Annotated in this window: 222 protein-coding genes, 6 pseudogenes and 1 other annotated feature (2 of these 229 only partly in view); of the genes and pseudogenes, 131 read left to right on the forward strand and 97 right to left on the reverse strand. The window is 55.0% G+C overall.

From position 1 onward, the window contains the following. Positions 1-1,925, forward strand: partial view of a glucans biosynthesis glucosyltransferase MdoH gene (gene mdoH / locus U9O48_RS08600; RefSeq protein ID WP_282494879.1) — the 3' portion only. Its footprint begins 604 nt before the window's first position; only the last 1,925 of its 2,529 coding nucleotides appear in the window; its start codon lies off the left edge, out of view; the stop codon is at positions 1,923-1,925. Positions 1,926-1,980: 55 nt separating this feature from the next. Then, positions 1,981-2,208 (forward strand): YceK/YidQ family lipoprotein, encoded by a 228-nt coding sequence (locus U9O48_RS08605; protein ID WP_285145842.1) that lies wholly within the window; start codon positions 1,981-1,983, stop codon positions 2,206-2,208. Positions 2,209-2,214: 6 nt separating this feature from the next. On the opposite strand, the gene U9O48_RS08610 is transcribed toward U9O48_RS08605, so the two are convergent. From U9O48_RS08610 to U9O48_RS08620, 3 genes are all read right to left on the reverse strand, one after another. Next, the gene (locus U9O48_RS08610) at positions 2,215-2,589 is read right to left on the reverse strand and encodes a MysB family protein (protein ID WP_285145843.1); all 375 of its coding nucleotides are present in this window, start codon (positions 2,587-2,589) and stop codon (positions 2,215-2,217) included. A gap of 86 nt (positions 2,590-2,675) precedes the next feature. Beyond that, on the reverse strand, positions 2,676-3,902 hold the full coding sequence (gene mdtG / locus U9O48_RS08615; protein ID WP_282494882.1) for a multidrug efflux MFS transporter MdtG: 1,227 nt from the start codon (positions 3,900-3,902) through the stop codon (positions 2,676-2,678). A gap of 123 nt (positions 3,903-4,025) precedes the next feature. Next, positions 4,026-4,952 (reverse strand): Kdo(2)-lipid IV(A) acyltransferase, encoded by a 927-nt coding sequence (locus tag U9O48_RS08620; protein ID WP_282494883.1) that lies wholly within the window; start codon positions 4,950-4,952, stop codon positions 4,026-4,028. Between the two features lie 220 nt (positions 4,953-5,172). Here U9O48_RS08620 and U9O48_RS08625 point away from each other — a divergent pair, with 220 nt between their 5' ends. Continuing rightward, a complete protein-coding gene (locus U9O48_RS08625) occupies positions 5,173-6,222 on the forward strand; it encodes a rhodanese-related sulfurtransferase (protein ID WP_285145845.1) in 1,050 nt (349 codons plus the stop codon). A gap of 37 nt (positions 6,223-6,259) precedes the next feature. On the opposite strand, the gene U9O48_RS08630 is transcribed toward U9O48_RS08625, so the two are convergent. The 9 genes from U9O48_RS08630 to mdtH all read right to left on the reverse strand — a co-directional run bounded on the left by U9O48_RS08630 (position 6,260) and on the right by mdtH (position 13,005). Beyond that, positions 6,260-6,835 (reverse strand): YceI family protein, encoded by a 576-nt coding sequence (locus U9O48_RS08630; RefSeq protein ID WP_282494885.1) that lies wholly within the window; start codon positions 6,833-6,835, stop codon positions 6,260-6,262. Between the two features lie 2 nt (positions 6,836-6,837). After that, positions 6,838-7,404: a cytochrome b gene (locus U9O48_RS08635; RefSeq protein ID WP_324724080.1), complete on the reverse strand. Its 567-nt coding sequence runs from the start codon at positions 7,402-7,404 to the stop codon at positions 6,838-6,840. Between the two features lie 261 nt (positions 7,405-7,665). Beyond that, complete coding sequence (locus tag U9O48_RS08640; protein WP_282495016.1) at positions 7,666-7,779, reverse strand: YceO family protein; 114 nt, start codon at positions 7,777-7,779, stop codon at positions 7,666-7,668. Positions 7,780-7,839: 60 nt separating this feature from the next. Then, the gene (gene solA / locus U9O48_RS08645) at positions 7,840-8,958 is read right to left on the reverse strand and encodes an N-methyl-L-tryptophan oxidase (protein WP_324724081.1); all 1,119 of its coding nucleotides are present in this window, start codon (positions 8,956-8,958) and stop codon (positions 7,840-7,842) included. 117 nt (positions 8,959-9,075) lie between these two features. Then, on the reverse strand, positions 9,076-9,330 hold the full coding sequence (gene bssS, locus U9O48_RS08650) for a biofilm formation regulator BssS (protein WP_095281565.1): 255 nt from the start codon (positions 9,328-9,330) through the stop codon (positions 9,076-9,078). A 271-nt stretch (positions 9,331-9,601) separates the two neighbouring features. Next, complete coding sequence (gene dinI / locus U9O48_RS08655) at positions 9,602-9,847, reverse strand: DNA damage-inducible protein I (RefSeq protein ID WP_285150779.1); 246 nt, start codon at positions 9,845-9,847, stop codon at positions 9,602-9,604. A 74-nt stretch (positions 9,848-9,921) separates the two neighbouring features. Beyond that, positions 9,922-10,968 (reverse strand): dihydroorotase, encoded by a 1,047-nt coding sequence (pyrC, locus tag U9O48_RS08660; protein WP_285145848.1) that lies wholly within the window; start codon positions 10,966-10,968, stop codon positions 9,922-9,924. Between the two features lie 140 nt (positions 10,969-11,108). Next, on the reverse strand, positions 11,109-11,669 hold the full coding sequence (locus U9O48_RS08665; protein ID WP_282494890.1) for a lipoprotein: 561 nt from the start codon (positions 11,667-11,669) through the stop codon (positions 11,109-11,111). Positions 11,670-11,796: 127 nt separating this feature from the next. Further along, complete coding sequence (mdtH, locus tag U9O48_RS08670; protein WP_282494891.1) at positions 11,797-13,005, reverse strand: multidrug efflux MFS transporter MdtH; 1,209 nt, start codon at positions 13,003-13,005, stop codon at positions 11,797-11,799. A gap of 289 nt (positions 13,006-13,294) precedes the next feature. Here mdtH and rimJ point away from each other — a divergent pair, with 289 nt between their 5' ends. The 4 genes from rimJ (at position 13,295) to murJ (ending at position 17,123) form a co-directional block, all read left to right on the forward strand. Further along, positions 13,295-13,879 (forward strand): ribosomal protein S5-alanine N-acetyltransferase, encoded by a 585-nt coding sequence (rimJ, locus tag U9O48_RS08675; protein ID WP_282494892.1) that lies wholly within the window; start codon positions 13,295-13,297, stop codon positions 13,877-13,879. A gap of 11 nt (positions 13,880-13,890) precedes the next feature. After that, positions 13,891-14,541: a YceH family protein gene (locus tag U9O48_RS08680; RefSeq protein ID WP_285145849.1), complete on the forward strand. Its 651-nt coding sequence runs from the start codon at positions 13,891-13,893 to the stop codon at positions 14,539-14,541. A 2-nt stretch (positions 14,542-14,543) separates the two neighbouring features. Further along, positions 14,544-15,467: a Gfo/Idh/MocA family oxidoreductase gene (locus tag U9O48_RS08685; RefSeq protein WP_324724082.1), complete on the forward strand. Its 924-nt coding sequence runs from the start codon at positions 14,544-14,546 to the stop codon at positions 15,465-15,467. Between the two features lie 120 nt (positions 15,468-15,587). Next, the gene (murJ, locus tag U9O48_RS08690) at positions 15,588-17,123 is read left to right on the forward strand and encodes a murein biosynthesis integral membrane protein MurJ (protein WP_282494895.1); all 1,536 of its coding nucleotides are present in this window, start codon (positions 15,588-15,590) and stop codon (positions 17,121-17,123) included. A 59-nt stretch (positions 17,124-17,182) separates the two neighbouring features. Here murJ and flgN read toward each other — a convergent pair whose 3' ends face one another. The 3 genes from flgN to flgA all read right to left on the reverse strand — a co-directional run bounded on the left by flgN (position 17,183) and on the right by flgA (position 18,655). Next, positions 17,183-17,605 (reverse strand): flagella biosynthesis chaperone FlgN, encoded by a 423-nt coding sequence (gene flgN, locus U9O48_RS08695; protein ID WP_282494896.1) that lies wholly within the window; start codon positions 17,603-17,605, stop codon positions 17,183-17,185. Positions 17,606-17,609: 4 nt separating this feature from the next. Next, positions 17,610-17,903, reverse strand: a complete 294-nt coding sequence (gene flgM, locus U9O48_RS08700) for a flagellar biosynthesis anti-sigma factor FlgM (RefSeq protein WP_282494897.1) — start codon at positions 17,901-17,903, stop codon at positions 17,610-17,612. Between the two features lie 92 nt (positions 17,904-17,995). Beyond that, complete coding sequence (gene flgA / locus U9O48_RS08705; RefSeq protein WP_282494898.1) at positions 17,996-18,655, reverse strand: flagellar basal body P-ring formation chaperone FlgA; 660 nt, start codon at positions 18,653-18,655, stop codon at positions 17,996-17,998. 158 nt (positions 18,656-18,813) lie between these two features. On the opposite strand from flgA, the gene flgB reads away from it, so the two are divergent. From flgB to flgL, 11 genes are all read left to right on the forward strand, one after another. Continuing rightward, positions 18,814-19,230 (forward strand): flagellar basal body rod protein FlgB, encoded by a 417-nt coding sequence (flgB, locus tag U9O48_RS08710; RefSeq protein WP_282494899.1) that lies wholly within the window; start codon positions 18,814-18,816, stop codon positions 19,228-19,230. Positions 19,231-19,233: 3 nt separating this feature from the next. Continuing rightward, positions 19,234-19,638 carry a flagellar basal body rod protein FlgC gene (gene flgC, locus U9O48_RS08715; RefSeq protein WP_282494900.1) on the forward strand — a complete coding sequence of 135 codons (405 nt, stop codon included), beginning with the start codon at positions 19,234-19,236 and terminating at the stop codon, positions 19,636-19,638. Positions 19,639-19,649: 11 nt separating this feature from the next. Continuing rightward, entirely contained in the window at positions 19,650-20,360 is a 711-nt protein-coding gene (flgD, locus tag U9O48_RS08720) for a flagellar hook assembly protein FlgD (RefSeq protein ID WP_282494901.1), read from the forward strand. A 25-nt stretch (positions 20,361-20,385) separates the two neighbouring features. Then, positions 20,386-21,594, forward strand: a complete 1,209-nt coding sequence (gene flgE / locus U9O48_RS08725; protein ID WP_285150777.1) for a flagellar hook protein FlgE — start codon at positions 20,386-20,388, stop codon at positions 21,592-21,594. Positions 21,595-21,614: 20 nt separating this feature from the next. Next, a complete protein-coding gene (locus U9O48_RS08730; protein WP_282494903.1) occupies positions 21,615-22,370 on the forward strand; it encodes a flagellar basal body rod protein FlgF in 756 nt (251 codons plus the stop codon). Positions 22,371-22,381: 11 nt separating this feature from the next. Next, positions 22,382-23,164 carry a flagellar basal-body rod protein FlgG gene (flgG, locus tag U9O48_RS08735; protein ID WP_282494904.1) on the forward strand — a complete coding sequence of 261 codons (783 nt, stop codon included), beginning with the start codon at positions 22,382-22,384 and terminating at the stop codon, positions 23,162-23,164. 57 nt (positions 23,165-23,221) lie between these two features. Further along, entirely contained in the window at positions 23,222-23,920 is a 699-nt protein-coding gene (gene flgH / locus U9O48_RS08740) for a flagellar basal body L-ring protein FlgH (RefSeq protein ID WP_282494905.1), read from the forward strand. A gap of 12 nt (positions 23,921-23,932) precedes the next feature. Further along, positions 23,933-25,030, forward strand: coding sequence for a flagellar basal body P-ring protein FlgI (locus tag U9O48_RS08745; RefSeq protein ID WP_282494906.1), 1,098 nt, complete (start codon positions 23,933-23,935; stop codon positions 25,028-25,030). Then, entirely contained in the window at positions 25,030-25,983 is a 954-nt protein-coding gene (gene flgJ / locus U9O48_RS08750; RefSeq protein ID WP_282494907.1) for a flagellar assembly peptidoglycan hydrolase FlgJ, read from the forward strand. The genes U9O48_RS08745 and flgJ overlap by 1 nt, the downstream gene beginning before the upstream one ends. 73 nt (positions 25,984-26,056) lie before the next feature. Next, the gene (gene flgK, locus U9O48_RS08755) at positions 26,057-27,700 is read left to right on the forward strand and encodes a flagellar hook-associated protein FlgK (RefSeq protein WP_282494908.1); all 1,644 of its coding nucleotides are present in this window, start codon (positions 26,057-26,059) and stop codon (positions 27,698-27,700) included. 14 nt (positions 27,701-27,714) lie between these two features. Beyond that, the gene (flgL, locus tag U9O48_RS08760) at positions 27,715-28,668 is read left to right on the forward strand and encodes a flagellar hook-associated protein FlgL (protein ID WP_282494909.1); all 954 of its coding nucleotides are present in this window, start codon (positions 27,715-27,717) and stop codon (positions 28,666-28,668) included. 77 nt (positions 28,669-28,745) lie between these two features. On the opposite strand, the gene U9O48_RS08765 is transcribed toward flgL, so the two are convergent. Then, positions 28,746-29,960 (reverse strand): MFS transporter, encoded by a 1,215-nt coding sequence (locus U9O48_RS08765; RefSeq protein WP_324724091.1) that lies wholly within the window; start codon positions 29,958-29,960, stop codon positions 28,746-28,748. A gap of 109 nt (positions 29,961-30,069) precedes the next feature. On the opposite strand from U9O48_RS08765, the gene U9O48_RS08770 reads away from it, so the two are divergent. Continuing rightward, positions 30,070-31,002 carry a LysR family transcriptional regulator gene (locus U9O48_RS08770; protein WP_324724093.1) on the forward strand — a complete coding sequence of 311 codons (933 nt, stop codon included), beginning with the start codon at positions 30,070-30,072 and terminating at the stop codon, positions 31,000-31,002. Between the two features lie 55 nt (positions 31,003-31,057). On the opposite strand, the gene rne is transcribed toward U9O48_RS08770, so the two are convergent. Then, on the reverse strand, positions 31,058-34,222 hold the full coding sequence (gene rne, locus U9O48_RS08775; protein ID WP_324724094.1) for a ribonuclease E: 3,165 nt from the start codon (positions 34,220-34,222) through the stop codon (positions 31,058-31,060). Positions 34,223-34,792: 570 nt separating this feature from the next. On the opposite strand from rne, the gene rluC reads away from it, so the two are divergent. Further along, on the forward strand, positions 34,793-35,740 hold the full coding sequence (gene rluC, locus U9O48_RS08780) for a 23S rRNA pseudouridine(955/2504/2580) synthase RluC (RefSeq protein ID WP_282494913.1): 948 nt from the start codon (positions 34,793-34,795) through the stop codon (positions 35,738-35,740). A 182-nt stretch (positions 35,741-35,922) separates the two neighbouring features. On the opposite strand, the gene U9O48_RS08785 is transcribed toward rluC, so the two are convergent. Continuing rightward, complete coding sequence (locus U9O48_RS08785; RefSeq protein ID WP_282494914.1) at positions 35,923-36,507, reverse strand: Maf family protein; 585 nt, start codon at positions 36,505-36,507, stop codon at positions 35,923-35,925. Positions 36,508-36,647: 140 nt separating this feature from the next. Between U9O48_RS08785 and yceD the strand changes: the two genes are divergently transcribed. From yceD to ptsG, 14 genes are all read left to right on the forward strand, one after another. Further along, complete coding sequence (yceD, locus tag U9O48_RS08790) at positions 36,648-37,169, forward strand: 23S rRNA accumulation protein YceD (protein ID WP_282494915.1); 522 nt, start codon at positions 36,648-36,650, stop codon at positions 37,167-37,169. A 16-nt stretch (positions 37,170-37,185) separates the two neighbouring features. Next, positions 37,186-37,359, forward strand: coding sequence for a 50S ribosomal protein L32 (gene rpmF / locus U9O48_RS08795; protein ID WP_071844907.1), 174 nt, complete (start codon positions 37,186-37,188; stop codon positions 37,357-37,359). An 80-nt stretch (positions 37,360-37,439) separates the two neighbouring features. Beyond that, a complete protein-coding gene (gene plsX / locus U9O48_RS08800; protein WP_206732569.1) occupies positions 37,440-38,474 on the forward strand; it encodes a phosphate acyltransferase PlsX in 1,035 nt (344 codons plus the stop codon). Between the two features lie 6 nt (positions 38,475-38,480). Next, complete coding sequence (locus U9O48_RS08805; protein WP_282494916.1) at positions 38,481-39,434, forward strand: beta-ketoacyl-ACP synthase III; 954 nt, start codon at positions 38,481-38,483, stop codon at positions 39,432-39,434. Positions 39,435-39,447: 13 nt separating this feature from the next. Further along, positions 39,448-40,377: an ACP S-malonyltransferase gene (gene fabD, locus U9O48_RS08810; RefSeq protein WP_282494917.1), complete on the forward strand. Its 930-nt coding sequence runs from the start codon at positions 39,448-39,450 to the stop codon at positions 40,375-40,377. A 12-nt stretch (positions 40,378-40,389) separates the two neighbouring features. Beyond that, a complete protein-coding gene (fabG, locus tag U9O48_RS08815; protein WP_285145859.1) occupies positions 40,390-41,124 on the forward strand; it encodes a 3-oxoacyl-ACP reductase FabG in 735 nt (244 codons plus the stop codon). Between the two features lie 154 nt (positions 41,125-41,278). After that, positions 41,279-41,515 carry an acyl carrier protein gene (gene acpP / locus U9O48_RS08820; RefSeq protein ID WP_003857954.1) on the forward strand — a complete coding sequence of 79 codons (237 nt, stop codon included), beginning with the start codon at positions 41,279-41,281 and terminating at the stop codon, positions 41,513-41,515. Positions 41,516-41,606: 91 nt separating this feature from the next. Then, positions 41,607-42,848: a beta-ketoacyl-ACP synthase II gene (fabF, locus tag U9O48_RS08825; protein WP_282494919.1), complete on the forward strand. Its 1,242-nt coding sequence runs from the start codon at positions 41,607-41,609 to the stop codon at positions 42,846-42,848. A 123-nt stretch (positions 42,849-42,971) separates the two neighbouring features. Continuing rightward, positions 42,972-43,781 carry an aminodeoxychorismate lyase gene (pabC, locus tag U9O48_RS08830; protein ID WP_285145860.1) on the forward strand — a complete coding sequence of 270 codons (810 nt, stop codon included), beginning with the start codon at positions 42,972-42,974 and terminating at the stop codon, positions 43,779-43,781. Positions 43,782-43,783: 2 nt separating this feature from the next. Continuing rightward, entirely contained in the window at positions 43,784-44,806 is a 1,023-nt protein-coding gene (yceG, locus tag U9O48_RS08835) for a cell division protein YceG (RefSeq protein ID WP_285145861.1), read from the forward strand. Next, the gene (gene tmk, locus U9O48_RS08840) at positions 44,796-45,437 is read left to right on the forward strand and encodes a dTMP kinase (protein ID WP_285145862.1); all 642 of its coding nucleotides are present in this window, start codon (positions 44,796-44,798) and stop codon (positions 45,435-45,437) included. The genes yceG and tmk overlap by 11 nt, the downstream gene beginning before the upstream one ends. Then, on the forward strand, positions 45,434-46,438 hold the full coding sequence (gene holB / locus U9O48_RS08845) for a DNA polymerase III subunit delta' (RefSeq protein ID WP_285145863.1): 1,005 nt from the start codon (positions 45,434-45,436) through the stop codon (positions 46,436-46,438). Before tmk ends, holB begins: the two co-directional genes overlap by 4 nt. Before the next feature lie 10 nt (positions 46,439-46,448). Next, positions 46,449-47,243: a metal-dependent hydrolase gene (locus U9O48_RS08850; RefSeq protein ID WP_285150768.1), complete on the forward strand. Its 795-nt coding sequence runs from the start codon at positions 46,449-46,451 to the stop codon at positions 47,241-47,243. Between the two features lie 297 nt (positions 47,244-47,540). Beyond that, positions 47,541-48,974: a PTS glucose transporter subunit IIBC gene (ptsG, locus tag U9O48_RS08855; protein ID WP_282494925.1), complete on the forward strand. Its 1,434-nt coding sequence runs from the start codon at positions 47,541-47,543 to the stop codon at positions 48,972-48,974. Between the two features lie 191 nt (positions 48,975-49,165). Here the strand turns inward: ptsG and fhuE are convergent, their stop codons facing one another. Then, a complete protein-coding gene (gene fhuE / locus U9O48_RS08860) occupies positions 49,166-51,376 on the reverse strand; it encodes a ferric-rhodotorulic acid/ferric-coprogen receptor FhuE (RefSeq protein WP_324724389.1) in 2,211 nt (736 codons plus the stop codon). 351 nt (positions 51,377-51,727) lie between these two features. Between fhuE and hinT the strand changes: the two genes are divergently transcribed. The 8 genes from hinT (at position 51,728) to U9O48_RS08900 (ending at position 57,820) form a co-directional block, all read left to right on the forward strand. Next, complete coding sequence (gene hinT, locus U9O48_RS08865; RefSeq protein ID WP_006809243.1) at positions 51,728-52,087, forward strand: purine nucleoside phosphoramidase; 360 nt, start codon at positions 51,728-51,730, stop codon at positions 52,085-52,087. A 1-nt stretch (position 52,088) separates the two neighbouring features. After that, positions 52,089-52,469, forward strand: a complete 381-nt coding sequence (locus tag U9O48_RS08870; RefSeq protein WP_285145865.1) for a YcfL family protein — start codon at positions 52,089-52,091, stop codon at positions 52,467-52,469. Positions 52,470-52,479: 10 nt separating this feature from the next. Then, entirely contained in the window at positions 52,480-53,130 is a 651-nt protein-coding gene (lpoB, locus tag U9O48_RS08875; protein WP_390888262.1) for a penicillin-binding protein activator LpoB, read from the forward strand. After that, positions 53,111-53,935, forward strand: a complete 825-nt coding sequence (gene thiK, locus U9O48_RS08880) for a thiamine kinase (protein ID WP_285150765.1) — start codon at positions 53,111-53,113, stop codon at positions 53,933-53,935. Before lpoB ends, thiK begins: the two co-directional genes overlap by 20 nt. A gap of 11 nt (positions 53,936-53,946) precedes the next feature. Further along, on the forward strand, positions 53,947-54,972 hold the full coding sequence (gene nagZ, locus U9O48_RS08885) for a beta-N-acetylhexosaminidase (RefSeq protein ID WP_285150764.1): 1,026 nt from the start codon (positions 53,947-53,949) through the stop codon (positions 54,970-54,972). Between the two features lie 35 nt (positions 54,973-55,007). Then, a complete protein-coding gene (gene ycfP / locus U9O48_RS08890; RefSeq protein WP_095281607.1) occupies positions 55,008-55,550 on the forward strand; it encodes an alpha/beta hydrolase YcfP in 543 nt (180 codons plus the stop codon). A 235-nt stretch (positions 55,551-55,785) separates the two neighbouring features. Beyond that, positions 55,786-57,090: an NAD(P)/FAD-dependent oxidoreductase gene (locus U9O48_RS08895; RefSeq protein ID WP_095281608.1), complete on the forward strand. Its 1,305-nt coding sequence runs from the start codon at positions 55,786-55,788 to the stop codon at positions 57,088-57,090. 190 nt (positions 57,091-57,280) lie between these two features. Further along, on the forward strand, positions 57,281-57,820 hold the full coding sequence (locus U9O48_RS08900; RefSeq protein WP_095281609.1) for a glycine zipper 2TM domain-containing protein: 540 nt from the start codon (positions 57,281-57,283) through the stop codon (positions 57,818-57,820). A gap of 64 nt (positions 57,821-57,884) precedes the next feature. On the opposite strand, the gene U9O48_RS08905 is transcribed toward U9O48_RS08900, so the two are convergent. Both U9O48_RS08905 and comR read right to left on the reverse strand, forming a co-directional pair. Then, complete coding sequence (locus tag U9O48_RS08905) at positions 57,885-60,077, reverse strand: TonB-dependent siderophore receptor (RefSeq protein ID WP_324724105.1); 2,193 nt, start codon at positions 60,075-60,077, stop codon at positions 57,885-57,887. A gap of 201 nt (positions 60,078-60,278) precedes the next feature. After that, complete coding sequence (comR, locus tag U9O48_RS08910; RefSeq protein ID WP_282494932.1) at positions 60,279-60,914, reverse strand: TetR family copper-responsive transcriptional repressor ComR; 636 nt, start codon at positions 60,912-60,914, stop codon at positions 60,279-60,281. Positions 60,915-61,160: 246 nt separating this feature from the next. Between comR and bhsA the strand changes: the two genes are divergently transcribed. Continuing rightward, entirely contained in the window at positions 61,161-61,418 is a 258-nt protein-coding gene (gene bhsA, locus U9O48_RS08915) for a multiple stress resistance protein BhsA (protein ID WP_282494933.1), read from the forward strand. 79 nt (positions 61,419-61,497) lie between these two features. On the opposite strand, the gene ldtC is transcribed toward bhsA, so the two are convergent. The 4 genes from ldtC to U9O48_RS08935 all read right to left on the reverse strand — a co-directional run bounded on the left by ldtC (position 61,498) and on the right by U9O48_RS08935 (position 67,466). Further along, positions 61,498-62,457, reverse strand: a complete 960-nt coding sequence (ldtC, locus tag U9O48_RS08920; RefSeq protein ID WP_324724109.1) for a L,D-transpeptidase LdtC — start codon at positions 62,455-62,457, stop codon at positions 61,498-61,500. Positions 62,458-62,599: 142 nt separating this feature from the next. Next, positions 62,600-66,046 carry a transcription-repair coupling factor gene (mfd, locus tag U9O48_RS08925; protein WP_324724111.1) on the reverse strand — a complete coding sequence of 1,149 codons (3,447 nt, stop codon included), beginning with the start codon at positions 66,044-66,046 and terminating at the stop codon, positions 62,600-62,602. Positions 66,047-66,184: 138 nt separating this feature from the next. Then, a complete protein-coding gene (locus U9O48_RS08930; RefSeq protein ID WP_324724112.1) occupies positions 66,185-67,258 on the reverse strand; it encodes an acyltransferase family protein in 1,074 nt (357 codons plus the stop codon). Further along, positions 67,233-67,466: a hypothetical protein gene (locus tag U9O48_RS08935; protein WP_324724113.1), complete on the reverse strand. Its 234-nt coding sequence runs from the start codon at positions 67,464-67,466 to the stop codon at positions 67,233-67,235. Before U9O48_RS08935 ends, U9O48_RS08930 begins: the two co-directional genes overlap by 26 nt. A 61-nt stretch (positions 67,467-67,527) precedes the next feature. Between U9O48_RS08935 and lolC the strand changes: the two genes are divergently transcribed. Genes lolC through cobB form a run of 5 tightly spaced genes read left to right on the forward strand, consistent with a single transcriptional unit; the run spans position 67,528 to position 72,470 of the window. Continuing rightward, positions 67,528-68,727, forward strand: coding sequence for a lipoprotein-releasing ABC transporter permease subunit LolC (lolC, locus tag U9O48_RS08940; protein ID WP_324724114.1), 1,200 nt, complete (start codon positions 67,528-67,530; stop codon positions 68,725-68,727). After that, entirely contained in the window at positions 68,720-69,421 is a 702-nt protein-coding gene (gene lolD / locus U9O48_RS08945) for a lipoprotein-releasing ABC transporter ATP-binding protein LolD (protein WP_282494939.1), read from the forward strand. Before lolC ends, lolD begins: the two co-directional genes overlap by 8 nt. After that, positions 69,421-70,665: a lipoprotein-releasing ABC transporter permease subunit LolE gene (gene lolE, locus U9O48_RS08950; RefSeq protein WP_324724116.1), complete on the forward strand. Its 1,245-nt coding sequence runs from the start codon at positions 69,421-69,423 to the stop codon at positions 70,663-70,665. Before lolD ends, lolE begins: the two co-directional genes overlap by 1 nt. Before the next feature lie 56 nt (positions 70,666-70,721). Beyond that, the gene (gene nagK / locus U9O48_RS08955; RefSeq protein WP_324724118.1) at positions 70,722-71,633 is read left to right on the forward strand and encodes an N-acetylglucosamine kinase; all 912 of its coding nucleotides are present in this window, start codon (positions 70,722-70,724) and stop codon (positions 71,631-71,633) included. Between the two features lie 15 nt (positions 71,634-71,648). After that, positions 71,649-72,470 (forward strand): Sir2 family NAD+-dependent deacetylase, encoded by an 822-nt coding sequence (cobB, locus tag U9O48_RS08960; RefSeq protein ID WP_282494942.1) that lies wholly within the window; start codon positions 71,649-71,651, stop codon positions 72,468-72,470. Positions 72,471-72,725: 255 nt separating this feature from the next. On the opposite strand, the gene potD is transcribed toward cobB, so the two are convergent. The 4 genes from potD to potA are packed head-to-tail and all read right to left on the reverse strand — an operon-like array spanning position 72,726 to position 76,534. Then, positions 72,726-73,772, reverse strand: coding sequence for a spermidine/putrescine ABC transporter substrate-binding protein PotD (potD, locus tag U9O48_RS08965; RefSeq protein ID WP_324724119.1), 1,047 nt, complete (start codon positions 73,770-73,772; stop codon positions 72,726-72,728). Further along, positions 73,769-74,560, reverse strand: a complete 792-nt coding sequence (gene potC, locus U9O48_RS08970; protein WP_282494944.1) for a spermidine/putrescine ABC transporter permease PotC — start codon at positions 74,558-74,560, stop codon at positions 73,769-73,771. The genes potD and potC overlap by 4 nt, the downstream gene beginning before the upstream one ends. Next, positions 74,557-75,414, reverse strand: coding sequence for a spermidine/putrescine ABC transporter permease PotB (potB, locus tag U9O48_RS08975; protein ID WP_285145876.1), 858 nt, complete (start codon positions 75,412-75,414; stop codon positions 74,557-74,559). Before potB ends, potC begins: the two co-directional genes overlap by 4 nt. Next, positions 75,398-76,534, reverse strand: coding sequence for a spermidine/putrescine ABC transporter ATP-binding protein PotA (gene potA / locus U9O48_RS08980; RefSeq protein ID WP_324724121.1), 1,137 nt, complete (start codon positions 76,532-76,534; stop codon positions 75,398-75,400). Before potA ends, potB begins: the two co-directional genes overlap by 17 nt. A 250-nt stretch (positions 76,535-76,784) precedes the next feature. Between potA and pepT the strand changes: the two genes are divergently transcribed. Together pepT and U9O48_RS08990 are read left to right on the forward strand one after the other, a co-directional pair. Next, on the forward strand, positions 76,785-78,008 hold the full coding sequence (pepT, locus tag U9O48_RS08985) for a peptidase T (protein ID WP_285155205.1): 1,224 nt from the start codon (positions 76,785-76,787) through the stop codon (positions 78,006-78,008). A 106-nt stretch (positions 78,009-78,114) separates the two neighbouring features. Next, positions 78,115-78,606: pseudogene (locus U9O48_RS08990) on the forward strand (REP-associated tyrosine transposase). A 67-nt stretch (positions 78,607-78,673) separates the two neighbouring features. Here the strand turns inward: U9O48_RS08990 and U9O48_RS08995 are convergent. From U9O48_RS08995 to rluE, 8 genes are all read right to left on the reverse strand, one after another. Next, on the reverse strand, positions 78,674-79,795 hold the full coding sequence (locus U9O48_RS08995) for a cupin domain-containing protein (RefSeq protein WP_282494949.1): 1,122 nt from the start codon (positions 79,793-79,795) through the stop codon (positions 78,674-78,676). 90 nt (positions 79,796-79,885) lie between these two features. Then, on the reverse strand, positions 79,886-81,349 hold the full coding sequence (gene phoQ / locus U9O48_RS09000) for a two-component system sensor histidine kinase PhoQ (RefSeq protein ID WP_324724122.1): 1,464 nt from the start codon (positions 81,347-81,349) through the stop codon (positions 79,886-79,888). After that, on the reverse strand, positions 81,350-82,021 hold the full coding sequence (gene phoP / locus U9O48_RS09005; RefSeq protein ID WP_282495018.1) for a two-component system response regulator PhoP: 672 nt from the start codon (positions 82,019-82,021) through the stop codon (positions 81,350-81,352). 125 nt (positions 82,022-82,146) lie between these two features. After that, entirely contained in the window at positions 82,147-83,517 is a 1,371-nt protein-coding gene (gene purB / locus U9O48_RS09010) for an adenylosuccinate lyase (protein ID WP_102103465.1), read from the reverse strand. A gap of 19 nt (positions 83,518-83,536) precedes the next feature. Continuing rightward, positions 83,537-84,166, reverse strand: a complete 630-nt coding sequence (hflD, locus tag U9O48_RS09015) for a high frequency lysogenization protein HflD (RefSeq protein WP_095281631.1) — start codon at positions 84,164-84,166, stop codon at positions 83,537-83,539. A 27-nt stretch (positions 84,167-84,193) separates the two neighbouring features. Then, positions 84,194-85,303: a tRNA 2-thiouridine(34) synthase MnmA gene (mnmA, locus tag U9O48_RS09020; RefSeq protein WP_285145882.1), complete on the reverse strand. Its 1,110-nt coding sequence runs from the start codon at positions 85,301-85,303 to the stop codon at positions 84,194-84,196. Positions 85,304-85,343: 40 nt separating this feature from the next. Further along, positions 85,344-85,817 (reverse strand): NUDIX hydrolase, encoded by a 474-nt coding sequence (locus tag U9O48_RS09025; protein ID WP_285145883.1) that lies wholly within the window; start codon positions 85,815-85,817, stop codon positions 85,344-85,346. Between the two features lie 9 nt (positions 85,818-85,826). After that, on the reverse strand, positions 85,827-86,489 hold the full coding sequence (gene rluE / locus U9O48_RS09030) for a 23S rRNA pseudouridine(2457) synthase RluE (protein WP_324724124.1): 663 nt from the start codon (positions 86,487-86,489) through the stop codon (positions 85,827-85,829). A 108-nt stretch (positions 86,490-86,597) separates the two neighbouring features. Here rluE and icd point away from each other — a divergent pair, with 108 nt between their 5' ends. After that, entirely contained in the window at positions 86,598-87,848 is a 1,251-nt protein-coding gene (icd, locus tag U9O48_RS09035) for an NADP-dependent isocitrate dehydrogenase (RefSeq protein ID WP_174348626.1), read from the forward strand. Positions 87,849-87,937: 89 nt separating this feature from the next. On the opposite strand, the gene U9O48_RS09040 is transcribed toward icd, so the two are convergent. From U9O48_RS09040 to U9O48_RS09060, 5 genes are all read right to left on the reverse strand, one after another. After that, entirely contained in the window at positions 87,938-88,612 is a 675-nt protein-coding gene (locus tag U9O48_RS09040) for a DUF1120 domain-containing protein (RefSeq protein WP_282494954.1), read from the reverse strand. Between the two features lie 329 nt (positions 88,613-88,941). After that, positions 88,942-89,541, reverse strand: a complete 600-nt coding sequence (locus U9O48_RS09045; protein ID WP_282494955.1) for a helix-turn-helix domain-containing protein — start codon at positions 89,539-89,541, stop codon at positions 88,942-88,944. A 103-nt stretch (positions 89,542-89,644) separates the two neighbouring features. After that, entirely contained in the window at positions 89,645-90,199 is a 555-nt protein-coding gene (locus U9O48_RS09050; protein WP_285158814.1) for a hypothetical protein, read from the reverse strand. Further along, on the reverse strand, positions 90,196-92,640 hold the full coding sequence (locus tag U9O48_RS09055; protein ID WP_324724126.1) for a fimbrial biogenesis usher protein: 2,445 nt from the start codon (positions 92,638-92,640) through the stop codon (positions 90,196-90,198). Before U9O48_RS09055 ends, U9O48_RS09050 begins: the two co-directional genes overlap by 4 nt. Positions 92,641-92,659: 19 nt before the next feature. After that, positions 92,660-93,358, reverse strand: a complete 699-nt coding sequence (locus tag U9O48_RS09060) for a fimbria/pilus chaperone family protein (protein ID WP_282494958.1) — start codon at positions 93,356-93,358, stop codon at positions 92,660-92,662. 267 nt (positions 93,359-93,625) lie between these two features. Between U9O48_RS09060 and U9O48_RS09065 the strand changes: the two genes are divergently transcribed. After that, the gene (locus U9O48_RS09065) at positions 93,626-94,288 is read left to right on the forward strand and encodes a DUF1120 domain-containing protein (protein ID WP_324724127.1); all 663 of its coding nucleotides are present in this window, start codon (positions 93,626-93,628) and stop codon (positions 94,286-94,288) included. 393 nt (positions 94,289-94,681) lie between these two features. On the opposite strand, the gene U9O48_RS09070 is transcribed toward U9O48_RS09065, so the two are convergent. Further along, complete coding sequence (locus tag U9O48_RS09070) at positions 94,682-96,250, reverse strand: methyl-accepting chemotaxis protein (RefSeq protein ID WP_285150742.1); 1,569 nt, start codon at positions 96,248-96,250, stop codon at positions 94,682-94,684. 481 nt (positions 96,251-96,731) lie between these two features. Between U9O48_RS09070 and U9O48_RS09075 the strand changes: the two genes are divergently transcribed. Further along, a complete protein-coding gene (locus U9O48_RS09075) occupies positions 96,732-96,980 on the forward strand; it encodes a GlsB/YeaQ/YmgE family stress response membrane protein (protein ID WP_154125112.1) in 249 nt (82 codons plus the stop codon). A gap of 723 nt (positions 96,981-97,703) precedes the next feature. Here U9O48_RS09075 and yoaJ read toward each other — a convergent pair. The 3 genes from yoaJ to U9O48_RS09085 are packed head-to-tail and all read right to left on the reverse strand — an operon-like array spanning position 97,704 to position 98,948. Next, positions 97,704-97,778 carry a protein YoaJ gene (gene yoaJ / locus U9O48_RS23335; protein ID WP_107704291.1) on the reverse strand — a complete coding sequence of 25 codons (75 nt, stop codon included), beginning with the start codon at positions 97,776-97,778 and terminating at the stop codon, positions 97,704-97,706. After that, positions 97,779-97,877, reverse strand: a complete 99-nt coding sequence (locus U9O48_RS09080) for a YoaK family small membrane protein (protein ID WP_041689378.1) — start codon at positions 97,875-97,877, stop codon at positions 97,779-97,781. It abuts the gene before it with no gap. A 42-nt stretch (positions 97,878-97,919) separates the two neighbouring features. After that, complete coding sequence (locus U9O48_RS09085) at positions 97,920-98,948, reverse strand: sensor domain-containing diguanylate cyclase (protein WP_285155573.1); 1,029 nt, start codon at positions 98,946-98,948, stop codon at positions 97,920-97,922. A gap of 309 nt (positions 98,949-99,257) precedes the next feature. Here U9O48_RS09085 and U9O48_RS09090 point away from each other — a divergent pair, with 309 nt between their 5' ends. Beyond that, positions 99,258-99,500, forward strand: a complete 243-nt coding sequence (locus U9O48_RS09090; protein WP_324724131.1) for a DUF333 domain-containing protein — start codon at positions 99,258-99,260, stop codon at positions 99,498-99,500. 82 nt (positions 99,501-99,582) lie between these two features. Continuing rightward, a complete protein-coding gene (locus U9O48_RS09095; protein WP_324724132.1) occupies positions 99,583-99,888 on the forward strand; it encodes a hypothetical protein in 306 nt (101 codons plus the stop codon). Here U9O48_RS09095 and U9O48_RS09100 read toward each other — a convergent pair. Both U9O48_RS09100 and U9O48_RS09105 read right to left on the reverse strand, forming a co-directional pair. Next, the gene (locus tag U9O48_RS09100; RefSeq protein WP_324724133.1) at positions 99,874-100,227 is read right to left on the reverse strand and encodes a DUF488 domain-containing protein; all 354 of its coding nucleotides are present in this window, start codon (positions 100,225-100,227) and stop codon (positions 99,874-99,876) included. The genes U9O48_RS09095 and U9O48_RS09100 overlap by 15 nt on opposite strands. Beyond that, complete coding sequence (locus U9O48_RS09105; RefSeq protein WP_324724134.1) at positions 100,214-100,717, reverse strand: DUF523 domain-containing protein; 504 nt, start codon at positions 100,715-100,717, stop codon at positions 100,214-100,216. The genes U9O48_RS09100 and U9O48_RS09105 overlap by 14 nt, the downstream gene beginning before the upstream one ends. A 148-nt stretch (positions 100,718-100,865) precedes the next feature. On the opposite strand from U9O48_RS09105, the gene U9O48_RS09110 reads away from it, so the two are divergent. Beyond that, positions 100,866-101,573 (forward strand): CTP synthase, encoded by a 708-nt coding sequence (locus tag U9O48_RS09110; protein WP_285150739.1) that lies wholly within the window; start codon positions 100,866-100,868, stop codon positions 101,571-101,573. Positions 101,574-101,603: 30 nt separating this feature from the next. Here the strand turns inward: U9O48_RS09110 and U9O48_RS09115 are convergent, their stop codons facing one another. Then, complete coding sequence (locus tag U9O48_RS09115) at positions 101,604-102,791, reverse strand: CynX/NimT family MFS transporter (protein WP_324724135.1); 1,188 nt, start codon at positions 102,789-102,791, stop codon at positions 101,604-101,606. 99 nt (positions 102,792-102,890) lie between these two features. Here U9O48_RS09115 and U9O48_RS09120 point away from each other — a divergent pair, with 99 nt between their 5' ends. Next, entirely contained in the window at positions 102,891-103,682 is a 792-nt protein-coding gene (locus U9O48_RS09120; RefSeq protein ID WP_324724137.1) for a helix-turn-helix transcriptional regulator, read from the forward strand. Here U9O48_RS09120 and U9O48_RS09125 read toward each other — a convergent pair. After that, complete coding sequence (locus U9O48_RS09125) at positions 103,666-104,112, reverse strand: DUF441 domain-containing protein (protein ID WP_003857881.1); 447 nt, start codon at positions 104,110-104,112, stop codon at positions 103,666-103,668. The two genes, U9O48_RS09120 and U9O48_RS09125, sit on opposite strands and share 17 nt — an antisense overlap. 211 nt (positions 104,113-104,323) lie before the next feature. Between U9O48_RS09125 and yoaI the strand changes: the two genes are divergently transcribed. Continuing rightward, complete coding sequence (gene yoaI, locus U9O48_RS09130; RefSeq protein WP_282494969.1) at positions 104,324-104,428, forward strand: small membrane protein YoaI; 105 nt, start codon at positions 104,324-104,326, stop codon at positions 104,426-104,428. A 21-nt stretch (positions 104,429-104,449) separates the two neighbouring features. Here yoaI and U9O48_RS09135 read toward each other — a convergent pair whose 3' ends face one another. From U9O48_RS09135 to yeaG, 3 genes are all read right to left on the reverse strand, one after another. Beyond that, positions 104,450-104,950: a YbaK/prolyl-tRNA synthetase associated domain-containing protein gene (locus U9O48_RS09135; protein ID WP_324724139.1), complete on the reverse strand. Its 501-nt coding sequence runs from the start codon at positions 104,948-104,950 to the stop codon at positions 104,450-104,452. A gap of 114 nt (positions 104,951-105,064) precedes the next feature. Next, the gene (locus U9O48_RS09140; protein ID WP_282494971.1) at positions 105,065-106,345 is read right to left on the reverse strand and encodes a YeaH/YhbH family protein; all 1,281 of its coding nucleotides are present in this window, start codon (positions 106,343-106,345) and stop codon (positions 105,065-105,067) included. A gap of 124 nt (positions 106,346-106,469) precedes the next feature. Beyond that, positions 106,470-108,404 carry a protein kinase YeaG gene (gene yeaG, locus U9O48_RS09145; RefSeq protein WP_095281663.1) on the reverse strand — a complete coding sequence of 645 codons (1,935 nt, stop codon included), beginning with the start codon at positions 108,402-108,404 and terminating at the stop codon, positions 106,470-106,472. A 435-nt stretch (positions 108,405-108,839) separates the two neighbouring features. Here yeaG and U9O48_RS09150 point away from each other — a divergent pair, with 435 nt between their 5' ends. Then, complete coding sequence (locus U9O48_RS09150; protein ID WP_324724140.1) at positions 108,840-109,586, forward strand: MipA/OmpV family protein; 747 nt, start codon at positions 108,840-108,842, stop codon at positions 109,584-109,586. Between the two features lie 83 nt (positions 109,587-109,669). Here the strand turns inward: U9O48_RS09150 and U9O48_RS09155 are convergent, their stop codons facing one another. The 4 genes from U9O48_RS09155 to U9O48_RS09170 form a co-directional block, all read right to left on the reverse strand. After that, positions 109,670-110,554, reverse strand: a complete 885-nt coding sequence (locus U9O48_RS09155) for a D-hexose-6-phosphate mutarotase (RefSeq protein ID WP_282494973.1) — start codon at positions 110,552-110,554, stop codon at positions 109,670-109,672. A gap of 177 nt (positions 110,555-110,731) precedes the next feature. Beyond that, positions 110,732-111,646: an FRG domain-containing protein gene (locus U9O48_RS09160; protein WP_324724141.1), complete on the reverse strand. Its 915-nt coding sequence runs from the start codon at positions 111,644-111,646 to the stop codon at positions 110,732-110,734. Positions 111,647-111,737: 91 nt separating this feature from the next. Beyond that, on the reverse strand, positions 111,738-112,724 hold the full coding sequence (locus U9O48_RS09165; RefSeq protein ID WP_324724142.1) for a tyrosine-type recombinase/integrase: 987 nt from the start codon (positions 112,722-112,724) through the stop codon (positions 111,738-111,740). Between the two features lie 76 nt (positions 112,725-112,800). Then, positions 112,801-113,100, reverse strand: a complete 300-nt coding sequence (locus U9O48_RS09170; RefSeq protein ID WP_324724143.1) for a helix-turn-helix transcriptional regulator — start codon at positions 113,098-113,100, stop codon at positions 112,801-112,803. Between the two features lie 120 nt (positions 113,101-113,220). Here U9O48_RS09170 and U9O48_RS09175 point away from each other — a divergent pair, with 120 nt between their 5' ends. From U9O48_RS09175 to U9O48_RS09205, 7 genes and pseudogenes are all read left to right on the forward strand, one after another. Then, positions 113,221-113,490: a DNA-binding protein gene (locus U9O48_RS09175; RefSeq protein ID WP_324724145.1), complete on the forward strand. Its 270-nt coding sequence runs from the start codon at positions 113,221-113,223 to the stop codon at positions 113,488-113,490. 13 nt (positions 113,491-113,503) lie between these two features. Further along, the gene (locus tag U9O48_RS09180; protein WP_324724146.1) at positions 113,504-113,725 is read left to right on the forward strand and encodes a phage filamentation protein Fil family protein; all 222 of its coding nucleotides are present in this window, start codon (positions 113,504-113,506) and stop codon (positions 113,723-113,725) included. Between the two features lie 15 nt (positions 113,726-113,740). Then, a complete protein-coding gene (locus U9O48_RS09185; protein ID WP_324724147.1) occupies positions 113,741-114,130 on the forward strand; it encodes a hypothetical protein in 390 nt (129 codons plus the stop codon). 69 nt (positions 114,131-114,199) lie between these two features. Beyond that, entirely contained in the window at positions 114,200-115,183 is a 984-nt protein-coding gene (locus U9O48_RS09190) for a Dam family site-specific DNA-(adenine-N6)-methyltransferase (protein ID WP_324724149.1), read from the forward strand. Continuing rightward, the gene (locus U9O48_RS09195; protein WP_324724151.1) at positions 115,183-115,410 is read left to right on the forward strand and encodes a hypothetical protein; all 228 of its coding nucleotides are present in this window, start codon (positions 115,183-115,185) and stop codon (positions 115,408-115,410) included. Before U9O48_RS09190 ends, U9O48_RS09195 begins: the two co-directional genes overlap by 1 nt. A gap of 413 nt (positions 115,411-115,823) precedes the next feature. After that, a pseudogene (locus U9O48_RS09200) lies at positions 115,824-117,881 on the forward strand (replication endonuclease). 550 nt (positions 117,882-118,431) lie between these two features. Then, positions 118,432-121,017: a hypothetical protein gene (locus U9O48_RS09205; RefSeq protein ID WP_324724152.1), complete on the forward strand. Its 2,586-nt coding sequence runs from the start codon at positions 118,432-118,434 to the stop codon at positions 121,015-121,017. 33 nt (positions 121,018-121,050) lie between these two features. Here the strand turns inward: U9O48_RS09205 and U9O48_RS09210 are convergent, their stop codons facing one another. Genes U9O48_RS09210 through U9O48_RS09220 form a run of 3 tightly spaced genes read right to left on the reverse strand, consistent with a single transcriptional unit; the run spans position 121,051 to position 124,243 of the window. After that, complete coding sequence (locus U9O48_RS09210) at positions 121,051-121,326, reverse strand: ogr/Delta-like zinc finger family protein (protein ID WP_324724390.1); 276 nt, start codon at positions 121,324-121,326, stop codon at positions 121,051-121,053. A gap of 47 nt (positions 121,327-121,373) precedes the next feature. Continuing rightward, positions 121,374-122,435: a phage portal protein gene (locus U9O48_RS09215; protein ID WP_416382189.1), complete on the reverse strand. Its 1,062-nt coding sequence runs from the start codon at positions 122,433-122,435 to the stop codon at positions 121,374-121,376. Next, positions 122,432-124,243 (reverse strand): terminase large subunit domain-containing protein, encoded by a 1,812-nt coding sequence (locus U9O48_RS09220; protein WP_324724153.1) that lies wholly within the window; start codon positions 124,241-124,243, stop codon positions 122,432-122,434. The genes U9O48_RS09215 and U9O48_RS09220 overlap by 4 nt, the downstream gene beginning before the upstream one ends. Positions 124,244-124,420: 177 nt before the next feature. On the opposite strand from U9O48_RS09220, the gene U9O48_RS09225 reads away from it, so the two are divergent. Further along, the gene (locus U9O48_RS09225) at positions 124,421-126,010 is read left to right on the forward strand and encodes a GPO family capsid scaffolding protein (RefSeq protein WP_324724155.1); all 1,590 of its coding nucleotides are present in this window, start codon (positions 124,421-124,423) and stop codon (positions 126,008-126,010) included. Between the two features lie 704 nt (positions 126,011-126,714). On the opposite strand, the gene gapA is transcribed toward U9O48_RS09225, so the two are convergent. After that, positions 126,715-127,710, reverse strand: a complete 996-nt coding sequence (gapA, locus tag U9O48_RS09230; RefSeq protein ID WP_282494974.1) for a glyceraldehyde-3-phosphate dehydrogenase — start codon at positions 127,708-127,710, stop codon at positions 126,715-126,717. Between the two features lie 340 nt (positions 127,711-128,050). Here gapA and msrB point away from each other — a divergent pair, with 340 nt between their 5' ends. Both msrB and U9O48_RS09240 read left to right on the forward strand, forming a co-directional pair. Next, positions 128,051-128,464, forward strand: a complete 414-nt coding sequence (gene msrB / locus U9O48_RS09235; RefSeq protein ID WP_100780525.1) for a peptide-methionine (R)-S-oxide reductase MsrB — start codon at positions 128,051-128,053, stop codon at positions 128,462-128,464. A 41-nt stretch (positions 128,465-128,505) separates the two neighbouring features. Beyond that, a complete protein-coding gene (locus U9O48_RS09240) occupies positions 128,506-128,778 on the forward strand; it encodes a YeaC family protein (RefSeq protein WP_282494975.1) in 273 nt (90 codons plus the stop codon). Between the two features lie 122 nt (positions 128,779-128,900). On the opposite strand, the gene U9O48_RS09245 is transcribed toward U9O48_RS09240, so the two are convergent. Beyond that, positions 128,901-130,157 (reverse strand): glycoside hydrolase family 18 protein, encoded by a 1,257-nt coding sequence (locus U9O48_RS09245; RefSeq protein ID WP_324724157.1) that lies wholly within the window; start codon positions 130,155-130,157, stop codon positions 128,901-128,903. Positions 130,158-130,414: 257 nt separating this feature from the next. On the opposite strand from U9O48_RS09245, the gene U9O48_RS09250 reads away from it, so the two are divergent. Further along, on the forward strand, positions 130,415-130,786 hold the full coding sequence (locus U9O48_RS09250) for a hypothetical protein (RefSeq protein ID WP_285144790.1): 372 nt from the start codon (positions 130,415-130,417) through the stop codon (positions 130,784-130,786). Further along, a complete protein-coding gene (locus U9O48_RS09255) occupies positions 130,783-131,133 on the forward strand; it encodes a hypothetical protein (protein WP_285150733.1) in 351 nt (116 codons plus the stop codon). The genes U9O48_RS09250 and U9O48_RS09255 overlap by 4 nt, the downstream gene beginning before the upstream one ends. Positions 131,134-131,194: 61 nt before the next feature. Here the strand turns inward: U9O48_RS09255 and yajD are convergent, their stop codons facing one another. The 4 genes from yajD to sppA are packed head-to-tail and all read right to left on the reverse strand — an operon-like array spanning position 131,195 to position 135,160. Continuing rightward, a complete protein-coding gene (gene yajD, locus U9O48_RS09260) occupies positions 131,195-131,539 on the reverse strand; it encodes an HNH nuclease YajD (protein WP_095281671.1) in 345 nt (114 codons plus the stop codon). A gap of 35 nt (positions 131,540-131,574) precedes the next feature. After that, the gene (gene pncA / locus U9O48_RS09265; RefSeq protein ID WP_285150732.1) at positions 131,575-132,216 is read right to left on the reverse strand and encodes a bifunctional nicotinamidase/pyrazinamidase; all 642 of its coding nucleotides are present in this window, start codon (positions 132,214-132,216) and stop codon (positions 131,575-131,577) included. Positions 132,217-132,226: 10 nt separating this feature from the next. Beyond that, positions 132,227-133,243, reverse strand: a complete 1,017-nt coding sequence (gene ansA, locus U9O48_RS09270; RefSeq protein WP_282494978.1) for an asparaginase — start codon at positions 133,241-133,243, stop codon at positions 132,227-132,229. Between the two features lie 60 nt (positions 133,244-133,303). Next, complete coding sequence (gene sppA / locus U9O48_RS09275; protein ID WP_324724160.1) at positions 133,304-135,160, reverse strand: signal peptide peptidase SppA; 1,857 nt, start codon at positions 135,158-135,160, stop codon at positions 133,304-133,306. 167 nt (positions 135,161-135,327) lie between these two features. Here sppA and U9O48_RS09280 point away from each other — a divergent pair, with 167 nt between their 5' ends. From U9O48_RS09280 to U9O48_RS09290, 3 genes are all read left to right on the forward strand, one after another. Then, on the forward strand, positions 135,328-135,879 hold the full coding sequence (locus U9O48_RS09280) for an NAD(P)H nitroreductase (protein ID WP_285144785.1): 552 nt from the start codon (positions 135,328-135,330) through the stop codon (positions 135,877-135,879). 115 nt (positions 135,880-135,994) lie between these two features. Next, entirely contained in the window at positions 135,995-137,038 is a 1,044-nt protein-coding gene (selD, locus tag U9O48_RS09285; RefSeq protein ID WP_282494981.1) for a selenide, water dikinase SelD, read from the forward strand. A 4-nt stretch (positions 137,039-137,042) separates the two neighbouring features. Then, positions 137,043-138,950, forward strand: a complete 1,908-nt coding sequence (locus U9O48_RS09290; protein ID WP_285150730.1) for a DNA topoisomerase III — start codon at positions 137,043-137,045, stop codon at positions 138,948-138,950. A 97-nt stretch (positions 138,951-139,047) separates the two neighbouring features. On the opposite strand, the gene gdhA is transcribed toward U9O48_RS09290, so the two are convergent. Further along, a complete protein-coding gene (gene gdhA, locus U9O48_RS09295; protein WP_282494983.1) occupies positions 139,048-140,391 on the reverse strand; it encodes an NADP-specific glutamate dehydrogenase in 1,344 nt (447 codons plus the stop codon). A gap of 231 nt (positions 140,392-140,622) precedes the next feature. Here gdhA and U9O48_RS09300 point away from each other — a divergent pair, with 231 nt between their 5' ends. Then, positions 140,623-140,895, forward strand: coding sequence for a YnjH family protein (locus U9O48_RS09300; protein ID WP_282494984.1), 273 nt, complete (start codon positions 140,623-140,625; stop codon positions 140,893-140,895). Here U9O48_RS09300 and U9O48_RS09305 read toward each other — a convergent pair. After that, positions 140,855-141,271: a pyrimidine (deoxy)nucleoside triphosphate diphosphatase gene (locus tag U9O48_RS09305; RefSeq protein WP_285150729.1), complete on the reverse strand. Its 417-nt coding sequence runs from the start codon at positions 141,269-141,271 to the stop codon at positions 140,855-140,857. The two genes, U9O48_RS09300 and U9O48_RS09305, sit on opposite strands and share 41 nt — an antisense overlap. Before the next feature lie 75 nt (positions 141,272-141,346). On the opposite strand from U9O48_RS09305, the gene U9O48_RS09310 reads away from it, so the two are divergent. Both U9O48_RS09310 and U9O48_RS09315 read left to right on the forward strand, forming a co-directional pair. Continuing rightward, positions 141,347-141,916 carry a carboxymuconolactone decarboxylase family protein gene (locus tag U9O48_RS09310; RefSeq protein ID WP_285150728.1) on the forward strand — a complete coding sequence of 190 codons (570 nt, stop codon included), beginning with the start codon at positions 141,347-141,349 and terminating at the stop codon, positions 141,914-141,916. After that, a complete protein-coding gene (locus tag U9O48_RS09315; RefSeq protein ID WP_285150727.1) occupies positions 141,909-142,526 on the forward strand; it encodes a CDP-alcohol phosphatidyltransferase family protein in 618 nt (205 codons plus the stop codon). The genes U9O48_RS09310 and U9O48_RS09315 overlap by 8 nt, the downstream gene beginning before the upstream one ends. On the opposite strand, the gene U9O48_RS09320 is transcribed toward U9O48_RS09315, so the two are convergent. The 6 genes from U9O48_RS09320 to xthA form a co-directional block, all read right to left on the reverse strand. Continuing rightward, positions 142,523-143,824: a rhodanese-like domain-containing protein gene (locus U9O48_RS09320; protein WP_285150726.1), complete on the reverse strand. Its 1,302-nt coding sequence runs from the start codon at positions 143,822-143,824 to the stop codon at positions 142,523-142,525. The two genes, U9O48_RS09315 and U9O48_RS09320, sit on opposite strands and share 4 nt — an antisense overlap. Positions 143,825-143,901: 77 nt before the next feature. Beyond that, positions 143,902-144,519, reverse strand: coding sequence for an ATP-binding cassette domain-containing protein (locus tag U9O48_RS09325; protein WP_285150725.1), 618 nt, complete (start codon positions 144,517-144,519; stop codon positions 143,902-143,904). Then, the gene (locus U9O48_RS09330) at positions 144,519-146,054 is read right to left on the reverse strand and encodes an ABC transporter permease subunit (RefSeq protein ID WP_285150724.1); all 1,536 of its coding nucleotides are present in this window, start codon (positions 146,052-146,054) and stop codon (positions 144,519-144,521) included. Before U9O48_RS09330 ends, U9O48_RS09325 begins: the two co-directional genes overlap by 1 nt. Continuing rightward, entirely contained in the window at positions 146,027-147,190 is a 1,164-nt protein-coding gene (locus U9O48_RS09335) for an ABC transporter substrate-binding protein (RefSeq protein WP_324724392.1), read from the reverse strand. Before U9O48_RS09335 ends, U9O48_RS09330 begins: the two co-directional genes overlap by 28 nt. A gap of 21 nt (positions 147,191-147,211) precedes the next feature. Continuing rightward, complete coding sequence (locus U9O48_RS09340) at positions 147,212-147,892, reverse strand: TVP38/TMEM64 family protein (RefSeq protein WP_285144776.1); 681 nt, start codon at positions 147,890-147,892, stop codon at positions 147,212-147,214. Between the two features lie 6 nt (positions 147,893-147,898). Then, positions 147,899-148,705 (reverse strand): exodeoxyribonuclease III, encoded by an 807-nt coding sequence (gene xthA, locus U9O48_RS09345; RefSeq protein ID WP_282494992.1) that lies wholly within the window; start codon positions 148,703-148,705, stop codon positions 147,899-147,901. Positions 148,706-149,138: 433 nt separating this feature from the next. Here xthA and U9O48_RS09350 point away from each other — a divergent pair, with 433 nt between their 5' ends. The 5 genes from U9O48_RS09350 to astE are packed head-to-tail and all read left to right on the forward strand — an operon-like array spanning position 149,139 to position 155,161. Next, a complete protein-coding gene (locus U9O48_RS09350) occupies positions 149,139-150,359 on the forward strand; it encodes an aspartate aminotransferase family protein (protein WP_285144775.1) in 1,221 nt (406 codons plus the stop codon). Continuing rightward, the gene (astA, locus tag U9O48_RS09355; protein WP_285144774.1) at positions 150,356-151,390 is read left to right on the forward strand and encodes an arginine N-succinyltransferase; all 1,035 of its coding nucleotides are present in this window, start codon (positions 150,356-150,358) and stop codon (positions 151,388-151,390) included. The genes U9O48_RS09350 and astA overlap by 4 nt, the downstream gene beginning before the upstream one ends. Then, the gene (gene astD, locus U9O48_RS09360; protein ID WP_285144773.1) at positions 151,387-152,874 is read left to right on the forward strand and encodes a succinylglutamate-semialdehyde dehydrogenase; all 1,488 of its coding nucleotides are present in this window, start codon (positions 151,387-151,389) and stop codon (positions 152,872-152,874) included. Before astA ends, astD begins: the two co-directional genes overlap by 4 nt. Beyond that, a complete protein-coding gene (gene astB, locus U9O48_RS09365) occupies positions 152,861-154,186 on the forward strand; it encodes an N-succinylarginine dihydrolase (protein ID WP_324724164.1) in 1,326 nt (441 codons plus the stop codon). The genes astD and astB overlap by 14 nt, the downstream gene beginning before the upstream one ends. Positions 154,187-154,195: 9 nt before the next feature. After that, on the forward strand, positions 154,196-155,161 hold the full coding sequence (astE, locus tag U9O48_RS09370) for a succinylglutamate desuccinylase (protein WP_285158832.1): 966 nt from the start codon (positions 154,196-154,198) through the stop codon (positions 155,159-155,161). A 75-nt stretch (positions 155,162-155,236) separates the two neighbouring features. Here astE and U9O48_RS09375 read toward each other — a convergent pair whose 3' ends face one another. Beyond that, the gene (locus U9O48_RS09375) at positions 155,237-156,790 is read right to left on the reverse strand and encodes a fibronectin type III domain-containing protein (RefSeq protein ID WP_324724166.1); all 1,554 of its coding nucleotides are present in this window, start codon (positions 156,788-156,790) and stop codon (positions 155,237-155,239) included. Between the two features lie 653 nt (positions 156,791-157,443). Here U9O48_RS09375 and U9O48_RS09380 point away from each other — a divergent pair. The 3 genes from U9O48_RS09380 (at position 157,444) to ves (ending at position 159,962) form a co-directional block, all read left to right on the forward strand. After that, positions 157,444-158,286 (forward strand): LysR family transcriptional regulator, encoded by an 843-nt coding sequence (locus U9O48_RS09380; protein WP_285144769.1) that lies wholly within the window; start codon positions 157,444-157,446, stop codon positions 158,284-158,286. A gap of 333 nt (positions 158,287-158,619) precedes the next feature. Next, positions 158,620-159,108: an ATP-independent periplasmic protein-refolding chaperone Spy gene (gene spy / locus U9O48_RS09385; RefSeq protein WP_285144768.1), complete on the forward strand. Its 489-nt coding sequence runs from the start codon at positions 158,620-158,622 to the stop codon at positions 159,106-159,108. A gap of 296 nt (positions 159,109-159,404) precedes the next feature. Further along, positions 159,405-159,962 carry an environmental stress-induced protein Ves gene (gene ves, locus U9O48_RS09390; protein WP_324724167.1) on the forward strand — a complete coding sequence of 186 codons (558 nt, stop codon included), beginning with the start codon at positions 159,405-159,407 and terminating at the stop codon, positions 159,960-159,962. Here the strand turns inward: ves and cho are convergent. Both cho and nadE read right to left on the reverse strand, forming a co-directional pair. Continuing rightward, positions 159,940-160,818, reverse strand: coding sequence for an excinuclease Cho (gene cho, locus U9O48_RS09395; RefSeq protein WP_282495002.1), 879 nt, complete (start codon positions 160,816-160,818; stop codon positions 159,940-159,942). The two genes, ves and cho, sit on opposite strands and share 23 nt — an antisense overlap. A gap of 244 nt (positions 160,819-161,062) precedes the next feature. Next, positions 161,063-161,890 carry an ammonia-dependent NAD(+) synthetase gene (gene nadE, locus U9O48_RS09400; protein ID WP_324724169.1) on the reverse strand — a complete coding sequence of 276 codons (828 nt, stop codon included), beginning with the start codon at positions 161,888-161,890 and terminating at the stop codon, positions 161,063-161,065. 231 nt (positions 161,891-162,121) lie between these two features. Between nadE and osmE the strand changes: the two genes are divergently transcribed. From osmE to chbG, 7 genes are all read left to right on the forward strand, one after another. Next, positions 162,122-162,466, forward strand: coding sequence for an osmotically-inducible lipoprotein OsmE (gene osmE, locus U9O48_RS09405; RefSeq protein ID WP_100780498.1), 345 nt, complete (start codon positions 162,122-162,124; stop codon positions 162,464-162,466). Between the two features lie 258 nt (positions 162,467-162,724). Then, positions 162,725-163,045 (forward strand): PTS N,N'-diacetylchitobiose transporter subunit IIB, encoded by a 321-nt coding sequence (chbB, locus tag U9O48_RS09410; protein ID WP_282495004.1) that lies wholly within the window; start codon positions 162,725-162,727, stop codon positions 163,043-163,045. Between the two features lie 81 nt (positions 163,046-163,126). Beyond that, complete coding sequence (chbC, locus tag U9O48_RS09415; RefSeq protein ID WP_095281701.1) at positions 163,127-164,485, forward strand: PTS N,N'-diacetylchitobiose transporter subunit IIC; 1,359 nt, start codon at positions 163,127-163,129, stop codon at positions 164,483-164,485. Between the two features lie 45 nt (positions 164,486-164,530). Beyond that, positions 164,531-164,878 carry a PTS N,N'-diacetylchitobiose transporter subunit IIA gene (gene chbA, locus U9O48_RS09420; RefSeq protein ID WP_282495005.1) on the forward strand — a complete coding sequence of 116 codons (348 nt, stop codon included), beginning with the start codon at positions 164,531-164,533 and terminating at the stop codon, positions 164,876-164,878. A gap of 24 nt (positions 164,879-164,902) precedes the next feature. After that, on the forward strand, positions 164,903-165,724 hold the full coding sequence (chbR, locus tag U9O48_RS09425; protein WP_282495006.1) for a transcriptional regulator ChbR: 822 nt from the start codon (positions 164,903-164,905) through the stop codon (positions 165,722-165,724). A 115-nt stretch (positions 165,725-165,839) separates the two neighbouring features. Beyond that, entirely contained in the window at positions 165,840-167,189 is a 1,350-nt protein-coding gene (locus tag U9O48_RS09430; RefSeq protein ID WP_282495007.1) for a 6-phospho-beta-glucosidase, read from the forward strand. 11 nt (positions 167,190-167,200) lie between these two features. Beyond that, positions 167,201-167,959: a chitin disaccharide deacetylase gene (chbG, locus tag U9O48_RS09435; RefSeq protein WP_285150717.1), complete on the forward strand. Its 759-nt coding sequence runs from the start codon at positions 167,201-167,203 to the stop codon at positions 167,957-167,959. Between the two features lie 172 nt (positions 167,960-168,131). Here the strand turns inward: chbG and katE are convergent, their stop codons facing one another. Next, positions 168,132-170,393, reverse strand: a complete 2,262-nt coding sequence (gene katE, locus U9O48_RS09440) for a catalase HPII (RefSeq protein WP_324724170.1) — start codon at positions 170,391-170,393, stop codon at positions 168,132-168,134. Positions 170,394-170,600: 207 nt separating this feature from the next. On the opposite strand from katE, the gene cedA reads away from it, so the two are divergent. The 6 genes from cedA (at position 170,601) to U9O48_RS09470 (ending at position 176,651) form a co-directional block, all read left to right on the forward strand. Further along, entirely contained in the window at positions 170,601-170,855 is a 255-nt protein-coding gene (gene cedA, locus U9O48_RS09445) for a cell division activator CedA (protein ID WP_282495021.1), read from the forward strand. Between the two features lie 423 nt (positions 170,856-171,278). Then, positions 171,279-171,761, forward strand: a complete 483-nt coding sequence (locus U9O48_RS09450) for a fimbrial protein (protein WP_282495010.1) — start codon at positions 171,279-171,281, stop codon at positions 171,759-171,761. Between the two features lie 40 nt (positions 171,762-171,801). Then, positions 171,802-172,365: a fimbrial protein gene (locus tag U9O48_RS09455; RefSeq protein WP_324724171.1), complete on the forward strand. Its 564-nt coding sequence runs from the start codon at positions 171,802-171,804 to the stop codon at positions 172,363-172,365. 64 nt (positions 172,366-172,429) lie between these two features. Beyond that, positions 172,430-173,149, forward strand: a complete 720-nt coding sequence (locus U9O48_RS09460; protein ID WP_324724172.1) for a molecular chaperone — start codon at positions 172,430-172,432, stop codon at positions 173,147-173,149. A 124-nt stretch (positions 173,150-173,273) separates the two neighbouring features. Further along, positions 173,274-175,667 carry a fimbria/pilus outer membrane usher protein gene (locus U9O48_RS09465; protein WP_324724174.1) on the forward strand — a complete coding sequence of 798 codons (2,394 nt, stop codon included), beginning with the start codon at positions 173,274-173,276 and terminating at the stop codon, positions 175,665-175,667. Continuing rightward, on the forward strand, positions 175,668-176,651 hold the full coding sequence (locus tag U9O48_RS09470) for a fimbrial protein (RefSeq protein WP_324724175.1): 984 nt from the start codon (positions 175,668-175,670) through the stop codon (positions 176,649-176,651). It abuts the gene before it with no gap. A 685-nt stretch (positions 176,652-177,336) separates the two neighbouring features. Here the strand turns inward: U9O48_RS09470 and U9O48_RS09475 are convergent. From U9O48_RS09475 to hxpB, 4 genes are all read right to left on the reverse strand, one after another. Beyond that, on the reverse strand, positions 177,337-178,728 hold the full coding sequence (locus tag U9O48_RS09475) for an L-cystine transporter (RefSeq protein ID WP_285144758.1): 1,392 nt from the start codon (positions 178,726-178,728) through the stop codon (positions 177,337-177,339). 126 nt (positions 178,729-178,854) lie between these two features. Continuing rightward, entirely contained in the window at positions 178,855-179,445 is a 591-nt protein-coding gene (locus U9O48_RS09480) for a metal-dependent hydrolase (protein ID WP_282492003.1), read from the reverse strand. A 94-nt stretch (positions 179,446-179,539) separates the two neighbouring features. Next, entirely contained in the window at positions 179,540-180,301 is a 762-nt protein-coding gene (kduD, locus tag U9O48_RS09485) for a 2-dehydro-3-deoxy-D-gluconate 5-dehydrogenase KduD (protein WP_285150710.1), read from the reverse strand. Between the two features lie 147 nt (positions 180,302-180,448). Beyond that, a complete protein-coding gene (hxpB, locus tag U9O48_RS09490; protein ID WP_285150709.1) occupies positions 180,449-181,117 on the reverse strand; it encodes a hexitol phosphatase HxpB in 669 nt (222 codons plus the stop codon). Positions 181,118-181,263: 146 nt separating this feature from the next. Between hxpB and U9O48_RS09495 the strand changes: the two genes are divergently transcribed. Continuing rightward, complete coding sequence (locus U9O48_RS09495) at positions 181,264-181,800, forward strand: YniB family protein (RefSeq protein ID WP_282492000.1); 537 nt, start codon at positions 181,264-181,266, stop codon at positions 181,798-181,800. 37 nt (positions 181,801-181,837) lie between these two features. Here the strand turns inward: U9O48_RS09495 and U9O48_RS09500 are convergent, their stop codons facing one another. The 3 genes from U9O48_RS09500 to pfkB form a co-directional block, all read right to left on the reverse strand. Next, the gene (locus U9O48_RS09500) at positions 181,838-182,698 is read right to left on the reverse strand and encodes a fructosamine kinase family protein (protein WP_285150708.1); all 861 of its coding nucleotides are present in this window, start codon (positions 182,696-182,698) and stop codon (positions 181,838-181,840) included. 105 nt (positions 182,699-182,803) lie between these two features. Then, the gene (ghoS, locus tag U9O48_RS09505; protein WP_282491998.1) at positions 182,804-183,094 is read right to left on the reverse strand and encodes a type V toxin-antitoxin system endoribonuclease antitoxin GhoS; all 291 of its coding nucleotides are present in this window, start codon (positions 183,092-183,094) and stop codon (positions 182,804-182,806) included. A 102-nt stretch (positions 183,095-183,196) separates the two neighbouring features. Then, positions 183,197-184,129, reverse strand: coding sequence for a 6-phosphofructokinase II (pfkB, locus tag U9O48_RS09510; protein WP_285150707.1), 933 nt, complete (start codon positions 184,127-184,129; stop codon positions 183,197-183,199). 293 nt (positions 184,130-184,422) lie between these two features. Here pfkB and U9O48_RS09515 point away from each other — a divergent pair, with 293 nt between their 5' ends. After that, positions 184,423-185,181 carry a DUF481 domain-containing protein gene (locus tag U9O48_RS09515; protein WP_282491996.1) on the forward strand — a complete coding sequence of 253 codons (759 nt, stop codon included), beginning with the start codon at positions 184,423-184,425 and terminating at the stop codon, positions 185,179-185,181. A gap of 264 nt (positions 185,182-185,445) precedes the next feature. Next, the gene (locus U9O48_RS09520) at positions 185,446-185,679 is read left to right on the forward strand and encodes a hypothetical protein (RefSeq protein WP_100780480.1); all 234 of its coding nucleotides are present in this window, start codon (positions 185,446-185,448) and stop codon (positions 185,677-185,679) included. Positions 185,680-185,799: 120 nt separating this feature from the next. Here the strand turns inward: U9O48_RS09520 and yniD are convergent, their stop codons facing one another. Both yniD and yncL read right to left on the reverse strand, forming a co-directional pair. Continuing rightward, entirely contained in the window at positions 185,800-185,910 is a 111-nt protein-coding gene (yniD, locus tag U9O48_RS09525) for a small membrane protein YniD (protein WP_282491995.1), read from the reverse strand. Between the two features lie 67 nt (positions 185,911-185,977). After that, positions 185,978-186,070: a stress response membrane protein YncL gene (yncL, locus tag U9O48_RS09530; RefSeq protein WP_282491994.1), complete on the reverse strand. Its 93-nt coding sequence runs from the start codon at positions 186,068-186,070 to the stop codon at positions 185,978-185,980. Between the two features lie 314 nt (positions 186,071-186,384). Between yncL and thrS the strand changes: the two genes are divergently transcribed. The 14 genes from thrS (at position 186,385) to selO (ending at position 198,953) form a co-directional block, all read left to right on the forward strand. Next, complete coding sequence (gene thrS, locus U9O48_RS09535) at positions 186,385-188,313, forward strand: threonine--tRNA ligase (RefSeq protein ID WP_100780477.1); 1,929 nt, start codon at positions 186,385-186,387, stop codon at positions 188,311-188,313. 3 nt (positions 188,314-188,316) lie between these two features. Then, positions 188,317-188,859 carry a translation initiation factor IF-3 gene (infC, locus tag U9O48_RS09540; RefSeq protein WP_071818735.1) on the forward strand — a complete coding sequence of 181 codons (543 nt, stop codon included), beginning with the start codon at positions 188,317-188,319 and terminating at the stop codon, positions 188,857-188,859. 96 nt (positions 188,860-188,955) lie between these two features. Beyond that, entirely contained in the window at positions 188,956-189,153 is a 198-nt protein-coding gene (rpmI, locus tag U9O48_RS09545) for a 50S ribosomal protein L35 (RefSeq protein ID WP_001124225.1), read from the forward strand. A gap of 54 nt (positions 189,154-189,207) precedes the next feature. Next, the gene (rplT, locus tag U9O48_RS09550; protein ID WP_012017122.1) at positions 189,208-189,564 is read left to right on the forward strand and encodes a 50S ribosomal protein L20; all 357 of its coding nucleotides are present in this window, start codon (positions 189,208-189,210) and stop codon (positions 189,562-189,564) included. 75 nt (positions 189,565-189,639) lie between these two features. Further along, positions 189,640-189,763: a sequence feature (Phe leader region), on the forward strand. Next, the gene (gene pheM / locus U9O48_RS09555) at positions 189,645-189,689 is read left to right on the forward strand and encodes a pheST operon leader peptide PheM (protein WP_001386830.1); all 45 of its coding nucleotides are present in this window, start codon (positions 189,645-189,647) and stop codon (positions 189,687-189,689) included. Its footprint overlaps the feature before it by 45 nt. A gap of 40 nt (positions 189,764-189,803) precedes the next feature. Beyond that, the gene (pheS, locus tag U9O48_RS09560; protein ID WP_282491993.1) at positions 189,804-190,787 is read left to right on the forward strand and encodes a phenylalanine--tRNA ligase subunit alpha; all 984 of its coding nucleotides are present in this window, start codon (positions 189,804-189,806) and stop codon (positions 190,785-190,787) included. A gap of 15 nt (positions 190,788-190,802) precedes the next feature. Next, positions 190,803-193,190 (forward strand): phenylalanine--tRNA ligase subunit beta, encoded by a 2,388-nt coding sequence (gene pheT, locus U9O48_RS09565; protein ID WP_324724179.1) that lies wholly within the window; start codon positions 190,803-190,805, stop codon positions 193,188-193,190. A gap of 4 nt (positions 193,191-193,194) precedes the next feature. Continuing rightward, positions 193,195-193,494, forward strand: coding sequence for an integration host factor subunit alpha (ihfA, locus tag U9O48_RS09570; RefSeq protein WP_003857805.1), 300 nt, complete (start codon positions 193,195-193,197; stop codon positions 193,492-193,494). Positions 193,495-193,595: 101 nt separating this feature from the next. Beyond that, complete coding sequence (gene btuC, locus U9O48_RS09575) at positions 193,596-194,576, forward strand: vitamin B12 ABC transporter permease BtuC (protein ID WP_324724180.1); 981 nt, start codon at positions 193,596-193,598, stop codon at positions 194,574-194,576. Positions 194,577-194,611: 35 nt separating this feature from the next. Continuing rightward, a complete protein-coding gene (locus U9O48_RS09580) occupies positions 194,612-195,163 on the forward strand; it encodes a glutathione peroxidase (protein ID WP_324724181.1) in 552 nt (183 codons plus the stop codon). Continuing rightward, on the forward strand, positions 195,163-195,918 hold the full coding sequence (gene btuD, locus U9O48_RS09585; protein WP_324724182.1) for a vitamin B12 ABC transporter ATP-binding protein BtuD: 756 nt from the start codon (positions 195,163-195,165) through the stop codon (positions 195,916-195,918). Before U9O48_RS09580 ends, btuD begins: the two co-directional genes overlap by 1 nt. A gap of 74 nt (positions 195,919-195,992) precedes the next feature. Next, positions 195,993-196,457 (forward strand): C40 family peptidase, encoded by a 465-nt coding sequence (locus U9O48_RS09590; protein ID WP_282491987.1) that lies wholly within the window; start codon positions 195,993-195,995, stop codon positions 196,455-196,457. A gap of 278 nt (positions 196,458-196,735) precedes the next feature. Next, on the forward strand, positions 196,736-197,446 hold the full coding sequence (locus U9O48_RS09595) for an EAL domain-containing protein (RefSeq protein ID WP_282491986.1): 711 nt from the start codon (positions 196,736-196,738) through the stop codon (positions 197,444-197,446). Positions 197,447-197,510: 64 nt separating this feature from the next. Next, positions 197,511-198,953 (forward strand): protein adenylyltransferase SelO, encoded by a 1,443-nt coding sequence (gene selO / locus U9O48_RS09600; protein ID WP_324724183.1) that lies wholly within the window; start codon positions 197,511-197,513, stop codon positions 198,951-198,953. On the opposite strand, the gene U9O48_RS09605 is transcribed toward selO, so the two are convergent. The 8 genes from U9O48_RS09605 to U9O48_RS09640 all read right to left on the reverse strand — a co-directional run bounded on the left by U9O48_RS09605 (position 198,950) and on the right by U9O48_RS09640 (position 207,208). Next, positions 198,950-199,729, reverse strand: a complete 780-nt coding sequence (locus U9O48_RS09605; RefSeq protein WP_324724184.1) for a heme ABC transporter ATP-binding protein — start codon at positions 199,727-199,729, stop codon at positions 198,950-198,952. The two genes, selO and U9O48_RS09605, sit on opposite strands and share 4 nt — an antisense overlap. Next, positions 199,722-200,714, reverse strand: a complete 993-nt coding sequence (locus U9O48_RS09610; protein ID WP_324724185.1) for an iron ABC transporter permease — start codon at positions 200,712-200,714, stop codon at positions 199,722-199,724. The genes U9O48_RS09605 and U9O48_RS09610 overlap by 8 nt, the downstream gene beginning before the upstream one ends. Continuing rightward, positions 200,714-201,535 carry a hemin ABC transporter substrate-binding protein gene (locus U9O48_RS09615; protein WP_324724186.1) on the reverse strand — a complete coding sequence of 274 codons (822 nt, stop codon included), beginning with the start codon at positions 201,533-201,535 and terminating at the stop codon, positions 200,714-200,716. The genes U9O48_RS09610 and U9O48_RS09615 overlap by 1 nt, the downstream gene beginning before the upstream one ends. Then, positions 201,532-202,560, reverse strand: a complete 1,029-nt coding sequence (chuS, locus tag U9O48_RS09620; protein ID WP_285155002.1) for a hematinate-forming heme oxygenase ChuS — start codon at positions 202,558-202,560, stop codon at positions 201,532-201,534. The genes U9O48_RS09615 and chuS overlap by 4 nt, the downstream gene beginning before the upstream one ends. Before the next feature lie 47 nt (positions 202,561-202,607). Continuing rightward, positions 202,608-204,593: a TonB-dependent hemoglobin/transferrin/lactoferrin family receptor gene (locus U9O48_RS09625; protein ID WP_324724188.1), complete on the reverse strand. Its 1,986-nt coding sequence runs from the start codon at positions 204,591-204,593 to the stop codon at positions 202,608-202,610. 79 nt (positions 204,594-204,672) lie between these two features. Next, a complete protein-coding gene (gene hemP, locus U9O48_RS09630; RefSeq protein ID WP_282491979.1) occupies positions 204,673-204,861 on the reverse strand; it encodes a hemin uptake protein HemP in 189 nt (62 codons plus the stop codon). Between the two features lie 316 nt (positions 204,862-205,177). Further along, positions 205,178-206,224 carry a 3-deoxy-7-phosphoheptulonate synthase AroH gene (aroH, locus tag U9O48_RS09635; protein ID WP_324724190.1) on the reverse strand — a complete coding sequence of 349 codons (1,047 nt, stop codon included), beginning with the start codon at positions 206,222-206,224 and terminating at the stop codon, positions 205,178-205,180. Between the two features lie 150 nt (positions 206,225-206,374). After that, positions 206,375-207,208, reverse strand: a complete 834-nt coding sequence (locus U9O48_RS09640) for a pyruvate, water dikinase regulatory protein (RefSeq protein ID WP_282491976.1) — start codon at positions 207,206-207,208, stop codon at positions 206,375-206,377. Positions 207,209-207,543: 335 nt separating this feature from the next. Here U9O48_RS09640 and ppsA point away from each other — a divergent pair, with 335 nt between their 5' ends. The 9 genes and pseudogenes from ppsA to U9O48_RS09680 all read left to right on the forward strand — a co-directional run bounded on the left by ppsA (position 207,544) and on the right by U9O48_RS09680 (position 223,892). Beyond that, the gene (gene ppsA, locus U9O48_RS09645) at positions 207,544-209,922 is read left to right on the forward strand and encodes a phosphoenolpyruvate synthase (protein WP_324724192.1); all 2,379 of its coding nucleotides are present in this window, start codon (positions 207,544-207,546) and stop codon (positions 209,920-209,922) included. Between the two features lie 230 nt (positions 209,923-210,152). Further along, positions 210,153-211,553 (forward strand): MFS transporter, encoded by a 1,401-nt coding sequence (locus U9O48_RS09650; protein WP_324724194.1) that lies wholly within the window; start codon positions 210,153-210,155, stop codon positions 211,551-211,553. Between the two features lie 3 nt (positions 211,554-211,556). Further along, positions 211,557-213,929 carry a glycoside hydrolase family 3 N-terminal domain-containing protein gene (locus tag U9O48_RS09655; RefSeq protein ID WP_324724195.1) on the forward strand — a complete coding sequence of 791 codons (2,373 nt, stop codon included), beginning with the start codon at positions 211,557-211,559 and terminating at the stop codon, positions 213,927-213,929. 301 nt (positions 213,930-214,230) lie between these two features. Beyond that, positions 214,231-215,877, forward strand: coding sequence for a ShlB/FhaC/HecB family hemolysin secretion/activation protein (locus U9O48_RS09660; protein ID WP_416382215.1), 1,647 nt, complete (start codon positions 214,231-214,233; stop codon positions 215,875-215,877). A 12-nt stretch (positions 215,878-215,889) separates the two neighbouring features. Next, positions 215,890-217,314 (forward strand): annotated as a pseudogene (locus tag U9O48_RS23340) (filamentous hemagglutinin N-terminal domain-containing protein); the annotation flags it as partial. A 594-nt stretch (positions 217,315-217,908) separates the two neighbouring features. Beyond that, positions 217,909-219,684, forward strand: a complete 1,776-nt coding sequence (locus tag U9O48_RS23345) for a hypothetical protein (RefSeq protein ID WP_416382216.1) — start codon at positions 217,909-217,911, stop codon at positions 219,682-219,684. Positions 219,685-219,862: 178 nt separating this feature from the next. After that, positions 219,863-221,917 (forward strand): annotated as a pseudogene (locus tag U9O48_RS09670) (Contact-dependent inhibition of growth factor CdiA); the annotation flags it as partial. Positions 221,918-222,219: 302 nt separating this feature from the next. Next, entirely contained in the window at positions 222,220-222,960 is a 741-nt protein-coding gene (locus U9O48_RS09675) for a VENN motif pre-toxin domain-containing protein (protein WP_285150186.1), read from the forward strand. A gap of 629 nt (positions 222,961-223,589) precedes the next feature. Further along, positions 223,590-223,892, forward strand: a complete 303-nt coding sequence (locus U9O48_RS09680) for a hypothetical protein (protein WP_285144737.1) — start codon at positions 223,590-223,592, stop codon at positions 223,890-223,892. A gap of 45 nt (positions 223,893-223,937) precedes the next feature. On the opposite strand, the gene U9O48_RS09685 is transcribed toward U9O48_RS09680, so the two are convergent. Further along, a complete protein-coding gene (locus U9O48_RS09685; protein WP_285144825.1) occupies positions 223,938-224,111 on the reverse strand; it encodes a hypothetical protein in 174 nt (57 codons plus the stop codon). Positions 224,112-224,129: 18 nt separating this feature from the next. Between U9O48_RS09685 and U9O48_RS09690 the strand changes: the two genes are divergently transcribed. The 6 genes and pseudogenes from U9O48_RS09690 (at position 224,130) to U9O48_RS09715 (ending at position 226,863) form a co-directional block, all read left to right on the forward strand. Continuing rightward, complete coding sequence (locus U9O48_RS09690) at positions 224,130-224,387, forward strand: VENN motif pre-toxin domain-containing protein (protein WP_285150187.1); 258 nt, start codon at positions 224,130-224,132, stop codon at positions 224,385-224,387. A gap of 443 nt (positions 224,388-224,830) precedes the next feature. Continuing rightward, on the forward strand, positions 224,831-225,376 hold the full coding sequence (locus U9O48_RS09695) for an immunity 42 family protein (RefSeq protein WP_285144736.1): 546 nt from the start codon (positions 224,831-224,833) through the stop codon (positions 225,374-225,376). A gap of 413 nt (positions 225,377-225,789) precedes the next feature. Beyond that, positions 225,790-226,026 (forward strand): annotated as a pseudogene (locus U9O48_RS09700) (hypothetical protein); the annotation flags it as partial. A gap of 170 nt (positions 226,027-226,196) precedes the next feature. Then, entirely contained in the window at positions 226,197-226,433 is a 237-nt protein-coding gene (locus U9O48_RS09705; protein ID WP_154929036.1) for a hypothetical protein, read from the forward strand. A 69-nt stretch (positions 226,434-226,502) separates the two neighbouring features. After that, positions 226,503-226,672: pseudogene (locus tag U9O48_RS09710) on the forward strand (hemagglutinin); the annotation flags it as partial. Continuing rightward, the gene (locus tag U9O48_RS09715) at positions 226,669-226,863 is read left to right on the forward strand and encodes a CPCC family cysteine-rich protein (protein WP_285144735.1); all 195 of its coding nucleotides are present in this window, start codon (positions 226,669-226,671) and stop codon (positions 226,861-226,863) included. The pseudogene U9O48_RS09710 and the gene U9O48_RS09715, both read left to right, overlap by 4 nt. Here U9O48_RS09715 and U9O48_RS09720 read toward each other — a convergent pair. Continuing rightward, on the reverse strand, positions 226,776-227,030 hold the full coding sequence (locus U9O48_RS09720) for a hypothetical protein (RefSeq protein WP_285144824.1): 255 nt from the start codon (positions 227,028-227,030) through the stop codon (positions 226,776-226,778). The genes U9O48_RS09715 and U9O48_RS09720 overlap by 88 nt on opposite strands. Before the next feature lie 511 nt (positions 227,031-227,541). Between U9O48_RS09720 and U9O48_RS09725 the strand changes: the two genes are divergently transcribed. Next, on the forward strand, positions 227,542-227,581 hold the 5' portion of the coding sequence (locus U9O48_RS09725) for a polymorphic toxin type 33 domain-containing protein (protein ID WP_285144734.1). 194 nt of this gene lie beyond the right edge of the window; the window shows 40 of its 234 coding nt (coding positions 1-40); the start codon lies at positions 227,542-227,544; its stop codon lies off the right edge, out of view.

The following is a 227,581-nucleotide window of genomic DNA, read 5'->3' on the forward strand; positions in this document are numbered from 1 at the left end:
TCTGCTGGGTCTCGGCCGGTTTCTGGACCGCGCTGATGGGCTTCCTGCAATTGCTGATGGGGCGTGACAAATACAGCATTTCGGCGTCAACGGTCGGGGATGAAGCACTCAATCCTGAGCACCGTACGGCGCTTATCATGCCTATCTGTAACGAAGACGTTGACCGCGTATTCGCGGGCCTGCGCGCCACCTGGGAGTCTGTGAAGGCGACCGGTAACGCCGAGCATTTCGACGTCTACATCCTGAGCGACAGCTACAACCCGGATATCTGCGTTGCCGAGCAGAAAGCCTGGATGGAACTCATTGCTGAAGTGCAGGGCGAAGGGCAGATCTTCTACCGTCGTCGTCGACGTCGTGTGAAGCGTAAAAGCGGTAACATCGATGACTTCTGCCGTCGCTGGGGCAATCAGTACAGCTACATGGTGGTGCTGGACGCCGACTCCGTGATGACCGGTGAGTGTCTGACCGGGCTGGTGCGTCTGATGGAAGCGAACCCGAACGCCGGGATCATCCAGTCGTCGCCGAAAGCCTCGGGTATGGATACGCTGTATGCGCGCTGTCAGCAGTTTGCAACCCGCGTTTACGGTCCGCTGTTTACCGCCGGTCTGCACTTCTGGCAGCTGGGTGAATCCCACTACTGGGGTCACAACGCCATTATCCGTGTACAGCCGTTCATCGAACACTGTGCGCTGGCACCGCTGCCGGGCGAAGGTTCGTTTGCCGGTTCCATTCTGTCTCACGACTTCGTGGAAGCGGCGCTGATGCGCCGTGCAGGATGGGGTGTGTGGATTGCTTACGATCTGCCGGGCTCTTATGAAGAGCTGCCGCCGAACCTGCTGGATGAACTGAAACGTGACCGCCGCTGGTGTCACGGCAACCTGATGAACTTCCGTCTGTTCCTTGTGAAAGGGATGCACCCGGTTCACCGTGCCGTGTTCCTGACGGGCGTGATGTCTTATCTGTCTGCGCCGCTGTGGTTTATGTTCCTGGCCCTGTCGACGGCGTTGCAGGTGGTCCATGCTCTGACCGAACCGCAGTACTTCCTGCAACCGCGCCAGCTGTTCCCGGTGTGGCCGCAGTGGCGTCCTGAGCTGGCGATTGCGCTCTTTGCCTCGACGATGATCCTGCTGTTCCTGCCTAAGCTGCTCAGTATCATCCTGATTTGGTGCAAAGGCTCGAAAGAGTACGGCGGTTTCTGTCGCGTGACGCTCTCCCTGCTGCTCGAAGTGCTGTTCTCGGTGCTGCTGGCGCCGGTGCGTATGCTGTTCCACACGGTGTTTGTGGTCAGCGCGTTCCTCGGCTGGGAAGTGGTCTGGAACTCACCGCAGCGTGACGATGACTCGACGCCGTGGAGCGAAGCTTTCATGCGTCATGGCTCGCAGATGCTGTTGGGTCTGGTGTGGGCTGCCGGTATGGCGTGGCTGGATTTGCGCTTCCTGTTCTGGCTCGCGCCGATCGTGTTCTCCCTGATCCTGTCGCCGTTTGTCTCCGTGATCTCCAGCCGTTCAACGGTGGGCTTGCGTACCAAACGCTGGAAACTGTTCCTGATCCCGGAAGAGTATTCTCCGCCGCAGGTGCTGGTGGACACCGACAAGTATCTGGTGCTGAACCGCAGCCGTTCGCTGGACGATGGCTTTATCCACGCGGTGTTTAACCCGTCGTTTAACGCTCTCGCGACTGCCATGGCCACCGCGCGTCACCGCGCCAGCCAGGTGCTGGAGATCGCCCGCGATCGCCACATCGAGCAAGCGCTGAACGAAACGCCGGAAAAACTGAACCGCGATCGCCGTCTGGTGCTGTTAAGCGACCCGGTCACCATGGCCCGCTTGCACTATCGCGTCTGGTCCTCTCCGGAGAGATACTCCTCGTGGGTGAACTACTACACGACGATTAAGCTCAATCCGCTGGCCCTGAAGGCGAAGTAAGCCGAACGAAAGTAAAATACCGGCCAAGGCCGGTATTTTTTTATATGAGGTTTGAATGAGAATACTCAGCGTGGTGATGATGGCGCTGCTGCTCAGCGGGTGCGGCAGCATTATCAGCCGTACCATTCCCGGTCAGGGCCATGGCAACCAGTATTATCCCGGCGTGCAATGGGACGTTCGCGACTCCGCATGGCGCTATGTCACGATCCTCGACCTGCCGTTCTCGCTGGTGTTCGATACGCTATTGCTGCCTATCGACGCGCAGCACGGTCCTTATGAATAAGGTCGGTTAACGCTCGTCCCACTCGTCCGCTGCGGTTTGTCCCTCTTCGGTATCCAGCGGCGGCTCAAGCTGAAACTCACCCTCATCCCATTCGTGAAGGGTGTTTTCCTCCAGCCACTCCTGTCGCAACTCAATTTCCTCATAATCACCGTCGAAAACGGCCTGAGCCGCCTGGCCGCTCAGCACCGGCAGACACTCACCGTCTTCACCTTCGTCCGCAAAGAATTCGGCCTGCCACATGATATCGCCATCCTGCAGGACATATTTTTGAATATTGAGTTGCTGAATGTCCGCATCTTCCTCCTCGATGTTGGTGTTATCGGCGAGAAACTCTTCACGAGCGGCATCAATGGCTTCTTCCAGCGTGGCATACATGGTCATCGGTATCTCCCTGTGATTCGCAGTGGTGTTCAGGGAAAGAATAGCTGATTCTCCGATTTTGCAAGTATGAATGCGCCAATAAGTTATCAGGAGGAGGCATTAAGCGCGGGCTGCGACGCGCGGGCCAGGCTCCACCACGAGTAAATCGCGTTGAACAGCACCACGCTTGCGGTAACGATAAACACGGCGCGGAAGCCAAAGCTCGCGGAAATCCCGGCCCCAACCAGCGGCCCCGTGACGTTGCCAATGTCGCGGAAAGATTGGTTGTAGCTGAATATCCGCCCGGCAATCTGGTTCGTCGAATTGTAGACCAGCAGCGTTTGCACCGCCGGAAGCAGCGCCCCGTCAGCAGCGCCGAGTAAAAAGCGCAGCACGCCGAGCTGCCACGGCGTCTGCACGAACGACATGGGGATCAACAGCACAACCGAGATCACCAGGGCCGCAATCAGGATCTTCTCCGGCCCAATGCGATCCCCCAGTTTACCGAGACGCGGAGCGCTCAGTAGGGCGGCGACGCCGGGCACGGAAGCAATCATGCCGCTGATAAAGGCGATATTGCTGACGTTTCCGGCCAGCTCGCGAACGTACAGCGTCAGAATCGGGGCAATAGAACCTGTCGCCACCTGGATAATCATCGTCGTCACAAACAGGCTCAGCACCAGTTTCGGGTTTTTTAGCGAGCCGATGACATCGCGTGCGTGCAACATCTCTCTTTTCGGCACCGGAGTGAATTTTTCGCGGATACAGAACGCGGTCAGCAGGAAGCAGGCGAAAAGCACGCTGGCGGTGATGAAGAACACCGGGCGCAGCCCGTAAGTGTCGGCCATTAGCCCTCCGGCGAGGGGACCTAACAGTGCGCCGCTGACGCCGCCGGTCGATAACGTTCCGAGCGCCCAGCCGCTTTTATGACGTGGGATTTGCGTGGCGATCAGGGCGTTGGCGTTGGGGACAAACCCGCCCAGCAGCCCAAGCAGCGCGCGTAAAATCAGAAACTGCCAGATGTTCTGCGCCAGCCCCATCAGCACCATGATGATCGCCATACCGAGCGCGGAGCGCAGGAGCATGATTTTGCGGCCTTTTCGGTCGGCAAGCCCGCCCCAGAAAGGGGACGCAATGGCGGAGAACAGAAACGTAATGCTGAACACCAGGCCAGACCACATATTCAGGGCGCTATGCCCCGTGACGCCGAGTTGCTCGACATACAGCGGCAGAAAAGGCATCACCAGGCTAAATCCGGCGCCGGTCAGAAAACAGCCGAGCCAGGCAACCACGAGGTTACGTTTCCAGTTTATGGGGACATCTGAGGGTGACATAGCAATCCGTAACGCGAAAAGAGAAGGTAGTAAGCCTGCTAATTATGCGCCTGGGTGATGATTGCTGCAATGCGAAGGGCTTTTAAAGCTAAAAGGGATGCGGCCTCGGAGGCCGCATTGAGATCAGTAGCGCGACGGCATACCTTCCGGGCGGGTCTTAAAGCGGCGGTGCAGCCACATATATTGCTCCGGGGCGAGCATGATGCACTTTTCGACCACGCCGTTCATCCAGCGGGCGGTCGTTTCGGCATCATCCAGCGGCGGGGCGCATTCCGGCTCCAGCATCATCAGCTCGTAGCCTTTCCCGTCCGGTTTGCGACGCGGTACAAAAGGCACAATGGCGGCTTTTGACATGCGCGCCAGCATCCAGGTGCCGGTGGTGGTCGCGGTCTCCTGAACGGCGAAGAAGGGGACAAACACGCTGGATTGCTTCCCGTAATCGTGGTCTGGCGCGTACCAGATCACTTCCCCATTTTTCAGGGCGCGGATCATGCCTTTCAGATCTTTACGGTCAATCATGCTCTTATTGGAACGCATACGGCCCCAGGTTTGCAGCAGATCGATCACCGGATTATCGTTCGGGCGATAGACACCGATGCCGGGGGCCTGCATGCCAAACATCCGCGCGCCGATTTCGAGCGTGAGGAAGTGGATGCCGATCAACAGCACGCCGGTTTTTTGCGCCTGCAGCGTATGCACTGGTTCCATCCCGGTTCCGGTGACGTCGTACCAGCGCGCCATGCGCTTATCAGGCCAGAACCAGGCCATTCCGGTCTCCATCAGGCCCATGCCGACGGATTCGAAATTTTTCCTGACCATACGCTCGCGCTCTTGCGCGCCCATCTCTGGAAAACTGAGTTCCAGATTGCGATTCGCGATCTTAACGCGACGTTTCATGAAACGCTGAGCAATGTGGCCGAGACCGCATCCGATGCGATAAATCACCGGGTAGGGCAGTTGTACCAGCAACCATAAAAGGCCGACGCCGGCCCAGGTTGGCCAGTAACGTGGGTGAAGCAGCGCCGCAGAAAATTGGGGTAATCGGGTCATGTCTTTCCTGTCTTTTTCGTCCTTATGCCGTCATTCTCGCATTTTTTAAAACCATAACCAAAACGAATGGGCGCCAAATGAGCGCTTTTGCAGCAATTGTTGCTACATTATTTTTTGGATGAGAGAAATGTAGCGCAAAATGTGGGGATGTAAATTCTCATTGTATGCTATATGATGCCGCCGATTTTCTTTCTCTTAACGATTGCAGGAACCGTACACCATGCCAGTGTTACACAACCGCATTTCGAATGAGACCCTGAAAGCACGCATGCTGGCGGAAACCGAAGCGCGTGTAACTATCTCATTCTACAAATATTTTACTATCTCAGAGCCGCAGGAAACCCGCGACGCACTCTACAAGGCTTTCGAAGCACTGAATGTCTTTGGCCGCGTTTACCTGGCTCACGAAGGTATCAACGCCCAGATCAGTGTGCCAGAAAGTAAAGTGAGCGCCTTCCGCGATGTGCTTTACAGTTTTGATCCCGCGCTCGACAACCTGCGCCTGAACGTGGCCCTCGACGATGACGGGAAATCCTTCTGGGTGCTGCGCATGAAAGTACGCGAACGCATCGTGGCAGACGGCATCGACGACCCAACGTTTAACGCGGCTGACGTCGGCGAATACCTGAAAGCGGCGGAAGTGAACGCCATGCTCGACGATCCCGACGCCGTGTTTATCGATATGCGTAACCACTACGAATATGAAGTGGGCCATTTCGAAAACGCGCTGGAGATCCCGGCGGATACCTTCCGCGAGCAGCTGCCGAAAGCCGTGGAGATGATGCAGGAGCACAAAGATAAAAAAATTGTGATGTACTGCACCGGGGGTATTCGCTGCGAAAAAGCCAGCGCTTTCATGAAGCACAGCGGTTTCAATAAGGTCTGGCACATTGAAGGCGGGATTATCGAATACGCCCGTCGCGCGCGTGAGCAGGGCTTACCGGTGCGCTTTATCGGCAAGAACTTCGTCTTTGACGAGCGCATGGGCGAGCGTATTTCCGAAGACGTAATTGCGCACTGTCATCAGTGCGGTACGCCGTGCGATACCCACACCAACTGCAAAAACGACGGCTGTCATCTGCTGTTTATCCAGTGTCCGGCGTGTGCGGAGAAGTTCCGCGGCTGCTGTAGCGAACTCTGTAGCGAAGAGAGCGTTCTGCCGGAAGAAGAGCAGCGTCGCCGTCGCGCGGGGCGTGAAAACGGCAACAAGATCTTCAATAAATCACGCGGTCGACTGAATACCAAACTGGGTATTCCTGACCCGGAGTAAAAAAGTTATCCCGGCGCGCAATGCGGCCGGGATTTTTTTACTTCTGCTGCACGCCTTCCACGGAAATAATCAGATCCACTTCCTGTGACGCCGGGCCTAAATCGGTGGTGATGTTAAAATCTTTCAGACGGATTTTCCCTTCCGCTTCGAAGCCTGCGCGCTTGCCGCCCCACGGATCATCACCCTGACCAATGAGTTTCGCGTCCAGCGTCACCGGTTTGGTCACGCCATTCAGGGTCAGGTTGCCGGTAATATCCAGCCCGTCGCCATCCTTTTTCACTTCCGTTGAGGTAAAGGTCGCCTGCGGGAATTTCGCCACATTCAGGAATTCCGCGCTGCGCAGATGTTTATCGCGCTCGGCATGGTTGGTGTCCAGGCTGTTGGTGTTAATGGTCACATTCACTTTGTCCGCTGCGGGATTTTTTTCGTCAAAGGTGAAGGTGCCGTCGAAATCTTTAAAGGTGCCGTACAGCCAGCTGTAGCCCAGGTGCTGAATACGGAAATTGACGAAGGCGTGCTGGCCCTCTTTATCAATTTTATAGTCAGCGGCGACGGCAGAGCCGGTGGCAAATACCAGCGAACCTAACGCGATACCCAGCAGGTGTTTTTTCATTTTTATGCTCCAGAGTCAACAGACGATCGGCCAAGCATGCGCTTGAGCGTGGCGTCTTTATCGATGAAATGATGTTTAAGGGCCGCAAGGCCATGAAGGACAGAGATAATCACTACGCCCCAGGCAAGCCACAGATGCACCTGGCCCGCCAGATCGGCCTGCGAACCGGCATCCGCGAGCGTGGCCGGAACCTCAAAGAGGCCGAAGACGCTGATCGGTTTACCATCGGCGGTGGAAATCAGATAGCCGCTGATCAAAATGGCAAACAGCAGGACATACAGGATGATATGAGCAGCGGCGGCACCGATACGCGTCAGCTTGCTGTAGCTTTTCAGCGCCGGGGGAGGCGGAGAGAGGTGTCGCCAGACGAGACGGACGACCAACGCCATCATCAGCAGAATGCCTATGCTTTTGTGCAGTTCAGGCGCCTGATGATACCAGCCGTCGTAATAGCTCAGCGTCACCATCCACAAACCTAAGCCGAACATGCCATAAACCGCGAGAGCAATTAACCAGTGCAAACTCATGGATATTATTCCATAGCGTGCAGAAGAATTACGCAGTTGCATAATGATGACCATCCCTAATTAATTTGAAGGGTAAAAATGGCCTGTGAAAACGTTTATTGCAACTGATATTTAAGCATTAGGAATATTCATTTTTCTATTTCAATATTTTTGATTGTGTATTGCGATTTTGCTTCAATTCATTCGTGGGTAAGTCGGTGTTTTGAGTAGGAAAGGGTAATGCAGAAGATATGTTGCAATCAAATTATTTGCTGCAAAATTAAGGTAATATAAAGTATTGTCAATTATCGTCAGCATCTCTTTTCAGAAAAATACAATATAAATAACATCGATGATAGCCAGTAAGGACCATAATAAAATATAGAGCATGAAATGTTCGCGAATATTGTTAACCAGATAATCGAAGATCCTGCGCATCATTTTTGTTACCGAGAGTAGAAAGAGAAAGGCTCCGAAAGTCGGAGCCTGAAGAGAGGATTATCCGCCAAAACGCGTGAGAGAGAAGGGCGTCAGATCAAACTGCGGGGTTATTCCCTGCCCGAACTGCGCTGCGATCTCACCCAGCACCGAGGCGAATTTAAACCCGTGGCCGCTCAGCCCGGTGATCAGCAGCGTATTGCTGTGCCCCGGCAGCGTATCGATGATGAAATCCTCATCCGGGGTGTTGTCGTAGGTGCAGGCGGCGCCGTAGAGCAGTCCACCGACGCCCGGCAGCACGTTGCGCAGGAAGTTAAACGCTTCGGAGCCGTCGCCCGGCAGATCGCCGAAGGGTTTACGCTCCTGCGGCGAGGAGATCACCTGGCCGCCGTTATGCTTGCCGATTTTAAGGGCGTCTTTCTCGGACGGGAAACCGTAGAACTGATCGCCGTTCGGCAGTTCACCGGTAAAGGCCGGGAATTTGTTCTGCGTACTGAAACGGCCATCGGCCTGGAACCAGGAGAAGACTTTACGCACCGGCTGAACCGGCAGGTTGGGAAGCAATTTTGTCACCCAGGTTCCGGCGCTCACCAGCAGACGGGTTGCCGAATATGGGCCTTCCGGCGTGTCGACGGTCACGCCGTCGTCGTGATGATGAATGGCCGTTACCGGGCAGTTAAAGAGCTGCGCGCAGCCAGCCTGTTCTGCCAGGGAGACCCAGGTTTTGATCGCCGTTTCGCAGTGCAGCACGCCGGACCTGGATTCAAACAGCCCGATGTAATCCTCTGGGACCGTGATTTCCGGCCAGCGTTTCATCACGGCGGCGGCATCGAGGCGCTCAACGTCCAGATTGAATTCGCGCGCGCTGTGCTCGACGTTCGCCAGGAATTCCGAATGTGCCGGGCCGAGATTCACCACGCCCGAGCGCTCAAAAATCTTCTCTTCACTCAGGGCCGATAACTCATCCCAGAGCTGCTGTGCTCTGAGCACCAGCGGGACGTAACGCTCGCCTTCGCCATAGGCGTGGCGGATGAGACGAGTATCGCCGTGGTGGCTACCCTCAGCGTGTGGAGGAAGGTGGGCATCGATCATCAGGACGTTCAGGCCAGCTTGGGTGGCGTAATAACCCGCAGCAGAACCGACCGAGCCGCTGCCTAAAATAATCAAGTCGTATTTCATGAGAATCTCTTAAACCAGGACTTAAGTTTGCAGAGTAATTAAGATGAAAGGCTTATTCAAGGGAGAAATAAATGAGGCACCCTTAAGGTGCCTGTTGAGTGAATGTAGGGCATAAATTTAATGCCGACGATACTCATTTTCCTGGTAGTCCCCAGACTCTATTTTGGCAATACCTGCCTCTAAAATAGAAATAAACTGGCGTGCAACATCGGTGGTCAGCCACAGTGTCTGACCAACTTCCGCTTCTTCACGGCTAGGCTGATTCGGGGTCTGGTAGTGCAAACGCAGCATCAGTGCATCGTAGCTGTCTACGGTACTGATATCCCATCCGACAAGAGGATGGGTCTGGATGACTTCATTATTCTTTTCCATCATAACCCCCGTAATACGTGTTAGAAGACAACGACTGTGAGGTTCAATGCGTGTTTTTCTGAAGCAACTTCAGTATATCAATAAATAAGGGATATGCAGGGGAAAATAAACAGGCAGCAACACATTTTTCTGCTTTTTAGGATTGTTTGAACAATAAAACGCCATCTTATTCACGTTTTTTTAAGAAGATACGCAATTAATTTGAACTTATTTTAAAAGCATAAAAAAAGCCGGGGCGACCCGGCAAAAAAAGACAATGAGGGAGAAATAATTATTCGGTGATGAACCAGTCGTCGGCGCTTTCCCAGGTTTCCTGCAGGATTTCGCTGATGCGATCTTTATCATCTTTCGCCCCGCCGAGAACGGAGAGATTGTTGGCAGTGGCGTAACGCACGGTGACGTTCCCGTTTTGATCGGGGAATGTCTCGTTGATGCGACGGGAGAGTTCTCCGGCCAGCGCATCCAGCGCGCCAGCAGGCAAAGCGGTGGTTTTGGCGATAGTGACTTCAATACGCATAATGGCCCCCTGTGTAATATACTGTGTATTTATACAGGCATCATCTCGAACTTACAACAGGGGGCGACAAAAAATTACTGTTTAACCGTCCAGTTAACGGTTTCACCGGCCAGGAACGGGATCAGGGTGTCGTCCGTCAGGGCGATAGCATCGACGACCTGGCTCTGTTTGCGCTCCAGTTCGATAAAGCTTTCATTCACCGGCAGACCGTAGAAGCGCGGGCCATTCAGGGAACAGAAGGCTTCGAAGTGTTCCAGCGCCCCCATCTCTTCAAATACCGTGGCGTAGCTGGCGAGCGCGGTTGGGGCGTTGAAGCAGCCTGCGCAGCCGCAGCTGGCTTCTTTGCGGTGGCGTGCGTGTGGGGCGGAGTCGGTTCCGAGGAAGGCGCGAGTAAAGCCGCTGGCCACCAGTTCACGCAGCGCCTGCTGGTGGATATTGCGCTTGAGGATCGGCAGGCAGTACAGGTGAGGGCGCACGCCGCCGACCAGCATGTGGTTGCGGTTGAACATCAGATGCTGGGGGGTAATGGTCGCGGCGAGCAGCTCGTTGCCGTCGCGCACGTACTCTGCGGCATCTTTGGTGGTGATGTGCTCGAATACCACTTTCAGCCCCTGCAGACGCTGGCGCAGCGGCTCCATGACGGTCTCAATGAAACGCGCTTCGCGGTCAAAAATATCAATGTCCGGGTGTGTCACTTCGCCGTGGATCAGCAGCGGCATACCCAGTTTTTCCATGCGTTCCAGCACCGGCATAATCGCATCGGTGCTGGTGACGCCGTGGCTGGAGTTGGTGGTGGCGTTGGCCGGATAGAGTTTGGCGGCGGTAAACACGCCTTCGTTAAAGCCGCGTTCGACCTCGTTCGGATCGAGGGAGTCGGTCAGATAGCAGGTCATCAGCGGAGTAAAATCATGGCCTGCCGGAACGGCGTCGAGAATGCGCTGGCGATAGGCAATCGCGGCATCCACGGTGGTGACTGGCGGAACCAGGTTAGGCATGACAATCGCGCGGCCATAGATTTCGCTGGTGTAAGGGACAACGGTTTTCAGCATGTCGCCATCGCGCAGATGGATATGCCAGTCGTCAGGGCGGCGGATTTTCAGAACCTGGGGATGTGCAGTCATTGATATGCTCCGGCTTATCAGGAATCAGTCATAAGGATGGCTGTTTTTGCCGGACACAAATCATAGGGGGAAACGTTTTCGTTTGCACTCATTTCCGTTAAATAGGTGTGTAAAAAAGGGCGCCAGCGGCGCCCTCAGGGTTAATCCGTAAACGGAATAATAATTTCACCCGGTTTCACTTCGATACCTTTGGCATATTTCTTCGCCAGGGCCTCGCCTTTGCTTCGGTCTTCGCTCAGCACATATGCCGGCTGCTGGTTGAAATAGTTCCGCAGGGACTGGTTCAGATACGGCATCAGCGTTTGCAGCACCGGTTTCATTTTCTCCGGCGTCACTTCCGCGTCGACGATCTCCATCTCCTGCAGGTAGATCGCGCCTTTCTCTTTGTTGAACACCGGCAGCGCTTTCAGCTTCAGTTTGATGTTCGCTTTCTGACTGCCAAACAGGGAGTTCATATCCAGTTTGGCATCACCGGAGAGGGTGACTTTGTTCGGCTCCTCGCGGCCAATCTGGCTGACGAGGTGGTTCAGTACGATATGGGCATCGGCAACGCCGGGCACGCCGATATCCTTCGAAAAGTTATTGTGTTTTTCCAGCGCCTGGTTGATTTCCTGCTCACTGACGCTGTAGTGCGTAAGCTGGTTACAACCGACCAGCAGGCCGCTGACAACGAACGCAGCAGCAATAACGATCTTTTTCATGGGGTTCCTCAACATGATGTCGGCGCTTCTGTCCTGACGCCTCAGTATGTCAGGGGGGTATACCAGTTACCAGCAGAAAAACCTGATAATCAGGGGGGAAAGAGTCCCATTCGCCCGAAATGTCTCTTTATGCGCCCGGCTCCAGCATCCCGCTGGTGCTGCGTTTCGGACTGAATTGCCACCACAGGGCTATGAGGGTGATAAAGCCCACCACGCCGAGCATCATCCACGGCAGTTCTGGCTGATTCAGCGCTTTGCCCGCATCAAACAGCCAGCCGCCACCGGCGTATCCCAGCGCGCCGCCAAAGGCCAGACCCAGACGGCTAAAGCCCATATAGCTGCCGCGAGCGCGCGGATCGGCAAGCCCGGCGCTGAGGGTTTCACGCGCTGGTTCAGCGATGATCGACCCAATATAGAAAGTGCAGATCAGGATGAAGAGCTGCTGCAGGGTGCCGACTAATCCGATCGGCATCATGCTCAGGGTCATCAGCAGCAGGCCCGCCATCAGGCGATGTTCCAGACGAAAACGTTTTTCGCTCCAGCGCGCGATAGGGTAGAGCAGCGTCAGCGACAGACAGGCTTCAATGGCGTACATCCATTTGACGGCCGCAGGCGATCCCGCGATGTCGTTGACCATAATCGGCAGCATCAGCATGACCTGCACGGCCAGCATGTAATACCCGGTCAGCGTCAGGACGTAGGTGACGAAGCGTTTATCGGCCAGCACGCGACCCAGACCTTCGCGGACGGGGGCTTTCACCGTCGAGAGCTTCCAGGCCGGCAGCAGCCAGGCGTTAAACCCGGCGCACAGAATAAACAGGACCGCGCCGGTGGCGCACACCAGGCGGAAGTCATATTGCAGCAGCCAGCTGCCGAGCAGCGCGCCGACGACCGCCCCGGCGCTGTCCTGCATCATCAGCAGGGAGAAAAAACGACCGCGATGCTGCGGGCGAATCAGTTTGACGACCAGCGCGGTGCGCGGCGGGTCAAACAGCGTGCCGCCAATCCCGGAGAGGAAGCAGGAGAACCACAGAAGCCACGGGTCGTGCGCAATGCCCATGGTGGCAAAGCCTGCCGCGCGCAGCAGCATGCCGGTGACAATCATCGGTTTTGCGCCAAAGCGGTCGGCAATCGCCCCACCAAACACGCCCAGCCCCTGCTGAACAAACTGACGCAAACCTAACGCAATGCCGACCATTAATGCCGCCCAGCCCATTTGATCGACAAAGCGAATGGAGATCAGGGGGAACACGACAAAAAAGCCGAGCACGACCAGCATGTTATCGACCAGCAGGAAATATTTACCCAGGCTCCGGGCCTGTGATACGCGGGACATCTTCTCTCCAGAGGGGAAATACACATCACCTTTCAGGCTGCCCAAAAGGGAGTCTGAAGGCTTAGGTGTATATAAAGGTGAGCACGCTAATATTCTGCGGGGTTAGCGTCTGTTTTCCCACCCATCCAGCGACAATATTTTTTTATCAAAAGAGTGGTTTGATTCAGCTTTTTAATCGAATTTTGTGAATTCTGTGAAAAAGGGTATGTCACTGTTTTCACAGAAAGCACCGGCGCAGGTATAGTAAAGCTAACAGCTAGAGCAGAAGTGACGGAAAGGAGTGGTATCGATGTTTGGCTATCGCAGTAATGTGCCAAAAGTGCGCCTGACAACAGACAGACTGGTCGTTCGTCTGGTGCATGAGCGTGATGCCTGGCGTCTGGCGGATTATTACGCCGAGAATCGCCAGTTTTTAAAGCCCTGGGAACCCGTTCGGGATGAAAGCCACTGCTATCCCTCTGGCTGGCAGGCTCGCCTGGGAATGATTGCTGAATTTCATAAGCAGGGCAGCGCCTATTATTTCGCGCTGCTGGACCCGGAAGAGAAAGAGATTATCGGCATCGCCAATTTCTCGAACGTGGTGCGCGGCTCATTCCACGCCTGTTATCTCGGCTACTCCATCGGCCAGAAATGGCAGGGGCAGGGGCTGATGTTTGAAGCCCTCACCAGCGCGATTCGCTACATGCAGCGCTCCCAGCACATCCATCGCATCATGGCCAACTACATGCCCCACAATCAGCGCAGCGGCGATCTGCTGGCGCGTCTGGGGTTTGAGAAAGAAGGCTACGCGAAAGATTATCTGTTGATCGACGGCGAGTGGCGTGACCACGTGCTGACGGCGTTAACCACCAAAGAATGGACCGCAGGTCGCTAAGGAGCTCTCTCATGAAATATCAGTTAACGGCCACAGAAGCGCGCGTGATTGGCTGCCTGCTGGAAAAGCAGGTCACCACGCCAGAGCAATATCCTCTGTCAGTGAATGCCGTAACCCTCGCCTGCAACCAGAAAACCAACCGCGAGCCGGTGCTCAACCTGAGTGAGCATGAAGTTCAGGAGCATCTGGACGCGCTGGTCAAACGCCACTATCTGCGCACCGTCAGCGGGTTTGGCAACCGCGTCACCAAGTATGAACAGCGTTTTTGCAATTCCGAATTTGGCGATCTGAAACTGAGCAGCGCCGAAGTGGCGGTGATCACCACGCTGCTGCTGCGCGGGCCGCAAACGCCGGGCGAACTGCGTTCCCGCGCCGCCAGAATGCATGAGTTCAGCGATATGCAGGAGGTGGAGCAGACGCTGGAAAACCTCGCCGCGCGCGAAGATGGCCCGTTCGTCCTGCGCCTGGCGCGCGAGCCGGGCAAGCGCGAAAGCCGCTATATGCATCTCTTTAGCGGCGACGTGGAAACGCTGATTAATGTCGTTGAAGCGGTCTCTCCCGCCGAGGATGAAACTCTCGCGGCGCGCGTTGAAGCCCTGGAAAACGAAGTGGCGGAGCTCAAGCAACGACTGGATTCTCTGCTGGCCCATTTAGGAGACTAACGGTGAGTAAATTACGCATTGGCGTGGTCGGTCTGGGCGGGATCGCGCAAAAAGCCTGGCTGCCGGTTCTCGGCGCGGCGACCGACTGGACGCTGCAGGGCGCATGGTCGCCAACGCGCGAAAAAGCGCAGCGGGTGTGCGATACGTGGCGCATCCCTTATGCTACGTCCATGGCGGATCTGGCGCGCGACTGCGACGCGGTCTTTGTTCACACCTCGACGGCGACACACTATCAGGTGGTGAGCGAACTGCTCAACGCGGGCGTTCACGTCTGCGTCGACAAACCGCTGGCGGAAAACGTGCCGGACGCCGAGCGTCTGATTGAGCTGGCGGCGCGTAAAAATCTGACTCTGATGGTCGGGTTCAACCGTCGCTTTGCGCCTCTGTATCAGGACCTCAAAGCTCAGCTCGGTGCGGCGGCGTCGCTGCGCATGGACAAGCACCGCACCGACAGCATTGGCCCGAACGATCTGCGTTTTACCCTGCTGGACGATTATCTCCACGTGGTGGATACCGCCCTGTGGCTGACCAACGGCAACGCGCAACTGAAAAGCGGGACCCTGCAAACCAACGATCAGGGTGAGATGGTTTATGCCGAGCATCACTTTGCGTTTGAGCATCTGCAGGTGACGACCAGCATGCATCGTCGTGCGGGCAGCCAGCGCGAGTCCGTGCAGGCCGTGACCGATGGCGCACTGATTGATGTCACCGATATGCGCGAATGGCGTGAGGAAAAAGGCAGCGGGGTGGTGGCACGTCCAGTCCCTGGCTGGCAGAGCACGCTCGAGCAGCGCGGCTTTGCAGGTTGTGCGCGTCACTTCATTGAGTGCGTGCAAAATCAGACGGTTCCTGAAACAGCGGGCGAACAGGCAATCCTGGCCCAGCGCATCGTGGACAAGCTCTGGCGCGAGGCGATGAGCGAATAAAAACAGTTTAATCCCTGTAACATCTGCGGATAGTAATTCGCTTAAATACGGGTAGACTAAGCGCACTTTTCACGCCTGCTATGCAGGCGTTTTGCCGTGTGGTTGTGGAAATTCACGTTAATGAACTTATTAAAATCGCTGGCAGCCGTCAGCTCGATGACCATGTTTTCTCGCGTGCTCGGTTTTGCGCGCGACGCGATTGTGGCCAGGGTTTTTGGCGCCGGGATGGCAACGGACGCCTTCTTCGTGGCGTTCAAACTCCCTAATTTGCTGCGCCGCATTTTCGCCGAAGGGGCGTTTTCGCAGGCGTTTGTGCCGATCCTGGCCGAGTACAAAAGTAAGCAGGGCGAAGACGCGACCCGCGTGTTTGTCTCTTACGTCGCGGGCCTGCTGACGCTGGCCCTGGCGGTCGTCACTGTCATTGGGATGCTGGCCGCGCCCTGGGTGATCATGGTGACGGCACCTGGCTTTGCCAATACGGCGGAAAAATTCACCCTGACGACGCAGCTGCTGCGCATTACCTTTCCTTATATTCTGCTGATCTCCCTGGCCTCGCTGGTGGGGGCGATCCTCAACACCTGGAACCGCTTCTCCGTTCCGGCGTTTGCCCCGACGTTTTTAAACGTCAGCATGATCGGCTTTGCTCTGTTTGCCGCGCCGCACTTTAATCCTCCGGTGCTGGCTCTGGCGTGGGCGGTGACCGTCGGCGGCGTGCTGCAGCTGGCGTACCAGCTTCCGCATCTGAAAAAGATTGGCATGCTGGTCCTGCCGCGCATTAACTTCCGCGATGCGGGGGCGATGCGCGTCATCAAGCAGATGGGCCCGGCCATTCTCGGCGTTTCCGTCAGCCAGATCTCTCTGATCATCAACACCATTTTCGCGTCGTTCCTGGTTTCCGGCTCCGTGTCGTGGATGTACTACGCCGACCGTCTGATGGAGTTCCCGTCCGGCGTGCTGGGCGTGGCGCTGGGGACGATTCTCCTGCCGTCGCTGTCGCGCAGCTTCGCCAGCGGCAATCACGATGAATACTGCCGCCTGATGGACTGGGGCCTGCGCCTGTGCTTCCTGCTGGCGCTGCCAAGCGCCGTGGCGCTGGGGATTCTGGCGAAACCCTTAACCGTGTCCTTATTCCAGTACGGAAAATTCAGCGCCTTTGATGCCCTGATGACCCAGCGCGCGCTGGTGGCCTATTCGGTCGGCCTGATGGGGCTGATTGTGGTGAAAGTGCTGGCACCGGGTTTCTATTCCCGTCAGGACATCAAAACGCCGGTCAAAATTGCGATTGTCACCCTGGTGATGACCCAGCTGATGAACCTTGCATTTATTGGCCCGCTGAAACACGCCGGTCTGTCCCTGTCGATTGGTCTCGGGGCGTGTCTGAATGCCGGTCTGCTGTACTGGCAGCTGCGTAAGCAGAAAATTTTTACGCCGCAGCCGGGCTGGATGAGTTTCCTGATTCGCCTGCTGATTGCGGTCGTGGTGATGGCGGCGGCGCTGGTGGGCATGATGTACGTCATGCCGGAATGGTCGCTCGGCACCATGCCGTATCGTCTGCTGCGCCTGATGGCGGTGGTGGTTGTGGGGATTGTGGCTTACTTCGCGACACTCGCCGTGCTGGGCTTTAAGGTAAAAGAGTTCGCTCGTCGCACGGCATAAACGACTAAAGGGGAGTCACCTGCTGGTGCTCCCCGTTTCCCGCTTAATCGCTCGGGCGATTAAATCGAAATCTTCTTCCCACCACCGCGCGAGCTGGATGTCTGGCCATTTGCGCCATACAGTCCCGGCTCCTGATGAGGTTTCAACACCTCAAGCGCCTGCTGGTTACGTTCAAGCTGCCCTTCTAACAGCCAGCCGTTATGCTGGTTGAGATCGCGCAGGTGCTGCGTTTTTTCCGTGATGGTCTGCCAGCGCTCAACGATATCGTCGTTGGCGCTGCGTCGCGGGTCTTGCTCCGCACGACGTTGCTTCTCCAGATAATCCAGAGTCGCCAGCAGCGAGCTTTTATCTTCAGTAATGCGCTGCAGAGCGCTGCCACTAACGTAGCCTGCGGATAACTGCTGCTGCTCGGCATCCATCACCGTCTTCAGATCGTTCAGGACTACCGTCATTTGATCCAATATTTCTGACAGTCGACTCATACGGTTATTTACTCTGAAGGAAGTTCTGCGTGTCCTGAATCAGCGCATCAGCAATTTTGCTGGTGTCCATTTTCAGTTCGCCGTTACGAATCGCGGTTTTCAGCGCTTCGACGCGTTCCATGTTGATATCGTTAGTCCCCGGCTGCATCAGTTTGGACTGCGCATCACTTAAGGTGACGCTGGTGCTGTTGGCCGTGGACGATTTTTCCAGACGCGCTTTAAGGGCTGGCGCGTCGGTCGTTTCGCGAGGTTGTACAGTGCTAACCGGCTTCAGGGGCGATGTACGATCAATGCTCATAGTGTTGTCCTCATAGAGGTTCGCGGCGTGGGCGCCTGACATCATCATTTGTTGAATATTTATCGGCAGCCGCCGTGAAATCTTTAAAAAGATTATAGGTTAATCAGAATAATCCCATCATTTCCGACGGTTCCGTTCACCACCTGACCTGAAGACATCCTTACTCGGGCGCTTTGGGCGACCGCAGCGTTGTTCAACGCCTGGCCTTCACCATTAATACTAAAGCCATCTCCGTTTGCTACCACCATCACGCGCTGCCCGGCTTTAATGCGCCATGCCTGGCGCAGCATCGACAGCTGAATGGCCTGACCTGGCGCGACATCGCGCAGGCTGACCGCGTCCTGTGCCTGATTAATATCAAGCATCGTCCGCGGTGGAAGCTCATCCAGACGGCCCCGTTTTAAGGCCACGTTAGCGGGCTGTAAAACGCTGCCGCGGGAGATCGGCTGAGCGGCGACAACATAATTGCCGGTCGCCTGAACCACCACCTGTAAAAAACGTTTTTCGTTATTACAGCGTGCCTGCACGTTCACGTTGCCCCACAGCTTCGCGCTGCCGCTGACGCTGAACGAAGGCTGGTCACAGGAGGGAAGAAGATTAGGCTGCGTCTTCACCGTGACCGTCACGTCATCGCTCACCCCGGCCAGCTTCTCGGCAAAAAATGCGCTCAACTGGGCGTTAAGATCCGCGGCCTGTGACAGGGGGCTTAACAGCAGTAGGGTTGCGGCAAGGCCACTTTTAAACGTCAGCATCTCAAATTCCCGCGGTTCCTGGATTTAACACAATTCTACCCTTTAGGGTTTCCTATCAACGCAACAAATAGCGACGCATTTTGCGTTTATTCCGTCGATAAAGCGGACGGGTTGAGATTTAAGCTACATGCTGAAATTTCGCCATCAGCGGAGGAGACATGCTCGATAAACTCGACGCCGCGTTACGTTTTCAACAGGAAGCGCTCAATCTGCGCGCCCAGAGGCAGGAAGTCCTGGCCTCTAACATCGCGAATGCGGATACCCCAGGGTATCAGGCGCGCGATATGGATTTTTCCAGTGAGCTTAAAAAAGTGATGGATCGCGGACGGGCGGAAGGGACGGGTGTTTCCCTTGCGCTGACGTCTTCACGCCATATTCCCGCTCAGGCAATGACTGCGCCTTCTACGGATTTACTTTACCGAATTCCCGACCAGCCATCCCTGGACGGTAACACCGTCGATATGGACCGGGAGCGCACCCAGTTTGCCGATAACAGCCTGAAATATCAGGTGGGATTGACCGTTCTCGGCGGACAGATCAACAGCATGAAGACCGTCCTGCAGGGGGGCAACTAATTTATGGCCTTACTGAACATTTTTGATATCGCGGGTTCAGCACTGACCGCGCAGTCCCAGCGTCTGAACGTGGCCGCCAGTAACATGGCGAACGCCGACAGCGTGACCGGACCCGACGGTCAGCCCTATCGCGCCAAACAGGTCGTGTTTCAGGTCAATGCTGCGCCGGGCGCGGCAACCGGCGGCGTGAAAGTGGCGGATGTGGTTGAGAGCCAGGCGCCGGACAAACTGGTGTTCGAGCCAGGCAATCCGCTGGCGGATGCCAACGGCTACGTCAAGATGCCCAACGTCGACGTGGTCGGCGAAATGGTGAACACCATGTCAGCGTCGCGCAGCTACCAGGCGAACGTTGAGGTGCTCAATACCGTGAAGAGCATGATGCTCAAAACGCTTACTCTCGGTCAGTAAAGGAAACGCCCATGTCCATCACCGTCAATATGAATGACCCGACCACATCTGGGGTTACCGGCGCGAGTAGTTCCGCCGGCTCCAGCTCGGTAACCGGGAATAACGCTGCCGATTTACAGAGCAGCTTTTTGACGTTACTGGTTGCGCAGTTGAAAAACCAGGATCCGACCAACCCGATGCAGAACAACGAACTGACCACGCAGCTTGCGCAGATCAGTACCGTGAGCGGCATCGAAAAACTTAACACTACGCTGGGTTCTGTCTCAGGCCAGATCGACAACAGCCAGTCTTTGCAGGCTGCGAGCTTGATCGGTCATGGCGTGATGATCCCTGGGACCACCATTCTGGCTGGGACCAGCGGCGCCGAGGGAAGCAGCACCACCACAACCACGCCATTTGGCGTTGAGTTGCAACAGCCGGCCGATACAGTCACCGCCACCATCACCAACAAAGACGGTGTGGTTGTGCGCACTATCGACATTGGTGATCTGAAAGCGGGCGTCCATACCTTTACCTGGGATGGCAGCCTGACTGACGGGACCACGGCACCTAACGGTTCTTACAAAGTGGCGATTTCTGCCAGCAACGGATCGACTCAGCTGGTGGCTCAGCCACTGCAGTTCGCTCTGGTGCAGGGTGTGACTCGTGGCTCTGATGGCAACAAACTGGATTTGGGTACTTCTGGCACCACCACACTCGACGAAGTTCGACAGATTATTTAAGACTTAACATTATCAGGAGTAAGTCATGGCCTTTTCTCAAGCGGTCAGCGGCCTGAATGCTGCGGCCACCAACCTGGACGTCATTGGCAACAACATTGCCAACTCCGCGACCTATGGTTTTAAATCCGGTTCAGCCTCTTTCGCAGACATGTTTGCCGGCTCTAAAGTGGGTCTGGGTGTTAAAGTTGCGGGCATCACCCAGGACTTTACCGACGGTACCACCACTAACACTGGCCGCGGGCTGGATGTGGCGATCAGCCAGAACGGTTTCTTCCGTATGGTCGACCAAAACGGCTCTGTGTTTTACAGCCGTAACGGCCAGTTCAAGCTGGACGAAAACCGTAACCTGGTCAACATGCAGGGTCTGCAGCTGACCGGCTATCCGGTTGCCGGGACGCCACCAACGGTTCAGACCGGTGCGAACCCGCAGGGGATCTCCATTCCGACTACGCTGATGGCGGCGAAGTCCACCACCAACGCGTCTCAGCAGATCAACCTGAACTCCACGGATGCCGTGCCGTCCGTGTCCCCGTTTGATGCGACCAACCCGGATTCCTACAACAAAAAAGGGACCATCACTGTCTTTGACAGCCAGGGTAATGCGCACAACATGAACCTGTTTTACGTCAAAGACACTGCCGCGAACAGCTGGAAGGTCTATTCCCAGGATGGCAGCGTAGCAGGTAGCCCTGTCGCAACAGCCACCACGCTGACCTTTGACGCCAACGGTGTTCTGACCGGCGGTGGCAAAGTTAACGTCACGACGGCGACCATGCCTGGTGCGACACCGGCGACCTTTGCACTGGACTTTGCGAACTCCATGCAGCAGAACACCGGCGCGAACAACATCGTGGCAACCAACCAGAACGGCTACAAGCCGGGCGACCTGGTGAGCTACCAGATCAACGATGACGGCACCGTTGTGGGTAACTACTCCAACGAACAGACTCAGGTTCTGGGCCAGATCGTGCTGGCGAACTTCGCCAACAACGAAGGTCTGAAATCTGAAGGTGACAACGTCTGGTCTTCCACCCAGTCCTCTGGCGTGGCGCTGCTCGGTACGGCGGGTTCCGGTAACTTCGGTACCCTGACCAACGGCGCGCTGGAAGCCTCCAACGTCGACCTGAGTAAAGAGCTGGTGAACATGATCGTCGCGCAACGTAACTACCAGTCGAACGCGCAGACCATCAAAACCCAGGATCAGATCCTCAACACGCTGGTCAACCTGCGTTAATCGTCTAACGGGATGATGTCATGGATCACGCAATATATACGGCGATGGGCGCTGCCAGCCAGACGTTAAATCAGCAGGCAGTAACGGCCAGTAACCTGGCAAACTCCTCGACGTCGGGCTTTCGTGCGCAGCTGAATGCACTGCGCGCGGTGCCGGTCCAGGGGCTGACATTGCCGACGCGTACGCTGGTTATCGCCTCTACGCCAGGTGCCAATATGACCCCTGGTCAGCTGGATTACACCTCTCGCCCGCTGGACGTTGCGATGCAACAGGACGGCTGGCTGGCGGTACAGGCGGCTGATGGCACTGAAGGCTATACCCGCAACGGTAACATTCAGGTTGATGCGGCGGGTCAGTTGACGATCCAGGGACGTCCGGTGATGGGCGAAGCGGGCCCGCTGACGGTTCCGGAAGGATCGCAGCTGACGATTGCGGCGGACGGGACAGTATCGGCCCTGAACCCTGGCGATCCGGCGAACACGGTGGCCCCGGTGGGGAAACTGAAGCTGGTGAAAGCCGAGGATAAGGAAGTGGTACGCAGCGATGACGGCTTATTCCGTCCATCCGCACAGGCGCAAACCACGCGTGGCCCAACCTTCCAGGCGGACCCGAGCATTCGCGTGATGTCCGGCGTACTGGAAGGCAGTAACGTCAAACCGGTTGAAGCCATGACCGATATGATCGCCAACGCCCGCCGTTTCGAAATGCAAATGAAGGTTATCACCAGCGTCGATGAAAACGAAGGCCGTGCTAACCAACTGCTGTCTATGAGTTAACAGGATTTCTTATGATCAGCTCTTTATGGATCGCGAAAACGGGTCTCGACGCGCAGCAAACCAACATGGATGTGATCGCCAACAACCTGGCGAACGTGAGCACCAATGGTTTCAAGCGTCAGCGTGCCGTCTTCGAAGATTTGCTTTATCAAACCATTCGTCAGCCGGGCGCGCAGTCGTCCGAGCAGACCACGCTGCCGTCAGGGCTGCAGATTGGTACGGGTGTGCGTCCGGTTGCGACCGAACGTCTGCACAGCCAGGGTAACTTGTCCCAGACCAACAACAGCAAAGACGTGGCGATCAAAGGCCAGGGCTTCTTCCAGGTGCAGCTGCCTGACGGAACCTCAGCCTATACCCGCGACGGCTCTTTCCAGGTCGATCAGAATGGTCAGCTGGTGACCTCCAGCGGTTATCAGATCCAGCCTGCGATCACCATTCCGGCGAACACCCTGAGCATTACTATCGGGCGTGATGGCATCGTGAGCGCGACTCAGCAGGGGCAGGCCGCGCCTGTTCAGGTGGGTCAGCTGAACCTGACAACCTTCATGAACGATACCGGTCTGGAAAGTATTGGTGAGAACCTCTACACCGAAACCCAGTCCTCCGGTACCCCGAATGAAAGTACGCCGGGTCTGAATGGCGCAGGTCTGCTGTATCAGGGTTATGTCGAAACCTCTAACGTCAACGTGGCGGAAGAGCTGGTGAACATGATCCAGGTTCAGCGCGCGTATGAAATTAACAGCAAAGCAGTGTCGACGACCGACCAGATGCTGCAAAAACTGACGCAACTTTAAGGTGTAGTCCGGTACGGTTTCCGCCGTACCGGCTCCCTGTTTTCGAAGATGAAGGCAATGCAAAAAAACGCGGTTTTTCGTTATCCAATACTGACTGTCCTGGCCGTTACCCTCAGCGGGTGTGCCTTGATCCCGTCAAAACCTCTGGTAGAGGGTGCGACTACCGCCCAACCCGTTCCCGGCCCGACGCCGGTGGTAAACGGCTCCATTTTCCAGTCAGCGCAGCCGATTAACTACGGTTATCAGCCGCTGTTTGAAGACCGTCGTCCGCGTAACGTGGGCGATACGCTGACCATTGCGCTGCAGGAAAACGTCAGCGCGAGCAAAAGCTCCTCGGCGAACGCCAGCCGCGACGGCAAAACCGACTTCGGCTTTGATACCGTTCCGCGCTATCTGCAGGGCCTGTTTGGCAATGCGCGTGCCGATGTGAACGCTTCTGGCGGCAACAGCTTTAACGGCAAAGGCGGCGCGAACGCCAGCAACACCTTCAGCGGTACGCTGACGGTGACCGTCGACCAGGTTCTGGTGAACGGCAATTTACACGTGGTGGGTGAAAAACAGATCGCCATTAACCAGGGCACTGAATTCATTCGCTTCTCCGGTGTGGTTAACCCTCGCACCATCAGTGGCACCAACACCGTACCGTCCACCCAGGTGGCGGATGCGCGCATTGAGTACGTCGGTAACGGCTACATCAATGAAGCGCAGAATATGGGCTGGCTGCAACGCTTCTTCCTTAATTTATCGCCGATGTAAGCGAGGTGACCCATGTTTAAATCCCTCTTCGCCATGCTGTTGATCCTGGTCGCGACCTGCGCCCAGGCCGACCGCATTCGCGATCTCACCAGTGTACAGGGCGTACGTGAAAACTCATTGATTGGCTATGGCCTCGTGGTCGGCCTGGACGGAACGGGCGACCAGACTACCCAGACGCCGTTTACCACTCAGAGTTTGAACAACATGTTGTCCCAGCTCGGGATCACCGTCCCGCAGGGCACCAACATGCAGCTGAAAAACGTGGCGGCGGTCATGATTACCGCATCCTACCCGGCGTTTGCGCGCCAGGGGCAGACCATCGACGTGGTTGTCTCCTCGATGGGTAACGCCAAAAGCCTGCGCGGCGGTACGCTGCTGATGACCCCGCTGAAAGGCGTGGACAGTCAGGTGTATGCCCTGGCGCAAGGTAACATTCTGGTCGGCGGTGCGGGTGCATCGGCGGGCGGCAGCAGCGTGCAGGTGAACCAGCTCAACGGCGGACGTATCACCAACGGTGCGATCATCGAACGTGAACTGCCGACGCAGTTTGGCGCCGGGAACACCATCAACCTGCAGCTGAACAACGAAGACTTCACCATGGCGCAGCAGATCGCTGACACCATCAACCGCAGCCGCGGTTTTGGCAGCGCCACAGCGCTGGATGCCCGTACCGTGCAGATCCGCACCTCAAGCGGCAGCAGCAATCAGGTACGTATGCTGGCGGATATCCAGAATATGGAAGTTAACGTGCCGGTCCAGGACGCGAAAGTGATCATCAACTCGCGTACCGGATCCGTGGTCATGAACCGCGAAGTGACGCTGGACAGCTGCGCCGTTGCACAGGGTAACCTCTCAATCAGCGTCAACCGCTCGGCCAACGTCAGCCAGCCGGATACGCCATTTGGCGGCGGTCAGACGGTCGTGACACCGCAAACGCAGATCGATCTTCGCCAGAGCGGCGGCTCGCTGCAAAGCGTGCGTTCCAGCGCCAACCTGAACAACGTGGTCCGGGCGCTGAATGCGCTGGGTGCGACACCGATGGATCTGATGTCGATTCTGCAATCGATGCAAAGTGCAGGATGCCTGCGCGCGAAACTGGAAATCATCTAATGCTGGGTGATAGCAAGCTGTTGACTAGTGCGGCCTGGGATGCCCAGTCGCTCAACGACCTGAAAGCCAAAGCAGGCACTGACCCGGCGGCCAACCTCCGCCCGGTCGCCCGCCAGGCGGAAGGGATGTTTGTACAGATGATGCTGAAAAGCATGCGTGATGCGCTGCCGAAAGACGGAATGTTCAGCAGCGATTCGACGCGGCTCTACACCAGCATGTATGACCAACAGATTGCCCAGCAGATGACCGCCGGGAAAGGGCTGGGCTTCGCCGATATGATCGTCAAACAGATGGAGCAGGCGCAGGGGATCCAGACTGAAACCCTGTCCCGGCAAGTGCCAATGAAGTTTGACCCTGAAACGGTGACCAGCTATCAGAACCAGGCCGTGACGCAGATGGTACGCAAAGCGATGCCGAAACCGTCCGGGCCGAGCGATGAACCGCTGTCTGGCGACAGCAAAGACTTCCTCGCACAACTTTCGCTCCCGGCACGTCTGGCGAGTGAGCAGAGCGGGGTGCCTCATCACCTGATTCTGGCGCAGGCCGCGCTGGAATCCGGCTGGGGGCAACGCCAGATTCGCCGTGAAAACGGCGAGCCGAGCTTTAACATCTTCGGCGTGAAAGCGACGCCAGGATGGAAGGGGCCGACCACAGAGATCACCACCACGGAATATGAAAACGGCGCGGCGGTGAAAACCAAAGCCAAATTCCGTGTTTACAGTTCATACCTCGAAGCCTTGTCAGATTATGTTGGGCTGTTGAGCCGCAATCCGCGCTATGCCGCGGTGACGCAGGCCGCAACGCCGGAGCAGGGCGCACAGGCGTTACAAAACGCCGGATACGCGACCGATCCGCAGTATGCCCGCAAGCTGACAGGGATGATTCAACAGCTTAAAGCGATGGGCGAGAAAGTGAGCAAGGCTTATAGCACCGATATCGAAAATCTGTTCTAAGGGCTCAAGTTTGAGCGCGCGGTGTCGATAATCCTTATCAGGACTCGTGTCTGAAAGTTTACAAGGAACCTCAATGTCCAGTTTGATTAACAGCGCCATGAGTGGCCTCAGTGCGGCACAGTCGGCACTGAATACCGTCAGTAACAACATTTCCAGCTATAACGTGGCCGGGTATACCCGCCAGACCACGGTGCTGGGTGCAGCGAACAGTACCCTGACCGGCGGCGGCTGGGTTGGCAATGGCGTTTATGTTTCCGGCGTGCAGCGCGAATACGATTCATTCATCACCAACCAGCTGCGTGCGGCCCAGACCCAGAGCAGCGGCCTGACCACGCGTTATCAGCAGATGTCGAAAATTGACGACGTGCTGTCTGATACCACTAACTCCCTTTCAGCCACGCTGCAGGATTTCTTTACCAGCATGCAAACGCTGGTGAGCAACGCGGAAGATCCGGCGGCGCGCCAGACTGTGCTCGGGAAAGCCGATGGCCTGGTGAACCAGTTCAAAACCACTGACCAGTATCTTCGCGATCAGGACCGCCAGGTGAATACCGCGGTGGCGACCAGCGTCGATCAGATCAATACCTATGCGAAGCAGATTGCGAATCTGAACGATCAGATCTCCCGTCTGACCGGCGTCGGCGCAGGCGCTTCGCCAAACAACCTGCTCGATCAGCGCGATCAGCTGGTGAGCGAACTGAACCAGATCGTCGGTGTGGAAGTCGCGGTTCAGGACGGCGGCACCTACAACGTCTCCTTCGGTAACGGTTACAACCTGGTGCAGGGCAGCAAAGCCAATCAGCTCGCGGCCGTGCCATCGAACGCGGATCCTGCGCGTACCACCGTGGCGTTTGTCGATCCCATTGCGGGCAATATCCAAATTCCTGATAAAGAGCTGACTACCGGTTCATTGGGCGGTCTGATTTCATTCCGTAACGACGATCTGGATAAAGCGCGTAACTCCCTGAACCAACTGGCACTCGCGTTTGCGGATTCGATGAACCAGCAGCACGAAAAAGGTTTCGACGCCAACGGTGATGCAGGCGGCGCATTGTTCAGCATCGGCTCTCCGGCTGTCACCGGCAACGCGAAAAACAGTATGCCGGGCGCGAGCATGACCGCGACGGTTACCGACAGCACTAAGGTGCAGGCGACTGACTATAAGGTCGAATATAACGGCTCCAACTGGACCGTGACGCGCAGCTCTGACAAAACCTCGTTTACCGCGACGCCAGATGGCAGCGGCAACATGACCTTCGACGGTTTAACCGTCAATGTCAGCGGCGCGGCGGCCAACAAAGACAGCTTCACGGTGAAACCGGTCGTCGATGCGATCGTGAACATGGATCTGCTCATCAGCGACGAATCCAAACTGGCGATGGCCGGTTCGGCGACGGGCGGTGAGAGTGATAACGTGAACGGTAAAGCGCTGGTGGCGTTGCAGAATGCCAAAGCCGTCGGCGGAAATAAAACCTTCAACGACTCCTACGCAGCGCTGGTCAGTACCGTCGGCAGCACCACGGATTCACTGAAAATCAGCGCGGCGACCAAGAGCAACGTGGTCACCCAGTTAAGCAATCAGCAGCAGTCTATCTCCGGGGTTAACCTCGACGAAGAATATGGCAACCTGCAGCGTTTCCAGCAGTATTACCTCGCGAATGCGCAGGTTCTGCAAACTGCCAGTACGCTCTTCGATGCGTTAATTAATATTCGCTAAGGCCGAGGTCAACAATGCGTATTAGCACCCAAATGATGTACCAGCAGAATATGCGTGGGATCACGGACTCCCAAAGCAAATGGCTGGGATATGGCGAACAGATGTCGACGGGCAAGCGTGTGAACCGCCCTTCTGATGACCCGATTGCGGCTTCACAGGCGGTTGTCCTGTCGCAGGCCCAGGCTCAGAACAGCCAGTTTGCGCTGGCACGTACCTTCGCCTCGCAGAAAGTCTCGCTGGAAGATAACGTTTTAAGCCAGGTGAATACGGCTATCACCAGCGCGCAAGAAAAACTGGTGTATGCCGGGAACGGCACGCTGAGCGACGATGACCGTCTCTCCCTGTCGACGGATTTACAGGGGATTCGCGATCAGCTGATGAACCTGGCCAACTCCACCGATGGTAATGGACGCTACATTTTCGCGGGCTACAAAACCGAGTCTGCGCCGTTCGATTCGGCGACCGGGGCGTACTCCGGCGGCACTGAAGCGATCTCTCAGCAGGTGGATTCCGCCCGAAACATGTCCGTCAGCCACACGGGGCAGCAGGTATTTGAAAGTATCACCAGCAACGCGCAAGAGATCCCAGGCGGCGGTTACGGTGATACCAATATGTTCAAAATTCTGGATAACGCCATCGCGGCACTGAAAGTGCCTGTCGCCAATGATCCTGCGGCGGCCGAAACTCAGGGGGCCATCGTCGCGGCTTCCGCGGTAGGTATCAAGAATACGCAGAACAACGTCCTGACCGTATTAGCTGATGTTGGTACCAAGATGAATGAACTGGATAAGCTGGATGCGCTGGGTGCCGATCGCGCCCTCGGTCAGACGAAGCAGATGAGTGACCTGGTCGATGTGGACTGGAACTCAGCGATTTCGTCTTACACCATGCAGCAGGCGGCGCTTCAGGCCTCGTACAAAGCGTTCAGTGATATGCAGGGCATGTCGCTGTTCCAGCTGAATAAATAATCTTTTAGCCTCTTAGAACCTATCTTGAAACTGGATAGGTTTTGTCTGCCCAACCCGATTTCAGGTTGGGCTTTTTTTTACTGATTTTGTGCCTGGGCGTGTAACACGCGGGCGCTTTCCATCAGGCGAATCACCATCGCCACCGCGCCGCAGAGCATTGCCAGCGCCACTACACCTTGCCAGCCTGCCATGGCGTACACTTTGCTCCCTAACGCCGAGCCCAGCGCCATGCCGATAAACACTAATGTAAACAGCAGGGCATTGAGGCGGCCACGCGCCTGGGGTTCAAGGCTATAGACCAGATTCTGGTGAGCGACCAGGCTCGACTGAAGCCCGAGGTCAAACCCGACGGCGGAGAGGGCAATCAGAACGAGCTGTCCGTGAGTGCCGAGGGCGGGCATCAGGAACATTAGCGCAAACGAAACGGTCACCAGCGCCGCGCCCAGTTGCGTCACTTTGCCCGCGCCGAGTTTATCGGCCAGCCCGCCAGCCAGCGGGGCTGCCAGCGCACCGGCGGCACCTGCAATACCAAACCCGCCCGCCACGGCGCTGCCGAGGTGATAGCGCTCGAGCAGCATCACAGCCAGCGTGGACCAGAAAGCGCTAAAAGCTATCGAGAGAAATCCCTGCGCCAGCGCCGCACGGCGCAGAGCCGGGTAGCGACGCCACAGGTGTTCCATCGAGCGCATCAGGGCCGGATAGCTGAGCGTGGAGTGAATCGCAAAGCGCGGCAGCACCGCCCACATCACCACGCCGATCAGCGCAATGCTCGCGGCGGCCAGCTGATACATCACGCGCCAGCCGAAGGCTTCACCGACGACGCCGCTCACCGTACGTGACAGCAGAATCCCGAGCAGCAGGCCGGTCATCACCGTGCCGACGGTTTTGCCCTGTTGACCTTCCGGGGCCAGAATTGCCGCGGCCGGGACGATATCTTGCGCCATAGTGGCGGCCATGCCGATCAGCAGGCTCGCCAGCAGGAGCGAGTGCAGTTGCCCGGTCAGGCTACAGGTCAGAAGAAACAGCGCCAATGCCGCGCTTTTGATGAGAATCAACGTCCGCCGATCGTGACGGTCGCCGAGCGGAAGCAGGAACAGGATGCCGAGGGCGTAACCCGTCTGCGTCAGGGTAGGGACCAGACCCATCCCTTCGATACTCAGATGCAGATCGGCACCCATCAACGGCAGCAGGGGTTGAGCGTAGTAAATCGATGCCACGCTAAAACCGGCGCCGATGGCGAGAATAAAAATCATCCAGCGGCGGGTGGCATGGGCGAGAGTCGTGGTGTTCATTCGGTGGTCCTCATTCATGGAGTGAGGCTATTCTTGTGCATTCGCGCTTGAGGCGGTAGCCAGCGGAGTGGTAAAACGTTTATACGTTAAACGTATAGCCAGAATAAAAATGAAACGAACAGAGCGTATAGACAGGGTTGAGCTGATGCGTACTTTTGTGCGTATCGTGGAATCGGGTTCGCTTTCTGCCGCTGCGCGTCAGCTGGGCACCACGCAGGCGACCGTCAGCCGTCGCCTGCAGTCCCTGGAAACCTTACTCGGCGTGCGTCTGCTGCTGCGCACCACCCACGCCACTAAGCTAACGGACGACGGTGAGCGGTGTTATCAACACGCCAGAAAGGTGATCGACAGCTGGCTGGCGCTGGAAGATGAAGTGGGGCAGTCGGAGGATGAACCCGTCGGCACGCTCCGCGTGCGAGCGCCACATGCGTTTGGGCAGGAGCAGCTTCTCACGCCGCTGTGCCAGTTTTTGCAGCGCTACCCGCAGCTCTCCGTCGAATGGAAGCTCAATGACCGTTCGGTCGATTTTCTGAGCGATAACATCGACTGCGCGATCCGCGTGGGGGCGGAGATCGACCCGGCGACGGTCTCGGTTCTGCTGGCGGAGGTTCCGCGCTGTGTGGTCGCCACACCGGCGCTGCTGGCGCATTATTCCGTACCCGAGAAACCAGACGACCTCAGCGCACTCCCCTGGATTGCGCTAAACACCTTCTACCAGCAACATATTGAACTCTTCGATGGGGTTTCCCCGCAGCCCGCGCGCGTGGCGATTTCGCCGCGTCTGAGCACCGACAGCCTGTACGTCACACGCAACACGGCTCTGAATGGATTAGGGGTGGCGGTGGTGTCGAGCTGGACAGTGGAGGAGGATATTCGAGCCGGGAGGCTGGTGCATCTCTTGCCCGACTGGCAGCCCGCGCCGCTTCCGGTGCATCTGGTATACCCATGGTCACGCTATTATCCGGCGCGCTTGCGGCGTTTTCTGGAGATGATGCGCGAGGTGATGCCGCAATTGAGCGGAATGCGAAAACCTCTCCCGTAAATCAGGGCCAAAAAAAAGCCGACCATCAAGGTCGGCTTTTCGTTATGACTGCGAGTTACTCAGCAGGCTGTGGGCGCGTGGCCGGAGCCGTTGCCTGGTGGGTGGCACTGTGACCACCTGCAGAACCGCGACCATCGAAATCGAACGCAGGACGCACCCAGTCGCTATGACGTGGCGCTTCTGGAACGTATTCCGGTGCCGGAGCGCGAGTCATCGGTGCAGTGGCGTGGTGATGCTCAGCAACTACGGCAACAACAGGCTCTGGTTTCGCAACCGGGGCTGGCGCTTGTGGTTCAGGAGTGACTTCAACCGGTTGCTCAGCAACCGTTTCTGTCACCACTTCTGCTTCAACCGCAGCTTCAGCCGGTACAGCTTCTTCTGCAACCTGCTCAGCCACAGCGACATCTTCTTGTGCGATGAACTGAGGCTGCTCTTCCACTGGCGCTTCGATCACTTCCGGATGCGTGGTTTCGATTTCTGCGGGTTCAACGACCGGCTGAATCTCTGCCACTGGCTCCACTTCAACAACCGGCTGTGGTTCAACGGCAGGTTGCTGCACGGCTTCAGCGACCACAGCGGCGGCTGCCACTTCAACTGGCGCTTCAACCATCGGCTCAACGTTTTCAGACGCGACGTTCTGCTCGTCGAACTGCTGATCCTGTGGACGCACAATCGGATAGCGGATACAGACTTTGCCGGAGGCCAGTTCTGGTGACGCACAGGCCACGGTCAGAGGCATCGGAGACTGGGTCGGGTAACGCTCGTCACGGTAACGACGACGACGCTGACCGCTCACGCGCAGGTGGCGCGGAGAGCGACGGGAGCGACGCGGCATACCGTTGTTATCACGGGCTTCGCCATTGTCATCATGCTCTGCAGCAGACTCAACGACGGCTGGCAGATCCAGTTTCGCCAGTTGGGTGTTCTGAGCGGCTTCAACAACCGGCTCAGCGGCCTCAACGGTCGCCACTTCAGCTTGTTCAGAGGCGAAGCGGACTTTCTGCGACAGTTGACGCTGCTTACGGCGCGGCATCACCTGAACGCGTTCTTCCTGATCCGCATCCTGCTCAACAGGGGCTTCAGTGTTAACGACTTTAACTTCCTGCTGCGCCTGACGTTTGTCGTCATTGCGGCGGCGGTTACGTTCACGACGTGGCTGCTGCTCGTCACGCTGTCTGGTGTTTTCAGACTCATCGCCCGCTGGCTGGCGGATTTCACGATCTTCCACTTTTTGCTGCTGTGGCTTCTCGCGACGGTTGCGACGATTATCTTCGCGCGGCTCACGACCTTCGTTGTTGTCGGAACGGTTATCGCGCTCACCGCGGTTGTCACGGTCACCACGATTATCGCGGTTATCACGACGGTCACGATCATTACGATCGCGGCGGTTGTTCTGACGTTTACGACGATCCTGCGGACGCTCTTGTTTCTCTTCTTTCGGTGCAACGACTGGCTGCTCCGGCTGAGGCTCTTCACCGGCGAACATTTTCTTCAGCGCGCCGAAGAAACGTCCCAGCAGGCCAGAATCAGCAGGTTTGGCGCTGGTTTCAGCGGCAGGTTTCTGCGCAGCCGCTTTCGCTGGCGCGCTTTCCATGGCTGGAGCCGGAGGCGCTTCAGGCATGATGAAGGTGGCCAGCGCCGGTTGTTCAGGCAGTTTACGCTCTGCAGGCTCTGCATCAGACGGCATCGCCATCTCTTCTTCGTGCAGTTTCGGCAGCAGGTAGCTCAGGGTGCTGGTCTCTTCGCCTTTACGCACGCGCAGAACGGAGTAGTGCGGGGTCTGCATCTGGTCGTTTGGCACGATAATGCAACGCACGCCGCCCTGGCGGGTTTCAACGGCGCTCACCGCTTCACGTTTTTCGTTCAGCAGGTAAGAGGCAATCGGCACCGGAACAATCGCGTGAACTTCTTTGGTGTTCTCTTTCAGCGCTTCTTCTTCGATGAGACGCAGAATGGAGAGGGACAGCGATTCGTTGTCACGAACGGTACCCGTGCCGCTACAGCGTGGGCAGACGTGATGGCTGGATTCACCCAGTGACGGGCTCAGGCGCTGACGAGACATCTCCAGCAGACCAAAGCGAGAAATATGGCTGATCTGGATACGCGCACGGTCCTGGCGCACCGCTTCACGCAGACGGTTTTCCACAGCGCGCTGATGGCGAACCGGGGTCATGTCGATGAAGTCGATAACAATCAGGCCGCCCAGGTCGCGCAGACGAAGCTGACGGGCAATTTCATCTGCGGCTTCAAGGTTGGTGTTGAAGGCGGTTTCTTCGATATCGCCGCCGCGGGTTGCGCGTGCGGAGTTGATGTCGATAGCGGTCAGCGCTTCGGTGGAGTCGATAACGATAGAACCGCCGGACGGCAGGCGCACTTCACGCTGGAAGGCGGACTCGATCTGGGATTCAATCTGATAGTGGCTAAACAGCGGGATTTCACCGGTGTACAGTTTAATTTTGCTGGTGAAATCCGGACGACCCAGCGCCGCGATGTGCTGGCGAGCCAGCTCAAGCACTTTCGGGTTATCAATCAGAATTTCGCCGATGTCCTGACGCAGATAGTCACGGAAGGCACGAACGATAACGTTACTTTCCTGGTGAATCAGGAACGGAGCCGGACGGCTTTCTGCGGCTTTCTGGATAGCTTCCCAGTGCTTCAGACGGAACCCTAAGTCCCACTGCAGCGCTTCGGCAGATTTGCCAACGCCTGCGGTACGAACGATAAGACCCATGCCATCTGGCAGTTCAAGGCTTGCCAGCGCTTCTTTCAGCTCTGTACGGTCGTCGCCTTCGATACGGCGAGAGATACCGCCTGCACGCGGGTTGTTCGGCATCAGAACCAGATAGCTGCCTGCCAGGCTGATAAAGGTGGTCAGCGCAGCGCCTTTGTTGCCGCGTTCTTCTTTATCAATCTGAACGATAACTTCCTGGCCTTCGCGCAGCACATCTTTGATGTTCGGACGACCATGGGAGTTGTAATTAGCAGGGAAGTATTCGCGGGCAATTTCTTTAAGAGGAAGGAAACCGTGACGCTCAGCGCCGTAATCGACGAATGCGGCCTCAAGGCTTGGTTCAATGCGGGTGATTTTGCCTTTGTAAATGTTCGCTTTTTTCTGTTCGTGTCCAGGACTTTCGATATCCAGATCGTACAGACGCTGCCCATCCACGAGGGCGACACGCAACTCTTCTTGCTGAGTTGCGTTGATTAACATTCTTTTCATCGTAACTTACTCATTATTCTTACATTGACGACTAAGCTGCGGGCAAGGTGACGCTTTCCGGGGTTTGAACCGATGGCCTCGTGACTATTGACGTCGCCAACCTCACGGTTGTCGCTCGCTTAAGAGGCGCAAAGTGTCGGTTGCCTGTATTTCATACGGAAACACAGCGCAATTATCAGGGGAACAGCCTGGGAACACTCTCCAGAGAAGATTCCATTTACCGGTAAGTACTGCAACCCGCAGCCCGCTAACTGTCTGAAAGATCAATACGTCTTACGCCATTGCTGCGTGGATGATCGGTCAGACAAAATGGGTCATTCCGTCGACATCCTTACAAAACACGGATTTAACGCGGAATACGACTTCATTATTCCATTGCTAACCCGGTTATAGCAAGATGACTTTTACCATTTATCACCCGGTTACTCACAGTTTCTCCACTTCAACGAGACGATTGGTCTAATAACCACCAAATCGTTTGCGTACAAAGAAAGCTGCCCGGATAAAAGTAAATATAAGCATAGAAAAATGAGTGGCGCTAATGCGTATCGATATTTAGAATCGCCAACCATGAAAACAGAGACTCCATCCGTAAAAATGGTTGCTATCGCTGATGACGAAGCGGGGCAACGAATCGACAACTTTTTGCGCACCCAGTTGAAAGGCGTGCCAAAAAGCATGATTTATCGCATCTTGCGTAAAGGCGAGGTGCGGGTTAACAAAAAACGTGTCAAACCTGAGTACAAACTCGAAGCGGGCGATGAAGTGCGTATTCCGCCTGTGCGCGTCGCTGAGCGCGAAGAAGAGGCGGTGTCGCCGCACCTGCATAAAGTGGCCGCGCTGACGGACGCTATCCTGTATGAAGACGATCATATCCTGGTGCTGAATAAACCTTCCGGTACGGCAGTGCACGGCGGCAGCGGGTTAAGCTTTGGCGTGATCGAAGGGCTGCGCGCTCTGCGCCCGGAAGCGCGTTTCCTGGAGCTGGTACACCGTCTGGACCGCGATACCTCCGGCGTGCTGCTGGTGGCGAAGAAGCGTTCTGCGCTGCGATCGCTGCACGAACAGCTGCGCGAGAAGGGAATGCAGAAAGACTATCTGGCGCTGGTGCGCGGTCAGTGGCAGTCGCATGTGAAAGCGGTGCAGGCTCCTTTGCTTAAAAATATTTTGCAAAGCGGCGAGCGCATTGTGCGTGTCAGCCAGGAAGGTAAACCGTCGGAAACCCGTTTTAAGGTGGAAGAACGTTACGCTTTCGCGACCCTGATGCGCTGCAGCCCGGTCACAGGGCGTACTCACCAGATTCGTGTCCACACGCTGCACGCCGGGCACCCGATTGCGTTTGACGATCGCTACGGCGACCGTGAGTTTGATAAACAGCTGGCCGGGACGGGGCTTTCACGTCTGTTCCTGCATGCCGCTGCGCTGAAATTTACCCATCCGGGTACGGGTGAGGTGATGCGGGTCGAAGCGCCGCTGGATGACCAGCTGAAGCGCTGTCTGAAAGTCCTGCGCGGCTAATCTTTGCCCGGCGGCGCTACGCTTGCACGGGCCTACGGGTTTTGTAGGTCGGGTAAGCGCAGCGCCACCCGACAATTCCCCGCACCGTGCATACGTAGGTCGGGTAAGCGCAGCGCCACCCGACGATTACCCCGCACCGTGCATACGTAGGCCGGGTAAGCGTAAGCGCCACCCGGCAACACTCACGCCGAAAGCGGATTACAATGTTCGCGTCTGAGCATCTGGCACAGCGCAATCAGCGGCAAACCGACCAGCGTGTTTGGGTCACGGCCGTCCAGTTTTTCAAACAGCGCAATCCCCAGCCCCTCGCTTTTAAAGCTTCCCGCGCAGTTGAGTGGGCGCTCTTTACGCACGTAATCTTCAATCTCCTGCTCGCTCAGATGACGGAAGTGAACGTCGAAAGGCTCGCATTCGGTTTGCAGATGGCCCGTGGCGGTGTTGTAGAGCGCAAGGCCGGTGTAAAACGTGACGATCGAGCCACGCGCTTTCATTAATTGCAGGCGCGCGTTCTCTTCGGTGTGCGGTTTACCGGTGATCTCGCCGTCCAGCACGCAAACCTGATCGGAGCCTATAATCAGATGATTAGGATAGCGAGCGGCCAGACTTTGCGCTTTCTCCTGCGCCAGGCGCAACACCAGATGACGTGGCGATTCAGCCGGTTGCGGCGTTTCGTCGGTGACGGGCGCGGCGCATTCAAAAGGTATTCCCAGCTTTTCGAGCAATGCACGGCGGTAGGGAGAAGTGGAAGCGAGCACGAGATTTGGCATATTTTTTTCACCAGATATAGCGTATCGATGCCAGCCATTTTAAACTACAGCCCGCAATGTGTGCGAATAATTGGCAAAAGGCAGCCCTGGTTGCCTTTTTCTTTGACTCTATGACGTTACAAAGTTAATATGCGCGCCCTATGCAAAAAGTAAAATTACCCCTGACTCTTGACCCGGTTCGTACGGCTCAAAAACGCCTCGATTATGACGGTATTTATACCGCCGATCAGGTTGAGCGTATCGCCGAGTTTGTGGTCAGTGTGGATACTGATGTGGAATGCTCCATGTCGTTCGCTATCGATAACCAGCGCCTGGCCGTGTTAAACGGTGATGCAAAGGTCACGGTAACGCTCGAGTGCCAGCGTTGCGGGAAACCGTTCACACGTCATGTTCACACAACGTATTGTTTCAGTCCGGTTCGTTCTGACGAACAGGCTGAAGCACTCCCGGAAGCGTATGAGCCGATTGAGGTTAACGAATTCGGTGAAATCGATCTGCTTGCAGTCGTTGAAGATGAAGTCATCCTCGCCCTGCCTGTAGTTCCGGTGCATGATTCTGAACACTGTGAAGTGTCCGACGCGGACATGGTCTTTGGGGAACTGCCTGATGAAGCGCAAAAACCAAACCCATTTGCCGTATTAGCCAGCTTAAAGCGTAAGTAATTAAGGAGTAAGGTCCATGGCCGTACAACAGAATAAACCAACCCGTTCCAAACGTGGCATGCGTCGTTCCCATGACGCGCTGACTGCAGTTACCAGCCTGTCTGTAGACAAGACTTCTGGTGAGAAACACCTGCGTCACCACATGACTGCCGACGGTTTCTACCGTGGCCGCAAGGTAATCACTAAGTAATCACGCGCAAGCGTGATGAAGCTTAGTGAGGCATTCCCCGCGAAAGCGGGGGATACACCGAGCCGGGCAGCGAATATACCTTGACACGTCTAACCCTGGCGTTAGATGTCATGGGAGGAGATTTTGGGCCTTCCGTGACAGTGCCTGCAGCTTTGCAGGCACTGAATTCTAATTCGCAACTCACACTTCTTTTAGTCGGCAATCCCGACACCATCACGCCATTACTTGCAAAAGCTGACTTTGAACAACGTTCACGTCTGCAGATTATCCCTGCGCAGTCAGTTATTGCCAGTGATGCCAGGCCGTCGCACGCGATCCGCAACAGTCGCGGAAGCTCAATGCGAATTGCGCTGGAACTGGTGAAAGAAGGGCGGGCTGAAGCCTGCGTCAGCGCCGGAAATACCGGTGCGCTGATGGGGCTGGCGAAATTAATGCTCAAGCCCATTGAGGGGATTGAGCGTCCTGCGCTGGTGACGGTGTTACCGCATCAGCAGAAGGGCAAAACGGTGGTGCTCGACCTGGGCGCTAACGTGGATTGTGATAGTACGATGCTGGCCCAGTTTGCCATTATGGGCTCGGTGCTGGCTGAAGAAGTGGTGGGGATTGTGAATCCCCGCGTTGCGTTGCTGAATATTGGCGAAGAAGAGACGAAAGGTCTCGATAGCATTCGCGATGCCGCAGAATTGCTAAAATCCATGCCGTCAATCAACTATATTGGCTATCTTGAAGCTAATGAATTATTGACCGGCAAGACCGATGTTCTGGTGTGTGACGGGTTTACCGGCAACGTAACGTTAAAAACGATGGAAGGGGTGGTACGGATGTTCCTCTCCCTGCTGAAATCGCAGGGCGAAGGGAAAAAACGGTCCTGGTGGCTCATTTTATTGAAGCGTTGGTTACAAAAAAGCCTGGCGCGGCGATTCAGTCACCTCAACCCCGACCAGTATAATGGCGCCTGTCTGTTAGGATTGCGCGGCACGGTGATTAAGAGTCATGGTGCGGCCAATCAGCGAGCCTTTACCGTCGCGATTGAACAGGCAGTGCAGGCGGTGCAGCGACAAGTCCCACAGCGGATTGCCGCTCGCCTGGAATCTGTATTAGCTAAAAGTGACTGAGCGTACATGTATACAAAGATTTTAGGTACCGGCAGTTTTCTGCCTGAACAAGTGCGAACCAACGCCGATCTGGAAAAAATGGTCGATACGTCTGACGAGTGGATTGTCACCCGCACAGGTATCCGTGAACGCCGTATCGCCGGTCCAGATGAAACAGTAACCACGATGGGCTACGAAGCGGGCCTGCGCGCGCTGGAAATGGCCGGTATTGATAAAGAAGAGATCGGTCTGATCGTGGTGGCAACCACCTCAGCACCGAACGCCTTCCCGAGCGCAGCCTGTGAGATTCAGGCTAAGCTTGGCATCAAAGGCTGCCCGGCGTTTGACGTTGCGGCGGCCTGCGCAGGTTTTACCTATGCGCTGAGCGTGGCCGATCAGTACGTGAAGTCGGGTGCCGTGAAATATGCGCTGGTGATTGGTGCAGACGTGCTGGCGCGGACCTGCAACCCGGAAGATCGCGGAACGATCATTATTTTTGGTGATGGTGCGGGCGCTGTACTGTTAGGTCAGTCAGAAGAGCCGGGCATTATCTCCACGCATTTACATGCCGATGGCCGCTACGGCGAGCTGCTGACGCTGCCTAACGCCGATCGCGTTAACCCGGAAAACTCTATTTACCTGACAATGGCAGGCAATGAAGTGTTCAAGGTGGCGGTGACGGAACTGGCGCACATCGTCGATGAGACGCTGGAAGCGAACAATCTCGAGCGCTCTGCGCTGGACTGGCTGGTGCCGCATCAGGCGAACCTGCGCATTATCAGCGCCACGGCGAAAAAGCTGGGCATGTCCATGGATAACGTTGTGGTGACGCTCGATCGTCACGGCAACACCTCTGCGGCATCGGTACCTTGCGCGTTTGACGAAGCGGTACGCGATGGACGAATTAAACGAGGCCAACTGGTCTTGCTTGAAGCTTTTGGTGGCGGTTTCACCTGGGGCTCCGCGCTGGTTCGTTTCTAATTAAGGATTAAAAATGACGCAATTTGCTTTTGTGTTCCCGGGTCAGGGTTCTCAGTCCGTTGGGATGTTGTCTGAATTAGCGGCACAGTACCCAATTATTGAAGCCACTTTCCGTGAAGCTTCTGACGCTTTGGGTTACGATCTCTGGGCGCTGACTCAGCAGGGTCCGGCGGAAGAGCTGAACAAAACCTGGCAGACGCAGCCTGCGCTGCTGACGGCGTCTGTCGCACTGTGGCGTGTCTGGCAGGAGCAGGGCGGTAAAGCGCCTGTGATGCTGGCGGGTCATAGCCTTGGTGAATACTCTGCGCTGGTCTGTGCGGGCGTCATTGGTTTTGCTGATGCCGTGCGTCTGGTCGAAATGCGTGGCAAATTCATGCAGGAAGCGGTACCAGAAGGGACTGGCGCTATGTCCGCCATTATTGGTCTGGATGATGCATCTATCGCAAAAGCCTGCGAAGAATCTGCCGAAGGGCAGGTGGTTTCTCCGGTAAACTTTAACTCGCCGGGTCAGGTTGTGATCGCGGGTAACAAAGAAGCCGTTGAGCGTGCAGGCGCAGCCTGTAAAGCTGCGGGCGCGAAGCGTGCACTGCCGCTGCCGGTGAGCGTTCCGTCTCACTGTGCGCTGATGAAACCGGCTGCTGAGAAACTGGCAGTCGAGCTGCAAAAAATCACTTTTAACGCACCAACGGTTCCGGTTGTGAACAACGTTGATGTGAAATGCGAAACAGCGCCAGAAGCGATTCGCGACGCGCTGGTTCGCCAGCTCTACAGCCCCGTGCAGTGGACCAAAACCGTTGAGTTTATGGCCGCGCAGGGCGTTGAGCACCTGTATGAAGCAGGCCCGGGTAAAGTCCTGACCGGTCTGACCAAACGTATTGTTGATACCCTGACTGCATCGGCCATTAACGAGCCAGAAGCGCTGTCAGCGGCACTCGCGCAATAAAAGAGGATTACCATGAGTTTTGAAGGAAAAATCGCGCTGGTCACGGGCGCAAGCCGCGGTATCGGGCGTGCCATTGCTGAGACCCTGGTCGCGCGTGGCGCGAAAGTCATTGGTACAGCAACCAGTGAAAACGGCGCTCAGGCCATTAGCGACTACTTAGGTGCGAACGGTAAAGGTCTGATGCTGAATGTGACCGACGCTGCATCTATCGAATCTGTTCTGGAAAATATTCGCGCAGAGTTTGGCGAAGTGGATATTCTGGTCAATAATGCCGGAATCACTCGCGACAACTTACTGATGCGAATGAAGGACGACGAGTGGGACGATATCATCGAAACCAACCTGTCATCTGTATTCCGTCTGTCAAAAGCGGTAATGCGAGCTATGATGAAAAAGCGTCATGGCCGTATTATCACTATCGGTTCTGTGGTTGGTACCATGGGAAATGCTGGTCAGGCCAACTACGCTGCGGCGAAAGCGGGTCTGATCGGGTTCAGTAAGTCGCTGGCGCGCGAAATCGCGTCACGCGGGATTACTGTAAACGTTGTTGCTCCGGGCTTTATTGAAACGGACATGACGCGTGCGCTATCTGACGATCAGCGTGCGGGTATTCTGGCGCAGGTTCCTGCGGGTCGCCTCGGCGGCGCTCAGGAAATCGCCAGCGCGGTTGCATTTTTAGCCTCTGACGAAGCGAGTTACATCACTGGTGAGACTCTCCACGTCAACGGCGGGATGTACATGGTTTAACCACGATCGAAAATATTTGCGTTATTAGGGCGAATGGCCTCAAAATAACGTAAAATCGTGGTACGACCTGCCGGGATTTAGTTGCAAATTTTTCAACATTTTATACACTACGAAAACCATCGCGAAAGCGAGTTTTGATAGGAAATTTAAGAGTATGAGCACTATCGAAGAACGCGTTAAGAAAATTATCGGCGAGCAGCTGGGCGTTAAGCAGGAAGAAGTTGTGAACTCCGCATCCTTCGTTGAAGACCTGGGCGCAGATTCTCTTGACACCGTTGAGCTGGTAATGGCTCTGGAAGAAGAGTTTGATACTGAGATTCCGGACGAAGAAGCTGAGAAAATCACCACCGTTCAGGCTGCCATTGATTACATCAACGGTCACCAGGCGTAAGTGAACATCTCCAGGCGGTCATTCGACCGCCTGAGTTTTATCTTTTTTAGTCCCACGAATCCCTTTTTTTATCCCTCCCTGGAGGACAAACGTGTCTAAGCGTCGTGTAGTTGTGACCGGACTTGGCATGTTGTCTCCTGTCGGCAATACCGTAGAGTCCACCTGGAAAGCTCTTCTTGCCGGTCAGAGCGGCATCAGCCTAATCGACCATTTCGATACTAGCGCCTATGCAACGAAATTTGCTGGCTTAGTAAAGGATTTTAACTGTGAAGAGATCATCTCGCGCAAAGAACAGCGCAAGATGGATGCCTTCATTCAATATGGAATTGTCGCTGGCGTTCAGGCCATGCAGGATTCTGGTCTTGAAATTACGGAAGAGAACGCAACCCGCATTGGCGCCGCTATTGGCTCCGGGATTGGCGGTCTTGGCCTGATCGAGGAAAACCACACCTCTCTGGTGAACGGTGGCCCACGTAAGATCAGCCCATTCTTCGTTCCGTCCACGATTGTTAACATGGTGGCGGGTCACCTGACCATCATGTTTGGCCTCCGTGGCCCTAGCATTTCTATCGCAACAGCTTGTACCTCTGGTGTGCATAACATCGGTCAGGCAGCGCGTATCATCGCTTACGGTGATGCTGACGCCATGGTTGCCGGTGGTGCTGAAAAAGCCAGTACTCCGCTGGGCGTGGGTGGTTTCGGTGCGGCGCGTGCGCTGTCTACCCGTAACGACAATCCTCAGGCTGCGAGCCGTCCGTGGGACAAAGACCGTGATGGTTTTGTTCTGGGCGATGGTGCTGGCATGATCGTACTCGAAGAGTACGAACACGCGAAAAAGCGTGGCGCGAAAATTTATGCAGAAATCGTCGGTTTCGGCATGAGCAGCGACGCTTATCACATGACCTCTCCGCCGGAAGATGGCGCGGGTGCGGCACTGGCGATGGTTAACGCGATTCGCGATGCGGGTCTCGAACCTGGTCAGATTGGCTATGTTAACGCCCACGGCACCTCGACGCCGGCTGGCGATAAAGCAGAAGCTCAGGCCGTTAAGTCCGTATTTGGTGATGCAGCAAGCCGCATTATGGTCAGCTCCACCAAATCCATGACCGGCCACCTGCTGGGTGCTGCAGGCGCAGTAGAGTCTATCTACTCGATCCTGGCGCTGCGCGATCAGGCTGTTCCGCCAACCATCAACCTGGATAACCCGGATGAAGGTTGCGATCTGGACTTCGTTCCACACGAAGCGCGTCAGGTCAGCGGTCTGGAGTACACCCTGTGTAACTCCTTCGGCTTCGGCGGCACGAACGGCTCTCTGATCTTTAAAAAGATCTAAGGCTTGCTGCCCGGTAGCGTTAAATAAAAAGGTCCGCTTGTCGGGCCTTTTTTATTCAGTTTTCTTCCCTTGTTCTGCCTTATTCATCCTGCCAAACTATCGGGTCACGAAAAAGGAGCCTCCATGTTCTTCATCAATGGCCAACAGCAGGACTCTCTTCCTGCGAGCGACAGGGCGACCCAGTTTGGCGATGGCTGCTTCACCACGGCACGCATTGCTGAGGGCGAAGTCTGCCTGCTCGACGCCCATCTTCAGCGTTTACAGCTGGCGTGTGAAAGGTTGCTGATTCCTTTTACACAGTGGGCTGAACTTCAGCGTGAAATGATCGACATGGCGAAGGGCAACCCTCGCGGCGTGCTAAAAGCCATTATCAGCCGTGGCGCGGGCGGACGCGGTTACAGCGGTGCCAGTTGCCTGAATCCCACCCGAATTCTCTCTGTTTCTGCCTATCCCGCACACTACGACCTGTGGCGTCGCGACGGCATCCGCCTGGCGCTCAGCCCGGTTCGTCTGGGGCGCAACCCCATGCTTGCAGGAATAAAACATCTCAACCGACTCGAGCAGGTGCTGATCCGCGCTCATCTTGAACAGTCAGACGCCGAAGAGGCGCTGGTTCTTGACAGCGACGGGCTCATTACGGAATGCTGTGCGGCCAATTTATTGTGGCGACGGGGCAACGATGTTTTCACGCCGAAGATGGATCAGGCCGGGGTGAATGGCATCATGCGCCAGTTTTGTTTGCAGAACCTGGCACACTCGGCCTTTCGCGTTGTCGAAGTTCACACAGGCGTTGAGGCGCTGCTGGACGCCGATGAAGTCGTGGTCTGTAATGCCTTAATGCCCGTCGTGCCGGTTCGAGCTTACGGTGACAAGACCTGGTCATCGCGTGAGTTGTACTCGTTTTTAGCCCCACTGTGTGAGCAAACAAGATAGTCATGAAAAAAATGTTGCGCTTTGTCCTCCTCCTTCTCGTCGTGATGGCTATCGCGGGCGGCGTGGGAGTCTGGAAGGTTCGTCAGATGGCGAACAGTCACATTCTGATTAAAGAAGAAACCGTCTTCACGCTGAAAGCCGGCACCGGGCGCTTAGCGCTGGGCGAACAGCTTTACGGCGATAAAATTATTAACCGTCCGCGCGTTTTCCAGTGGCTGCTGCGCCTTGAGCCTGAGCTGTCGCATTTCAAAGCCGGGACCTACCGCTTTACACCGGGCATGACGGTGCGTGAGATGCTGGCGCTGCTGGAAAGCGGCAAAGAGGCACAGTTCCCGCTGCGATTCGTCGAAGGCATGCGCCTGAGCGACTACCTGAAACAGCTGCGTGATGCGCCGTACATCAGCCACACTCTGAAAGATGACAGCTACGCCACCGTCGCTGAGGTTCTTAAGCTGGAGCATCCTGAGTGGGTGGAGGGCTGGTTCTGGCCTGATACCTGGATGTATACCGCAGGGACCACGGACGTTGCGATTTTGAAGCGTGCGCACAAAAAAATGATGGCCGCCGTCGATAAAGCCTGGGAAGGGCGCGCGGACGGTCTGCCGTACAAAGACCAAAACCAGTTTGTGACCATGGCCTCGATCGTCGAAAAAGAGACGGCCGTGGCGAGCGAGCGCGATCAGGTGGCATCGGTGTTTATCAACCGTCTGCGTATCGGCATGCGCCTGCAAACCGACCCGACGGTGATTTACGGCATGGGCGAGAACTATGCCGGGAAGATATCCCGTAAGGACCTCGAGACGCCAACGGCGTATAATACCTACGTGATTAGCGGTTTGCCGCCAGGGCCCATCGCGACGCCTAGCCAGGCGTCACTGGATGCCGCCGCGCATCCGGCGCACACACCGTATCTCTATTTTGTGGCTGACGGAAAAGGGGGGCATACCTTTAACACCAACCTTGCCAGCCATAATCGCTCTGTTCAGGACTATCTGAAGGCACTTAAGGAAAAAAATGCGCAGTAATTACATCGTCATAGAGGGGCTGGAAGGCGCCGGGAAAACCACCGCACGCAACGTGGTGGTCGACACACTGAAAGAGCTGGGCATCGAAGAGATGGTCTTCACTCGCGAGCCGGGCGGCACAGTGCTGGCTGAAAAGCTCAGAAGCCTGGTGCTGGACATCAAATCCGTCGGCGACGAAGTGATTAGCGATAAAGCCGAAGTGCTGATGTTTTACGCGGCGCGCGTGCAGCTGGTCGAAACGGTGATCAAACCGGCGCTGGCAGAAGGGCGCTGGGTGATCGGCGATCGCCATGATTTATCGACGCAGGCCTACCAGGGCGGCGGACGCGGAATCGATCAGACCATGCTCGCGACGCTGCGCGATGCGGTACTGGGTGATTTCCGCCCGAACCTGACGCTGTATTTGGATGTCACTCCGGCGGTGGGCCTGAAGCGCGCCCGCGCCCGCGGCGAGCTGGATCGCATCGAACAGGAGTCTCTGGATTTCTTTAACCGCACCCGCGCGCGCTATCTTGAACTGGCGGCGCAGGACAGCTCGATTCGCACCATCGATGCCACTCAATCCCTGGAAGACGTCACGCGTTCTATCCGTGAAACCGTGACCGCATGGGTACAGGAGCAGCAGGCATGAAATGGTATCCATGGCTGCGTCCGCACTTTGATCAGCTGATTAGCAGCTATCAGGCCGGTCGGGGGCATCATGCGTTACTGATTCAGGCGCTGCCCGGCATGGGCGACGACGCGCTGATTTATGCCATCACCCGTTTTCTGATGTGTCAGCAGCCCGAAGGGCATAAAAGCTGCGGCAAATGCCGCGGCTGCCAGCTGATGCAGGCGGGAACCCATCCGGATTACTACACGCTGGAGCCTGAGAAGGGCAAAAGCTCGCTCGGTATCGACGCGGTGCGTGAAGTCAGCGAAAAGCTGTATGAACACGCGCGCCTCGGCGGGGCGAAAGTCGTCTGGTTAAAAGACGCGGCGCTGCTGACGGAAGCGGCGGCGAATGCGCTGCTCAAAACTCTGGAAGAGCCGCCGGTCAATACCTGGTTCTTTATGTCCTGTCGCGAGCCGGGTCGATTACTGGCGACATTGCGCAGCCGTTGCCGACTTCATCACCTCGCTGCACCGCAGGAATCCTGGGCTTTAACCTGGCTTGAACGCGAAGTGACGGTGTCACAGGACGCGGCGCTGACGGCGCTGCGCTTAAGTAGCGGAGCACCCGCTGCAGCGCTGGAACTGCTGCAAAAAGAGACCTGGGCGCAACGCACACAGCTTTGCGATGCCCTGAGCAGCACGCTGGAAAGCCGCGACTGGCCTGGATTGCTGCCCGCATTAAACCACGAACAGGCACCTGCGCGTCTGCACTGGCTGGCGTCACTGGTTCTGGATGCGATCAAACTGCAGCAAAGCGCGCAGCAGCTCAGCAACGCCGACGTCTGGCCGCTGGTCAACACCCTGGCAAACCAGCTTTCCGGGGCTATACTGCGCGCGATTTTCCATGATGTCAGCGTATGCCGCGAACAACTCTTAAGCGTAACCGGCGTGAATCGTGAGCTGTTACTCACGGACCTGTTACTGCGTATCGAACATTACCTGCAACCAGGCACGCTGCTGCCTGCTTCCCATCTCTGAGAGAGACATTATGTTTTTAGTCGACTCACACTGCCATCTCGATGGCCTGGATTATCAATCACTGCATAAAGACGTGGACGATGTGCTGGCAAAAGCCGCCGCCCGCGATGTGAAATTCTGTCTGGCTGTCGCCACGACGCTGCCCGGATATCGCTCGATGCGCGATCTGGTGGGTGAGCGCGACAACGTCGTCTTCTCCTGCGGCGTGCATCCGCTCAATCAGGATGAAGAGTACGACGTCGAGGATCTGCGCCGGATGGCGGCGGAAGCGGGCGTAGTGGCCATGGGTGAAACCGGGCTGGACTATTTTTACACGCCGGAAACAAAACCCCGCCAGCAGGAGTCTTTCCGCAACCACATCCGTATCGGACGCGAGCTGAACAAACCGGTCATCGTCCATACCCGCGATGCGCGCGCAGATACCCTCGCCATCCTGCAGGAAGAAAAAGTGACGGATTGCGGTGGCGTACTACACTGTTTCACAGAAGACAGAGAAACGGCGGGTAAGCTGCTTGATTTGGGGTTTTATATCTCGTTTTCCGGGATCGTGACGTTCCGTAATGCTGAGCAGCTGCGTGATGCTGCGCGTTATGTGCCTCTCGACCGGATCCTGGTGGAAACAGACTCGCCTTATCTGGCACCGGTGCCGCACCGCGGTAAAGAGAACCAGCCAGCCATGACGAGAGATGTGGCTGAGTATATGGCCGTCCTGAAAGGTGTCAGCCTCGAAGAGCTGGCGCGCACCACGACGGAAAACTTCGCTAATCTGTTCCACATCGCCCCCTCCCGCCTGCAATCTGTTTGATACACCTGTTTTTTTTGGGCTCGTAATTAATAAACAAAGCGAGTAAAGTTCACCGCCTTATTTAGGGCGGTGACGGTGTATTTAGACATATCTGGACATGCTTTTTGTAAATTACTGAAAGTTTTTCGATCGTCTGAAGCTGAAACGTGATAGCCGTCAAACAAAGTCACAGGGATTTATTTTACTCTGTGTAATAAATAAAGGGCGCTTAGATGTCCTGTCCACGGCGCGGTTCTCCCCCCGTGCCCATGCGTGAAAGCGTAAAAAAAGCACAAATACTCAGGAGCACTCTCAATTATGTTTAAGAATGCATTTGCTAACCTGCAAAAGGTCGGTAAATCGCTGATGCTGCCAGTATCCGTACTGCCTATCGCAGGTATCCTGCTGGGCGTCGGTTCTGCAAACTTCAGCTGGCTGCCAGCCGTAGTTTCACACGTGATGGCCGAAGCAGGCGGTTCTGTTTTTGCTAACATGCCGCTGATCTTCGCTATCGGTGTTGCACTGGGCTTCACCAATAACGACGGTGTATCTGCTCTGGCCGCGGTTGTTGCTTACGGCATCATGGTGAAAACCATGGCTGTGGTTGCGCCACTGGTACTGCATTTACCTGCTGAAGAGATCGCAGCGAAACACCTGGCCGATACCGGTGTTCTCGGCGGTATCATCTCTGGTGCCATTGCAGCCTACATGTTTAACCGCTTCTATCGCATCAAGCTGCCTGAGTATCTGGGCTTCTTCGCGGGCAAGCGCTTCGTACCGATCATCTCTGGTCTGGCTGCGATCTTCATGGGCGTTGTGCTGTCCTTCATCTGGCCTCCAATTGGTACGGCTATCCAGACCTTCTCTCAGTGGGCTGCATACCAGAACCCGGTTGTGGCGTTTGGTATCTACGGCTTCGTAGAGCGCTGCCTGGTGCCATTTGGTCTGCACCACATCTGGAACGTTCCATTCCAGATGCAGATTGGTGAATACACCAACGCCGCAGGTCAGGTATTCCACGGTGACATCCCACGTTACATGGCAGGTGACCCAACTGCAGGCAAACTGTCTGGCGGCTTCCTGTTCAAAATGTACGGTCTGCCGGCTGCAGCGATTGCTATCTGGCACTCTGCTAAACCAGAGAACCGTGCAAAAGTGGGCGGTATCATGATCTCCGCAGCGTTGACCTCGTTCCTGACCGGTATCACCGAGCCGATCGAGTTCTCCTTCATGTTCGTTGCGCCGATCCTGTACGTTATCCACGCGATTCTGGCAGGCCTGGCATTCCCAATCTGTATTCTGCTGGGTATGCGTGACGGTACGTCCTTCTCGCACGGTCTGATCGACTTCATCGTTCTGTCCGGTAACAGCAGCAAACTGTGGCTGTTCCCAATCGTTGGTGCGTGCTACGCAGTGGTGTACTACACCGTCTTCCGCGTGCTGATCAAAGCACTGGACCTGAAAACTCCGGGTCGTGAAGATTCTACTGACGATGCGAAAGCAACCTCTACCAGCGAAATGGCTCCTGCTCTGATTGCAGCATTCGGCGGTAAAGAAAACATCACTAACCTGGACGCGTGTATCACTCGTCTGCGTGTGAGCGTTGCTGACGTCGCGAAAGTTGACCAGCAGGGCCTGAAAAAACTGGGCGCAGCGGGTGTTGTTGTTGCAGGTTCGGGCGTTCAGGCAATCTTCGGTACTAAATCCGATAACCTGAAAACCGAAATGGATGAGTACATCCGCAGCAACTAAGTTGTGACCTGGGGAGACTAAGGCAGCCGAATGGCTGCCTTTTTTATTGTGCCAACATTTAAGCCCGGTGGCGCTGCGCTTACCGGGCCTACGGGTTTTGTAGGTCGGGTAAGCGCAGCGCCACCCGACAATTTCCGCACACCGCCCACAAAAAAGGGAGCCATTCGGCTCCCTTCGTCATCACTCACGACTTAGAAACGGTATGTACCGCTCACCGAGAAGTTACGCGGTGCGCCGTAAACGCCGTAGCTGCCCAGGTAATCGTAATACTCCTCATCAAACACGTTGTTCAGGTTGCCCTGAACCGAGAAGTTTTTGGTGACCTGGTAGCGGGTAAAGAGATCCACCACCGTGTAACCACCCTGAGTGATCTGATTCACGCCGTTCGGGCCGTTATCGAGATCCTGCCAGGTTTTGTTCTGCCAGCGCGCGCCACCGCCGACGGTCAGCTCAGGCAGCATCGGCAACTGGTAGCGCGTAAACAGCTTCAGAGAGGTACGCGGCTGGCCTGGGTTGACGGCAGTGCCGTTCTCATCGTCAGCAATGTAGCGGCTGCCGCCGAAAGTCAGCTGCCAGTTGTCGGTCAACGCGCCGTTCAGCTCGAACTCAATCCCTTTGCTGACGGTCCCATCCACAGATTTATACGCCGACTGACCGCCGGAGCCTGGAATGGTTGTCCCGGTGTTCACGGCGACGTTGTCCTGCTCAATACGGAAGACGGCGAGCGTCGCGGTCAGGCGGGTGCTGAACCAGTCACCTTTCACACCGGCTTCATAGCTCTTGCCGGTGGTCGGGTCGATGAAGTTGCTGTTGACATCTCGCTGGCCAGACGGCTGGAAGATCGAAGTGTAGCTTCCGTAAACCGACCAGGTATCGTCGATGTCATAGATCAGGCCCGCATACGGCGTGACGTCATCGAATTTGCTGTTGCGGATCTCGTCCGGTTTACGCTCCAGGTTGTATTTGGCGCTCCACTCGGTGTAACGCGCGCCGAGGATCAGATGCAGCGGATCGGCCAGAGAGATACGGGTCGCGGCATAGACAGATTTCTGGCGGATCACGTCGCGCTGGTACAGTGAGAAGCCGGACCAGGTCGGATCGGCCAGGTTGCCGTTGTAATCGTAAATGCTGCCGACATCCATCAGGCCGTAATTGTCGTTAACCGGATAGGAGTTGTCGTAGTTATTGCGCTGGCGGCTGTAGCTCCCGCCGAACATGATTTGGTGCTGACGGCCAAGCAGGTCATACCCGCCGCGTACGAACGCATCCACGGAGTCCTGTTTTCGCTCGCCGCGGTTCCAGCCGCCCCAGGCACCGTACCATTTGGAGGCATCGTACAGGCCAGTTGCCTTGTCCGGATAACCGTCGATGTACATCAGCTTGCTGTCGAAGTTAGTTTCCGCGTGCATGGCGTTAACCTTCGCTTCCCAGCCGTTATCAAAGCGCTGAGTGAGGTTGGCAAACACTTTGGTAGAATCGTTGTTCGAGTAAGTCCAGTCGGCTGCGGTGTTAAAGCCGCGGCGGAAATCGGTTTTGCTGCCATCGCTGAACATGGAAGGGAAACCGCCCCAGGTTGGGCTGTCCTCTTCGCTTTCCTGGTAGTCATAACCCAGGGAGAGGGTGGTGGAGTCCGTCACGTCCGCATCGAGAATGCCGGAGACGAACTTCTTGCGATAGTGGTTACGCTCCACCCAGGAGTCGCGGTCTTCGTACCCGGCGATCACGCGCCCGCGCACGTTGCCGGATTCCGTCAGCGGCGCCTGGAGATCCATCACGTAACGCTGTTTATCCCAGCTGCCATAGGTGGCGGAGACGTTGCCTTTAAACTCTTTGCTGTCCGCGTGTTTACGCACCATGTTGACGTAAGCGGAAGGGTTGCCCGTGCCGCTCATCAAACCGGCCGCGCCGCGCACCACTTCGATTTTATCGAAAATAGCGGTATCGCCCGCGGTATCACCAAAGTTCCAGCGGTTGTCGAGGAAGGTCGGCATGTCTTCATAGGCAAAGTTGCTGATGAAGAACCCGCGGGAGTAGAAGTTGGTACGGCTGGTATCAATGCGGGAAGCGCTGACACCGACGGTGTTATCCAGTACCGAGCCGATGGTGTTCAGCTCCTGGTCCTGCATACGCTGCTGGCTGATGACGCTGACCGACTGCGGAATATCACGCGAAACCAGTAATAATTTGGTGCCGGTGGTGGTGGTTTTGACGCTGTAATCCTGATCCTGCGCGCTATTCTGATCTTGCGCGTTATCAGCCCCGTCAACGATGACGGTATCTTCCGGATTGGATTCTGCGAAACTTGCGGTCGGCATCAATGCCATAGCAATACAGGCTGCCAGCAACGAAGGTGTTGCGACAGGCTGACGTTGCCCATCCCTGGTGTGATTAATGAAAGACATCATCAAACCCTTTCTGAGTGAATGGTAAATTGTCTGCCCCAGTCCCGATAACGGTCGGAGGTCATTTCTATGTTGAAAATGCGCATGAAAATGCAAATGCGAAATATACGCATTTGAATTAACCATGTAAACAGATGTAACCATTTCACCTGAAATTATGTTTCAGTCATATCTAAGGGCAGGATGGTCAATCAGCGACCATCCATTGTGGGTAAAGGAAAGAAATCACGGGATAAGGTTGAAAGGACAGGAGAAACTCGCTCATACTCTTGTGTTGTGTCACGGGCAATCGCCGCACCGCCAGCCTTTGCCGGTCACGTCACGCCAGATTAAACAAAAAAGGAAAACGTCATGGCTGAAGAAACCATTTTCAGTAAAATTATCCGTCGTGAGATCCCGTCGGATATCGTGTATCAGGATGAACTGGTCACAGCTTTCCGCGACATTTCACCTCAGGCTCCGACACACATCCTTATTATCCCCAATATTCTGATTCCGACCGTCAATGACGTGAAAACTGAGCATGAAGTGGCATTAGGCCGTATGCTGACGGTAGCAGCGAAAATTGCTGAACAGGAAGGGATTGCCGAAGACGGGTACCGTCTGATCATGAACTGTAATCGTCATGGTGGGCAGGAAGTTTATCATATTCACATGCATCTGCTGGGCGGTCGTCCGCTGGGTCCGATGCTGGCGCATAAAGGTCTTTGATATGCAAAGAGGGCGTAAAGCGGTTCTGGCTCTGACACTGGCGATGGTCCTCGCGGGCTGTAGCTCGCGTCCGGCGATCCCGGTCAGCGATGAACAGACGCTGGTGATGGAGTCGTCGGTTCTGGCTGCGGGCATTACCGCTGAGGCACCGTCGCTCACGGTCAGCGAAATTCAGCCGTCGGCGTCCTCCAGACTTTATAACGAAAGAAACCAGCCAGTTACCATCCACTATCGGTTTTACTGGTATGACGTAAGAGGCCTCGAGATGCATCCGCTTGAAGCGCCACGCAGTGTCATCATTCCGGCCAATTCGTCGGTCACACTTTATGGCAGCGCTAATTATCTGGGTGCGCATAAGGTCAGACTTTATCTTTATTTGTAAGGGGTGAACCTTGATTAAGAATTTGGGCCGTTACGCGCTCGTTACCGCTTTCGCGCTGTTCCTGTCGGGGTGTATCAACCGTACGGAACAGCAACCTGCTCCTGTTGATGAGGTGAAGCCTGGCACTGAACAGCCGGTGACGCCGACCGAGCCAGTGCCAACGGTGCCATCCGTACCGACGATCCCGGAACAGCCGGGCCCGATTGAACATCCCGATCAAACCTCGCAGCCTGCGCCGCGCGTCCGTCACTATGACTGGAACGGTGCCATGCAGCCGATGGTGGGCAAAATGTTGCAGGCTCAGGGCGTGACCGCTGGCAGCGTACTGCTGGTGGATAGCGTCAACAACCGCACCAACGGCTCGCTGAATGCGGGTGAAGCCACGGAAACCCTGCGCAATGCGCTGGCGAACAACGGCAAGTTTACGCTGGTTTCCGTCCAGCAATTGTCCGTGGCGAAACAGCAGTTGGGCCTGTCACCGCAGGACAGCCTGGGCTCGCGCAGCAAAGCCATTGGCATCGCCCGTAACGTTGGCGCGCAATACGTGCTCTACTCCAACGCGACCGGCAACGTCAACACGCCAACCCTGCAAATGCAGCTGATGCTGGTTCAAACAGGCGAAATTATCTGGTCAGGTAAAGGTGCCGTTACACAACAATAACGTCACGCGCGAAACCCTGCTTTCGCGCGACTTCCCGCAATATCGCCTTATCGCGCCGCAAACCCACGCCGGGTTTAGCGGCGCGAGTTGCATTATTGAGCACGGCGATCGCCGTCTGGTGTTGCGCCAGCGTCATGACGCCACCGGGCCCGCCTTTGCGTTTCGCCGTCAGTATCACGCCCTGAAACGTCTTCCCGCCGATCTGGTGCCTGAGCCGCACTTCTTTCATCACGACTGGATGGCGGTCGAGTATCTTGTGGGCGAGATCAAAAGCGAGCTTCCTGATACCCAAACCCTGGCAGGCATGCTGTATTATCTGCACCGGCAATCCCGTCTTGGATGGCGCATCACGATCCTGCCGCTGCTGGATGCCTACTGGCAGGGAGCCGCGCCTTCACGGCGATCGCCATTCTGGCTGGCGACGTTAAAACGTCTGCGCCAGCGCGGCGAACCGCGCCCTCTGCGGCTGGTGCCGTTGCATATGGACGTGCATGCCGGAAATATCGTCCATACCCCATCGGGAGAACGGCTGATCGACTGGGAATACGCGGGCGATGGCGACGTGGCGCTGGAGCTGGCGGCGGTCTGGGTGCCGTCGGAAAAGGCCCGGCAGACGCTTATTAGAGCCTATGCCAACACGGCGAATATGGATGCGTATCAGCTGCAACAGCAGGTTCAGCGCTGGCGGCCCTGGGTACTGATGATGATGGCCGGATGGTTCGAATTACGCTTTCAGCAATCGGCTGACAAACAATTTATCGCGCTGGCAGATGACGTCTGGCGTGAGTTACAAACTAAAGGATAAGAGAGGTTCGTGTGGGTCCAGTGATGTTGGATGTTGAAGGGTATGAACTCGATGCGGAAGAGCGCGATATTCTGGCGCATCCGCTGGTGGGTGGGCTGATTCTGTTTACCCGCAACTATCACGATCCTGCGCAGCTGCGCGAGCTGGTGCGTCAGATCCGCGCGGCGTCCCGCAACCGTCTAGTGGTCGCGGTCGATCAGGAAGGCGGACGCGTGCAGCGTTTTCGCGAGGGCTTCACCCGTCTGCCGGCGGCACAATCTTTTGCTGCCCTGCTTGGTACTGAAGAGGGTGGTAAGCTGGCGCAGGACGCGGGCTGGCTGATGGCGAGCGAAATGATCGCCATGGATATCGATATCAGCTTTGCGCCGGTGCTGGACGTCGGGCACATCAGCGCGGCCATCGGTGAGCGCTCCTACCATGAAGATCCGCAGATTGCCCTGGCGATGGCGACGCGCTTTATCGACGGCATGCACGACGCGGGCATGAAAACCACCGGGAAACACTTCCCGGGTCACGGAGCGGTCACGGCGGATTCTCACAAAGAGACGCCGCGCGATCCGCGCCCTGAGGCGGAGATTCGTGCCAAAGATATGTCCGTGTTCCGCTCGCTCATTACCGACAACAAGCTCGACGCCATCATGCCAGCGCATGTGATCTACAGCGAGGTCGATCCGCGTCCGGCCAGCGGGTCCCCGCACTGGCTGAAAACCGTGCTGCGCCAGGAGCTAGGCTTTAACGGCGTGATTTTCTCCGACGATCTGTCGATGGAAGGGGCGGCGATCATGGGCAGTTACGCCGAGCGCGGTCAGGCGTCGCTGGATGCGGGTTGCGATATGATCCTGGTCTGCAATAATCGTAAAGGGGCGGTTAGCGTGTTAGATAACCTGTCGCCGATCAATGCTGAACGTGTTACACAATTGTATCATAAAGGTTCATTTAGCCGTCAGGAGCTGATGGGCTCGTCTCGCTGGAAGACAGTGAACGCCGAGCTTGAAGCACTCAATGAGCGCTGGCAGGCACACAAAGCGGGCCAATAAACCCCTCTCGGAAGGCGTCGTGTGGTGAGGAAACAATGATCATTTATTTGCACGGTTTTGATTCGAACAGTCCTGGTAACCATGAAAAAGTGCTGCAACTGCAGTTCATCGACCCGGACGTGCGGCTGATTAGCTACAGCACGCGCCATCCGAAGCATGACATGGCGCATCTGCTGAAAGAAGTGGACAAGATGCTGCAGCTCAACGTCGACGATCGTCCGCTGATTTGCGGCGTGGGACTCGGTGGCTACTGGGCAGAGCGGATCGGTTTTCTCTGCGATATTCGCCAGGTGGTGTTCAATCCGAATTTGTTCCCTGACGAGAACATGGAAGGCAAGATTGACCGCCCGGAAGAGTACACCGATATTGCAACCAAATGCGTGAGCAATTTCCGCGAGAAGAACCGCGACCGCTGCATGGCGATCCTCTCCCGTCATGACGAGGCGCTGGATAACCTCCGCGCGGCAGAGCTGCTGCATCACTACTATGAAATTGTCTGGGACGAAGAGCAGACCCACAAATTCAAAAATATCTCCCCGCATCTGCAGCGCATCAAAGCCTTCAAGACCCTGGGCTAACCCCCTCTGACTCCCTCAAAGCCCGGCCGCGAAAGCGAGCCGGGCTTTGTCTTTGCTACAATTGTACAAATTTAAATCACCAAAACTTGATTCACATCAATTTTGGTATGACCAATGCGCCTGGCGTGTTATTCTCAATGCACCTGAATGGTTTCAGTGTTGTAACCTGTTGTTAATTAAGGGTTATTCTCATAACTTTTAATTAACAATTGGTTAATAATTTGAGGGGGTCACATTGACTACGCCATTGAAAAAGATAGTGATTGTAGGCGGCGGCGCAGGTGGGCTGGAGCTGGCTACGCAACTCGGCAAGAAGCTGGGCCGTGGCAAGAAAGCCAAAATTACGCTGGTCGATCGCAACCACAGCCATCTGTGGAAACCGCTGCTGCATGAAGTCGCCACCGGTTCCCTGGACGAAGGTGTCGATGCCCTGAGCTATCTGGCGCACGCGCGTAATCACGATTTCCAGTTCCAGCTGGGCTCGGTGATGGACATCAACCGCGAAAGCAAAACCATTACCCTGGCCGAGCTGCGTGACGAGAAGGGCGAGCTGCTGGTTCCTGAGCGCAAACTGCCGTACGACACGCTGGTGATGGCGCTGGGGAGTACCTCGAACGACTTCAATACCCCGGGCGTAAAAGAGAACTGCATCTTCCTCGACAACCCGCATCAGGCGCGTCGTTTCCATCAGGAGATGCTGAACCTGTTCCTGAAATATTCCAATAACCTCGGTGCCAGCGGCAAAGTGAACATCGCGATTGTCGGCGGCGGGGCGACGGGCGTAGAGCTCTCTGCGGAACTGCACAATGCGGTGAAACAGCTGCACAGCTACGGCTACAAAGGCCTGACCAACGAAGCGTTGAACGTGACGCTGGTCGAAGCGGGCGAGCGCATTCTGCCTGCGCTGCCACCGCGCATTTCCGGTGCGGCGCACAACGAACTGACCAAAATGGGCGTGCGCGTGCTGACCCAAACCATGGTTACCAGCGCCGACGAAGGCGGTCTGCACACCAAAGGCGGGGAGTACATTCAGGCCGATCTGATGGTCTGGGCTGCCGGTATCAAAGCGCCTGATTTCATGAAAGAGATTGGCGGACTGGAAACCAACCGTATCAACCAGCTGGTGGTCGAGCCGACGCTGCAAACCACGCGCGATCCGAACATTTTCGCCATCGGTGACTGCGCATCTTGCGCGCGTCCGGAAGGCGGGTTCGTTCCTCCGCGCGCTCAGGCCGCGCACCAGATGGCAAGCCTCGCGCTGCACAACATTCTGGCGCAGACCAAAGGCAAAGCGATGAAGTCCTACGTCTACAAAGACCACGGCTCGCTGGTCTCCCTGTCGAACTTCTCCACCGTGGGCAGCCTGATGGGTAACCTGATGCGCGGCTCTATGATGGTTGAAGGGCGCATCGCGCGTTTCGTCTACATCTCGCTGTACCGCATGCACCAGGTCGCGCTGCACGGTTACTTCAAAACCGGCCTGATGATGCTGGTGGGCAGTATCAACCGCGTCATTCGTCCGCGCCTCAAACTGCACTGATCCTTCAATCCCTCCGGCTCCCGGAGGGATTTTTAGCATTTCCTGCTGACAATATCCGTCAGGGTGCTTAAGAGTTCTCCTAAACGCGCACCTTTTCATTTCACGCCTCTCTTTTTGAGCGTTATTCCGATTGGCGAACCCTTTCTTTGATTGCAAAATTGTTACCAATAGCAACAAAGGAGGAAGTCCCGTGAATAAATCTATGTTGGCGGGTATAGGGATTGGCGTAGCTGCGGCGCTGGGCGTGGCAGCAGTGGCCAGTCTGAACGTGTTTGAACGCGGCCCGCAGTACGCACAAGTTGTTTCAGCCACACCGATTAAAGAGTCGGTGAAAACCCCTCGTCAGGAGTGCCGCAACGTCGCGGTGACCCACCGTCGTCCGGTGCAGGATGAAAACCGTATCGCAGGCTCCGTGCTGGGTGCGGTTGCGGGTGGCGTGATTGGTCATCAGTTTGGCGGCGGACGCGGGAAAGATGTCGCGACCGTGGTCGGCGCACTGGGTGGCGGCTATGCCGGTAACCAGGTCCAGGGCGCGATGCAGGACGGCGATACTTACACCACCACGCAGCAGCGCTGCAAAACCGTGTATGACAAATCAGAGAAAATGCTCGGCTACGATGTGACCTACAAAATTGGCGATCAGCAGGGCAAAATTCGGATGGACAAAGACCCGGGTACCCAGATCCCTCTGGATAGCAACGGTCAGCTGGTTCTGAATAACAAGGTGTAAAAAAAGCGGTATTTTTGAATTTGGCTCCTCAAACGCTCAGGCTGAGGAGCCTTTTTTTCGCCTGTCAGAAGGTCAGGGCGTAGTTCAGACCGAAGGTGCGTCCGCGGCCTTTATACTCGTACAGCGCCGCATTCCCGTAGGTTGGACTGTAGAGCAGCGGCGCGCGCTGTCCCCAGACGGTGGTGTACTCTTTGTCGAGCAGGTTTTCGACGCTAAACGTCAGCTTGCCCAGAGGGAGCTGATAGCTGCCGATAAAATCAACGGTATTGTAGCCATCAATTTTATTGCCCGCCGCGTCGCTCAGATCGAAGGCCTGCTGGGTTTGCAGACGCAACGCCCACGGCTCTGGCGCCCAGCCGACGTAAGCTGTCGCTTTCGACGGTGACGCCTGAGTCACATCCCATTTCTCCCAGGAACCGTTGGTTTTGATCTCGGATTTCAGGACGTTGAAGTTCCCGCCGAGGCTCCAGTTGCTGTCAGGAATAAAGTAATCCACCGCGCCTTCGACGCCGTAGATGCGGCGCTTCTGCGGATTCACGTCGATGGTCATGTCCGCGCGGTTGATATCAATGGATTTGTCCGACAGGGAGTAGTAAGCCGCAATCTGGGTGCGCAGCTGATCGCCGGTAAAGCGCCAGCCCAGCTCATACGAATCGACTTTAATCCCTTCGAGTTTGGCATCATTCGGGTTCACGCTTTTCAGCAGCGCCAGGTGGCCCTGCGCATCCGCTTTGCTGTAGGAGCCATTGCCGTAATATTTCCCCGGATCCGGCAGTTCGACGCCCTGAGAGAAGTTAAACCACACCTGCTGACGCTCGGTAAGGTGCGCCAGGATCCCGGCGTTAAACAGGACATTATCGTAATCGGTTTTGCCGCCCGGAATGGCGTCGGCGGAGAGGGCGTCGCCTTTGGCGATCGTCTGCTGCTCTTTATAGCCGATGAAATCGTCGACGCGGTTTTCGGTCCACTGATAGCGCACGCCGCCGCTCAGGGTAAAGACGTCGTTAATGTCGTAGCTGTTTTGCAGGAACGGGGCGAAGTTGGTGATGCTGTAGCCCGGATAGCGGCCCGTGCTGTAAGCCGACTGGTTATTCATCCCGCCGGAAGGGACGGAATCCGCCAGGTTGAAGAACATCTGGTTGGAATCAAAGGTTTCGTGGTCGGCATCGATACCCCAGGTGAGCTGCCAGCCGTCGAGCGGTTTGCTGTTCAGCGTCAGCTTGGCACCGTACTGATCCGTATTCTGCTCGGAGGCGGAGAAGCTGGAGATTTGCCCTTTCGCCACCGTCGGGAAGGGGTAGAAGCGCAGGGATTCATCGCGATAATAGATCTGCCCGACCAGCTCCTGTCCCCAGAAATCGGTATCGGAATATTGCAGGCTAACCAGATGACGCTCGGTGCCGGGAATACGGTCCGAGCTAAAGCCGCTTGAGGTGCGCGCCGTGCCGTTGCCCGTCACCGCGCTCATGTTCTTATCGAGATACAGCCCGTAATCGTCGTCGCCCTGGCTTTTGTAATACTGCGTGACCACCTGCAGCTGGCGAGTCTCATCGATTTCGATGGTGCCGGTTCCCATCACGTCCAGGCGATCCGAGTGTTGCAGGCCGGTCTGAGTGTTGTCGAAGGTCAGGGCGTCGCCGTTACCGTCGTACCAGCCACCGAAGCGCTGATAAGCCACTGAAAGACGGCCCGACGCATTGTCATTCCCGCCGCTGACGGCAGCCGCAACACGCTCATCGCGATCGTCGCTGTTGTTAAAGCCGCTTTTGCCGCCGAGTTCCAGATCGACCTGCGTCTCCGGCTGCCCTTTTTTGGTGACGATATTGATCAGCCCGCCGGTACTGCCGCCGCCGTACAGCGACGTCGAGCCGGAAATGACTTCGATATGCTCGACGTTGAACGGATCGATAGAATCCAGCTGACGGCTGTCGGTACGGGACGAGTTCAGACGCACGCCGTCGATCAGCACCACAATCGCGCGGCCGCGCATGTTCATGCCGTAGTTGGTGCGCCCCTGGCTGCTGACGTCCATACCGGGGATCAGCTGGCCGAGAATATCTTTGAACTCTTTCCCGCCCTGAACCTGCTGTTCAATCTCCTGACCTTCAATAATCCACGTGGTCTGCGCCATTTCGGCGACGGTGCGGTGGCTGCGGTTGGCGCTGACAATCAGGTTTTCTTCGTTTTGTTGTTCTGCGTACAGCGGCATCGCGATAGCCAGCAGAACGGGATTAAGCACCCAGAGGCTCTTCTTCATCATCATTCCTTGTTGAGCGTTTGCTCTTTTTTATCGGCAGGTCAAATCACACAATGGAAACATTGTGAAATAAATGTAAACGCGAATATTGCCGATAAAGAGTCTCATTATCAACCCGCTGAAATGAGAGGGTTTACAGGAGATGAAAGTGAAAAAAGTGGGGGAGAGGAGAAAAAAAAGGGCGGAGAGCCGCCCTTCAAATCAGAGTTTCAGCAGCTCAGGCCACAGTCGCAGCGTGGTGCGGGAAATACTTTGCAGCTTTTCAAGGCTTGCGCCTTCGCGCGCGCTGATCGACATCCCCTGCAGGACGCAGCTTAAGAACTGCGTCAGCTCCTCAGGGTTACAGTGCGCCGGGATCTCGCCGCGCGCCTGGCGCTGGCGTAAAAAGGCGCCCAGCGTCTCTTCCTGCATGGCGTGGCGCGATTTCACGGTATTGGCGATCTCTTTCGAAGAGGCCGCCAGCGTCGCCGAGGTGTTAATCATGAAACAGCCCGCAGGCGTGTCTTTACTGGTAAAGCAGGCCGAGATGGCCGCGAAGTAATCCTGCAACGCCTGCTCAACGCTTTTCTCTTCGCAAAACAGCTGCGCTTCGTGTTTAGCCGCAAAGCGCGTGATATAGCGATCCAGCACGGCGCGAAACAGGCCTTCTTTGTTGGTGAATTCTGCGTACAGCGTCGGGGCTTTTGCGCCTGTCGCTTCGACCAGGTCGGAGAGCGAAGTCGCTTCATACCCATGCTGCCAGAAGAGTGTCATGGCCTTATCGAGCGCCGCATCCCTGTCGAACACTTTCGGTCGGCCACGGCTTTTTTTTGCGCAACTCGTGACGTCGGTTGTCATTTGCCGTTGTACCTTTGTTGGTTTATTGAATGATCATTATAAAAATAATAGCCAGCGGCGACCAGCACTCATTTCACAAAAATAAATTAATCATATGGGTATGAAAAATAAGAGGTTTAAAATTAATTTAATGATCGTTATAAAATCATGTTGACGTGTGACCTGGATCACATCTATCATTTACCTATCGATCGTTAAGTAAATAACTAACGACCTCCCAAATTCATCTGTTAAAGGCTAAAAATCATGAAAACCATCAACACCCTGATCGCTGCTGCTGTACTGAGTTCCCTGTCATTCGCCAGCTTCGCCGCTGTCGAAGTGCAATCCACCCCTGCTGACCAGCAGAAAGTCGGCACCATCTCTGCCAACGCCGGGACTAACCTGGGTTCACTGGAAGACCAGTTAGCGCAGAAAGCTGAACAGATGGGCGCGAAATCATTCCGCATCACTTCAGTCACCGGTCCGAACACCCTGCACGGGACTGCGGTGATCTACAAATAAGCATGGCTTAACCCTCATTAATGCCACTGCAATAAAAAAGGCCCTGCTGAAAAGCAGGGCCTTTTTGTTTCTGGCGATCTTACATCGTTTGCTGAGTCACCTCGTGATGCGGCGTGACATCCACTGGCATGCCCGAGCGCACGTCCATCGCTTTTTCCATCACCGCGCTGTCCGCGCGCGCTTTAAAGGTTTGCATCGCGGCGTTGAGCGTTATCGGCAGCGTCTGCGGGTCGTCGCCGATGTTCTTCGACAGCGGCTGATGCACTTCGACCAGACGTTTCCCGCCCGGCTCGTCAGAGACTTTAATCGGCGTATTAATAATATTGACCTTGGTACCCGGCGTGATCACGCGGAACAGGGTCTCGATGTCGCCATCGCGCAGACGGATACAGCCTGAGCTGACGCGCATCCCGATACCAAAGTCGGCGTTGGTGCCATGCAGCAAATAGACGCCACCGTAGGCGGCGAGGCGAATCGCGTGATGGCCCATCGGGTTATCCGGGCCTGCCGGAACCACGGCGGGCAGATCAATGCCCTGGGCTTTATAGCGCGCACGAATGTTGGCCGTTGGCGTCCAGGTTGGGTTGGCGCGTTTATCCGAGACGGTGGTGACCATCGTCGGGGTCAGGGTATCGCCACCCAACTGACCGATGCCGATCGGGTAAACCGTCACCTCGTTTTTCCCGGGCGGGTAATAGTAGAGGCGCAGTTCGGCGAGGTTAATCACCAGACCTTCGCGCGGCGCATCCGGGAGCAGGGTTTGTAGCGGGATGGTCAGCACGCTGCCGGCGCGCGGCACGTAAGGATCGACGCCAGGGTTGGCCTGCAATAATGCCAGGAAGCCGACGTTGTATTTTTTGGCGATCGCCTCCAGCGAACCGCCGTCATTTTCCACCACGTGGAAGCGGTTCTCGCCCACCAGACGGCTCCCGGCAGGGGGCAGCGGCCAGGTGTTGGCGCGCGCGGGCAGGGCGATCGCGACGGTTGCCGCAAGGGCAATCAAGGTTATCCAGCGAGTAAAACGCACAGTCATCATCACTAAATCCAGAGTAAAAACAGGGTTATTGTTATTCAAAACGTTAATGGATGATTATGGCGAAGGGGCGTGTCGGGAAATCAGGAGAAGTGCAAAGAGTTTGTAAATTAATCGGCCGGGCGGAGATTGCCGCCCGGCCAGAGGGTTACGCGGCCGCGTTCTCTTCGAGCTGGCGCATAAAGTTACGCACCCACTCCATCCGCGTTTTGCGATCGCTCAGCTCCTGCATGAATTTCAGGCGCGTCGGGCCGTCGAGGCGGAAATGCTGCGGCTGTTTCTGCAAGAGACCGATGAGCCACATCGGGTCGACGTGGTTTTTCTCCGCGAACTCAATCACACCGCCTTTCTCGTTGCCTTCCAGCTTGCGAATACCCAGCTTCTGCGCCAGCTGGCGCAGTCGGGCGATATCCAGCAGGTTACGCGCCGCATCTGGCAGTAGACCAAAGCGGTCAATCAGCTCGACTTTGATCTCCTCGAGTTCAGCCTCGTTTTTGGCGCTGGCGATGCGTTTGTAGAACGACAGGCGCGTGTTCACGTCCGGGATAAAATCATCCGGCAGCAGGGACGGCATGCGCAGCTCCACTTCCGTTTGCTGGCTGGTAAGATCTTCCAGCGACGGCTCGCGCCCCTCTTTCAGGGCGTCGACAGCGTTTTCCAGCAGCTCCATGTACAGCGAGAAGCCGATGGTCTCCATCGATCCGCTCTGATCTTCTCCGAGCAGCTCGCCCGCGCCGCGGATCTCCAGGTCGTGCGTCGCCAGCGCGAAACCGGCCCCCAGATCTTCCAGCGAAGCGATCGCTTCCAGACGTTTTTGCGCGTCGGTAGTCATCGCTTTCGGATGCGGTGTCAGCAGCCAGGCGTAGGCCTGGTGGTGCGAACGCCCGACGCGACCGCGCAGCTGGTGAAGCTGCGCCAGACCGAAGTGATCGGCCCGCTCGATGATGATGGTGTTCGCCGTTGGAATGTCGATCCCGGTTTCGATGATGGTGGTACAGACCAGCACGTTAAAACGCTGGTGGTGGAAATCGTTCATCACCCGCTCCAGCTCGCGCTCGCGCATCTGGCCGTGGCCGATGGCAATGCGCGCTTCCGGCACCAGCTCCGCCAGTTTATCCGCCGCTTTCTGGATGTTTTCCACGTCGTTGTAGAGGTAGTACACCTGGCCGCCACGCAGCACTTCACGCAGGATCGCCTCGCGCACCACCAGGCTGTCGTACTCGCGCACGAAGGTTTTTACCGCCAGACGACGGGCCGGTGGGGTGGCAATGATCGACAGATCGCGCATCCCGCTCATCGCCATATTCAGGGTTCGTGGGATCGGCGTCGCGGTGAGCGTCAGGATATCCACATCCGCGCGCATCGCTTTGATGCGCTCTTTGTGGCGCACGCCGAAGCGGTGCTCCTCATCGACAATCAGCAGGCCCAAATCTTTCCACTTCACGTCGCTTTGCAGCAGCTTGTGGGTGCCGATCAGAATGTCGATTTTGCCTTCGCTGGCCTGCTCCAGAATTTGCGTCTGCTCTTTGGCGCTGCGAAAACGCGACAGCATCTCGATGCGCACCGGCCAGTTGGCGAAGCGGTCGCGGAAGTTGTCGTAGTGCTGCTGGGCCAGCAGGGTTGTCGGCACCAGCACGGCGACCTGTTTGTTGTTCTCGACGGCGAGGAAAGTCGCGCGCATCGCCACTTCGGTTTTGCCGAAGCCAACGTCGCCGCACACCAGACGGTCCATCGCCAGCGGCTGGCACATATCGCTGAGTACGGCGTTAATTGCCTGAGCCTGATCCGGCGTGGTTTCAAACGGGAAGCTGTCGCAGAACAGCTGATACTGCTCTTTGTCGTGCTTAAAGGCGAAGCCGGATTTCGCCGCGCGCTGGGCGTAAATATCCAGAAGCTCAGCGGCCACATCGCGGACTTTCTCGGCGGCTTTCTGCCGCGCGCGCGTCCAGGCGTCGCTGCCGAGTTTGTGCAGTGGGGCACTCTCTTCGGCGCCACCGGCGTAGCGGCTGATGAGATGCAGAGAGGAGACCGGCACGTAGAGTTTGGCGTCACCGAGATAGGTGATCATCAGGTACTCCGCGGTGATCCCGCCTGCTTCGAGGGTGGTCATGCCCGCGTAACGCCCGACGCCGTGCTCCAGATGGACAATCGGCTGGCCGACGTGCAGCTCGGCCAGGTTGCGGATCAGCGTGTCCGGGTTGATGGTGCGGCGGCTGTCCTGACGACGGCGCGCCACGCGCTCGCCGAGCAGATCGCTTTCGCAAATCAGCGCCCGGTTGTTCAGGGTATCGATAAAACCGTGCTCGGCGGAGCCGATCATCAGATAGCGCCCGCTGTCGGCGGCTTCGTCGAGACGCAAAATGCGTTTTGGCGAGACTTTGATGCGCGCCAGCAGTTCGCCCAGCGCTTCACGGCGGCCTTCGCTCTCGACCGAGAAAATCACCGGCCCGGTGAAGTGTTCGAGGAACTTGCGCAGATTATCCAGCGGCGCTTTTTGCTGCGCCTGAACGGAGAGATCCGGCAGGGTGGTAAACGCCAGGTTGGTGTTAGCGGCTTTGTCCGCCAGGCTTTCCGTTTTGAGCTGCACGCGCGGCCATTTTTTCAGCTCGGAAAACAGCTCGTCGGTGCGCAGCCACAGCTGCTCAGGTGGCAGCAATGGGCGCATGGGATCGACGCCACGGTTTTCAAAACGGGCGCGGGTTTCACTTTCAAAACGGGTGGCGCTGGCGTCGAGATCGCCGGTATTGACGATCAGCGTTTTCGCCGGGAAATAGCTGAACAGCGCCGGGAGCGGCTCGCTAAAGAACAGCGGCTGCCAGTATTCGATCCCGGCGGGCAGGGTGCCTTTGCTCACCTGCTGATAGATATGTTCGGCGTCGCGCTTCACATCGAACTTATCGCGCCACTGGCTGCGGAACAGTTCGATGGCGGTCTTGTCCGTCGGGAATTCGTGGGCCGGCAGCAGGTTTATCGCCTCGACCTCTTCCAGCGTGCGCTGGGTGTCCGGGTCGAAGACGCGCAGGCTGTCGATTTCATCATCAAAGAAATCCAGACGATAGGGCTGATCGCTGCCCATCGGATAGAGATCTAATAGCGCGCCGCGCGTGGCGTACTCCCCATGTTCCATTACCTGATCGACGTGGCGATATCCCGCGCTGTCGAGCTGCGCGCGCAGGGCATCGCGCGACAGGCGCTGGCCTTTTTTCATCACCAGCGCATGACCGTGCAGGTAGCTGTGCGGGCAGACGCGCTGCATCAGAGTGTTGACCGGCACGATCAATACGCCGCGCTGCATCGACGGCAGCTGATAAAGCGTGGAGAGACGCGAGGAGATGATCTCCTGATGCGGGGAAAAACTGTCGTACGGCAGCGTTTCCCAGTCAGCCAGGCTAAACACCAGGCTGTCGGTAAACTGGCGGATCTCGTCGTGCAGACGGAGCGCGTTTTGCATATCGGGGGCAACGAGCACCACTGGCCCCGCGTGGCGCTCAGCGATCTCTGCCACCAGCGTGGCGCAGGCTGCGCCCGTCAGTTCGCCTAGCTGGCGCTGGTCGCCCGCTTTGTTGGGCAGGGAATAACGGTATTGTTCAGGCATGGCTTTGTCAGAGTCTCTTATGAGTTTTGGGACATATCACTGATACGCAATGCCATTATTATCCTTGATCGTTTTGCATTAGCAAACCGGAACCGCACAGAGGGTAAATTCGCCCCCGGATGAGGGCGAGAAGAGAGGTTAGCGCGTGGCCTGAGCCGGGGCGAGACGGGCGGGAGGCGCAAAGAACACGTCGCCAAACAGGGCGCTGGAGACTTTCCGTGCGCCGAGGCCAAACAGCGTACACACCAGCAGACTGATAAACGGATAGACCAGAATCAGGCTCAGTTCTGCCCACACCGGCCAGGTCCCGGCGTTGAGTTGACCGATCAGGAACAGGCTAAACAGTTCGATTAAAATGCGATGAGTGGTGTAAATCGCAATGGTGTTCGAGCCGACGACGTTCAGCAGATTGTTCGGATGCACGGCGTAGCGCTGCTCGATGCTGTAAAAGAGTTTCATAATAAGCAGTATCGACAGAAGCGACAGCAGCAGGGGAACGTTGGCAAACCACAGCACCACCGAGACCGCGCCAAATGCCACAACCGGCAGCCAGGTGCGGCGCATCGTCATCCCTTTCATCCACTCCATCAGCTGCGCACCGAACCAGGCCCCGAGGCTGTAGTAGATCATATTACGCACCACGCTGTTCATCCCCCACCACGGCAGCGGCAGGAAGTTAATCGCCACGCTTGCGAGGGCCAGTAATACGAGCACCGGCAGTTTCCAGCGGCTGAGCACTTTGCACAGGGTGAAATAGACAATCAGGGCGTAGAGATACCAGAGGCTGGTGCTGGCGGTGAGCATGGCGCGCATAAACTCGCCGATCGAACCGGCATACGCGGCATTAGAGGAAGTGGCTAATTCGCGCTCCGGCGCGAGCCAGGCGTTAATGTGGCTCAGAGCCAGCCACTGCAACACGCCCCACAGGGCCAGCACCCAGACAATGCTCCAGATCCGCTTATCGACACTGACACGCCAGCCCACGTCGTCAATGTAGCGGCGGATCAGATAGCCAGAAATAAAGAAAAACACCGGCATCCGGAACGGCGCGAGATAGAGATTAAAGTAGACCCAGCATTTGGCGAGCAGACCGGATAGCGGGTGTTGCAGCCCGTTCAGGTGAGGATAAAAGGTGATCACCGAGTGGTAAATCACCACCAGGCAGATGCACAGCCCCTTTATCTGATTAATCCATAATGCTTTTTGTTTCATCGGTCTTTGAACCCTGTTTTGCCATAAAAGAAGCCGTTAATCCTGGGCTAAGGGGCCAGAGATGTAATGGGTAAGAGTCTGTATCAGGACGATTTTCAGAAAAGGTGGAGAAGGGCGCGTCTCGCGGGAAAGTCGATTCGTGAAGTAGCGTGATGATTTCTCTGACTTTTTCGCCAAAATCATTACCAAAGCTTACGGTTTCAGTCATTTACGCTTAACGGATTCGCTTATATACTCGTGGGTCTGCTATCAGCAACCAGACGGATTTCATGTATCAACCTGTCGCACTCTTCATAGGCTTACGCTACATGCGTGGGCGCGCCGCGGACCGCTTCGGTCGCTTTGTCTCCTGGCTTTCCACTATTGGCATTACGCTTGGCGTGATGGCGCTGGTGACGGTTCTGTCCGTGATGAATGGCTTCGAGCGCGAGCTGCAAAACAACATCCTGGGGCTAATGCCTCAGGCGGTTCTCTCTTCTTCTCAGGGGTCGATCAACCCGCAACAGCTGCCGGAAAATGCCGTGAAGTTACAGGGCGTGAGCCGCATTGCGCCGCTGACTACCGGTGATGTGGTGCTGCAAAGCGCGCGCAGCGTGTCGGTCGGGGTGATGCTCGGTATCGATCCGGCGCAAAAAGATCCCCTTACGCCGTATCTGGTTAACGTCAAACAGACCGATCTCGAAGCTGGCAAATACAACGTCATTCTCGGCGAACAACTCGCCAGCCAGCTGGGCGTCAATCGCGGCGATCAGCTGCGCGTGATGGTGCCCTCGGCCAGCCAGTTCACGCCGATGGGGCGCCTGCCGAGTCAGCGTCTGTTCAACGTGATCGGCACCTTCGCCGCCAACAGCGAAGTCGATGGCTATCAGATGCTGGTCAATATTCAGGACGCCTCCCGCCTGATGCGCTATCCGCTGGGGAACATCAGCGGCTGGCGTCTGTGGCTCAACGAGCCGCTGAAAGTGGACGTCCTGAGCGAACAAAAACTGCCTGAAGGCACCAAATGGACCGACTGGCGCGAGCGTAAAGGCGAGCTGTTCCAGGCCGTGCGCATGGAAAAGAACATGATGGGCCTGCTGCTGAGCCTGATCGTCGCCGTGGCCGCGTTTAACATCATCACGTCGCTGGGCCTGATGGTAATGGAGAAGCAGGGCGAAGTGGCGATCCTGCAAACCCAGGGGCTGACGCCGCGCCAAATCATGGCGGTGTTTATGGTTCAGGGGGCGAGCGCCGGGATTATCGGTGCGCTGCTCGGGGCCGTGCTGGGGGCATTGCTTGCCAGCCAGCTGAATAATTTAATGCCGGTTATCGGTATTCTGCTCGACGGTGCCGCGCTGCCGGTGGCGATCGAGCCGCTGCAGGTCGTCACTATTGCGCTGGTCGCAATGGCGATTGCGCTGCTCTCTACGCTTTATCCTTCCTGGCGCGCTGCCGCCACCCAACCCGCTGAGGCTTTACGTTATGAATAAGATCCTGTTGCAATGCGACAACCTGTCCAAACGCTATCAGGAAGGCACCGTGCAGACCGATGTCCTGCATGAGGTCAGTTTCAGCGTGGGCGAAGGCGAAATGATGGCGATTGTCGGCAGCTCCGGCTCGGGCAAAAGTACCTTGCTGCATCTGCTGGGCGGGCTGGATACGCCAACTTCCGGGGATGTGATTTTCTCCGGCCAGCCGATGAGCAAAATGTCGTCGACCGCGAAAGCGGATCTGCGCAACCAGTCGCTGGGCTTTATCTATCAGTTCCACCATCTGCTGCCCGATTTCACCGCGCTGGAAAACGTCGCCATGCCGCTGCTGATCGGCAAAAAGAAACCGGCAGAGATCAACACCCGCGCGAGCGATATGCTGAAAGCCGTTGGGCTCGGTCATCGCGCGAATCATCGCCCGTCGGAACTCTCCGGCGGCGAACGTCAGCGCGTAGCGATTGCCCGCGCGCTGGTGAACAACCCGCGTCTGGTGCTGGCCGATGAACCGACCGGTAACCTCGATGCGCGCAACGCAGACAGTATTTTTGAGCTGCTCGGTGAACTCAACGCCTCTCAGGGAACCGCGTTCCTGGTGGTGACCCACGATCTGCAGCTGGCGCGTCGTATGAGCCGTCAGCTGGAGATGCGCGACGGTCGTCTGACGGCGGAACTGACCCTGATGGGAGCCGAGTAATGGCTTCATCGTTATCCTTACTGATCGGTATGCGCTTTAGCCGTGGCCGCCGTCGCGGCGGCATGGTGTCGCTGATTTCGGTGATCTCCACCGTCGGTATCGCGCTGGGCGTAGCGGTGCTGATTGTCGGCCTGAGCGCGATGAACGGCTTCGAGCGTGAGCTGAATAACCGCATTCTGGCAGTGGTTCCGCATGGCGAAATCGAAGCGGTGAGTCAGCCGTGGACCAACTGGAAAGAGGCGCTCACCCACGTCGAGAAAGTGCCGGGCATTGCCGCCGCCGCGCCGTACATTAACTTTACCGGGCTGGTGGAGAGCGGTGCCAATCTGCGCGCCATCCAGGTGAAAGGCGTCAATCCGCAGCAGGAAGCACGTTTGAGCGCGCTGCCACAGTTTGTGCAGAACAACGCGTGGGCGAACTTTAAAGCCGGTGAGCAGCAGATTATTATCGGCAAAGGTGTCGCCGATGCGCTGAAGGTGAAGCAGGGCGACTGGGTATCCATCATGATCCCCAACGCCAGCGCCGATCATAAGCTCCAGCAGCCGAAGCGCGTGCGTCTGCACGTGACCGGTATTTTGCAGCTGAGCGGTCAGCTCGATCACAGCTTTGCGATGGTCCCGCTGGACGATGCGCGCCAGTACCTGGATATGGGCGACAGCGTCACGGGCATTGCCATCAAGGTGAACGACGTCTTTAACGCCAACAAACTGGTGCGTGACGCGGGCGGTGTGACCAACAGCTACGTCTACATCAAAAGCTGGATCGGCACCTACGGCTATATGTACCGCGATATCCAGATGATCCGCGCCATTATGTATCTGGCGATGGTGCTGGTGATCGGCGTGGCCTGTTTTAACATCGTCTCGACGCTGGTGATGGCCGTCAAAGACAAGAGCAGCGACATTGCCGTGCTGCGCACCCTGGGCGCGAAAGACGGTCTTATTCGCGCCATCTTCGTCTGGTACGGTCTGCTGGCGGGGCTGTTCGGCAGCCTGTGCGGCGTGGTGATTGGTGTGGTGGTTTCCCTGCAGCTGACGCCGATTATCAACGGAATTGAAAAGCTGATTGGGCATCAATTCCTGTCGGGTGATATCTATTTTATTGACTTCCTGCCGTCTGAATTGCACTGGCTGGACGTTATTTATGTGCTGATTACAGCACTTTTACTGAGTCTGCTGGCAAGCTGGTATCCGGCGCGTCGCGCAAGCCGAATTGATCCGGCGAGGGTACTAAGTGGCCAGTAATTACGTCATGATTTGAGCGGCATGCTGTGCCGCCAAATCAGAAAGAGGAATGCGTTATGTATTATGGATTTGATATTGGCGGCACCAAAATTGCGCTCGGCGTCTTTGATGAACAGCTCAAACTGCAGTGGGAAACCCGCGTTCCCACGCCGCGCGACAGCTACGACGAATTTTTAAACGCGGTCGCCGCCCTGGTGACCGAAGCCGATACCCGTTTCGGCGTGAAAGGCTCCGTGGGGATTGGCATTCCGGGGATGCCGGAAACGGACGACGGCACGCTGTACGCGGCCAACGTCCCCGCCGCCAGCGGCAAACCGCTGCGCGCCGATCTCTCTGCACGCCTTGACCGCGACGTGCGCCTCGATAACGATGCCAACTGTTTTGCCCTCTCCGAAGCCTGGGACGACGAGTTCCGTCAATATCCTTTAGTCATGGGGCTGATCCTCGGCACCGGCGTCGGCGGCGGGATCATCATTGACGGCAAGCCGATTACCGGGCGCAGCTACATCACCGGCGAGTTCGGCCATATTCGCCTGCCGGTCGATGCACTCGAGGTGGTCGGACGTGATTTTCCCCTGACGCGCTGCGGCTGCGGACAGCACGGCTGTATTGAGAATTATCTTTCCGGTCGCGGGTTTGCATGGCTTTACGAACACTTCTATCATCAGAAACGTGAGGCCCCGGAAATCATCACCTTGTGGGAGCAGGGCGATGAACAGGCTCGCGAACACGTTGAACGCTATCTTGATCTGCTGGCGGTGTGTCTGGGCAATATTCTGACCATCGTCGATCCCGATTTACTGGTGATCGGTGGCGGGTTATCCAACTTCTCGGCGATCACCGAGCACCTGTCCGGGCGACTGCCCCGACATCTGCTGCCGGTCGCCCGCGTACCGCGTATCGAACGTGCGCGCCATGGGGATGCCGGAGGCATGCGCGGTGCGGCATTCCTTCATCTCACCCGCTAGTTATACGAGGTTTTTATGCTGTCGCGTCGGTTAGGTCGACTGAGCCGTTTTCGCAAAACTAAACGCCGCCTGCGTGAGCGCTTGCGCCAGCGGATCTTTTTCAGAGACAGGGTGATGCCAGAAGGTATGGAAAAGCCAAGAGTGGTGGTGCTGACGGGGGCGGGGATATCAGCAGAGTCCGGAATTCGCACCTTCCGCGCCACTGACGGACTGTGGGAAGAGCACCGCGTGGAAGACGTGGCAACGCCGGAAGGTTTTGCCCGTAATCCTCAGCTGGTGCAGACGTTTTACAACGACCGCCGCCGACAGCTTCAGTCGCCGGAGATTGCGCCCAATGCGGCGCATCTGGCGCTGGCGAAGCTCGAAGAGGCCCTGGGCGACCGCTTTCTGCTGGTGACGCAGAACATCGACAACCTGCACGAGCGCGCCGGGAACCACAACATTATCCATATGCACGGCGAGTTGCTGAAAGTGCGCTGCGCGTGGAGCGGGCAGGTGCTGGACTGGACGGGTGATATCACCCCGGACGATAAGTGTCACTGCTGCCAGTTTCCGTCACCCCTGCGTCCACACGTGGTGTGGTTCGGCGAAATGCCGCTGGGGATGGATGAGATCTACAGTGCGCTGGCGATGGCCGATGTGTTTATCGCGATTGGCACCTCCGGGCATGTCTATCCGGCGGCGGGTTTTGTCCACGAGGCGCGGCTGCATGGGGCGCATACGGTGGAGCTGAATCTGGAGCCGAGCCAGGTCGGCAGCGAGTTTGAAGAGAAACAGTATGGTCTGGCGAGTGAAGTGGTGCCGGATTTTGTCGAGAAGCTGTTGAAGGGATTATAAGACCGCTTTCTCGCTCTTGTAGGCCCGGTAAGCGCAGCGCCACCGGGCATTATTCAACCCGCACAGTCTTTTTTTGCCGGGTGGCGGCTTTGCCTTACCCGGCCTACTTAACGTTTTCAGGTGCCAGATTGAAGGGATTGTAAGGCGGTTTAATGCTCTTGTAGGCCCGGTAAGTGTAGCGCCACCGGGCATTATTCAACCCGCACAGTCGTTTTTTGCCGGGTGGCGGCTTCGCCTTACCCGGCCTACTTAAGGTTAACGACCCGCTTTCAACTTCTGATAATAATCTTCATAAATGCGGCTCGCGTCGCCCACGTCGTTTTGCCACTCGCCTTTCTTCACGGTTTCCGCATCCGGATACAGTGACTTATCGTTCGCCACTTCCGGGCTCAGCAGCTTGCGGGCCGCCAGGTTTGGCGTGGGATAACCGATGGTTTCCGCCACTTGTTTTGCCACCTCCGGGCGCAGCAGGAAGTTAATCAGCTTCATCGCGCCGTCGACGTTTTTGGCGTTAGACGGAATCGACAGGCTGTCCATCCAGAAGATCCCGCCTTCCTTCGGCCAGACCACCTGCAGAGGCGTACCCGCCTGACGCGCCACGTAGGCCGAGCCGTTCCACACCATCCCCAGATTCACTTCGCCTTCCATATACGGGTTGGCCGGGTTATCGGAGTTAAACGCCGCCACGTTTGGCATCAGCTTTTTCAGCTCGTTGTAGGCCGCTTCAATCTCTTTCGGATCGGTGGTGTTACCGGAATAACCCAATTTACGCAGCGCCATCTGGAACACTTCGCGCGCGTCGTCGGTCAGCAGTAGGCTGCCTTTGTACTCCGGCTTCCACAGATCGGCCCAGCTGGTAACGGTTTTTGGATCGATTTCGTCGCTGTTCACGCCGATCGCGGTCGCGCCCCAGATGTACGGAATGGAGTAGTCATTGTTCGGATCGAACGGCTTATTCAGCATCTCCGGATCGAGATTGCTGAAATTGGTCAGCTTGGTTTTGTCGATCTTCTGGATCATCCCTTCTTTGCGCATTTTGTCGACAAAGTAGGTCGATGGCACCACCAAATCGTACGCGCCGTCTTTGTAGGTTTTGAGCTTGGCATACATGGTCTCGTTCGACTCGTAGGTCGAATAGATCACCTTGATCCCGGTCTCTTTGGTGAACTGCTCCAGCAGGCCCGGCGGCACATACTCGGTCCAGTTGTAGAAGTAGAGCGTTTTACTGCCGTCGGCGTGCGCAGCGCCTATGCCGATTGCGAGAGCGCCTGCCGCGAGCAGGTGGCGTGACCATTTTTTCATTTTGACGTCCCCTGAGATTTGGTTGTATCACGAGCAATAATCTGGCTGGCAATCACCATCACCAGCGATAGCACCAGCAGTATCGTCGCCAGCGCGTTCACCTCAGGTGACACGCCGACTTTCACCATCGAATAGATCTTCAACGGCAGAATTTCATAACCTGGGCCGGTGACGAACGACGAAACCACGACGTCGTCCATCGAGAGGGTAAAGCTCAGCAGCCATCCGGCGGCGACCGCGGGCATCGCCAGCGGCAGAATGATTTTGCGCAGGATGGTCATTTCACTCGCCCCCAGATCTTTCGCCGCTTCCAGCATCCGCACGTCAAAGCCTTTCAGACGGGAGTAAACCGTCACCACCACGAAGGGCAGGCAGAAGGTGATGTGGGAGAAGAGCAGCGACCAGAAGCCGAGCTGAATGCCAAGGAGCATAAACAGCACCAGCAGGGAAATCGCCATTACGATGTCCGGCGACATCATCACCACAAACAGCATCCCGCTGACAAACGGCTTACCGCGAAAACGGTAGCGATACAGCGCCACGGCAGTCAGGGAGCCAATCAGCGTGGCAAAGGTCGCGGAGACAATCGCCATCGTCAGGGAGTGCTGTGCTGCCTGCAGCAGGCTGTCGTTGTTCATCAGCAGGCTGTACCAGTTGGTAGTGAAGCCTTGCCAGTTAATCCCGAAGCGTGAGCTGTTAAACGAGTTCACGATCAAAATGATAATCGGGATGTACAGGAATGCGTAAATGGCGGACATAAAAGCGCCGCGCAGCAGACGACCGATCATTCGAGATCTCCCTTCTTATTCAGCCAGCGGGAGGCGCGCCAGTAGACGAGCAGCATCAGGCCCATTACCACCGTCAGCGTAATGCTGGTGGCCGACCCAAACGGCCAGTCGCGAATGTTCAGGAACTGACTCTTAATCACGTTGCCGATCAGCAGGTTTTTCGCGCCGCCCATCAGATCCGAGACGTAAAACAGTCCCATCGCCGGGAGCATCACCAGCAGACAACCGGCAATAATGCCCGGCATGGTTAGCGGAATAATGATCCGCAGGAAGGTTTGCAGCTTGCTGGCACCGAGATCGCGCGCCGCTTCGAGCAGCGGTTTATCGAGTTTTTCGATGCTGGAGTAAAGCGGCATCACCATAAACGGCAGCAGGATATAGACCAGACCAATAATCACCGCGCCCGGCGTGAACATGATGCGGATCGGCGTATCAATCACCCCCAGCCAGAGCAGAAACTCGTTCAGATAACCTTTGGTGCTGAGGAAAATCTTCAGGCCGTAGATGCGGATCAGCGAGTTGGTCCAGAAGGGAACAATCAGCAGAAACAGCAGCAGCGGACGGATTTTCTGCGGCAGCCGCGCCAGAAACCAGGCGAAGGGATATCCCAGCACCAGGCAGGCGAGGGTGGCAATCAGCGCCATGTTGAGGGAGTGCAGCAGGACCTCGAAGTAGAGCGGGTCCAGCAGGCGCGCGTAGTTATCCAGCGTAAAGACCAGGCTGACGAAGTTCGTGTCGTCGCGGGTCAGAAAACTGGTGACAATGATCATCAGGTTGGGCAAGAAAACAAACAACACAAGCCAACCCACGATCGTGGCGATCACCGCGTTCTGGAATTTACTGGTGTTCTTCATCGGCCAGCACAACCTCCCAGCTCTCTACCCAGTTAACGACCATTTTCTGATCGAGCGGATGGTCAAAGTCCGGGTCGTCCTCGTTAAAGAACTCGCTGACCATCACCATTTTGCCGTTTTCCAGCTCAACCACCGATTCCAGAGTCATACCTTTGTAGTTACGCTCGCGGATGTAGCCGATCAGGCCTTCCACGTCGGTGCTGTCGTGGATCTCATCGACGCGCAGATCTTCCGGGCGCAGCATGACGTTCAGCTTCTGGCCTTTTTCGACGGCAAAGTTGACGTAGATATTGCACTCACGGCCTTCAACGCTGGCGCGCACGCGCTGGTCGTCAAGACGCTCGATCACCGTGGCGTCGAAGATATTGATCTCACCGATGAAGCTGGCGACAAACAGGTTTTTCGGCTCTTCGTAGATTTCGCGCGGCGTGCCGTCCTGCTCAATTTTGCCGTCGCGCATCACTACGATACGGTCCGACATGGTCAGGGCTTCTTCCTGATCGTGGGTGACGAACACAAAGGTAATGCCAAGCTTACGCTGCAGGGCTTTCAGTTCGTTCTGCATCTGCTTGCGCAGCTTGTAGTCGAGCGCGGAGAGGGACTCATCCAGCAGCAGCAGGCGTGGTTTATTGACCACCGCACGGGCAATCGCCACGCGCTGTTGCTGGCCGCCGGAGAGCTGATGGGGTTTACGCTGAGCGAACTCGTCGAGCTGCACCATACGCAGGGCATCGTTCACGCGGGGCGTGATTTGCTCGGCAGGGGTTTTCTGCATGCGCAGGCCGAAGGCCACGTTTTCGAACACGGTCATGTGCGGAAACAGGGCGTAGCTCTGGAAGACGGTGTTAACGTGACGATGTTCGGCGGGAACATCGGTGATGTTCTGATTTTCAAGATGAATTTGGCCGTTGTCGACGTTTTCCAGTCCGGCAATCAGGCGCAGAACGGTTGTCTTGCCGCAGCCGGAAGGGCCAAGCAGCGTAAGAAACTCACCGTTATTGATAGTCAGGTTAAGATCGTCAATGACGGTTTTACCATCGAAACTTTTGCTGATCCCCGACAGAAGAACCAGCGGTGACAGTGTTCCCGGTTGTGTATTCAATTTTTGGCGCTGTCCCATATAAACGCGTCGGTGGGTTTACCGACAGCGGGGTTTGTGTGTAACCACCTTGGTGACTCTTAATGAGGGCGGTCATTCTACGGCAAACCACTGAAATCACCAATCCTTGTGACTGATTGATAAGCTACATTTATTAACGAATCACGACAAAATCGAAAATATTCTCGTTTACGGGATAAAAGTGACCTGACGCAATATTTGGGATTTGATGCTTCCTGATAATGTTGTCACAAAAAGTGAGGGTGACTGCATGGAAAAATTACTTGAGCGTTTTTTACAGTACGTTTCGCTGGATACCCAATCTAAAGCGGGTGTCCGACAGGTGCCGAGCACCGAGGGCCAGTGGAAGCTTTTAAACCTGCTGAAGGATCAGCTGGAGGAGCTCGGCCTGGTCAACGTGACCTTAAGCGAGAAGGGCACTGTGATGGGGACGCTGCCGTCGAACGTCAAAGGTTCGGTTCCGGCGATTGGATTCATTTCTCACGTTGATACCTCACCTGATTTTAGCGGTAAAAACGTCAACCCGCAGATCGTGGAAAATTACCGCGGCGGTGATATCGCCCTCGGTATCGGCGATGAGGTGCTGTCGCCGGTGATGTTCCCGGTGCTGCACCAGCTGCTGGGCCAGACGCTGATCACCACCGACGGTAAAACGCTGCTGGGTGCGGATGATAAAGCGGGCGTCGCGGAGATCATGACCGCCCTGGCGGTGCTGAAAGACAAAAACATTCCCCACGGTGATATCCGCGTGGCCTTTACGCCCGATGAAGAGGTGGGCAAAGGGGCGAAGCATTTCGACGTGGAAGCGTTCGACGCGAAGTGGGCCTACACCGTCGACGGCGGTGGTGTGGGTGAGCTGGAGTTTGAAAACTTTAACGCGGCTTCAGTCACCATCAAAATCGTTGGCAATAATGTGCATCCTGGGTCGGCGAAAGGGGTGATGGTCAACGCGCTGTCGCTGGCTTCGCGGATTCATGCGGAAGTCCCGGCGCAAGAGAGCCCGGAGCAGACCGACGGGTATGAAGGTTTTTACCATCTGACCAGCATCAAAGGCACGGTAGATAGCGCGCAGATGCACTACATCGTCCGCGATTTTGACCGCAAAGCCTTTGAAGCGCGCAAGCGCAAGATGATGGAGATCGCTAAAAAAGTTGGCAAAGGGCTGCACCCGGATTGCTACATTGAGCTGATCATAGAAGACAGTTACTACAACATGCGCGAGAAGGTGATGGAGCATCCGCATATTCTCGATATCGCCCAGCAGGCGATGCGCGATTGCGACATCGAACCGCAGCTGAAACCGATTCGCGGCGGCACCGACGGGTCGCAACTCTCCTTCATGGGACTGCCGTGTCCGAACCTGTTTACCGGTGGCTATAACTACCATGGTAAGCACGAGTTTGTGACGCTGGAAGGGATGGAGAAAGCGGTGAAGGTGATTGTGCGGATTGCGGAGTTGACGGCGAAGCAGTGAAAAAACGCCCGGTGGCGCTGCGCTTACCGGGCCTACAAAACCCGAATCGTAGGTCGGGTAAGGCGTAGCCGCCACCCGACACCCTGCACCCGGAAAAGGATTTCCCATGTCAAATTACCGCCGCAACTACCTCCCTGGTGGAACCTGGTTTTTCACCGTTAATCTGCAAAATCGCCAGAGCGATCTGCTGACCCGCCATATCGATCACCTGCGTGCGGCATTACAAACCGTGAAACGCACCAAACCCTTCACCATCAACGCCTGGGTGGTGCTTCCTGAACATATGCACTGCATCTGGACCTTACCGGAAAACGATGATGACTTTTCAGGGCGCTGGCGGGAAATCAAGAAAACCTTCACCCGTGCGATTGAGATGCGTCACGTGTGGCAATCACGATTCTGGTAACACACGATTCGCAACGAAGAGGATTTCCGGCGGCATAGGGATTATGTGTATATCAATCCGGTCAAACATGGGCATGTCACCCGCGTGGCGGATTGGCCGTTTTCAACGTTTCATCGCGATGTGCGCGACGGTTTATATCCGGAAGATTGGGCGGGTGAACCAGAAGATTTGGTGGCCGGGGAGCCAAAATAAAAACGACGCATCCGCGCCGTTTTTGTAGGTCGGGTAAGCCAAGCGCCACCCGACACAATCAGCCAACTCAGTCCTCGAAGAACCAATACCCGCTATTCACCAGCGCCGCCAACATGGCGAGGAATGACGGATCTTCCAGCGCATCGCCGAAGGTCTCTGCATTCAACACCATATGGCTGGCAAGGGCTTCCAGCGCCGGACGGTGTGGGGAATCCAGCTTCTCGCCATTGACGAAAATATCGTCGCCAATACGCAGCACGCGCAACCCACCCAGACGCACCAGCGAATCACCCTGTTGCAGGGCGTCGTAAATCTCATCCGGCTGATAAGGCGGCTCGGCGGGCGCAACGTCCAGCTCGTGACGCGACTGGCTGACAAACTCGCCAAACCACTGGCGGAAATGCTCCGGCTCGTTAATCAGACCGAGCATCATCTCGCGCAGTTTATCCAGCTCCTGCGGCAGAATATCCGCAGGATGCTCACGCGCAGGCACGTCCGGGTCGCTGTAGCGATGGCTGCCCAGCTCGCGTTGCAGAACGTAATCCGCAAATCCGCTGATCATCTCGCGGCCGCTTGGCGCGCGGAAACCGACCGAATAGTTCAGAGAGTTTTCGAGGGAATAGCCTTCGTGCGGGAATCCTGGCGGAATATAGAGAATATCGCCCGGCTCCATCTCTTCGTCGATGATGCCTTCAAACGGGTCGACCTGAAGCAGGTCTGGATGCGGGCAGTGCTGTTTCATCGGCACTTTCTCGCCGACGCGCCAGCGACGACGACCGGTACCCTGAATGATAAACACGTCGTACTGATCGAGGTGCGGACCCACGCCACCACCCGGCACAGAGAAGGAGATCATCAGATCGTCCATGCGCCAGTCTGGCAGGGCGCGGAACGGATGCATCAGCGCAGCGGTAGGTTCATGCCAGTGGTTCACGGCCTGCACCAGCAGCGACCAGTTGGTCTCGCCGAGGTGATCGTAACTTTCAAAAGGACCGTGACTGACCTGCCATTTCCCCTCCTGATGACTCACCAGGCGGCTGTCGACTTCGTTTTCCATCGCCAGTCCAGCCAGTTCATCCGGCGAGATCGGGTCGACAAAATTGCTGATCCCGCGTTTCAGAACGACAGGGCGTTTTTGCCAGTAGCGTTCGATAAACTCGGGCCAGTTAAGTGTTAATTGATAATCCATAATTATATTTCCGCAGGCTCTTACTGACTCGGATTATAACGGAAGCGCAAGAGCCTGCGCGCGAGAATCTCGCTTTTTTCACATTCCGTTCTAACTATCGTCAGAAGAGGGATGCTGACGACCAAAAATGGCGACCATGCGCGCGCCGCCCAGCAGGCTGTCGCTGGTTTCGATTCGCCCGTTGTACTGATCGACAATCTCCTGCGCGACGGATAATCCCACGCCCTGACCGGGGCGCAGCGTGTCGGCGCGTTGACCGCGGTCGAACACCACGTCGCGTTTGTTTTGCGGAATGCCGGGGCCGTCATCCTCGACGATGATTTGCAGCTCGTCATCAGTCTGATGCGCAGACACTTCCACAAACTCGAGGCAATATTTGCAGGCGTTATCCAGCAGGTTGCCCATCACTTCCATAAAGTCATTTTTCTCGCCGACAAAACTGATTTCCGGCGAAATATCGAGGCTAATGTTCACCCCTTTACGTTGATAAACTTTATTCAGCGCCGAGGTCAGGCTGTCCAGCAGCGGGGCGACAGGGTGCAGCTCGCGGCTCAGCAACGGGCTGCCCGAGCGCATACTGGCGCGGTGCAGGTAATAGCCAATCTGCTGGGAGATACGGCTGATCTGCTCGAGCATCACCGGCTCGGCGTCGTCAACGCTGAGCTTAGAGCTGCGCATGGAGCGCAGGGTGCTCTGCATCACCGCCAGCGGGGTTTTCAGGCTGTGCGTCAGGTCGGTCAGCGTGGTGCGGTATTTATCGTAACGCTCTCGCTCGCTTTTCAGCAGACGGTTGAGGTTGCGCACCAGGCTGGTGAGTTCGCGGGTGGTTTGCGGATTGAGTTTATCCCGGTTGTGCTCTTCGAGTTCGCGGACCTCTTTCGCCAGCGATTCAATAGGGCGCAGGCTCCACCAGGCGGCGACCCACAGGAGCGGGATCACCAGCAGCAGGTTAGCTGCCAGAACATACACGAACCAGCTCCAGACCATATAGGAGCGTTTAAGCTCAACCGGAATGGTGTCGATCACCACGATGGTGAGCTGCGGCATATCCATGGTCGCGGGATAGAGATTGATCGCCACCGAGTGGGTCATCTCCGTATTGTCGTCGTCCTCGCGGATTTCGTCGAGCTCACGCTGCATCGAGGCATCGTTGCCCAGCAGGCTGCTGGTGGCGTTCAGATCGGCTTCGAGCTCGTGGAAGCCATTGGTTTTCAGCCACTCAGGACGAATACTCTTTTCCAGCCACGGCACATGGCGTTGCGCCCACAGCAGCTGGCCTTTTTCATCATAAATCAGCGCCATCGTCGGACTTTGCCGGTTCAGGTTCTCCGGCATTTCCACGCTGATGCGATTGTTTTCCCATTTAGCCAGGGTATAGAAGAGATTGCTCTCGCCGCGCAGCAGGCGGAAGGTGGTTTTGTCGAAGCTGACGCTATACCCGACCAGCGCCACCATGCCGTACGCGAGTGACAGGATCAGCACCACGGCGGCGGTGGCCAGCAAAAAGCGGACCCGCAGCGACAGCGGCAAAAAGTGGCGAAGGATTTTTTTCATTTAGCGTAGTTCAAACAGGTATCCCTGACCCCTCACCGTGGTGATGACGTCCTGCGGATACTGCGCCTGGATTTTTTTACGCAGACGACCCATCAGCACGTCGATGGTGTGGCTCTCACGCAGCTCGGCATCCGGATAAAGCTGGAGCATTAAGGAATCTTTGCTCACCACTTTGCCGCTGTTGCGGATCAGCGTTTCCATAATGGTGTATTCAAACGCCGTCAGTTTGATGACTTCGTCGTTGATCGAGAATTCACGACGCGAGAGATCGACCTGGAAAGGAGGAAGAGAGATCACCTGCGACGCCAGGCCGCTGTTACGGCGCATCAACGCCTGCATACGGGCGGCCACTTCTTCGATGTGGAAAGGTTTGGTCACATAGTCGTCGGCACCCGCGCTGAGCACTTCGACTTTGTCCTGCCAGCCTTCGCGGGCGGTTAAAACCAGCACCGGGAGCGAGACATCATGGCTGCGCCAGCGGCGGATCAGCGACAGACCGTCTTCGTCCGGCAGCCCCAGATCGACGATGGCGATATCGGGCAGGTGTTCATTGAGATAATAATCCGCTTCTTTTGCGTCTTCCGCGTCGTCGACCTGATGCCCCAGTTCCTGAAGCTGAACTTTCAGGTGATGACGTAGCAATGCATTATCCTCAACAACCAGTACGCGCATCATCTCTTCTCCCTAACATGAATGGTATGAATAGTTTAACGCTGATTATGTTGTTATGGGGATAAACATTGAGTAAACCGCAGAGGAAGGAACCCTCTTTCCGGGCGGAAAGAGGGTGAGGGGAATTACTTCAGCTCATCAACCATAGCAATAGCGCGGCCAATGTAGTTCGCCGGCGTCATCGCTTTCAGGCGCGTTTTCTCTTCTTCTGGCACGTCCAGACCATCGATAAACTGTTTCATGCCTTCGGCGTCGACGCGCTTGCCGCGGGTCAGCTCTTTCAGTTTTTCGTATGGCTTTTCAATGCCGTAACGGCGCATCACGGTCTGAATCGGCTCCGCCAGCACTTCCCAGTTGTGATCCAGCTCGTCCAACAGACGGTCGCGGTTCACTTCCAGTTTGCTCACCCCTTTCAGGGTGGACTGGTAGGCGATCAGCGCATAGCCAATACCCACGCCGAGGTTACGCAGCACGGTGGAGTCGGTCAGGTCACGCTGCCAGCGGGAGACCGGCAGTTTGCTCGCCATATGCTGCAGCAGGGCATTCGCCAGGCCCAGGTTGCCTTCGGAGTTTTCGAAGTCAATCGGGTTCACTTTGTGCGGCATGGTGGAAGAGCCGATTTCACCGGCGATAGTTTTCTGTTTGAAGTGGTTCAGGGCCACATAGCCCCACACATCGCGGTCGAAGTCGATCAGGATGGTGTTGAAACGCGCGATGCAGTCAAACAGCTCGGCGATGTAGTCGTGCGGCTCGATCTGAGTGGTGTACGGGTTCCACTGAATGCCCAGAGATGTTACGAACTCTTCGCTGAACTGGTGCCAGTCCACTTCCGGGTAAGCGGCGATGTGGGCGTTGTAGTTCCCGACCGCGCCGTTGATTTTACCGAGGATCTCAACCTGCTCCAGCTGGCGATACTGACGCTCCATGCGGTACGCCACGTTCGCCATCTCTTTACCCATCGTGGACGGGGTGGCAGGCTGACCGTGGGTACGGGAGAGCAGTGGGATATCACGGTATTGCACGGCCAGGTCTTTCACCGCATCGATGATTTTGCGCCAGTAAGGCAGCACCACGTCCTGACGCGCGGTAGAGAGCATCAGCGCGTGAGACAGGTTGTTGATATCTTCTGAAGTACAGGCGAAGTGGATGAACTCAGACACGGCGTGCAGCGCCGGTACGCTTTCCACTTTCTCTTTCAGGAAGTACTCAACCGCTTTTACGTCGTGGTTGGTGGTGCGCTCAATGGTTTTGATACGCGCCGCGTCTTCTTCGCTGAACTCCGCGACGATTTTATCAAGGTAATCGTTTGCCTGGGCGTCAAAAGCAGGAACTTCCTTGATTGCTGCCTGGGTAGCTAACTTTTGCAGCCAGCGCACTTCAACCTGTACACGGAACTTCAGCAGACCATATTCGCTGAAGATCCCGCGCAGCGCGCTGACTTTATCGCCGTAACGTCCATCGACAGGGGAAACGGCGGTCAGTGAGGATAATTCCATAATTCGCAACTCCGGGAGGTTAACAATGAGCAAGAATTTGTTTTGCCTGAGTCGTCAGGCGATTACGAGAGAACATTAACTGCAGTCGGCCACCGCCAACCTGATGCCACAGCACGGCGGCACGAATACCGGCCAGCAGCGAGGCACGAACCTTCGCCTGCACCTGCGGGCTTTGCAGCACGGCAGGGGAGCCGGTGACCTGGATGCGCGGACCGAGCGGGCTGATGACATCGACATAAATCGCGGCCATCGCACTCATCAGGGTTTCGGACTGCAAATCAAAATGGTCGAGCTGACGCTGCAGCCCGTCAATGCGGTTGCCGAGCGTGTCCATCGCGCCTTTTGCGCCGCTCAGCTTACGCTCCAGCACCATCAGGCTTAAGGTGTAGCGGGTCAGCTCTGCATTCAGCCCCTGACGGTTGCTGGCATTCAGCACCCCGAGCAGGGTTTCGAGACCGAGGCGAAGATTGGTTTCGCTGCCACCGAACACACCCAGCGTCGAGCCTGGGTTAAGGTCGATAACGCTGTTGAGCGAAACGTGCAGCGCATCAGCGTCGCAATGACCCTGATGTGCCAGCTGTTGCACCAGACGGGCGGACTGGCAAATGCCTGCCAGCGCCAGGGTGATGTCATAGTAATTCTTCGCCACACGTGCTCCTTTTGGTGTGAAATCAGTTTATTCGGCCAGCGGCAGACGCTGTTCAATGATCCCGCCGCCGAGGCAAATTTCGCCGCTGTAGAAGACGGCGGACTGGCCTGGCGTGACGGCAGACACCGGCTCGTCGAAGCGTACTTCGATGCGCTCGTCGTCAATGGCCGTGACGGTGCAAGGGATATCCGTCTGACGATAGCGGGTTTTCACCGTGCAGCGCAGGGTGCCGGTGAACGGCTCGCGATCGACCCAGTGCAGCTGTTGGGCAATCAGGCCGACGGACATCAGACGCGGATGTTCGTGCCCCTGCGCCACCACCAGAATATTGTTTTCGACATCTTTATCGACTACGTACCACGGCTCTTCGCTGCCTTCTTTGGTGCCGCCGATCCCCAGACCTTTACGCTGGCCTAGAGTGTGGTACATCAGCCCCTGATGCTCGCCGACGTCATCCCCGTCAACGGTGATGATTTTGCCCGGCTGAGCAGGCAGGTAGCGCCCGAGGAATTCGCGGAATTTACGCTCGCCGATAAAACAGATGCCGGTGGAGTCTTTTTTCTTCGCGGTGATCAGATCCAGTTCTTCGGCGATTTTACGCACTTCTGGTTTTTCCAGCTCACCGACCGGGAACAGGCTTTGCGCAATCTGCTCGTGGCCTAAAGTGTAGAGGAAATAGCTCTGATCTTTGTTGCCGTCGAGACCGCGCAGCAGCTGGCTTTTGCCGTCGACATCCGCACGGCGCACGTAGTGACCGGTCGCGATGTAATCTGCGCCCAGGTCTTCCGCGGCGAATTCGAGGAAGGCTTTGAATTTGATCTCTTTGTTGCAGAGGATATCCGGGTTCGGGGTGCGGCCCGCTTTGTACTCTTCGAGGAAGAGTTCGAACACGTTGTCCCAATACTCTGCGGCAAAGTTAACGGTATGCAGCTCAATGCCGAGTTTGTCGCACACGGCCTGCGCATCCGCAAGATCCGCTGCCGCCGTACAGTATTCCTCGCCATCGTCTTCCTCCCAGTTCTTCATGAACAGGCCTTCCACTTGATAGCCCTGCTGTTGCAGCAGGTAGGCGGAAACGGAGGAATCGACACCGCCGGACATGCCGACGATCACTTTTTTCTGGCTGTTATCTGACATGGAATACTCACGACATTGAACTTAAAGGCGGCGTATTCTATCACGCGCCCCCCGCATTGGCACCCTCTGTAAACGGCCAGTTAAATTCTGCGATCACCTCAAGCGGCAGGCGGCTGCCAGACTGATAGCAACGAATGCTTTCGGCAACCAGCGGTGAGCGCAGGTTTGGCGCGTTCAGGATCTCCTCAGGCGTGACCCACAGGCAGCGGTCGATATCATCGTCGTGCGGCTCAGTGGCGCACATTTCGTTAAGTTCGACGACGAATAAAAAGCGCAGAAACGGCGTGCGATCCGGGGCGATCCACTGATGCAGACGCACAAAGTGCTGCGGCTCGGCGTGGATGCCGGTCTCTTCCCACAGCTCACGACGCGCGGCCTGGACCAGCGTTTCGTCGGCTTCAAGATGGCCAGCGGGCTGGTTCCATAGGGCTTTGCCGTTGATGGTCTCTTCAACGACGAGGAATTTGCCTTCGGCGTGCACCAGGGTGGCGACGGTAACGTGTGGTTTAAACATCTGTTCTCCTTAGATTGAGTCGATCGGGATCTCTCGCCATTCACCGGACGCCAGAGTGTCGAGCGTCAATGTGCCCATCGCATAGCGTATCAGGCGCAGCGTGGGAAACCCGACATGCGCCGTCATGCGTCGCACCTGGCGGTTCCGCCCTTCGTATAAGGTGATTTTCAGCCAGCTGGTGGGGATGGTTTTGCGTTCGCGAACCGGCGGATTGCGCGGCCATAACCACGCTGGCTCTTCGACGAGCTCGATGCCCGCGGGCAGGGTGGGACCGTCGTTAAGTGTCACGCCATTGCGCAGGGCATCCATCGCCTCTGCCGTCGGTTCGCCTTCCACCTGCACGTAGTAAATCTTGCCGGTGCGCTTGCCTGGCTGGGTCAGTCGCGCCTGTAGCTGACCGTAGTTAGTCAGCACCAGCAGCCCTTCGCTGTCGCGATCCAGGCGGCCAGCGGCATAAATTCCTTGTAACGGGATGTAATCTTTCAGGGTGCTGCGTCCCGCCTCGTCCGTGAACTGCGGCAGCACATCATAAGGTTTATTGAAGATAACCAGCCGCTTCGGTCCAGTGTCAGGCTTTTTTTTGGCGCTGCGTCGCGTGCTGAATCGTTCAACTTGGTGATTTCTAAAAGAAGTTTTGTTCATAGTGTTTTCAGAATGGGTGTATTCGAGCATTATAACGGAAATTCATGAGTGATTGGCGCGAGCCTGATATTCGAGTAGTATGAGCTCGCATATTACAACTCATTAACAAAAAACCAGAAGCGCTCGAAGGAGAGGTTAATGGAAAGCAAAGTAGTCGTTCCGGCGGAAGGTAAGAAGATCACCCTGCAAGATGGCAAACTGAACATCCCTCACAACCCAATCATTCCTTTCATTGAAGGTGATGGTATCGGTGTGGATGTGACGCCAGCCATGATCAAAGTGGTGGATGCCGCCGTGCAGAAAGCCTATAAGGGCGAGCGGAAAATTTCCTGGATGGAAATCTATACCGGCGAAAAATCTACCCAGCTGTATGGCCAGGATGTCTGGCTGCCAGAAGAAACTCTGGACCTGATTCGTGATTACCGCGTTGCCATCAAAGGCCCGCTGACTACCCCGGTCGGTGGCGGTATTCGTTCCCTGAACGTTGCGCTGCGCCAGCAGCTTGACCTGTACGTGTGTCTGCGCCCGGTGCGTTACTACGCGGGCACGCCAAGCCCGGTTAAACACCCTGAGCTGACCAACATGGTGATCTTCCGTGAAAACTCCGAAGACATCTATGCCGGTATCGAGTGGAAAGCCGACAGCGCCGAAGCCGAGAAAGTGATCAAGTTCCTGCGCGATGAGATGGGCGTGACGAAGATTCGTTTCCCTGAACATTGCGGCATCGGCATCAAGCCGTGCTCCGAAGAGGGCACTAAACGCCTGGTACGTGCAGCCATCGAATACGCGATCACCAACGACCGTGATTCCGTGACCCTGGTGCACAAAGGCAACATCATGAAATTCACCGAAGGCGCTTTCAAAGACTGGGGTTACCAGTTGGCGCGTGAGGAGTTTGGTGGTGAGCTGATCGACGGCGGCCCATGGGTGAAAATCAAGAACCCAAATACCGGCAAAGAGATCGTTGTTAAAGACGTGATCGCCGATGCATTCCTGCAGCAGATCCTGCTGCGTCCGGCGGAATACGACGTGATCGCCTGTATGAACCTGAACGGTGACTACATCTCCGACGCCCTGGCAGCCCAGGTTGGTGGTATCGGTATCGCCCCAGGCGCTAACATCGGTGACGAGTGCGCGCTGTTCGAAGCGACCCACGGTACTGCACCTAAATACGCAGGTCAGGATAAAGTGAACCCAGGTTCTATCATCCTGTCAGCGGAGATGATGCTCCGTCATATGGAATGGTTCGAAGCCGCAGACCTGATCGTTAAAGGTATGGAAGGCGCGATCAACGCTAAGACCGTAACCTATGACTTCGAACGTCTGATGGACGGCGCTAAGCTGCTGAAATGTTCAGAGTTTGGTGACGCGATCATTAAAAACATGTAATCCATTTTCTGGATTAAATGAAAACGGGAGCCGATGGGCTCCCGTTTTTTTATGTCTGTTTAGGTGTGACTTTGCCTCGTAAGAGTCGCTTACAGGTACTTCACAGAGATGGTCGCCTGGCCGTCCAGAGGGGTGTCATCGGTAATCGCCAGAGTGGCAGTATCCTGGATTGATGCGCCAACAGTCAAAACATCACTGGCTGTGGTGATTGCAACGGGATTACCCTGAGTATCAGCGAAGGTGATCAGTCGGCTACCGTCTGGGTGGTTATAGACGTCACCAGCCTCTGGGGCCCAGTTGGCACCATTATCAACAGAATCTGCCAGATGCCCAGGGGCTGAATCAACTGTGGCTTGATCGTAAATGGCAACGAGACCATATGAGCCTAATTTGACATGATCTGCTGTTTCGCCCAGACCAAACTCATTGGCTGCGGTTGTAACAGCACTGCCTACTTTCGGAGCTGTATCGACAACACTTGAAGATTTATCATCCATTGTCGTCCAGGCTACTTTAGTTGGACTTGTGCAGCTCAGAGTCAGGGTAATATTCTTATCACCCAACTGGTTTACGGCAGTATCACTCAGAGAAGCGATCGGCAGTGTTCCATAATCCACTACGCCACCGGATGAAAGAGAAGGCGTACAGGAACCCATAATTAACTTACCTTGTACTTTCAGGTCGGCAGTATCAGCTGCGAATGCTGAATTAGCGGTAGAGATAACGAGTGCAGCGGCTGCACAGAATTTAAAAATATTTTTCATGGAATAATGACTCTTCAGTTGGATGATTTAAATAAGACACTGTTGTCTTGTTGGACATATTATCTGTGTTTCCTCTCAATGCATCAATTCAATAAGCACGCAGTTATGGATTCAATGTTGAGTGTAAAATTGGACTTGAATTTATATTTATAGAAATCAGCATTTTTAATGAGGTGTGGAAATAAATGCAATTTTTTAATCTAGATAGAATTAAGAGCAACGACGCGTGGTAATGTAAAGGGGGAGGGATCAACAGAATCTAAAAAGACTACGGATTGCCTGAACAATCGATACTGGCAATCCGCAAAGTAGATGAGTTATAAGGCTGATTACTCGAGGTTCTTCACATCCATCAGCAAGCCCTTGCTGAGCAATATCTTACCTTCGGCCTTAAACTGGGCCAGCATCTTCATCACTGTGCTGCGCGATAGCCCGCTTTTATCGACAATATAATCAGCTGCTGTACGACGTAAACGAATAATTTCAGGTTCTGCCTGCAGCTGATACAGACAGTTAATCACCAGGGCATAGCTGGATACCCCAGCCATATTGTTAACATACTTCAGCATGTTAGCGATGGTTGTCATATGGTTGACGGAGACACCTTGCCACAGGTTTTTATCATTGATGATTTTCTCTGCCTCTACGAATGGTAGAAATTCATAACGAATGTCAGTGCAGGCACGAAAATAGAGATATGTGGTATCGAAGTAGAGGTTGATGCCGAAAATTCGCGGGGCGCTAAAGTTAACTAACAGACGGTCATCACTTGGACGACAGCCTGAAATTACACCCTCATGGAATATAAGTATATTTCTTTCCGTGAAACCATCCATTGTGACAATTTGGTTTTTACGTTTAGAAAATATATTTTCTTGTTGTGATAAGTTGTCAATTAAGAGCTGAATATGTTCCTTGGGATTTAACATGATTTTTTCCACTCGTCACTGTTGCCGTTAATGGTAGCCTATATTCAGAAGGAGGTGTGACTTGATAGCCACATAGATACGACCTGATGCATATGCAGTTTTATTACTGGCCCTCAAGCTGAACCGTCAGGTTGGTCATCAAGTTCGTTTCATCCTGGACGGAATGTATCCCCTGCTTAAGCGCGGGTCGAATATGCAAAAGTATAGAGAATTGCTGACCGGCAGGCACTTCACCGTTACGAACAGGAAGCAGGCCGTCGTTATTCAGCACCAGCACCTTTTTCCGATTTCTCTCTTGCTTAGGGACAAAGGAGCCATGGGACAGAGTCTTACCGAGATCAACGGGTTTACCGTCCAGCACCGCCTGTTGAGCAGAGATCAGAATATCTCCGTTGTCTCCAAAGCGAAACCGTCGCTCACCAGAATCATCGCTAATGAACAGCGCCATCGCTTGCGGTTCACTGCAAATAGCATTCACTCTGACCTCACGATCATCCAGCGTATAGACACCGCCGCGATGGCTGGTAATGTCGTTGTTGCTGAGCTTGCCGTAATCAACAGTCGTATCAGAAACGGTGACGTCGCATTCGGCGCGGGCAGCATTTGCGCAGAGTAATCCCGCCAGTAGCGTGAATTTAATGATGGATTGGATTTTCATTTGCATACCCCGTTGATATTTTCATAAGTCTGATTTTCGCCACCTTTTGCCAGGGCGTAACTGATCTGGCATACGTTCACACCATCTTCGTTCGTGAGATAAAGCGCCGGTTTGGCAGAAACGTCTTCCATAAACAGAAGGCCATCGTCCACTGCCGTGGCAGCGTAGTTACCGTCACCATCAACCACGGTACTGCCTTTTTTCAGGGTCTTACCATTTGCCATTTGCACGCGGATCATGGCCCGGTGGACATGCAGCGTATTGAACGCTACGTGCCCGACGGCTCCGCGACCTGCTGCCAGTTCACTGAAACCGTTCTCGACGTCCACATCCTGCGGAAGACTATTACTGTCCAGTTCGACTCGAACTTTGTGGTACGGATTAACGGAAGGTACGATGGCCTTGCCCCAATGATCGGTCCAGACATCACCCGCTGGGGTGTTGATTCGCGTTCCGGCCAAATCTTTACCCGCATCGATGATGGCGAATGTGTCCTTAACCGGCCAGGGTGAGAAGGTTACGCCGCTATCATGCGCAACCACGCCACCAGAAAGTGCCACACCATAGTTACGACCATCTTGACCATCGGTTCCGGCGCTAACGCCCAGTCGGGTGTAGTGCAGATTACTGTTGATCGAGCCACTGAAGCTGTTTTCCCGATCGGCCAGATCGCGCTCGGCCGCCAGGGAATAACTGGTGCTCTGACTGATATCCCCGCTGGTCTGCAGTCCGGTATTGGTCTCATGATGCATGGTGTGCGAGTAGGCGCTGACGTGTTGACCGCCAAGGGGCATGCTGATATTCACAAACACCGTGTCCCCGTTGTCTTCGCTCTCGTTGCGACCATCGTCCTGATCATCGTTTTTCTGATTCACAGAGCGCTGCCAGCTGACGTTCAGGTTCATGTGGCCAAATGACTTACCCCATGAGGCGTTCACAAATTCGCTGCCTTCGGTTCCTTCTGTACCCTGGTTCTTTGAGTAACGCAGATTAAAGGAACCCAAATTTGACAGGGAGTAATGCATCCCTGCAGAGTATTGGCCTTCGTACTGCTGAAAATCATCCTCAAGAGAATCTTCCAGTTCGCGATAGCCTTGGGTATAACGCGTCATGCTGACATCGGTCGTCAGTTGGCCGGACAAGGCGTAGCTGGCTGACAAGGTGCTGCTACGTCCTTTTACGCCATGCTCTTCATCCATCGACGCCTTAAAAGTGGCCGATAGCAGCATTTTATTAAAGGGTAAGGTATCCAGCGTGATAGCCGCAGAGTCATAGCCCTGTGCAGTCATCACGCCGGTACCGATATTCAGCCAGGGTTTGACCCGCCAGCCGTCGGAGAGGGTCGCCAGCATCGGCTGACTCTCCCCGTCGCCGTTGCTGCGATAGCGGCCCACGGCGGCAGAAAGGCCTGACGGACTGGTCAGTTGATGACTGTTCACCGCATCAGCAGGGATCACGAAATGGCTTTTACTGCCGTCGGTTTCCGTGACCGTGACATCGAGTTCGGCATTGCTGCGAATAATCGGAACATCGTTCAGAGTGAACGGACCCACGGGGACCAGAGTGGAATAGACCATCCGGCCTCCCTGGCGGACTTCAACACGCGCCTGGGCTGTGCGGGCAATACCAGAAACAGCCACACCGCTGCTGCCTTCCGGGCTCAGTGCTTCTTCCGGCATGATCTGCATACCTGAAATGGCGGTGCCAGCGAAAATCGTGCCGCCAGTGTTGATTTCACCCGCCTGGAATAATTTCTTACTATCAACAAGCGTATGCTGCAGATAGGCGTAAAGGTTATCGGTGGTACGCGTGCCGTCATTCTCTGCCAGGGATTGTCTGCTGCGAAACAGCCAGTCATGGACGTTCAAACCCTCTTCCAGCATCAGTTGCTTAGTCTCGCTGTTGCCGCTGTCAGACCTGTTTTGCGTCGCGAAAGCGGTATAATTGAGAATGCCTGCCGTACCGCCCGTGCTGTAATCTTTGGCCTGATCGCCTTCGCCTGTTGTATCAATGGCCTCTTGCGGAACGACCAGATCCAGCTCTTCCTGTGCAGGAACGGGAGTAATCACTGTGCCTGGGAAGGTTTTGGTATAGTCGAAACAGGCATTACTCTTTTCGTCATCGCTGAACTTTGTTACTTCATGCGGCACCACTAACGAAGCTCCCTGCAGAAAAGGGGTGGTGGCACAAAGCTGGCCATCCTGGCCAAAAGTTGCGGATACCTTTCCTTTTCTCTCGCCATTCACCACCACGGTGACCATTTTTACGCCGGGCGTAAATTTCGGAGTAGAGGCAAAATAGTGACCCAGTGAAGGATCAAGCCCACGATCTTTGATGATGCTGGTATTAAATTCCAGCGGAGCTTCAGTCGCCGAGGAAAGAACCGGATACAGGCAGCACAGTACGGCTAACGATAAATAACGACGCGATAACGAAACCATCTCAGAATACTCGGTTAGATTATTTATTCAGAGTGGCGGTGTAGCTTGGGACATCAATGCCGTAGCGACTGGCCGGGAAGAATTTTAATTGGCTATCTCCGGCAAGTGATGTTTTTGCCTGAGCAGTCAGCGTCTGACCTGGAAGAATATAAGTCTGCTTAATTTTCATTTGCGTACCTGAAGGCTGAGCCACCAGATTTTCAGCCATACGCACCACGTAAGGAGAGTCATTTTTGACAGTAACTGTGTTACCGGATGCAGACCATTTCAGCAGTGTCCAGGCATCTTTTACGACCGCAAGACTTGCCGGATGAATCAGTACCGGAATATCCTGACGAATATTAATGGACACCCGGCTGTGATCGCTTTTTATTTTCGGTGGAATACCTTCAAAGGTCACGCGCTTCAAATGTTCTGTTGTTAATGGGGCATCGGTCGCCAGAATAAAACGCAGCTGTTGGGTCTGTCCATCTTCGACACGGGTGACGGGCTGGGTGACGGTCAGATGCGTACCTGTATCCCCAGGAATATCGACAATATTGGTATACAGCAGGGAAGGGTGCGGGTCGGTATTTTTAACATTAATGCTACCGCCTTTATCCTGCTCTTCAATAATAAGCAGCGAGGATTCTGGAACCATACCCGTGGCCAGTGCGGCGGCGGATTTAATAATAAGTAATAATGTAATGAGTTTTGCTGATTTTTTCAGGTGAACCATATTATCTCCAGTCGGTAATTAAATTATATTAAAAGGCGGAGGTTGATGACGAACATCGCTATCCGATGCCGTGCATTCTAATTAGGTGCACTGTTAAAATCAGCTCGAAAATAAACCAAAAACAAAGTCAATTTGGAGTCCGATTTTGCGATTTATTTATTTGCAAAATAGAAAAACAGCCGTATATCATTAACTTCTGAACAGATTCACTAAGGGTATTCATAATATGGATGCTGTATTTACCCGTGCTCAAAATGGGAACTGGCAATGATAAAATCATTAATGCGTGCAACAGCGGTTGTCCCGCTGCTGCTTTCACCTGATGTCATGGCCGCAGATACCGCGATTATCAAAGTCCAGGCCATGCTGGTAATGGGCTCCTGTACACCTTCGCTGGATAACGGTGGTCTGCTGGATTTTGGCGGATTTCCCGTGGATCACCTCTACGAAGACACCCCGAGCGGGCTGGATACGCGCAATATCAGCCTCCACATTACCTGTTCTGAACCTGTCGCGTTAGCCTTCACCTTTCAGGATGACCGCAGCGATACCCTGGACGGCGGCAGCGCGGATATTGCCACTTACGGATTTGGCATCGGCAAAGCAGCAGGGGGCGTGAATATCGGCCACTATTACCTCTACCTGGTCGGCCCCGACACGCCAGTGGTCAATAATGCCCCGGCCCGCACGATCTTCTCTGACAATAACGGCGCTGACTGGAATTTGGCCTCCAGCTCAACCCGCGCCTCAAACAGCGGCAGCAATCTGGCGGCCTTTTCCGATACTCAGGATTTCACCCATCCGCTGGCCGTTGAAACCGCCGAAGTGGAACTGTCAGTCCATCCCATCGTGCAAAGCCGCAAAACCCTGGCGCTGACGGACGACCAGCCGTATGAAGGGCTTGCGACGATAAGCCTGGTCTATCTCTAAGCCCTGTAAAAAGGTGTTGCATTTTACCGGTCAAAAACCCTGGCGATTAACTTTCTTGTAGCTACGCTTAAACAGGTAACCTATAGCGGGAGGGGTTATGTTGACTCATTCTGAAGCCAAACGGTGGGCATCGGTAATGCTGAAATCGGCGTTATGCGATGGGATGCAAACGGAGGAGATTTCTCGTCAGGTACACCTGGTCTGCGATCATCACGGGCGGGAGTGTCTGGAGGAGTTGATAGAAGAGATCTTAATTGAAGCAGGACGAATAGGGCCTAAGCACAGCAATGGTGAAATTCACCATCACTGAGCGTCAATATTCTGCTAACCGTTTTCATCCATCACGATGTTCTCACGCGGATCCGGGAGCAACTTTGCTCCCGGACAGCCGGTTTAGAAAATATCCTTCACTTTAAACAGCGCTACGGACTGTGACAGCAGGTTTGCCTGGCCATTCACGCCCGATGCGGTCGTCGCCACTTCTTCCACCAGCGCGGCGTTTTGCTGCGTAACGTGATCCATCTGCGTGATGGCGATGCGGATTTGTTCCACGCCGCGGCTCTGCTCTTCCGATGCCAGCGCGATGTTCTCCATCATCACGTTGACCTTACTGACGGCCCCGCTGATATCCAGCATGGTCTGGCTGGTTTTATTCGCCAGCTCCGCGCCTTCTTCGATATAGAGTCGTGATTCGTTAATCAGCGTGGTGATCTCTTTAGCGGAGTCCGTACAGCGGCGGGCCAGGTTTCTGACTTCCCCTGCGACCACCGCAAAACCGCGTCCGGACTGACCGGCACGGGCGGCTTCTACTGCGGCGTTAAGAGCCAGAATGTTGGTCTGGAACGCGATGCTGTCGATAACGCTGATAATCTCAACCATCTTCTGGGCGCTCTGGCTGATGGCTTCCATCTTCTTCATCATGCCGCGCATCTGCTCTTCGCCTTCGTTGGCAATACCGGCGGCATTCTGCACCATCTGTGCCGCTTCAAGCGCATTGTCGGTATTCAGTTTCACCGTAGAGGTGATCTGCTCCATGCTCGCGGCGGTTTCCACGACGGCGGCTGCCTGCTCTTCGGTACGACGGGAGAGGTCGCTGTTGCCCGCTGAAATCTCCTGCGTGCCGATATTGATCGACTCAACGCCCTGACGGATAGAGACCACGGTGGAGTTCAGCTCGGCCTGCATGGTTTGCAGCGAGGCGCACAGCAAACCAATTTCATTGCTGTTTTCGACGTGGATTTCCCCGGTCAGATCGCCTTTACCAATAAACTCGAAATGCTCAGCCACTTCCTGCAGCGGAAGGACTAACATTTTGCGCATCCAGCCGTTGATCACAAAGAACAAGACGGCAGCCACCACCAGCATGGCGATCATCACATACAGGGCAAAGTGATAGGAGCTGTTGCTGTAACTGATGACGCCGTCCAGATTGCTCTGTGTGGTATCAATGTAAGAGCGATATTCATCATCCCAGGCCTGGCGAACCTGCTGGGTGGTTTCGGCATATTTGGCTAACGCGGACTTCAGCTCCTGCGGATCGTTCACATTGATCACCAGGCCCGCATTATGCGTAATCACGCCCATTTGCTGGTCGTAACGGTCTTTCATTCTCTCGCCGACTTCGGGATGAATGGTTGAAAGCCCTGGGATCTGCACAAACAGCTGATACTGCTCGGCAGCGGTCTGCATCTCTTTGCGGATACTCTCCTGGATACCCGGCTCGTCAATATCATCGCCGTGAGTTTTGGCCTGAGCGGCAGTATCAATGATAACTCGCGCGCGCAAAATGGCGTTACGCACGTTGTTAAGCGCCTTTTGCTCTCCGGCGTTGTAACTCAGAGTCTGAATATCACTGTTGCTGCGGTGGAGGAAGTAGAGCCCCAGGCCGCTGGAAAGAATGAGCATGAGCGTAAATGTCGTCAGAACGATCAACAGCCCGACGCTGATTTTAATATTTTTCACAATAAACCCCTTTGTAACCTGTAGCGAGTACCATCAATGTTGGAAGGGTTATCGGCACGGGGGGAGGTGTCTTGATTCGCAGAAACAGCAAAAGCAGCCCAAAACCAAAATATGACGTTTACTGTTTTTTCTGAGGGGAAAAGCGAGATTTAAACTTGATGATCCGGATGCGTATGTCAGGCGGGGCGCGATGTCGCAAAAAAAAAGCCCACTATAAAGTGGGCAAGAAATACTGGAAGCAATGTGAGCAATGTCGTACTGAATACCTGAGTGTTTTGCTCAACTATCCAGTGTTGAGAAAGATAATCTTTCTCAACTAAAGTTGCAACCCCATCTTTTGTGTGGCGCAGTATTTTTTTACTGCTGATAAAACGCGCAGTCAGGCAGTGTGATCCTTATCACAAATTTCATTTTGGTGATCCTGTGCTATCCTTTTCTGTGTCGTTGATTTAATGACAAAAACCATACAGAGAGGAAAGCTATGGGAATTTTATCCTGGATTATCTTTGGGCTTATTGCGGGGATTCTGGCGAAGTGGATCATGCCGGGCAAAGATGGCGGCGGGTTCTTCGTCACAGTGATACTGGGGGTCGTGGGCGCCGTCGTCGGCGGCTGGATCAGCACCCTGTTCGGTTTTGGTAAAGTCGATGGCTTTAACTTCGGCAGCTTTGCTGTTGCGGTGATCGGCGCGCTGGTCGTTCTGTTTATCTACAGAAAAATCAAAAGCTAAGCGTCAGAAACGTGAAAAAGGCTGCCATCGGGCTAATGCTGGTCAGTTAAGCACCTGAGGTTATTCCGTTCACCTTATGTTCCGCAGAATATAATCGCTTCACAACCTGTGAACGTGAAAAGGGGGCCACGCGGCCCCCTTTTCAATCCCCGCGCCCCGCAAAGAAATCGGTGCTTCGCACTGCGCTCACCTCCCGGCCAGCTGCCTGCGGTCGGCTCGACTCGACTTCCTGTCTCGTTTCGCCTCTGGCCGCCATCCCTGGCGTCCAGCCCTTGTCATCTGGCCTCCGGTTCGCCGATTTCAGCGGGGACCCACACCGGCGCCACATGCAGACAGCTGTGAAGGTTGAGGGAGCGGGAGTCCGGCTGAAAATCGCTGAGGCGTTGACTGGAGGCAGGGGCAACGCACAGGGATGTGCGTCGAGGGCGCGACTTACAGGGATGTTACCTGCGCCCGTCCCCGTCAGCCGAAAGGAATAAGACGAAGGCACCGCGAAGCGGCGATTTTCTTGGCCGGGAGCCGGGGTTGCCAGGGTGGTGGCGATTGAGCCACCCTGGCACGTTCACCGCAGAGAGATGGACCGGAAGCAGAGGAACGAAAGTGAACGGAACAATTCCACTGAAGCCATAAAGGTCCTGAGCAAGCAAAATAATGAATTTAAATTCATTATTTTGCTTAACTGACTGGCATTAGCCATCGGGCAGCCTTTTTCGTTTGCAGAGGTCACCACCAGCCGAGCTGGGTGCCTGCCACAGCCACTACCGCGACGATCAACATAATAATGGTTGTCTTGCGCATTTACGCCCCCGGCGCGGCGTAACCGCCGACAAAAAACCACGTTAAAAAGACCACTGCCGTGATAAAAATCACGACCGGGAAAACAATTCCGATCCTCATCACATCACCTCTAAGGTTTCCTTGCCCGCAGAGTGTACGGGGTTACTCCTCCGGGAGAAAGCGCGTTTTGCTTTTGCCTTTTTTCTCCCGATACATCGCCGTATCCGCAGCGCGCAGCGCGCTGTCAGCATCGGTATCGGCAGGATCGACTTCGACTACGCCCAGGCTTGCGCCAGGATAAACCAGATGCACGTTGCCGAGCCAGTATTCCCCGGCAATTGACGCTCCGATCTGCGTGCGCAGAATATTTATCTGCGCGTTGTCGGCCGCGTTATCGCCCTTACTCAGACACGCCACCAAAAACTCATCGCCGCCGAGTCGGCCCACGATATCATCTTCTGTCTGCCCGTCGGTCAGCCGCTTACCCACTTCTACTAAAAACTGGTCGCCAGTCTCATGACCAAAGCGATCGTTGATGAGCTTAAAATCATCCAGATCGATGTAGGCGATAATGGCGTTGCGCTTGAGATGACGCGCCAGCGAGAAGAGGGTATTGAGATTATCAAAAATCGCGCGGCGGTTGGGTAAACCGGTCAGCGCATCCGTATACGAATGGGCGATCAGGGCCGCGTTGGCTTCGCGCAGCTGAATGACTAAGGACTCTTTCTGAATGTACTGGGCGATGAGACCGGCAAACAGCTGCAGCACCTGCTCACCGCGGTCGCTCAGGGTCTGTTTCTGCGTACTGGCCGCGCAGAGGGTACCGTACAGCGACCCATCGGCCAGATGAATAGGAATACTCACGTAGGTCGTGATACCCAGCGCTTTGGCCGCGTCGCAATCCGCCCAGCGTTCCGCCACCTCGTTGCTGAAAAAGCAGTTACTGTCGATGGCGCGCTTACACAGGGTATCGCCCCAGGGCACGCTCAGCCCCTCGGGGATCTGCATCTGCTTGCTGTTGCGGGCGTAAAGAATGTGCTGCAAACGCGCATTGATATCGACTTTCGTCAGATAGGTCGATTCCATATCGGTGACAATCTCCAGCATCTCCAGGAGCTGACGCACCAGGCTTTCAAGAGATTGTTCGGTTGCGAGGGTTTCTGAAACACGGGCAAGAATAATATCCGACATGACGTAGGTAGACTCCCATGCAGAAGACGCCAGTATCTGCATGTTGTGCTGAATTTTTCGGCTGGGGCATAGTAGAACACGAATACAGGAAATTTTATATATTGTCGCGGCAGGTGCCGCAGGGCAGGCGAAAAAAAGCCCCGCCGTTGAGGGCAGGGCAAAAGACATCTTGATTACGGAATGATGTTCTCTGGTCATTGAGAACGCAGCCACTATAGGGTGAAAAAGTGCAGGTTTAATGGAGAAATCATGGAGAAAACGCCGAAGAGTCGGTACGCTTTACGCTCTGCAAACAGAAAGGACAATACGATGCGATATCTGCTGCTGGCGATGGCTCTGCCGTTAGCCGCCTGTTCGACCCCTCCCGATGCGCCAAAACCGCCGCAAATCGGTATGGCGAATCCTGCTGCCGTCTACTGCGTGAAGAAGGGCGGAGAGCGCGTTCCGGTACAAAGTCCGCAGGGCGTTCGCACCGAGTGCAAACTGCCGGGCGGGGAAGTGATTGACGAGTGGGATCTGTTCCGCCGCGATCACCCCACGCCTGCCACGTGACAGTCAAGGCGCGACTGCGATACACTTCTCTTTAAGAATTATCTCAGTCCCCGGGGCTGATAACCCTTACCGCGAGAGAAGTATGTTCCAGTTAAAACCGGGCAGCCTGTGCATGGTCATTGGCGCCCGCACCGCCGCCGGGCGGCGCAATATCGGCAAATCCGTTGAGCTTTTTGAACTCTGCAAGCCAGGCGAGCGTTTTCTCAATCCGGTCAACGGCGTGATGACCGAACTGCCTGCCAGCGCCGACCGCGCCCTGTGGCTGGTTACCGGCGATGTTTTTGCTGTCGATAATCAGCATGGGTTCGCGTTTGTGCGACCGGAACATCTCCTGCCGCTGACGCCGGACGACGCCTCCGAAACACTCGACGAGTTAACCTACAGCTAACTGACGCAGCCAGTCGGCTAACACCAGGGCGTGATTCTGCTGAGTATTCTTCGCGCCGTAGAGCAGCGTCACGGTCTGTTTTTGGGCGAGGGCGGCCACACGTTTTCCCTCGTCTCGTTGCTGGTCCAGCTCCTGCTGATACGCCTCGCGAAAAGCGGTGAAATCAATGGTTTCGCCGTGGAAGGCTTTGCGTAGATCGCTTGAAGGCGTCAGCGCTTTGCACCACTCATCAAACGCCAGATCCTCTTTTTTGACGCCGCGCGGCCACAGCCGGTCGACCAGAATGCGATAGCCGTCGTCCGGACTCGCCGCGTCATACACCCGTTTACACTGAATCATTGTCTCTCTCCTCAACCCAGGCGATCAGCTCTGCAAGCTGGTTGTCGGAAAATACCTGAATACCATGTTCACGTAACAACGCGGCGGCGACACCCATTCCACGGCGTTTTTGCCCGCTGAACGTGCCGTCGTAGATCTGTTCGCTGCCGCAGGTCGGGCTGCCGTCGGTGAGCAGCGCGGCGCTGCACTTTCCCTCCTGAGCGGCGCGTAACGCCAGCCAGGCGGCAAGCTGATAGTGCGCGGTAACATCGCTGCCGTCGCTTTCCAGAATTCGCGCATGGCCTGCCATCACCTCAGTTCCGCCGCCGTCCACAATCTCAGCCGGTAAACGGGGGATCGACAATCCTGCCGCCAGCTCCGGGCAGTGGGTGACCAGGCGTTGCTCAAGCTGCCAGCGGTGGAGGGTTGCAGAGATCGCCGCTTTTTCGCTGCCGTTATAGCGAACTTTGTGGCCCATCAGGCAGGCGCTGACCAGAATTTTGGTTTTCATAACGATCCGAAGAAGGGGGGGAAATACGTTACCACTATACCACCCGAGTTTTTCCCCCTCCAATTTAAGGTATTGTGAAGCCTGCAAAAGATCGGTAGGCTGAGGTTCCTTATGTTATCTGATAATTCTCTGGCATATGGAACCCCTCATGGAACACACCCCGGTAAAAGATACGCTGCGCATTGCCCTTGTCGGTGACTACAACCCTGACGTTATCGCCCATCAGGCGATCCCTTTATCCATCGATGATGCCGCTGCCGTTCTGGATTTAACGGCGGATTACGACTGGATCGCCACCCCCGAGCTGACCAGCCCGGAAGATCTGGTGGGTTACGACGCGATCTGGCTGGTTCCGGCAAGTCCTTATAAAAATGTCGACGGGGCCTTCATCGCCGCTCGCTTTGCGCGTGAAAACAGCATTCCGTTCCTCGGCACCTGCGGCGGGTTCCAGCATGCGCTGATTGAGTATGCGCGCAACGTGCTGGGCTGGAGCGATGCGGCCCACGCGGAAACCGACACCGACGGCAGAATGGTGATCGCGCCATTGACCTGCTCGCTGGTGGAAAAAACGGACACCATCGAGCTTCGCGCCAATACGATTATCGCCAAAGCCTATGGTCGGGAAGAGATTGAAGAGGGGTATCACTGCAACTACGGCGTCTCGCCTGAGTTCACGCAGGAGCTGGAAAGCGGCGATATGCGCGTGACGGGCTGGGATGAGCAGGGTGAAATCCGGGCGGTTGAGCTGGTGACGCATCCGTTCTTCGTCGCCACCCTGTTCCAGCACGAGCGCGGCGCGCTGGCGGGGCGTCCGGTGCCGCTGGTGCAGGCGATGCTCCACGCCGCACGCAGCTAAACGAGCAGGCCGCCCGGCCTGCCGTCAGACTCAGTTGGGCGTGATCTCGCGGTCGCGCCCGGCAAGCACCCCACAGACCGCCATCACTACCCCCGCCAGGGCGCAGGCCATCAGCGGAATTCGCCAGTCACCTGCCGTATCATGAATTTTCCCCATCAGCGGAGGCCCACAGGCCGCCAGCAGATAGCCTACCGATTGCGCCATGCCGGAAAGTGCCGCCGCCTGATGCGCCGAGCTGGCGCGCAGGCCGATAAAGGTCAGGCCGAGAATCATGGTCGCGCCGGACCCAAAGCCGTAGACAATCGTCCAGAGCACCGCCTGATCCGGCACAAACCAGAACCCGGCCAGACTCACGGCGCACATCAGGGCCGATAATCCGGCGATGCCGCGCTGATCTTTCAGCTTATGCAGCAGCAACGGCACGGCCAGGCCCGGGGCGGCTGTCGCCAGCTGCAGCAAACCGTGCATCGACCCGGCTTCGGTTTCGCTGTAACCGTGGCTGAGCAAAATCGCCGGCAGCCAGCCGATAATCACGTAGTAAATGAGCGAGTTAATTCCAAGGAACAGCGTCACCTGCCAGGCCAGCGCCGAGCGCCAGATCCCACGGTTATGCAGCGCCCGCGCGCCGCTTAATGAGGCGGTATGCTTCTGACGCCACTGGGGCAGCCACAGCAGCGTCGCCACCAGCGGGAACACCATCAGCATCAGCAGCGCGCCGTGCCAGCCCGCGCCGCTCAGCGCCAGCGGGACGATCATCGCCGAACCCAGCGCGGCCGCCGCGCCCATGGTCAGAGAGTAGGCCCCGGTGAGTTTGGCCACCTGGCCGGGGAAATCGCGTTTAATCAGGCCGGGAAGCAGCACGTTGCCGAGCGCAATGCCGCAGCCAATCACCGCCGTGCCGATAAACAGCAGCGCGGAGGAGGGCAGCGAACGGATGCCAATGCCTGCGCAAATAAGCAGCATGGCGATAAACAGGCTGCGCTCCATGCCGATTTTGCGCGCCACACCGGCGGCGAGCGGAGAGATCAGGGCAAAAGCCAGCAGCGGCAGGGTGGTCAGTAAACCGGTCTGGGCGGTGGTCAGGCCGTAGTCATGGCGAATCATGTCCAGCAGAGGGGCCGCGCCGGTAAAGGTCACGCGCAGCGTGGTGGCAATCATCAGGATACCGGCAATCAGCAGCAGGCGATCCTTGCCGGAAGAGGGAATGGCAGTGGTCATGGTTTTCTCTTACATCGTAACGAGGGCACACAATACCCGTTTTCAGCGGTGTTTGAATCAAGCTAAAATGACAGTTTATCGCTCATATCGGACAACTTTATGCAAGGTCTTAGACTCGACGGTTACGATCCTGATAGCCAGCACGATGCGGCCGTGGCGTTTCGCATCCGCGTGGTGGAAGACGAACAACGCATTCCCGTCCATCAGCATCGCAAAGGTCAGCTGATCCTCGCCCTGCGCGGGGCCATCACCTGCGAAGTGGAAAACGCGATGTGGATGGTGCCGCCGCAGTACGCGGTGTGGATCCCTGGGCAAATTCCGCACAGCAACAAAGCCACGCCCGGCGCGCAGCTCTGTTTTCTGTTTATCGAGCCCGGCGCGGTGACGCTGCCGGATCGCTGCTGCACGCTGAAAATTTCCCCGCTGGTACGCGAGCTGATTTTGACGCTGGCAGCCAAAACGCCCGAAGAGCTGTCGCTTGCGGCGACGACCCGGCTGGTGGATGTGCTGTTTGACGAAGTGCCGCAGCAGCCGCAGGAGCAACTTCAGCTTCCGGTTTCACCGCACCCGAAAATTCGCATGATGAGCGAAACCATGGCGGAACACCCCGCCGAATGGCAGACGCTGGCCCAGTGGGCAAACCACTTTGCCATGAGCGAGCGCAATCTGGCGCGGCTGGTGGTGAAGGAAACGGGACTCAGTTTTCGTCGCTGGCGGCATCAGCTGCAGCTGATTGTGGCGCTCCAGCTGTTAATCAGCGGCAAATCGGTGCAGCAGGCGGCGCAGTCACTGGGGTATGACTCCACCACCGCGTTCATCACCATGTTCAAGAAAGGGCTGGGACAAACCCCCGCACGCTATATCGCCAGTCTGTCTACGACTTCCCAATAAACAGCGAGACCAGCCCGGCGGCAATCAGCGGGCCGACCGGTACGCCGCGGAACAGCGCCACGCCGAGCACCGTCCCGACCAGCAGACCGGCGACCAGAGAGGGCTGGGAGCTCATCAGCGTCACACCGCGCCCGCCAAGCCAGGAGACAAACACGCCCACGGCGATCGCCACCAGCGATTTCCAGTTCACAAATGAGTGTAAAAGCGTCGATGCCGGGAGCGTGCCGCTGGCGATCGGGGCCATTACGCCGATGGTCAGAATAATAATCCCGATGGTCAGGCCCTGTTTTTCAATCCACGGGAAGAAGGTATTGAGCGGGGTGACGCGTACGATAATTAACACCAGGATCGAAATCGCCACCGTGGTGTTGTGGCTGACAAAGCCGAGCGCCGCCAGCGCCAGCAGGATCAGCAGGGTAGGGTCAAACATGAGGGGTTCCTTGCCAGAAAAAGTAAGCCTGCTTACTTTACCCGCAAAGCCGTGCGTAAACAGGCTTTTATCGACAAATCTCTCAAATTTGGGCGGCTGCCTGAGGCGAATTTATCCTCATCACATTATTCATCCGGCTGACCTGTTATTGTCATGCCATTGTCATCTGTGTGGATTAAAAATAAGCAAAGGCAGCAAAAGGGGAATCAACATGAACGATCACATGTTTGTCGAAACGCTGATTATCTCGTCTACGTTTTTCACCATCGCGATGATTCTGGTGGCGTCGGTGATGTTCTTGGAAAAGCACGACTGACAGCGCTGTCAGCCGCGACGTTCAGGACCGGCGAAAGGCAACCAGCTCCGGCTGGGCGATACGCAGATAATCTGCACTGCTCATGATCACCGATTTTTCCAGCAGGCCGGCGTTAAAGGCGATTTCATCAAAACGCTCGAACAGGAGCGGATCGGCGACCAGCGTCAGATCGGGATGAAAGCTGAAAGGCGGGATGGCACCGAAGACACAGGCGGTTAAATCGTCCACTTCCGCCGGGCTTGCCAGCGACGCTTTGATCCCACCAAAATGGCTGGCCAGTTGACTCAGATCGGCCTGCTGATCCGCCGCCAGAATCGCCAGGATATGCTTTTTCACCCCGTTTCCCTTCACTTTGCACACCAGCGCTTTGGCACCCTGACCGAGTTCCGTCCCGCGAATTTCGCTGACCGCTTCGCATTTTCCGACCGCCTCATGCTCCACCACCCGGTATTGCGCGCCCTGTTCGGATAACAGCGCAATCAGCCGCTGATGAGTATGGGTGCCTTTGATCGCTTCGGACATGATTGTTTTTCCCTGTGACCTGGTGAGATGCAGGGTCTACATTATCACATTTCATTTTGATCGTGCGGGCGAGGGATGAACAGAAAACAGCCAGCGTTTTGCGCTGGCTGTTTATTATGCGTTGCTGGTACTTTGCGTGTGGAACAGTTCGCGGAAGACCGGATAAATATCATCCTGGTCGCGGATATGCTGCATGGCAAAATTATCGAACATCGCCTGCAGGTGCTCATATTCCCGCCACAGCGTTTGATGCGCGCGACGGGTGATTTCGATGTAGCTGTAATACCGCACCACCGGCAAAATTTTCTTCGCCAGTATTTCGTGACACAGCGGAGAGTCATCCGCCCAGTTATCGCCATCGGACGCCTGCGCGGCATAGATATTCCACTGTGCCGGGTCGTAGCGCTCTTTGACCACTTCATCCATCAGCTTCAAGGCGCTAGACACAATGGTCCCGCCCGTCTCCTGAGAGTAGAAGAACTCATGCTCATCCACCTCTTTGGCCTGGGTGTGGTGGCGGATGTAAACCACATCCACGTTCTTATAGGTTCTGCTCAGGAACAGATACAGCAGAATATAAAAGCGCTTCGCCATATCCTTGGTGGCCTGATCCATCGAACCGGAGACGTCCATCAGGCAGAACATCACCGCCTGGCTGGAAGGTTCCGGACGTTTCTCGTAGTTCTTGTAACGCAGGTCAAAGGTGTCGATAAACGGCACGCGATCGATTTTCGCCCGTAATTCGGCAATCTCTTTGCGCAGCCGTTCTTCCTCCAGCAGCTGTGCGGGCTCGGTGTTCTCGACAGTTTTCAGGCTGACTTCCAGCTCGCGCAGTTCGCGACGTTTGCCTGCCGTCATCGCCGTACGACGGGCCAGCGAATTTTGCAAAGAACGCACGACGCTGATGTTCGCCGGAACGCCGTTGGCGGTGTAACCCGCGCGGTGGGTTTTGTACTCGTTTAACTGACGATGCTGGTTTTTCTTCAGGTTTGGCAGCGCCAAATCCTCGAACAACAGATCGAGATACTCATCTTTGGAAATCTGGAAGACGAACTCATCCTGGCCTTCACCGTCCTGGCTCGCTTGCCCCTGACCGCTGCCCGAACCGCCGCCTCCGCCCTGCGGGCGTTCAATGCGATCGTTCTGGACGAAGTGGTCATTACCCGGGTGTACGCGATGGCGCAAGCCGCCCCGTCCCTGATGGAACATCGGTTCGCTAATATCATCCGTCGGGATAGAGACGGACTCGCCGCTATCCACATCGGTCACCGAACGTTTGTTGATGGCCTCGGAGATCGACTGTTTAATTTGCGCTTTATAACGACGCAAGAAGCGCTGGCGATTCACCGTGCTCTTGTTTTTGCCGTTAAGACGCCGGTCAATAAACCAGGTCATATGCCCCCCGTACTGCATTGCCAACTTTCGCGCTACCTGTCTGCCGGATGCGCTCACGCTTATCCGGCCTACGGATCGCTGTCGTTGTAGGCCCGGTAAGCGCGAGCGCCACCGGGCACTTCAGTTAAGACGATTTACGCACGCGCAGGTACCATTCGCACAGCAGACGAACCTGCTTGCGGGTGTAGCCTTTCTCCATCATGCGGTCGACAAAATCGTCGTGCTTTTTCTGCTCGTCGGTTGAGGTTTTGGCATTGAAGGAAATGACCGGCAACAGCTCCTCGGTATTGGAGAACATTTTCTTCTCAATAACCGTGCGCAGTTTTTCGTAGCTGGTCCAGTTCGGGTTGCGTCCGCTGTTGTGCGCTCTGGCGCGCAGAACAAAGTTGACGATCTCGTTACGGAAGTCTTTCGGATTACTGATCCCGGCCGGCTTCTCAATTTTTTCCAGTTCCGCGTTCAGGGATTCACGGTCAAACAGCTGGCCGGTATCCGGGTCGCGGTACTCCTGATCCTGGATCCAGAAGTCTGCATAGGTGACATAACGGTCGAAAATGTTCTGCCCGTATTCAGAGTAGGACTCCAGGTACGCCGTCTGGATCTCTTTCCCGATGAACTCAGCGTATTTCGGGATCAGGTAGCCTTTGAGGAACTCCAGATAACGTTCCGCCAGATCCTGCGGGAACTGCTCGCGCTCGATCTGCTGTTCCAGAACGTAGAACAGATGGACCGGGTTAGCCGCCACTTCGGCGTGGTCAAAGTTGAACACGCGGGAGAGGATTTTAAACGCGAAACGCGTGGACAGACCGTTCATCCCTTCGTCGACACCGGCGTAATCGCGATACTCCTGATAGGACTTCGCTTTCGGATCGGTATCTTTCAGGCTTTCCCCGTCGTAGACGCGCATCTTCGAGTAGATGCTGGAGTTTTCTGGCTCTTTCAGACGCGACAGAATCGAGAAGCGTGACAGCGTTTCCAGCGTGCCCGGCGCGCAAGGAGCATGCACCAGCTCACTGTTGTTAAGCAGTTTTTCGTAGATTTTGATCTCTTCGGAGATCCGCAGGCAATAAGGCACTTTGACGATGTAGACACGGTCAAGGAAGGCCTCATTGTTTTTGTTATTACGGAAGGTCACCCATTCGGATTCGTTTGAGTGCGCCAGAATGATCCCGTTGAACGGCAGGGCGGAGATACCTTCCGTCCCGTTATAGTTCCCTTCCTGGGTGGCGGTCAGCAGCGGATGCAGCACCTTGATCGGCGCTTTAAACATCTCGACGAATTCCATCACCCCCTGGTTGGCACGGCACAGCGCACCGGAATAGCCGTAAGCATCCGGGTCGTTTTGCGCGTGGTGTTCCAGTTTACGGATATCCACTTTACCGACCAGCGCAGAGATATCCTGGTTGTTCTCATCGCCCGGCTCGGTTTTGGCAATCGCAATCTGTTGCAGAATCGACGGCCAGACTTTTACCACGCGGAATTTGGTGATGTCGCCGCCAAACTCATGCAGGCGTTTCGCCGCCCACGGCGACATGATGGTGCCGAGATAGCGGTTCGGGATGCCAAACTCTTTTTCCAGAATTTGCGCATCTTCCTGCGGGTTGAACAGGCACAGCGGATGATCGTTAACCGGGCTGCGTTCTCCGTTGGCGCTAAGAACGTAGATCGGCACGCGCTGCATCAGTGATTTCAGGCGCTCTGCCAGGGACGATTTACCGCCACCGACGGGGCCGAGTAAATAGAGGATCTGTTTCTTCTCTTCCAGACCCTGAGCCGCGTGTTTCAGGTACGAAACAATCTGCTCGATGGCATCTTCCATGCCATAAAATTCTTCAAAAGCGGGATATCGTGCAACCACACGATTCGAAAAGAGACGGGAGAGCCGTGGTTCGAGGGCTGTATCGACCATATTTGGCTCACCGATAGCCATCAATAGCCGTTCTGCCGCATTGGCATAGGCACTGCGATCTTGCTTACAGACAGCAAGAAACTCCTGCAGTGTGAACTCTTCGTCCTTGGCAGCTTCATAGCGCTGGCGATAGTGATCGAATATATTCATGGCATGCCGTCCTTTCGTTTTTTAGCACAGGAAAAGAGCCGTTCGTATGAATAGTGGAGGCTCCTGGAAGCATCTTCACCCCCGCACCTCAGTACCAGAGCAGCAACCCGTGTGCCAGGTCTTGCGCTCTAAACCGCCGGGCGTTCAGCAATTCATCTTCCTAAAATTAAGCGTAGATGGAGTTTGCAAAACTTGCATGCCCTCAGAATCTAATTTCAATGACATATCAATAACTCATCCAAAAAAACTGCCGCGGGAATCGGGACGAAAGTGCGGGTTTCATTGCTTCGTCACAGAAATGAAAGCCTCCGGTCATCTTAAATGATGAAAATAATCGGTTAATTAAACTCATTAGCAGGCAAAAAATTTTGGGATGTGCGGGCAGGGCGGTTACACTTCACCCGCTGATTATTTGACTACAGGAAAGAATGGATTGTGACCAAACTCAAACTTCTGGCATTGGGCGTACTTGTCGCCACGTCCGTTAGCACCGCTCACGCGGCCGATCAGTGGTCCGTTGGCGCAGGCGTCGGCGTTATCAACAGCCCGTATAAACAGTACGATCGCGATGTTTATCCGGTGCCGGTCATCACGTATGAAGGCGATAACTTCTGGTTCCGCGGTCTGGGTGGCGGTTATTACTTGTGGAATGACAACACCGACAAGCTCTCCGTTATGGCCTACTACGACCCGCGTCACTTCAAACCGGGCGACAGTGACAGCCATGCGCTGCGCCAGCTCGATAAGCGCAGAAGCTCGCTGATGGCAGGCCTGTCTTACGTCCACAACACTCAGTATGGCTTCCTGCGCACCGCGCTGGCAGGCGATACGCTGGATAACAGCAACGGCTTTATCTGGGATCTGGCGTGGCTGTACCGTTATACCAACGGCGCTATCACGCTGACGCCGGGTATCGGTGTGGAGTACAACAGCGAAAACTACAATGACTACTATTATGGGGTGTCCCATAAAGAGTCCAGACGTAGTGGCCTGAACAGCTACGAAGCTGACGACGCATGGAACCCGTACCTGGAACTGACTGCAAGCTTTAAGTTTGCCAGTGACTGGAATCTGTATGCGTCTACCCGCTATACCCGTCTGAGCGATGTAGTGAAAGACAGTCCGATGGTCGATAAGTCCTGGACCGGTCTGTTCTCTGCAGGCGTGACCTACAGTTTCTGATTGTGCACTTTTAACGTGCATTCTGTGTATGACAAAGGGGCGCTTGCGCCCCTTTTGCTTTATGGTGGTGCAGAAAAACAGGATCAGCGTTTAACGATTTTGATGGTCTGACCCAGGCGAGACGGTTTATCTGCGCTGGTTTTCTGCGGTGCGGTGACGCACGCGGTTTCGACGCAGACGAAGGTTTTGTACCCGTCATCCGGCACGTCAGCCATGCTCACAGACAGTGCAGGGCCTGGGTTCCAGCCCACCACATTGCTGTGATGATGGTGAACCACTTCAATGCCACGGTTTAGCGCTGCATCGTGGATCACGCTGCAGGCTTCCGGATTCAGATAGACACGGTCGGTACGGTCCGGGAAGGTCTGGACGCCGTCGCTCAGTTTGCCTTCTTTCGCGTTATCCACTTTATCGATAAAGCGATCGCCAAAGCCGCTCACCTTCACATCCGCAATGTCACCCACGTTGAAGTAGGTGTGCAGGGCAGAAGTGGTTTCGAATTCGCCGTGGGCTTCCAGCTCAATTTCACAGGTTTGACCCAGCTTGAAGCGAGCGTACAGGGTGAAATCGTGCGGCCACAGTTTGCGGGTTTCATCGTTGCTCTGCAGCTCGAAAGTCAGCACTGCGCCGTTATCATCTTCGTTATGCGCTTTCAGCGTCCACTGCTGGTTACGGGCAAAACCGTGCGCTGGCAGGCCAGCTTCTGCCGCCGGGCCAAACCACGGCCAGCAAATCGGTACGCCGCCGCGGATCGCCGCCCCTTTTTTGAACGAGGTCGCAGCTGACAGCCACAGGCCTTCTTCTTCGCCTTCCGGTTTCCAGGAGAGGAGGTGCGCGCCGTTGAGGGCGACGGAGGCTTTCACGCGCGGGTGATCGACGACAATAATATCGGCGCCATCAATCTGGCGGCGGGAGAGTACAGGGGTAAGTTGTTCGACTACTGGAAGTGCAAAAATTTTGTGAATCATTACGCAATCCTCTGTCTTTAAGCATAAAAAAAGGCGACCGAGGTGGCCTCTCTTTGTATATTGAATTCAATAAGTTACTGTTTTTTCAGTAATGTGGTTACAGCATTCTACAACATAAAACCACACGTAACATCAGTGTTTGGGGCAATTTGTGGACACTCAGAAAAAGAAAGTCCATTAAAGCAAAGTGCTCATACCACGTGGTTTGCCGCCAGTCCCATATAGGTCTGCGATGAATTTTGTAGATTTATCAATTTCTGGAAACAGTGTTCTTTCATTTATCCCCAGAAGTCCGAGGTCTCTTCTAATTTCAGCCTTGTCGTCTTCATGAATCCAGATTCTGTCTTGTCTAAGCCTGGTTGCTTCTGCACCTGAATAGATCTGCGTACCCCAAAGCATGAAAGCGCCAGACTGAGCAATTATTCGCTTATTGGACATTTTGGGTTTGACATAGATAGGAAGTTCCAAATCGCTCGCAATTACAACTTTTCGGAAATGGGATTTTTCCATGCCAACTTGGAAAACAAGCGTGTCAACGATAGGGGTATTATTAAATTCCTCGTTGGAGTTGCTTTCAATCGCAGCAATAGAAAGGTCAATCTTTTGCTTTTTTGTTAAATTAGCAAGGTTAGCCATGCAACTTACACGATCACTGTCATAGTATCGTTGTCTATTTTGCGGGACCAAGAGTGCTTGAACCACACCGTGAAACTCATCTGTTGTGGAACTTGGTTCTGTAGCAAACCACAAAGCAACGAGAGGGTTGGTCGTAACATCCAGCAGTCTAGTAGGTAGGCCAAAATGTTGCATCCTAACGAGGCGATCGAACATAGTTTTATCTGGTTCAAACTCTCCTGGATGAAGAGAAACGATATCTCTTACCGCCAGACTCTCACTGTCGTAAACGTTATTATCTTCACGAAAAATCTTAGGTAAGGAGTGCCAACCAAAATGCCTTTGCCCTCTAAATGCTGTTGGAGCATGACCATCTAAAAGCCACCGCACTACATGATAAACGAAGCTTGATACAGAGGTAATTTGCAATGAAGGGCGGGGTCTCTTTGCCTTTGGTTTCACGATCAACTGAGTCACTTTAAGTCCTTTCTGATTTAAATCATTTGATATGAGTTTTTATTCAAGAGTTGTTTTTTTGCTTTCTCTTAGAGATGTTCTGAACTAGATATCAATCATGATGAAAACTCTCACTTAATGGATTAAATTGTATAGCTTCTTGCAAGAAGTCAGGCGCTAAATGTGCATAAACCATTGTCTGCTGGATAGTCGCGTGACCGAGTATCTTTTGTAGCGCCAAAATGTTGCCTCCGTTCATGACAAAGTGCGATGCGAAGGTATGCCGCAATGCATGAACAGCCTGACCTTTAGGCAAGTTGGGGGCCGCTTCTTTCAGTGCTTCCCGAATAAGCGAGTAATCGACTCCCGAAAAAACCAAGCCACTTGGCCGTTTTTGTAGTTCCGATTCAAGCCGCTGGCTAATAGGAACGGTTCTGTTTTTACCATTCTTGGTGTCTAAGAACGTGACACGAGAGTGAGCGATTCTGGTGCTGGTTAATTTCATAACTTCCCCCCAACGCGCGCCAGTGGAAAGTGATAGTTCGGCTGCCAACTTTTCACCAATAGGGAGCAAAGAGAGCAGGGCTGAAATCTCCGCTTTGGATAAGAAACCCATCTCAGTTTGTGTAATTTTCATTTTCTTAAGTTCTGAGAATGGATTCTTACCGTGATAGTGACCGGACTCAATTAGCGCACCAAACACCGCACACACCGCAGAGATTTCACGGTTAATGGTGTTTGCTTTTCGCCCAGCCTCGAACCTTGAAGCTCGATAGTTAGCAATCATTTTCTTGTCGATTTTATCGGCCCTAGGGAATCCGAGGCGCTCATCTATAGCCTTGAGTTTATTGTGAGTATTACTGGCCGATTTCATCATCTGGCCTTTTAGCTGATACCAAATATCGATCAGCTCAGAAAGCGGTCGTCGATCTGCCGGTCGTTCCTGCCAGTCTTTGTTATGGAAGGATGCAACAGCCCAGCGCTCGTATTGTTGAGCCTCTGATTTGGTCGAGAAGCGTTTTCTTAACCTCTTTCCATCTCGCCCTTGCGGGCGAACGTCAACAAGGTATCTTCCGTCAGGTAGTTTAGAAATTGTCATTAGTTACCCTCCCAAAAGTTAACCTTGTAGGCGCAAATACCACCAGTGGACCAGAACTCTTTGATTTTCAAAGCAACTAACCAGCCTTCTTGCCGCTTTGGTGGCTGGATGTGGTCTTTTGCCCATCAGGGGAGAGAGCCGGACCGATCTGTCCGGCAGCCTCATTCGCTTCGCCTGTCATGATCCATAAGGTGTATTTACTAAAATCCTTAGTTTCAATGACCCTATCGATTACAGAAATCCCTGCGCCCGAACGTCCAGATTCATAATTCTTTATAACTCCGATGTTTATGCCGGTTAACTCAGCAAAACCTGCCTGACTGAAACCCTCTGCCTCACGTATTTCTTTGAGTCTTTTTCCGCGATCGCTTGACATGGTAGTGTTTTCACTCCTAGTATTGCGTCGTTGGTAGTGAAAACACTCCCAATCAACTATGAGCAATTGCTAACTGCGGCAAACTACAGCAGATAGCGCCAAGACGTGAGGATAACACTTATGCCTAAGAAGCTGAAAACCTCGGTTAATTCAGCCCCAACGGCGGGGAATTTACCTGGTGATTACCCGTTCGGTAATCGGGTTTCAGAGTCACTTGCTGATTACGCGAAACGTATGGGCGTTTCTGTGGGTGCAATGCGCACGCGAGCGGATAGGGGAATGCTTCCAATCTTGCAGGCCGCTCCGGGGAAAAAGCGTGAGGTCAACCTTTACGCGATTTACATGAATGCTCGCTACAAAGGCGAGCGTTACACCGAAATGATGAATTGAGGTGAAGAAAATCATGGATATGACTGAATGCCCTTCATTTGCCAGCCTGCTGACTAAAGGCCAGCAAATTACACATCGTGCCCATTCACGCGGCTGGATTGAATCCCCGGATGGTCGTTTCTTCCAGCCAAAAGCTGCGGATGTGCAATTCATCAAGCACTGCCGTTTGCCGTTTATGTCTCGCCCACGCAATAAGCGCCGCTGGTTTGCCCGTCTTATGGGTATCTGTTTTTAGATCTGGGAGGGGGATATGTTAAGGGATGTAACCGGTCAGCAACCAGGCCGCCGCAAGTTTTTGGAGCAACGCGCCCGACTGCAAGACTGCGTCAATACTAACCGCGCAAATGACACGGCAGCCCGCTTTAATCGCCTTGATGATACACGCAAAAAAGTGGTTTTCATTTTGGCGAATGATGCCGCCAGCCGCGTGGCTGGTTTGCCGCAACTGACCCGCCGACACCTGGATTTAGCTTTTGCCGATCTGAGCGAAGGGGAACAAACCTGCCTGATGATGGGCATTAAGCGCCTTTCTGAATTCGCCGCATCGATGCCGTGGGAATTTGAGGATTACGCCGCGCCCCGCGCAGAAATGCAGGCGCTACGCGATAAGCCTCCAGAGCCAGACGCCCCAACCAACTAATACATAACTGACCACAAAAAAGAAACAGACGCTAACGCGTCGGGCTTCTTGCACCCTGGAGAAAGTAAAATGATTCGTTCGCTTGTGAAATGGCCTGGTGGTAAAAGCCGAGTTATTCCCGATCTGCTGCCGGTATTGCCTAAAGCTGATTGCCTGGTGGAACCGTTTGTCGGTGGGGCATCTGTATTTCTAAATACGGAATATCGCCGTTATATCCTGGGTGATATCAACCCCGATTTAATCAACCTATATCGCCAGATAACACGCTGGCCTGATGCTGTGATTGATGCCGCTCGCCCATTGTTTAAGGTATACGGCGACAAAGAGGGTTACCTCTGGATCCGAGAGGATTTCAACGCCCGCGCCCGCGATAGTCTTTCATCGCGCGATGTTTTTGATAACGGCCCGGATGTGGGCAAGGTACTTCGCGCAGCGCAATTCCTTTATCTGAATCGCCACGGCTATAACGGCGTGGTGCGTTACAACCGCCAGGGCGGATATAACGTGCCTTTTGGAAAGCACAAAACCGCGCCTTACTTCCCAGAAGAGCAAATCCGCCTTTTCTCTGAAAAAGCCAACGACACGAAAGCAATTTTCGTTTGCTGCGACTTCCATAGCACTCTAAAAATCATGGTCGGCAGTGACGCCGTTATTTACTGCGATCCGCCATATCTACCAGCAAGCGAAACCGCGAACTTTACCCAGTACCACACCGCCCCATTTGGAGAGAAACAACACCGTCAGTTAGCTGCGGCGCTGCTGGAGGCCAACCGCCTGACAGGTTCGCCGGTGATCCTGTCAAACAGTGATACTCCTGTCACCCGTGAGATTTACAGCGCTTTCAAATTCCAGGAAATCAGCGTTAACCGTTCAGTTAGCGCGAATGCCATAACCAGAGGAGCCGCCAGTGAGGTGATCGGCGCCCTCAAAGTTTGCGACGGCTGCGGGCGTGCCGGTGGCGGATGCTGCCCTGATTGTGGACCAGTTTGTGGTGATGATTCTTACGCCGCGATGGTTGCGTCTGAGGTGTTTGAATTTGACGGGGATCTTTAATGGCTATCCGTTTGCAGATTTCATGCGCCGCACCGCTGTGCGTAAGCAAGCGCGCAGCCGCTGAATTAAGCCACTACTCGAAAGGCCGGAAAAATTATTCCCGCATCCTCCCACACCATTACCTGGTGATTCGTCTGGGTTGCCGCTGGCGCTTGTTGAGTAAGAACGGCGGCAAGGCGTGGTCGCTGCTGACCCACGAAAAGTACAACGTGGAAAGTAAGAAGTGACGGATTTCGCCTGGCCCTGGAACAAGCCCCGCCCCGCTATTGGGGCGTTTACCTTTGAATCCGCAAAACTCGCCCCGCTTGCCGGGGCGGTTGCACATCACCCTGCCGTTGAAAAGCATATCGACCGGCTGATCAAACGCGCCGGTTACAACCCTAAAGAGGTTCGCAACCGCGAAGCGCTAATCCTTGCCCTGGATAAATATGAGCCGCGCGGCCTGCCGCTGTCCATTCTTCAAAAGATGGTCAGTGCTGACAATGCGGCCGCAATTGCCGCCGCAGCCGCCTGGGCAGAAACGCCGGAAGGGGTAGAGGGCCGCTTGTTGTCTGAGCCGTTCTTTATCCGGGAAGTGTGGCGCAAAAAAATTGACTGGTTACGCGCAAATCGTGAAACCCGACACATTAATGATTTTCTTATGGGGACCGTGAAAAAATCATTACTGCGTCTTGATGTCGTGCGCAGTAAGCAAGGCGTGACGACTGATGTCACCAGTGAGCTGGCCGCGTACTGGCACGGGCGCTGGCAACGCCTGGCAGACTTCACAAAGCGGGAAGCTTTAAGCGCCGCGAATGAGATCGGCAGCCGCATTGCTGAAATGCTCGAAACGGAATGCGAAGCCTTGGGATTAACCGCCGAGGGTATGAGCGTTGAGGAGCTGGACTGGCTTTATTGCCACCTGGGCCGTGAAATGCTGGCCCTCCGCGTTGTGCCACCGGCATGGAATGCACCGTGGGAACGTGAGCGGATCTTTACTGCCATTTTGCGTATGTGTTCGCCAGACTGGTGGGGCCGCAAAATCTGGCGTCTTCGCTGCGACTGGCGCTAAAACCAGCTGCGTGCAATCGGAGCCGTTCACAAAAAAGCCCACGCCTATGTCAGCGCCTCCAGCCTGATGGAATGGCAGGAACAGCGCCGTAAGAATCGCGATTTTTTCAAAAGTCATGAGCTGGTTGACGAAGAAGGAAACGTTTCATCACTGGAAGAAATGATAAACAAGTCCACGTCTAATCCTGCGATCCGCCGCCATGAACTTATGGCGCGAATGGCTGGGGTTGAGCTTGTCGCGCAACAGCGCGGTGACGTGGGCATTTTCCTGACTATCACTTGCCCATCCAAATATCACAGTAATATCCAGTCGGGCCACCATAACGCCAAATGGAACCACACCACGGTTGCCCAGGCGCAGCAGTATCTTTGCCGCGTATGGAACCGCGCCACCGCCAAACTGAAACGCGAAGACCTGCGCCCTTATGGCTTCCGTGTCGCCGAGCCGCATCACGACGGAACGCCACACTGGCACGCTCTGTTATTCATGCCGCAAGCGGAAGTCAAAGCGACGATCGCCATTCTGCGGGAATACTTCATCAAAGAGGACCGCGCCGAGCTGGGCCGCAATACCGGCGCTCGCTTCAAGTCCAAAAAGATGGACCCGCGCAAAGGTTCTGCAACGGCGTACATCGCTAAATATATTTCGAAGAACATCGACGGCCACGCGCTGGCCGGGGAGCTGGACGACGAAAGCGGCAAGCCGCTGAATGAAACGGCCAAATATGCAATGGCCTGGGCATCCCTTCACCGCATCCGCCAGTTCCAGCCAATGGGCCAGCCGCCTGTAACGGTTTATCGTGAGCTGCGCAAATTGAGCAACCAGATCACAGCCCGCCAGAAAATTGCGAATACCTTTAAGCGCGGCGCGGCCATGCTGGCCGATCCTGCAATGGATGCGGTCTGCGCAGCTGCTGACGTGGGTTGCTTCGCAACTTACATCCTGCGACAGGGTGGTGTGTTAATCCCGCGCGAAGACTATATCGTCCGTCTGGCGTATCAGGACGCTGACGAATTGAACGCCTACTGCGAAACTCCGGAAAAGGTTTACGGAGTCTGGTCGCCGCGCCTCGGTGAGATCTCCCGTATTTGCACGCGCCTGGTTAAGTGGACCATTCGCGCCAAATCCAAAACCACCACCGGAGCCAAAAGCGGCCCCGGTTTGGGGGTTGACGTTTTGCCGTCGCCACCCGGCGACGCTTGGAGTTCTGTCAATAACTCTACGGAAGACGAAAAAATCACCTATTTACCGTCTGACGTGAAGGCAATGACTGAAGAACCAGAGGAAGAAATGTTCGATTTTGACAATATGGACTCTTCGACGCGGCACAGGTTGATGCGGCGACTACGTAACGCTCCATTAAATTCGAAGAAAAGCGGATCGCCTTACGAGCCTGGTAGTGACTTGGATAACATTTGGCGTAGCGCGGTATACACTTTGCAGGACAAAAAACGAAAAGAGTGTGCATGTGTTCGGCAATTACAATCAACTATTAAGAGGCTCATAGCAGAAGGGGCGGTCTATGAACTTCAGATAAGCTTGGCGCAAGCGGTCTCTTTGATAAATGGTAGTCGGTTGAAAGTAGGAAACACTTTTTATCATGCTTCTATACAGGGAGAATTACGGACAGAACGGGGGGGGGTATGAGACCGTTATGTCAGTAACCGGCTGATTCACTCTCACAATGACATTGGTAAGTTTGAGGATGTATCCTTAGATCAGCATATCTAAGTGTAAGCGGGTTAGCAGTATTGATATCTGATTCGTGACAATGATGGAGTCAATGAGCATAATAGGAATATAAAACTAAAAGTAGCAACGGGTATAGTAGTGACTTTGACATAACATGACGAAAGATTAATCCTGGATTTCATATAGATCGGTTCTTACATCTCTTAGGTGTGAGACTCGTGTAAGGGAATGGTCCCTTCAGTCTAAAAATGATTATTAATTGGGCGTGTAAATTACTAGGCGAGTATTAATGAATAGGAATATAATTCTAGGGCATATAAAAAAATCGACTGCAACAAGTACACGGTCATCGCAGATTTTTTTATGGGTAAGTGTTGTTTTGGGAGGGTTGCTTATTCTGTTATATGCAGAACTTAGCTTCCTTCCCAATTATTCATGGCTATTTATATCGCCTCTTTACACATCTAACAATAATTTTGGTTGGATAATTAGTACGTGGAGTGCTGTGTTATCTATTCATGGAACTATTGCAGCATTAGCAATTACTTTTATGAGTATGTTTATAGCTCAAGTTTCTGAAGCCTCTGAAAAAGATTTTGTTTTTATTTGTCGGCAACTGGTCTTGAGAGAATATAAATTTTATCAATTTAGTGTGGATGCGGTTTGCGGACTTTTAGTTGGAGTGTTTTTCTTGGTTATTGGAGGAGGGTTGATACATTATTCGTTATCAATGGCCTTCTCTCTTTATTTTATATACCAATATATGAAAATATTTAAAGATTTATACTTTATTACAGAGAAAAAGGAGTTGATTGAGGATATTCTTTTAAGGAAGATTAGAGATATTAGCGAATTTATTTGTAAGCAGCGAGAAAATTCCGATCTTCTAAAATTTGAATTCGAAGATTGCATTAAGGGGCATTCTAAATTAACAACTGCAAACGGTTTAATATACAAAACTGGTGAGGCATATAAAATATCACCTGCATATAAAGAAAATGACAAGATTATTAGTGGGTATAATAAAGTTAACATCAAAAAACTTAGTGATTATTTGCATGAGAAGTATGTAGATGAAAGAGTTAAGTTGTACTTAAATCCTGTGTTTCTTGTTTCTAATTTTCACGCCGAAGCATATTTAATTTGTGACTATGATATAGGTTTGAACGAAAATAACGTTATAAATAAAATGCTATCAAAGTGTTTTAATTACGATGCAATTAGCGAGGACATATATTTTTATACTGAAGTAGTAAGTAAAACGCAAGTTAGCACTTTAAATGCACTTTTAACTAATAACGAACCACAAATAAATTTCAACATTAATGCTTTGGTATTATTGATTTTAAATAGTCAAAGTATAGAAGCCTTTAATAGTCTTGAAAACTACATTTATGGGATGCCGTCTTCGAAAAAGATTGCTATTGAAAGTATGGATTTTTTCTATCGCAATCTTATAGACCGCTTACAGTCTGACAGTGAGGAGTTTTCAAATATTGTATATGATTCTATGTTCTCACTTCCGATGAGTATTTATGAGAAGGATTTTTATGAAAGTTATATACGGAATATTCACTCTTTTGCCAGTCAGAAAACAAAGTTTCAACAAAATGTTTTATATTTAGAAACTTATATCAAAAGTTCTTTGAAAAATTTGTTATATTTTAATTTAGAAGCTTTTAAGCTTAACACTGAGTTTTTAGCTAATGAAGAAAAATATTTCGATGTTACTGATTACACAATAATTGAAAAAGATCAGGAAAGTCATATTGAGGCGATGAAATCTGTATTAACATATCTGCATGTTTTATTGAACTCGATGTATGATGAAGAGAAGGAATCATTTGTTGAACATAAAATTCATGGAGTTGTGAATGTTTCAGAGGTCGTTTCGCTTTTAAAGCGTTGGTTAAATCCAGTGTTTCTTAATGATCTATTTTTCCATCAAATGCTTTATAAGATTCTTGTCAGAAGAAATGCAAAGTTCAGTGATCGTCATTATAATTTTGTTATACAGAAGGATTTATCTCAGATAATAACTCCATCTAGCCTTAGATACCATGAGAGCGCAGTGTTAGCGTTACTCTTTTATCCGTGGAAGACATTTAATAACAACCTTGATATGAGCTTTGTAATTATCGATGGAGATTTCATCAAAGCCAATGAGTTAAATACAAACTTTATTGAGTTAATAATTAATTTTATTGAGTCTAAGGAATTTATGAATACAGTATTGATGATTGATGGAGGCCATGACATCGATAACTATACTGACTTTGATGAAAGAAAGGAAAGGCTGTTAACAATTTTCAATGCAATTAGGAATAAAGTAACTAATTATTATTTAAATCTCATTTTATCACTACCCTACGATGAAGCTTTGATGAAGGGATATCGAGAAAACTTACAAAAGATATTTTTGGCGAAATTAACAAAATTTGTAAATCAAAAATATTTAGATAATGTGCTCGAGTTTGTTGAGCCTAAAGTTAAAAATATAATCATTGAAAAGAGAGAAATACTCCCGCCTTTAAATGATACTACTTTTGCTATGAGCTATTCTCTCCATGCAAGTAGGATTATCAATCAAATTATTGACGAACTATTAGCACATTTCACCGATAGTAACGCGGTAGTCATAGAAATTCATAGTATTGATGATTTGCCTGAGAAAACATATATATCAATAAACTCTCTCGCTGAAGGGTTTGCAGATACGTATAAGTTTCATAAAAACAATGTTAGAGCGAATTACTATCTTGACCAGGGTTGTTTCATTAATAATGGATTCTATTATGTTTGCTTGAGTGATAATTTTAATTTCAGATGTTCAAAAGAGAATATTCTTGATGTCTCATTTATGCCTTTGACTCAGGAATATGTTTCTTCAGCTAATTTTACAAATACTGATTTGAATATTGACTTGCTCGCAAGAATGAAAGTTTTAATTAATTTTGGTTATACTCTCAAGGAAGCTCCTGTCGTTTATTTCCTTTCTCGTGAAAATTGTTTGAGGGACTTGGAGCGTGAAGAGGAAAAAATGCGCTTACTAAGCGATGAAAATAAAATGGATAAAATTATAGAAGGCTAATAATAAAACAACCCCGATTGCACGGGGTTGTTTTTAGTTTAATTGGCTACTAAGGAGGTCGAGTGCAAATTGACGTTCTTCAGGCTTAAGTCGGTCAACCAGGAATTTTACCAACTTATTTCCAGTCAGCCCACTGGGACTGAGTGTATGTGAGAATGAAGCATTAAAAACAAACGTGTGACCACATTCCACTTCCGCGCAGGCACAGTACAAATCCGCCAGTTTCTTATCTTTCCAGTCAGATTTACGAATGATGGCCGGTGAGCCGCATTCAGGACATTTAATTTTAAAAACTCGCATGTTCACCATCCCGCACGCCATTGCTAACAATGGGGATGATTTTAACTTAATTACGTTCATTTTTCGCCCTTGTCGGCGGCAATGGCCGGAATTTCCACGTCAAAAATGAGATGTAAATGGGCGGGGATCTCCGGGTCGTTATTCACACCATTCATCAATTTACGCTGTAGCGGGATCACTTCATCTTTGCGATAGGTCGTTCGGGCGGTTTCCGGGTTGCCCATTACCGCGCCGTTGGTCGGGATGATGCCTGCCAGCCCAGCGGGGAAGCGGTGAGCCGTAAAGATATCCTGCGCAGTGATCCCTTTGATATTGGCAAACTCATCTTTGGCGCTGACCTCCCCCACGGGCAGGATTTTGACCCCTTCCGGGTCGCCCTTCGGGATATTGATAAACATATTGCGGAAGTTGCCCAGGCCTTTGGACTGCGCAATCTTGTCTTTAATTTCGTTTTCCATTTCCAGCGTAAGGTTTGGATCACTGGTGTACAGAATAAAGCCCATATGCGCCCCGTTGTTGTAGTAACGGCGTCGAAAAATAGTGGCTTCGCTATTGAGTAAGACGGAATGAATCCCGCCGATATAATCAGGCAATCCATAAACCTGCTGGCGCGGGTCATACATTTTGAAAAAGACGATATCTTCCGGCTCATAAATCAGCGCGGGCCCCTCCTGGAGAATGGCGAACGTCCCGTCCTTCCGGCAGCGGAGATAAAGCGACGGCAGCGGCAGCAGGTCGATCACCTCCCCGAAGACGTTACGAATTTTCAGGATAGCGACGTCGCCAAACAGCAGGTAATCAAAGATCGCTTGTTCGACCTGGTCCGGCGACAGGCCGCCTCTGATATAGCCACCGGCAACCATATTGCGCCGCGCGTAAAGCACGCCACCGTGCTGGCCGTTCAGGTTTGGCAACTGAGCCAGCGCCAGGCGGTCAATCGGGAGCCGCCAGTGGTCATATTCATTGTCATACCAGATATTGTGGTAATCGGTGCCGGTCGTCAGGATGGGTTCTGGTTCGCCGAAAGTGATCACGCTGCCGCGCCCAGGCGTGAACACTTTCGCATTACTGCCCGTTTTTGCCATGAATTTTTTAGCTTTCTCTCGTTTGGTTGTCATGCTGCTTTCCCAAAAGCCCAGGTCGATGGGCGGTCATATTCGTGATCGATAGGTTCGTTGATAACGGCGTGCGAGATAGCGAAGAAAACATCCGCGTGGCCGGTTGCGTCTGAGCGTTCGGCGACGAACGTCAGGGCGTTGCCGCTGTTAGTCGTGGTGCGCCGGATAGCCATAAATGACGCCGGAATTTCGACGCGCTCTTTGTTCGTTTCATCAATGGCGTCTTTCGCCCATTCAATGCGTTTGCGTTCGACGACGTCGATCATCTTCATAACCAGACGGTTTTTGCTTTCAACGCTGTAAAGGATTGCGTGGGCCTCGCGTGGCGCAAACTTGCTGACCAGGTCATAAACTCCCTTCCCGATGCCGGTTGTATCGATCCCGATATAGGTGATATTGAAGCGGCGCATCAGTTGCCTGATCTGGTCGGCCTGCCAGCTAAAATTAAATCCCTGCCATTGCCAGCAGGCCAGCACGCGGAAGCGTTCCCCGTCGTGGACAGGCGGCGCGATAATCACAAAGGTGGAGTTGTCACCAGAGCGCGACGGGTCGAACCCTGCCCAGACCTCGCGGTTTCCAAATGGTCGCGCTGCGGTTAAATCAAAGTCACCCCATGTCGCGCGGTCCACTTCGCAGCCAACAAGCGCGGAGAACTTGAACACCGCGTCTTTGCTGTCAACAAACTGGCACATGTAAAGCATGGCGAACGCGGTCGGGTTGTACTTGTTCCGCAGGCGTTCAATATCGACGAGCGCCCCCAGCCCGCCTTTAATGGCATCTTCCATCGTGATGACGTAGCGCCAGATCCCATCCGGGCAGATAATCCCCTGGCACATGGCGGCGTCTTTCGGGAACTCAATACCTTTGCGCTTCGCGTCGTCGCCGCGCCATTCGTCACCGGTCCAGACCGGGTAAGCCTGATGCGTTTTCGCGCTGGGCGTCGAAAAGTAGGTTGTGCGGTACTTGTTATGCGTCGCCATTGCGCTGGCAACTTCATGCAGGCGCGTGAATTTCGGGATCCAGAAAACTTCATCGCCATACAGGTGGCCGTTGAAGCCCTGCGCGGTGCTGGCGTTCGTGGAGAGAAAGCGCAGGATTGCGCCGTTGCTGAGGCGGATATTTTTGCCGGTAAGCGTGACGCCGAAATGGTTCTGCGCAATCTGGACGATGTATTCGCGGAAAATTTCCGACTGGGCGCGGGAGGCGGAGAAGAAAACCTGATTCTCACCGCTGACGACAGCGTCTTCGAATGCTTCCCAGGCAAAATAGTAAGTCATGCCGACTTGTCGGCTTTTCAGGATAAAGCGCCAGTCTTCATCTTTGTGATCGCGACAATGCAGCTGGTAATCGAAAAGATGTTCCCGCGCCCAGGTATCGAGCATTTCAGGCGTGATGCCGGAAACATCGTTTTTCTTATACCGGCGTTTTCCTTCCCCGGCTTCGCCGCCGTTCCCGCCCAGGCTGTAGCTGTCACCGTCACAGGCCGCTTTTTTAGTCTGAATTTCTGCCAGCTTTTCGGCGTGTTTGTTGCGCTGCGCCATGAGTTTGACGTGGTGAGCGACCAGGTCACGTAGTTCTTCCAGTTCCAGCGCGGTTTTTTTATCACGGTTAGTCAGCCGGTCGATGCGGCGGGCGATAACATTTTCGACCGATTCAGCGGGCAGCAGTGATCCCCACTCGCCGACGTCAGCCCAGTGGTAAATAGTGCGCGGGGGAATATTCAATTCCTGCGCGATGTCTTTCGGCGACCAGCTTTTAATATAAAGTGTGCGGGCCGCGTCTTTTAATTCATCGGAATATTTAGCCATAGGGCTATTATGACGGGATTATTTGACCAGATTGATAATTAAATTTCGGCAATAGGTGGTTAACCCTTTATAACCGAACGCATCAGAAATAAAGCGGGTGCGCCGTTTTATTTAATTGGCAATACTGACCACCACGAACGAATTATCGTTATTTAAATTCATCAACGAAGGTTAGTTATGCCGCAATCTCATTACCGCACCGATTGGTTATGTATTGCCACGTCTGGACAGGCCGTGGACGGTCGCACCATTGAACCGCAATGGTTGATTGATGCGGCAGAAACCTACACCCGCAAAACCTACACGGCCATGATTTGGCCGCACCATCCGCAATACGATATCGGCGAACGTGAATTCACCTGCAACCTGGGCGAAGTGGACGCGCTGAAAGTTGAAACGGAAGGTGATGTCACCAAACTTTATGCCCAGTTAATTCCGAATCAATTTTTAATTGATGCGAATCGCATGGGACAAAAGCTTTTTACGTCTGCTGAATTTGTCACTGACTTTGCAGGCAGTGGTCGTGAATATCTTTTCGGGCTGGCTGTTACCGATATTCCGGCAAGTCTGGGAACGGAAAAACTTAAATTCGTTTTGGCTGGCGAAGAAAAAGACGCGGAGCGCGGAAGCCTCGAAACGTTCAGCCTGGGAAAATTGCAGACGAGCCAGGCCGATAAAAAAGATTCTTTCTGGTCGAAATTATTTTCGACTCGTAAAGAGTTTACGCCAACACCAGAACCTAACACCGATAAGCCCAACGAGGGCGAGGAAGAGAAGATGGAAGAGTTAAAAGCCCTTATCCAGCAGTTGCTGGAATTAGCGAAAGGCGGCAAAGACGCTGCCAGCGGTGACGCGGACGGCGTTGATACGCCGGAACAGGCCGCCGAAGAAGTGGCTGCTGTTGCAGACCAGATCGCCGAGGCCGCCGCCGAAGTGGCCGACCTTGCCGAGGAAGTGGCAGAGAACCCGGAAGACGAAGTCAAAGCGGCAGAGTTCAGCGTGGCAAAAGCCAACCTGGCTAAAGCCATGAAAGCCTTCAACGTGACCCCGGATAAACGCCAGCGTGGCCGCAGTCGCCGCCGTGAGTTTTCCACGCGCCGCCAGCCTGCTGGTAATCAGATTGGCGAGCAGTTACAGCAACAGCGTGACGGCGTATCACAGCGCGTGACGGTGGCCGGAGACTGGGAGCGACAGACTGACCAGGCGATCCGCGAAAATTCAATGACGCGAATTATCACCGCCGATGATGAAAAGCGCACGCTGGTTGCCCGTGAAACCACCGTACAGGCTACTGATAAAACCACCGTGCTGGGAACTGCCACACTTCTGGCCGGTGCAGTGGTCCATATCAGCGAGGGAGATTACAGCGTGGGCACATCCGGCAATCTGACGATGTCCTGCGGGAAGGACAATTCTGTCAATGTTGGCCAGAACGTAAAACGGGAGGTCGGCGGCAAACTGGACGACAGCATCAAAGGTAATGCCGAAATGACAGTCGGCGGATCCCTGACGGAGAAAATCACCGGCATTCGCAAAAGCGTGGCGGCTGCGCAGCAGCTGATCGCGCCGGTCGTCAAACTGGGCAGCGAGGAAATCAACGTCCTGACGTTGTTAACTGATACGCTGGACGTGGTGAACGAGCTGGCGAAAGTGTGTGCCTCCCACACTCACCCAAGCGTAGGGACGAGTAGCCAGGCAGCACAGTTCACCAGCGCGGCAGAAAAAACCACCACGTTAAAAGCTAAATACAGCCCACTGATCGCCTGACGGAAAGCAGGCGAAAACCAACACACCACCAGACGCCGCAGAACGCCCCACAGCACGCGCAAAAACATAAGGCCGCTACCATGCGGCCTTTTTTGCGTTCGTACAACCATGCCCCAGAGACGAAGCGACAGAGCGAAGACGGAAGCGGATCCGAGACGGAAACGGCGCTACACCGCACCCGCCTGCACGATTTGGATCATAAAAATTTTGCAAAAGAAATTTTGCGCAAAGCTACCCGCCAGACCGCGCCGCTGCTGGGCTTCTGCGATCTGCTGGCCTTTGCACAACGCGCAAGGATTTGCAGCGCTTCGCAAAATTCACAGCGCTGTCAGCGGCTAACCTTTTGGTTAACATGATGTTTTTAAAAGGATCGTTACACTTTCCGTCACGATCAAATGCGCGCGGCGGTAGTCAGGGAATTTTCATAGTGACGATTGCGAAGCCTTAAGCGGCAAGGGCTGGCGGTCTGCTGGCTTGTATTTGGATTTTGCAAAATGCTGCGCAACTGATTCGAAAAAAGATCTGTAATGGCTGTGAGTTTAATTACTAATTTAATGATTTTGAAAGGGGTAGGGTGGGGTGTTGAATGATTACGCGTGGACAATCCGTGGACTGTAGTTGAGTAATGCTTAATAAATTCAGTGAGTTAAAGCATAAAAAAAGGCGACCGAGGTCGCCTTTTTGGATCAGTGTCTCATCTCAACTTATTTGGAGATGTGAGCGATCAGGTCCAGTACTTTGTTAGAGTAGCCAGTTTCGTTGTCGTACCAGGAAACCAGTTTCACGAAGTTGTCGTTCAGTGCGATACCCGCTTTAGCATCGAACACGGAAGTGCAAACTTCGCCGTTGAAATCGGTAGATACAACGTCGTCTTCGGTGTAACCCAGAACGCCTTTCATTGCGCCTTCGGAAGCAGCTTTGATTGCTTTCTTAATTTCTTCATAAGAAGCAGCTTTTTCCAGACGAACGGTCAGGTCAACTACGGAAACGTTAGGAGTTGGAACGCGGAACGCCATACCAGTCAGTTTACCGTTCAGCTCTGGCAGGACAACGCCTACAGCTTTAGCAGCACCGGTAGAAGATGGGATGATGTTCTGAGCTGCGCCACGGCCGCCGCGCCAGTCTTTGTGAGACGGGCCATCAACAGTTTTCTGAGTCGCAGTAGTTGCGTGAACAGTGGTCATCAGGCCTTCAACGATACCGAAGTTGTCGTTGATAACTTTAGCCAGTGGAGCCAGGCAGTTGGTGGTGCAGGATGCGTTGGAAACGATGTCCTGGCCAGCATATTTTTCGAAGTTAGCGCCTTTAACGAACATAGGCGTGTTGTCTTTGGAAGGACCAGTCAGAACAACTTTCTTCGCACCCGCGGTGATGTGTTTACGCGCGGTTTCGTCGGTCAGGAAGATACCGGTCGCTTCAGCAACAACGTCAACACCGATTTCGTTCCACTTCAGGTTAGCTGGATCTTTTTCAGCAGTAACACGGATGGTTTTGCCGTTAACAACCAGGTGGCCGTCTTTCACTTCAACGGTGCCTTTGAAACGACCGTGAGTTGAGTCGTACTTCAGCATGTACGCCATGTATTCAGCGTCCAACAGATCGTTGATACCAACGATTTCGATGTCAGAACGTTCCTGAGCAGCACGGAAAACAATACGGCCGATACGGCCAAAACCGTTGATACCTACTTTGATAGTCATATATTCCACCAGCTATTTGTTAGTGAATAAAAGGTTGCCTGTAAAATTACAAAAACCTTACGCAGCGTCAAGCGGAATCGTGTCAATCATTGCGACAAATCAATCCTGCGCATAACCTTTGTGCGACTGACAGCCTCACTTTCCCTTTGAGCTAGCAACCACATGGGGGCTGCGCCCGGAATTTTAAAGGGCTATCAGGATAAATATGTGAGCAAGATCACAATTGCCTGACTGCCGTACCGCAACGCATAAGTTTAGAACAAAAGTTCACACTTCAGTGTTAATGTTTTGTTAGAATTCGCGATGAAAGGTATCTGTTTCTACAGCGAGATCTGAGCATATGTCGAATCAACGTAACCCTGACGAACTCAAAAAAAATCTAACAGAAATGCAGTTCTACGTGACGCAGAACCACGGGACTGAACCCCCATTCACCGGGCGTTTGCTGCACAATAAGCGCGATGGCGTGTACCACTGTCTGGTGTGCGATGCCCCGCTGTTCAATTCGCAATCAAAATACGATTCTGGCTGCGGCTGGCCGAGCTTCTATGAGCCCGTCAGCGATGAGGCTATCCGCTATTTAACCGACTCGTCACACGGTATGCAGCGCACAGAAATTCGCTGCGGAAACTGCGATGCTCATCTCGGACACGTATTCCCGGATGGCCCGCAGCCAACGGGGGAACGCTTCTGCGTCAATTCGGCGTCGATGAGCTTCTCCGATGATGAAAATGGCGACCAGACGAAAGGTTGAAAAACCGATTCAGCAAATTATTCCATCACAGCGGATTTCTGATGAATATTGATGACATGATTAGCAGCATGACGCCGGAAGTGTATCAGCGCCTGGTAACAGCCGTAGAGCTGGGAAAATGGCCTGATGGCGTGGCGCTGACGGCAGAGCAAAAAGAGAACAGTCTTCAACTGGTGATGTTGTGGCAGGCGCGCAATAACAGCGAAGCGCAGCACATGACTATCGACACTCAGGGGCAGATGGTGATGAAGAGTAAGCGCGAGCTGAAAGAAGATTTTGGCATCACGCCAAAACCCATCGCCACGTTCAAGTAACCGAAAGCGTAACCTAAACCGTAGGCCGGGTAAGGCGAAGCCGCCACCCGGCATAAAACGGCTGAGCGGCCTGATGCCCTCACCCTAACCCTCTCCCACAGGGAGAGGGAACAAAACAGCATTTACTTCTGTTTAATATCCAACGACTTAGCCAACTGCTTCGCCAGCTGGTTGTGATCGTCCGCGCCATACTCCCAGAACATCGCGCCGCCCAGACCTTTCTCTTTGATGTACTGCGCCTTTAGGTCGACCGAACGCGGGTTCTCATACGACAGCGCAAACAACTCTTTGCCCTCCGCCGATTTGATCGACAGCCACGGCACTTTCGCCTGGTCATCCCAGTGCTCGGTAAAGCGCTTCTCTGGATCGTTAATCAGCTTGCTGACGATATCGTTGTACTTCACATAGGTGTCTTTGGTGAGGTCATACCCCAGCGCTTTGAACATCCCGATCTCTTTTGCGCCGAAGTACGGCTGCGTCACCGGGTTTTTCTCGGCGTCGGCTTTGGTCCAGTCGATGCCCGGCTCAACGCTGCGTTTCGGGACGCGCCCATAAAAACCGATCCCCAGGTTCACCTGCTCAGGTTTGAGCCCGGCGGCAAGATAGTTGTTCACCACAAAATCAGCGCTGTACTTGTCCGCCGCGGCCACCGTCGGCCACTTCGTGGAGTCGTACAGCTTCGAGTTAAAATACTGCGTGCCGTAGGCCATATCGTAGGTCATCAGGTTGATGTAGTTCAGATACGGCGCGATCGCTTTCACATCGACCCAGCTCTTCGGGCTCTCCGCATTCGCGCCCAGCGCCACGGTGACGAGTTTTTCTTTCGGCAGCGTTTCGCGGATCTCTTTCAGCAGAGCGGTAAAGTTGTCTTTATCCGCGGGCTGTTTATCCACGAGTCCCCACGCGCCGTTCACCGGGTACTCCCAGTCGAGATCGATGCCATCCAGACCGTAGGTGTTGACGATATCCTGCACCGAGCGAATAAACACGGCGCGGCTCTCTTTGCTATCCGCCGCACCGGAGAATCCGCGCGCGCCCCAGCCGCCGACCGAAAGCAGGACTTTCAGCTGCGGGTTTTGCTTACGCAGTTCAGGGATCTTATGCAGGTCAGCCATCACTTTCGGCGACAGCCAGATTTGGTGGAGCTTACTGGCATCTTTCAGCGCGGCGTTGGTTTCACCGGCTTCGTTGTTGTAGATAAGACCAAACGAGTAGTTGAGATGGGTAATCTGGCGCACGTCCAGCTTATCGATATCACCGCCAGGGCCAGCAGTGACATCGCCGCCACCGTTGAAGTAGCCGACGGACATCAAATCAGCAGCGAAAAGGTATGGCGCGCAGAGCAGGGGTAATGCTGCCATCACAGGCAATAGCTTCATAACGTATCCTCTTTGACTTAAAAAAAGTAAGCCACATCAGGGATGTGACAAAAAACAGCCCATTGAGGATAGCAGTGCCGCTTCGCTGAAACTGCGAGAGAGGTTGAATTTTTGTTATGCCGGGAACAAATGACTGTTAACAGCATGAAGGACAAGCCATAAGTGTCCGGAATCGGAAATGGTTACCCTAAAGCCTTAGTGTAGAGTATTGCGACCGCTTTTTAATGTATATGTATTTAATTCAACACAGGGATAGTATGAATCGATTTATTAATTGCCTGGCAGCTTCGTTCAGAATATTTAAAAAATGGATATCGGGTGATTATTCATTGGTAATGACGTATTGGGTTACAGGCGTTATACCTCAGGTTGTTATCGCCATCAGCATTTATTCATTCATTATTAACGTCATAGGGCAGTCAACAGATCCCTCGGCGTTGATGCGCCCGTTTTTGACCCTTGCGGCTTTTGCATTAATTTATACCCTCTGCTCCTATATCGCTATTGTATGCAGTGCAGTCAAGTACTCTGGGCCCAAGGTATGGCGGATTCTGGCCATTCTGGTGGTGGTAAGGGGCTGTATAGAATTAGTTAAGACTGTCATATTTTTTATTCAGGAGTTAGTGTGAATAAAAATTTTTTGCTACTAATTTCCCGCTGGATCAAAGGGGAGTGTCCGCTATGGGTTACTTGCTGGTTGACCGGTGTCATCCCTTATATGATGTTATTACAATTTCATCTGTCGATTCTGCATGTTTTTTTTGAACACACCATTCAGTTTCACACTGCTAACTTATTATTAAGAATAGATGAAGTGGTTTTTCTTATTTATATTCCAATATGTCTGGTGGCTATCGCGAATAACGCCATTAAGTACAAAGGATTTCATCTCTGGCGCTTTTTTACATTTCTGTTTTTTGCTAAAGGCTGCGAAATCTATTTCAACTTTATTATGGGAAAATGGCCGCTCGGCTAAGCCTGGGTGAAGTCGAAATGTGAGTCGGGCAAGGTTACCTTGCCCGGCTAAGACCGTGCGATTACTTCTTATCAATCATCGATTTGAGATTCGCAAACGGGTTATACGTGGCTTCCCCGACGCTCTTCTGCGCATCTTCACCTGCGACCACCGTTGAGCCGTACAGATCCGCTTCGGTGTATTTGGAGTGCTCATGGTCGTGACAGAACAGGCACAACATCTCCCAGTTGCTGCCGTCTTCCGGGTTGTTCGAGTGATCGTGATCGATGTGGTGCACCGTCAACTCACGCAGATTGGAATAGACAAACTCACGGCTGCAGCGACCGCACACCCACGGGAAAAGCTTCAGCGCTTTTTCGCGGTAACCGACTTCCAGCCGGGCATAGTTTTTAGGGATAAAAGCCATAACACTGGCACTCCTGAATGATATAAAAAATGCGTTTACGCCTGCGTCTCTCGCCAGTCTGCCAGCGTGTAAAGCGTCGCCCCTGCGGTCGACATCTCCATAAACGCCAGCGCGCTGTCCTGCGCCTGAATGTTTACGCCACGGCAGCCGTCGGTGATCACGCTGACGTTATACCCTAATTTTAGCGCATCGAGCACGGTGAACTTCACGCAATAATCCGTTGCCAGCCCCATCACGATCAGATCGCTGATCTCATGATGGCGTAGCCAGTCGTCGAGGGCGGTTTTGTGGCGGTGCTCATTATCGAAAAAGGCGCTGTAGCTGTCGATATTCGGATTTTCGCCTTTATGAAACACCGCGTCGATCACCTTCTGCTCCAGCAGCGGATGCAGTGCCGCCCCTTCGGTCTGCTGGATACAGTGATCCGGCCAGAAGGTCTGCGCCAGTCCGTCCAGCTCACCCTGGGTAAAAGGCTCCACGTTATGCTGGCTGGCAAAGCTGCCGTGATTCGCCGGATGCCAGTCCTGGCTTGCGACCACCGCTTCGCCGCGCGCTTTACACCACCCGATCAGCGTATTGGCGACGTCCACGGTGCTATCACCACCGGCCACCGCCAGCGCGCCACCGGCGCAGAAATCATTCTGCAGATCGACCAGCAGCAGGGCTCGTTGCTTCATAAAAAACTCCTTATTCGTCCGGCGTCAGCTCGCCGCGCAGGTTTTGCATCATCGCGGCCCGCATGGACGGCACGTCCAGATTCTGGCTGAGTAAGTAGTGAAGTTTAGTCAGGGTCGCTTCGACCGTCATATCAAACCCACTGATCACCCCGGCGTGCGCCAGCGCGTTACCGGTGGCGTACCCGCCCATATTCACTTTGCCGGACATGCACTGAGTCAGGTTAATCACCAGGATGCCGCGATCGCTCGCTTCCTGCAGCTCTTTCAGGAACTCGCCGTTCTGCGGCGCATTGCCAACGCCGTAGGAGCGCAGGATCAGCGCCTTCACCGGCTGGCGCAGGAAGTTACGCACCACGTCGGCAGAGATGCCTGGATAGATGGTCACCACGCCAATCGGCTGCGGGGTGATCGGGTGAACAATCAGCTCGCCCGCCGTGTGCGGCGCAGGCGGCGTGCCCAGACGGCGAATATGGATACCCGCTTCCAGCAGCGGCTGCAGGTTTGGCGACGCAAAGGCGTCGAAACCGTCGGCGTGGGCTTTGGTGGTACGGTTTCCGCGATAGAGGCGATTGTTGAAGAACAGCGACACTTCGTTGATCGGATAATTGGCCGCCACGTACAGGGAGTTCAGCAGGTTGATCTGCCCGTCAGAACGCAGCTCGGCCAGCGGGATTTGCGATCCGGTGACGATCACCGGCTTTCCGAGATTTTCCAGCATGAAGGAGAGCGCCGAGGCGGTGAACGCCATGGTGTCGGTGCCGTGCAGGATCACAAAGCCATCGTACTCGTCGTAATGGGCTTTGATATCTTCCGCGATATGCTGCCAGTCTTCCGGCGTCATATCCGAGGAGTCCATCAGCGGATCATACTCGTGAATGGTGAAGTCCGGCATCTCCTGGCGGTGGAACTCAGGCATGAGCGCGAGCTGGCGCTGCAGATGACCGGAAACAGGAATGTAGCCATTTTCGGAGCGCTGCATACCGATGGTCCCGCCGGTATACGCCACATAAATCGATTTCTTCTGCATGATAGTGTGTTCTTGTGCTTCAAAGAAAAATCCCCTCTTCGCGAGAAGAGGGGACGGGGTTTAGCGTACGTTAGCGCAGGTGAGGCAGAACGCGTAACGGTTTTGCGGATCGTTAAAGGCGGCGAGCTTATCGCTCTCGGCTTTGACGACATTGGCTGCGGTGGCCACCGGCGCAGGCAGATACGCCTGAATCGCGGCAGGCAGCATGGCGCGTACGGAACCGGACATGCTGTTCATCACCATATCCACAAACGTCGGCTCATCCTGGTAATAGGCGATGTGCCACTGTTTCAGCTTCGCCAGCTCTGCCGCTTTCGCGACGGCGTCATCGAAGTCGCCGAGGCTATCGACCAGACCGTTGCTTTTCGCATCCTGACCGGTCCAGACGTGGCCCTGAGCAATTTTATCCACCTGCTCTGGCGTCGATTTACGCGACTCCGCGACCAGAGTGATAAAGCGCTTGTAGCCGTTTTCGATGCTCAGCTGCATCATCTGCGACACTTCCGGCGGCAGGGATTTGGTCACCGCCACATCCGCCAACGGCGAGGTGGCCACGCCGTCCGTGTGCACGCCCAGATAATCGAGGCTGTTTTCGACGGTGTTAATGACGCCAAAGATACCGATCGAGCCTGTCAACGTGCTTGGGTTCGCCACGATGTAGTTCGCAGGCGTGGAGATCCAGTAACCCCCGGATGCCGCCATCCCGCCCATCGACACCACCACCGGTTTGCCCGCTGCACGCGCTGCGGCCAGTTCCGCACGGATCACTTCCGAGGCGCTGACGCTGCCGCCAGGGCTGTTCACGCGCAGGACGATGGCTTTCACTTTTGGATCCAGACGCGCATCGCGGATCTGCGACGCGGTGGTATCTCCGCCCACGTTCCCCGGCGTCTCTTCCCCGTCCATGATCGCGCCATTGGCGAAGACCACGGCCACGCTGTCGCCCGATTCATCCGGTTTTTTCGGCGTGTAATCGTAAAGGCTGATGGCGCTGTAATTCTTGTCTTCTTTGCTCCAGCCGAACTGTTTGGTCAGCGCTTTTTCGATCTCGGCGCTGGAGCCGAGCGTATCGACCAGTTTGTTATCCAGGGCGTATTTCGCCGTATCGCCGCCGACTTTGGTCAGACCATCCAGCATCGCCTGCGCGCCTGGGAAGACCTGCTCGGGGGTGATCTGACGGTTGGCCGCCACGATGGCGAGGTAGTTCTGCCACAGCTCGCCGATCCAGCGGCTGTCCGCTTCGCGCGCGGCAGGGGACATATCGTCGCGAATAAACGGCTCAACGGCGGACTTATAGGTGCCGACGCGGAAGACGTGGGTGGTGACTTTCAGCTTATCTAGCAGCGATTTGTAGTACAGACCGTTGGTGGCAAAACCGTGCAGATCGACGGTGCCCTGCGGGGAGAGCCAGATTTTGTTTGCGAAGCTCGCCAGATAGTATTGCCCCTGGCTGTAGCTATCGCCGACCGCAATCACCGGCTTGCCGCTGTCGCGAAACTCGCGCAGCGCTTTACCGATGTACTGCATCGACGGCTGATCGCCCCCGGCAAAGTTTTTCAGATCCAGCACGATCCCGGTAATGTTGCGATCGTCCTTCGCCTGACGAATGGCGTCGACGATATCGAACAGGGAGTTTTCCTGCATGCGGTCGGAGGTCGAGCCCAGCAGCTGGCGGCCAATCACGCCCAGACGATTGCTGGTGGACGGCTTATCAACAATCACGCCGGTGATATCCAGCAGCAGCGCGCCGCGCTCGGAGTGCTGCGCCTGATTGCTGCTACTGATGTGCATCCAGACGCCCACGCAGACCAGGATCAGGAAGATGAAAAAGACATTCATCACCAGTTCGCGCACGAAGTTGAGCAACCGCCACGTCCATTTAAAGAAACCGGCAAAAATTCGCCAAAGGGTTCGCATGTATTCTCCCAAACCAGATAATGACCGTTTCCGTCGCGACTGGACGGCAATGTGGGGTTATCGTAATGACCCAACCGCCACTTGTCAGCAGGAATCGCCCACTGCGCTGTAACAAATTCTGCTCTCGTGTTAATTTTGTGAATAAATTTCAAGACAGGAGTTAATCAATGGACGCACTTGAACTGCTTGTTAACCGCCGTAGCGCTTCACGCCTGGCGGAACCTGCGCCTGCAGGCGAACAGCTGGAAAACATTCTGCGCGCCGGTATGCGCGCGCCGGATCACGGCACCCTGACGCCGTGGCACTTCTTTATCATCGAAGGCGAGGGCCGCGACCGTTTCAGCACCCTGCTGGAGAATGGGGCGATGGCCGCCGAGCAGGATGAAAAGGCGATCGACAAAGCGCGCAATGCGCCGTTTCGCGCGCCGATGATCGTTGCGGTGGTGGCAAAATGCCAGCCCGAACACAAAGTACCGGTCTGGGAGCAAGAGATGTCCGCCGGTTGCGCGGTGATGGCGATGCAAATGGCCGCCGTCGCCCAGGGCTTTAACGGCATCTGGCGCACCGGTCCGCTGACGGAAAGCCCGGTGGTACGCGAAGGACTCTCCTGCGCCGAGCACGACAAAATCGTCGGCTTCCTCTATTTAGGTACGCCGCAGCTGAAAGCCTCGACCACCATTTCCACGCCTGACACCGCCCCGTTCGTCACCCGATTCTGATAATCACGCTAAACTGTCTGGATTATGAGCAAGCGTCGCATAATTCAGACAGTCATACTTACCTCATCACGGAATGAGCGCTACCATAGCGCGATTGCAATGACAGGAGATGTCCATGAGCGAGCAAACTATTCGTTTAACGCAATACAGCCACGGAGCGGGTTGCGGTTGTAAAATTTCCCCTAAAGTGCTGGAGACCATCCTGCACAGCGAACAGGCGAAGTTTGTCGACCCGAACCTGCTTGTCGGCAACGAAACGCGGGACGATGCGGCGGTATACGATTTAGGTAACGGCACCAGCATTATCAGCACCACCGACTTCTTTATGCCGATTGTTGATAACCCGTTTGATTTCGGGCGGATCGCGGCGACCAACGCCATCAGCGACATCTTCGCGATGGGCGGCAAACCGATCATGGCGATCGCCATCCTCGGCTGGCCGATCAACACTATCCCACCGGAAATCGCCCGCGAAGTGATCGAAGGCGGTCGCTTTGCCTGCCAGCAGGCGGGCATCGCGCTGGCGGGTGGACACTCCATCGACGCGCCAGAGCCGATCTTCGGCCTCGCCGTCACCGGCGTGGTGCCAACCGAGCGCGTGAAGCGCAACAGCACCGCGCAGGAAGGCTGCAAGCTTTTCCTCACCAAACCGCTGGGGATTGGCGTGCTCACTACCGCGGAGAAAAAATCTCTGCTTAAGCCAGAACATATCGGTCTCGCCACGGAAGTGATGTGCCAGATGAACCTGGCGGGCGCGGCGTTTGCCAATATCGACGGCGTCAAAGCGATGACCGACGTTACCGGTTTTGGTCTCCTCGGCCACCTGAGCGAAGTCTGCCAGGGCGCAGGCGTTCAGGCACAGGTCTGGTATCAGGACATTCCAAAACTGCCGGGCGTGGAAGAGTACATTGCCCAGGGCGCGGTGCCGGGCGGCACCCAGCGTAACTTTGCCAGCTACGGCCATCTGATGGGCGACATGCCAACAGAGTGGCGCGATCTGCTGTGCGATCCGCAAACCTCCGGCGGCCTGCTGCTGGCCGTTACCCCTGACGCGGAAGCCGAAGTCAAAGCCACGGCGGCCGAGTTTGGCATCAGCCTGAGCGCCATTGGCGAGCTGGTGACTGCCCGCGGCGGTCGTCCGATGATTGAGATCCGTTAATTCGATGCGTCTGTTTATTGCGGAAAAGCCGAGTCTGGCCCGTGCGATTGCCGATGTGCTTCCCAAGCCGCATCGTAAGGGCGACGGCTTTATCGAATGCGGTAACGGGCAGGTGGTCACCTGGTGTATCGGTCACCTGCTGGAACAGGCGCAGCCGGATGTCTACGACGCCCGATATGCGCGCTGGAATCTCAACGATCTGCCGATCGTGCCGGAGAAGTGGAAACTGCAGCCGCGTCCTTCCGTGACTAAGCAACTCAACGTTATCAAACGTTTCCTGCACGACGCGGAAGAGGTGATTCACGCGGGTGACCCGGACAGGGAAGGGCAGCTGCTGGTAGACGAGGTGCTCGACTATCTCGAGCTGGCGCCAGAAAAGCGCCAGCAGGTTCAGCGCTGCCTGATCAACGATCTTAACCCGCAGGCGGTGGAGCGCGCGATTACGCGTCTGCGCGCCAACAGCGAGTTTATCCCACTGTGCGTCTCGGCCCTGGCGCGAGCCCGCGCCGACTGGCTGTACGGCATCAATATGACCCGCGCCTACACCATTCTCGGGCGTAACGCCGGGTATCAGGGCGTGCTCTCCGTCGGGCGCGTGCAGACGCCGGTCCTCGGACTGGTGGTGCGCCGTGACGAAGAGATCGAAAACTTCGTCGCGAAAGATTTCTTCGAGGTGAAGGCGCATATCGTCACCCCGAAAGAGGAACGGTTTACCGCCACCTGGCAGCCGAGCGACGCCTGTGAATCTTACCAGGACGAAGAGGGTCGGCTGTTGCATCGTCCGCTGGCGGATCACGTGGTTAACCGCATCAACGGCCAGCCGGCGATAGTCACCAGCTATAACGATAAACGGGAATCAGAACCCGCGCCGCTGCCGTTTTCCCTCTCAGCCCTGCAGATTGAGGCCGGTAAACGCTTCGGTATGAGCGCGCAGAACGTGCTCGATATTTGCCAGAAGTTGTACGAAACCCACAAGCTGATCACCTATCCGCGTTCCGACAGCCGCTACCTGCCGGAAGAGCATTTCGCCGGGCGTCATGCGGTGCTGAATGCGATTGGCGTTCACGCGCCGGACCTGCTCCCGCAGCCCGCCGTGAATCCGGACACCCGCAACCGCTGCTGGGATGACAAAAAAGTCGACGCGCACCACGCGATTATCCCGACGGCGCGCGCCAGCAACGTTAATCTCAGCGAGAACGAAGCGAAGGTCTATAACCTGGTGGCGCGTCAGTATCTGATGCAGTTTTGCCCGGACGCGATGTTCCGCAAATGCGTCATTGAGCTGGAGATCGCCAAAGGCAAATTCGTCGCCAAAGCGCGTTTCCTCGCTGAAGCGGGCTGGCGCACGCTGCTCGGCAACAAAGAGCGCGACGAAGAGAACGACGGCACGCCGCTGCCGGTGGTGGCGAAAGACGACGAACTGCTGTGCGAAAAGGGCGAAGTGATTGAGCGACAAACTCAGCCGCCGCGCCACTTTACAGACGCGACGCTGCTCTCGGCGATGACCGGGATTGCCCGTTTTGTGCAGGATAAAGATCTGAAAAAGATCCTCCGCGCCACGGATGGATTAGGCACAGAGGCGACGCGCGCGGGGATTATCGAGCTGCTGTTTAAGCGCGGCTTCCTGATCAAAAAAGGGCGCTATATCCACTCGACGGATCCGGGGCGGGCGTTGATTCACTCCCTGCCGGAGCTGGCTGCGCGACCGGATATGACGGCGCACTGGGAGTCGATCCTGACGCAGATCAGCGAGAAGCAGTGCCGCTATCAGGACTTTATGCAGCCGCTGGTGGGTACCCTGTTTGAGTTGATCAATCAGGCGCGCAATACGCCGGTGAAATCATTCCGCGGAATGGTGGCACCGGGCGGCGGTGACGCGAAGAAGAAGTTTAAGAAGAAGAGTGCGGCGTGAAAAATGCCCGGTGGCGCTGCGCTTACCGGGCCTACAACACCATGAACGTAGGCCGGGTAAGGCGAAGCCGCCACCCGGCAACACACGATGATGCGGCTTAAACCACCCCTTGCCCAATCATCGCATCGGCCACCTTCACGAATCCGGCGATATTCGCGCCGCGCACGTAGTTGGTCTGCTCCGCTTCCCCGCCGTACTCCACGCAGGAGTGGTGAATATCCAGCATGATGTGATGCAAACGCGCATCCACTTTCTCGGCTTTCCAGCCCAGACGCGCGGCGTTTTGCGCCATCTCGAGGCCTGACGTCGCCACGCCACCGGCGTTCGCCGCTTTACCCGGCGCGAACAACACGCCCGCTTCGAGGAACAGATCCGTCGCTTCGATGGTGGTCGGCATATTCGCCCCTTCGGCCACCGCTTTCACGCCGTTTTGGATAAGCGTACGGGCAGCCTCCACGTCCAGCTCGTTCTGCGTCGCACACGGCAGGGCGATATCCACCGGCACTGACCACGGCTGCTTACCTTCCAGATAGGTCAAACCAAACTCGCGGGCGTAATCCGCCACGCGGCCGTCGCGGCTGGCTTTGATTTCGCACAGGCGCGCCAGTTTTTCCGCCGTGAAACCGGCCTCATCCACCACCGTGCCACTCGAGTCCGACGCCGTCACCACGCGCGCGCCAAACTGCATCGCTTTTTCAATCGCATACTGCGCCACGTTACCGGAGCCCGACACCGCCACGCGCATTCCTTCGAAGCCCAGACCGTGACGTTTGAGCATCGCCTCGGTGAAGTACACCAGGCCGTAACCCGTCGCTTCCGGGCGGATCAGACTTCCGCCGAACGACAGCCCTTTCCCGGTAAACACGCAGGCGCTGTTGTTGGAGAGTTTTTTCATCATCCCGGCCATAAAGCCGACTTCACGACCGCCCACGCCGATATCACCCGCTGGCACGTCGGTGTCCGGGCCGAGGTGACGATACAGCTCCGTCATCAGTGCCTGGCAGAAACGCATCACTTCGCCTTCGCTTTTGCCTTTCGGATCGAAATCGCTGCCGCCTTTACCGCCGCCCATGGGCAGGGTAGTCAGTGCGTTTTTAAAGGTCTGCTCAAAGCCGAGGAATTTGAGGATCGACAGGTTTACGGAAGGGTGGAAACGCATTCCGCCCTTGAACGGTCCAATCGCCGAGCTGAACTGGACGCGCCACGCGCGGTTCACCTGCACCTGATTTTTGTCGTCGACCCAGACCACGCGGAACTGAATCACACGTTCGGGTTCAACCAGGCGCTCAAGCAGGGACATCTGACGGTAACGCGGGTTTTCTTCGAGGAAGGGCCACAGGGTGGTCATGACCTCACGAACGGCCTGGGCAAACTCGCTCTGATGCGGGTCGCGCTGTTGAACGTGGGTAAGAAACGATTCCAGAGAGCGTGTCTGATCCATAGATATAAGAGCCTCTTATAAAGATTTTTTTAATTTTGTGTGTTGTGTGGGTGATTTGTGGTCGTTTTCGACTATACCACCCGTACCGCTTGGCGAGGCAAGGGAAAATTTAGCGGGAAAGTGAAATTAATCAGCGGCCTTGTGTCATAACTAAAAACGATGATGAGAGAAATTAAAGGAACGGCGGCAAACAACCGTTATAGTCATTATCAGCACACAAAAGGAATCTTTATGAACCGCTACCTGTTAACTGCTTTGCTTGCCCTGTTGTCCGCCGGTGCCCAGGCTGACCGTATTCGCCCGGACGTGGAGGTCAACGTACCGCCGGAAGTGTTCAGCTCCGGCGGTCAGCGCGCGCAGCCCTGCAACCAGTGCTGCATCTATCAGGATCAGAACTATTCGGAAGGAGCGGTGGTGAAGGCAGACGGCGTGCTGCTCCAGTGCCAGCGCGATGAGAAAACCATCAGCACGAACCCGCTGGTGTGGCGGCGCGTAAAAGGATAAAGGCTTCCAGCAGCGGGATATCGGCGGGCGCGAGATCATATGCGAACGCCTCCTGTGGCGTACACCACACCAGGTTGCTGTGGTAATGCGCGGTCAATTCGCCGCTGAAGGTCGGGACGTGCCACGCATGCAGGTGAATCAGCCGCCCGGAGACTTCCCTCTGATGGCTGGCGACATACTGCATCGGCTGCGCCTCAATCCCCAGCTCTTCGCGCAGCTCGCGAATCAGCGCTTCGGGCTGGGTTTCACCGGCTTCAACTTTGCCCCCGGCAAACTCCCACATTCCCGCCTGATCGGCATGGTCGGGGCGTTGCGCGAGGAGAATTTTGCCATTCTTTTCAATGATGGCGGCAACAACATCGAGAGTTTTCAGCATGGTCGTCAATACTTGTAGGGGAAAAACGACATATTATCGTCGGCTTTCAAAGAGTCCAGCCATCAGGAGAGTCCGGTGAAAGAAACTTCCGCCTGGGTCCAGCCCGTAGAATCTATCCCCGCCAGTTTAAAACCCATTGCCGCCATGCAAAAAAAACACTTCGGCGTGGTGCTGAATCCCACCCGCTGGTGGGGACGCATGCCGCGTCTTTTCTGGCTGGTGGCGCTGTTTGTCGGTTTTCTGGAACGTAAAAATGCGCGCCTCAATCCGGCCCTGCGCGCACTGCTGATGACGCGTGTTTCGCAGCTGTGCCACTGCGCATTTTGTGTCGACGCCAACAGCCTGCGTCTGGCCGAGCGCTGCGGCGCGCTGGATAAGGTGCAGGCGGTCAGCGACTGGCGTGAGTCCGCGCTGTTCAGCCCGGAAGAGCGTGCGGCGCTGGAGTATGCCGAAGCCACCACCGCTACGCCGCCGCTGGTCACGGAGTCCATCAAAAGCGAACTCAAACGCTTTTACAGCGATGCGACGATCACGGAAATGACGGCCCTGATTGCCTTTCAGAATCTTTCTGCGCGCTTCAACGCCGCGCTGGAGATACCGTCTCAGGGGCTTTGCGACGCGTTGAAGGGGAAGCCCCATGCTTGATCGGCATCTGCATCCGCGCGTGAAACCGCTGCTCAACCGCCTGGTAGAGGTGATTGATAAGCCGTACATCAGCGCCGACGGTTTGACGCTGACCGGGTTTGCCATCGGCGTGCTGGCGCTGCCGTTTCTGGCGCTCGGCTGGTATGTTGCGGCGCTGATCGCCATTGTGCTGAACCGACTGTTCGACGGACTGGACGGCGCGCTGGCGCGGCGTCGCGGGTTATCGGACGCGGGCGGTTTTCTCGATATCGCCCTCGATTTTCTCTTTTATGCCTTAGTGCCTTTTGGCTTTGCGCTGGCCGCACCGCTGGAAAACGCGCTGGCTGCCGCCTGGCTGCTGTTTGCATTTATCGGCACCGGCAGCAGTTTCCTGGCCTTTGCGGCGCTGGCCGCAAAACACAATATTGATAACCCGGGCTACGCGCACAAGTCGTTTTATTACATCGGGGGATTAACGGAGGGGACGGAGACTATCGCGCTGTTTGTGCTGTGCTGTTTGTTCCCGGCGCACTTTGCGCTGTTCGCCTGGATCTTTGGCGCGTTGTGCTGGCTCACCACCACAACGCGCATCTGGAGCGGGTATCAGACCCTGAAAGCTGTCAAATCTTAAAGGGTGCTTTCTGGCGTCAGCGGACCCGTAGTGATCGGGTTACTTGGGTGGCTGCTCCATTCGTACCAGCCACCGTCGTAGACCGAGACGTTTTTCCAGCCCATGGCGCGGGCGTACATGAAGGTTTCTGACGCGCGCCAGCCGGTGCCACAGTAGAAGGCAACGTGCTGGTCCGGCAGGATATTCCACTCTTTCCACATCGCGGCGATATCATCGGCGCTGCGCATGGTCCCGTCCGGATTGTGGAAATCTTCCATATGGGTGGCATCGCTGCCCGCATGGCCCCAGCGTGCGCCCGCGATCTCACCTTTTGGCTTGATGTAGCTGTAGCCGCTGGTCTCGCCGGTGAATTCCGGCCAGGAACGGATGCTCACCAGCGACGCATCTTTGCGATGCAACATCCCGCGTGCCTGTTCCATATCGACCATCAGCTGCGGCTGGCCTGGGATGGGGGCGCCGAAATCAGCGGCAGGCGTCACTTTTGCTGGCATTCCGCGCTCGACCGGCAGACCGGCATCGGACCAGGTTTTCCAGCCGCCATCCAGCAGACGCACATCTTTCACCCCGGCGTAGAGCATGATCTGCGCCACGCGCGCTGCAGCATACACATCGCGACCGTAGAGGATCACGGTGGTGTCGTGACGAATACCCTGTTTCGCCAGCAGCGCTTTCAGTTTGTCGTCGGAGACTTTATTCCACAGCGGTTCGCTTTCCACTTCGTTGGTATCAATGTACCCGGCGCCCGGAATGTGGTTCAGGAGATAGAATTTCGGCGCGCCCCAGGCGGCTTCGATAATTTTATAGTCGCCCGCAGGTTTCGCCGCGACCGGTTTACCCTGCGTCAGCTGATGCAACCATTCGGGATAGACCAGCTGTTCGAAGTGGGGAAGACGCTGCAGGCGATCGGCATTTTGCAGCGCATCGCCCAGGGTGGAAACGTGCTGATACCCGGCTTTGGCGAGGCGTGCTTTCACCGCCTGGTTCTCCGCGTCGCTGCCGTACAGGGCGATGGCGGAGGTGGGCGCGAGGTTGTGCTGTTTAGCCCAGGCGGCGAGCTGTTCGTCGCTCATGAGGGTTAACCAGCTGGCTGACAGGTTCAGCGCGGCGGGTTCATGCCCGGAGGTGCCGGACAATGTTTGCGGCCAGCCGTTATAGAAGGCGCTGGCGCGGGTGTCGATCACCGCGCCGTGCTGCTGTTGCAGCTGGGCCAGCGTCACAGATGAGGCCATATCAGCGGCGAAAGTGGAGAAACTGGCAAGACAGAGCGCCAGCGCGGTCAGTTGAGAAACACGTTTCATCGAAGAACCTGACGTGAAATAAAAGGTGCGTCATTTTCGTCTTCCCCTAAACAGAATTCCTTGCGTTAGCACAGGGTTTATTGCCACCCGGCGAGCTGAATCACCCGTCCACCCGGCGGAATGTCGTCGTCATCGTGCGTGACCAGCACCACCGGAATGTTCTGCGCGCGAACCTGGGCGAAGACCCACTCCCGAAACGTCACCCGCAGGGATTTGTCCAGACGACTAAATGGCTCATCCAGCAACAAGGCGCGAGGCTGCGCCAGCAGGGCACGCAGCAGGCTGACGCGGCTGCGTTCACCGCCTGAAAGCGTCGCCGGATCGCTGGCATAAAATCCGGCCAGACCCGCGCTCGCCAGCGCCTGCTCGACCTGTTCGCGGCGCGCCTTCCGAATACTCGCAGGCAGCGCCAGCATCAGGTTCTGCCCGACGCTAAAGTGATCGAACAGCAGCGCATCCTGGAACAAGATCCCAATCCCCCGTTTTTCGACCGGGCGCGAGTCAAGCCGTTCATCGTCGAGCCACAGCTCGCCGTGGGCCTGAAAATCGGCGGACAGCGCGCCGATCATCCACGCAAACAGCGTCGATTTTCCGCTGCCCGAAGGCCCCATCAGGGTGAGGATTTCCCCGCGTTCAACGCTGAAATTCGCCTCGCGCAGCAGCGGGTTAAGAGTGAGATTTTTGACGGTCAACATCAGCGTAACCCTTGTCGATAATGTCCCGCGAGGCGCGAGAGTCCTGCCGCGAGGGCAAAGGCAGCGGCGGTGAGCGCCAGCAGCCACAGCGCACGGCCCGCAAGAATCGCCGTACTGCCGCCGCTGCTGAGCGCCACGGCTTCGGTGGTGAGCGTTGCAAAGCGCCCGGCGCCGAGCCACAGCGTCGGCAGATATTGCGCCATGCTCACGGAAAACCCGGTGGCAAAGGCGATAAGAATCGGGCGTACCAGCAGCGGGCATTTGATCTTAAAGAATACCTGACTGCGCGACAGCCCCAGCGTTTTGGCGATCAGAATCAGCCGTGGATCGAGCCTGCGCCACGCGGGTTGAAGCACTAATAGCGTCCACGGGAACACCCACAACAGATGACCCCACAGCACGGCAATAGACTCGCCGTCGAAACCCAGATTGAGCGCCAGCCGGTATTGCCCGGCGACCAGCGGCAGGGCGGGCAGGGCCAGCGGCAGCCAGAGCCACAGCGTGCCGCGCGACGGCCCCCACTCCAGCCACAGCAGGGCGGTGCCCAGCGCGATCAGAGCGGAAACCAGGGCGAACGAGAGGCTGGCGCTAAACGGCACAACATCAAAATCACTCTGTTTTGCCAGCACGAGCAGCACTGCGGCGCAGACCAGTCCGCTCAGGGGCAGCAGCCAGCCGAGCGCGGTTCCTGCGATCGGCGGCCCGGCTTCGTGACGTTGACCCGACACCGATGGGATCGTGCGTCGCCACGGCTTCCACAGGGCGACCCCGACGGCGGCAAACGCGGCCAGCAGGAGAAGGAGCACCAGACAGAGCAGCGTACCTTTGATCTGCTGCTCCGCATCGCCCTGACTCAGCCACTGCCAGGCCAGCACCGCCAGCGTCGGCGGATTGCCCGGCCCGAGAATGATCGCGATATCCACCACCGAGAGGGACCAGGCGACCACCGCCAGCATCACCGCGCCGAGTGCCGGCGCAATGGTCGGCAGCACCAGCCAGAACAGCCCCTGGATGCGGGAGTAGCCGAGGGTTTGCAGCACCACCATTTTCTGCGCCAGCGTCTTTTCCGGCAGCACGGCGTAAATCGCCCACAGCACAAAGGCGCTCTCTTTCACTGCAAGCGTCAGGCCGAGGCCAATTCCGTAGGGATCCAGCAGAGGCGAACAGGCGCTGCAAAATTGATAAAACGCGCCCCCTTCGGCAAAAACCAGCAGCACGCTGGTGGCAAACGCGACGTGCGGGACGGCCAGCAGCCAGGGCAGACGGGAATTCATCTGCTGCCAGCGCTTACCGGGCCACAGCGCCGCCACGATGCAGAGCGCGATCAACAGCGAACCAACGGTGGCGATGGCCGTGGAGACCAAAGTGGCGATCAGCGCCTGAGGCAGCTGCGGATCGCTAAACAGGGATTGCCATCCGGCGACGGAAATCGCCGGTTCCAGCAGCATCACGGTGGCCGGGAACAGCGGCGCGTAAATGGCCGCGATGACCAGCCACACCAGCCAGCCTAGCGGGTGCCGTAGCGACGCAGCCATTCCTGCTCCAGAGCGTTCACCCAGGCTGCGTGCGGCTCAGGCTGCATGGTCGGTAGACCCGCCGGAATAAACTGGCGCAGTACGCTGGCCTGGTCAGCAGGCAATTTTTGCGGGTCAAGCACGCTCGGGTCCCCCCAGATTTTCGGGTCGGCTTTGCGAATTTGCGCGTCCGGTGACAGCAGGAAATTGGCGACCACTTTGGCCCCCGCGCTGGCGCTGCTGTTGGCCGGGATCGCCACGAAATGGACATTCCCCATCGTCCCGTCGGCAAAGCCGAAGCTGAAAGTGTCAGCAGGCAGTTCGCCGCTGGCGACTTTTTGCAGCGCGTGGGCCGGGTTAAAGGTCAGGGAAAGATTCAGATTGCCGCTGGCAAGCAGGGCATCCATGCGCGCCGGTGACGGCGGAAAATCTTTGCCTTCGCGCCAGAGCTGGGGGTGAAGCTGGTCGAGATAGCGCCACAGCGGGGCGGTGACGGCGTCAAAGGTGTGCGGGTCGGGCGCAGTTTTCAGGGCATCCGGCGTTGTGGTCAGGCTCAGCAGCAGCTGTTCCAGAAACGCGGTGCCGGTAAAATCAGGCGGACGTGGATAGGTCACTTTTCCCGGATGCTGCTTCGCATAGTCGAGGAGAGCGGCAGGATCGTGCAGCGAGGCTGAGAGCGTGGCTTTGCGGGCAATAAAGGTCAGCTGCGCCGCGCCCCACGGGGATTCTGCGCCGTCGGTGGCAATGGCAAAATCTTCGGTCACCGGTTTGGTGGTATCGACATAGCGCCAGTTGGGCAGCATTTGCGCCCAGCCGGTTTGCAAGAGATTCGCCTCTTTCAGGGTGCGGAAGTTCTCCCCGTTAACCCAGAGTAAATCAACGGAGCCCTTACTGGTGCGCCCGGCGCGGGACTCGGTCTGGATGCGTTTGACCGCATCGGCGGCGTCCGCCAGATGCACGATTTTCAGGGTGATGGCGTAGTGGGTTTTCATCTCCTCGCTCACCCAGTCGAGATACCGGTTGACCGCCGGATCGCCGCCCCAGGCGTTGAACCACACGGTCTGGCCTTTGGCGTCCTGTTGAACGGTTTGCCAGTCGCTTTCGGCGAAAACCGGGGCTGTTAGCAGCAGCCCGGTCAGAAACATGCAAGAACGCACACGGCGCATAATGCCTCCCTGTTAATGAGATGAAGGGGTAAAGCGAGAGAACAGCCAGCGGGTGACCAGCGGCAATAGCCCTAAGAGTGTAAAGGCTACCAGCATTCCCGGCGACAGAATATCGCGCAGGGAGGTCAGCTCTCCCAGCTCGCGCCCGGCGTTGAGGAAAATCACCGTCGCAGGCAGCATCGCCAGCTGGCTGATCCACCAGTAGCGCGCCACGCCGATAGCGGTTAAGCCCGAAAGCAGATTGACCACAAAGAACGGAAACACCGGCATCAGGCGCAGGGCAAACAGATAAAACGCACCGTCGCGGGCGACACCTGCATTCACCGTCTGCATCGGTTTCGCAAAGCGGCGCTGCACCCAGTCGCGCAGCAGGTAGCGGCTGGCGAGCATCGCCAGCGTTGCCCCCAGCGTCGAAGCGAACGACACCAGGACAATCCCTTCCCAGTAGCTGAACAGCGCCCCGCCCAGCAGCGTCAGCAGCGCCGCGCCGGGAATCGAAAACGCAGAGACCACCACGTAAAGCGCAAAATAGAGCGCAGCGCTTTGCACCGGGGCGCGATGGACATAATCAATCAGCACCAGCCGGTGCGTTCGGAGTGATTCGAGGGAGAGAAAGCCTGGCGGCAGGAGTGCGATAAGCAAAGCAAATGCGCCCAACAGGGCGCACAGGAAGAGGATTTTTTGCGTTTTCACCGGCAATTACAGTTTGAATTTCGCCCAGACCGGCGCGTGATCGGACGGCTTTTCCATGCTGCGGATGTCGTAATCGATCCCGGTTTCGATGCAGCGTTCGGCCAGCGGCTGGCTGGCCAGCAGCAGATCGATACGCAGGCCGCGGTTGTCGTCGAAGCCTTTTGAGCGGTAGTCAAACCACGAAAAGCGATCCTGGGTTTGCGGATTGGCGCTGCGGAAGGTGTCCACCAGGCCCCAGTTCATCAGACGGTCCATCCACTCGCGCTCTTCCGGCAGGAAGGAGCATTTACCGGTGCGCAGCCAGCGTTTGCGGCTGTCTTCCCCGATGCCGATATCCAGATCCGTCGGGCTGATATTCACATCACCCATGATCAGCACCGGGTTGTCTTTGTTCAGCTCGGTGGTCAGGTAATCCTGCAGATCCTGGTAGAACTTGGCTTTCGCCGGGAATTTGGTCGGGTGGTCGCGGCTTTCGCCCTGCGGGAAGTAGCCGTTGATTACCGTGATATTGCCGACGGGTGAGGGGATCTCCGCCATGATAATGCGACGCTGTGAGTCGTCGTCATCGCCCGGGAAGCCGCGGCGGACGGAGACCGGCGTCTCTTTAGTGAGCAGTGCCACGCCGTAATGGCCTTTCTGTCCGTGATAAAAGACGTTGTAACCCAGCTTCGCAACGTCTTCGAGCGGGAACATATCGTCGTGAACTTTTGTCTCCTGCAGGCCGATCACGTCTGGCTGATGTTGTTCGACAATGGCTTCCAGTTGGTGAGGGCGGGCGCGCAGGCCGTTGATATTAAAAGAGACAAATTTCATAGTCGCTGCCAATGCAAGGTGAATAGTGCAAGGATGGTAGCAGAATTTGCGCCGCCTGTTATCGGGTTCAGCCAATAACTGCAACAGATCATCCCGTTGGTGCAATTTTTGCACCATTTCGACGCGCCTTGCCCTCAAAGGGGGCGTAAACGGTCGATAAATTTCGCGAGCGATCACAATTCCAGAATTATATTTTGCCTGTGCATAATATTTCTCGTTTTCGTCCCGCGAACCGCCGCTTGTCGTAAAAATATTCACTTATTATGCACTAACAGTGAATAACTCCATATTCTAACTCATTGATATTCTGTCACCTCAAGGCGTTTATGCATTTTTATCGCTGGCTGGCACGAACTCTGCAATCTACATTCACAGTGCAAACACTCAATTATTTAACATTTAAACAACTTCTTATTTACCGGATGAGGTCGCTATGTCTCTGTCAATTACGCGTGAAAATTTTGATGAATGGATGATGCCGGTTTACGCTCCGGCGGCTTTTATTCCGGTACGCGGGGAGGGCTCACGCCTGTGGGATCAGCAGGGTAAAGAGTATATCGATTTCGCGGGCGGGATTGCGGTGAACGCGCTGGGACACGCACACCCGGCGCTGCGCCAGACCCTGAACGATCAGGCGGCGAAGTTCTGGCACACGGGCAACGGTTACACCAACGAGCCTGCCCTGCGCCTGGCGAAAAAACTGATCGACGCCACCTTTGCCGAAAAAATCTTCTTCTGTAACTCCGGCGCAGAGGCCAACGAAGCGGCCCTGAAGCTGGCGCGTAAATACGCCCACGACCACTTCGGCGCACAGAAAAGCGGAATTGTGGCCTTCAAAAATGCCTTCCACGGTCGCACGCTGTTTACCGTCAGCGCCGGTGGACAGCCTGCCTATTCACAGGATTTCGCCCCGTTACCGCCGGATATTCGTCACGCGGTGTTTAACGATCTCCAGTCCGCGAAAGAGCTGATCAACGACAACACCTGCGCGGTGATCGTCGAGCCGATGCAGGGCGAGGGCGGCGTGGTCCCGGCGGAGAAAGCCTTCCTGCAGGGGCTGCGTGAGCTGTGCGACCAGCACAACGCGCTGCTGATTTTTGATGAAGTCCAGACCGGCGTGGGCCGTACCGGCGAGCTGTATGCCTATATGCACTACGGCGTCACGCCGGACGTGCTGTCGACGGCGAAAGCATTAGGCGGCGGTTTCCCGATCGGCGCGATGCTGACCACCAATAAATGCGCCAGCGTGATGGTCGTCGGCACCCACGGCACCACCTACGGCGGTAACCCGCTGGCCTCGGCGGTCGCCGGACAGGTGTTGGATATCATCAATACGCCAGAAGTGCTGAACGGCGTGAAGCAGCGTCACGACTGGTTTGTTGAGCGCCTGAATGCGATCAACAGCAAGGTCGGCATGTTCAAAGAAATTCGCGGTCTGGGGCTGTTAATTGGCTGCGAACTGACGGCTGAATTTGCCGGAAAAGCTAAACTTATTTCACAGGAAGCGGCAAAAGCGGGTGTGATGGTGCTGATCGCGGGCGCGAACGTGGTGCGTTTTGCTCCGGCGCTGGTGGTAAGTGAAGAAGAGGTCACCACCGGATTAGATCGCTTTGCGCTGGCCTGTGAACAGGTGAAATCCGGGGTGTCATCATGATGGTCATCCGTCCCGTTGAGCGCGGCGATCTCGCCGGGCTTATGCAGCTTGCCGGTAAGACGGGAGGCGGGCTGACCTCGCTTCCTGCCGACGAAAAAACGCTGTCGGCGCGCATCGAGCGCGCCATCAATACCTGGCAAGGGACGGTGCCGAAAAGCGAACAGGGATACGTCTTTGTTCTGGAAGATACGGATACAGGGGCAGTTGCCGGGATCTGCGCCATCGAAGTGGCGGTCGGCCTCAATGAGCCCTGGTACAACTACCGCGTCGGCACGCTGGTTCACGCCTCGAAAGAGCTGAACATCTACAACGCGCTGCCCACGCTCTCGCTCAGCAACGATCACACGGGCAGCAGCGAGCTTTGCACGCTATTCCTCGATCCCGAGTGGCGCAAAGAGGGCAACGGCTATCTGCTCTCGAAATCGCGCTTCATGTTTATGGCCGCCTTCCGCGATCGCTTTAACGAAAAAGTGGTGGCGGAGATGCGCGGCGTGATCGACGAAAAAGGCTACTCCCCGTTCTGGGAAAGCCTCGGCGAGCGCTTCTTCTCGATGGAATTTTCTCGCGCGGACTACCTGTGCGGCACCGGGCAGAAAGCCTTTATCGCCGAGCTGATGCCGAAACACCCGATCTACACCCATTTCCTCAGCCCGGAAGCCCAGGCGGTGATTGGCGAAGTCCATCCGCAGACCGCCCCGGCGCGCGCGGTGCTGGAGAAAGAGGGTTTCCGCTACCGTAACTACGTCGATATTTTTGACGGCGGCCCGACGCTGGAGTGCGATATCGATCGCGTCCGCGCCATCCGTAAAAGCCGTCTGGTGACCGTCGCCGAAGGGCAGCCTGCGCCGGGCGAATGGCCGGCCTGTCTGGTGGCGAATGAACAATACGATCATTTTCGCGCCATGCTGATCCGCGCGAACCCCAAATGCGACCGCCTGGTGCTGACCGCAGCCCAGCTGGATGCCCTGAAATGTAGCGCAGGCGACACGGTGCGCCTGGTGCGACTCTGCCCCGAGGAGAAAACAGCATGAGTTTATGGATTAATGGCGACTGGGTGACGGGCGAAGGCGAGCGTCGCGAGAAAACTAACCCGGTGAGCAAAGAGGCGCTGTGGACCGGTACCGATGCCAGTGCGCTTCAGGTGGAACAGGCCTGTAAAGCGGCGCGTGCGGCGTTCCCGGCGTGGGCGAAACAGCCCTTTAGCCTGCGTCAGGCGGTGGTCGAGAAATTTGCCTCCCTGCTGGAGGCCAACAAAGTCGAGCTGACCAGCATTATTGCCCGCGAAACCGGCAAACCGCGCTGGGAAGCGACGACCGAAATCACGGCGATGATCAACAAAATTGCCATCTCCGTGAAGGCCTATCACACCCGCACCGGCGAGCAGCATACGGATATGGCCGACGGCGCGGCGACCTTGCGCCATCGTCCGCACGGCGTGCTGGCGGTGTTTGGGCCGTATAACTTCCCCGGCCATCTGCCGAACGGGCATATCGTGCCTGCGCTGCTGGCGGGCAATACCGTGATTTTCAAACCGAGCGAACTGACGCCGTGGACGGGTGAAGCGGTGGTCAAACTCTGGGAGCAGGCGGGTCTGCCGCCGGGCGTGCTGAACCTGGTGCAGGGCGGACGCGAAACCGGCCAGGCCCTGAGCGCCCTGAGTGACATCGACGGGCTGCTGTTTACCGGCAGCGCGGGGACGGGTTATCAGCTGCATCGCCAGCTGGCGGGGCAGCCGGAGAAAATTCTGGCGCTGGAGATGGGCGGGAATAACCCGCTGATTGTCGAAGACGTGGAGGATATCGACGCCGCCGTGCATCTGACCATCCAGTCGGCGTTTGTTACCGCCGGGCAGCGCTGCACCTGCGCGCGTCGTCTGCTGGTGAAACGCGGCGCGCAGGGCGATGCCTTCCTGGCCCGTTTGGTGGAAGTGACCGCGCGCCTGGTGCCCGACGCCTGGGACGCCGATCCGCAGCCGTTTATCGGCGGGCTGATCTCTGAACAAGCCGCGAACAACGTGGTCAACGCCTGGCGCGAGCACGTGGCGCGCGGCGGAAAAAGCCTGCTGGAGCCGAAGCTTGTCCAGCCGGGTACGTCCCTGCTAACGCCGGGGATTGTGGAGATGAGTGGGGCGAGTAATGTCCCGGATGAAGAGACCTTCGGTCCGCTGCTCTGCGTCTGGCGTTACGATGATTTCGACAGCGCCATTGCGATGGCGAACAACACCCGCTACGGCCTGTCGAGCGGGCTGATTTCACCGGATCGCGAGAAATTCGACACGCTGCTGATTGAAGCGCGCGCCGGAATTGTGAACTGGAACAAACCCCTGACCGGTGCGGCGAGTACCGCGCCGTTCGGTGGCGTGGGCGCTTCCGGCAACCATCGCGCCAGCGCCTGGTATGCGGCGGATTACTGCGCGTGGCCGATGGCGAGCCTCGAAACGCCTGCATTGACCCTGCCGGAAAGCCTCAATCCGGGGCTCGATTTTACGCAAGGGGATCGTCATGAAAGCGCATGAGGTCAACTTTGACGGGCTGGTGGGGCTGACTCACCACTACGCCGGGCTGTCGTTTGGCAATGAGGCCTCAACGAAGCACCGCTTCCAGATTTCGAATCCTAAGCTTGCGGCGAAACAGGGGCTGCAAAAGATGAAAGCCCTGGCTGACGCCGGTTTCCCGCAGGCGCTGATCCCGCCGCAGGAGCGCCCGAACGTCGAGGTTCTGCGTCAGCTCGGGTTTAGCGGCAGCGACGAGCAGGTGGTGGAAAAAGCGGGGACGCAGGTGCCGCATCTGCTGTCGGCGGCAAGCTCCGCCTCGTCCATGTGGGTGGCAAACGCCGCCACCGTTGCGCCCTCGGCGGATACCCTCGACGACAAAGTGCATCTCACCGTCGCCAACCTGAATAACAAATTCCATCGCGCGACCGAGGCGGTGACCACCGAGCGCGTGCTGCGCGCCATTTTCAGCGATGCTGAACGGTTCAGCGTTCACGAAGCGCTCCCGCAGGTGGCGATGTTTGGCGATGAAGGGGCGGCAAACCATAACCGTCTGGGTGGTAACTACGGCGACCCGGCGACGCAGCTGTTTGTCTACGGACGCGACGAGAGTGGGCACAACGCACCCGTGCGATACCCGGCGCGTCAGACCCTGGCGGCGAGCCAGGCGGTGGCGCGGCTGAATCAGGTCAATCCTGGGCAGGTGGTTTTTGCTCAGCAGAATCCAGATGTTATCGATCAGGGTGTGTTCCACAACGACGTGATCGCCGTGTCGAACCGTCAGGTGCTGTTCTGCCACGAACAGGCGTTTGCCCAGCAGGATAAATTGCTTGCCGCGCTTGCCGAGCGCGTGCCGGGCTTTACGCCGATTCAGGTCCCGACGCACGCCGTGAGCGTGCAGGATGCGGTGGAAACTTACCTGTTTAACAGCCAGCTGTTGAGCCGCGACGACGGCAGCATGCTGCTGGTCCTGCCGCAGGAGTCGCAAAACCATCAGGGCGTGTGGCGCTATCTGACGGAACTGGTGAAGGCCGACAACCCGATCAGCGAGCTGAAGGTGTTCGACCTGCGTGAAAGTATGGCCAACGGCGGCGGCCCTGCCTGCCTGCGGCTGCGCGTGGTGCTGACCCAGGCCGAAATGCAGGCGGTAAATCCGGCGGTCATGATGAATGACACCCTGTTTAACACGCTGAATAACTGGGTCGATCGCTACTATCGCGATCAGCTGACGCAGGCGGATCTGGTTGATCCGCAGCTATTGCGCGAAGGCCGCGAAGCGCTGGACGCTCTGACCTCGATCCTGCACCTGGGATCGGTTTACCCGTTCCAGCGCTAAGGAGAGAGGATGGAGAATTTACTGGCGCTGACCCTGGCGGACGAAACGCCTGTGCAAACCGAAGGTGAGGGCGCGACCTTTCACTGGAAATGGCTGGGGCGCGGGCTGCTCGAACTGACGCCGTTCGAGGCGAGTGAACGTGCTCTGGTGCTCTCGGCGGGCGTTCACGGCAATGAAACCGCCCCGGTGGAAATTGTCGATCTGCTGCTCCGCGCGCTGTTTCGCGGGGATATTCCGCTGCGCTGCCGCGTGCTGGTGGTGCTCGGGAACCCGGTAGCGCTGGCGCAGAACAAGCGTTATCTGGTGAGCGATATCAACCGGATGTTTGGCGGGCGCGCGGCGCATTTCGCGCCCTGCGAAGAAACCGAACGGGTGCTGGTGCTGGAGAAGGCGGTCAGGGATTTTTATGCCACAGCCGGGGAAGATCGCTGGCATCTGGATCTGCACACCGCCATTCGCGCGTCGTATCACGTGCGTTTCGGCGTGCTGCCCCAGCGCGAGCAGCCGTGGGATGAAACTTTCCTCGACTGGCTGGGCGATGCGGGCCTCGAAGCGCTGGTGTTCCATCAGTCGCCGGGCGGGACTTTCACCCATTTCACCTGTGAGCATTTCGGCGCGCTGGCCTGTACCCTTGAGCTGGGTAAAGCCCTGCCGTTTGGGCATAACGATCTGACGCGTTTTGCGCCTACCCATCTGGCGCTGCGGGCGCTGCTCTCAGGCGCTGAGCCGGAACCGCATGCGGAGCCGGTGGAGCGTTATCGCGTCGTGCAACAGCTCACCCGTCGCAGCGAGGCGTTTCAGCTGCATATGGCGGCGCATACCCTGAACTTCACGCCGTTCCGCCAGGGAATTTTGCTGGCAGAGGACGGGGGCGAGCGTTATGAAGTGCAGAAAACGACGGAGTATGTGCTGTTCCCGAATCCGTCGGTGGCACTGGGGTTGCGGGCGGGGCTGATGCTGGAGAAGGTGACGTAAATCGGCGGCGCATTTTTAAAACGAATAAACCCTGATCGCGTGGCGCTCAGGGTTTTTCTTTGACCCCTTACCGGGTTAAGCGTCTTTGTGCTGATAATCGGCAATCACCTTGCTGTAACCCCAGGCGAAGAGATCGTGGTCGCGGTTCTCGCTCCAGCCCGACAACATCCCCAGATTAACCTTTTTCGCATAATCCAGAAGCTGCGACTGATTATCGAGGGTGAAGGTCTGGCCCTGCACATCGTTGTCCCCGAACATCGGCGTTGCGCCGGTTCGACGCCACGCCTGTTTAGCGCTCAGCTGCGGCCAGTTCGCCACGATCTGCGTGTTCATCGCGTCGAGCGCATTTTTGACACCGGTAAACATATCCGCAGGCGAATCCGCGCCAAAGTCCATCGTCATGCCATTGATCATCGAAGGCAGGATATCGGCATCGGCCAGCATGGCAATGAAATCAATCCCATAGGAGCTTAAGCCCTGGCTGGAGGCGCTGTTTTGCCCGTCAACCGGGAGGGTGTAAGAGACCTGCAGTGACGGGTTGGCGCGCATGATGGCTTCGACTACCACCACATGGCGCGTCAGAACATCCGGCTGGGCCAGGACTTCGCCCTCGAGATCGAAATCGATGTATTTCAGGGCGTAGTTATCGATGATCTCCTGATACCAGTCGATCAGGGTATCGGTATCTGCCACGGCTTCTTCGATGGGAATACCGGCGGAGCCGCCAAAGGAAATCGCCACATCGCCGCCGGCGGCGCGCAATGCCGCAATATCGTCTTTCGCCAGGCTGCTGGTGCGGGCGTCAAAGGCGGGATCGCTTTGTCCGCCCCAGGCGGGCATCGGCGTGTTGTCGGCGCTGCTGGTCCCGGCAACAATAAATGCCAGCGTATAGTTCTTGATGCCCGAAGCGTCCAGACACATCCCGGTGGTTAACTGCGGGTAGGCCATGTAATCGATATAGGGCGCAACGGAGAAGCGGTACTCGCCCGGGTCCGGCACCGCGGTTTGCGTCGTGAAGGAGACGACGTCAGAGATGGCCGAGGTATTTCCCGCGACATCCACGGCTTTGACGGTGGCGGTATAGGCGGTCAGTTCCGTTAAACCGGTAATGATGGCGCTGGCAGCGTCAACGGAAAGCTGAGTTTTGGCAGAGCCCGCCGCGTACTCGACGATATACCCGACCACGAGGACATTGTCCGTTGAAGGCTGCCAGACAAGTGATGCGGTTTTCGCCCCGGTTCCGGTGACCGTCACTCCCTGTGGAACGGAAGGAGCTTCTGAGTCGGGTGGTGCGTCGGCGGAGGCGCCATTAACGACAAACCCGGTTGGCAGCGCGCCCAGTTGTTCCCCACCATTAATACCGATTGCAAACGCCACGGAGCCCTGAGCGGGAACCCTGTTGTTATCGGTTAAATATCCGCTTACCGAGCTGCCGCTGACGGAAAATGCGAAATTAAGATCCTGACTCGGCTGTTGTCCTGCCGCGAGGGTGAAGGCTATCAGCGGATTAACAATATCGCTGTCGGTCATATTATAAAGGGTGATGATACAGTTATCGTAATAGGGGGCCGGAGTGACACCAGATTCCCATTTTGCATAAGCAATGACGGCCTGAGCGGTATTTTTCATAATTAACACCTTGATGAATGTGAGTGGTTTAACATTAAGCAGATGCTTAGCTGTCGGATTTGCCCGGGGAGAAGACATTTTCCCGGCGGGGTGAAGACAGATTACGAACTTCGCCTCGGCTAATTTCTTATTTTGCGAAATAATTGTGTCTATTTTGGCGAGGGGGTTCAGGACGTTTCAAAAACCGGGTAATCCGCAGGGTGAGTGTGGTTGATATTATGATTGTGTAACAACTTGTTGTTTTAACTATTTAATTTAATAAAACTGTTTATGATTTGTGTGTCATTGTTCGCTTTAAATCAATGCGTTAGCGTTTTTGTTTTCGTGGTAATTATTTATCGCGTTATTAAAATTTATTTTAAGGCATTGAGAACTATTATGTTTCTTATTCTCGCCCGTTTTCTTCCGCGCTAAACCACGATACCATGACAAATAGGTGTGTCTTGTGAAGAGGATAAATAACTAAATTAAGCGACGTAAGAGGTGTTTATTTTTCCTCAGGGTTATGGGTTTCCTGATTTGAAAAAATTGTTTCCCGGACGGAAACGCATTTTATTGCAATAGCGCAACAATGACTCTTTGCTGCGCAACCCGTTTGTTGCGCAAAAAAATGTATTAACGAATTTTTTACGAGGCTAGCTATGGGGATATTTTTGTCAAAGAAGATGCGTTACTTCATGGTTATCATGAGAAACAAAAATTTTGGCAAGGCGGCGGAAGAGTTGTGTATCACCCGGTCGCCTTTGAGTAAGGTCTTAACCGAGCTGGAAATGTCGCTGGGAGGCAAGTTGTTTAGCCGAAAGCATAACGATCTCGAGCCGACGCAGCTGGCCTGGGATTGCTACAACCGGTGCCTGCCCGCCTATCAGAATCTGCTGGCATTCGAAGACAGTCTCAGGACAAACCCTCACGACACGCAAATGCTCATCTATTTTGATATCTCCGTTCCTCACATCCTCTTCCATCATTTACAGCGCGTTTTCCAGTCGGAAAATCTCAAATTCGAAACCCACAGAACCCAGCTGACAAACGAGGATTTTAGTGCGCTGACCTATCAGCCAAATACGGCCGTGCTAGCGTTCAGGCCGCTGGATTCTGAGCCTGGCTTGCAGTGCGATTCCTGGCACGGCTGCCACCATGTCATTTTGCGCAAGCGAATGACCGATACGCCGAGCGGCAAGCCGAAATTCTTCGTCTGGAAGGATCAGCATACGCCACTGTATAAAGCCAGGATCAAAAACATCCTCGGGCCGAAGGGGATTGACCCTGAGTTTATTGAACACAACCACGACCTCTTCACGCTGCTCTCCTTCGTGCGGGCGGGGAAGGGGATGTGCGTTTCGTCTGAGAAAATGGCGCAGATTTTTCGCCTCGAAGGGATTGAGGTGGAGCGTATTGAAACGTCTTATATTCGTTGCTTCGTTTATCATCACGCAGACACCCGGCAGATGGGCCTGATCAACGCTTTTAAGGATCTGCTGGTGGAGTTTGTCTGATGATTTATCCCGGTCGCTGAGGCCTGTATCCTCTATGAGGTTTTAATAAAGAGAGTGCTGACGATCTTTTTGCAGATTATTCCTGGATAACTGCTTTATTATTAATCGGCACTTCGCTATACTTCTTCATAATCTCTTTAAAATCATCGCATTGAATATTTTTGTTTCAACTCTCCACGCTTTATCCTTAATTCCTCCACATTTGGCGATAATTTGTTTTTTACACTTTCATTGTTTTACCGTTGCTCTGACTAATTGACGATAAACCCCGTAAAGTTAATCTCGTCAACACGGCATAGCGCCGAAGAATAACTGAAAGAAAGGAAAACAATTATGCGTAAATTAACTGCACTGTTTGTTGCTTCTACCCTGGCTCTGGGCGCTACCAGCATGGCGTTCGCCGCAGATACCGCGACCACCACCGCAGCGCCAACTGAAGGCAAGATGATGCATCACAAAGGCAAGCCGGGCATGCATCACGACATGATGTTTAAAGACCTGAACCTGACCAATGCGCAGAAACAGCAGGTGCGCGACATCATGAAAAGCCAGCGTGACCAGATGAAACGTCCGCCGCTGGAAGAGCGCCGCGCAATGCATGACATCATTGCCAGCGACAGCTTCGATAAGGCAAAAGCCGAAGCGCAGATCGACAAAATGGCCGAGCAGCACAAAGCCGGAATGCTCGCCCGTATGGAAACTCAGAACAAGATCTACAACATTCTGACCCCGGAACAGAAAAAGCAATTTAATGCCAATTTTGAGAAGCGTCTGACAGAACGTCCGGCGCCAGAAGGTAAAATGGCTCCGCCTGCTGAATAATCAGCACAAACTATTAAGACCGCCGGAAACCTGTCCACATAAGCGCAATCGCTGTGGACAGGTCCGGCGGTTTTTTCTTTCGCACCCTCTTGTCACGCGCCGCCATCACGGTATGCTCCTGTAGTCGGTTTTAAGAATGAGTAGCAGAGTCAGGGCGTTAGTGTTTTTTTCATCACGACACTAAGGCCTCTTCCCATTGCTGCCGATAATACGCCTGTGAACACCTAACGATAACAATCAAGACAGCGACGCGATATATCGTCGCCCTGGCGCAGGTGCGCCTTTCAGGAGTGGTGATGGAGTTTTTTGATATCCGCAAGATGCCGGTGAACCTCTGGCGAAATGGCGCGGGCGAAACCCGTGAGATCTGTTGCTTTCCCACTGCGACCCGTGATTTTCACTGGCGCGCCAGCATTGCTTCTATCGCCAGCAACGGCGAATTCTCATTATTTCCCGGTGTCGATCGGGTAATTACCCTGATTGAGGGCGGCGAAGTGACCCTCGATGCGGGCCACACCTTTTGCCACACCCTGAAACGTCATCAGCCGTTCAGCTTTGCAGGCGATCATCCGGTGAAAGCGAAGCTCACCGAAGGGCAGATGTCGATGGATTTTAATATCATGACCCGCCGGGATTACTGTCAGGCCAAAGTGCGGGTGGCTGACCGTACCTTTACCACCTTCGCCTCGCGCGGCGGGGTGGCGTTTGTTTTAAGCGGGGCGTGGCAGTTAGGGGATAAACTTCTCACCGCCGACCAGGGCGCCAGCTGGCAGGATGGAACTCACACCCTGCGCTTACTGGAATCCGAAGGTACGCTGCTGTTCAGTGAGATCACCTGGCTGCCGGGGCATTAAGCTCGATGATCTCATACTCGCCGGAGAGCAACGGTTTACAGAGAATTTTGTAGCCGTCGTGATCAAAACCGGCGGGGGTTTTCAGCAGGGCCGTTGCCTCTTTTAAGGTGTCGACGGCACCCAGCCACAGCCAGTTATGAATGATGTGGTAGTGCGTCATCTCATGGCTGCCCTCTTTCAGCGCAATCGCGCCGTCCCACGGCCAGCAGGTGACGCGCAGCGCGGCCAGTCCGGCCACTAATCTCGCCTGATGATCTTCCACACTCTCTTTGCCGCAGCAGGCTCCCGCGCAGCGTTTTAACGCCGAGCGAAAACAGGCGCGCCCGCGGGTGAGGGATTCCAGACCTAATAATCCGTAGCACAACTTTTCTGCGTCCGCGATGGTTTGCAGAGCCTGCAGCGCCGCGCGGCGATTGGCAAACAGCCCGTGCAGATTCTGCGCGTGAGAGAAATCAATCTCACGGGCATAGACCACCTGCGGTTTGCCGTCGGTGATTTGCAGAGAGCAGAGCTGACGGTTGCGGCGCAGTCGTTTGTTGAACAGCGGCTGCTGCTCTTTAATCAGCCGGGCTTCGAGCAATAGCGCGCCGAGTTCACCGGCGGTTTGCATCCAGGTGATGCGCCGCGACTGGCGCAGCATCGCGGCCTCGTCGGGGGTGCGTAAATGCGATAACACCCGGCTGCGGATATTGACGCTTTTGCCGATGTAAAGCGGCATGGCGTCGCTCTCGCCATGAAAAAAATAGACGCCGGGCTGTTTCGGCAGTGCTTCCAGCCAGGGGCGAAGATGTTCGGGATATTCGTAGATGGCCGCCGCTTCAAATTCCAGTCGCGGGGCGGATTGACGCCTGCTCACAAAAGACTCCTGATACTGTTCAGGCATACAGTGTAGCAGAGAGGTGCCGGTTAAAAAAGAGACAAATGCCGGGTGGCGGCTTCGCCTTACCCGGCCTACAAGGTAAATGTAAAACGGCAACGCAAGTTGCCGTTTTTAATGTTTGCCCCCTCTCCCGGTGGGAGAGGGTTGGGGTGAGGGCACCAGACCGCACCGGTCAGCCAGGCCGGATAAGCGCAGCGCCATCCGGCAACAGGTGCGAAAATTACCGCTTCCAGAAATCGTCGAAAATCGTAATTGGCGTGTGGCGCTTGTGCTCGGTTTTCAGATACCAGCCTTCAATGGTGCGGGCGATCTTCTCATCGAGGGTTTTGCCTTCCAGATAATCGTCGATGTTTTCGTAGGTCACGCCCAGCGCGACTTCATCCGGCAGAGAAGGGCGGTCGTCTTCGAGATCGGCAGTTGGGGCTTTCTTATATAAGTGCTCCGGGCAGCCAAGCGTGGCGAGCAGTTGCTTACCCTGGCGCTTGTTGAGGCGGAAGATCGGGTTGATGTCGGTGCCGCCGTCGCCGTATTTGGTGAAGAAACCGGTCACGGCTTCTGCCGCGTGATCGGTGCCGACCACCACGCCTTTGGTCATCCCGGCGATGCTGTACTGCGCTTTCATGCGTTCGCGGGCTTTCTCGTTGCCGCGTACGAAATCGCTCAGTTCAATTCCCGCTTCGCGCAGGGCCTGCTCGCTGGCCAGGACTGCGCCTTTGATGTTCACAGTGAGAACACGGTCAGGCTGGATAAAGGCAATGGCATCCTGGCAATCCTGCTCGTCGGCCTGCACGCCATAAGGAAGGCGCACGGCGATAAACTGCAGGGTGTCGTCGCCGGTTTCCTGACGCAATTCTGAGATCGCCATCTGGCACAGTTTGCCGGTCAGGGTCGAGTCCTGGCCGCCGCTTATCCCCAACACCAGCGACTTCAGGAAGGCGTTGGTTTTGAGATAGTCTTTCAGAAAATCGATACTGCGGCGGATTTCATGATTTGCGTCGACAGCGGGCTTTACGCCAAGCGCCTGAATAATCTCTTGTTGCAGAGCCATTACGCCCTCCATTAGCAAAAACGAAGCAGAATGAGTATCCGTTAAAACTAACCCTTTGGGCGTAAAACGACAAGGATCACAGTTTCGAGTGCGGCAAATTGCGACGATTTAGCAGGTTATCGTTGTTTTATTAGAATTTTCCGAAAAACATGCCGCTTCGTAGTCAAAGTTGATGAATAGGATTTTTTGTTCCATGCTTAGATAACACGCTGATAAACAAGAGGACGGAATATGAACAAGAATGTAGCGGGAATTCTGAGCGCAGCGGCGGTATTGACTATGCTGGCAGGGTGTACAGCTTACGATCGTACAACCGATCAATTCACACAGCCGGTGGTTAAAGATGTGAAGAAGGGTATGAGCCGTGCGCAGGTGGCGCAGGTGGCGGGTAAACCTTCTTCAGAAGTCACCATGATCCACGCACGTGGGACGTGCCAGACCTATATTCTGGGTCAACGGGATGGTAAAGCAGAGACCTACTTCGTTGCACTGGATGACACAGGACACGTGATCAATTCCGGTTACCAGACCTGTGCTGAGTACGATACCGACCCGCAGGCTCCTAAGGCGCAATAACCTGTAGCCTGCGCAATGTCACAAACCGGCCTCTGGGCCGGTTTTTTTGTGCCTGCAATAATCTTATTTCTTATCGCGAATTATTTGCCTAAAATGTGAGGGTAGTCAAAACGCCAGGTCAAGGAGAGACAATTGTGATGTGTCTGGAATTATCCCCTCCCTGCGCCATGCCGTATACTCCATTCAATGATAAACAATAGTAACACTCACAAACGGCCTGAAGGGCGAGGGTGAGGGTCATACAAGAGGGAAGTTGCTATGGAAAAGAAACATATCTACCTGTTCTGCTCTGCGGGCATGTCAACGTCGCTGCTGGTGTCTAAAATGCGCGCGCAGGCTGAAAAGTATGAAGTTCCCGTTGTTATCGAAGCGTTTCCTGAAACGCTGGCAGGCGAAAAAGGCCAGAACGCGGACGTGGTATTACTCGGACCACAAATCGCTTACATGCTGCCAGAAATCCAGCGTTTATTACCGAACAAACCTGTGGAAGTGATCGATTCTGTGCTGTACGGCAAAATTGATGGTTTGGGTGTGCTTAAAGCTGCAGTCGCATCAATTAAAAAAGCTGCCGCTAATTAAATTTTAAATTTTTCCCGTCAAAGAGTTATTTCACATACTTACGCCGCAATATTTTCATTGCGGCATTTAAGGGTAATTTCTATGAGTCAAGTTATTAGCTCTCTTGAAAAGGTCCTCCTTCCTTTTGCTGTTAAAATAGGAAAGCAGCCGCATATTAATGCGATCAAAAACGGCTTTATTAAATTAATGCCGCTGACCCTCGCAGGGGCCATGTTCGTTTTAATCAATAACGTTTTTTTAAGTTTCGGCGAAGGCTCGTTTTTCTATTCTATGGGCATTCGGTTAGACGCTTCCACCATTGAGACCCTGAATGGTTTTAAAGCCATCGGCGGCAACGTGTACAACGGTACGTTGGGCATTATGTCGCTGATGGCGCCTTTTTTCATTGGTTCCGCGTTAGCTGAAGAACGAAAAGTTGACCCGATGGCCGCCGGTCTTTTAGCGGTCGCGGCCTTTATGACCGTCACCCCTTACAGCGTGGGCGAAGCCTATGCGGTCGGTGCCAACTGGCTCGGAGGACAGAACATTATCTCCGGGATGGTGATTGGCCTGATCGTGGCAGAAATGTTTACCTTTGTGATTCGTCGCAACTGGGTCATTACCCTGCCAGACAGCGTGCCGTCCTCCGTATCACGCTCTTTCTCGGCGTTGATCCCTGGCTTCCTGATTCTGTCGATCTTCGGCATTATCTCCTGGCTGCTGGCCAACCACGGCAGCAACTTCCACCAGATCATCATGGACTCCATCTCCACGCCGCTGGCATCCATGGGCAGCGTAGTGGGCTGGGCTTACGTTATCTTTAACTCCCTGCTGTGGTTCTTCGGCGTGCACGGATCCCTTGCGCTGACCGCGCTGGATAACGGCATCATGACCCCATGGGCACTGGAAAACATCGCCCTGTACAACCAGTATGGTTCTGTTGAAGCAGCGATTGCAGCCGGTAAAGAGTTCCACTTCTGGGCGAAACCGATGCTGGACTCCTACATCCTGCTGGGTGGTTCCGGGGCAACGCTGGGTCTGATTATCGCTATCTTCATCGGCTCACGCCGTGCGGATCACCGTCAGGTGGCGAAACTGGCCCTGCCGTCAGGCATCTTCCAGATTAACGAACCGATTCTGTTTGGTCTGCCGATCATCATGAACCCGGTGATGTTCATCCCGTTCGTCCTGGTTCAGCCGATTCTGGCTGCCATTACCCTGGCTGCTTACTCGATGGGGATTATCCCACCGGTGACTAACCTCGCACCATGGACCATGCCAACCGGTTTAGGCGCCTTCTTCAACAGTAACGGCAGCATCGCCGCACTCTGCGTGGCCCTGTTCAACCTCGGTGTCTCAACGCTGGTTTACCTGCCATTCGTGGCGGTGTCGAACAAGGCGCAGGCGGTACTTGATGAGCAGGAAAGCGAAGAAGACATCGCTAACGCACTGAAATTCTAAGTTGTCCGGCGCGGGGAAACCCGCGCCAGTATAAGGAGAGAGAAGATGTTTGATTTGGATAATGTTGTGGCAGAAGAGGCGGTCGAGAACGATCTGGAAGAAGTGGTGATGGGGCTTATCATCAATTCCGGACAGGCGCGCAGCCTGGCGTATGCCGCCCTCAAACAAGCCAAGCAGGGCGATTTTGCCGCCGCGAAACGGATGATGGATCAGTCGCGCACCGCGCTGAACGAAGCTCACCTGGTACAAACTAAACTGATTGAAGGTGACCAGGGTGAAGGTAAAATGAAGGTGAGTCTGGTGCTGGTTCACGCCCAGGATCATTTGATGACCTCCATGCTGGCTCGCGAGTTGGTGACCGAGCTCATCGAGCTTCACGAGAAGATGCAATAAGTCAGGCCGCTGGAGGTAAACACGATGGAAATTAAAACCGCATTTGAGCAGCAACTGTTTAACGGCAAGAATTTTCACGTGGTTATCTACAACAAAACCGAAAGCGTGAGTGGCCTGCACCAGCATGATTACTACGAGTTCACGATTGTTCTGACCGGGCGCTACTACCAGGAGATCAACGGCAAGCGCGTTCTGCTGGAGCGCGGGGACTTTGTCTTCCTGCCGATGGGCTCATATCACCAGAGCTTTTATGAATTTGGTGCTACGCGCATTCTGAACGTGGGTGTCAGCAGACGTTTCTTCGAGAAACACTACCTGCCGCTGGTGCCGTTCTGTTTTGTCGCCTCACAGGTTTATCGCATTAAAAACGAGTTCATGACCTGGATCGAAACGGTCATCGCCTCGCTGAACTTCCGCGACAATGAGTTTGATGAGTTCATTGAAACGGTCACTTTTTATGTGATGAACCGCCTGCGCCATCATCGCGATGAGCAGCAGGTGATCGATGATATTCCGCAATGGCTGCGTACCACCGTCGAATTAATGCACGACAAACATCAGTTTGGTGACAGTGCGCTGGAAAATATGATTGCGCTGTCGGGGAAATCGCAAGAATACCTGACCCGCGCCACCCAGCGTTATTATCAAAAAACACCGGTGCAGATTATTAACGGCATCCGCATTAATTTCGCTAAAAAGCAGCTGGAAATTACCAACTATTCGGTCACCGATATTGCCTATGAGTCGGGTTATAGCAGCCCGAGCCTGTTTATTAAGACCTTTAAAAAATTCACTTCGTTTACGCCAAATAGCTACCGTAAGAATTTAACGGTAATGAATAATTAATTGACTTGCGGCGAATTAACTCGCCAGAAATATTGACTTAAACGCTTGCCCAAATTAGCGGGAATGCCTCGCTATACTTTGCAGGCGGTTAACCTGATACGCTAAGGGAGATATTATGCAAAAGAAATTGAAAGTCGTGACAATCGGCGGCGGCAGCAGCTATACCCCGGAACTGCTCGAAGGTTTTCTGAAACGTTATCATGAACTGCCGGTCAGCGAATTATGGCTGGTGGACGTCGAAGAAGGGCAGGAGAAACTCGATATTATTTTCGAACTCTGCCAGCGCATGGTGCAGAAAGCCGGTGTCCCGTTAACCGTATACAAAACCCTGGATCGTCGCGAAGCGCTGAAAGACGCCGACTTCGTCACTACCCAGCTGCGCGTCGGCCAGCTAAAAGCGCGTGAACTGGACGAACGCATCCCCCTGAGCCACGGCTATCTGGGCCAGGAGACCAACGGTGCGGGCGGTCTGTTTAAAGGCCTGCGTACCATTCCGGTGATTTTTGACATCGTCAAAGACGTGCAAGAGGTCTGCCCGCAGGCGTGGGTGATCAACTTCACCAACCCGGCCGGGATGGTGACGGAAGCGGTTTATCGCCACACCGGTTTCAAACGCTTCATCGGCGTGTGCAACATTCCGATCGGCATGAAAATGTTCATCCGCGATGTGCTGAAGTTGACCGACAGCGACGATCTCTCCATCGATCTGTTCGGCCTGAACCACATGGTGTTTATCAAAGATGTGATCGTCAACGGCGAATCCCGTTTTGCCGAACTGCTGGACGGCGTCGCTTCTGGGCGCCTGACCGCCGGTTCCGTGAAAAACATCTTCGACCTGCCGTTCAGCGAAGGGCTGATTCGCTCCCTGAACCTGCTGCCATGCTCCTATCTGCTCTACTACTTCAAGCAGAAAGAGATGCTCGCCATCGAAATGGGCGAGTACTATAAGGGCGGCGCGCGTGCGCAGGTGGTGCAGAAGGTTGAGAAACAGCTCTTTGATTTGTACAAAGATCCGAACCTCAACGTTAAACCGAAAGAGCTGGAGCAGCGCGGCGGGGCGTACTACTCCGATGCGGCTTGCGAAGTCATCAACGCGATCTACAACGACAAACAGGCCGAACACTATGTGAACGTGCCGCATCACGGACATGTCGATAACATTCCGGCTGACTGGGCCGTTGAAATGACCTGTATCCTGGGGCGCGACGGGGCGAAGCCGCACTCCCGCATCACCCATTTCGATGACAAAGTGATGGGCCTGATCCACACCATCAAAGGCTTCGAAATTGCTGCCAGCCATGCGGCCCTGAGCGGTGAGTTCAACGACGTGCTGCTGGCGCTGAACCTCAGCCCGCTGGTGCATTCGGATCGCGACGCGGAATCGCTGGCGCGCGAAATGATCCTCGCCCATGAGAAATGGCTGCCAAACTTTGCGGCCACGGCTGAGAAGCTCAAACAACGCTAAGAGGAACAGAGATGGAAAATCTGTTGATCATCAATGCCGATGACTTTGGCCTGTCGAAAGGGCAAAACTACGGCATTGTCGAAGCCTGTCGCCACGGGGTGGTCACCTCGACCACCGCGCTGGTGAACGGCGAGGCGGTGGAGCATGCCGCGGCGCTAAGCCGCGACCTGCCGAAGCTCGGCGTCGGGATGCACTTTGTGCTGACGCTCGGCATGCCGCTTTCCCCGATGCCGGAACTGACGCGTGACGGGCAGCTGGGAAAATGGATCTGGGAGATGGCAGAGCAGGGTGCGCTGCCGCTCGACGAAATTGCGCGCGAGTTGGACTGCCAGTTTAACCGCTTTGTCGATCTCTTTGGCCGTGAACCGACGCACCTCGACAGCCATCACCACGTGCATATGATCCCGGCGATTTTCCCGCTGGTGGCTGAATTTGCGGCGCGTAAAGGTGTGGCGATGCGTGTGGATCGTCAGGTGCAAGCTTTGCACGGTCTCACTCTGAGCGCTGCGCCGACCACCGACGGGTTCAGCAGCGATTTCTACGGAGATGAGATCAGCGAAGCGCTGCTGTTGCAGGAGCTGGACGCTTCTGCGGCACGCGGAGAACGGTCGCTGGAAGTGATGGCCCACCCGGCGTTTGTCGACAATACGGTGCGAAAAAGCGCCTATTGCTGGCCGCGCCTGGCGGAACTGGACGTGCTGACGTCGCCGTCGCTGAAGTATGCGATTGCGGAGCGTGGGTATCGTTTGGGGACGTTTAGCGATCTGTAAACATTGCCGGGTGGCGCTTGCGCTTACCCGGCCTACGGGGTTCGTGCGGTTTGATGCCCTCACCCCAACCCTCTCCCACGGGAGAGGGAGAAAACATCAAAAACGGCAACCTTCGGGTTGCCGTTTTGCATTGACCTTGTAGGCCGGATAAGCGAAGCGCATCCGGCGTTTTTTACGCCGGGATCTGAGCGATTTTACTACTGCGCGACCACACCCGGTGCGCCGCCAGCAGCTCGAACAGCTGATCCATAAACGGACCAGCGGCTTTATCACCCTCCACAATCCCTTCTTCGCCTTTATCCGCCACTTTCAGCAGAGTTTTAAACTGACGCGCATCGCCCGCCAGTGCCACAGGTTTCAGGTGTTTGTAGGCTTCCAGCAGGTAGTAAGCCGCATCGCCATTGTCGAGCAGGCTCTGAATATCCCCGCCCGGCACAATCACCGCATCGACGGTAAGGGACGGCGACCCGGCAAAGGTCCCGGCAATCGGCAGCGCGGAACCGTCGTCCGCTTTCACTTCCCCCATACGCTTGTAGAGCAGCTGGGCATGCACGCCTTTGGCTTTTAGCGCTTTCAGGATCGCCAGCACATCTTTTGCGGCAGTGTTGTCGTTGAGCAGTACCGCCACAACGCGCCCTTTTATCGATCCGCCCGGCACGGCATACAGGCTCAGGGACGCATCTTTTTTCAGGCCGTTAACCTCTTTCGGCGGGGCGGTGTTACGCTGCTCGTCGGTGAGGGTAATGCCTAAATTATCCGCGACAGCCTGGGCTAACTGAATGTCGATATGCGCCAGCTGATCGACCACTCGCTCACGGATATAGGTCCGCACCACTTTGCCTAACTCAAAGCTGAAGCTGCCGATGATGTGCTCCTGCTCAACCGGCGTCTGGCTTTGCCAGAACAGGCGAGGGTGGGCATAGTATTCGCCAAACGACGGGCTGCGCTCGCGGATTTTGGTGCCTTCCACGCGCTCCTGATACGACTCGAAACCGCCGCGTTTCGCCGCTGGCGGGGTTTCGCGCGGCCAGTTATCGTTGATCGAGTTCGGTTCATAGTTGGCCGGGTTGGTGTCGATATCCTGACGATGCATCCCGTCGCGCTGGAAGTTATGGTACGGGCAGGTTGGACGGTTGATCGGGATCTCGTGGAAATTCGGCCCGCCGAGACGGCTGATTTGCGTATCCGTGTACGAGAACAGGCGACCCTGCAGCAGCGGATCGTTGGTGAAATCCAGCCCCGGAACGATGTGCCCCGGGTGGAACGCCACCTGCTCGTTTTCAGCAAAGAAGTTATCCGGGTTACGGTTGAGCACCATTTTGCCCACCAGTTGCACCGGGACCAGCTCTTCCGGGATCAGTTTGGTCGGGTCGAGCAGATCGAAATCAAACTTGAATTCATCCTCCTCAGGAATCAGCTGGAACCCCAGCTCGTATTCCGGGAAATCGCCCGCTTCGATGGATTGCCACAGCTCGCGGCGGTGGAAATCGGGGTCGCGCCCGGTCAGCTTTTGCGCTTCGTCCCACACCAGGGAGGCTTTACCGGCCACCGGTTTCCAGTGGAAACGCACGAACGTCGCTTTGCCGTCGGCGTTGATCAGGCGGAAGGTGTGAATACCGAAGCCTTCCATGGTGCGATAGCTGCGCGGGATCCCGCGGTCGGACATCGCCCAGATGACGTTATGCAGGGTTTCCGGCTGGAGCGAAACATAGTCCCAAAAGGTGTCGTGCGCGCTTTGTCCCTGCGGAATAGCCCAGTGTGGCTCCGGCTTTACCGCATGGACAAAGTCAGGGAATTTGTGCGCGTCCTGAATGAAGAACACTGGCGTATTGTTGCCGACAAGGTCAAAAATGCCTTCTTCCGTGTAGAACTTGGTGGCGAAACCGCGAATATCACGCACCGTATCCGCCGAGCCCGCGCCGCCCTGAACCGTGGAGAAGCGCACAAAGACCGGGGTCACTTTATCCGGGTCCGAGAGGAAGTTGGCTTTGGTCAGATCGCTTAAATCTTTATACGGCTGGAAATAGCCGTGGGCGGCAGAGCCGCGAGCGTGGACGATGCGTTCCGGAATGCGTTCGTGGTCAAAGTGGGTGATTTTCTCCCGCAGGATAAAATCTTCCAGCAGCGTCGGGCCACGGTTCCCCGCGCGCAGGGAGTTCTGGTCATCGGCGATGCGCACGCCCTGATTCGTCGTGAGCGGAAAATTCTCCCCGCCTTTACGATGCGGTTCCAGAGCGTGCAGTTTTTCGTTGTCAGTATCAGGCGCTTTGAGGCTGCCTGGCGCGGTAGGTTGTTCACCCGGCGCGGATGGGGAAGGTGAGGGGCGATGAGACCCATCCTCTGGCGCCAGCGAGTCCATCCCCGGTCTGGATTCTTCGTCGCCGTGAATCGGTGACTGGTGCTGTTTTTCGGTCTTATCTTTTTGCTTCGACATTGCTCACTTCTCCTGTCTTCATTGCTGAAATACGTTCGTTGTGGCGAAAAGCCCCATTAACTATAGAACAATGTGATTTTGCGGCCGGGAAACTGAGAGTATTCGGGCTGACGCTTTAGCAAAAGGAGGGCATATCGCATGCAAGGCGCGACGGACGGGGCAGGAATCGGCTATGATTGGGGTTTTACGCTTCCAGAATTTGTTTTAGTGAACCAGTCGCTTATGAAACCATTTCGTCAACAAAACCGTCGTGTCATTAGCTACGTGCCTCGTGTTGAACCCGCGCCGCCGGACCACGCCCTGAAAGTGGATGGCTTTCGCGACGTCTGGCAGCTGCGTGGCAAATATGTGGCCTTTGTCCTGATGGGAGAGCATTTCCGCCGTTCACCGACCTTCACCGTTCCGGAATCGGCCCAGCGCTGGGCAACGCAAATCCGCCAGGATGACGATATTCAGGATTAGCCATGACATTTCGGGCGCAGAGCCTGTGGCTCTGTTGAGAAGCACACTAAAATCGCGATGTTAATTCTGCGCCCGCTTTATATTCCTAATTCCTGAACAATTATTTCTTACCGCTTCTGCTGCTCCCTTTTGATTCATCTTATGCCGCGCTCAGCTTTGGGGTCTAAAAATAGACGCTCGCCTTGCTGAACGAATGTGCAATCCACAGTACGCTACGCCACAAGTCAGAAAGCCTGTTTGTCATTAATTTCATGACAAACGGAAATCTATTTCTGACAGGACAATATAAATATCAAATCTTATTAACATCGTGTTAATAGGGTTTGGTTTTTATTCTTATAAAAGGGAAATCATATGAGCAAAATGTTTTATAAAAAAATGACGCTTGCATCTTTAATTGCTGCAAGCGCCCTGGTTTCATCAATGGCTAACGCTGCAGATGATTCTGACACTTTGTCTTTACAGGTATCAGGCACCATTAATCCTGCACCGTGTGGGCTGATCGTGAGCAAAACTGCGCTGGATCTGGGTTCTTCTCTGATTAGCGATCTGAAAACCTCCGATCAAACCCCGGCAGAAATTGGCACCCGTACGCTGCAGGTTTCTCTCACTGATTGTCAGCCAACCACCAACGTGGAGCTCCGCGTTCTGGGTGCTTCTGCAGAAGGCGACAGCACGCTGCTGGCAAACAGTGCAGCAACGAATGCGGCAACCAACGTTGGCGTGGGTGTGTGGAATAAGAAAGATGGCAGCCAGGTCAAAATTGGCGGGGACCCTATTATTCTGGTTCCTAATTCCCCAACGATGACCAATCTGGATTTCGCATTAGCGAAAGCGGATGGTTCTGCTGCAGTGACTGCCGGTGATGTGACCACTACCGCGCAGATCAAAGTCACTTTCCTCTAAACCACGGCTATTGCTCAGATAAAATATTAAGGGATTTATTATGAATAAGAAAATTATCGCGATGGCGATGGCAATGGCCTTTTCCGGCGTTGTAGGCATGAGCAATGCGGCGCAGGAGCCTATTTCTCAGGACGTTACCATCACCGGTCATGTACTGAATGAAATTTCCTGTCAGGTTAAAGCGGATGCAACGCTGAGCTTTGATAATATCGAAATGACTCAGATCGGGACCCTCGAGTCAGGAAAACCGCTGGCGAATGGCGCAGCAAAACCCTACATGATTGCCGTGACCAAATGCCCGGCGGGCCAAAAGATTTCTGTGACCATTCAGGGAACGCCTGATGCGGAAAACGTACAGCTGGTGGCGCTAAATGATGCTCCAGGCGCTGCACAAGGCGTGGGTATTGGTTTCTGGGACACGATTATGGCGACCAACGAACACAAACTGCTGGCCGTGAACGACAACAGCTCAGTGCCGCGCGAAGTGAACAGTGACGGTGCCGTTAACATCCCTCTGAGCATCGCACCGGTACAGTCGACTACAGAGGCGGCTGTAGCAGGCACCATCAGTGCCACCACCAGCATCAAAGTGAATTTCCTGTAATTAATTTTTAACTCTCCAGTGGCTGGCTAACAGGCCAGCCCTTTTTTTATCTCCGGGAACGACCATGAAATTAAATCCGATTGTTGCTGCTGCCATTATTTCGCTGGCAGGGCTGAGCTTTGCTTCACAGGCGACCGTCCAGTTATCTGCGAACCGCCTTTTTTATAGCGCCAAAAATCAGGACGTGAATATTACGGTTAAGAATGTTGAAGACCGCGAATATTTGGTGCAGTCCTGGGTTGATGCAAAAGGTAATCCCGAATTAGAACATAACGCGAAACTGCCTTTTATTGTTTCACCCCCGTTGTTCCATATGGCGAATAAAAGCGAAGCCGTTGTGCAGATGATGTATTCCGGTGAAGGGCTGCCAACCGATCGCGAAAGTCTGGTCTGGCTGGACGTCAAAGCCATTCCGGCAATGACCGATGGCGAGAAAAAAGTCAAAACCAAAGTCATGGTCGCCGTTCTGACCCGTATTAAAGTCTTCTATCGCCCGGAAAATCTGCCAGGCAATGCGACGGATGCCATTGCCGCGCTGTCATGGAAAAAAGAGGCCAATAATACCGTGACGGTAAAAAATGACTCTCCTTATTACGTCGTCATGAATAAAGTCAAAATCAATGATGACGAAGTGAAAGTCTCCATTGAAGACAACAATACCGTGGTGGCCCCTCATGGCAGCAAAACCTATCCGGTTAAAGCAGCGAAAGCGGGAACCAAAGTGACCTGGAGCGCCATTAATGAATACTCAGTGGTGTCTGCTGAGCACAGCGTAACGCTGTAATTATTGTATGCCATCAGTCCATACCCGGAAAAAGACGTCCCCGCGCTTTGCGCGTAGTGCGGTTTCACTGTGCGTTTTGCTCTCTGTTTCGGCCGCTCATGGGGAAGCCTATTTCGATCCTGGCATGATGCAGCCTGTTGACGGCGCGCCGGCCATTGGCGATCTGAATGCGGTGATGGCGAATCAGAAAAAAGAGGGGACCTATCATGTCTATATTGATGTTAACGGCGAAAAATTTGCGACCGGTGATATTCAATTTAGCCTGAAGAATGACGAGCTGGTGCCCTGTGTGCCCATGACGATGTATGCCAAAATTGGCGTCGATCCCTCGGCATCGGATGTGCATCTCAATCCTGAAAAAGACGATCGTACCTGCGCGTTGTTGACCGAAGCGGTTCCCGTGGCGCAATCGTCTTTCGATTTTTTAACCAAGAAATTGTCCCTCTCTTTTCCGCAAAGTACGCTGCGTGCGCATCTGAAAGATGAAATCCCCGCGGCGCTTTGGGATGACGGCATTCCGGCGTTGCTGGTGGGCTACCAGGCATCGGGCTCGCAAACGCTGCAAAGTCAGGACGAGAGTTCTAAAGGTTCTGATAATTTCGTGAACCTGAAAAACGGTATTAACCTTGGCGCCTGGCGTTTGCGTAATCTCTCCACTTTCACCCAAAGCAGCGATGCCGGGACACACTGGGACAGCACCAGTACCTACATCGAACGCGCCCTGCCGGGTATCAAAGGGGAACTGGTGGTGGGCGATGCCTATACCACCGGGGATCTTTTTGACAGCATCCGTATTAAGGGCGTTCAGGTGGCGTCAGATACGGATATGGTGCCAGACAGTATTAATGGCTTTGCGCCAGTGATCCGCGGGATCGCCAAAAGCAACGCCACGGTCACCATCCGGCAAAATAACAACATTATCTACCAGACCAACGTCGCCCCTGGGCCGTTTGCCATTACCGATCTGGCGCCGGTATCCTCCGGCGGTTCGCTGGAAGTGACGGTGAAAGAGGCGGACGGGACGGAGACGCGCTACAACCAGGCTTTTGCCTCGATGCCGATTTTGCAGCGTAAAGGCTCACTAAAATATGCCTTCTCTGCCGGGAAATACTCGGAAGCAGAAGCCCACGGCACCGAACCTGACGTTTTCCAGGCGGTTCTCGCCTACGGATTGCCGTACAGCCTGACCTTGCTCAGTGGTTTGCAGCACAGCAATGAATATCAAAGCGTCGATTTGGGGCTGGGGCTGGATTTAGGGTTCCTCGGGGCTATGTCGCTGGATGTGGCAAAACAGAAAGCCACGCTTTCCACGGACGATGAAAACCGCGAAGGCAGCGCCACGCATTTTGTCTGGCAAAACCATATCAATAAAACGCGCAGCGACATCAATCTGGATCTCACTCAGTACAGTAAACGCTATATCTCCTTTGCCGATACTTACGCGGATACTGATGCTCAGCAGGCTAAAAAACAGCAGCTCTCGCTGTCGTTTAATCAGGCGCTCACCGATACCCAAAGCCTGTTTGTGTCGATGAACAAAACGGATTACCAGAACAGCGCAAGCGCGAAAATGTATCAGGTGGGATTTAACACTCCGCTGTGGAAACTCAATGCTTCTGTCACCTTTGGACTGAATCAAAATCTCGATGAAAATGGCTCGGTGACGCGCGATAAGCAGCTGCTGTTCAACTTCTCCTTACCGCTCTCGGTATTTGACTCAGCCTCGACGGCTAATGCGACGGCGATGATCACCAATGATTTAAAAGGCAACAGCAATCAGACGGTCGGCGTGAACGGCAACATCATGAATTCCCCGGCGCTAACCTATAACACCCAGTTCGGTTACAACGTCAAAAAGCATGACGATGACACCAAAAATGCCAACGTCGGTGCGACCTACAAAGGGCGCTACGGCGAGGCGCAGGCGGGATACAACCAGGACGACCAGCAAAAACAATTCACTTATGGGCTTAACGGCCAGCTGGTTCTCCATCGGCACGGTTTGACGCTGGGGCAATACTCCGACGGCTCGATCGCCCTGGTGAGTGCGCCGGGCGCCGATCATGTGGGTATTACCAATAATCTCGGCGTTTACACCGACTGGCGTGGCTATACCCTCGTGCCTGATTTAACCGCCTATAAAACAAACTCGGTGCAGATCGATCCTGACAGCGTGGGGCAGAACATGTCGTTTGAGAATATTTCGGCAGAGGTCATTCCCACTAAAGATGCGGTGGTGATGGCCAGTTTCCCGGTCAATATCGGGCGCAAAGTGCTTTTCACGCTCAACTACAAAGGGGATGTGATCCCGTTTGGTTCCCAGGCGTACCTGAAAGGCAGCGATCGGATGTTTTTTGTGGGCGATCGTGGAGAACTGTTTATTACCGGCGCATCCGAAGAAGGGGAGATCACCGTGGACATGACCGAAGACCATCAGTGCAAGGCTCATTATCAGTTACCGAAAAGCAAAGGTAAGTTGCCGATTACCATGATGCCATTAGCCTGCGGGGATCAATAAATGCGTATTTTTCCAGCCACGGTGTTTCTGCTCATCGCAGGCGGTGCGGCGCTGCCCGCGCTCGCGTCAGCCTGCGATTTGCAACGTCAGGCAACGGTATCCGTCGCGCTGAGCGGGGCGCTGCAAAAAGACCCGCTTAGCGCCAGCGTCGGCGAGACGTTGTATGTCAAAAGGGCGTCACTCTCGACGCTGGCGCACCGCAAGCAGGATATCCTCTGCACGCCGGTTCAGTCGCAGGAGCAGCTGATCCTCAAAGGCAACATGACCGGTACCATGACGGGAGACCATGTTTATCCTACGTCCGTTCCGGGGATCGGCGTGCGGCTGTCGGTGGTGGTGGGGCAAAAAGGGAATCACACGTCACTCCTGACGTTGCCGGTATCAGAGCAAATTGCGCTAAACAGCGCGACGGATATCACCAGCGACAACGTGTTTGTCAAAACCGAGCTGGTCAAAACCGGGCCGATCGCGACGCTGGGTAATATTAGCTACCAGACCCCGTCGTTGCTGTCGTTTTCGCGCTCGGCGACGCAGCAGATCGTCAACGTGGATTACTCCCTCGCTGTGACGCCACCAGCCGGATATTGCCGGTTCACCTCCACTCACGCGGCGTTCAGCCTGGCGGCGGTGGACAGCAGCGCGGTGATATCCTCTTCGGCGCTGCCCGCAACGCCGCTGCCCATCAACTTTGCCTGCGTCGGCGCACCCGCGCATATCGAAATGACGCTCTACGGTGCGGCGGATGCGGTAGCGAATGGGGTGTTACGCAATAAAGAGGGGACGGAGCAGGCGACGGGAGTTGGCGTTCAGCTGTTGTATCGCAATGCGCCTGTGGCGTTCGGCTCGCCGATATCGCTGGATGATGTTCCACTCCTCAACAATCAGGGCGATATTCCGCTGTCGGCGCGGTATGTCGCCACATCCGGGAAGGTCACCGCAGGTAAAGTGGAAACCCTGGCGACGATTAAGCTGAATTTCTTGTAGCGGAAAAATGGCATAAAAAAAGGCCCTCAATGGAGGTAATGCTGGTCCCAGGACCTTTATGGCATCAGTGGAATCGTTCCGTTCACTTTCGTTCCTCTGCTTCCGGTCCATCTCTCTGCGGTGAACGTGCCAGGGTGGCTCAATCGCCACCACCCTGGCAACCCCGGCTCCCGGCAAAGAAAATCGCCGCTTCGCGGTGCCTTCGTCTTATTCCTTCCGGCTGACGGGGACGGGCGCAGGTAACATCCCTGTAAGTCGCGCCCTCGACGCACATCCCTGTGCGTCGCCCCTGCCTCCAGTCAACGCCTCAGCGATTTTCAGCCGGACTCACGTTCCCTCAACCTTTTCAGCCGTCTGCATGTTGCACCGGTGTGGGTCCCCGCAGAAATCGGCGAACCGGAGGCCAGATGACAAGGGCTGGACGCCATGGATGGCGGCCAGAGGCGAAACGAGACAGGAAGTCGAGTCGAGCCGACCGCAGGCAGATGGCCGGGAGGTGAGCGCAGTGCGAAGCACCGATTTCATGGCGGGGCGCGGGGATTGCAAAGGGGGCCGCGTGGCCCCCTTTGCACGTTCACAGGTTGTGACGCGATTATATTCTGCTGAACATGAGGTGAACGGAACAACCTCAGATGCTTAACTGATCAGCATTCCCTCAATGGAGGGCCTCTTGTCGCTTGTACGATTAACGGTGCGCCAGTTCGGCGTTCTCTTCGCTATCGAGGATCACTTTGTCGGTCTGCTTCAGCCACTGGCTGGTGAGCGTCCCGGCGGTCATGGAACCGTTGACGTTCAGGGCGGTACGACCCATGTCGATCAGCGGCTCAACGGAGATCAGCAGGGCGACCAGCGTCACCGGCAGGCCCATCGCAGGCAGCACGATCAGCGCGGCGAAGGTTGCGCCACCACCGACACCGGCTACACCGGCGGAGCTGACGGTCACGATACCGACCAGCGTTGCAATCCACATTGGATCCAGCGGGTTGATACCGACTGTTGGAGCCACCATCACTGCCAGCATTGCCGGGTAGAGACCCGCACAACCGTTCTGACCAATGGTCGCGCCGAAAGAGGCGGAGAAGCTGGCGATTGACTCTGGTACACCCAGACGACGGGTCTGCGCTTCCACGTTCAGCGGAATCGACGCGGCGCTGGAGCGGCTGGTGAAGGCGAAAGTCAGCACCGGCCACACTTTACGGAAGAACTTCAGCGGGCTCACGCCGTTCACGCCGAGCAGGATGCCGTGGACGGCAAACATGATGATCAGACCCAGGTAAGAGGCGACCACGAAGCTGCCCAGCTTGATGATGTCCTGCAGGTTAGAACCGGCAACGACTTTGGTCATCAGCGCCAGCACACCGTATGGGGTCAGCTGCATCACCAGACGAACCAGCTTCATTACCCAGCTCTGCAGGGTGTCGATGGCGGTCAGGACGCGCTGGCCTTTCGGCGCATCGTCTTTCAGCAGTTTCAGCGCAGCCACACCCAGGAAGGCGGCGAAAATCACTACGCTAATAATGGAGGTTGGGTTCGCGCCCGTCAGATCGGCAAACGGGTTTTTCGGTACGAAGGAGAGCAGCAGCTGAGGCACGCTCAGATCGGCGACTTTACCTGCGTAGTTAGTCTGAATGGCGGCCAGACGCGCGGTTTCCGCGGTGCCCTGCACCAGACCTTCAGCGGTCAGGCCAAACAGGTTAGTGACCAGCACACCGACCAGCGCGGAAATCAGCGTGGTGAACAGCAGGGTGCCGATGGTCAGGAAGCTGATTTTACCCAGCTGTGATGCGTTATGCAGACGGGCCACCGCGCTCAGAATAGAGGCGAAGACCAGCGGCATGACAATCATTTGCAGCAGTTGCACGTAGCCGTTACCGACAACGTTGAACCACTGAATCGAATCTTTCAGCACCGGGTTATCTGAGCCGTAAATCGCCTGCAACGCAAGACCAAATACCACACCCATACCCAGACCGACGAGTACCTTTTTCGCCAGGCTCCACTGCTTATGACGCGTCTGCGCCAGCAGCAACAGCAAGACAACGAACACCACGATGTTCGCAATAAGTGGAAAATTCATCCCCGTTCTCCTGATTTATTACCGACCGGTATTTTCCGATCCTGTTGGCGCAAGGTTAGCAGAAGTGTGATGTGGCGCTTATATCCAAATGGAATGGATTATGACAAATGGGATTATTTAGTCTGTTTAATGTTCAATCTGGTGATGAATAAAGCGATTGAACTGAAATTGCAGGGAATTGATCATCTGCGACGACCAGCGAACTGCACCATTTTCGGGCAGAGTCTGGGGCATCCAGACCGAATAAGCGAACAGCGCCATGCACAACACGCGCTCCAGCTGGTTGCCTTTTTGTGGGGCCAGAATCGGGAAACGGAAGCGCCAGCGGCACGGCCACAGCAGCGGAACACCCGCGGGAGTGAGCATATCCGCGAGAATGTGGCTTAAATAGCCGAGCACCATCCCCTGAATCGCATCGGCGGGGACAATCCAGCTTTCGGGGATCTTTAAATAGAAGAGGGTCAGCAGAATAAATACCGCCAGCAGGCTATGGGTAAACCCGCGATGGCCGAAGGCCCGGGCGATAGGCTTTGATACCCATTTCAGCCGCTGGCCGAGAAATGACTTCGGATGATCGATATCCGGCAGCAGGCAGGTCAGGACCGCAGAAGGAACAATATGCCACCAGTCGCCCTGCGCCAGAACAGGGGTTAGCTCAGCGTTTTTGGCAAACACTGCGCAGGCAATAGAAAAAAGGAGGTGGCCTTCCGCCGTCATGATAAAACCCATGAAACTGTCAATTCATACAGTATAGGGTTTTTATACAGTAGGCGGAAGAGGTTACGGTGTAACTCTTTGTCACAAACTGGCGTTAACGCGCCAGCCAGCCGCCATCCACGGCAAGGGTGTAGCCATTGATATAGTCAGAGGCTTTTGACGCAAGGAAAACCACCGGGCCTTGCAGGTCTTCCGGTACGCCCCAGCGCGCGGCGGGAATACGGTCCAGAATCTCTTTGCTGCGCTGATCATCCTCCCGCAGCTCCTGAGTATTATTGGTCGCCATATACCCCGGCGCAATCGCGTTGACATTGATGTGATGCCCGGCCCATTCGTTGGCCAGCAGGCGCGTGATGCCCAGCACGCCGCTTTTGGAAGCCGTATAAGAAGGCACGCGGATCCCGCCCTGGAAGGAGAGCATCGAGGCGATGTTGATGATTTTGCCGCCGTCACCCTGGGCGATAAACTGGCGCGCCACGGCCTGGGAAAGGAAAAAGACCGATTTGAGGTTCAGGTTCATGACGTCATCCCAGTTCTTTTCACTGAAAGACAGGGCATCCTCCCGGCGGATGGTTCCGGCGTTGTTCACCAGAATATCGACGCGGCCCATCTCCGCGACCGTTTGGGCCACAATGGATTCGAGAGCGTCCTGTTGGCTGAGATCGGCCTGAATCGCCATAAAGCGTCGGCCCAGGGCTTTGACTTTTGCGGCGGTCTCTTCGGGGATCCTGCGGTTCACGCCCACAATGTCACATCCGGCTTGCGCCAGACCGAGCGTCATTCCCTGGCCTAAACCGGTATCGCAGCCGGTGACGATGGCCACTTTTCCCGCCAGATTAAAGGCATCCAGTATCATATTTACCTCAGAGTGTAGGGTTATTATCGTTCTGAAGGTAAGAATAGGAGCCGCTTCGCGGAAATACAAATAAAAATGAAATGATGTTTTAAAAATTGACGAGGTGTCATGTTTTCGGGCAACGGAGCGTTGCCCGAAGGGGAGTGCTTAGCCGCGCAGATGGGCTACGGTGAGATCGGCAAGCGTCGTCAGTTTCGCATCCGCCAGGGCAAAGCGCGGATCGTGCTGGCCCTCTTCGGCGGGGACCACGATGGAGCGCATTCGCGCCGCTTTCGAAGCGATCATACCGTTCACCGAATCTTCCAGCGCCACGCAGGCCAGGGTATCGACGCCCAGTTTGGCGGCACAGTCCATATACACCTGCGGATGCGGCTTGCTGTACGGCAGTTTTTCCGCCGAGGCCAGCGCGTCAAAGCTGTCGCGCAGGTCGAACATCTCCAGCACTTTTTCCAGCATGTGCAGCGGGGAGGCGGACGCCAGACCGACTTTCAGCCCCTGCGCTTTGCACAGGGCGATGGCTTCGCGAGCACCCGGCAGCAGCGGGCGGTTCTCTTCTACCAGCGAAATCGCGCGGCTGATAATACGGTCGGTCACTTCCTGGCGGCTCGGGCCATTCCACGGCTGGTGGGCATACCACAGCTCAACAACCATATCGATGCGCAGTCCCAGCGTGTCCGGGAGTTCGCTACGGCGGCTGATATCCACTCCAATGCTGGCCATGACATCCAGTTCGGCACGATCCCACAGCGGTTCGGAATCGATTAACAATCCATCCATATCGAAAATGGCAGCAACAATCTGGCGCGGGGTCGACATAACGATATCTCCTTTCACAGGTTTACAGCACAGGGAGAGTCCTGAGTTACTCCGCAATTTACCATATTGCCCCTAAAGAACGGGCGAAATTCGTAAGCAGAAGGTAAACTTAGGCTCAAAGAGAGCGTCTTAATGAAGGGGAACTGATGACGTATCAACAAGCTGGACGCATAGCGGTGCTAAAACGCATTGCCGGATGGGTGATTTTTATTCCGGCCGTGATTTCCACGCTGATCTCTGTGCTGAAATTCATGTACGAGCACAGCGAAAAACAGGCAGGGATCAATGCGGTTATGCTTGATTTTGCGCATGTGATGATCGAGATGATGCGCTTTAATACGCCGTTTCTTAACATCTTCTGGTACAACTCGCCCACGCCCGATTTTCATCAACAGTTGAACATTGTGTTCTGGATTATCTTTGCGCTGATTTTCATCGCCCTGGCCCTGCAGGCCTCCGGCGCGCGCATGAGTCGCCAGACCCGTTTTCTGCGTGAAGGGGTGGAAGATCAGCTGATTCTGGAGCAGGCGAAAGGGCCCGAAGGGTTAACCCGCGAGCAGATTGAGTCGCGTATCGTGGTGCCACATCACACCATTTTCCTGCAGATTTTCCCGCTGTATGTCCTGCCTGTGATTATCATCGTCTGCGGCTATTTCTTCTTCTCACTGCTCGGTTTTCTGTAACGCAAAACGGGTGGTCAGGCACCACCCGTTTTCGCCTTTACGCCGCTAAAATCCTGTCCAGCGCGCGCTGCGCATTCACCAGATGTTCACCTCCGAACAGAATCGCCCGGTTAAACAGGGTATAAAGCTGGTAAATAGGCTGGCGTTCGAGGAACCCCGACGGCAGCGGTGAAACCGACTGATATCCGTCGTAGATTTGCGGTGGTTGCTCCGGATGCAGTGGCAGCATGGCCAGATCGCATTCGCGGTCGCCCCAGTAGCAGGCAGGATCAAAGATGTAAGGCCCGTTCGGCCCTAAGGCGCAGTTTTCAGACCACAGATCGCCATGCAGCAGCGAAGGCTGAGGCTGGTGGGACGCCAGGCGCTGCTGAACGTGCTCGACAATGGCGTCGATATTGCCGAACTCCAGGCCTTTTTCGGCAGCCAGCTCCAGCTGCCAGCCGATGCGCTGCTCGGCAAAGAAGGTCGACCAGCGGCGCTGCCAGGCGTTGGGCTGTGGGGTGGTGGAGAGGTCGTTATCAAAATCGAGACCAAACTGCGGCTGGTCGCTCCACTGATGCAGGCGAGCGATTTGCTGGCCTAACAGAAAGGCGTTGTGCGCGTCCAGCGGACGGGCAGGGAGATAGTCCATCACCAGAAAGCTGTAGTCGCGGTCGCTCCCCACCGCCCAGACCTGCGGGACGGAGACAGTTTTGCTGCGCGACAGCAGTTCCAGCTGATCGGCTTCGGCGGTGAAGATGGGGAGCAATTCCCGCTCATCACATTTGACGAAGAAATCCCGCCCCGCGAAGCGCACATGCCATGCGGCGTGAATTTCACCACCCGGCAGCTCGTTACGCAGCTCGATCTCCCCGTCGCCCAGTTGCTCGTTTAACAGATGACTGATAGCCTGCCACATGATGATTCTCCCATGTTGTCCGCCAGATCATTAAGTTAGCGCAAAAACGCCGTTCAATAATACGAGCTAACGCACACCTGAGCCGTCAGGATCACTGCAGGGCATTTATTGTTCTCTTTTTTGCCACTCTTCCCAGGTTTTTACGTCAATATTTGCCTCTTTGCCGGTCGCGCTCTCAACCAGGCCGCTGGCCAGCGTTTTCACTTCGTCACGATCGAGGGGGCTTATCAGGCCAAACGTATTGGTCCCCAGATCGTGAACGTTGCCTTCGTCATCCGTCAGGGTCAGCAGGAAACCGCCGCGCGTCAGGTGATTGGTGATCTCGTTGAGTTCCGTCAGCGAGTCTTCATGAATTTTGATGGTTACAACGTAGCGGGTGATGTCACCACTGCTCATATTTCACCTCTTTGTTATCGCGAAAGTTTTCTTAGCATAGTCGATTGCGCCAGTTTGGCGACTTAACGGGAAATTCCCCCCATCGCTGAGGGGAGGCGGTTTTTAATTCTGGGACAGGTAATCGACGATTTTTTGCGTGTCTTCGAGAGAGCACAGGCGCGTGCCGTGGTTAATCGTGGCGGCGCTACCGGCCGCGACGCCGTAGCGCGTCATCTCCAGCAGCGACGCACCTTGCGCCAGTTTTAAGGTCATCGCGCCGACCATACTGTCACCGGCACCGACGGTGCTTTGGCTTTTCATTGGCGGCGGAACGACCTGTACCGATCCGGTTTCGTCGACGCCAAGGGCACCCTGTGGTCCCAGAGACACCACCACGCGACGCGCTTTGCCGCTGCGCACCAGCTCCTGCGCGGCAGAGCGCACGTCATCCGGCTGGGTTAACGGGCGGTTGACCAGCGCGCTCAGCTCTTTCTGGTTCGGTTTAATCAGTTCCAGATCGCCGGACTCCAGCGCGGCGGTCAGCGCTTCGCCGGAGCTGTCGACGATACAGCGCAGGCCTTTCTTCTTCGCCGCCTGAATCAGTTGGGTAAGTTTTTCACATTTCACGCCGGGCGGCAGGCTGCCGCTGATGACCAGCAGGGCGCCGCTTTCGATGGCGAGCACTTTCTCTTCCAGCTGGCGAAACTCATTGTCATCCAGCATGGCGCCGGGCATCACAAAGCGGTACTGTTCGCCGCTCGATTCGACGTGGACGTGCAGGTTCTGGCGCGTCCAGTCTTTGGCTTCCACCGTATCGACGGCCACCTGTTCATCCGCCAGCAGTGCCACCAGATGTTCACCGGTCGCGCCGCCCGCCGGGAAGATCGCCGTGGCTTTTCCGCCAAGATAGGTGATGGCGCGCGCGACGTTGATGCCGCCACCGCCAGGTTCGAACACCGGTGCAGTGCAACGCAGTTTACCTTCGGGATAGATCTGCGGTGTCAGCGTGGCGCTGTCGAGGGAAGGGGAGAGCGTTAGCGTATAAATTCGGACCATTATGACCTCCTTTTAGCATGGGCTCCGGTAAGCATGGCACAAAAGACGAGAAGGGAAAGTAAATAACAGTATGATTTTAAATATAAATGTTTAGACGCTTTGTGCGTTTTTATTATGAAGGAAATAACGTTTTGAGATCGTTCTTATTCAAAAATTGAAATAAGAAATCATTGCTATGTTATATGAGCCTTTTTATAATTTGTTACCTTTCTAAGGATGCCTTGTCATTGATCCTCAAGAAAGTTTCCGAGACCGTGATGGTCTCTTTTTTTGTTGTACGGACTCCTTTATAAATGAAGCTCTTGAAGACAGTACCTGCCGCAATGATGCTGGCGGGTGGCGTGTTTGCCTCGATGTACGCAGCCGCTGACGATACCGTTTTTACTGTCATGGATGACCCATCCACTGCGCAGAAACCGTTTGAAGGTAACCTTAACGCTGGGTATCTGGCGCAATCAGGTAACACCAAAAGCTCTTCCCTGACCGCAGACACCACCATGACCTGGTACGGCAATACCACTGCCTGGTCCCTGTGGGGTAACGCCAGCAACACCTCATCTAACGACGAGCGCTCCTCTGAGAAGTATGCAGTGGGTGGCCGTAGCCGTTACAACATGACGGATTATGACTATCTTTTCGGCCAGGCAAGCTGGTTAACTGACCGCTACAATGGCTATCGCCAGCGTGACGTGTTTACGGCCGGTTATGGTCGTCAGTTCCTGAATGGTCCGGTCCACAGCTTCCGTTTCGAATTCGGTCCTGGTGTGCGTTATGACGAGTACACCGATGGCGATACCAAAACGCAGCCGCTGGGTTACGCGTCCGGTACTTACGCCTGGCAGTTCACCGATAACGCCAAATTCACCCAGGGTGTTTCCGTATTTGGTGCTGATGACACGACCCTGAACTCTGAGACCGCGCTGAACGTGGCGATCAACGAACACTTTGGTCTGAAAGTCGCTTACAACGTGACCTGGAACTCGGAGCCACCGGCTTCTGCGCCAGAACACACCGACCGCAGAACCACGGTTTCTTTAGGCTATAAAATGTAATTCCGGCGGGCCGATATATTCTCGGCCCGTTTTTATATTTTCACAAACTGTGCTATTTAATATTAAACGGCGTTTTATTTTATTTGTTTTTCTGTTTCTCCATCATTTCTTCATAATTCCCTCTGTACATTAATATTCAGTTTATTTGACACGATTTGATAAATAAATTGACTAGGCAAAAGTGTGATCCAGATCTACACTAACAATACAGGCAATTCATTGCCTCAAGTTGTTCTGCATTAATTCAGATAGAGAAGAATCATTATGAATAAAATCAAAAACGCTGCCGCAGCAATGGTGCTTTCTGCACTGTCATTTGGTGTATTTGCTGCTGATTCAGTGACTCAACCTGCCAGTGATACCACCAACCAAATCGGCATTACCCGTGCTTCTGATGTTGAAGCGGGCTCAAACATCGCGCCGGGCTCCCAGTCTACCGGTCAGTCAATGAATGACGCGTTTGATGTGCATAAACTGGTCGCAGGTGAGTGGTCTTAATTGAGCATTACGCTAAATGGTTATGACCAGTGAAAAAACCGGATAATGATGTACCGGTTTTTCGTTTGATATGTGCTGCGGAATTATTCTGAACAGACGTGAATTAATAACTCACTCAATCTACACGCCCCAGATCATCGCTGCCCAGCGTAATAAAAGCATCGCCCCACAGATAGCGATTAATACGACCACCATTTTCCAGTGTTTTTGCGCAAAGCGTTTTGATGGCATAAACCGTTCCTTCGTCAGTTGATAAACATGAGTTTATCAAAAACGGCCCTATCGCGCACCCTCGGGGTCAGAACCAATGGAACTTCTCCGCCAGAATCATGACCAACGCCGCTGCGGAAACAATATTCAGGATCACCACTGTTCGACTGGAAACATTCATGTAACGCCCCTTTCGTTGTCAGGACCTGTTCAAGATTAGCTCAGCAAAATGGGATTGCGAGCGCCACCCCTAAAAACTCATGCAAAAGTATGAGAGGCATCAATCTGGTCGCAGAGGGTGCATTCACCCTTTTTTTAGTGTTACCATCGCAGGGCAGAACGTAAATCAGCCTTTGTCTGATTCGTCGCTGTTCCAGACTGCGAGCCAATTTGACGATTGTTGGTCAGATGGTGTCGCAATCTATTGATAAAACACGATTATTTTCTTTGTATATGCTCTTATGTGTGGGGCATCACTGCAAATAAGGATATAAAATGCCTGTAATTACTCTTCCTGATGGCAGCCAACGCCATTACGACCACGCCGTTAGCCCGATGGATGTTGCTCTGGACATTGGTCCTGGACTCGCAAAAGCCACCATCGCCGGCCGTGTCAATGGTGAACTGGTTGACGCCTCCGATCTGATTGAAAACGATGCGCAGCTGTCCATCATTACCGCCAAGAACGATGAAGGTCTTGAGATCATTCGTCACTCTTGTGCGCACCTGTTAGGCCATGCCATCAAACAGCTGTGGCCAAACACCAAAATGGCGATCGGCCCGGTGATCGACAACGGTTTCTACTATGACGTTGACCTTGACCATACCCTGACCCAGGAAGATATCGACGCGCTCGAAAAACGTATGCACGAGCTCGCCGAGACCAACTACGATGTCATCAAGAAAAAAGTCAGCTGGCACGAAGCGCGTGAAACCTTCGTGAAGCGTGGCGAGAACTATAAAGTTTCGATCCTTGATGAGAACATCGCGCATGATGACAAGCCTGGCTTGTATCATCACGAAGAATACGTCGACATGTGCCGTGGACCGCACGTGCCGAACATGCGTTTCTGTCATCACTTCAAACTGATGAAAACCGCAGGCGCCTACTGGCGTGGCGACAGCAATAACAAGATGTTGCAGCGTATTTATGGTACCGCCTGGGCAGATAAAAAAGCCCTGAGCGCCTACTTGCAGCGTCTGGAAGAGGCCGCGAAACGCGACCACCGTAAAATCGGTAAGCAGCTCGACCTGTACCATATGCAGGAAGAGGCACCAGGTATGGTGTTCTGGCATAACGACGGATGGACTATCTTCCGTGAACTGGAAACTTTCGTGCGCTCCAAGCTGAAAGAGTATCAGTATCAGGAAGTGAAAGGCCCGTTCATGATGGACCGTGTGCTGTGGGAAAAAACCGGCCACTGGGACAACTACAAAGATGCGATGTTCACCACCTCTTCTGAGAACCGTGAATACTGCATCAAGCCAATGAACTGCCCGGGCCACGTTCAGATCTTCAACCAGGGTCTGAAATCTTATCGTGACCTGCCGCTGCGTATGGCGGAGTTTGGTAGCTGCCACCGTAATGAGCCATCAGGCGCACTGCATGGTCTGATGCGTGTTCGTGGCTTTACCCAGGATGATGCGCATATTTTCTGTACTGAAGACCAGGTGCGTGATGAAGTCAACGCCTGTATTCGTATGGTCTACGATATGTATAGCACCTTTGGCTTCGAGAAAATCGTCGTCAAACTCTCAACTCGTCCGGAAAAGCGTATCGGTAGCGACGAGACCTGGGATCGTGCTGAGGCGGATCTGGCAGTTGCGCTGGAAGAGAACAACATCCCGTTTGAATATCAGGTGGGTGAAGGCGCATTCTACGGTCCGAAAATTGAATTTACACTGTATGACTGCCTCGATCGTGCATGGCAGTGCGGAACAGTCCAGCTGGACTTCTCCCTGCCGCAGCGTTTAAGCGCCTCTTATGTTGGCGAAGACAACGAGCGTCAGGTGCCGGTAATGATTCACCGTGCAATTCTTGGGTCTATCGAACGCTTTATCGGCATTCTGACCGAAGAGTTCGCTGGCTTCTTCCCAACCTGGCTTGCGCCAGTGCAGGTCGTGGTCATGAACATCACCGATTCTCAGGCCGATTACGTTAAAGAATTGACGCAGAAACTACAAAATGCGGGCATTCGCGTAAAAGCGGACTTGAGAAATGAGAAGATTGGCTTTAAAATCCGCGAGCACACTTTACGTCGGGTCCCGTACATGTTGGTCTGTGGTGATAAAGAGGTGGAAGCAGGCAAAGTTGCCGTTCGCACCCGCCGTGGTAAAGACCTGGGAAGCCTGGACGTGAGTGAAGTGATTGAGAAGCTGCGACAAGAGATTCGCAGCCGCAGTCTTCAACAACTGGAGGAATAAGGTATTAAAGGCGGAAAACGAGTTCAAACGGCGCGCCCGAATCGTATCAACAGCGAAATTCGCGCGCAAGAAGTTCGCTTAACAGGTCTGGAAGGCGAGCAGCTTGGTATTGTGAGTCTGAGAGAAGCTCTGGAAAAAGCTGAAGAATCCGGAGTAGACTTGGTCGAAATCAGCCCTAACGCCGAGCCGCCAGTTTGTCGTATCATGGATTACGGCAAATTCCTCTATGAAAAGAGCAAGTCTTCTAAGGAACAGAAGAAAAAGCAAAAAGTTATTCAGGTTAAGGAAATTAAATTCCGACCTGGCACCGACGATGGCGATTACCAGGTAAAACTCCGCAGCCTGGTACGCTTTCTGGAAGAGGGTGATAAAGCTAAGATCACGCTGCGTTTCCGCGGTCGTGAGATGGCTCACCAGCAGATCGGTATGGAAGTGCTTAATCGCGTCCGTGACGATCTGAGTGAACTGGCAGTGGTCGAATCCTTCCCATCGAAGATCGAAGGCCGCCAGATGATCATGGTGCTCGCTCCTAAGAAGAAACAGTAAGGCCTTCAAGTAGCAATTCCTGTGGAGCCTACGGGCTTCGCAGGTTTTGTTCGCCTATGTTTCGTTTATTAACAATGCGAAGTGGAAGTTATTAAAATGCCAAAAATTAAGACCGTACGCGGTGCTGCTAAGCGCTTCAAAAAAACCGGTAAAGGTGGTTTTAAGCACAAGCACGCAAACCTGCGTCACATTCTGACTAAAAAAGCTACCAAGCGTAAACGTCACCTGCGTCCGAAAGCCATGGTTTCCAAAGGCGATCTGGGCCTGGTCATCGCGTGCCTGCCGTACGCATAAGTCGTAAACGTTTATTAACCTTTTTTAACTTAGAATAGATACAGGAGAGCACATATGGCTCGCGTAAAACGTGGTGTAGTTGCCCGTGCACGTCACAAGAAAATTTTGAAACAAGCTAAAGGCTACTACGGTGCGCGTTCTCGCGTATACCGCGTTGCCTTCCAGGCTGTTATCAAAGCTGGTCAGTATGCTTACCGTGACCGTCGTCAACGTAAGCGTCAGTTCCGTCAACTGTGGATTGCGCGTATCAACGCAGCAGCACGTCAGAACGGTATTTCTTACAGCAAATTCATCAACGGCCTGAAAAAAGCCTCTGTTGAAATCGACCGTAAGATCCTGGCTGACATCGCAGTATTCGACAAATTAGCGTTCACCGCTCTGGTCGAAAAAGCGAAAGCAGCACTGGCATAAGCCAGTTGAGAGAGGGGGCTTTGCTCCCTCTTTCATTTCCACCCCATCCGGGACGATTGAAAACACAAGGTAACGCAAGCATGAATGCTGCTATTTTCCGCTTCTTCTTTTACTTTAGCACCTGAATTCCGGGGGCTTGCGCGTGAAAGATGAAACGAAAAACAGCGCCAGAAAGCCTCCTGATGGAGGCTTTTTTTGTTTCTACCGCTTATGAATATCGCCACATAACGAGGAAAACCATGTCACATCTCGCAGAGCTGGTTGCCAGTGCAACGGCAGCCATTAACCAGGCCTCAGATGTTGCCGCATTAGACAATGTCCGCGTCGAATATCTGGGCAAGAAAGGGCATCTGACCCTGCAAATGACCACCCTGCGTGAATTGCCGCCAGAAGAGCGCCCGGCAGCGGGTGCGGTGATTAACGAAGCCAAAGAGCAGGTTCAGCAGGCACTGAATGCGCGTAAATATGATTTAGAAAGCGCCGCGCTGAATGCCCGTCTGGCCGAAGAGACCATCGACGTCTCTCTGCCAGGTCGTCGTATCGAAAACGGCGGTCTGCATCCGGTCACCCGTACCATTGACCGCATTGAAAGTTTCTTCGGTGAGCTCGGCTTTACCGTGGCGACTGGCCCGGAAATCGAAGATGACTATCACAACTTCGATGCCCTGAACATTCCAGGCCATCATCCGGCACGCGCTGACCACGACACTTTCTGGTTTGATGCGACCCGTCTGCTGCGTACCCAGACCTCTGGCGTGCAGATCCGCACCATGAAAGAACAAGAGCCGCCGATCCGCATTATCGCGCCGGGCCGCGTGTATCGTAACGATTACGACCAGACGCACACCCCGATGTTCCATCAGATGGAAGGCCTGATCGTCGATAAGAACATCAGCTTCACCAACCTGAAAGGCACGCTGCACGACTTCCTGAACAACTTCTTTGAAGAAGATCTGCAGGTTCGTTTCCGTCCGTCCTACTTCCCGTTCACCGAACCTTCTGCAGAAGTGGACGTGATGGGCAAAAACGGCAAATGGCTCGAAGTGCTCGGCTGCGGCATGGTCCATCCAAACGTTCTGCGTAACGTCGGTATCGATCCGGAAGTCTATTCCGGCTTTGCCTTCGGCATGGGCATGGAGCGTCTGACCATGCTGCGCTATGGCGTGACCGATCTGCGCGCATTCTTCGAAAACGATCTGCGTTTCCTCAAACAGTTTAAATAAGGGCAGGACAGAACAATGAAATTCAGTGAACTGTGGTTACGCGAATGGGTGAACACCGCGCTCGACAGCGAAGCGCTCTCTAACCAAATTACCATGGCAGGCCTGGAAGTGGACGGCGTTGAGCCGGTCGCAGGCGCATTCAACGGTGTGATTGTCGGTGAAGTGGTCGAGTGCGGCCAGCACCCGAACGCGGACAAACTGCGCGTCACCAAAGTTAACGTCGGTGGCGATCGCCTGCTGGACATCGTCTGCGGCGCGCCAAACTGCCGCCAGGGCCTGAAAGTGGCTGTGGCAACGGTCGGTGCGGTTCTGCCGGGCGATTTCAAAATTAAAGCGGCGAAACTGCGCGGCGAGCCGTCTGAAGGCATGCTGTGCTCCTTCTCCGAGCTGGGTATTTCCGACGATCACAACGGCATTATCGAACTGCCTGTTGATGCGCCGATTGGCACTGACATCCGCGAATACCTGAAGCTCGATGACAACACCATCGAAATCAGCGTGACGCCAAACCGTGCCGATTGCCTGGGCATCATCGGCGTGGCGCGCGACGTTGCGGTGCTGAACCAGACCGAACTGAACGCACCGGAAATTGCACCGGTTGCGGCCACCATCAATGACACGCTGCCAATTTCTGTGCAAGCCGCTGACGCTTGCCCACGTTACCTCGGTCGTGTGGTGAAAGGCATCAACGTTAAAGCGCCAACTCCGCTGTGGATGAAAGAAAAACTGCGTCGCTGCGGGATTCGTTCTATCGATGCGGTGGTCGACGTGACCAACTACGTTCTGCTGGAACTGGGTCAGCCGATGCACGCCTTCGATAAAGATCGTATCGAAGGTGGGATCGTGGTGCGTATGGCGAAAGAGGGTGAAACCCTGGTTCTGCTCGACGGTAGCGAAGCCAAACTGAACGCTGATACGCTGGTCATTGCTGACCATACCAAAGCGCTGGCGATGGGCGGCATCTTCGGTGGCGAGCACTCTGGCGTGAACGACGAGACGCAAAATGTCCTGCTGGAGTGCGCATTCTTCAGCCCGCTGTCTATTACCGGCCGCGCACGTCGCCATGGCCTGCACACGGATGCCTCTCACCGCTACGAGCGCGGCGTGGATCCTGCTCTGCAGTATAAGGCCATGGAACGTGCGACTCGCCTGCTGATCGACATCTGTGGCGGTGAAGCGGGTCCGGTGATTGATGTGACCAATGAAGCGACGCTGCCTAAGCGTGCGACCATCACCCTGACTCGCGGCAAGCTGGACCGTCTGATCGGCCATCACATTGCTGATGCACAGGTGAGCGATATCCTGCGTCGTCTGGGCTGCGAAGTGACCGAAGGTCAGGACCAGTGGCAGGCCGTTACGCCAAGCTGGCGTTTCGACATGGAAATCGAAGAAGACCTGGTGGAAGAAGTGGCCCGTGTTTACGGCTACGACAACATTCCTAATGAGCCTGTGCAGGCCGGTCTGGTAATGGGTTCCCACCGCGAAGCCAACCTGTCCCTGAAGCGTGTGAAAACCATGCTCAACGACAAAGGCTATCAGGAAGTGATCACCTACAGCTTCGTAGATCCGAAACTGCAGCAGTTGATCCACCCAGGTCAGGAAGCGCTGATTCTGCCAAGCCCGATCTCCAGCGAAATGTCCGCGATGCGTCTTTCTCTGTGGACCGGTCTGCTCGGCACTATCGTTTACAACCAGAACCGTCAGCAGAGCCGCGTGCGTATCTTCGAAACCGGTCTGCGCTTTGTGCCTGATACCCAGGCAAATCTCGGTATCCGTCAGGATCTGATGCTGGCTGGTGCTATCTGCGGCAACCGCTATGAAGAGCACTGGGATCTGACCAAAAACAGCGTCGATTTCTACGATGTGAAAGGCGATCTGGAGTCTGTTCTCGATCTGACCGGTAAATTGTCTGAAATTGAATTCCGCGCAGAAGCTATCCCAGCCCTGCATCCGGGCCAGAGCGCTGCCATTTATTTACACGGCGAACGCGTTGGTTTCGTTGGCGTTGTTCACCCGGAACTGGAACGCAAACTGGACCTGAACGGCCGCACCATGGTGTTTGAGCTGGAGTGGAACAAGGTCGCAGACCGCGTGGTTCCTCAGGCTCAGGACGTTTCGCGCTTCCCGGCGAACCGTCGCGATATCGCCGTTGTGGTCGCTGAAAATGTGCCTGCAGCAGATATTTTGGCCGAGTGTAAGAAAGTTGGCGTAAATCAGGTAGTTGGCGTAAACTTATTTGACGTGTACCGCGGCAAGGGCGTAGCAGAAGGTTCTAAGAGCCTCGCTATTAGCCTTATCCTTCAGGATACCAGCCGTACACTCGAAGAAGAGGAGATTGCCGCTACCGTTGCCAGATGTGTAGAGGCATTAAAAGAGCGATTCCAGGCATCATTGAGGGATTGAACCTATGGCGCTTACAAAAGCTGAAATGTCAGAATATCTGTTTGATAAGCTTGGGCTTAGCAAACGGGATGCCAAAGAGCTGGTAGAGCTGTTTTTCGAAGAGATCCGTCGTGCTCTGGAAAATGGTGAGCAGGTAAAACTCTCCGGTTTTGGCAATTTTGATTTGCGAGACAAAAACCAACGTCCGGGCCGTAACCCGAAGACGGGGGAAGATATTCCCATTACAGCCCGCCGCGTGGTGACCTTCAGACCCGGCCAGAAGTTAAAAAGCCGTGTCGAAAACGCAACGCCCAAAGCAGAGTAATATGAACTAACCCAAAAAGGCCGCAATCGCGGCCTTTTTTCTTTGCGCGAAGGCATACCCACCGTAAAATCAATATCATCGCCCACTTGAAAACAGAACCCATGCTTGATTTTGCCCGTCGACAACACCGCTCCGATCTGCGCTGGTTACTGGTGCTGTTGGCATTACTGACTGCCGTTTTTGCGCTGAGTTTGTGTGCCGGAGAGCAGTGGATCGGGCCAGAACACTGGGCGAGCGAGCAGGGCAAGCTATTTGTCTGGCAAATCCGCCTGCCGCGCACGGTGGCCGTGGTTTTAGTCGGCGCGGCGCTGGCGCTGTGCGGCACTATCATGCAGGCATTGTTTGAAAATCCGCTGGCGGAGCCGGGGCTGCTTGGCGTCTCCAATGGCGCGGGCGTCGGCCTTATCGCCGCGTTAATGCTTGGCGGCGGGACCCTTTCTGGCTGGAGCATCAGCCTCAGCGCCATCGCTGGCGCACTTCTTATCACCGTCATTTTACTGCGTTTCGCCAGGCGACATTTGTCGACCAGCCGTCTGCTGCTGGCCGGGGTCGCGCTAGGGATTATCTGCAGCGCGCTGATGACCTGGGCGGTGTACTTCTCCACGTCGTTCGATCTGCGCCAGCTGATGTACTGGATGATGGGCGGTTTTGGCGGCGTGGACTGGCGACAGGGCTGGCTGATGGCGCTCCTGATCCCGGCGATCCTGTGGGCCGCTTTTCAGGCGAAGCCGCTGAACATGCTGGCGCTGGGGGAAATCTCGGCCCGCCAGCTGGGCCTGTCTATCGGCCTGTGGCGTAATGTGCTGGTGGTGGCTATCGGCTGGATGGTAGGCGTCAGCGTCGCCCTGGCCGGTGCTATCGGGTTTATTGGCCTGGTAATCCCTCATATGCTGCGTCTGGCGGGCATCACAAACCATCGCACCTTATTACCCGCCGCCGCTATCGCCGGTGCGGCGACGCTGCTGATTGCCGATATTATTGCCCGTCTGGCCATGAGTGCCGCCGAGCTGCCGATCGGGGTGGTGACCGCAACGCTGGGCGCGCCCGTATTTATCTGGCTACTATTAAAGGCCGGACGTTAGATCCGCCCAACCGTAAGACAATCTAAGGGGACGCTATGCAGTACGATATTCTGAATACCGACGTAACAACCATTGATGGCAAGCAAACCACGCTGGAAGACTACCGCGGCAAAGTGCTGCTGGTGGTTAACGTGGCCTCGAAGTGTGGCCTGACGCCGCAGTACGAACAGCTGGAAAACATCCAGAAAGCCTGGGAGAAAGACGGATTGGTGGTCCTCGGATTCCCGTGCAACCAGTTCCTCGGTCAGGAGCCGGGCAGCGAAGACGAGATCAAAACGTTCTGCAGTACCACCTACGGCGTGACTTTCCCGATGTTCAGCAAAATCGACGTCAACGGTGACAACCGTCATCCGCTGTATGAAAAACTGGTGGCCGCAGCGCCTACCGCCGTCGCGCCGGAAGACAGCGGCTTCTACGAGCGTATGGCGAGCAAAGGGCGCGCGCCGCTCTATCCTGACGATATTCTGTGGAACTTCGAAAAATTCCTGATTGGTCGCGATGGTCAGGTGGTGCAGCGTTTCTCTCCAGATATGACCCCGGAAGATCCGATCGTCATGGAGTCCATTAAGCTGGCGCTGGCGAAGTAATGAGTATGCTGTTGCAGCTGACAGGCGTGGCGGAAAAGGGCAGGCTGGAGCCGGTTAACGCCGAAGTCCGCCCGGGTGAAATTGTGCACATCGTGGGCCCAAACGGTGCCGGTAAAAGCACGCTGCTGGCGCGGATGGCCGGAATAACGTCGGGCGAAGGCGAGATTATCCTGCACGGACATTCTCTGCATGAATGGTCGCCCGTCTCGCTGGCCCACCGCCGCAGCTATCTGGTGCAACAGCAAACGCCGCCTTTCGCCATGCCCGTCTGGCACTATCTGGCGCTGCATCAGCATGATAAAAGCCAAACCGCGCTGCTTGACGACGTCACGGCTGCGCTGGGGCTGACAGATAAGCTCTCGCGCAATGTGAATCAGCTCTCCGGCGGAGAATGGCAGCGCGTGCGGCTCGCCGCGGTGATACTGCAAATCCATCCGGCAGGGAACCCGCATGGCTGCCTGCTGCTGCTGGACGAGCCGATGAGCAGCCTGGACGTCGCCCAACAGGCGGCTCTCGACAGACTGTTGAGTCAGCTTTCTGGTAAAGGGATTGCCATCGTGATGAGCAGCCATGACCTGAACCATACGCTGCGTCACGCGCATCGCGTGTGGCTGCTGGCGCGCGGAAAGCTCCTCGCCAGCGGTCCGCGTGACAGCGTCCTGACGCCACCGCATCTTGCGAAAGCTTACGGTATGCCTTTCCGCCGTCTGGACATAGAAGGGCACAGAATGCTGATTTCTACCGCCCAGGAATAAGCGTTTCTTGCAAGGTAGCGTAATCACAGGCTAAATTACGGAAAGGACAAAAAAAGCAGAGGATTCGTCTGGAAATGCGCTTCTGGTTTCTGATCGTGGGCATGTTATTACTTGCAGGATGCAGCAGCCATCGTGCGCCACCCCCAAATCCGCGGTTATCGGATTCGATTACCGTGATTGCCAACCTGAACGAACAGTTGCAAAACTGGCGCGGGACGCCCTATCGCTATGGCGGTATGAGCCGTGGCGGGGTGGATTGCTCGGGATTCGTGTTAATGACGATGCGCGATAAATTCGATCTGCAACTCCCGCGCGACACGCGCACGCAGGCGAAAATTGGCACGGAGATCGATAAAGACGATTTGCTGCCCGGCGACCTGGTATTCTTTAAAACCGGCTCAGGCGAAAGCGGCCTGCATGTTGGCATTTATGATACCGATAACCAGTTTATTCACGCCTCGACCAGTCGCGGTGTCATGAGATCTTCCCTGGATAATGTTTACTGGCGGAAGAACTTCTGGCAGGCCCGACGTATTTAGCCCCCATTTCTGCGATTCCGCGCGGTTTCTTAAGCCGTGCGGATAACTAACTGCTGTGTCCGATACATTAAGTAACATTAATTAATTTCTTTAAATCTCTGTTTTCGCTAAAACTGGATATTATCGGATAACCAGGATAAGATTATTTTTAGATTGAGGGATAAATCTTAAAAATAAAAGGAACGAATGAAATTAACTCTATTAAAATCAATAAAGTTGAATTGTTTTAGCTATTGCTCCAGGATGCACGTTATCTTCGTTACCGCGGGGCAGGCGCTATGATAGTCACCCTCAATAAACCCTGGCAATCTGAACTTTTATTACTCCCGGCGCGCAATAACGCAGGGGAGTTACGTGGTTTGGAAATTTTAACTAACTTTGTTGGTGTGGGTGCTGACGTCCGTATTCCCACCGAGCTGGTGGCTCCCCATCTCACCGAAGAAGAAGAGTTAACGCTGTTTAAAGAGAAACTCGATCTGCTGGATTCCTGTAAACTTTTTTTCGTTCAGCATCAGCTTATAGCATGGATAAATATTACCCCTGCGATAGGCGAGTTTCTTTTAAGTAACGGGAATGCCGCTGCAATATTAGATCGTTATCCGTTTCTTGAGTTTACTGTTAATGAGAACTATCCCGGTTTAATTAACGGTAAGGATGATCTCACTCTGGCAAGAATGGCGATCCACTTCCCGATGGTGCTGGCCGATTACGGTGCAGGCGCGGCGTCGAATAAAGCCGTTTTTGACGGGCTCTTTACCCGTGTGGCGCTGGACAAAGGCTTTATCCAGCAGCGCGTCGTGGAGTTCTCCTTCGAGCCCTTTATGCGGGCGATCCTCGCGCAAATCTCGCCTTATTGCCAGTCGGTGATGGTGGCGGGCGTGGACGACGAAGAGGTTCTGCGCCGCATGATGCCGTTTAGTTTCAGCGCCATGCAGGGCAATCTGTGGTCTGCGGTCACCGCCGAGCAGGTCACCACGCTGGTTCAGTGATAACCCTGATATTCGCCCGTGTTTAACCGCGGGTAAACCCTCTACACTACAGGCAGGAGGACTTATGACCCTGTCTTTTACTGCTCACTGGCACGATGAACTGCCAGGATTCTACACCGCACTCAATCCCACACCGCTGACCAATGCCCGTCTGATTTGGCATAACGCCAGCCTGGCGAACGACTTAGGTGTTCCGCCTGAGCTATTCCAGCCTGAGTCCGGCGCAGGCGTCTGGGGCGGCGAAACGCTGCTTCCCGGCATGCAGCCCCTGGCGCAGGTCTACAGCGGCCACCAGTTTGGCGTCTGGGCCGGACAGCTCGGCGACGGGCGCGGGATTCTGTTAGGCGAACAACAGCTCGCCAACGGTCAAACCCTCGACTGGCACCTGAAAGGAGCCGGTTTAACGCCGTATTCCCGCATGGGCGACGGACGCGCGGTGCTGCGCTCGACAATCCGTGAAAGTCTGGCTTCGGAAGCGATGCACGCTTTGGGTATCCCGACGACGCGCGCGTTATCCATCGTCACCAGTGATACCCAGATTGCCCGCGAAACCTACGAGCCGGGCGCGATGCTGATGCGTATCGCCCAAAGCCACGTGCGCTTCGGTCATTTCGAGCACTTTTACTATCGCCGCGAGCCGGAAAAAGTCCGCCAGCTGGCCGACTTTGTTATTCGCCATCACTGGCCGCAGTGGGCGGATGACGCGGACAAATACATCCTGTGGTTCCGGGATGTTGTCACCCGCACTGCGTCCCTGATGGCCTGCTGGCAAACCGTCGGTTTCGCCCACGGCGTGATGAATACCGATAACATGTCGATTCTGGGGCTGACCATCGATTACGGTCCTTACGGTTTTCTGGATGACTACCAGCCAGATCTGATCTGCAATCACTCGGATCATCAGGGGCGCTACAGCTTTGAAAACCAGCCGGCGGTCGGGCTGTGGAATTTGCAGCGCCTCGCGCAGTCTCTGTCGCCGTTTATTGATGTTGACGCCCTGAACGATGCGCTGGATCTCTATCAGGAGGTCCTGATGCAGGAATACGGCAGGCTGATGCGCCGCAAGCTGGGGCTGACGACGCAAGAGAAGGGCGATAACGATGTTCTGAATGGGCTGTTTGCGCTGATGGCAAGGGAAGGCAGCGACTATACTCGCACCTTCCGTATGCTTAGCCAGACCGAGCAGCTTAGTTCCGCCTCACCGCTGCGCGATGAGTTCATCGACAGGGCGGCATTTGACAGCTGGTTCGTCACTTACCGCGAGCGTTTGCAGCGTGAAGAAATCACTGATGACGCCCGTCAGGCGCAGATGAAAGCCGTTAACCCGGCGATGGTTCTGCGCAACTGGCTGGCGCAGCGGGCGATTGAACAGGCCGAGCAGGGGGATTACGCAGAACTGCACCGTCTGCACGAGGCGTTGCGCACCCCGTTTGCCGATCGCAACGATGAGTATGTCAGCCGCCCACCGGACTGGGGCAAGCGGCTGGAAGTGAGCTGTTCAAGCTAAGGGGCAAGAAACACCTGCGGGGCGGCATTCGCCGGATGCTGGCCCACCTGCACCTCGGCACCGTACCAGCGGGCCAAATCCTCGGCCCGCAGCACGCTTTCCGGCGATCCCTGCGACACAATTTTTCCTTCGTGCAATAACACAATCCGGTCTGCCCACAGGGCGGCCAGATTGAGATCGTGCAGCACCACGCAGACGTGCAGATTTCCCTGGGCGGTTAAGGATTTCATCAGTCGCAGCAGATGCTGCTGATGGTAGAGATCCAGCGCCGACGTCGGTTCATCAAGAAACAGCCAGCCGCGCGGTGCGCCGTCACACCAGAGCTGCGCCAGCGCGCGGGCAAGCTGCACGCGCTGTTGTTCACCACCCGACAGAGCTGCATATTTCCTTCCCGCCAGCGGCAGACAGCCGGTGAGTTGCATCACCTGCTGGATCACCGCTGCTTCCGGCTGCTGAGTCCAGGGCGCGCGACCCATACCGATCACCGCTTCAATCGGCCAGTCGAATCCCAGCTGAGTTTGCTGGCGCATCACCGCACGATGACGGGACAGCGTCTGCGTGCTCCAGGCGTCCAGCGGTTTTCCACCCAGCATGATGTGCCCGGCGCCGGGTTTGAGAAAGCCGGTCAGCAAGCGTAATAGCGTGGATTTCCCCGCGCCGTTAGGCCCGATCAGCGCCACCAGTTCGCCCTGTTTCAGCGAGAGGGAGACATCGCGGATCACCGTTTTGTCTGCCGTGCCGTAGGTCAGCGCCTGGGCGCTAAATTGTTCAGCCATGCTGTTCTCCGCGACGGAAAATGAGCCACAGGAACCACGGCGCGCCGAGCAGGCTGGTCAGCAGCCCGACCGGCATTTCGGCAGGTGCCACCAGGGTTCGCGCGAGGGTATCGGCAATCAGCAGTAGAAATGCGCCTGCCAGCACAGAGCCGGGGATCACCGCGCGGTGATCCGACCCGAGCCACATGCGCATCAGGTGCGGCACCACCAGACCGATAAAACCGATCACGCCGCTCACGGCGACCGCCGAAGCGACCAGCAGCGCGCTGCAGAGCAGTAAAATCCGCTGAACGACGCGGACATCGACGCCCAGGTAGTGCGCCTCTTCGTCGCCGAGCTGCAGGAGATTCAGCGCGCCCGCCAGACGCCAGATGATCAGTACCGTCGGGATCATCAGCGAGGTGACGGCCAGCAGCGTTGACCACTGGGCCGATCCCAGACTCCCCATACCCCAGAGCGACAGCTGACGCAGCTGGGCATCATTACTCACCCATGACAGTACGCCCACCGCCGCGCCGCACAGGGCGTTGATGGCAATCCCCACCAGCAGCAGGCGCGACAGAGAACTGTCACGCTGCTGGCTCAGCAGGAAGATCACCAGCGTCGCCGCCAGGGCGCCAAGAAATGCCGCCAGCATCGGGGCATACAGCATCAGCAGGGCAGGCAGCGTAATGGGCAAGACCACCCACAGCGCCACGGCGCAGGCCGCCCCGCTGCTGATCCCAAGCAGACCAGGGTCGGCGAGCGGGTTACGAAACAGCCCCTGCATCACACAGCCCGCCAGCGCCAGCGACCCGCCAATCACCAGCGCCAGCAGCACGCGCGGCAGGCGGATGGTGAACCAGATCTGACGCAGCGCTTCGTCGGTGCCGTTCCACAGCAGATTCACCGGCAGACGCAACGCGCCAAAACCGGTCGCCAGCAGCGTCATTAGCGCCAGCGTTAACGCCAGCACCCACAGAGAGAGCGTGATCCGGCGAGGCATCAGGGCAGTTGCTCCGCTTTGTCGCGCAGCTGCTGAATGGCGTGCGGCGTGCGCACGCTGAAACCGAGCAGCGCCATATCGTCAATCTGCAGCACCTGCTTATTCTTGCCCGCAGGAGTTTGCGCCAGACCTGGCAGCTTCCACAGATTCTCTTCCCCGCCCATCGCGCTCACGCCGTCCTGCGAAATCACCACCAGATCGGGCTGGCTGGCAATCACACCTTCCTGCGAAAGCGGCTGGTAGCGGGCAAAGCCCTGCATCGCGTTGTGCAGCCCGGCGGCGCGGATCGCCGCATCCGCGCCGGTCTGCTGTCCGGCCGCCATGGCGGTCATTCCGCCGTGGTTGAGGATGAACAGCACCCGTTTATTGAGCGGCGTCGACGGCAGTGCCGCCAGCGCTTCACGCACGGATTTGCGCAGGGCGTCGCCTTGCTCTGTGCGATGAGTCGCCCCGGCGATAACGCGGATCTTTTCGTCGATGACGCTGAGATCGTTGCTGCCCGGCACAGTCACCACCTTAACCTTGCTCTGCTCGACCTGTTTCAGCGCCAGCGACGGCTGCGCCTGCGCGCTTGCCAGCACCAGCGTCGGGCGCATCGCCAGAATCCCTTCGGCGTTCAGCTGGCGCAGATAGCCGACATCCGGCAGGGCGGTGGCGGGCTTCGGCCACTGGCTGGTGCTGTCGCGCGCGACGAGAGACGATTCCGCGCCCAGAGCATAGACAATCTCCGTCACGTCTCCGCCCAGCGAGACAATTTTCTCCTGGGTCGCGGCAAAGGCCGTCAGCGGCAGCGCGACAATCAGGGCAAGCAGTTTTCTCATGCGGCCAGCCCTTTTGGCGTCAGGGCGTCGATCTGCGCGCGCCACTGAGTCTGCTCCGGCTGGCCTTCGGTGCGCTGGCCGTAAAGCTGCGCAATCTGCGTACCGTCGGCGGCAAACAGCTCAAGGCTGGTGACATGGCCGTCGGCGGTCGGTTTACGCGTCACCCAGGTCTCGGCGATGGTCTCTTCCAGCAGATGGAGGGTGAAAGTCGGGTTGAAAATGTTCAGCCAGCCTTTCATCGGCACCAGCTTTTTCACCGCGCCGGTGAAGATCTGCACGCAGCCGCGGTTGCCGACGAAGACCATGATCTCGTTCCCGTCCTGACGCGCGGTTTCCAGCAGTTGCGCCAGGGCGCTGTTGTCCACTTTGCAGGCCAGGTCGTCACCCACCAGGCGGAACGCCTGTTGGCGGCTCAGATTGTGGCGTTTCAGCAGGCTGAAGAACTGATGCACGTCGGTCATCGCGCGCCATTCGTTATCCACGGTTTTACCGTCAACGTCAGCGGCGTGAACCACCGCGTCGGCGGCTTTAAGATCCAGCGGCGGATTGTCGGCAAAGATAAAGCGGGTCAGCACATCGCCCCAGGCGGACAGATCCGTGTTGTCGGTGGTGTAAACCTTCAGCAGCGCATCGCCCTGATGGTCGAAGAACTGAATGCTCTGGCGCTCGCCGCGCTCGGTGGCTTCGCTGATGTGGAACACGCTGGCCCACTGGTTCAGGAACAGGCGCAAATCCAGCGCGCCCGGGTTCAGCACCAGCCCGGCGTGGCCGTTCAAATGTTGATTGGTGAAGGCACCGACCTGCTCATGCACCGCGTATTCGTTGCGGCAGATGCACTTGGTTTCGCCCACGGCTTCCAGCGCGCTCAGGATCTCACGGATCTCTCCGTGCAGACGCCAGGCGTCATGGCCCACGCGCGCGGAGGTCAGTTCGGCTTCGCTGATCGCCATCATCGCGGCGATGTCACGTGCATATTTGCCAGGGTTTTGTTCTTTTAGCTCAATCCAGCGTGTGTAGTGATTCATTGTCTCTTCCTTCCAGATAAGCGCCCCGGCGAGCCGGGGCAAGGTGATTACCACTGATAACTGACGAAAATCTTGCCGTTGCGGCCATCCTGCGGGATGCCCTGCGGGGACCAGTACTCTTTGTCGAAGGCGTTGCCGAGCACCAGAGTGGTGGTGACGCCCTTGAGCTGCTCCTGACCCTGATAGCTGACGTAGAAGTCATTGACCGCGTAACCCGGCTGCTTGCTGTAGCTGCTGCTGATGTGGGTCGAACGATCGACGAAGGTGCCGATCCAGCCCACGGAGAAGCCGCTTTGCGCCACCGGGACGTTCAGTTTGCTGGTGACGGTGTCCGGGTTGATGCTGGAGATGTACTCCCCGGTGTCCGTGTCTTTTCCGCGGGTGCGGTTGTAGGCCATATCCAGGCTGAACAGGTCAGCGGAGTATTTCGCCATCACGTCCCAGCCCCAAATTTTGGCGTTGGGTACGTTATAGGACATGGTGGTCGCCGCCGCAAAGTCGACGGTGGTGGAGATGTAATCTTTCGCTTTGGTGTCGAAGTAGCTGGCTTTGAACTCCAGTTCGTCGTTGGCGAGCATCAGATCGTCAAAGCGCAGACCGAAGCCATACTCCTGCGTTTCGTTGGTTTCCGGGCGCAGATTCGGGTTTGGCACCCAGTAGTTGGTGTAGAAATTGCCGATGGAGAAGTGTTTGGAATCGTTATACATCTCGCCCATTGTCGGAGCGCGGAACGCCTGCGCGTAGGAGCCGAACAGCATCAGCCAGTCGGCTGGCGTCACGGTCAGTCCCGCGCGGGAGGACCATTTGTCCGCATCCACATCTTCGTACCCGTCGCTGCTGCCGCGGTAGTTGTCATAGCGCGTCCCGCCCAGCAGGGTGACCGGGAGATCGCGCAGGGTGATTTCGTCCTGCAGCCAGCCGGAGCTGAAATCGATTTTCGCGTCCGGGAAACCGGTGGTTGAGCCGCCTGGATTCTGCTCCTGACGATAATATTCCCCGCCGTAGGTCAGCAGGTGAGAGGCGAAGGAGTCGCTGAACAGGCGCGTGCGGTTCTCCACTTTCCCGCCTTTGGTGGTCTGCTTGCGGAACTCGGCGGTGCGGTCGATGTTCTGGGCGTTAATCCGCGCTTCGGACCAGTACAGCTTAGTGCTGGCATTCAGCCAGTCGTTGCCTTCCGGCGCAATGTTGTAAGTGAGCTGGGCATCACGCTGGATGGTGGAGCGATCCGTCATCGGGTTGCTGCTGTCACTCGCCTCAATGGTTTGCGGGTTTTTCGGCTCCTGCGCGGCATTGTTGTAATAGCGCAGGGAACCGCCCAGGGTCTGGGCGCTGTCGATTTTCCAGCTACCTTTCGCCAGCATGTTGTTGATGGATTCGTCGTTCGGCGCGGTGGTGCCGTCGCTCTGACGTAAATCCCCGCGATCGCGGCTGGACCAGGCGACCAGGCCATCAAGCGTATCCGTACGACCAAAGGCGCTGGCCCCCATGCCAATGCTATGATCGCCCGTCGCGCCGGTACCGAAGACGCGGAAGCCGCTGTTTTTCCCGGCATCGAGCAGATCTTTCGCATCCACGGTGTCATAAGAGATCACCCCGCCCAGCGCGCCGCTGCCGTACAGCAGGGCGGACGGGCCGCGCACCACTTCGATACGTTTGATCAGCGCCGGATCGAGGAAGGTGCTGTTCAGGTGGCCGGTGTCGGTGCCCTGGCGAACGCCGTCCACCAGCACCAGCACGCCGCGGCGATCGTAACCGCGCAGATTCACGTCCTGACCGTTGGTGCGTCCGGTACCGTCCAGGCTAATGCCCGGCACGTTGCGCAGCAGATCGGCGGCAGAGCTGGCGGTCTGTTTGTCAGGGGAGGTCGCGTCGATCACGCTCACCATCATCGGGGCTTCAAAGGCGCTACGGGCGTTACCCGTGGCGGTGACGGTCATCTCTTCTGAGGCGGCAAACGCAGCGCCCGGAAGGGCACTGACCACGGCCAGCGCCAGCAACGATGGACGCAAAGACGCGGAATGCAGGTATGGCATAGCAACTCTCCATTTGGAAATCGAAAGCGCTGGCTGCCTGGGGATTACCTGGGTGGCTGGCGAAATTTATGGGTTTTGTTTATTTAGTGAGAATCAGTTTTCCGGCATGGGTCTGGCGCAGCAGATACAGCTGGCCGTCATGCTCTATGATGACCCGCCCCTCATCGCCCAGCAGCGTTTTGCTGTCAATGCGACGTTCAATGGGAGCAGGTTTTGGCTGTGTGCGGTCTTGTTCGAGCGTTGCCGTGCTGTTATTGATGCGTGACATAGTGTTTAAAAATAACAATCAATGTAACAATGATAATCATTATCAACAAAGTGAAATTTTACGGCAAGCGTTTTTGTGAAAAATTTGTGACGGGATCAATTTCCGTGATTTTTCAGAAGGTTTTGTAGGTCGGGTAAGCGAAGCGCCACCCGACATAAGGGGGCAAGATTTTGTAGGTCGGGTAAGCGAAGCGCCACCCGACGCAGGGGGCAGGATTTTGTAGGTCGGGTAAGCGCAGCGCCACCCGACAGTAAGGGGGCAGGGTTTTGTAGGTCGGGTAAGCGAAGCGCCACCCGACACCAGGAAGGCAGAAATGCTAAAACCGGGTTCCCGCCGCCGCCGCCAGTTTCTCCAGCAACAGCTCACTATCTTCCCAGCTCAGACACGGATCGGTAATTGACTGACCATAGGCAATCGGCTGACCGGCCACCACTTTCTGCGTCCCTTCTTTCAGGAAGCTCTCCGCCATAATCCCGGCCACCGCCGTCGACCCGCTGCGGATCTGCTGGCAAATCTCATCGCACACGTCCAGTTGACGGCGATGCTGCTTCTGGCAGTTGCCGTGGCTAAAGTCCACCACCAGATGCTCCGGCAGATCAAACTCATGCAGCGTATCGCACGCCGCCGCGATATCTTCCGCGTGGTAGTTCGGCTTTTTCCCGCCGCGCATAATGATATGCCCGAAAGGGTTACCGCTGGTCTGGTAGATGGTCATCTGGCCGTTTTTATCCGGCGAGAGGAACATATGGCTGGCGCGCGAGGCGCGAATTGCGTCCACCGCAATATGGGTATTCCCGTCGGTGCCATTCTTAAAGCCCACCGGGCAGGAGAGTGCCGAAGCCATCTCGCGGTGGATCTGGCTCTCTGTGGTCCGCGCCCCGATGGCGCCCCAGCTAATCAAATCGGCGATAAACTGCCCGGTCACCATATCGAGAAACTCGGTGGCTGTCGGCACGCCCAGCTCATTCACCTGCAGGAGCAGTTTGCGTGCCAGCTCGATACCGTGGTTCACGCGGTAGCTGCCGTTCAGGTCCGGATCGGAGATCAGTCCTTTCCAGCCCACCACGGTGCGCGGTTTTTCAAAGTAGGTGCGCATCACGATTTCGAGGCGGTCCTGGTGCTTATCGCGCAGCACTTTCAGGCGCTGGGCGTAATCCATCGCCGCGTCCAGGTCGTGAATCGAGCAGGGGCCAATAATTACCAGTAAACGGCGATCTTCACCGTTGAGGATTTTTTCAATGCGTCTACGTGACGCTGTCACGTGTTCCGCCACGCTTGCGGAGACAGGATGGCGCTGCGCCAGTTCGGCGGGGGTCACCAGACTTTCGATACGCGCTGTGCGAAGTTCGTCAGTTTTGTTCATGGGAGTTCTCAGAAATTTTTGCTTCATCGGCAGACTACCGGAAGTGATGGGCATCACCTTAAACCAATCCCTGCTGAATTCAAGTTCGGGGCCCATTGACCCCGAGAGTGAACGCGATGATAACCGAAAATAAACCATCGTACTAGCATATTAGTACATGCGGCGATTCAGTCCCATGATGTCGAGGATTTTGGTGGCTATCTCTTCCACCGAATAGTTGGTGCTGTTCAGCCACGGGATCTGGTTTTTACGGTACAGGGCTTCCACTTCTGAGACTTCCATGCGGCACTGGCGCATCGAGGCGTAGCGGCTGTTTTCGCGACGCTCCTCGCGGATCGCAGCCAGTCGCTCCGGGTTAATCGTCAGGCCGAACAGCTTATGTTGCAGGGGTTTCAGCGCCGCGGGCAGCACGAGGTTATCCATATCATCGGCGATAAACGGGTAGTTCGCCGCGCGGATGCCAAACTGCAAGGCCAGATAGAGGCTGGTCGGCGTTTTGCCGCAGCGCGACACGCCGAGCAAAATCACCTGCGCCTGATCGAGATTGCGCATCGAGATGCCGTCGTCGTGGGCGAGGGTGTAATCGATGGCCGCGATACGCGCGTCGTATTTCACCAGGTTGCCAGGGTTCAGACCGTGGGTGCGGTGGGCGACAGGCGTCGGATCGAGCTTCAGCTCGCTTTGCAGCGGGGCCACCAGCGCCTGGACGATATCCTGACAGAAACCTTCGCTTTGCAGAATAATGGTGCGAATTTCGGGGATCACGATGGAATAGAAGACTAACGGGCGAATCCCGGTTTGCTGAAAAATCGCATCAATCTGCTCTTTCACCGCTTTTGCCCGGCTCTCGTTTTCGACAAACGGCAGGGTGATGCTGTTTATCGCAACCGGGAATTGCGACATCACCGCATGCCCCAGCACCTCGGCGGTGATTGCCGTCCCATCAGAAATATAAAAAACGTGGCGATCTACAGCATTATCCATTTTATCCACCCTGAATATCGTACCTAATTGTCTGAAAGCATAAATTAAAAAAGTAAAATACACAGCAAAGAACTTGTCTGATTTATAAATGAAACGGTGTTTTTGATTTTACTGAAAAGTGGATTTCATTTTTAAATTAGTCACTTTGTTTTAAGGGTTTTTGTATGAATCTATAGGAATCATCGGGTTAGCGCTTGATGGGAAAGTGTCCGAAAAACAGAAAAATAAAAGTGCTTACACGATTCACCGTTTTTTTGCCGGGAATAAATATGCCAGTATAAATACGAAGTCAGGCGTTACTTACTCCGTTTAAATATCACAAAAGGATTGTTTCGATGTCCAACAATGGCTCGTCACCGCTGGTGCTTTGGTATAACCAACTCGGCATGAATGATGTAGACAGAGTTGGAGGCAAAAATGCCTCCCTGGGTGAAATGATTACAAATCTGTCGGGTATGGGTGTTTCCGTACCGAACGGGTTTGCCACAACTGCCGACGCGTTTAACTATTTTTTAGACCAGAGCGGTGTTAACCAGCGCATTTACGACCTGCTGGACCAAACGGATATTGATGATGTGACGGCGCTTGCGAAAGCCGGGGCGCAAATCCGCCAGTGGATCATCGACACACCTTTCCAGCCGGAGCTGGAAAAAGCCATTCACGATGCTTATAACCAACTCTCTGCTGACGACGCGCAGGCCTCGTTCGCTGTGCGCTCCTCTGCCACCGCAGAAGACATGCCGGACGCTTCCTTTGCCGGTCAGCAGGAAACTTTCCTGAACGTTCAGGGTTACGACGCGGTGCTGGTGGCGGTGAAGCATGTGTTTGCTTCCTTGTTCAACGACCGTGCGATCTCCTATCGCGTGCATCAGGGCTATGACCACCGCGGCGTGGCGCTCTCGGCGGGCGTGCAGCGTATGGTCCGCTCCGACATCGGCTCCTCCGGCGTGATGTTCTCCATCGATACCGAATCCGGTTTCGACCAGGTGGTGTTTATCACCTCCGCCTGGGGCCTGGGCGAAATGGTGGTGCAGGGCGCGGTCAACCCTGACGAATTCTACGTCCACAAACCGACACTGGCGGCTAACCGTCCGTCGATTGTGCGTCGCACCATGGGTTCCAAAAAAATCCGCATGATTTACGCCCCGAGCCAGGAGCACGGCAAGCAGGTGAAAATCGAGGACGTGCCGCAGGAGCAGCGCGACCGCTTCTCCCTGACCGACGCGGAAGTGCAGGAGCTGGCGAAACAGGCCGTGCAGATTGAAAAACACTACGCGCGTCCGATGGATATCGAATGGGCGAAAGACGGCCACACCGGCAAACTGTTTATCGTGCAGGCGCGCCCGGAAACCGTGCGTTCCCGTGGCCAGGTGATGGAGCGTTACACGCTGCACGCCCAGGGCAAAATCGTCGCCGAAGGTCGTGCCATCGGTCATCGCATCGGTGCCGGTCCGGTGAAAGTCATTCACGACATCAGCGAGATGAACCGCATTCAGCCTGGCGACGTGCTGGTCACCGACATGACCGACCCGGACTGGGAACCGATCATGAAGAAAGCGGCGGCAATCGTCACCAACCGCGGCGGGCGTACCTGTCACGCGGCAATTATCGCCCGCGAGCTGGGTATTCCGGCTGTGGTCGGCTGCGGTGACGCTACCGAGCGCATGAAAGACGATGAGAAAGTCACCGTCTCATGTGCCGAAGGCGATACCGGCTACGTCTACGCCGATATCCTTGATTTCAGCGTGAAAAGCTCCAGCGTCGATACCATGCCGGACCTGCCGCTGAAGATCATGATGAACGTCGGGAACCCGGATCGCGCCTTTGATTTCGCCTGTCTGCCGAACGAAGGCGTGGGCCTGGCGCGTCTGGAATTCATCATCAACCGTATGATCGGCGTGCACCCGCGCGCGCTGCTGGAGTTTGACGACCAGACGCCTCAGCTGCAGAACGAAATCCGCGATATGATGAAAGGCTACGACTCGCCGAAAGAGTTTTACGTCGGCCGTCTGACGGAAGGGATTGCGACTCTGGGCGCGGCGTTCTACCCGAAACGCGTGATCGTGCGTCTGTCGGACTTCAAGTCCAACGAATACGCCAACCTGGTGGGCGGCGAGCGCTACGAGCCGGAAGAAGAGAACCCGATGCTCGGCTTCCGCGGGGCCGGACGCTACGTGGCGGACAGCTTCCGCGACTGCTTCGCTCTCGAATGTGACGCGGTGAAACGCGTGCGCAACGAGATGGGTCTGACCAACGTCGAAATCATGATCCCGTTCGTGCGTACCGTGGATCAGGCGAAAGCGGTGGTGGAAGAGCTGGCCCGTCAGGGTCTGAAGCGCGGCGAGAACGGGCTGAAGATCATCATGATGTGCGAAATCCCGTCCAACGCCCTGCTGGCAGAGCAGTTCCTGGAACACTTCGACGGCTTCTCTATCGGCTCCAACGATATGACGCAGCTGACGCTGGGTCTGGACCGCGACTCTGGCGTCGTCTCCGAGCTGTTCGATGAACGTAACGAAGCGGTGAAAGCGCTGCTGTCGATGTCCATCCGCGCGGCGAAGAAACAGGGCAAATACGTCGGGATTTGTGGTCAGGGTCCGTCGGACCACGAAGACTTCGCCGCCTGGCTGATGGAAGAGGGGATCGACAGTCTGTCCCTGAACCCGGACACCGTGGTGCAAACCTGGCTGAGCCTGGCAGAACTGAATAAGTAAGATTGACCTCGCCGTCCCTTTTTTCCCCAAAAGGGACGGCAATAAACTATTCCCCCCCAGTATGCTCCCCGTCACACTTAGCGCAATTAACCAAATATCGTAATCAGTCTGTTAATTTCTACAATTGTTAGCGAGCAAAGCGCTGCTAATAATTGAGCCTTACTGCGCATTACCCTACATCTTGCGCACTGGTTGAAATACGTTTTAACCTGATAAAAGGCAATTAAAAAATGACGATCTCCTCTGTATTACGTACGAAAGATAAAATAGGTTACGGACTCGGCGATATGGCAAGCGCCCTGGTCTGGCAAACCGCCACCTTATTTCTGGCCTATTTCTATACGGATGTATTTGGTTTGCCTGCGGCGATCATGGGCACCATGTTTCTGGTGGTGCGCGTGGTGGATGCTTTTGTCGATCCGTGCATTGGCGCGCTGGTGGATCGCACCCAGACGCGGCACGGGCGTTTTCGACCCTGGTTGCTGTGGTTCGCCATTCCTTTTGGCGTGAGCTGCCTGATCACCTTTTACGTGCCGGATGTCGGCCCGACGGCAAAAATTGCCTACGCCTGCGTGACTTACACACTGCTGAGCCTAATCTATTCTGCGATTAACGTCCCTTACTGCGCTATGCCGGGCGCCCTGACGATGGATCCGCGCGAGCGCCACTCCCTGCAGTCCTGGCGCTTTGGTTTGTCGTTCATTGGCGGCCTGATCGTCACGGTCATCGCCCTGCCGCTGGTCTCCCATTTAGGTCAGGGCAACGTGCAGAAAGGCTATTTCTATGCCATGAGTCTGATGGGCCTGTTAGGCATCATCTTATTCTTTATCTGCTTCTTTATGACCCGCGAGCGTTATTCTCCGCGCAATGACACCTCCGGCTCGATGCTCACGGATTTAAAACTGTTGGCCGGTAACAGCCAGTGGCGCATTGTTTTTGTGTTTAATATTTTACTCCTGACGGCGGTCGTGACGCGCGGCTCCGCCACCATGTATTACGTCAATTATGTGTTGTTACGTCCGGATCTCGTTTTTGCCTTTATCGTCTCCGGAATGGTGGCCTCCTTAAGCGGTGCCTTATTATCTGAAAGGTTATTGGGGAAATTTGACCGCGTGCGGGCCTATCAGTGGACGATTATTTCGTTTGTTATTTTTGGTGCGCTGATTTTCTTCCTGCCGCCGACGCAAATCTGGCTGATCTTCGGCCTGAATATCGTCTTTAGCTTTATTCAGAACCTCACCACGCCGCTGCAATGGACGATGTTCTCCGACGTGGTGGACTACGAAGAGCACCGCAGCGGTCGCCGTCTGGACGGGCTGGTGTTTTCCACCGCGCTGTTTGCCATCAAATTCGGCCTCGCCCTCGGCGGCGCGGTGGTCGGCTGGGTGCTGGGGATGATGCACTACATCCCGGGGCAGGAGATGCAAAGCCCGCAGGTGCTTACCACCATTAACGCGCTGTTCACCCTCATTCCGTGCGTGCTGTTTATCGCCATGGTCGTGCTGCTCTCGATTTACAAACTCAACAGCCGCCTGGTGGATTCCATCGCACAAGAGCTCGCCAGCAAGCGCGAAGCTCGTACTGAAGCGGGGCAGACCAGCCCGGCATTTCATTCCGCTACACAGGAGTAAAACATGACTGCCATCTACAAGGATGCGGGATATCCCGTGCAGGATCGTGTCGCCGATTTACTGGCGCGTATGACCCCGGAAGAGAAATTCGCGCAAATGCACGCGTACTGGCTGATTCTGGATGAGAACGGGAACCATCGGGAACGCAGCGACCTCAGTGACGAGTTCGCAGGCGTGAGTGAACAGGCCGCGTTAAGCGAACGACTTAAACTCGGCGTCGGGCAGATCACCCGCCCGTTAGGGACGCATATCGTCGATGCCCACACCGGCGTACGCGCCGCGAACCGTCTGCAGCGAATGATGATCGAGGAGACTCGCCTCGGTATCCCGGCGCTGTTCCATGAGGAGTGCCTGGTGGGCCTGCTGTGCAAAGACGCGACGCTCTTCCCGTCGTCCCTGAACTACGGTTCGACCTGGGACCCGGAGCTGGTGAAACGCGCGGCGCAGCAGATTGGTCATGAGGCGCGTTCGGTGGGCTGTCAGCAGGGGCTGGCCCCGGTGCTGGATGTGTCGCGCGATGTGCGCTGGGGGCGCACCGAAGAGACCTTTGGCGAAGATCCCTGGCTGGTGGGCGTGATGGCGACGGCCTATGTCGAAGGACTGCAGGGCGAAAAACGCGATTTGCTGGCGACCCTTAAACATTACGTCGGCCACTCGTTTAGCGAAGGGGCGCGCAACCATGCCCCGGTGCATCTCGGTTTCTGCGAACTGAATGACACCTTCCTGCTGCCATTTGAGATGGCGGTAAAACTGGCCAACGCCGGATCGGTGATGCCGGCCTATCATGATATCGACAATCAGCCTGGCCACAGTGATAGCTTTTTGCTGACCACCGTTCTGCGCGAACAGTGGGGCTTCGACGGGATTGTGGTGGCCGATTACGGCGGCGTCAGCCTGCTGCATCAGCATCACGGCATTTCCCACGACGCCGCCGAGTCCACCGCGCTGGCCTTCAACGCCGGGCTGGACGTGGAGCTGCCGAAAGATGACTGCGCCCGTCATCTGGCGGAGGCGGTCGAACGCGGACTGATTTCGATGGAGAAGATCGATGAAATCGTCTCCCGCGTGCTCAGCGAAAAATTCCGCTTAGGCTTGTTTGAGCGTCCGTATGTGCCAGAAGAGACTATCGATCTGCAGAATGCGCAAACCCGTCAGGTGGCGCGCGAGGTCGCGACGCGTTCCCTGACGCTGCTGGAAAACAACGGCGTGCTGCCGATATCCTGCAAACCGCGCGTGGCCGTCGTCGGGCCGACCGCTGACGATCCGCTGGCGCTGCTGAGCGGCTACAGCTTCCCGGTGCATCTGATCATCAGCGACATGGTGGAAGAGACCTCGCAGGTGACGACGCCGCTTGCCGCCCTGAAAAATTATCTCGGCGATGCTCAGGTTCGCTACGCCAAAGGCTGCCACATCATTGAGCACCGCATGGCGGGCGCGCCGGTCTTCCCTGGTGACAGCGGCGGCAAACCGATGCAGCAATCACCGGTCTCATTCGATACCAGCCTGATCCCGCAGGCGGTGAGCGCCGCGCAGGAGAGCGATATCGTGGTCGCCTGCGTCGGCGATCTGGCTGGATTATTCCAGAGCGGCACCGTCGGCGAAGGCTCCGACACCGACAGCCTGAACCTGCCCGGCGTGCAACAGCAACTGCTGGAAGCATTAGTGGAAACCGGTAAACCGGTGGTGGTGGTCATGACCGGCGGACGTCCTTATAACCTGCAGGGGTTGGAAGATAAGGTCGCGGCCCTGCTGCTGGCCTGGGCTCCAGGGCAGGAGGGCGGTTGGGCAATCGCCGACGTGCTGACCGGACGCGCGGAACCTGAGGGACGTCTGGTGGTGAGCGTCCCGAAAAGCGCGGGCGCGATGCCGTATTACTACAACCACAAGCTGAAAAGCGGCGGTACGCCGTTCGCCTTCCACTTTGGTTCGCGCTATCCCTTCGGTTTTGGCCTCGGCTGGACGCAATTCTCCTGCGAATCGCTGCGCTTAGCGGAAAACTCTGTCCCGGTGGATGGCGAAGTGACCCTGAGCGTGAAAGTCAAAAACAGCGGCGAGCGCAGCGGCAGCGAAGTGGTGCAGGTGTACGTGCGCGATAAAGTCGCCTCCATGGTGCGCCCGTTGCAGGAGCTTAAAGCCTTCCAGCGCGTCACCCTGTCGCCAAATGAGAGCGCGACGCTCACCTTCCGCCTGCCGGTGGATATGTTCAACTTTACCCGTCGCGACGGCAAAAGAGTGGTCGAGCCGGGCGAGTTTGAACTGCAGGTCGGTTTATCGTCGGCGGATATCCGCGGGGCAGTGACGGTGAACGTGACCGGGGAAACGCGAGTTCTGCCGGGGGAGTGGCGGATGATGAGTGGGTGTGAGGTTAGGTCGTAAGGTCGTGAGAATATGCCCGGCGGTGAAATGCGGCCGGGCATTTTAATTAACGTCGCTACCCATATAAAAATCTCTGAATTCTCCAACCGAACTCCTTAATAAAATAAGTCTGGCTAATCTATAAAATAAACGGAAGTCTCTTCAGAATAAAAATGCTTTGGCTTGAATGTCTTTAATGAATGTGATTTATTCGCCATCGATGTGAACTAATCTTAAATTCTGTATCAAAACGTTAAATTTCGCGGTTGATACACATTCATGGAAGATATGTGTGCTCGTAAATTACAGGCTTATTATAAATATCACGCTGCTTAATCTGGCAAGCGTTGCGCTGTCTTTAAACGCAGCCCCGCTTAACCCTGCCGATCGGGATCTGATAAGACAAAGTCAGGAAGAATTACTCAAACAAAATCAGCAGCAGCGCGACGAGTTACAACGCACTCTTTCCCCCGTCCAGCGCGCTGAGCCTGATGCCGTCAATCTGGCGGGCCCCTGTTTTACGATTCATAAAATATATCTTAATCATGCCACGCTCCTATCTGAAAGAAAGCAGGCTGAATTCACGCAGCGTTATGCTAATCAGTGCATGAACATGGATAAAATCGCGAAATTAGTTCGCGAGATATCCGACTGGTATATTCAGAAAGGCTATATTACTAGTCGCGCTTTTATCACTGAACAAGATTTGTCTGGAGGAGAATTACGCATCTCTGTCTTAGAGGGGCGTCTGGAGAAAATTCTCCTGGAGGGGGCACCCGTACGGCAGTTGCTTATGGCTTTCCCTGGACTAAAAGGCGAAATCCTTAACCTGCGTGATATTGAACAGGGGATGGAGCAGATTAACCGGTTACGCAGCAATCCGGTGCAAATTGAAATTTTACCCAGCGATAAACCCGGTTATTCAATCGTCAACCTGACGGCCACGCCAGAATTTCCGCTGAATGCATCGCTCAGTTTTGACAACAGCGGCCAGAAAAGTACCGGAACCGGGCAAATCAGCGGCTCGCTAACCGGCAATAACCTGCTGGGTATTGCCGATAAATGGTTTGCCAGCGGCGGTCGTAGCAGCGATTTTTCTTCTTCTCACGATGCGCAAAACGTCCAGGCAGGGTTGAGTATTCCCTATGGCTACACACTGCTGGATTACAGCTATAGCTGGAGCAATTACCTCAGCACCATCAACAACAAGGGTTTTAACTGGGCATCTACCGGAGACAGTGTGACCCACCGGCTGAACTTTTCCCACGTGCTGTTTCGCAACGGGGATATAAAAACCGGCGCTTCGCTCGGCTTATCCCATCAAATCAGCAACAACTTCCTGAATGACGCAAAACTCGACAGCAGCAGCCGCAAGCTGACCAGCCTGTTGTTTGGTCTGAATCACACGCAAAAAATCCTCGGTGGGGTGGCGACGTTTAACCCAACGTTCAGTCACGGCGTGTCGTGGCTGGGCGCGGAAAGTGACCAAGGCAAAAACGGCGATCTGCCGAAGGCTGGTTTTAAAAAATGGAGCGCGAACGCCAGCTTCCAGTTTCCGGTGACTGACGATGTGTGGTGGCTGAGTAGCGTATACGGGCAATGGTCGCCAGACAGACTTTACGGCAGTGAAAGATTGACGATCGGGGGAGAAAGCTCGGTGCGAGGCTACAAAGAGCAGTATCTCTCAGGTGATAACGGCGGCTACTGGCGCAACGAGCTCAGCTATAACTTGTTCACTTTACCCTTTATCGGACAGGTCAGCAGCGTGGCGGCGATCGACGGCGGCTGGCTGCAGAAAGATAAAAAGGATCCGTGGGCCTCCGGCACGTTATGGGGCGCTGCTGTTGGGTTTTCCACTGCGCATCGTTATTACTCCAGCCAGTTTACAGCTGGTCTGCCGGTGAAATACCCGGGCTGGCTGGCACCCGATCGCTTCAGCGTTTATTACCGCATCACATTTGCACTTTAAGGGAACACGATTATGGATAATCACACAAAGCTCGTTCCATTTTCCCAGCGTCTGCTGAGTTATCTGATTTGCGCCCTGATTGCCGGGCAGCCTGTTTTCCCTGCTATTGCGGCAAGTGTGCCCGCCAGTAACGCCACGCAAATGGATAAAGCCGGAAATGGTGTTCCTGTCGTGAATATTGCGACACCCAATGGTGCGGGGGTTTCCCATAACACGTTCATTGATTACCACGTCGGGAAAGAGGGCATCATCCTCAATAACGCCACCGGGCAGCTCAATCCGACCCAACTTGGCGGGCTCATCCAGAACAACCCGAACCTGAAAGCAGGGAAAGAAGCGCGCGGAATTATCAACGAAGTCACCGGCGCTAATCGTTCACAACTGCAGGGGTATACGGAAGTCGCAGGCAAAGCCGCGAATGTCATCGTGGCCAACCCGTACGGCATCACCTGTAACGGCTGCGGATTTATCAACACGCCGAATGTCACGCTGACCACCGGCAAACCGTCTTTTGATGTCAACGGCAACCTGCAACAGCTGAGTGTCACCAAAGGCACGATCACGATTGAAGGCCAGGGGCTGGATGCCAGCCAGACGGATGCGCTCTCTGTTATCACGCGTGCCACGGAGATCAACGCCGGAATTCATGCAAAAGATCTGAAAGTGGTGGTGGGTGCTAATCGTGTTGCGGCGAACGGCAGTGCAACACCACTGCAAGGAGAAGGTCAGGCTCCTGTGATTGCGGTTGATACAGGGGCACTTGGCGGAATGTACGCCAACCGTATTCACCTGGTGTCCAGTGAAAAAGGAGTTGGGGTAAACCTCGGAAATCTCAATGCGAAGCAGGGTGATATTACCCTTGATACCCAGGGCAAACTGACGGTCAAAAACAGCCTGGCGGGTGGCAGCCTGATGGCCAAAGGGGAAAGCGTGACGCTGAGCGGCGAGCATAAAGCCAGCGGCGCAGTGTCGGTCACCAGCCAGAACAGCCTCGCCATTCATGACGTTCAGCTGGCCAGTGATGGCGATATCTCACTGTCCGGTAACGGAAAACTGATTGTTACAAACAGCCGCATCACAACGGCGAAAAATCTCAATCTGACCGGAAAAGATCTCTCGGTGGATGCCACCAGCCGTGGCGATGCGGGGCAGGATATCCATGCGGCCATCAGTGGAGCGGCAAATTCTCAAGGTCAGTTCATCGCCGGACGGGACCTGAATGTCAGTATTGGAGATTTACTCAACGGCGGAATCCTTTCGGCGAAAGGCGACGCCAATGTGATGACCAAAGGGTCATTAAAAAACCAGGGCAGCCTGCTCGGTGAGCGCGATGTGGCGATCAAATCCGGGGAGTTGATACAGAACGGTATTATCTCCGGGAAAAAAAGCCTGGCACTGGAGAGCAGTACATTATCGACAGGGTCACACTCGCTGACGACCAGCAGCGGAACGCTGGCGATCAAGGCCGATGACGCAGCGCTGGAGGGTAACATTGATGCCTCAGGCAACCTGAGCATTGAGGCTAATAAGCTTACAACGAAGTCCGGGGCCCAGTTACAGACCCAAGGCCAGCTGGCGATTACAGGCAAGCAAGTCGCGTTGAACGGCACCCAGGCAGCTAAAGGCGCATTGAAGGTTTCGTCTGACTCGCTCACGCATAGCGGTAAAAGTAACGCGGCATCGATCCTGTTTGACGCTCACGACATCACGAACTCGGGAACGCTGGTTTCGCCGTCCCTGACTCTCAATACCTCCCGCCTTGTGAACAGCGGGCTGCTCGAAGGCAATCAGGCGCTTAACCTCAACGCCCGTGAGCTGGAAAACAGTGAAAGCGGCACGATCTACAGCGAGCATGACCTGACCCTGGACCTGCCTACGTTCAAAAACGCCGGGCTGGTCACTGTCGATGGTGAGCTGCTTCTCTCAGGCGATTCACTGCTCAACAGCGGTGAAATAAATGCCGCTCGTCTGGTCGCCAGCACTGCTCAAATTGCCAATCAGAACAACGGGAAACTGTTTGCTGATGGGCTGATGACCTTCACCAGTGATTTGCTGGAGAACAGCGGGCAGATTGCTGCGCGCAGCGTGCGAATTAACAGTCATGACGTAACCAATAGCGGAGATATACAGGGGGACGACGCGCTTTCGCTGACGGCCAATTCCATTATCAATAACGGGAAACTGCTCACCGTCGGGCCACTGAACCTGGAGAGCGCGACGTTCAACAACCTGAGCCGCGGTGTGCTGCTCAGCGCCCAAGATCTGACACTCAACGCCGACACACTAACAAATGCCGGGCTGCTGCAAGGCAAAACGCTGAACCTCGCCACCGGGGAGTGGGTCAACACCGGTAACGCGCTGAGCGAAGAAAACGCGACGTTAGCCGTCAGCCACACTCTGATTAATCAGGGCAAAATTATAGGCCAGCAAGGGCTCTATCTTATCGCGGACGAGCTGGATAACAGCGGCTGGCTGGCGGCGACCGCCGTGACGTTCTACGGTGATTTAGTCAATAGCGGGCTGATTCAGGGCGATGAAAGTCTGTTCATTGATGCCGCCAGCCTGCAAAACCAGGATTCGGGGCAGTTGCTTACCGGGGGCGCGCTGACGCTCGACGGCCAGACGTTGGTAAACCGGGGGGTAATCCAGGGGAACAGGGTAGCGCTCAATGCTCAGGACTGGATAAACCAGGGTTCGACCCAGGCGATGGATGCGCTGACCGCGCGTATCACCGCTTCTGCGAATAACAGCGGAAGCCTGCAAAGCCTGCATCAACTCGACCTGAGTGCGGCTGATATCCTTAACTCTGGCAGCCTGGCGGCGGAAGACCTCAGGCTGGTCTCTGCTTCGCTCAACAATGCCGGGCTGCTCCAGGGCAACAACGCCCTCGTGCTGGATGCGCGTAATATCAGCAACCTCAGCACCGGGAAAATCATCAGCGGTGGGGCGCTCAATCTGGTGCCTGGTAGCTTCGATAATGCTGGCCTGCTTCAGGTTAACGACGACTTTACGCTGACAGGTAAGAACTTCACTAACGAGGGTATTATCGCTGCCAACAACCTGCTGTTCACACTCAGCGGGGTGCTGACGAACGAGGCGCAGGGGCAACTGCTGGCCCGTGATACGGCCCGTTTCCACACGGAAAGTCTGTTCAACCGGGGCGTTCTGGCAGCCAATTCGCTTGAGTTTACCAACACCCTGTTCACCAATAGCGGTGTGGTGCAGGGCAATTCTGCTTTTCAACTGGAAACTCAGACGCTGGATAACCAGGCCAGCGGCCAGCTTTTGAGCGGCGGTGAACTGGCTTTACACAGTACCGAGAGCCAAAACGCGGGCGTATGGCAGGGCAAAGCAATCCATTTTGATCTGGCTTCGCTCACCAACACGGGCACCATCAATGGTGCAGACGGTGTTTATGGCCAGGTGAAGGGCGAACTGATTAATGTCGGGCAAATTTATAGCCTGAAAAATAGCGTGCTGAACGCGGATCGCCTGAGCAACAGTGGAAAAATCATCGCGGATAGCCTGTCCCTCAACGCAGGGTCACTCAGCAATAGCGGTCTGTGGCAGGGAACGAGCCGACTGGATGCGACCGCCGGTTCCTTGAGTCTCTCTCAGTCAGGCCGGGTGCTGAGCAACGGCATACTGACTCTGAACGCCAGCGATCTGAACACGGCTGGCACCGTGCAGGGCGCACAAATAAGCGCGCAGGCCAATAGCTGGCAAAACAGCGGCTCATTGCTGGGCAACGACAGCGTGCAGGCAAATATTGCGGGTACGCTTGCCAATAACCAGCGTCGGATTTGATCAACTGGGTCAGGTCGTGGCGCTGGGGAATTTGACCCTGAAATTGACCAACGCCTTTACCAGCAAAAATGTGCTGGCGGCGGGAAACTCGCTGGATATCACCAGTAATGGCGCCATTACCAACCAGAAAGTCATGCAGGGCCAGGCCGTCAACCTGAATGCGGGGGGCGTCCTGACTAACAACGGGCAACTGACCACCGGTAATGGGGCGAGCACGCTTTCAGGCAGCAATATTGTGCTGAATGCAGCGGGCTCTTTGCAGGCGGGCGGAGACGTCGCGCTGACCAGCCGAAGCAATATTACGGTAAACGGCTTTACTGGCACTAACGGAACGCTGACGCTGAACGCCGCCGGAAATATTGTGAATACCGCGCTGCTGTATGCCGGAAACAATATGTATCTGCTGGCAAAAAGCATCAAAAATAATCGCGGCGATATTCTGGCGGGCAATAGCCTGTGGATGCAGCGCGATATGGCAGGGAATGCCAATAGTGAGGTGGTGAATACGTCGGGGAATATTGAGACGCTGCGCGGGGATATTTCCATTAAGACCGGGCATTTGTTGAATGAACGGGATGGATTCTCGGCGAAGACCTTGAGCATAACTGAGAATCCTGACGGCATTAATGGCCTGGGAAATGCAACCATTGATGTACCGGTAACATTGTTACCGGACAACAGTTATGGTGTTTACAGCAGGATATCATCCATATGGAACGGTGGATCGCCGGGACGCGGTGGCGGGAGCTACGATACAACGGAATCCTGGTACTATGCGCCATGGAAAAATTCCGCTCCGGTTGAATTTATCGCTCGTCAGATCGTAATCCAGGTCACCAGCGACGGACAGGCATCGCGCATAGCTTCAGGTGCCAGTCTGAGTATTAATGCCAGTACACTGGATAACCATGCCAGTAACATTCTGGCAAACGACGACATCCTCCTTTCAGGCACAACACTTAATAACCAGAGCGCACAGGCTGGCACATTTACTGACTATGATATTTACGCCTGGTCGCCAAGTTATCTTGGTTATGCCACTTACACTGTGGATAAAATGCCAGCCAAAGATAGCGATGGCGTCAGTGTGCCGGATGCGGACTCAACACTTGCATTCGAATTAAGCGGCCATCGCTCGGAGGAAGCGGACGGCGAAATATTACGTTCCGTCATCCAGGCGGGCGGCAACGTATTAGCCAATTTCACCAACGACATCAGCAACACCTCCACCACGGCGCATATTGGCGGTAACAGCCCGACTATCCACGCCCCAACGCTCAACACCCTGAGCAACCAGACCATTGGCGACGCCACGCAGAAGCAAAATCTGGCGGGCGCCGGTTCGGTAGAAATCAACTCCCCGCAGTGGAACGACCAGCTGCAGAAAGCCCTGCAGCAAATTAGCGGTGGCAGCGGTCTCGACGCTTCCGGCGGGAGTCTTGGCCTTGCCAACTATGGCGGCCAGGGGCAGGGCAATGCCAGTCTCAGCGGTAATACGGAATTAGAAGATACGACGGCGACTGGAGGAACACTTCAGGATGCCAGCTTAGATCACCTCAACCCACACTCCGGCAACAGCGTCGATACCAGCGCTTATCCGATTCCGACCGGTAAAAATGGCTACTTTGTGGTATCCACCGATTCCACCAGCCCATACCTCATTACCGTTAACCCAAAACTCGACGGTCTTGGCAAGCTCGACCAAAGCCTGTTTGGCGATCTGTACGCAATGATGGGAATACAGCCCGGTAAAGCGCCACAGGAAACCGGCAGCACCTATACCGATCAGAACTCTTTCCTCGGCTCGTCTTACTTCCTGGAGCGGCTGAATCTGCACCCGGAATACGACTACCGCTTCCTGGGTGATGCGGCGTTCGATACCCGCTATGTGTCAAATTACGTGCTCAACCAGACCGGCAGCCGCTACATCAACGGCATCGGATCGGACCTGGCACAGATGCAATATCTGATGGATAACGCCGCCACTGCGCAAAAGGCTCTGGGGCTCCAGTTTGGTATTGCGCTGACCAGCGCGCAGATTGCCGCGCTCGACAGCAGCATCCTGTGGTGGGAAGCCGCAACGGTAAACGGCCAGACGGTGATGATCCCGAAAGTTTATCTTTCGCCAAAAGACGTCGTCGTTAATCAGGGCAGCGTGATCTCCGGCAATAATGTCGTGCTTGCGGGCGGCACGGTGACCAACAGCGGCAGCACCCTCACCGCACAACACGATAGCAGAAATATCAAATGAGCCAGAAGAGGGTTTTCGTATAGAGATATTCAGCTGTCCTAGTGGAGGGGGGTGGGTATTTGATTTTGATGATTTTCAAAAGATTATAGATCAAGCAAAAAGGAATATTATCTAATAAATATCCCGGTGACTTGGCCGGGAATATGTTTATCTGCCATGATCCGCCGTGACATACAACGTCCGTCTCCGCGCTTATACACCGGCATATCACCGGTGTCTTTCAGCGTTCCCGGAAACGTCTCCAGCCACTGGTCAGTAATCTGGGCGGGGATGGTTACAGCGGCATGGTCGGGTGGCGTAAGGATGAATACAGTTCAAATACCGAGAGTAATCAGCAAAGCACCCTGCGCAGCGACATCACCAGCCAGAAAGGCAATGTCTCCCTGCAGGCCGGGAATGATGTCTCCGTTCACGGAGCCGGTATCAGCGCCGGGAAATCACTGGTCGTCAGCGGCAACAACGTGCTGTTCGACGTCAGTGAAGACAGCCTGAAAAGCCACAGTGAATCCTCTTCAACGCAGTATGGGCTGCAGGGGCAGGTCTCCGGCTGGGCAGCCAGTGCGGCGCAGAACATTGAACGGACTGCGCGCTCGGCGCAGGATGATCGCGACCCGCGACTGACCGGGATCTATGCCACCCAGGCCGGGCTGGATGCGGCCACTCAGACCATGCAGGGCAACATGGACCCGTCCGCCTTTAAGGTGAGTGTGACCGCCACGGGGGGCACATCCTCTCAGGAGCAGGACCAGTCCAGCCGACAGCAACAGGGCACACCCTGCACGCCGGGGACTCCGTCATCATCAAAAGACGTTAAAGACCTGGATGCCAACCAGCGCACGTTTATCAGCAACCTTGCGACGGCAGGCGGTAGCGTGGGCGGAGATACATTCTCAGCGTCGAGTGGGGCAAATGCGGCGCGGGTGGAAGTAGAGAATAACTATCTGAGCAATACAGATATCACCGCTTTCACCGAAAAATATGCGGCTGCAAAGACTGATGCTGAAAAAGAGCAGCTTCTGGCCTAACTGAAAAAGCTGGACGTTGTGCAGCATACGAAGGCGCTGGCGACAGGTATCCCGGTTAACGAACAGAAAGCTGAACTTGAGAAATTAAAGATCTTAGGTGCTTCGCTAGACTGCAATACACAGTGTCAACAGCTGGTTGCCTACTCAATTTCTGAACTGGAACCTGTGGCAAATAATACGGAATTACACAAGAACAATCTGAATAAGGCAATACTGGCAGGTGTTATTTTGGTCTAACAGTTGATAAGCCAACTGCAAACAGCCCTATATCTCGGCTGACAAAAGAACAACAACAGTTAATCAGAAGTGCTGAAACTATTACAACGGCGAAAGGGATACAGAATCCGTTCCCGCGGGATTTAAATGAGAAAATCGTATGGAACCAGGTTCGGGCTAATCCGGCGGCGGTTGGGGAGCCACTCAAAGGAATGAATAGCGATCCACGCTTCCCAACATCTGCGGAATTCCAGAAGATGGAAGCAAACAAAAACTATCTGATGGCTCAACAATAACAGTGCATTATCAATATAATTCATATACTGTTAAGCTTATGATATGAAAATTACCACGCATCAGAGAAATGTTAGCGATCCAGTTAAGGTAATTAATTCTATTAAGGATGTAACCAAATGAAAATAAAAGAAAATGATGGTGCGATAATAGATGTCTATGCTATTTATTGGATAAAAGGTAAAACCTATTTTTATGGTCTAATTAAGGAATATGGTTTGTCTGTGTTTAGCGCAGATAAAGTAGAAGTTATTGACCCTACAATATCAGGCGATTTTATTTTTTTTGAGGATGGTATCTTTTTTAAGCCCCTCATAGCAGAGAGAATATTGGATGATTTGGTTGAGGGTGATCCAGAAACATACAATTGTTTTATTGAAATCCTGAAGATGGAAGGTCGGACAGATTCAAGCTGTCATTAACTGTCAGAGATCCCTGCCAAAACGCCGGGATCGTTTTATCAGCCATTACATACAGCGCCCGTTCCCACGCTTATACACCGGCACATCGGCGGTATCGTTCAGCGCTCCCAGGGACGTATCCAGCCACTGCATCATTTTCTTGCGATTGAACGGGGCGACGCTTAAGTCCTCAGCACAGCCCCACAGGTCGCGGGTGATGACGATGCAATCAGGCGTCACTCCGATCTTGCGGCCGCAGTGGGTGCCACAGCAGGCGGGGATACATTCTCAGCGTCGAGTGGGGCGAATGCGGCGCTGGTGGAGGTGGAGAATAATGCGCTGAGTGTGGCGGGTAACAAATCCCGTGCTCAGGAAATGTCTCAATGTCAGTGCGAAGTCGCCTGCGAAAAAGATGTCATTGATAAGTACAAAAAAATCAATGCTGAGCAGCATGAAAGCGTAGTTGAATGTAAAGGCGCTAAGGACTGCGTTAACAAAGCTAATGAAGTTAGCTAGTTACAAGCCGATTACTCCAGCCGTACCAATGAGCTGCTTGCTATAAACTCACTGGCGCAGGTAGCAGGAACCAGTGCGGCGGGAATAGCAGCAGGTATTGGGAAAGGAGGAAAAGGTAGTTCGTTACCTACTCCTACAATCACTTCGGCAGCGAATGGTCTGAACTATCAGTCCAACCCGAAACATACCCCAGGACAGCAAGGTTATAGCTTCAATGCTGGGACAGAACCTGTAAACTCTATCGATCTATTTAGCACGTCAGTAGCTAGTGGCAAAAAAAGGTATTCAATTGATAGTGAAGGAAATGTTCATCAATTTACAAATACAAATGATGGAACATGGCACTGGTCAGGAAGTACAGGAGATAAAACAGTTCCATTGAAAAAAAACGATATTCCAAATAATGTTAAAAAAGAGTTTGGATTGCCTGGAAAGTGGAGATAATGATGATATTTGGTAACCCGTATCATTTTGCTATTTGGACAGAGCTTGTCCCTCAGTGGAGTGAGTCATATAAGAATGGCCTTTTCCATTTAGTTATAAATGGAAATCTGTATCCGGATGATATCAGGACATCAACATTATCCAGTGATCTCTATGAGATCACTGATAGCGATTGTGCTTTAATGTCACAACCTCGAAATGATGAGCTTTTTTATTTATCTACAGAAATTGCTTTTAAGCGGATGTTTGAACTGACTTACCCTGAACCTTCTGAACAAGATGAGTATCCTGAGCAAATATTCGATTATTGCATTACGTCTTCGAATATTAGTAGTTGTGGTGGATGTTTTTTTGCCGTTTCGAACGATACCTCATTGAGAATTATTGGTGGGATAATACAACATTTAGTGAAAGATGAATGTGAAGAGATAAATTCATGGGAATATATTAAGAAACCATTTTTGCAAGATATCACTATATTAAAGAGTGATCTCAATAAAATCATGAGCAATGTAAGAGAGTATGCAGACTCTTTTTTAAAATAAATACTGAGATAGTTAAAGCTGTCGCTAGGGTCTGAAAGAGGTGAGAATGATTAGCGAAATTAGCAGCCATGTGGCGGGCATAGCGCGGACGCATGGGGTTCTGAACGCACTGAAGAAAGTCCAGAGCGAGCCGAAGGCCGTGCTGCCAGCTAATACGACAAAGAGCGGCTGGATTATCTTGCGGCTCTGCGTAACTAGCAGGCCTAAAAAGAGGAAATGCAGAAGTACGGCACCGGCAGCGATATCCAGCGCGGGTGGAGGTTGAGAATACACTCGGCGACAAACTGACTGGTAACGATGAGATCACCCGTAAGTATCTTGGACTGTTGCAGGATAAGTATGTACCGGAGACTTCATCCAACCCGAATTTGGGTAAAGACCTGGACAATGACCAGAAAGCTGAGTTAGGTGGTGTGGGTTCCGGAACGCCAGGAGGCTGGGGACCGGAAGATGAAGAGAATGGTCGAAATAATGAGGGTAATAATCCCTCACAAAAGGGAAGTAATTTTACTAACTCGGAGATTGATGATCGGATCGCATCGGCGAACAAACCGATCAATAATCAAGGAATGTCTGATGCGGCCAGGGCATGGGAAAAGCATCCTGGTAGGCCTGGAGGAACAGTCGAGCTTCTGAAGAGTAACCAAGCCCAGAAAAATGCAGCCGCGGAAAATTTTATACGGGATCTTCTAAATGACCCTAGCACGGTACGAAATGAACTATCTCGAGGTGGGATTGAATATCGTGCGTCTAATGGGTAAGGGGTTAGATTTAATCCTGATGGTTCATTCAATACCTTACTAGATCCACCGGTGAAAAAATGACTCAGAAAAAATTAGAACTTTTTTTTTCCAGCCCAATGGAATATGAGGAATTAACTCTTGAAGTTCAGTTAGATCGAGAAAGAGTGATTGAGATCAATCAAGAACAAGGGGTGGATAACCTTGAAGTTGAGCTGTTTGGAACAGACAAAGAGCATGGATTTATCGCAAAAATGCCTCTTGATGACCTGATTAATATTTTGATTGAAGCAAAAAAAACGCTTCAGAATAAGTAAGTAACTCAAATCCCGGCCACTGAGCCGGGATCTTGCTTTAACCGTCAGGCTTATCCAAACAAACGCTGGCATGACTTCGTGACAAATCCACCGGAAGGTATGTTGACCAAAACGCGCCCAAATGGTGAGACGTTGTATTAAAATCCGCAAACAAACACTTTTGCGTCCAAAGACGTTAATAGTGTCCCGAGGACAATGTTCAGGCCTGGAAGGGAATGGAGTATTGGAACAAGCAATGACAAAAAGCAAATTTTATCCTTGCCCGCGCTGCGGCAATAAGACGATAGGTGAGATTGGGAATTATGAGATTTGCCCTGTTTGCGATTGGGAAGACGATCCAGTTCAGTCGTCAGATCCGGACTTTCCAGGCGGAGCGAACACGTTGAGTCTCCTGGAAGCTCGAAAGGAATTTTTACTCAAATCCAAATAAAGTGTAAATCCCGCCCTTTTCCGGCGTGATTTCTTTCCTCTTGCTTTCTCTTCCACCGAGTGGACGCCAGTTTTGCGTACCGCTTCGCGATTTTTGGAAATATTAGTCAAAGTTTCAGAATCTGTTTTGGCAATAGCGACTTCTGGCTTAATATTTGTGGCAGCCATTTTCAACTCCTGTAAGTTGCTTGTGGTTAGCGGCGTAGAAGTGTTGGTAGTACTTCTACGCCGCGCTCTTTAATAAATTAAATTATCTTGTACGTTACTTAACTGTTACGGGCTTTCAGCTATTTTTCTGTTCCCATTATACATCGCTGAATAAAAACATAGCACCTGATAAGTAGGCAATGTTAAAAGTAGCGAGAACGCATCAGGAAATAATACAACTTCATGTAACGTTTTATTATAAAAATATTAGCTCAAACGCTAACCCGTAATTTGGCTTCCGGCGAGTTTGGGCCCAAAACCCGCATTCCGGACTACAGCTTGTTCATAACTCACCCCCGAAAGCAACAGCCTGTACCTGGTGGAGACCTATCCGTGCTTCACCAACAAGAAGCAGTGGTTAAGCTCCGATTACATGATACGGGACCAGGTCATACAGGTGGGGATCAAACTGTAGATCAATTGCCTAGTAATACGGGTAATAACAGAAGGTGCTCTCGAACTGCCAAATCATATGACAAGTGATGGGCATGATAATGAGGCAGACAAACCAT

This window comes from Lelliottia sp. JS-SCA-14 (assembly GCF_035593345.1).
Taxonomy (GTDB): Bacteria; Pseudomonadota; Gammaproteobacteria; order Enterobacterales; family Enterobacteriaceae; genus Enterobacter; species Enterobacter wanjuensis.

Excerpts from the sequence above, each read along its gene's own strand:
- hinT (WP_006809243.1), top strand. The coding sequence starts at position 51,728 with ATGGCTGAAGAAACCATTTTCAGTAAAATTATCCGTCGTGAGATCCCG.
- U9O48_RS09500 (WP_285150708.1), bottom strand. The coding sequence starts at position 182,698 with ATGTGGCAGGCTATCAGTCATCTGTTAAACGAGCAACTGGGCGACGGG.
- U9O48_RS09175 (WP_324724145.1), top strand. The coding sequence starts at position 113,221 with ATGCCTAAGAAGCTGAAAACCTCGGTTAATTCAGCCCCAACGGCGGGG.
- rne (WP_324724094.1), bottom strand. The coding sequence starts at position 34,222 with ATGAAAAGAATGTTAATCAACGCAACTCAGCAAGAAGAGTTGCGTGTC.
- btuC (WP_324724180.1), top strand. The coding sequence starts at position 193,596 with ATGCTTGATTTTGCCCGTCGACAACACCGCTCCGATCTGCGCTGGTTA.
- U9O48_RS09650 (WP_324724194.1), top strand. The coding sequence starts at position 210,153 with ATGACGATCTCCTCTGTATTACGTACGAAAGATAAAATAGGTTACGGA.
- U9O48_RS08635 (WP_324724080.1), bottom strand. The coding sequence starts at position 7,404 with ATGCAACTGCGTAATTCTTCTGCACGCTATGGAATAATATCCATGAGT.
- U9O48_RS08995 (WP_282494949.1), bottom strand. The coding sequence starts at position 79,795 with ATGGATTATCAATTAACACTTAACTGGCCCGAGTTTATCGAACGCTAC.
- U9O48_RS09025 (WP_285145883.1), bottom strand. The coding sequence starts at position 85,817 with ATGTTTAAACCACACGTTACCGTCGCCACCCTGGTGCACGCCGAAGGC.
- yncL (WP_282491994.1), bottom strand. The coding sequence starts at position 186,070 with ATGAATGTTTCCAGTCGAACAGTGGTGATCCTGAATATTGTTTCCGCA.
- xthA (WP_282494992.1), bottom strand. The coding sequence starts at position 148,705 with ATGAAATTTGTCTCTTTTAATATCAACGGCCTGCGCGCCCGCCCTCAC.
- U9O48_RS09135 (WP_324724139.1), bottom strand. The coding sequence starts at position 104,950 with ATGTCCGAAGCGATCAAAGGCACCCATACTCATCAGCGGCTGATTGCG.
- U9O48_RS09140 (WP_282494971.1), bottom strand. The coding sequence starts at position 106,345 with ATGACCTGGTTTATTGACCGGCGTCTTAACGGCAAAAACAAGAGCACG.
- rpmF (WP_071844907.1), top strand. The coding sequence starts at position 37,186 with ATGGCCGTACAACAGAATAAACCAACCCGTTCCAAACGTGGCATGCGT.
- U9O48_RS09315 (WP_285150727.1), top strand. The coding sequence starts at position 141,909 with ATGCTTGATCGGCATCTGCATCCGCGCGTGAAACCGCTGCTCAACCGC.
- flgJ (WP_282494907.1), top strand. The coding sequence starts at position 25,030 with ATGCTGGGTGATAGCAAGCTGTTGACTAGTGCGGCCTGGGATGCCCAG.
- cobB (WP_282494942.1), top strand. The coding sequence starts at position 71,649 with ATGCTGTCGCGTCGGTTAGGTCGACTGAGCCGTTTTCGCAAAACTAAA.
- U9O48_RS09075 (WP_154125112.1), top strand. The coding sequence starts at position 96,732 with ATGGGAATTTTATCCTGGATTATCTTTGGGCTTATTGCGGGGATTCTG.
- U9O48_RS08850 (WP_285150768.1), top strand. The coding sequence starts at position 46,449 with ATGTTTTTAGTCGACTCACACTGCCATCTCGATGGCCTGGATTATCAA.
- holB (WP_285145863.1), top strand. The coding sequence starts at position 45,434 with ATGAAATGGTATCCATGGCTGCGTCCGCACTTTGATCAGCTGATTAGC.
- flgN (WP_282494896.1), bottom strand. The coding sequence starts at position 17,605 with ATGAGTCGACTGTCAGAAATATTGGATCAAATGACGGTAGTCCTGAAC.
- lolC (WP_324724114.1), top strand. The coding sequence starts at position 67,528 with ATGTATCAACCTGTCGCACTCTTCATAGGCTTACGCTACATGCGTGGG.
- chbR (WP_282495006.1), top strand. The coding sequence starts at position 164,903 with ATGGAAATTAAAACCGCATTTGAGCAGCAACTGTTTAACGGCAAGAAT.
- pheT (WP_324724179.1), top strand. The coding sequence starts at position 190,803 with ATGAAATTCAGTGAACTGTGGTTACGCGAATGGGTGAACACCGCGCTC.
- U9O48_RS09095 (WP_324724132.1), top strand. The coding sequence starts at position 99,583 with ATGTTCCAGTTAAAACCGGGCAGCCTGTGCATGGTCATTGGCGCCCGC.
- U9O48_RS09595 (WP_282491986.1), top strand. The coding sequence starts at position 196,736 with ATGATAGTCACCCTCAATAAACCCTGGCAATCTGAACTTTTATTACTC.
- U9O48_RS09495 (WP_282492000.1), top strand. The coding sequence starts at position 181,264 with ATGACGTATCAACAAGCTGGACGCATAGCGGTGCTAAAACGCATTGCC.
- fabG (WP_285145859.1), top strand. The coding sequence starts at position 40,390 with ATGAGTTTTGAAGGAAAAATCGCGCTGGTCACGGGCGCAAGCCGCGGT.
- comR (WP_282494932.1), bottom strand. The coding sequence starts at position 60,914 with ATGACAACCGACGTCACGAGTTGCGCAAAAAAAAGCCGTGGCCGACCG.
- U9O48_RS09655 (WP_324724195.1), top strand. The coding sequence starts at position 211,557 with ATGACTGCCATCTACAAGGATGCGGGATATCCCGTGCAGGATCGTGTC.
- U9O48_RS09155 (WP_282494973.1), bottom strand. The coding sequence starts at position 110,554 with ATGATTCACAAAATTTTTGCACTTCCAGTAGTCGAACAACTTACCCCT.
- U9O48_RS09715 (WP_285144735.1), top strand. The coding sequence starts at position 226,669 with ATGACAAAAAGCAAATTTTATCCTTGCCCGCGCTGCGGCAATAAGACG.
- U9O48_RS08870 (WP_285145865.1), top strand. The coding sequence starts at position 52,089 with ATGCAAAGAGGGCGTAAAGCGGTTCTGGCTCTGACACTGGCGATGGTC.
- U9O48_RS09225 (WP_324724155.1), top strand. The coding sequence starts at position 124,421 with ATGCCGCAATCTCATTACCGCACCGATTGGTTATGTATTGCCACGTCT.
- chbC (WP_095281701.1), top strand. The coding sequence starts at position 163,127 with ATGAGTCAAGTTATTAGCTCTCTTGAAAAGGTCCTCCTTCCTTTTGCT.
- ppsA (WP_324724192.1), top strand. The coding sequence starts at position 207,544 with ATGTCCAACAATGGCTCGTCACCGCTGGTGCTTTGGTATAACCAACTC.
- U9O48_RS09705 (WP_154929036.1), top strand. The coding sequence starts at position 226,197 with ATGACTCAGAAAAAATTAGAACTTTTTTTTTCCAGCCCAATGGAATAT.
- astA (WP_285144774.1), top strand. The coding sequence starts at position 150,356 with ATGATGGTCATCCGTCCCGTTGAGCGCGGCGATCTCGCCGGGCTTATG.
- U9O48_RS09300 (WP_282494984.1), top strand. The coding sequence starts at position 140,623 with ATGAACCGCTACCTGTTAACTGCTTTGCTTGCCCTGTTGTCCGCCGGT.
- U9O48_RS08730 (WP_282494903.1), top strand. The coding sequence starts at position 21,615 with ATGGATCACGCAATATATACGGCGATGGGCGCTGCCAGCCAGACGTTA.
- U9O48_RS09245 (WP_324724157.1), bottom strand. The coding sequence starts at position 130,157 with ATGAAGCTATTGCCTGTGATGGCAGCATTACCCCTGCTCTGCGCGCCA.
- astE (WP_285158832.1), top strand. The coding sequence starts at position 154,196 with ATGGAGAATTTACTGGCGCTGACCCTGGCGGACGAAACGCCTGTGCAA.
- flgG (WP_282494904.1), top strand. The coding sequence starts at position 22,382 with ATGATCAGCTCTTTATGGATCGCGAAAACGGGTCTCGACGCGCAGCAA.
- rpmI (WP_001124225.1), top strand. The coding sequence starts at position 188,956 with ATGCCAAAAATTAAGACCGTACGCGGTGCTGCTAAGCGCTTCAAAAAA.
- U9O48_RS09680 (WP_285144737.1), top strand. The coding sequence starts at position 223,590 with ATGAAAATAAAAGAAAATGATGGTGCGATAATAGATGTCTATGCTATT.
- U9O48_RS09480 (WP_282492003.1), bottom strand. The coding sequence starts at position 179,445 with ATGACGGCGGAAGGCCACCTCCTTTTTTCTATTGCCTGCGCAGTGTTT.
- U9O48_RS09675 (WP_285150186.1), top strand. The coding sequence starts at position 222,220 with ATGGTCGGGTGGCGTAAGGATGAATACAGTTCAAATACCGAGAGTAAT.
- nagK (WP_324724118.1), top strand. The coding sequence starts at position 70,722 with ATGTATTATGGATTTGATATTGGCGGCACCAAAATTGCGCTCGGCGTC.
- U9O48_RS08680 (WP_285145849.1), top strand. The coding sequence starts at position 13,891 with ATGAAATATCAGTTAACGGCCACAGAAGCGCGCGTGATTGGCTGCCTG.
- U9O48_RS09460 (WP_324724172.1), top strand. The coding sequence starts at position 172,430 with ATGAAATTAAATCCGATTGTTGCTGCTGCCATTATTTCGCTGGCAGGG.
- mfd (WP_324724111.1), bottom strand. The coding sequence starts at position 66,046 with ATGCCTGAACAATACCGTTATTCCCTGCCCAACAAAGCGGGCGACCAG.
- mdtG (WP_282494882.1), bottom strand. The coding sequence starts at position 3,902 with ATGTCACCCTCAGATGTCCCCATAAACTGGAAACGTAACCTCGTGGTT.
- btuD (WP_324724182.1), top strand. The coding sequence starts at position 195,163 with ATGAGTATGCTGTTGCAGCTGACAGGCGTGGCGGAAAAGGGCAGGCTG.
- U9O48_RS09615 (WP_324724186.1), bottom strand. The coding sequence starts at position 201,535 with ATGAGAAAACTGCTTGCCCTGATTGTCGCGCTGCCGCTGACGGCCTTT.
- U9O48_RS09065 (WP_324724127.1), top strand. The coding sequence starts at position 93,626 with ATGATAAAATCATTAATGCGTGCAACAGCGGTTGTCCCGCTGCTGCTT.
- lolD (WP_282494939.1), top strand. The coding sequence starts at position 68,720 with ATGAATAAGATCCTGTTGCAATGCGACAACCTGTCCAAACGCTATCAG.
- pabC (WP_285145860.1), top strand. The coding sequence starts at position 42,972 with ATGTTCTTCATCAATGGCCAACAGCAGGACTCTCTTCCTGCGAGCGAC.
- phoQ (WP_324724122.1), bottom strand. The coding sequence starts at position 81,349 with ATGAAAAAAATCCTTCGCCACTTTTTGCCGCTGTCGCTGCGGGTCCGC.
- astB (WP_324724164.1), top strand. The coding sequence starts at position 152,861 with ATGAAAGCGCATGAGGTCAACTTTGACGGGCTGGTGGGGCTGACTCAC.
- flgA (WP_282494898.1), bottom strand. The coding sequence starts at position 18,655 with ATGCTGACGTTTAAAAGTGGCCTTGCCGCAACCCTACTGCTGTTAAGC.
- flgB (WP_282494899.1), top strand. The coding sequence starts at position 18,814 with ATGCTCGATAAACTCGACGCCGCGTTACGTTTTCAACAGGAAGCGCTC.
- U9O48_RS09515 (WP_282491996.1), top strand. The coding sequence starts at position 184,423 with ATGAAGCTCTTGAAGACAGTACCTGCCGCAATGATGCTGGCGGGTGGC.
- U9O48_RS09240 (WP_282494975.1), top strand. The coding sequence starts at position 128,506 with ATGAATATTGATGACATGATTAGCAGCATGACGCCGGAAGTGTATCAG.
- ihfA (WP_003857805.1), top strand. The coding sequence starts at position 193,195 with ATGGCGCTTACAAAAGCTGAAATGTCAGAATATCTGTTTGATAAGCTT.
- selO (WP_324724183.1), top strand. The coding sequence starts at position 197,511 with ATGACCCTGTCTTTTACTGCTCACTGGCACGATGAACTGCCAGGATTC.
- U9O48_RS09520 (WP_100780480.1), top strand. The coding sequence starts at position 185,446 with ATGAATAAAATCAAAAACGCTGCCGCAGCAATGGTGCTTTCTGCACTG.
- chbG (WP_285150717.1), top strand. The coding sequence starts at position 167,201 with ATGGAAAATCTGTTGATCATCAATGCCGATGACTTTGGCCTGTCGAAA.
- U9O48_RS09125 (WP_003857881.1), bottom strand. The coding sequence starts at position 104,112 with ATGTTTGACCCTACCCTGCTGATCCTGCTGGCGCTGGCGGCGCTCGGC.
- gdhA (WP_282494983.1), bottom strand. The coding sequence starts at position 140,391 with ATGGATCAGACACGCTCTCTGGAATCGTTTCTTACCCACGTTCAACAG.
- U9O48_RS09320 (WP_285150726.1), bottom strand. The coding sequence starts at position 143,824 with ATGAAACGTGTTTCTCAACTGACCGCGCTGGCGCTCTGTCTTGCCAGT.
- U9O48_RS09085 (WP_285155573.1), bottom strand. The coding sequence starts at position 98,948 with ATGTCGGATATTATTCTTGCCCGTGTTTCAGAAACCCTCGCAACCGAA.
- acpP (WP_003857954.1), top strand. The coding sequence starts at position 41,279 with ATGAGCACTATCGAAGAACGCGTTAAGAAAATTATCGGCGAGCAGCTG.
- U9O48_RS09450 (WP_282495010.1), top strand. The coding sequence starts at position 171,279 with ATGGCTAACGCTGCAGATGATTCTGACACTTTGTCTTTACAGGTATCA.
- ycfP (WP_095281607.1), top strand. The coding sequence starts at position 55,008 with ATGATCATTTATTTGCACGGTTTTGATTCGAACAGTCCTGGTAACCAT.
- U9O48_RS23345 (WP_416382216.1), top strand. The coding sequence starts at position 217,909 with ATGACCTTCACCAGTGATTTGCTGGAGAACAGCGGGCAGATTGCTGCG.
- U9O48_RS09190 (WP_324724149.1), top strand. The coding sequence starts at position 114,200 with ATGATTCGTTCGCTTGTGAAATGGCCTGGTGGTAAAAGCCGAGTTATT.
- U9O48_RS08930 (WP_324724112.1), bottom strand. The coding sequence starts at position 67,258 with ATGAAACAAAAAGCATTATGGATTAATCAGATAAAGGGGCTGTGCATC.
- mdtH (WP_282494891.1), bottom strand. The coding sequence starts at position 13,005 with ATGTCCCGCGTATCACAGGCCCGGAGCCTGGGTAAATATTTCCTGCTG.
- U9O48_RS09185 (WP_324724147.1), top strand. The coding sequence starts at position 113,741 with ATGTTAAGGGATGTAACCGGTCAGCAACCAGGCCGCCGCAAGTTTTTG.
- U9O48_RS08640 (WP_282495016.1), bottom strand. The coding sequence starts at position 7,779 with ATGCGCAGGATCTTCGATTATCTGGTTAACAATATTCGCGAACATTTC.
- pncA (WP_285150732.1), bottom strand. The coding sequence starts at position 132,216 with ATGAAGCAACGAGCCCTGCTGCTGGTCGATCTGCAGAATGATTTCTGC.
- U9O48_RS09090 (WP_324724131.1), top strand. The coding sequence starts at position 99,258 with ATGCGATATCTGCTGCTGGCGATGGCTCTGCCGTTAGCCGCCTGTTCG.
- yceG (WP_285145861.1), top strand. The coding sequence starts at position 43,784 with ATGAAAAAAATGTTGCGCTTTGTCCTCCTCCTTCTCGTCGTGATGGCT.
- U9O48_RS09430 (WP_282495007.1), top strand. The coding sequence starts at position 165,840 with ATGCAAAAGAAATTGAAAGTCGTGACAATCGGCGGCGGCAGCAGCTAT.
- potB (WP_285145876.1), bottom strand. The coding sequence starts at position 75,414 with ATGAAGAACACCAGTAAATTCCAGAACGCGGTGATCGCCACGATCGTG.
- thrS (WP_100780477.1), top strand. The coding sequence starts at position 186,385 with ATGCCTGTAATTACTCTTCCTGATGGCAGCCAACGCCATTACGACCAC.
- kduD (WP_285150710.1), bottom strand. The coding sequence starts at position 180,301 with ATGATACTGGATGCCTTTAATCTGGCGGGAAAAGTGGCCATCGTCACC.
- flgM (WP_282494897.1), bottom strand. The coding sequence starts at position 17,903 with ATGAGCATTGATCGTACATCGCCCCTGAAGCCGGTTAGCACTGTACAA.
- U9O48_RS08770 (WP_324724093.1), top strand. The coding sequence starts at position 30,070 with ATGAAACGAACAGAGCGTATAGACAGGGTTGAGCTGATGCGTACTTTT.
- hxpB (WP_285150709.1), bottom strand. The coding sequence starts at position 181,117 with ATGTCGACCCCGCGCCAGATTGTTGCTGCCATTTTCGATATGGATGGA.
- selD (WP_282494981.1), top strand. The coding sequence starts at position 135,995 with ATGAGCGAGCAAACTATTCGTTTAACGCAATACAGCCACGGAGCGGGT.
- chbA (WP_282495005.1), top strand. The coding sequence starts at position 164,531 with ATGTTTGATTTGGATAATGTTGTGGCAGAAGAGGCGGTCGAGAACGAT.
- U9O48_RS08745 (WP_282494906.1), top strand. The coding sequence starts at position 23,933 with ATGTTTAAATCCCTCTTCGCCATGCTGTTGATCCTGGTCGCGACCTGC.
- U9O48_RS08625 (WP_285145845.1), top strand. The coding sequence starts at position 5,173 with ATGCCAGTGTTACACAACCGCATTTCGAATGAGACCCTGAAAGCACGC.
- sppA (WP_324724160.1), bottom strand. The coding sequence starts at position 135,160 with ATGCGAACCCTTTGGCGAATTTTTGCCGGTTTCTTTAAATGGACGTGG.
- purB (WP_102103465.1), bottom strand. The coding sequence starts at position 83,517 with ATGGAATTATCCTCACTGACCGCCGTTTCCCCTGTCGATGGACGTTAC.
- U9O48_RS09625 (WP_324724188.1), bottom strand. The coding sequence starts at position 204,593 with ATGCCATACCTGCATTCCGCGTCTTTGCGTCCATCGTTGCTGGCGCTG.
- yceD (WP_282494915.1), top strand. The coding sequence starts at position 36,648 with ATGCAAAAAGTAAAATTACCCCTGACTCTTGACCCGGTTCGTACGGCT.
- potA (WP_324724121.1), bottom strand. The coding sequence starts at position 76,534 with ATGGGACAGCGCCAAAAATTGAATACACAACCGGGAACACTGTCACCG.
- rplT (WP_012017122.1), top strand. The coding sequence starts at position 189,208 with ATGGCTCGCGTAAAACGTGGTGTAGTTGCCCGTGCACGTCACAAGAAA.
- nadE (WP_324724169.1), bottom strand. The coding sequence starts at position 161,890 with ATGGCTCTGCAACAAGAGATTATTCAGGCGCTTGGCGTAAAGCCCGCT.
- U9O48_RS09220 (WP_324724153.1), bottom strand. The coding sequence starts at position 124,243 with ATGGCTAAATATTCCGATGAATTAAAAGACGCGGCCCGCACACTTTAT.
- yniD (WP_282491995.1), bottom strand. The coding sequence starts at position 185,910 with ATGCCATCAAAACGCTTTGCGCAAAAACACTGGAAAATGGTGGTCGTA.
- msrB (WP_100780525.1), top strand. The coding sequence starts at position 128,051 with ATGTCGAATCAACGTAACCCTGACGAACTCAAAAAAAATCTAACAGAA.
- U9O48_RS08905 (WP_324724105.1), bottom strand. The coding sequence starts at position 60,077 with ATGAAGAAGAGCCTCTGGGTGCTTAATCCCGTTCTGCTGGCTATCGCG.
- U9O48_RS08765 (WP_324724091.1), bottom strand. The coding sequence starts at position 29,960 with ATGAACACCACGACTCTCGCCCATGCCACCCGCCGCTGGATGATTTTT.
- potD (WP_324724119.1), bottom strand. The coding sequence starts at position 73,772 with ATGAAAAAATGGTCACGCCACCTGCTCGCGGCAGGCGCTCTCGCAATC.
- U9O48_RS08610 (WP_285145843.1), bottom strand. The coding sequence starts at position 2,589 with ATGACCATGTATGCCACGCTGGAAGAAGCCATTGATGCCGCTCGTGAA.
- U9O48_RS09610 (WP_324724185.1), bottom strand. The coding sequence starts at position 200,714 with ATGCCTCGCCGGATCACGCTCTCTCTGTGGGTGCTGGCGTTAACGCTG.
- flgE (WP_285150777.1), top strand. The coding sequence starts at position 20,386 with ATGGCCTTTTCTCAAGCGGTCAGCGGCCTGAATGCTGCGGCCACCAAC.
- U9O48_RS09110 (WP_285150739.1), top strand. The coding sequence starts at position 100,866 with ATGGAACACACCCCGGTAAAAGATACGCTGCGCATTGCCCTTGTCGGT.
- katE (WP_324724170.1), bottom strand. The coding sequence starts at position 170,393 with ATGTCGAAGCAAAAAGATAAGACCGAAAAACAGCACCAGTCACCGATT.
- ansA (WP_282494978.1), bottom strand. The coding sequence starts at position 133,243 with ATGCAGAAGAAATCGATTTATGTGGCGTATACCGGCGGGACCATCGGT.
- ptsG (WP_282494925.1), top strand. The coding sequence starts at position 47,541 with ATGTTTAAGAATGCATTTGCTAACCTGCAAAAGGTCGGTAAATCGCTG.
- U9O48_RS08605 (WP_285145842.1), top strand. The coding sequence starts at position 1,981 with ATGAGAATACTCAGCGTGGTGATGATGGCGCTGCTGCTCAGCGGGTGC.
- chuS (WP_285155002.1), bottom strand. The coding sequence starts at position 202,560 with ATGAATCACTACACACGCTGGATTGAGCTAAAAGAACAAAACCCTGGC.
- U9O48_RS09165 (WP_324724142.1), bottom strand. The coding sequence starts at position 112,724 with ATGACAATTTCTAAACTACCTGACGGAAGATACCTTGTTGACGTTCGC.
- U9O48_RS09375 (WP_324724166.1), bottom strand. The coding sequence starts at position 156,790 with ATGAAAAATACCGCTCAGGCCGTCATTGCTTATGCAAAATGGGAATCT.
- yoaI (WP_282494969.1), top strand. The coding sequence starts at position 104,324 with ATGAACGATCACATGTTTGTCGAAACGCTGATTATCTCGTCTACGTTT.
- U9O48_RS08935 (WP_324724113.1), bottom strand. The coding sequence starts at position 67,466 with ATGACTGAAACCGTAAGCTTTGGTAATGATTTTGGCGAAAAAGTCAGA.
- U9O48_RS09325 (WP_285150725.1), bottom strand. The coding sequence starts at position 144,519 with ATGTTGACCGTCAAAAATCTCACTCTTAACCCGCTGCTGCGCGAGGCG.
- spy (WP_285144768.1), top strand. The coding sequence starts at position 158,620 with ATGCGTAAATTAACTGCACTGTTTGTTGCTTCTACCCTGGCTCTGGGC.
- ves (WP_324724167.1), top strand. The coding sequence starts at position 159,405 with ATGGAGTTTTTTGATATCCGCAAGATGCCGGTGAACCTCTGGCGAAAT.
- U9O48_RS09305 (WP_285150729.1), bottom strand. The coding sequence starts at position 141,271 with ATGCTGAAAACTCTCGATGTTGTTGCCGCCATCATTGAAAAGAATGGC.
- bssS (WP_095281565.1), bottom strand. The coding sequence starts at position 9,330 with ATGGAAAAGAATAATGAAGTCATCCAGACCCATCCTCTTGTCGGATGG.
- flgH (WP_282494905.1), top strand. The coding sequence starts at position 23,222 with ATGCAAAAAAACGCGGTTTTTCGTTATCCAATACTGACTGTCCTGGCC.
- U9O48_RS09055 (WP_324724126.1), bottom strand. The coding sequence starts at position 92,640 with ATGGTTTCGTTATCGCGTCGTTATTTATCGTTAGCCGTACTGTGCTGC.
- mnmA (WP_285145882.1), bottom strand. The coding sequence starts at position 85,303 with ATGTCAGATAACAGCCAGAAAAAAGTGATCGTCGGCATGTCCGGCGGT.
- flgD (WP_282494901.1), top strand. The coding sequence starts at position 19,650 with ATGTCCATCACCGTCAATATGAATGACCCGACCACATCTGGGGTTACC.
- U9O48_RS09195 (WP_324724151.1), top strand. The coding sequence starts at position 115,183 with ATGGCTATCCGTTTGCAGATTTCATGCGCCGCACCGCTGTGCGTAAGC.
- U9O48_RS09290 (WP_285150730.1), top strand. The coding sequence starts at position 137,043 with ATGCGTCTGTTTATTGCGGAAAAGCCGAGTCTGGCCCGTGCGATTGCC.
- dinI (WP_285150779.1), bottom strand. The coding sequence starts at position 9,847 with ATGCGTATTGAAGTCACTATCGCCAAAACCACCGCTTTGCCTGCTGGC.
- U9O48_RS09350 (WP_285144775.1), top strand. The coding sequence starts at position 149,139 with ATGTCTCTGTCAATTACGCGTGAAAATTTTGATGAATGGATGATGCCG.
- flgK (WP_282494908.1), top strand. The coding sequence starts at position 26,057 with ATGTCCAGTTTGATTAACAGCGCCATGAGTGGCCTCAGTGCGGCACAG.
- flgC (WP_282494900.1), top strand. The coding sequence starts at position 19,234 with ATGGCCTTACTGAACATTTTTGATATCGCGGGTTCAGCACTGACCGCG.
- U9O48_RS08630 (WP_282494885.1), bottom strand. The coding sequence starts at position 6,835 with ATGAAAAAACACCTGCTGGGTATCGCGTTAGGTTCGCTGGTATTTGCC.
- U9O48_RS09100 (WP_324724133.1), bottom strand. The coding sequence starts at position 100,227 with ATGATTCAGTGTAAACGGGTGTATGACGCGGCGAGTCCGGACGACGGC.
- hemP (WP_282491979.1), bottom strand. The coding sequence starts at position 204,861 with ATGTCACGCATCAATAACAGCACGGCAACGCTCGAACAAGACCGCACA.
- U9O48_RS09590 (WP_282491987.1), top strand. The coding sequence starts at position 195,993 with ATGCGCTTCTGGTTTCTGATCGTGGGCATGTTATTACTTGCAGGATGC.
- U9O48_RS09475 (WP_285144758.1), bottom strand. The coding sequence starts at position 178,728 with ATGAATTTTCCACTTATTGCGAACATCGTGGTGTTCGTTGTCTTGCTG.
- ghoS (WP_282491998.1), bottom strand. The coding sequence starts at position 183,094 with ATGAGCAGTGGTGACATCACCCGCTACGTTGTAACCATCAAAATTCAT.
- U9O48_RS09695 (WP_285144736.1), top strand. The coding sequence starts at position 224,831 with ATGATGATATTTGGTAACCCGTATCATTTTGCTATTTGGACAGAGCTT.
- U9O48_RS09465 (WP_324724174.1), top strand. The coding sequence starts at position 173,274 with ATGATGCAGCCTGTTGACGGCGCGCCGGCCATTGGCGATCTGAATGCG.
- astD (WP_285144773.1), top strand. The coding sequence starts at position 151,387 with ATGAGTTTATGGATTAATGGCGACTGGGTGACGGGCGAAGGCGAGCGT.
- U9O48_RS09605 (WP_324724184.1), bottom strand. The coding sequence starts at position 199,729 with ATGGCTGAACAATTTAGCGCCCAGGCGCTGACCTACGGCACGGCAGAC.
- chbB (WP_282495004.1), top strand. The coding sequence starts at position 162,725 with ATGGAAAAGAAACATATCTACCTGTTCTGCTCTGCGGGCATGTCAACG.
- U9O48_RS09330 (WP_285150724.1), bottom strand. The coding sequence starts at position 146,054 with ATGGCTGCGTCGCTACGGCACCCGCTAGGCTGGCTGGTGTGGCTGGTC.
- U9O48_RS09105 (WP_324724134.1), bottom strand. The coding sequence starts at position 100,717 with ATGAAAACCAAAATTCTGGTCAGCGCCTGCCTGATGGGCCACAAAGTT.
- U9O48_RS09180 (WP_324724146.1), top strand. The coding sequence starts at position 113,504 with ATGGATATGACTGAATGCCCTTCATTTGCCAGCCTGCTGACTAAAGGC.
- U9O48_RS08620 (WP_282494883.1), bottom strand. The coding sequence starts at position 4,952 with ATGACCCGATTACCCCAATTTTCTGCGGCGCTGCTTCACCCACGTTAC.
- icd (WP_174348626.1), top strand. The coding sequence starts at position 86,598 with ATGGAAAGCAAAGTAGTCGTTCCGGCGGAAGGTAAGAAGATCACCCTG.
- pfkB (WP_285150707.1), bottom strand. The coding sequence starts at position 184,129 with ATGGTCCGAATTTATACGCTAACGCTCTCCCCTTCCCTCGACAGCGCC.
- U9O48_RS09120 (WP_324724137.1), top strand. The coding sequence starts at position 102,891 with ATGCAAGGTCTTAGACTCGACGGTTACGATCCTGATAGCCAGCACGAT.
- U9O48_RS09455 (WP_324724171.1), top strand. The coding sequence starts at position 171,802 with ATGAATAAGAAAATTATCGCGATGGCGATGGCAATGGCCTTTTCCGGC.
- U9O48_RS09045 (WP_282494955.1), bottom strand. The coding sequence starts at position 89,541 with ATGTTAAATCCCAAGGAACATATTCAGCTCTTAATTGACAACTTATCA.
- bhsA (WP_282494933.1), top strand. The coding sequence starts at position 61,161 with ATGAAAACCATCAACACCCTGATCGCTGCTGCTGTACTGAGTTCCCTG.
- rimJ (WP_282494892.1), top strand. The coding sequence starts at position 13,295 with ATGTTTGGCTATCGCAGTAATGTGCCAAAAGTGCGCCTGACAACAGAC.
- U9O48_RS09720 (WP_285144824.1), bottom strand. The coding sequence starts at position 227,030 with ATGGCTGCCACAAATATTAAGCCAGAAGTCGCTATTGCCAAAACAGAT.
- tmk (WP_285145862.1), top strand. The coding sequence starts at position 44,796 with ATGCGCAGTAATTACATCGTCATAGAGGGGCTGGAAGGCGCCGGGAAA.
- U9O48_RS09040 (WP_282494954.1), bottom strand. The coding sequence starts at position 88,612 with ATGAAAAATATTTTTAAATTCTGTGCAGCCGCTGCACTCGTTATCTCT.
- U9O48_RS09080 (WP_041689378.1), bottom strand. The coding sequence starts at position 97,877 with ATGAGGATCGGAATTGTTTTCCCGGTCGTGATTTTTATCACGGCAGTG.
- murJ (WP_282494895.1), top strand. The coding sequence starts at position 15,588 with ATGAACTTATTAAAATCGCTGGCAGCCGTCAGCTCGATGACCATGTTT.
- U9O48_RS08665 (WP_282494890.1), bottom strand. The coding sequence starts at position 11,669 with ATGAAAAAGATCGTTATTGCTGCTGCGTTCGTTGTCAGCGGCCTGCTG.
- U9O48_RS09580 (WP_324724181.1), top strand. The coding sequence starts at position 194,612 with ATGCAGTACGATATTCTGAATACCGACGTAACAACCATTGATGGCAAG.
- U9O48_RS09640 (WP_282491976.1), bottom strand. The coding sequence starts at position 207,208 with ATGGATAATGCTGTAGATCGCCACGTTTTTTATATTTCTGATGGGACG.
- gapA (WP_282494974.1), bottom strand. The coding sequence starts at position 127,710 with ATGACTATCAAAGTAGGTATCAACGGTTTTGGCCGTATCGGCCGTATT.
- U9O48_RS09250 (WP_285144790.1), top strand. The coding sequence starts at position 130,415 with ATGAATCGATTTATTAATTGCCTGGCAGCTTCGTTCAGAATATTTAAA.
- U9O48_RS09210 (WP_324724390.1), bottom strand. The coding sequence starts at position 121,326 with ATGGTGAACATGCGAGTTTTTAAAATTAAATGTCCTGAATGCGGCTCA.
- lolE (WP_324724116.1), top strand. The coding sequence starts at position 69,421 with ATGGCTTCATCGTTATCCTTACTGATCGGTATGCGCTTTAGCCGTGGC.
- pyrC (WP_285145848.1), bottom strand. The coding sequence starts at position 10,968 with ATGACTGCACATCCCCAGGTTCTGAAAATCCGCCGCCCTGACGACTGG.
- aroH (WP_324724190.1), bottom strand. The coding sequence starts at position 206,224 with ATGAACAAAACTGACGAACTTCGCACAGCGCGTATCGAAAGTCTGGTG.
- U9O48_RS08805 (WP_282494916.1), top strand. The coding sequence starts at position 38,481 with ATGTATACAAAGATTTTAGGTACCGGCAGTTTTCTGCCTGAACAAGTG.
- flgL (WP_282494909.1), top strand. The coding sequence starts at position 27,715 with ATGCGTATTAGCACCCAAATGATGTACCAGCAGAATATGCGTGGGATC.
- rluE (WP_324724124.1), bottom strand. The coding sequence starts at position 86,489 with ATGCTCGAATACACCCATTCTGAAAACACTATGAACAAAACTTCTTTT.
- phoP (WP_282495018.1), bottom strand. The coding sequence starts at position 82,021 with ATGCGCGTACTGGTTGTTGAGGATAATGCATTGCTACGTCATCACCTG.
- fhuE (WP_324724389.1), bottom strand. The coding sequence starts at position 51,376 with ATGTCTTTCATTAATCACACCAGGGATGGGCAACGTCAGCCTGTCGCA.
- yajD (WP_095281671.1), bottom strand. The coding sequence starts at position 131,539 with ATGGCTTTTATCCCTAAAAACTATGCCCGGCTGGAAGTCGGTTACCGC.
- pepT (WP_285155205.1), top strand. The coding sequence starts at position 76,785 with ATGGAAAAATTACTTGAGCGTTTTTTACAGTACGTTTCGCTGGATACC.
- U9O48_RS09170 (WP_324724143.1), bottom strand. The coding sequence starts at position 113,100 with ATGTCAAGCGATCGCGGAAAAAGACTCAAAGAAATACGTGAGGCAGAG.
- rluC (WP_282494913.1), top strand. The coding sequence starts at position 34,793 with ATGAAAACAGAGACTCCATCCGTAAAAATGGTTGCTATCGCTGATGAC.
- U9O48_RS09470 (WP_324724175.1), top strand. The coding sequence starts at position 175,668 with ATGCGTATTTTTCCAGCCACGGTGTTTCTGCTCATCGCAGGCGGTGCG.
- U9O48_RS09115 (WP_324724135.1), bottom strand. The coding sequence starts at position 102,791 with ATGACCACTGCCATTCCCTCTTCCGGCAAGGATCGCCTGCTGCTGATT.
- osmE (WP_100780498.1), top strand. The coding sequence starts at position 162,122 with ATGAACAAGAATGTAGCGGGAATTCTGAGCGCAGCGGCGGTATTGACT.
- pheS (WP_282491993.1), top strand. The coding sequence starts at position 189,804 with ATGTCACATCTCGCAGAGCTGGTTGCCAGTGCAACGGCAGCCATTAAC.
- fabD (WP_282494917.1), top strand. The coding sequence starts at position 39,448 with ATGACGCAATTTGCTTTTGTGTTCCCGGGTCAGGGTTCTCAGTCCGTT.
- U9O48_RS08785 (WP_282494914.1), bottom strand. The coding sequence starts at position 36,507 with ATGCCAAATCTCGTGCTCGCTTCCACTTCTCCCTACCGCCGTGCATTG.
- U9O48_RS09050 (WP_285158814.1), bottom strand. The coding sequence starts at position 90,199 with ATGAAAATCCAATCCATCATTAAATTCACGCTACTGGCGGGATTACTC.
- solA (WP_324724081.1), bottom strand. The coding sequence starts at position 8,958 with ATGAAATACGACTTGATTATTTTAGGCAGCGGCTCGGTCGGTTCTGCT.
- potC (WP_282494944.1), bottom strand. The coding sequence starts at position 74,560 with ATGATCGGTCGTCTGCTGCGCGGCGCTTTTATGTCCGCCATTTACGCA.
- U9O48_RS09280 (WP_285144785.1), top strand. The coding sequence starts at position 135,328 with ATGGACGCACTTGAACTGCTTGTTAACCGCCGTAGCGCTTCACGCCTG.
- U9O48_RS09060 (WP_282494958.1), bottom strand. The coding sequence starts at position 93,358 with ATGGTTCACCTGAAAAAATCAGCAAAACTCATTACATTATTACTTATT.
- yeaG (WP_095281663.1), bottom strand. The coding sequence starts at position 108,404 with ATGAATATATTCGATCACTATCGCCAGCGCTATGAAGCTGCCAAGGAC.
- U9O48_RS09215 (WP_416382189.1), bottom strand. The coding sequence starts at position 122,435 with ATGACAACCAAACGAGAGAAAGCTAAAAAATTCATGGCAAAAACGGGC.